Here is a 224,831-nt window from a genome sequence, read left to right on the forward strand (position 1 = left end):
GCGGATCATGATCAATGTGAGCATCCCCATCATTGAGTGGTCGGATAGTTGGCCCTGATCTCGAAACACCGGCCTCTCCGTAAGCCGGCCTTTCTGCCACAACCCACGTCATGAGGCGCGATTGCAGCGGTGAGGTAACGGTCTTGACCACTACAAAGCCACTGAGCTGAAGTGCGGCTTGCACTTCGGCAACAGTCCGGAATCGGTAGATCGACGCCGGAAAGGAAGCGACGGCATTCGAATCCTCATGCGGCCGAAAGCCGAGGACAAAGCGTCCGGTAGGGCGAAGCAGGCGCAGCACTTCCCTTAAAGGCTGCTCCAAGCTCGACCAGAAATAGATCGTATGGACGCTATAGACCTTGTCGAAGGTCTCATCGCCAAACGGCAGACACGCGATGTCCGCAAGTCTGAGATCCATACGACCTTCCTCGATGGATCGGTGATTGCGATCTCTTGCGATCTTGACCATCCCCTCCGAGAAATCGGCGCCCGCTAGATGCCCGTTGCGAGCCATTTGAGCCGCTCGGTAGAGGGTGACGCCGTGGCCGAAGCCGATCTCGAAGACATCGTCGTCGGCGCGCAACTCAAGCAGCTCGAGCGCCCGATCGTTTTCCACCCTCGTCTCCATCGCCATGATGCGCGCCACGATGTGGCCGAGCAGGCCACTGGGACGTCTTCCCTGGCGGGCGATAAAGTCAGGCTTCATAGTGCAGCTCCCATCAACTGAGCAGATTGATCCTCAGTGCGGGAGCATAAGTGGGCGCGTGTCGGGCGGTGTCTCGCCGAACTCTTACAAAATAGCGCCGATTCCGGAATCGGCGCGGTTTTCCAACTCTACCGCTGAGGCGTCGCTTCGCTATTCTGGGTCAGAAGAAAAGACGCCCGATACTCGGAGGGCGTTTTGCCGGTCGCGTCCTTGAAGGCTCGATTGAAAGGGCCAATCGAGCCGTAGCCAAGGTCCATGGCAATCGTGAGGATCGGAAGGCGGCCAGCTCCACTGGCTGCCAACAGTTCACTGGCCTCGCGTATCCGGTAGCTGTTCAGGAACGCGTTGAAATTTCGAAATCCCAGCTCGCCGTTGATCATGCGTCGCAGGCCCTGCTCTTTTGCCTGCAGGTGGTCGGCAAGCCCGCCGATGGTGAGCCCGGTTTGCCTGAAACCTCCTGCGCTCATAAACGCCTCCAGGGATTTCAGGAGATTCTGATCCACTGGCGCGCGGACCTCCGAGGGCGGCTTGCGTCCTGGTGCTGCAATGGCAAACACCCTGTCCGAGAACCGCAGCATCCAAAACGATGCGACCAGCACGAACGCGACGATAACAGCCACATTGATAAGCGCGAGTCCCTCGGTAGCCATGCGGCCATTGAGCTGTATCTCAGAGGCAACGACGACGAGCATGTAGCTTCCGCAACTCGCGACGAATATTTCGCGAAAGCGTCGACGCGGTTCAACCAGGTCGATCCTGCGCCCCCGGTAGGCTGCGACCAGTGACCAGACGATGATGCCGAGTGCGGCGAATTGCTGGGCAATCAGGGACGCGGCTGTCGTGTCGAAGCCCCAATTCCAAGGTCCGTAGATCAGCTCCGCCAAGCGCCAGAATCCGAGCATCTCTACCAAAGCGAGCAACGCGCCGTGCGCTGGTCTCAGGCGGAACCGGTCATCGAAGATCGACTGCGACAGGAGCAGGAAGAAGACCGGATTCCCGAAACAGCCGAAATAGATCAGAACGTCCAGAAGCCCGAGATCGCCGTGGACTGCAATGACTGGGCAGATCAAATACGTGGCGACCCCAAAACAGAACACTGCAACGAGGTAGCCGACAAGGCTGAGGCGCAGGTCACGAACGGCCAGGCAAGCGATGATGGCCAGTTGCGCTACGCCAATGAACCGAAGGATGAGTGTGAGCGGTTCCATGAGAGCCATTGGATATCAGGTCGACCCACCCATCGACTATCTGCCGGAAACGGAAGGTGGGCGCGGACCTGGTGCAGCCTCCTGCATTACGATGGCGACAATCGCGCCAGAGACAAACGTCAATGCGGCAATTGAGGTGATCGCCCATGAGAGGCCAAAGCGATCGGCGATGAGACCTGCGGAGAGCGCGCCGATCGCATAGCCGAGATCGCGCCAGAACCGGTAGACGCTGAGCGAGCGGGCGCGCCAGCTGGGGTGCGAAGCGTCGGAAACGGCGGCGATCAGACTTGGATAGACCATTGCTGTTCCAAGGCCGAGAAGAAGACTGCCGACGAGCCACCATTCGAACCGGCTCGTGGCCGCGGTGAGGAACAAGCCACCGGCCTGGATCCACATTCCGGCGACGATCAAACCCTTGCGACCCCACCGATCGCTCAAGGGGCCGGTGACGATCTGCAGGATCCCCCAGGTCGCCGGATAGATCGCCTTCAGGATGCCGATGCGCTCGACGCCGAGGCCGAAGGACGCGAAGAACAGTGGGAAAATACCCCAGCTCATGCCGTCGTTGAGGTTGTTGACGAGGCCGGCTTGCGATGCCGCGAACAGATTGCGATCCCGGAACGAGGTCAGCGCAAAAACTTCCCGGAAGCTGATCGGCGCGGATTGCTGTGCGTGAGCGGATGTTTCCAACCGGAGGTGGCCGCGCGTGTCGCGGATGAGCAGCACCGACAACACAGTGCCGGCGACGGCATAGCCGATCCCGAGATAGATGGGCACCGGTCGCAGACCGTATCGCGAAGCAAGATAGCCGGTGAGGAACGCCGTCACGCCGACGGCGAGATAGCCGGCAAATTCATTGAGTCCGACGGCGAGGCCGCGTGACTTCGGGCCAACGAGGTCCACCTTCATGACCACCGTCATTGACCAGGCGAGTCCCTGGTTGACGCCGAGCAGTGCATTGGCCGCAATCACCCATCCCCAGCTTGGGGCCCAGATGATCATGAACGGAACCGGCAAGCCGACAAGCCAGCCGAGGACGAGAACGCGCTTGCGCCCCCAGGTATCGGCGAGCTGGCCCGAGACGAGATTGGCAAGCGCCTTGACCACGCCGAAGCTGACGATGAAAGAGACGACGAGTGTCGTTGACTTGATGCCGAACTCTTCCGACCCGATGAGCGGCACCACCGTTCGCTCGATCCCAACCATGCCGCCGACAAAGGCATTCACCAGCATCAGAAGAGCAAACTGCCGCCAGTTTTCCTTGAGCCCAAGCCTGACGGCCGAGCCTGCTGACTGCGAAACCGATGCGTCGCTCATCGGTCAGGCCGCAGCGGCGGCCAAGCCGGCATTGGCGGCGCGGTTGCGCGCCGCATCCGGCGGCTGAGGCGGTATGTCTGCGATCATCATTGCGACGAAGGCCTCCTCGTCGTCGATGCGGAACGCCTTGTTAAAGCGCTTCTCGAAGCCAATCGTCGATGTCGGCTTGCCGCTGAGCGAGCGCCCGCAGACGGAGCCGGAATAAGCGCCTGGCAGCACCTCGACATGATCAGGCAGTTGCTTGAGACGGCGCACGCTGGAAAACAGCGTTCGCGCGCCTGCTTCGGCGCTGGTTGCAAGTTCGGTTCGTCCGAGATCGCCGACCATCAGCGTGTGGCCGGTCAGCACGAACCATGGTTCGGCCGCGCGTGTGCGGTCGGTCACCAGCAATGCAATGTGCTCGGGCGTGTGGCCAGGCGTATGCATGATCTGCGCGGTCACATTGCCAAGTTCGAGGACCTCACCGTCCGTGACCCGTCGGAATTCGAAATCGGCAACCGCACTCTCATGCAGCACGTATTCCGCGACGGCTGCCCGGGCGAGAGCGCGGCCGGACGAGACATGATCTGCATGAATATGCGTGTCGATGACGTAGAGGATGCGCATGCCGGTGGCTTTGGCCGCATCAAGATAGGGTTGAACATCACCAACGGGATCAACGACCGCAGCTGATGCCTTGCCGCCGCAGCCAAAGAAGTAGGATACGGCGACGGGGTCGGAATGAAGAAACTGGCGCAGGATCATGGGGATGTGTCCTTCATGGGCCGCCATCAACGGTCAAGCGAAATGCGCCGAACCTTGACAGGTCGGTAGATGCGTGTCATTCAAAAGTTATATTGAATGATCTAACGTCGACTTCAAGCTGATGTCAATCCGCAAACCGAAACAGGCACTCTATGAGCAATTCGCGATTATCGCGAAGGCTCTCGGAAACCCTCAGCGGCTAGAGCTGATCGAACATCTGGCGCAAGGCGCACGCAGCGTCGACCTGCTGGCTACCAAGGTCGGGCTTCCAATCGCCAACGTCTCTCAACACCTGCAGACCCTGCGGCGAGCTGGGCTGGTCCAGGCCGAACGCGAGGGGAAATTCGTGAACTACCGGCTCACAGACGACACCGTGCTGTCGCTGTTTGCGTCCGTCCGCTCCGTCGCGGAGCGCCACCTCGCCGAGGTCGACCGTATCGTGCAGGGGTATTTCGAAACGCGCGACAGCATGGAGCCTGTAACCCGAGAGACTTTGGCAGCTCGGATGCGCGACGGGCAAGTTACCGTGATCGACGTCCGCCCACCGGACGAGTTCATGCTCGGTCACGTGCCGGGAGCGATCAATGTGCCGCTCGCCGATCTTCAAGCGCGTCTCGCGGAAATCGACCCGGATCGCGAAATCGTTGCTTACTGCCGCGGACCTTGGTGCGTGATGTCGTTCGAAGCTGTTGCGGCGCTTCGCAAACATGGGTTCCAGGCCCGTCGCTTGGAAGACGGACTGCCGGAATGGAAAGCAGCGGGACTGCCTGTTGAGGTGACGATGTAGCCACCGCCCTGGGGGGCTGAAAATGACAGTTGATGAAATGCTCAGTGAAGCTCGCGCGATGCTGACACCGCGTCTCTCGCCGGCCGCGGCCTATGGGGAGATGCAGCAAGGCGCACTGCTTGTCGACATCCGCTACCTCGAGCAACGAGCCCGCGACGGCGAGATTCCCAACGCGGCGATTATCAGCCGCAACGAATTTGAGTGGCGCTGCGATCCGAGCGCTCCGTGGCGCCACGAAATGATCAACAAAGACGACTATAAGCAGCGCATTCTAGTGCTCTGCAACCAAGGCTATCAGTCGAGTTTTGCTGCTGCGAATCTGGTGCGCCTTGGTCTAGGCAATGTTACTGACATCGAGGGTGGCATGCAGGGTTGGCTTTCAGACGGCCTCCCGGTAGTGCCCTTCGAGACCTCCAGGATACGTGCACTCTTGGTGGCATCGGGCACTTAGTCCTGCAGTGTCGTTGCAAGGAGGCTGTTGCAACAGCAGGCAAATTGTCTCATCCCGAAGGCGTCGCTTGAAGCCCCAGAAACGTCAAGCACGAGCCTCTAACATCCATGACTAAGAGCTTGATGGCATCAGCCAGCCGATCGGTCATATTGACGGCGAAGCCCACCGTTCGCGGTCCCTACCAGAAGCGGGCCAAACTGGCCGCAATCAGCTGTTGGAGTTGGTCCCGGTTATCTTGCGTCTCGAGCAGCTCACCAACTGGAATCCCGCCCCTCAAGATCATCGTCCGGGACGACCTGCGGCTGGCGACGGAGACTGGTGTAGGGGTCCACGTAGGCCATGCTCAGTGCATCGCACACCAAACTGGAAATGGCGGCAAGCGATGCGCCTATTTCGAGCCTCGGAAAGCTTAGCCGTGCCGGGTTGAGGTGGCGGATGGTGGTCGGGTCGGTGGTGGAGATGTCGGTCATGGTGTCCTCCTGTGACGGTGAGAGTGACACCGGTTGCCGTTCAGGTCCTGGGCCCGGACCTGAAGAGTCCTGAACAGCCCTGAGTTCGCCTTCAGGATCGTCTTGGGTTATCCTAGCCCGCGAGGGAACGGTTCTTGGCAAATGGACTTGGAGTTTGGGAAATATCGCCTGAAACGCGCTGAACGGCAGCTGCTTGGCGCCAAGGGGCCGATAGTGCTTTCGGCGCGATCCTTCGACATCCTCGCCATGTTGCTGGAGCGGCCGGACGAGGTGATCGGCAAGACCGAACTCTTCGACGCGGTTTGGCCCGGCCTGGTGGTGGAGGAGAACACGCTGCAGGTCCACGTCTCGGCGCTGCGCAAGGCGCTCGATGCCGGTATGATCATGACGGTGCACGGTCGCGGCTACAAATATGCGGGACCGAGGCCAGTCGCGGCGTCATCGTCCGCCCGTGTTGCAGGTGAGGGTTCGCCGCCGACCAAACCGTCCATCGCCGTCCTTCCGTTCGCCAATTTGAGCGCCGATGCGGCGCAGGATATTTTCTGCGAAGGATTGGCGCTCAACATCGTCGCCAGTCTCGGGCGCTTTCACGAGTTGTTCGTCATCGACAGGTTTTCGACCCTGGCCTACCGGAACCGGCCGGTGACATCGGCTGAGGCCGCGCGTGAGCTTTCGGTTCGCTACATACTGGAGGGAAGTATTCAGAAAGCTGGGGATCGAATCCGCGTCTCGGTCCAACTTGTCGACGGAGCCGAGAGCCGGCAGCTTTGGACCGAGACCTATGATCGGCAACTGACGGATATCTTCTCGGTCCAGGACGAAATCACCGGGACTATCATCGGCACGCTTGCGTCTGGCTATGGCGGCAGGCTCGGCAAGGCCTGGCGTGGCCGAAGAAAGTCCGCTGGACTCGAGAGTTTCGTCGCCCTGGACCATCTACAGCGCGCCATTGATGCCTGTCGTTTCACCAAGGAAGGAGAGAGCCTTGCCAGGGAACATCTGACCAGGGCAATCGAATGTGATCCGAGATTCGCCAAGGCCTATAGCAAAATGGCAATGAGTCACACGGTCGACGCCTGTTGCGGCTGGGCCGACGACTATGATGTTTCGATGGAACTGGCCCGCCAATGGGCAGTGGAGGCGATTGCCTGCGACGACGGCGATTCCTGGTCCTATTGGGCTTTCGCCAACTATCATTTGTATACATTGAATCATGGCGTGGCACTTGAGGCCTTCCGGAAGGCCCTCGAATGCAATCCCAACGACGCCGACGTGACGACCGACTACGCTCTTTGCCTGAGCTATGCGGGCAGGGCGGAAGAGGGCATCGAGCACGCACGAAAGGCCATGCGCCTCAATCCGTTTCACTATGAATGGTATACTTCCCAACTGGGCCAGATCTATTTCGATGCTCGCCAATATGACAAGGCCATCGCCACCTTCAGCAGCCTGCGCGCGCTGGATAGCGCCATCATGCGCATCTATCAGGCCGCCAGCTTCGCTGCCGCCGGGAACCAGCAGCAGGCCCAGAAATCGGTGAAACGCGCTCTCGAACTCGATGTCGGCGCCACGCTGGAAAAATGGACCGATCCGAAGCTCGCACCCTATGGTGATGCCGCTTACCTTGAGCACTTCTGCAAGAATCTCCGCAATGCCGGCCTGCCGGAGCGAGCCGCGCCGCAGTCGCTTTCGGAGCGAAGCGCATAGACGAGACGATGTTCGTGGCACCCTCTCATGTCTTCGGATACTCGCTTAAGTGCCGGATCTTAAGCTCGCGCGGAGTTTCCGAACCGCGCTGGATCAGAAGACCCACCTCGTCCCCGAGCGAGTGCTTGCGGATCGCAACCTGAACGTCCCAGAAGCCGCGCACCTTTTGGCCATCAACCGCGAGGACTAGTTCTCCCCCTAGCACTCCGGCCCGCGCCAGCTGGCTATCCGGCTTGGGGGTTTGGAGGACGAAAGCGGGCGGCTCCGACTCGGTCGGGACTTCAGAAGGCCAGGGAAGACCAGGCCGAGATGCAGCCGCATCGCGCCAGGCGGTGGTCAGTGTTTGGGTGCCATAGTCCACGCAGCCGCAGGCACCGAGACCGCACATGGGGCAGAGACATGCGCAGTGAAGCCCGTCCTGGGCGAGCTGCCGGGCCACAACCCCTGGCAACAGCTGCGCCGTGGATAGTGCAGCGTCGGCATGCGCCTTCAGATGCTTCGGCGCGATTTCTCTGAGACGCGGCTCATAGAGCCGAAGCGCCACCTCGAACAGCATCTCGTAGCCGAGTGCGCAATTGTGGAACGCTAGGGATAGGTCCCGCAGTGCCTCGGCGAGTGCGTTGGACTGCCGCAATACGGACAGAGGGCTCGTTATCTCGCCACTCGGCTCGGCCGGACCGGACTCCTTGAGGTAGGCAGCGAGCTCATCGCAGTGCAGCTGCACCATCGGTCGGAGGCGCTCAATGACGGCAAGGATATCGGGGTGCCCGGCGGACAACTGCTCCGCTCGCTCAAGCCTTCCTGCCACTTCACCCTCATTCGCGACGAGTTCCGTCACGGTTCGGCGGATTAACTGGAACCTCAGATCGGCTGTCATTCCCTGATCCTCCCTGTGCGTCTCGGAGTAGTGGGCAGTCCATAAGCGACAGCTTTGCCTCCCGGATGGAACTTGTTTAATGCGCTACGAACTCAACGATCACGAATGGGCCGCCATCAAGCCGATGCTGCCGCACAAGCCGCGCGGCGTTCCAAGGTGAATGACCGCCGCGTCCTCAACGGCATCTTTTTGGTCCCACCTAGGCGTCGCCCAAAGCCCCAGAAACGTGAAGGACGAGCCTCTAGCATCCAGGACACTTGATGACGTTAGCGTTCGCAGTTCCGGCGAAAGCGGACCTAACTGGCGACAATCAGGTTTTGGAGTTGCTCCCGGTCAGCCTGCGACCACTGTTTCGGGTCTTCGCCGTGGGCGACTTCAGCGTGAAGTTCGACGTGCTTCATTACCTCTGACGCGCTCTCTGCCGTGAAGCTCGCCGGGCACGCTTCCATCCCCGGATAATCCCTGCACCGATACGTATATGGCATCGCCGCCTCCGTATATTAGCGATCCCTTTAGGAGAGCGAGCGAACGCGAGTTTTGTCAATCATGTCTTTTGAAACCGCAGCAATTTTGCCTTACAGTGCGCCGGCTGTCGCAGCGTCCAGTGATCACGGGCTTGGGACTTGCAAATGCCGGGATTTGCCGTCAGCCTAGTGGAGTGATGGCAAGGCTTTCGCCAAAACATCTTCTCGTTATGCTGTTCGCGGTTTTCCTGACCGCGGGGTTCAGCCTGTCCGCCGCTCAGGCTAGCGTCATGACGGCAAAGATGACAATGGCCGCCGATGAGGGCATGGCGATGCCCTCAAGCATGGGCAAGGTGGCCGACGCCACCATGAACGGCAATTGCAAGTCTTGCGCCGAGCATACTGGCGGCAGCGACAATCCGATGCATTGTCAGCCGACCTGTATTGCGCCTGTGCTCGCGGTGCTGCCGCAAGACTTTGCCGTGACGGTAGTTCCCGCGCTACAGCAGCCGCAGGTGCTGCCTGACCCGTTGCTAAGCGGGCGAAGTTCCCTGCCTGACCCATACCCTCCCAGACCAACAATCTGAGTTGACGCCCAAGTCCCGGCCGCAAGGAAGGGGCTTTCGCGTCCGATTGTCTTTGCGAGTCTCCGCGTGCCGAGACCAATTCGCAGATCGCAGTGACGAGAACCGATGCCGATCTGCTCCATCGGTCTCGCGGTCCAAAGGGGTTAAAAGTGAACACCGATTTCAGTTTTTCTGTTTCGCGCCGCGGATTTCTCGTCGCGGCGGCGGGTGCTACTCTGTTCGCTTCGCCGCGTCCCGCCGGCGCCTCCGCGGTGGACGAACGCCAGATCAAGGTCGCGCCGGGTGAGGCGCGATTCAGCGGCGCGGACGGGCCGTCCGCCGCTGTCTGGACCTATGACGGCACCATCCCCGGCCCGATGCTGCGCCTGCGGCAAGGCGAGCCGGTCCGCATCGCCGTCGAGAATGGGCTGGAGGAAGACACGACCGTCCACTGGCACGGCATCCGCCTGCCGAACGCCATGGACGGCGCGCCAGGCCTGACCCAGCCACCCATCAAGCCGGGCGAGACTTTCGTCTACGAATTCACGCCACCGGATGCGGGGACCTTCTGGTATCACCCGCACGCTGACAGCTTGGTGCAGCTCGGCCGTGGGCTCGCCGGCGCGCTCATTGTCGAGGAACGCGAGCCCGTCGCCGTCGACCGCGAGCTTATCTGGCTGCTGCAGGACTGGCGGCTCACGTCCGGCGGCCAGATCGCCGCCGGCTTCGGCAGCGCGATGGATGCGTCGATGTCCGGCCGGGTCGGCAATGTCGTCACCATCAACGGCAGGGCGCCAGCCGACCTCAGCGTCAAGGCGGGCGAGCGTGTCAGGTTGCGGCTCGCCAATGCCTCGCTTGCCCGCATGATGGCGCTGCGCCTCGAAGGCCACCGCCCGGTCGTCGTCGCCATCGACGGCCAGCCTTGCGATCCGCATGAACCGGAGGGTGGCCGCCTGGTGCTGGCGCCAGCCATGCGCCTCGACATTGTGCTCGACATGCAAGGCGACCCCGGCAGCCGGCATGCCGTGATCGACGACTTCTATGACGGCCTAGCCTATACACTGACCACCCTTGCCTATGAGAAGGCGTCACCGCTGCGGCCCCATCCGCTCGACGCGCCTCTGGCCCTGCCGCGCAATCCACTGCCGGCGCCGGACCTCGCAAATGCCATACGCCAGGATATCGTGCTGCAGGGCGGCATGATGGGCGGCGGCAAGCTCGCCGGCGTCGGCGGCATGATGGGCATGGGGATGCCCGGCATGAATGGCGGTGCTGCGTGGGCGATCAACGGCATGTCGATGACTGGCGACGGCCATGCCGGCATGGCACCGCAGTTCACACTTGATCGCGGCGCAACCTGCCACCTCACAATGCGCAACGAAACCGCATGGTGGCATCCCATGCATGTCCACGGCTTCAGCATGCTGGTGCTTTCGCGCAACCGCTCGCCGGTGCCGCACAAGCTGTGGCAGGATACGGTGCTGCTCGCCCCGAAAGACACGATCGAATGCGCCTTCGTCGCCGACAATCCAGGCGACTGGATGCTGCACTGCCATGTCGCCGACCACCAGATGGCCGGCCTGATGACCGTGTTTCGCGTGAATTGAACCTTTCACTCAACCAAGGAGACTGCAATGAAACTGACCTACCGCCTCGCCGCCCTTGCCGCGCTGATCGCAACGCCGCTGCCTGCATTTGCGGCGACGATCAACGCGGTGATGTATAAAAACCCGCAATGCAGCTGCTGCGAGTCCTACGCCAATTATCTGGAGCACAACGGCTTCAAGGTCGAGATCAAGCCGGTCAACAACCTCTCACAGATCAGCAGCGATGCCGGCGTGCCGGCCGACCTTGAAGGCTGCCACACACTGATGGTCGACGGCTATATCGTTGACGGCCTGGTCCCAGTCGACATCGTCAAGAAGCTGTTGACTGAGCGGCCCGCCATCACCGGCATCACGCTGGCCGGCATGCCCACGGGAGCGCCTGGCATGGGCGGCCAGAAGAGCGAGACCTGGACGATCTACGCCTTCACCAAGGACGGCAAGGCACCGACCGTTTATGCGACGGAGTGAGGCGCCGTGATCAAGTGGGTCGTCATACTGCTCGGCTTGCTGCTGGCGGTTCCGCTACCCGCTATTGCAGCGGAAGCGCCGCAGAATTTCGCCGTTCTCGACACGCCAGCCGCCGTGCCGCAGATCAGCTTCACGGATGCCGCCGGCCAATCAAGAACGTTCGCCGATTATTCCGACAAAGTGGTGCTGCTCAACGTCTGGGCGACCTGGTGCGCGCCCTGCCGCAAGGAAATGCCGACGCTCGACCGGCTGCAGGCCAGGCTCGGTGGGCCGGACTTCGAGGTCGTCGCGCTGTCGATGGACCGGAAGGGCCTCGACGCTGTGAAGAAATTCTACGCCGAGATCAGCGTTACCCACCTTGCGCTCAACATCGACATTTCGGCCAAAGCCATGTTCGCGCTCGGCGCGGTGGGCCTCCCGATGACGTTGCTGATTGGCCGCGACGGCAAGGAGATCGGTCGGCTAATCGGCCCGGCCGAATGGGATGCGCCCGACATGGTCGACTTCATCCGCGGACGCATCGCCGCCAAATGAGAAGGAAATGACATGACGACGACAGAACTGACCCGGGCCTGGCAGGCTTCGCCAAGCCGCTTCCGTTCCACTCTCGATGGGAGGCGCGGCCGCACCGGATGAACTACGATCTGGAGCTGAAGCTGATCGGGACGAGCAGAAGGCTTACGATTACGCGATGGCCAATTCGGAGGAGAAAGGCCTTGGTCGCCCTCGTGCGCTCGCGATCGCGGCGCTCGTCAAATATCTGCAACGCTGACCGATTGATGCGCCGACAAAGGGACCTTCCCGTTGAGAAGCTCACCGCCCGCCGATTTTCGCCGTATTCTGCCGCCCAGTCTACTGACGTCGGCGCGGCATACCTGGCTGCAGCAGGGAGCCTACCTCTTCCATCAGCGTGATCCGGTTCGCGCGGTTTATTTCGTCGAGTCCGGACAGGTCGCGTTGCGGCGCCCTCTTCCAGACGGAAACTTCGTCGTTACGCAGGTGGCAGGACCTGGCGACAGTCTTGCAGAAGCGGCGCTGTTTGCTGAAAATCACCACTGCGATGCCATTGGCATGATGCAAAGCCAGGTGCTCGGTGTGCCAAAGCAGTCGATGCTCGACCTGTTTGACCGGGACCATAGCGTCGCGCTGGCGTGGACGCGCCATCTCTCGTGGCAACTGCAGGAGCTTCGCCAGCGGATTGAAATCCGCGACATCCGGCCGGCACGCAACCGCGTCCTCGCCTGGCTGGCCTTGCACGACAGATTGGAAATCGTCCTCGATCGGCCGCTCAAGGATCTGGCGCCGGAACTCGGTCTGACCCATGAAGTATTCTACAGGACGTTGGCTGCCCTGGAACGCGACGGATCAATCCAGCGGCGCAAGGGAGTGATCGTGCGGATGCGCTCGCAGATATGATCGCGGTCATATGCTCATAGGCACCTATCGGCGCATGGTGGTGAAAAAGGAGATCACCATGTCGAGCCATCGAACCATTGGAATTGTCTTCGCCAGCACATCCATTGCGGCCATCGCCGCCGTCATGGTTACGCCGGCCGTGGGGCAGCAGGCCGTTGCCAGTCCGTCACACCAGGCCGAGGTAGAGCGGAAGGGTGTGACGGTCATGCCATTCGATCAGCAGCGAGCGATGCACATGTTCCAGCAGATGCCCACCGGAGGCGTGCAAACGGTCCTTTCCCGGGATGGCGACTCCGCGCAGATCATGGCGATCAGGTTGCATCTGCGCCATGAAGCCGACAAGTTTGCGCGCGGCGACTATTCCGATCCGGCCACCATCCATGGCCAACAAATGCCTGGACTCTCAGTCCTGAAGACGGCCGGCCAGAACCTTCGCGTCGCTTATCAGGAGTTGCCCTTGGGAGCCGAGATGACATTCACGACACACGATCCAGCCACGGTGAAGGCTCTTCATGACTGGTTCGCCGCGCAAGTAAGCGACCACGGTTCGCATGCCATGATGATGAAATAGCTGCGTCTCTTTCGGTTGGCCTTCCGGAAATATCAGACCTGCCGGAGGCGTCGGCCGCCGAGCCGTGCGAGCCGAACTCGTCGAAGCGCGGATCGGCCGAAGCGACATGCCCGCCGAATTCCCCGTCCAGTTCGTTGCCGGTGCATTTCTTGCCGTTCTCGCCTGGTGGGTCGCCACCGACATGAACCTCTCACCGACGCAAGCGGACGGCCTCTTCCAGGCCACGGCGGCAAATTGTGTCGGCGCGTGGCATATGTCAGGCTTCGTAAAACGGTGACTGGCTTTGGTGCAGCAGACGTAGCGCTGATAGCGGCCGCCAGCCGCAACCTCGCCGACCTTGCACGGGGGAAGTTGGGGCAAGGCCTTCGTTTGCGGATTCTCTGCAGCCTATTTGCGGCTGTGCTAATATATATTCTGTTCACGCACTTTCGTGCGCGATCAACATATTGGGAGGATGCGATGAAAACCATGAATCGCCGGTCTGCAATTGCTCTCGGTGTGACGGCCGCCGCGGTATCACCTTTGTTCAGCCTGGCGGCAGCTGCAAAGACCAAGAAATACGGCCCGAAAGAGGGCAAGGAGATTGCGCCCGGCGTCAGGGTGGTTGAGGTAGGCACCGGCAATTCCGACATTCCCGCCTACAAGAGCATCTCGATTGTCGACGTGGTCTTTCAGCCCGGAGCACACGCGCCTCAAACCATGATGGACAACGACATGGTGTGCACCATTACTTCCGGCGCATTCACCGTCAAAAAGGCGGACAAGGAATTCAAGCTCAAGACGGGTGACATGTATACCTGCTCCAAGGGCAAGACTGACGAGGCGACGAACACAAGTAAGGAGGTCGGCGTGCATCGCATCGCCGTCCTGATACCTGCTTAGAACGACCCGGCCGGACGATCGATTGATACGCAGATTTTCGAGCTCCACCGCTCCGAACGTTTGGCATACCATCGGGAACATCGGCTGAGGCTATAGCCGCCAACCGCCGCCACCGTCAGTGGGGGTGGCCGCGATGGTCGCCATGATCGTGATGATGATCATGCGACGAGAACCGGACATTGGCCGCCGCCAGCGCCGGCATATGCTTGAAGAGCTCGTCCTCGAGCGCCGCCGCAATCTTGTTCGCCTCGATTAGCGGCAGAGTTTCGTCGGCGGCAATGGCGATGTCTGCATGCAGTCTGTGACCAATCCAGCGGGCCTTGGCATCGACAATCCGCGCACCGGGCACGTGTTCCGCCGCGTGGCGGATTTCGGCCATCACGCCGGGCTCGATGCCGTCTAGCATGCGGGTCAGCACCGCTCGCGCCGACTGCCAGACGATGCCGAAAATGGCGATGGTGATGAGCAGTCCTATGATTGGGTCGGTGAGCGAGAAGCCAAGCCAGACACCGATGGCGCCGATAACCACGGCAAGGCTGGTGAGGCCGTCGGTGCGGGCATGATAGCCGTCGGCGATCAACGCCGTGCTATTGATCTCGCGACCGACGTGGATGCGAAACACGGCGACGGCCTCATTGCCGAGGAAGCCGATCAGGCCGGCGGCCGCGAGCCAGCCGAGATACGTCACCGCCTGCGGATGGATCAGGCGCTCGATGGCCTGATAGCCGGCGACAATGGCGCTGAACAGGATGATCAGCACGATGAGGATGCCGGCCAGGTCCTCGACGCGGCCAAGCCCGTAGGTGAAGGTTGCCGACGGCTTGCGCCGGGCCAGCATGAAGGCGATCCACAACGGGATAGCGGTGGTGGCGTCGCCGATATTGTGGATGGTGTCGGCCAGCAGCGCCACGCTGCCCGACAGGACCACCACGACCATCTGCAGCGCCGCCGTGACAGCCAGGATGATGAAAGACCATTTGATCGCCCAGATGCCGCGGTCGGTGGTAGCGATTGTCGCATCGATGACGCCGTGGGTGTGGCCATGCGGGCCGTGGTCGCGCTGATCATGGCCATGGGCTGCATGATCATGCGAGCCGAAGCCGAACCAGTCGAGAATGCGCGCGCCCGGACCGCTCATAGATACTTCGCCAGTTGCTTGAGTTCGGCTAGAGTGTCATGCGAGCCACCCTCCGCGGTATCGCTCAGGCAGTGCTCGATGTGATCGTGTATCAGCTCGCGCTTGGCGCTGCTGATGGCGCTTTCGACGGCGTGGAGCTGCTGCGCTAGGTCGACGCAGGAACGATGCGCGTCGAACATCGTCAGCACCGCCGTGAGATGGCCTTGCGCACGTTTCAGGCGTTTCACGATAGCAGGATGAGAAGAGTGGGTAGTTTCCGTCATGAGCGGTTACTATCCTCCCGGGGGGGATAGCGTCAAGCTTGTCCCAAATGGTGATCGTGCCCGCATGTAGGCCGGTGCCTCAACGCGAAGAGCTAAAGATGCCCCTTTGAAATTGCGGCTACAACCATCCGGAGAATTGTCGAGATTGCCCGGTGCCGTCCATCTTGCGCGGTGCAGGTGCGCCATCGCTCGGGAGCCTGCAGCGACTTGGCGCGGCCGGCATTCCGAAGCGCGCAGCTGGAGGTCACGCGTCATCGCGACAAAACGAGCGAAATTCGTCCATCCGAATGGAGGAGAATGTGGCGCACATTAGGTGACAAGTTTTGATAAGACGAAAAACTAAAAATGACGCTAAGTAGGAAACAAAAAAGTAGACAATGATGCGCTCCAGGCCTATAGGGGCAGCGTCGCCATGAGCGACTCACTCGGGTCGATCAGGAGGTTCCGATGGCCAAGCAGACGTTGAATGTGACGGTGACCTATCCGGCGGCGGGCAAGCCGTTCCAAGACAAGCATGCGGCGCCTGCCGAGACCTTGGCCTCGCTGAAGGCACGGGTGCTCGCGTATTTCGGGCTCAAGGAGGGCGAGGAGAGTGGCAACCAGGTCACCTATGTCTTGTTCAAGGGCAAGGTGCGCGAGGAGGACCTGTCGGTAACGCTGCAGGTCCTGGCTGGCGAGGCTAACGCGCTGTCGCTGAAGCTCAGCCAGCAGATCGTCCAGGGCGTATGAGCCAGCTGTCTAAGCTCAACCTGGACGACGATTTCAAGGAAGCCGTTGCGGCGGAGGATGCGGGATGCTGGCTTCTTGAACGCAAGGGAGATCTGGAAGTCTGGGTCACCCTGTCGCCTGAAGGGTATGAGCAAGAATCCTTCACCGCGCGCCTCGTCTGGGCCGTCTATCCTGGCGATTGGCCGCCGAGCGTTCGCTTCGTGGATCCGGCGATCGGCAGAGACGACATGCCAACCGCTTGGCCAGCCGGCGCTGGGTTTCGGCCACCCAACGACATCTGCGCCACATGGACCCTTGAGGGCTATGCGACGCATCCGGAATGGAGAACCGATTCCAGCAAACGGCTCGTAATCCGCGGGAACGCGTTGCTACTCATCCTCCGGACCCTTCAGCACGAACTGGACTGTAACTACACAGCGAGACATCGCCCATGATCGCGTTCAAGACCCCACTCCTCTGGCGGCTGCCGGCGGCTGCGCTGCAGGCGTCTATTGCCGAGATGGCGCCGGACGGCGCGCACGGTTGCGAAGGTGTCGCGCTGTGGCTCGGCCGGCGCAATGCTGGAGTGGTGACTGTTACGCATGTGATCGGTCTTCGCGGCCCCGGCGTGATCAAGCGTCCGGACCACCTCTTTATCTCGGCAGAACTGCTTGGTGACGTCACCGACACGGCGATCGAGCACGGCGTATATTTGGTGGGCCAAATCCATTCGCACCCGGGCTCCTGGGTTGACCTGTCCGAGGCCGACATGCGCTCTGGTATCCAGGCGCCGGGTTACCTTTCGGTGGTAGCGCCACACTTTGCGCGCGACCCAGCTACCACGCCGGGCCAGTGCGGGTTCCATGTTTTTGACCGTGGTCGCTGGCGGCGCCTCCCTCGTTGGGAGCGCCCGTGGCGCGTGGCCGTCGTCGGCGGCACCGCGCGGCTGATGACAGTTGGGGAGCCCGGTCGATGATCGAGGACCTTCGGTTCAGTCGCCTGCGCGCCAGCGCGGTGAAATTGGCGGACGCATCTTTCGAGCCGCAGAGGTTCCTCAAGCTGCCGGTGCTGCTGACAGGCACGGCCGACGTTCTCAAGACAGAGAACGGCGGTGAGATGGCCCGTTGCGCGCTCTTGCTGCTGATGCGCACCACGAAATCGCTCACAGTGGCGCTGCCCGAGGGCCAAGAGGCGCTTGAGCGCGAGCTTCATGACTGGGCGCAGCGGCACGCGTGGGATGAGGTCCCGCAGTTCGTGTCTCTTCCGATCGACCCAGCGCATTATGCGGCAATCCTCTCGATTGGCGGCGCCCCGCGGCCCGACCTGCCGTGGACGGTCATCACCTCGAATGGCTGGACGCTGCGGGTCACGTCGATGGCAGCGCCGGTCAGCCAGACGTGTGGCGTCTCGAACCCGGTCGGCGCCTTGGCGGCGGCCTCACTCGGGGTCGGCGAAGTATTTAAGCGGCTGCTGGAATTACGCGATGACAGGGGCCAACTCCTCAATGGTTGCGTCTTCTCGCTGTGGTCCTATGCGGAAGAAGATGCGCCTGGCCCAGCCCTGCCGGAGGTGCTCGATGTCGACCTCTTGGTGGCGGGGGCAGGCGCGATCGGCAATGGCGTGGCTCACCTGTTGTCGCGGCTTCCGCTGCGGGGTCTTTGCCGCATCCTGGATCGCCAGACCTACGGGGAGGAGAATTGGGGAACCTGCCTGCGGCTGACGAGGGCCGCCGCCAACGAACCGAAGGCTGTTTTCCTTAAAGGGCTGTTCACAGGCGATCTCGTGGCCGAACCTGTGCAGTGCAAGGCTGAAGAGCTTGAACAGGATCCGGCTTGGCGCACGCCGCCCGTCGTCCTCAGCGGCTTTGACAATGTGGAGGCGCGCCACGCGGTGCAGGACCTCTGGCCAGATCTGATAATAGACGGTGCGATTGGACAACTGCTCGAATGCCAGGTGAGTGCCCATCCCTGGTCCTCGCACGCAGCATGCATGCGATGCGTCTTCAAGACGCCGGTTGGTGAGCAGGCCGAAGTCGCGCAGCAACAAATGACAGGCCTGGCGCCCGCCACCTTGGCCGACCTAACGCGTCCTTTGTCTGAAGCGGATGTAGCAGCGGCCGCGCCGGAACGGCGCGAGTGGCTCGCCACGCTGATGGGCAAGCCGATCTGCTCCGTGCTTGAGGTGGCCGGCTCACTCTCGAGCGCCGAGATGGAATCGGGGTTCCGTCCCTCTGTGCCATTTGTGGCTACATTCAGCTCCTGCATGATGGCGACCGAGTTGGTCCGATACTTGACAACTGGCGTTGTCGGGGTCGAACCACGCTTCTTCTTCAGCGTTCTCTGGGGACCGCAATTCGGGGACTACTACCCTGAGGACCGGAACCCGAACTGTGTGTGTGTGACGCGAGCCGCCAACATCGACCGGGTCCGCGCGGCCCAATCTCGCACTCACCGAGACGCCATCGGGGTTGCCACAGAGGTCGAATAAGTGTTTCCTGACGCGTAACGATTCGGCGCGGTGGGCAGTGCACGGTGGAGATCAGCTTCTGCGACGCCCGGGTCTGTGCGATATTCAATAGCTATCGTCTGCTCTGCGACAGCTACGGCCCGGACGTTGCGCGCTCGATCGCCGTCCGCATGGGCGTGCTGTTGGCCGCGCCATCCCTGGTCGCGGTGCCGCGCAAGCCACCGATCAGCCTGAAGGCCGAAAAGGGGACCTACACCGTGAGTCTCGCCCAATCTTATAAACTCCGATTCCAGCCCTCGCGGAAGGGTGCCCGGACGTCGGCCGAACTCGAGAAAGTTAGTGCGATCGAGATACTTGGAGTGGAACGGTTGAGACGCGCTCGAGCACAGGGCGGACGCGATGTCTGAGCGCCACCAATATCGGCCCGACTACGTGGCGCCGCCAGGCGCGCTGATCCAGGACCAACTGGATACGCTCGACATTTCTGGTCGTGAACTGGCGCGTCGCTGCGGTAGGTCGCCCAAGCTGATCGCCGAGATAATCTCGGGCAAGGCGCCGATAGAACCGGAAACGGCGCTGCAGCTTGAGCGGGTTCTCGAAACTTCCGCGACCATCTGGCTGGGAATGGAGGCGAACTACCGCCTTCATCTAGCGCGTTCGAGGGAGCAGCAGACCTTAGCCGAGCACATCGGTTGGGCGAGGACCTTTCCCCTCAAGGAACTCTGCAAGCGCGGCCTCCTCAACCTTAAGGCTGACGCGGCCAGCCAGGTGCGGGAAGTGCTCAAGTTCTTCGGCTGCGGCAGCGTCGAGGCGTGCCAGGGGCGGTTCGAGGAGCTTGCGGCCGTGGCCTTCCGCCACTCACCGTCTTTCGAGAGCGACCAGGCGGCGCTGCTTGCCTGGCTCCGGATCGGCGACCTTCGCGCCGAAGAGATTCGGACGAAGGAATTTGATCGCGCTAGTTTCCTAGTAGCACTCAGGGAGATACGCGGCCTTACGTTGCACCCAATAGACGTCTTCCTCCCCGATATCCAGAAGCGCTGCGCCGACGCAGGCGTGGTGTTCGTCCTAGAGCGGGCTCTGCCCAAGGTTGCACTAAGCGGAGTCTCTAGATGGCTCTCGCCTCGGCGGGCTCTAATCCAGCAGACAGCGCGCCACCTTTCGAACGACCATTTTTGGTTCACCTTCTTCCACGAGTGTGCGCACGTGCTACTGCACAGCCGCAAGGTGATCTTCTTGGACGGCAACGGCATGTCGAACGTAGACGCTGAACTCGAGGCCGAGGCCGACGGTTGGGCATCTAACTTCATCATTCCTTCTGAGGCGCTTACCCGCTTCATTACGCGCTTCACCTACGCGGAGAGTGAAGTGCTGGAATTTGCCACCAAGCAGGGGATCGCACCCGGTATCGTCGTGGGTCAACTACAGCACAGGAAGGTGCTGCACTACGCTCAAATGAACCACCTCAAGCAACGCTATACCTGGGACGATTAGCAGGCGGTCGCGGCAAGCCTTGATCGACGCGTCCAGTGAACCCAGGTTTATGACGTTCCCTGCTGGACGGTCTCGGCCGAGAGCGAGCCTGCCGGCAGAGCGCCCCAAGCATCTTCGTCTCGGGTTTCCTGAGGTGAATCCACGCAGCCCACTCCGCCGGCTGGAGCACAACGACTCGCCGGTTGTGATAAGGCACATCCGGCCCTGGCTCAGTGGTCAGCATGGTGAACGTGGGCGGCTTGTTGCCGTCACCTTCCTTCCACAAGCCGGTGATGGCAATAAAGGAGGAGCCATTCAGCGAGAATCGATGCTTCGCCTTGGGACACTTTGTTCGCGTGAACGCCGACGCGGCCGCGAGACTGCTATAATGTGATCCCTCGAATATTCGTGGAAGAAATATTCACGTATCTCTGCGATTTCGCTAGGTCCCTCCTTCCGTTGCGAGTATAATATTGTGATCCGACCCGCTTGTCGTGACCATAGTTGCCAACATAATGATCTCGAAACACAAACCAAAGCTTGTTTGCGGATGGAGTTTCGACCAGGCATCACCAATTTGACCTCTAAGCAGGCGCTGAGCTAATTGCCTCAACCTGCTACAAGACCCGGAATTGAAGGCAAGTTCCCTCTTGTGCGTCTGCCCTTGGCAGATAACCCTTAAAACGTAGTGGCGAAGGCCGCTGGATTCGGACGATGATGATATGGCTAGGACGTGGCCGTGTCGCCCTTGAGCAAGGCAGTCGTCTTCACCAACTGTAGACTGATAGCAGGCAAATCTCCCCCGGTTGGACCAGACAGACATCTCCCGTCTTTCTCTCGAATGATTCATACAGCGCTCGTGAGCGCTTATCCTTCGTTAAGGTCCAACCGGGGGGGATAGTCCTATTCCTGATGTGCCATGGTTTCAGGTGTAAAGGACACAATTGTAACAAGAGGCACGCGCGAGACGGGCAGAGGCATAGATGACGTTCGAAGCGAGGATGGGAACGGATCCAGGTGGGGCGTGACCCTTGAGGTCTTACCCTCGGTCGGGCATCTCGTGCGGATGAACGCCTCCGAGGAGCGCTTCCGTGTCATTGAGGTCCAGCACCATATCAAACTCGACAATCATTTTGTTTTCATCCTGGTCGAACCAGCCGGCTGGTGGTCCGGCGACTGGGACGAGGCCCATAACCACTTGGCATGAAATTAAAGGGGGGCGAACGAGTCCATGGTAGGAAATAATTCCTACTTTTCTTGTCAAAGCTGGTGGAGTTCTGCTATACTGTAATCAGTGAGGACTGGTCCTCTTCACTGATCTACGACAAGCGTCAAACCGTCAGGGTTCTGCTCTGGCGGTTTTTCTTCGTCGATAAGTCATCGCTTACTTATTGGTTTTTTGACCTGCCGCGCAGGGAATCCTACGTGAGGCCCGGCTCACCTATACCTCGCCGAGATCGAACCTTGCCCCTTAAGCGGCCAGCGCGAGTCTTACCAGATGGTCGAGGCGCTCATGGCCACTCGGATTTGGCCGGCGATCGTGCGGCCGACCGAAGATTGTCAGGAGATTGTTGGTATCTTTGTCGGCGCCATTGACAAAGCGCTATAGGGTAGAGGCTGACGCCTATGTCAGCCAGCAGACCAAGGAGACCCAGGCCAGCATGACCGTCCCACAACTTGACGACGCCATCCAAGAACTCGTGTTCGAAGCTCTCGACGCTATCGCAGTCCCCGACACCGAGCCGGCCACGCTTCCGGTTGTCGTCCAACCCGCGCTTGAAGGTGAGGTGATCGTGCCGGCGACCGCTGCCGAACTCGCCGAAGCTGCCGACCGTATCCACAAACTAGTTGCCGGTATCGGTGGCAGCATGTTTGAGATCGGCGAGGAACTGGTCGCGATCAAGGCTAAGCTCGATCATGGCGAGTTTGGCAAATGGGTTAAAGTCTCTCTCAACATCGACGAGAGGACGGCGCAACGCTACATGAGCGTTGTCGAGAAGTTCGACGGTGGCAAATACGACACAGTGTCGGTTTTGCCGATAACCGTCATCCAGAAGCTCGCAGCCCCGACCGTGTCGGACGTGCTTCGCGACCAGGTGCTCGCTGAGATAAATGCAGGCAACACGCCGGCACCAAAAGATATCTTGTCCCGGATCGCCGACGCCAAGGACAAGCAGGACAAAAAAAGGGCCGAGGCGCACGAGGTCGCGCGGAAAACCGAAGGCAAGACGCCAGAGCAAACGGCTAAGATCAAGGCGAAGCTAAGCGTTGATAGGGCAGCCCAGGCCGCGTTCGTTGCGGCTGGCAGGGCAAAGCTCGAACAAGAACGGAGAGACTGTGAGCAGGCCGCAGTCGACGCTGTTGCGCTCTTGCAGCAGCGCCTGGGAGCCGATTTTGCTAAGTTCCGTAAACTTCTCGGCACTGCCGGCTACGAGTTCAACCATGCTATGAACAAAGCGGCGAGCGTAAAGGCCGAGAATGTCGCCCTTGTGAGTGAGGCGGCGTGATCCATATCTTTGAGCTCGAAAACCGCCTATGGGCGTGTCAAGGCTTCCTGGCAACAAGTCGGGCGCATGATCGTCGTGCGCTACGTCGAGCGCGAAAAGAGGACCCAGGCAAGTGAGGCGGATGCGGCAAACGCGTTTGCCGCCCGAAACATTGCGCAAGGCTGGATCGCAGCCGACATGCGGGAAGCCGAGTAGCCCGCCGACTGTCGATGACAAGCGAAAGGCGCGGATCACAGCGCGTCTTTTTCGTCCGTCGCGCTGCTTTTCGCTTCATCAAGCCTAGCGACTAGCTCCCTAAGCATGTCAATCAGCAGGGTAATCGCGCGTCGAGTTGATAATCGGTCCTCAGCGCTGAGGCTCTTCGTTGCAAGATCAAGCCAATGAAGTCGGATCGATTCATTAAGTGTTTCAATCTGATCCTTTAGGCGGGTGATGTTTTGCATGTCATGCCTTTCTCTGCCCTGCGGCGATCTGTTTGGCTTTCACGGCTGCCAGCTTGGCAGGACGAACGAACAGCCGGTCCAGGAGATCGGCAGTAAGGTCCTCTAGAGCTTCGGCCTCGGCGGCGGTGTATGGGTCAACCTCATGCGCCGCGTCATTGCCGTCCAAGGCTGCCACATCGGCGAGCTCGACAATTTCCTCGTCAAGTATCTTGAGGTCACCAAGCGCCCTAAGGCGGCTTCTAAGAGCATCTGCAGGGTTACGGCCGGCGAGCCGTGCGTCCGTCGCATACAAGTGTTTGCTTGCGACATCGATCGTCTTGCGGAAGATCGCGCCGGCTGCCTCGTATCGACGGGCTCGCCGGCTTATTGCAGCTTCGCGAAATAACTGGGCTACACGGTCGGGAACATCGGTCGACAGCGGCGGAGGCGCGAATTCAGTCACGAGAGGATTGCGATCATAGTGTCTGCTGGCGTCTAGAGCCCCCGCCTGCTCAGCCGGATTGTTTTGGGGCTGCCCTTGATAGATGCTCCCCCGTTTGCACGATTGGCAGGCAACAAAAACGTCAGCATTGAGGCTGTCATACTGCATGTAGCCGCGAGCTATCATTTGAACGCTCTTTACGCCGCAGCGAACACAATCACGAATCAAGAAACCCACTGTCCCCCCACATTCCCAAAAAGCCAAGCGGCTCGCCGGCCGAAATGCCCCGTGTCAGTCGTCGTTCTTTGCGCAGTAGCCGCAATCCATGGCGCTTTCCTCAACAACCATCTTGATCGCTGCCATGAACTCCTTGTGATCAGAGTTGATCTTGCCATCACGAACTTTTGCCGCCCCTATCCGATAGGCGTCCTCCAACGAAGCGCTATCCATTTGGTCGATGAAGACATCATCGTGGATCGGGCACGTTGACAGCGCCCCCGCTGTGACCGCAACGCGGCGAGCCTGTGCATAAACACCTTCCATCCTCAGCATATCGTCTTTTGCGCCACCCACGGTGAGTCCTCCTAAATTGTGACCGAACCGGTCTATATACAATGTGATCGTCTAAAATCGAAATCCGACATCGCTTTGGTTGTCGCTGCACAGCCAAGGGCCGCAGCCTGGAGCGCCACGCGACCTTTTCGACTAAGGTATCCGCGAATCACTCGTGTTGGGCGCCTGAAATGAGCGACACTCCCGAAACATCGGAACCTCCGGCGGGCATGGATTGGGAGACATACTATGCTCACCGGAATCGATTAGACGAAATCCGTGTTCAGCAATCATCAGCGTTTGACAAGTCAATATTGACTCTGTCGTCTGGTGGTTTGGCATTTTCTCTTGTCGTGTTGCAGAGCATACATGATCCGAAAAACATTGTTGCTAATCAATTTCTGGTCTGGTCATGGATACTGTTTGTTGCTGCAATTCTCATGAATGTTCTATCTTACTATGTTAGTTCGAAGGCTGCTGAAGTGGCAATAGCGCATATGGACAGGCGTATGAAGGAGCAAGACTGGGAGGGGACGGATTCTAATTTTCGCGACAAATTGACGAGGATATTGAATTCTGCATCTGGTATTTTGTTCGCCACGGGAGCAGTTTGTCTTCTGGTGTTCGCTTATCAAAATGGAATAGGGCCTTGAGATGTCCAAGCCGACAGTGAATCCTTTCGCGACAGCCACTATCTCTAATTCAGAAATATCGACACACGGCGCACTCATGCCCAGTCAACCCGTATCGCGACCATCAGCGCCGGTCGCAGGAAGCCCGGCCGCTGCGAGCCCAGCGGTTGCAAGCCCGGCGCCCGCTGCGCCGGTTTCCTCTCCCGTTACGGCAACGCCGACTACGACAGGGAAATAAGATATGAGCTTGCCACCACGTCCCGCTTCTCCGCCACCCAGGCCCACGCCAGCGCCTTCGCCAAGGCCGGGGACAGGAACGCCAATAGGGCCGCCGCCGCAGCCTCGACCGACAAAACGGTGAAGTGCCATAAGACGAAGGATCGTTCCGATGAAGAAAATGTTCATGGTAGACCCGAAAGCCGGCATCGTGGTAGATCCGAAAGCAGGCAACCTCGTCGAGGCCACGCCACCACCCCCCAGCAACCATCAGCAAATTGGCACAGTCATGTCGACGCCGCCTGTTCGAAAACCGACGATAATGCCGTCGACAAAGAATGGCCGTAACCCGATTTAGGCACCGATCACAGGCCACCTAAAAAGGTGACCTAGAATGCGCTACACCAAGAAATTGAATTCGCCATAAATAATTGATTTTGTTCATAAAATTTGTAATGGCTGGGGCGCCAGGATTCGAACCTGGGAATGTCGGTACCAAAAACCGATGCCTTACCACTTGGCGACGCCCCAGCAGGCGGGCTTTGCCCCCTGCGCGCGGCCTTATAGGACGAGCGGCACGAAAGCTCAATGCCGAGTTCGCCCTGTGCAAAACTGATCCACCGCCTGGCACGGGCGCTCGCTATTCGCCCCAGACCGCCAACTCATTGCCGGCCGGATCGGTGAAATGGAACCGCCTGCCTCCCGGAAACGAGAAGATCGGCTTGACGACCGTGCCGCCGGCATTTTCGACAGCGTCGAGGGCTGCTTCCAGATCCTGCGAATAAAGCACCGGCAGCGGTTTGGCCGGCGCCTCCGCGCCATCGGCCTGAAAGCCGCCGTCGAGCCCTTCCCCAAAGGCCGAATAGGTCGGCCCGTAATCGGTGAACGACCACGAGAAGGCCGCACTGTAGAACGCCTTGACGCTGTCCAGCGTTCCGCCGGTCGCAGGCAATTCCAGATAGTCGAGTTTTCCGTTGAGTTTCATCACGCTACTCCCAACTTGTTCATGATATGTTCTATATCGCAGGCGGCTGGTCGGCAAGTCTTTTTGACGCAGCTTTTGCTTAATCGATTGTAGTGGCCGGGCTTGGCTGACCACGCCTTGCCTTTCGCACTGCAGCATAATAACGCTCGGGTCGGAATGCGGGGGGAACCGGGGCGTGGCCCCGGTGTTGTCTATCTTCCACGGACTTGGAGGGCGAGCATGACCAAATGGGTCTACACGTTCGGCGACGGCGCCGCGGAGGGACGTGCGGGTGACCGCAATCTTCTCGGCGGCAAGGGCGCCAATCTGGCCGAGATGTGCAGCCTTGGCCTGCCGGTACCGCCGGGCTTCACCCTCACCACCGAAGTCTGCAACGCCTATTACGCCAATGGCAACAGCTATCCGGCCGCGTTGAAGGCCGATGTCGTCAAAGCGCTGGACCATATCGGTACGCTGACCGGGCGCCGTTTCGGCGATCCGTCGAAATTGCTGCTGGTCTCGGTCCGCTCCGGCGCTCGCGCCTCGATGCCAGGCATGATGGATACCGTGCTCAATCTCGGCCTCAACGACGAGACGGTCGAGGCACTTGCCACCGATTCCGGCGATGCCCGCTTTGCCTATGACAGCTATCGCCGCTTCATCCAGATGTATTCCGACGTCGTCATGGGTCTCGACCACGAAGTGTTCGAGGAAATCCTCGAGGACCAGAAGGCGAGCCTTGGCCACGAACTCGACACCGAACTGACCGCAGAGGAATGGCAGGGCGTCATTGCGCTCTACAAGGCCAAGGTCGAGGAGGAACTCGACAAGCCGTTTCCGCAGAACCCGCACGAGCAGCTTTGGGGCGCCATCGGCGCGGTGTTTTCAAGCTGGATGAACAACCGCGCCATCACCTACCGGCGCCTGCATGATATTCCCGAAAGCTGGGGCACGGCGGTCAACGTCCAGGCCATGGTGTTCGGCAATATGGGCGACACCTCGGCCACCGGCGTCGCCTTCACCCGCAATCCCTCGACCGGCGAAAAGATGCTCTATGGCGAGTTCCTGGTGAACGCGCAGGGCGAGGATGTCGTGGCCGGCATCCGCACGCCGCAGAACATCACCGAGGCGGCGCGCATCGCCGCCGGCTCCGACAAGCCGTCGCTGCAGAAGCTGATGCCGGACGCGTTCCGCTCCTTCGTCGACATCTCCGACCGGCTGGAACAGCACTACCGCGACATGCAGGATCTCGAATTCACCATCGAGCGCGGCAAATTGTGGATGCTGCAGACGCGTTCTGGCAAACGCACCGCCAAGGCGGCGCTCAAGATTGCCGTCGAAATGGCGCGCGATAAGCTGATCACCACCGAAGAGGCGGTCGCTCGCATCGATCCGGCCTCGCTCGACCAGCTGTTGCATCCGACCATCGATCCGAAGGCGCCGCGCGATGTCATCGGCGTCGGCCTGCCGGCTTCTCCGGGCGCGGCGACCGGCGAGATCGTTTTCTCGTCCGCCGATGCAGAAGAACTGAACACGCAAGGGCGCAAGGCGATCCTGGTGCGCATCGAGACCAGCCCCGAAGACATTCACGGCATGCATGCTTCGGAAGGCATCCTGACCACGCGCGGCGGCATGACCAGCCACGCCGCCGTGGTGGCGCGCGGCATGGGCAAGCCTTGCGTGTCGGGTGCCGGCTCGCTGCGCGTCGACTACAAGGCCGGCACGCTGATGTCGATGGGCCAGACCTTCCGCAAGGGCGATATCATCACCATCGACGGCAGCAACGGCCAGGTGCTGAAGGGCGCCGTGTCGATGCTGCAGCCCGAACTCTCCGGCGATTTCGCCGCCATCATGGAATGGGCCGATGCGGTGCGCCGCATGAAGGTGCGCACCAACGCCGAGACGCCGCTCGATGCGCGCATGGCGCGCTCCTTCGGCGCCGAAGGCATTGGTCTGTGCCGCACCGAGCACATGTTCTTCGACGGCGAGCGTATCGTCGCCATGCGCGAGATGATCCTGGCCGATACCGAGAAGGACCGCCGCACCGCCTTGGCCAAGCTTTTGCCGATGCAGCGCTCGGATTTCCTCGAACTGTTCGAGATCATGGCCGGCCTGCCGGTGACAATCCGATTGCTCGATCCGCCGCTGCATGAATTCCTGCCAAAGACTGAAGCCGAAGTGGCCGAAGTCGCTGCTGCCATGAATGTCCCGCCGGACAAGCTCAGGCAGCGCACCGAGGCCTTGCACGAGTTCAACCCGATGCTCGGCCATCGCGGCTGCCGTCTTGCCGTCTCCTATCCCGAGATCGCCGAGATGCAGGCGCGCGCCATTTTCGAGGCCGCCGTCGAGGCCGGCAAGAAAGCCGGCGCGCTGGTCGTTCCCGAGATCATGGTGCCGCTGGTCGGCCTGGTGAAGGAGCTCGACTACGTCAAGGCGCGCATCGACGCTGTCGCCAAAAGCGTGATGGAAGAGACCGGCGTCAAGATCGACTATCTGACCGGCACGATGATCGAGCTTCCGCGCGCGGCGATCCGCGCCCATGTGATTGCCGAGTCGGCCGAGTTCTTCTCCTTCGGCACCAACGATCTCACCCAGACCACCTTCGGCATCTCGCGCGACGATGCGGCCTCCTTCCTCGAGACCTACCGCCAGAAAGGCATCATCGAGCAGGATCCATTCGTCTCGCTCGACATTGAGGGCGTCGGCGAACTGGTGCGCATGGCGGCCGAAAAGGGCAGGGCGACGCGGCCCGAAATCAAGCTCGGCATTTGCGGCGAACATGGCGGCGATCCGGCCTCGATCCGCTTCTGCGAAGAGGTTGGCCTCGACTATGTCTCGTGCTCGCCCTACCGCGTGCCGATCGCAAGGTTGGCTGCCGCGCAGGCCGCGGTGCAGATTGCCAAGATGGTCGCGCCGCGCCTCAAAAAGAGCGCCGCGGCATCCTGATTTCGACATAGTTCTTTCCGCGTCGCGCAAATGGCCACCCCAGGGGTGGCCATTTGGCGCTAAGCTTACGATTTTGTAAGCAAATTCACGCTGATGTGCGCGGCTCGGCACCCAATCCCGACATCGTTTCTGCCCAATTTCACGGTCCCCCAACCCGCCCGGTGCCGAGAAACAGATGTTGCAGATTTCGCCCAAACCCTTCCGCTCGATCCTGATCCTCCAGACCAAGTTCATCGGCGATATTGTTCTCTCCTCCACGCTCGCCAGGAACCTGCAGCTCGAATATCCCGGCGTCAGGATCGTTTTTCTCTGCGAGGCCCGCCTCGCCAGTTTCGTGACCGCGCACGGCATCGCCTCGGAGGTCGTGACCTTCGGCCGCGCTGCCATGCGCGGCACCCCGCTGGAGCGTGGGCGCGAACTCTATTCGATGATCAGCAAGCTGCGCCAGTTTCGCTTCGACCTGACCATCGATCTCACCGATTCAAAGACCTCGCGCATCATCGTCAGGTTTCTCAATGCCAGGACCCGCATCGGCTACAATCCCTCGGAAAGGCCGCTGCGTTGGCATGAGCGTCAGCCCGCCAATCTGTTTGCCAGGCCGTTCGGCTTTGGCGAGCAGCACTATCTCTACCGCTATCTTTCGCCGCTCGAGCCGCTTGGCGTCCCTCTGCGCGTGCGCGCGCCGTCGATCCGGCCCTTGCCGCTGGAGACGGCGAGAGCCCAGGCATTGCTGGACAGACATCGTTTGCGCCCGAACGGTTTCATCGCCGTGCATGCCGGCGCGAGTTTTCACGGCCGGCGCTGGCAGCCGGAACGCTTTGTCGCCGTGATCGACACGATTGCGCGCGAGACCGGACTGGACTTTGTGCTGGTCGGCGGACCGGACGAGCGCAAGCCCGCCGAGCAGATCCTCGCTCACGCCGCGTCGCCGATCGTCAACCTCGTCGGCTCGCTGTCGCTGGAAACGCTGCTGGCGGTGTTGCAACAGGCGCGACTGTTTGTCGGCAATGAGAGCGGCCCCATGCACATGGCAGCAGCCGCCGGAACGCCGGTTGTCGGCCTGTATGGCCTGACCAGCCCGGCCGTTTGGGGGCCGGTCGGCGTGCCCAGCCTCGCTTTGCAGCCGTCCATGCCGTGCAATTGCGTCGCGGGCAGCCTGTGCAATCCGCTCGATCCCAGCAAGGCCTGCTGCGTCTGGCGCCTTGAGGTCGAACTGGTCGTCGCCGCGGTGCGCGAAGTCCTGTCGCGGACGCAAATGGAGCTGGAACACGCCGTCTGATGGTGCGCGGCGGTCACATTGTCGGGATATCAGCTTTCTGCATGGCCGATATCCCGATTTCCGCCTTGTTGCGGGTCTTGGGATGCGGTTATGACAGCGCCGATCCGGAAACAGAACAGGCATCCCTTGCAAAAACTGCTTTGGGCCATCGCTCTATCGGTCTGGGCCGCGTCTGCGGCCCATGCGGCGCCGCTTGTCGAGCCGACGCTGCGCCTCAAGGCGGATGCGGACAGCAATGTAGGCCACGTCGCGCTCACGCTCGACGCCTGCGGCGGGCAGACCGATACGAGGATACTCTCGGCCTTGGTGGAGAACCGGATTCCGGCGACGATCTTCGTCACTGGCATCTGGCTGAAGCGCAATGCCGCCGCTGTCGAGATCATGCGCGCGCATCCCGATCTGTTCGAACTGGAAAACCATGGCGGCCGTCACGTCCCGGCCGTCGACACGCCGCAAAAAATCTACGGCATCCGCAGCGCCGGCAGTCCTGAAGCGGTGCAGGCCGAAGTCGAGTCGGGGGCGGCGGCTCTCGCCCGGACCGGCGAGCCGGCGCCAAAATGGTTCCGCGGCGCGACCGCCGAATACAGCCCGTCGGCCATCGCCATGATCCGCAAGCTCGGCTTCAAGATCGCCGGCTTTTCGATAAACGGCGATGGCGGCTCGTTGCTCGGCGCAAAAGAAACCGCCCGCCGTATCGCCGCCGCCAAGGACGGCGATGTCATCATCGCCCACATCAACCAGCCGACCCACGCGGCCGGCGAGGGCGTGGTGCAAGGTCTGCTGGCGTTGAAGGCGAAGGGCCTCACCTTTGTCAGGCTTGATGATGCCGATGGCGTCGGCAATGACGGGACGACGGACTAGGTTGCGGTGCTGGCTGTGTTCATCGCAGTCCAAGCGCTCTCCGACATTCGAGATTAGCCGAGACCGCGCAACTTCGTCCTCCTAGGGCGAAGCTCCGTCGCGAAGACCCTAGGATTCATTCCGTGACCGCAATCGAAGCGCGCGGCGGGGCAGAATTCTGCACCGTTTCAACGCCTTAACGTCACGGCATGGATCCTATGGTCTGCGCCGCGTCGCTTCGCTCCTTGCTTCGCCATAGGATGACGACGCGACGGGCGTTTCGGCTAACCTTCAGCGATGCGGCTGGTCAACAGAGTTCAGTTCCGCCCATGCCGGGCCGCGTCCGGCCCTCAACCGGGCGTGGCTTCGATCGTAACCCTGTTGGGGTAGAACGCGCCGTGATCGCGAATCTCGGCCATTTCGTCGAAGGGCTGCTCATAGGCCCACATCGCGTCTTTGCCGGTTTCGCCGGCCGGCCGCACGCTCCAGTAGCTGGCGTCACCCTTGTAGGGGCAGTGCGTCGACAGAGCGGTTTTGCCAAGCTGGGTGAAATCGATGTCTTCGAAGGGGATATAGAAATGCTGGGGGTAGGGCGGTTCGGACAGAAGCTTCGCCCGCGTCGATGAGGCGATAACCGTATTGCCGGCACGCACGACCACGGTGCCGCGATAGGGTTCGACAGTGATGACCTTGCCGGGATTGCTCTGGAAGCCGGGGGCGGGGTTGGCGATCTGGTCCATGCGGGGGTTCTCCTTGTCCGATTGGGAGCACGGGGATTGCTTCCCACGTTCTTAAGTGTGTCCGGAGAACCAGTTGCGCAAGGCCATCGTGACTGGCCAGGCGTGCCTGGTCGGTCGTTGAACGATCACGTATGCGAGAACGTCAGGCCGCGGTCTTGAACACGTCCATGAGGCCGGCATAGGCAGCGGCAATGCCGGCCACCGGATTGGTACTTCTAGACGTGGTCTCGACCTTCAGCGCGCCGCCGCCGGTCGGCAAAGTGAGCAGCAGGAACTGGCGATTGCCGCCATCGCCGATCGATGCGGCAGCGACATGCTGGCCTTCGCCTTCGTTCTGGACGCACATTTTGAACAGCAACGTGCCGCCGACCGCCTCGAGGGCGCCACCGACCACCTCGACAAATTCGTCTTCGGAAACCTTTTTGGCCTCCGGCACCAGATCGGCCAGACTTGCGGCCAGCGTATCTTCAAGCTCTTTGTCGTCGAGCTGAATGTCATCCAACTGCACGTCGTCCAACTGCACGTCTTCGGCCTGGCTGTCGTCCAACGGCCTGTCGTCGAGCTGCGCGTCCATGCGAACCTCTTTCAGTCGCCTATCGCACCCCTTGCCCCGTTAACGAACGTTAACACCGACGATGGCCGGATTGTGGCGGTTTTCCCAGGGATTCGATCACTGCTTGCTTCAGCCGTTAACGGTTGGAGACTTGATGACTGGACAATCTGTCCGTTCGTCTCACAATGGAACAAAAAAGCGGGAGAACGAGGAACCAATGGGAGGAACCAGATGCTCGGACTGATGCAGGAATGGCCGCTGCTCTGCCACAAGCTGATCGACAATGCCGAGCGGCAACACGGGACGCGAGAGATCGTGTCGCGCTCGATCGAAGGTCCGATCGTTCGCACCACCTATGCCGAGATCCATCGCCGCGCTCTGAAGGTTGCCCAAAGGCTCGAACGCGACGGTTTTGTGCTCGGCGACCGCATCGCGACCCTGGCCTGGAACACGGCGCGCCACATCGAGGCCTGGTACGGCATCATGGGCATCGGCGCCATCTACCACACGCTGAACCCGCGTTTGTTTCCCGAGCAGATCGTCTGGATCATGAACAATGCCGAGGACAGAGCGATCTTCGTCGACCTGACCTTCGTGCCGCTGCTGGAAAAGATCGCCGGCGCGGTCAAATCGCTGAAAAAGGTGATCGTGCTGACCGACCGGGCGCATATGCCTGAGACGACGCTGCCGAATGTGGTCGCCTATGAGGACTGGCTGAACGAGGCCGATGACGACTTCGCCTGGAAGGTTTTCGGTGAGAACACCGCCGCCGGCATGTGCTACACCTCGGGCACGACAGGCGACCCCAAGGGCGTGCTCTACAGCCACCGTTCGAACGTGCTGCACGCCATGATCGCCGCCATGCCCGACGCCATGGGCATCTCCGCGCGGGACACGATTCTCCCCGTCGTGCCGATGTTCCATGCCAATGCCTGGGGCCTCGGCCAGAGCGCGCCGATGATCGGCGCCAAGCTGGTCATGCCCGGCTGCAAGATGGACGGCGCCTCGATCTGCGAACTGCTCGACACCGAGAAAGTGACCTTCAGCGCCGCCGTGCCGACCGTCTGGATGATGCTGCTGCAGCATCTGGAAGAGACCGGCAAGAAACTTCCCCATCTCAAGAAGGTCGTCATCGGCGGCTCGTCCTGCCCGCGCGCCATCACCAGGAAATTCCAGGACAATTACGGCGTCGAGGTGATCCATGCCTGGGGCATGACCGAGATGTCGCCGCTCGGCACGCTGTGCACCATGAAGCCGCAATATCAGGAGCTCGAGGGCGAAGCGCGGCTCGACGTCCAGGGCAAGCAAGGCTATCCGCCCTTCGGTGTCGAGATGAAGGTGACGGATGACGACGACAAGGAACTGCCCTGGGACGGCAAGACCTTCGGCCGGCTGAAGGTGCGCGGTCCGGCCATCGCCCGCGCCTATTATGGCGGCGTCGGCTCCGAGCAGTTCGACAAGGACGGCTGGTTCGACACCGGCGACGTCGCCCATATCGATCCGGGCGGTTATATGCAGATCACCGATCGCGCCAAGGATGTCATCAAGTCGGGCGGCGAGTGGATCTCGACCATCGACCTGGAAAACCTCGCTGTCGGCCATCCCGATGTCGCCGAGGCCGCGGCAATCGGTGTCCATCATTCGAAATGGGGCGAGCGGCCCTTGCTGGTCGTGGTCGCCAAGCCAGGCAAGGAGCCGAGCAAGGCCGACATACTGGCTTTCATGGACGGCAAGGTGGCGAAGTGGTGGATGCCCGATGACGTCGCCTTCATCAGTGAAATCCCGCACACCGCCACCGGCAAGATCCAGAAGATCACCTTGCGCAAGCAGTTCAGCGACTATCGCCTGCCGACGGATTGATTGAGGTCGTACGTTTTTTGGGCCGCATACCGTTGTCGAAAACGTTGGAGCATGTCGCCCAAAAGTGCGAAGCGGTTTTTGGACAACGACATGCGTGAAAACAACGAGCAAGGGATGTTCAATTTGAGCATGCTTTGCTCTAGAGCAATTCCAGGAAAAGTGCGCAGCGGTTTTCCGTCCGGAATTGCGCGCAAAAGCAGAGCTGGAACGGTTCGACGGTTCCATCAACCGTTGAACCGTTCTAAGCCTCTGTGCGGGTTGGGGCGGTGCTGAAGACAATGGAAATTGACGAGCGGCAAACATCGAAGGCGGCCGGCTGGTCGCGGCGCACGGGCGCTTTTGCCCTGGTGTTGCTGCTGACCGTGCTGGCCGGCCATCATTTCGAACTGGTCGAAACGCCGGCCTTCCTGTGGGTGCTGGCGATTGTCGCCCTGCTTGCCGCGTTCGCTTTGCTGTTTGCCGGCCTTGCTCTATCGCGGCTGTGGCATTTCGGCGACCGTGGCGGGCGCGACCTCTCGGTCGGCGCCTTGCTGGCGCTGCTGGTGCTGACGCCCTACGGCATCGCCGCCTATTGGGCGGCGACCACGCCGCCGCTCAGGGACATCTCGACGGACCTCGACAATCCGCCGGTGCTCGATACGAGCGACCGCACCAAGGATATGAACGTGCTCGCGCTGCCAACCCCGGGCGAAGCGCGCCTGCAGACCGACGCCTATCCGCTGGTCACCGGGCGCAGCTACGATCTGCCATTCGAAACCGTCGTCGACGCCGTCGAAACCGTGCTCGACCGCCGCGACTGGCAGCTTACCGCACCTTATCCGGTGACAGACGGTCAGGACGAGGTGACGATATCGGCCGTGGCCCGGAGCTTCGTCGTCGGCCTGCCCGCCGACGTCGCGATCCGGGTCAGCAATGATGGCGACACGGTCGTCGTCGACATGCGCTCGGCCTCCCGCTACGGCCGCTACGACCTCGGCGACAACGCCGCCCGCATTGTCGGGTTCCTCGCCGAACTCGACCAGGAGGTGGCGGGCCAGGTGGGTGCTGCGCCGGCTGAGTGAGGGTTGGCGCCAAGCCACTGCTAGGGGTGGGCGCGGGCGCCGCTTGCGCTAGCGGCGCCCGGTGATCTCGGCATCCAACGCGCGCGTCAATGCCGCCTCGGCCGGCGCGTAACGCGCCGTGACCAGACTGACGAACTACCAGCTGGGGCGTTTGGATGATGCACGCCAACCGTCAACGATAGGCCCTTATCCCATGGCATCGATAAAACTTTAGGCTGTTCATAAATAATCCGTCGATTCAGATTCAACAATAGGGACAGGGTCACCCGATGCGGTTCAGTATCACGTATTATGAATAAAGAGAAAGGTCGTATGAATGAGAAAGAAAGGAATATTAGCGATAGCTATCGGATCTCCAATGCTGATTGTGGCTATTGGTATAGCATCTTGGTATTCGGGTGAGATAAATGGTTACTGTAGAAAAACCAAAGTTCTTGCCTCTGACGCAGAGCTGGTTGAAAGTGCGCTGGTTCTTGAGGCTCGACAGCCAGAGTTTCCCTATGCAATTTCAAGCCCAGCAGTTGCAAGCGAGTACCTAAAAAATAATCCCGACTGCTGCAAGGTAGAGCGATGGGATCATCCGCTGATGACGAATCCATTTTTAGCAGCGCTGAGTGGGCAACGTGGGTTTGCTGTCAGTTTGGTTTATCCAAGAAAACATCCTGATTTGGATGGGGCGCATCAAGAGACTATAAATATATTAAATGGCTGCGGTGCGTCAATCGACAGATACTCAATGTCTAAGAGATGATAGTAAAAGTGCGTAATATAGCCTACAATACAAAACTTGGAGCTTTTCCGGGTTGGTGTCGTTGTGGTTTTACGAGCTATCATCGTTGGGTTCCTCGCCGAATTGGACCAGGAGGTCGCGGGGCAGGTGGGCGCCGCGCCGGCGGAGTGACATCCAGAGCACCGGACGGCCAATCGGAATCGCTTGGCGCCGCAACAATGCGGCTCGAGTCTGCGCACAGGCTATTCGCCGGGGTCGAATTCACCCTTTAACAAGAAGGTCTCCACCGGCCCGGCCGGATTGATGATCCGGCGCTCCAGAACCTCGATAAGTTTGCGTCCGACACCGGCCATGTCTACAAAATGAACCTCAATCTTCGCCGGCAGGAAGCGTGCAAGCCGCGTGCTGTCACGAGTGACGATGTGGACGTCACGGCCAGGCTCAAGACCCCGCTTGCCGAGAGCGTGTAACGCTCCCAGAAGGCCCAGTTCGTTGGCACATGCCAGGCCCGTCGGCGGATCTGACGATGCCAGCAGGCGATCGAACCAGGCCGCACTCGATTCCATGGTGAACATGCCGTGACCGATCAGCGATTGGTCGATTGCAATACCGGCCTCGGCCATTGCCCTTCCGTATCCGGAAAGACGCATGGCGCTCGCCTGGTCCTTCGGAACGAGAAGTTGCAGCGCAATGCGTCGACAGCCCTTGTCCATGAGCCGTCGGGTCGCCTCGTAGGCAATCTGTTCATTGTCGATATCGACATAAGGATAGGCGGTATCCAGGTCGGTTCTTCCAAACGCGACGAACGGCATGCGTTCATGCAGTAGCAGCTTGACGCGCGGATCAGCCGACACCATTCGGGTGATGATCAGTCCGTCTGAGCTGCGCGCCTGAAGCTGTCGCTGCACACTCTCGACGGGATCGTCGTCGGGCGTGGTCGAATAGATGGACAGACTATAACCCGCTTGCCGCGCCGCCAGCGTCATGCCTTCGATTAGAGGAAGCTTCAACAGATCGGAAAGGTAGTCGCGCGTCTCCATCGGCAGCACTGCCGTCAACGTCTGGGTTCGTCCGGTTTTCAGCGCGCGACCATGATGGTTTGGGACATAGCCGAGCCGCTTCGCCGCCTCCTTGACCCGGGCTATGGTCGAAGGCAGCACTTCCGGCCCATCTTTCAGAGCGCGGGACACCGTGGTCACCGAGAGGGAAAGTTCCGCCGCGATCTGTTTTAGATTGGCCATATCGCCCGACTTCATTTGCGAGAGCGCCGGCTGATCTTGCTGGGCATCGCAACGTTACCGGATTCGAACCGAGGGTCAAATCCAGGCGCGGCGAACCAAGCGAACCTGCCTGGCGCCAGCTTGACTCGCGGATTGTTTTCGGCAATCGTAACGTTACGATTAACAAAAAAGCCGGTCTTATCGGCATTTTTCTGAATCCGGAGGAGCAGAAACCATGTCCCGTTTACTACGCATTTCCCTGGCAGCGATCGCGGTCTCGGTTGCCTTGCCCGCCTATGCCCAGACAGTCACCATCACCACCGCGGGCGGCGACTATGGCAACGCCATAAAGGAGGCCATGTGGGCCCCCGCTGCAAAAGAGCTAGGCTATGATGTCCGTGAGGAGACGCAAAGCGACGGCCTGGCCGCGCTGAAGATGCAGGTGACTTCGGGTGCGGTTACCACCGACATCATCCATCTCGGCTCGCCGGAAGGCGCGCAGGCGGCCGCACAGTCGCTGCTGGAGCCGCTCGACTACAAGATCATCGATCCCAACTCCGTGCCGGCCGGCGCAAAGTCCGACTACTGCTATCCGTTCGACTCCTATGGCACCGTCATGTCGTGGAACACCAAGACCTATGGCGAGAATTCGCCGAAGACCTGGGCCGAGTTCTGGGATGTTGCCAAATTTCCGGGCCGTCGCGCCCTGCGCGCCAATGCGCAGGACCTGATTGAAATCGCGCTGCTCTCCGATGGCGTGGCGCCGGCGGACGTCTATCCCGTGCTCAGCACGCCGGACGGCCTGGAGCGCGCTATCAAGCGGCTCGAAGCGATCAAGCCGAATGTCTCGGTGTGGTGGACCTCGGGAGCTCAGTCGGCGCAGTTGCTGAAAGACGGCGAGTCGGATTTGCTCGTTACCTGGAATGGACGAGCCCAGACCGTGAAGGCGGATGGCGGCGCGGCCGACTACACGTTCAAGGGTTCCGTCATCGGCACGGACTGCCTTGGCGTGCCGAAGGGAGCGCCTAACAAGGAAGCGGCCATGAAGCTCATCGCGGCGATGACACAGCCCGCACACGTGGCGAAGCTGACCGACTTCATTGCATACGGCCCGGTCAACCCTGCCGCATATGAGGGCGGCCTTATCCCGAAAGACCGCCTGAAGACTCTGGCGACCGCGCCTGAAAACGCTGGCACCTCCGTGTACTCGAATGCCGACTGGTGGCTCAAGAACGGCGAGGCCGCTCAAAAGGCCTTCGATGAGATGATGGCCCGCTGAGTCTCAGCCAGAAGGCTGGAGCACATGATGAAGTCGCTCCCGATCACCATCGACAGCGTGCGCAAGACCTACGGATCTTACGTCGCGCTGGATGATGTCTCGCTCGACATTCAGGCTGGCGAATTCCTCACGCTGCTGGGGCCGTCCGGGTCGGGCAAGACCACGCTGCTTATGGCTCTGGCCGGTTTTGTCCGGCCCGATTCCGGTAAACTCCTGTTGGGTGATCGCGACATTACTCACCTGGCCCCCAACAAGCGGGACATCGGCATAGTGTTCCAGAACTACGCCCTGTTTCCCCACATGAACGTTCTGGCAAATGTCGAGTATCCGTTGGTGCTGCGCAAGACGCCGAAAGCGGAGGCCCGTCAGCGGGCGCTTGATACCTTGGCCCGCGTGAAGCTGGAGGGTCTGGCGGAGCGCAACACCGCAGCATTGTCCGGCGGCCAGCGCCAGCGGGTGGCGTTGGCGCGGGCGATCGTCTTCGAGCCACGCGTGATGCTGATGGACGAGCCGTTGTCGGCGCTCGACAAGAACCTGCGCGAGACCATGCAGTACGAGATCCGGCGTCTGCACGATGATCTGGGGATCACCACGATTTATGTGACGCATGACCAGCGCGAAGCACTGATCATGTCAGACCGGGTCGCGGTGATGAATTCCGGCCGCATTCAGCAGATCGATACGCCACAGCGGATCTATGATCGTCCATCCACCCGCTTCGTCGCGGAGTTCATGGGTGAGGCCAACATTGTGGCCCCGGGCGCGGTGCGCAGAATAGACGGCGCCGATCCGTCAAGCGAAGCTCTGATGATCCGCGCGGAAAGCTTCCATCTTGATGCGAAGCTCGTCGGGCGAGACGGGGTGGCGCTCGAGGGAACGCTGCGCGCCAAGGCGTTTCGCGGCGAGAACTGGCTTTTGACGCTGGCGCTTGACGGCGGGCAAGAGATTCTTGTCTGCATTCCGGCGGCGCTGGCCAGTGGCTGCGCAGAGCTTCACACCGGTCAGCGGGTGACCGCATACGCGCCGGCAGCGAAAGTTCACGCGATACCGGGAGCAGGAGTGTGACCGTCATCGCCGATCCTGCGCTGGCGGCAGACGCACGACGCGAGCGGCGATTCTTCCTCTCGCTTTCACTGCCCGCGCTTTTCATCGTCGGACTGGCGGCGATCCTGCCCATCGTCTGGATCATCCGGCAATCCTTCCTGACCACCGGGGGCGCATACACCCTCGGCAATTACGAGAAGGTGCTATCGAGCGGACTGACATGGTCGGCGCTCATCACAACGCTTGAACTGTCCCTGGGCACGCTGGCGATCTGCATTCTTCTCGGCACCCCCCTGGCGCTCGCGCTGGCCAGCGCCAGACCGAGGGTGGCCAATTTGCTGATGGCCTTCGTCATGCTGCCGTTGTGGACTTCCATTCTGGTGCGCACCTATGGCTGGCTCGTGCTCTTGCGGCGCGATGGCCTGATCAACGCGGCTTTGACGGGTTCAGGCCTGACAGCCGAGCCATTGCCGCTGGTCTACAACTTCACGGGAACGCTCATCGGCATGGTTCACTACATGCTGCCGCTCTTTCTGCTGCCCGTCTATGCCGCGATGCGCGATATCGACGCAAACATCATTCGCGCGTCGGCGAGCATGGGCGCCACGCTCGGGAAAACGATCCGCACAGTCATTCTGCCGCTTTCGGCCGGCGGCATCTTCTCGGGTTCGATCATCGTCTTCATCTACACCATAGGGTTCTTCATCACGCCGGCGGTGCTTGGCGGCGGCAAGGTAAATCCTCTCTCCATCCGGATAGAGCGCACGCTGTCGACCTTTCAGGATTGGGGGTCGGCAAGTGTCCTGGGTATTCTGCTCCTCGTTCTCATGGCGTTGGTGGGTGTGATGTTCCTGGCTGCACGACGGCTGATTGCCGGGCGCAAAGTCGGTGCAGCCCATGCTTGAAGCCTATCCAGACAACAGGCTGGCCCGCATCCTCCTGTGGAGCTTCTGCGCGCTCGTAATGGCGTTCCTGATACTGCCGACGCTCGTCGTCGTCCCGCTCTCCTTTTCAGCGTCCAATCTTCTCGAGTTCCCGCCGCGCGCATACTCGTTGCGCTGGTACGAGGCTTTCTTCAGTTCGGCGACATGGATGGCCGCACTCAGGACGAGCCTGATCCTTGGCACATTGACGGCGATGATCGCAGTGCCCCTGGGGCTGCTGGCCTGCATCTCGATGAACAGGCTCGGCGGAAAGGCCGCCGTAGCCATTCAGGGCGTTCTGCTCACCCCGTCCATCGTGCCGGGCATCCTGCTGGCGATCGGTCTGTTCTTTGTTCTGGCGGCGCAACGTCTGGTCGGAACGCTGTTCGGTGTCCTGGTCGGACATGCGGTGCTGGCCATTCCGGTCACGTGCATTGTGCTGTTGCCCGCTCTGGCCCGCTTTGACTGGAACCAGGTTCAGGCGGCGCGTAGCCTCGGCGCAAACTGGGCGAGAGCCATTGGCGGAATAATTGTCCCACAGCTTCGGATCAGCCTGTTGTCGGCCACGCTGATGGCCTTCCTGACTTCGCTCGACGAGTCCGTCATTTCGATCTTCGTAGCCAGCGGTCAAAACAGCACGTTGCCGAAGCTTATGTTCCTGTCGCTGCGCGATCAGATCGATCCGACCATTGCGGCGATCTCGACATTATGGACCGTCATCGTCGTGGCCGTAGTCCTGATCGTGACCCTTCGCCAAAAATCCTGACCGAGACTGGAAACATGCCCACAGATCATCACGCAGCCGGTGTTTCGGCGGATCAATCAACGGACATACCTCAGGTAGGGTTGGCCATCATCACCGGCTCGGCAAACTGGGGGCTTGCCTTCCCGGAAGATGTCGAATTCGAGGGCGTGCGCACCTTGCGGCGGGACATGAGTTTCGAAACGCCTTTCGGTCGCACCGACAACTGGAAGCTGCTCGAGTTCGATGCGTCGATTACCGCTGAAGGCAAAGCGAAACGTGCCTTGTGCATGTATTCGCACGGCAATCCCCGCGACCATATCGACCATTCCTACCATCGCCGCGCGTTCTGGGTATTGATGAACGCGGGTGTACGGCAAGTGCTGTCCTGCTCGACCATCGGCGCCGTCAACAAGGCGATCAAGCCCGGCGACATGGTGGTGAATGCCGATATCATCGAACTGACGCAGACCCCGTTTTCACTGCTTCCCGGCCGCCAGAGCTTCGATTGCTCGGGCAAGCAGATCGTTTGCCCAAGATGTGCGGCAGTTCTGGTCGAAACCGCCCGCCGTCATTGGCCGGCCGAATGCCGCGTTCATGGCATCGAACAACAGCTGGTCGCTGCCCACTGTTACGGGCCGCGGCTGACCACGCCGGCCGAAGCCCTGGCGTTTCGAAACATGGGGGCGGATGTGCTCAACCATTCGATCGCCCCAGAGGCGACCTTGTCGCGCGAGATCGGTGCATGCTTCGTGCCCTTGGCATTCGTAACCGCCGGATTCAACGACTATATGGACCGCAATCGCCAGAAATTGCTGCAGGATGACGTGTTGCCGAGCCTCTCCATGATAGCCTCGCGGGTCGCGCTGGAGACCGCGGCACGACTTCCGGTCAATCCGGAATGCTCTTGCCACGGTTTGAAATCGCCTCAACCGGAAGAACGTTCCAGCCGTTTCTAGCCAACCGGCACAAAAACGCCGTCGATGGCCGGATCACCCTGGGTAGCGACCAGGCCGCGCGCCACCAGATCCTCGAGATGGGCGAGCACCGACAGGCCGGCGGCACCATGCAGGCGCGGGTCGGTGTCCCTGTAGATCGCCTTGACCATGTCTGGAATCGTCCGGTCGCCGCCGCGGATCCGCTCCAGGATCGCCCGTTCGCGCATCTTGCGGTGGGTTTTGAGCCCGCGCATGAAGCTGCGCGGCGCGGTCACCGGGCCGCCATGGCCGGGCAGCAGCAGGCGGTCGCCGCGCGCCATCAATCTGTCGAGCGAGGCCATGTAGTCGGCCATCGCCCCATCCGGCGGCGCCACGATGGAGGTCGCCCACGCCATCACATGGTCGGCTGAAAACAGGATGCCTGTGCCTTCCAGCGCAAACGCCGCGTGATTGGCGGTATGGCCCGGCGTCAGCACGGTCCGGATCGCCCAGCCGTCGCCCTCGATCAGCGCATCGTCGGGCAGCGCGATGTCCGGGACGAAAGCGGTGTCGGCGCTGGCGTCGAGCGGATTGGTCTCGCCGATCCGCAACGGCCGTGCCGGGCGATGCGGGCCTTCGGCCAGCACCGGAGCATCAGTGTGCGCTTTCAGCCGCGCGGCCAGTGGAGAATGGTCGCGATGCGTGTGGCTGACGAAAATGTGGCTGACCGGCCGGTTTGCGATCACCTCGAGCAGCGTCTGGAAATGCGCATCGTCGTCGGGGCCAGGGTCGATCACCGCCAGCGTGTCGCGGCCGATGACGTAGCTGTTGGTGCCGTGAAAGGTGAAGGGACTGGGGTTTTTGGCCGTGACGCGCAAAACTTCCGGCGCAACGGTGACGCCCTGGCCGTAGGCCGGATCGAAGCTGGTGTCGAATATGAGCGCCATGGCGGTGTCGTTGAGCTCGGGTCAAGGGGGGACGGCGAAAGCGATTGCCGCATAGCACGGAAGCCAATATAGGAAAAAGCGAGGCCGCCATCTGCGGCAATCCGGATTGGGGAAGACCATGGCACTTGCAACGACGATGCGCCCGCTTGTTTCTCTCGCTTTGCCTCAGGAGGGGGCGCTGCGCCTTGCAACCCAGCTTTTGCTGGCGATCGCCGGAACGCTGCTTTTGACCCTGTCGGCCAAGACGAAAGTCGTGCTCGGGCCGGTCGATATCTCGATGCAGACGCTGGCGGTCCTGCTGATCGCCACCGCATTTGGCCTGCGGCTTGGCGTCGCTACCTTGCTTCTCTACATGGCCGAAGGCGCCATGGGCCTCCCGGTCTTCCAGAGCACGCCTGAAAAGGGCATCGGCATCGCCTATATGCTCGGCGGCACCGGTGGTTATCTCGCCGGCTTCGTCGTCATGGCCGCCATTGTCGGCTGGGCCGCCGATCGCGGGTGGGATCGTCACCCGATCAAGCTGTTCAACGCCATGCTGGTCGCCGAAATAGTCATGATGGCCATGGGCTTTGCTTGGCTGGCCACCCTCATCGGCGTGGAAAAGTCGTGGCAGTTCGGCGTCCTGCCGTTTATCGTCGGCGACCTGATCAAGGTTGCGCTCGCCGCCAGCCTGGTGCCGGCGGTATGGTCGCTGCTGCCCAAGCAACCCTGAAATCGCTTGAACGCAAATGAGCCGGCGGGTGCGAGCCCGCCGGCTTTTTGTTGTCATGCGTCCACCAGCCGGTGCCGGAAATAGGCGACGGTTTCCTTCAACCCGTCTTCGAGGCCGACTTTCGGCTCCCAGCCCAGCGATTTTCTTGCCAGCGAAATGTCCGGGCATCGCTGCCTGGGGTCATCCTGCGGCAACGGCCTGAAATCCAGCCTGGAGCGGCCGCCGACGATGCCGAGCACGAGTTCGGCAAGTTCCAGCATCGTCGATTCGATGGGATTGCCGACATTGACCGGACCGGTGAACTCTGCCGGCGTTCCCATCAACAGCACCATGGCTTCGGTGAGGTCGTCGACATAGCAGAAGCTGCGTGTCTGGCTGCCCGTGCCGTAGATCGTCAGCGGCTCGCCCCTTATGGCCTGGACGATGAAATTGCTGACCACGCGCCCGTCATCGGGGTGCATGCGCGGACCGTAGGTGTTGAAGATGCGCATCACCTTGATCTCGAGCTGGACCTGGCGCCAATAATCGAAGAACAGCGTCTCGGCGCAGCGCTTGCCTTCGTCGTAACAGCTGCGGATGCCGACCGGGTTCACCCGCCCCCAATAATCTTCCGGCTGCGGATGGGTGTCGGGGTCGCCATAAACTTCCGAAGTCGACGCCTGCAGGATTCTCGCTCCGCGGCGGGTGGCGAGATCGAGCATGTTGATCGCGCCAATCACGCTGGTCCTTGTCGTCTGGATCGGGTCGCGCTGGTAATGAATGGGCGCTGCCGGGCAAGCGAGATTGTAGATGCCGTCGACGTCGGCATCGAACGGCAGCGTGACGTCGTGACGCGTCAGTTCAAACAACGGATTTTGCGAGAGGTGGCGGACATTATCCAGTGATCCGGTCAGGAAATTGTCGGTGGCGACGACATGGTGCCCGAGGCCGACAAGTCGGTCGCACAAATGCGATCCGAGAAAGCCGGCGCCACCGGTCACGAGCAATTTGGCCATGGAGGTTCCTGCTGCTTGATCGCTATGGGGATGTTGTTTGCGAACTGCCGCTGTTTAGCACCGCAAGCCCATTTGCCAAATCGCCACGTCCTGTTGCATCGCCAGGTTGTGGCCGCTCGCCGTCAAATCGCCGCGAGGCGGCAGCTGCAACTCTAATCCGGCGCTGATCCAGGGCCGAGATTGAATTGACAAGCCATTGCGCGAAACCTAAGCACGGTCAACTTGATTTCGGGCGGGGGCCTGGCAATTCAAGGAGAGCTTGTTGAAAGGTATCATCCTTGCAGGAGGCAGCGGGACGCGTCTTTATCCCTTAACATTAGCGATCTCTAAGCAAATCCTGCCGATATACGACAAGCCGATGATTTTTTACCCGCTGAGCGTCTTGATGCTCGCGGGGATCCAACAGATTCTGATCATTTCGACACCACGCGACTTGCCGATTTTTCGGGAGTTGCTGGGGGACGGTTCGGAATTCGGGCTCGAATTGTCCTATGCCGAACAGCCGCAGCCCAACGGGCTTGCCGAAGCCTTCATCATCGGCCGCGACTTCATCGGCAAGGACAATGTGTCGATGATCCTCGGCGACAACATCTATTTCGGTGAGGGTCTGTCGCAGCTCTGCCGCGCTGCCGCGCAGCGGGAAAGCGGCGCGTCGGTGTTCGCCTACCATGTCGAGGATCCGCAGCGCTATGGCGTGGTGTCGTTCGACAAGCTCACCGGCACCGCTTTGACGATCGAGGAAAAGCCGGAGAAGCCGAAGTCCAACTGGGCGGTCACCGGCCTCTATTTCTACGACAACGAGGTCGTCGACATCGCTTCGACGATCAAGCCCTCGGCGCGCGGCGAGCTCGAGATCACGGCGGTCAACAACGTCTATCTCGAGCGCGGGCAGCTGCATGTGCATCAGCTCGGCCGCGGCTATGCCTGGCTCGACACCGGCACGCATGACAGCCTGCATGAAGCCTCTTCCTTCGTGCGCACCATAGAGCACCGCCAGGGCATCAAGGTTGCCTGTCCCGAAGAAATCGCTTTCGAGCAGGGCTGGCTGACCGCCGACAAGGTTCTGCAGCGCGCGGCGCGGCTGGGGAAGAACGAATATGCCGCCTATCTGCGCAGGCGCGTCACCGAGTTGACGGAGAACTAGGGTGCTGGAGATCAGGCCACTCGGCCTCGACGGAGTGCTGGAGATCGTCCCCAAGCGACATGGCGATGCGCGCGGCTTCTTCATAGAAACCTGGAATGCCGAGCGCTTTGCAGAAGTCGGCATCGACTTGCGTTTCGTGCAGGACAATCACTCCTATTCCGCTGCCGCGGGTGTTTTGAGAGGGCTGCACTACCAGCTTGCGCCACGCGCCCAGGACAAGCTGCTGCGTGTTGTCAGAGGCGGCATCCTCGACGTCGCGGTCGATATTCGCCGCAGTTCGAAAACCTTCGGCAAATGGGTCGCGCTCGAAATATCGGCCGAGAAAGGCAACCAGATCCTGGTGCCGAAGGGTTTCGCGCACGGCTTCGTCACGCTCGTGCCGGACACCGAGGTTCTGTATAAGGTCACCGACACCTATTCGCCGGCGCACGACCGATCGATCCGTTTCGACGATCCCGACATCGGCATCGATTGGCCATCGCCCGCCGGCGGCTTCGAGCTCTCGGCCAAGGACCTTAAGGCGCCGACGCTTGCAACGGCCGAGGTGTTCGCATGACGCGCGACGATGTGAGGAGAGCGCCATGAATTTTCTGGTGACAGGCGGTGCCGGCTTCATCGGCTCGGCGGTGTGCCGGCATTTGTGCGCCAATCCGGCCTACCATGTGACCAATCTCGACAAGCTTACCTATGCCGGCAATCTCGCTTCGCTGCGCACGATCGAGAATGCGCACAACTACAAATTTGCGCAGGCCGACATCTGTGACGAGCGGGCGGTCCTCGACATCCTCCACCGCGACGAAATCGACATAGTCATGAATCTCGCCGCCGAAAGCCATGTCGACCGCTCGATCGACGGACCCGGCGCCTTTATCGAGACCAACATCGTCGGCACCTACCGGGTGCTGAATTCGGCGCTCGAATATTGGCGCGGCCTTGGCGAGGACAGGAAAGCCCGCTTCCGCTTCCACCATGTCTCGACCGACGAGGTGTTCGGCGATCTGCCCTTCGACGGCGGCATGTTCGTCGAGGAAACGCCTTACGCGCCGTCCTCGCCCTATTCCGCCTCAAAGGCGGCGTCCGATCATCTGGTGCGGGCCTGGCACGAGACGTATGGCCTCCCGGTCGTGCTCTCCAACTGCTCGAACAATTACGGGCCATATCACTTTCCCGAAAAGCTGATCCCGCTGGTGATCCTCAACGCGCTCGACGAAAAGCCGCTGCCGGTCTACGGCGCCGGCGCCAATGTGCGCGACTGGCTGTTCGTCGAGGATCATGCACGTGCCTTGGAACTGGTCGCCACCAAGGGGCAGCCGGGCGAGAGCTACAATGTCGGCGGCAATTCCGAGCGGACCAACTTGAGCGTCGTCGAGACGATCTGCGATCTGCTCGACGCCAGAAGGCCACGCGCCGGCGGCAAACGCTATCGCGACCTGATCAGCTTCGTCACCGATCGCCCGGGTCACGACCGCCGCTACGCCATCGACGCCTCCAAGATCGGCAGGGAACTCGGCTGGGCGCCGTCGGAGAGTTTCGACAGCGGCCTGGCAAGGACGGTCGACTGGTTCCTCGACAACAAATGGTGGTGGGGGCCGATCCGCGAGCAGCGCTATGCCGGCGAGCGGCTGGGCCAAGTCCAGTCCCGGGGCCAGATTGAAGGCAGGAAGGGCGCGGCGTGAGGCTGGTTGTCACCGGACGCGACGGTCAGGTCGCCACCAGCCTGCTGGAGGCCGGGCAGGGGCGCGATGGCGTTGAGGTCGTCGCGGTCGGCCGGCCGACGCTCGATCTGGCGCAGCCCGACACGGTGTTCGATGCTCTCGCAGCAGTGCGGCCGGACATCGTGGTGTCGGCTGCCGCCTACACCGCGGTCGACCAGGCCGAGGACGAGCCCGACCTTGCCTTTGCGGTGAACGCCGTCGGCGCCGGCAAGGTCGCCGAAGCGGCGACACGGCTCGGCGTGCCCGTCATCCATCTGTCGACCGACTACGTCTTCGATGGCACCAAGGACGGCGCCTATATCGAGACCGACGCCACCGCGCCGCTCGGCGTCTACGGCGCCTCCAAGCTCGCCGGCGAACAGGCTGTTGCAGCAGCCAATCCGCGCCACCTGATCTTGCGCACCGCCTGGGTCTACAGCCCGTTCGGCAGGAATTTCGTCAAGACCATGCTGAGGCTGGCTGCCGACCGTGACGAGATCGCTGTCGTCGCCGACCAATGGGGAAATCCGACCTCCGCATTTGATATTGCCGATGCGATCCTGCATGCGGCGGGGATGTTGCGCCACGACGAGGCGTTTGACGGTTACGGCATCTATCATCTGGCCGGCACCGGCGAGACCAGCTGGAGCGGCTTTGCCCGCCACATACTCGACACAAGCGCGCGCTACGGCGGGCCCACAGCGCGGGTGCGCGACATCGCCACCAGCGACTATCCGACCAAGGCAAAGCGGCCCGCCAATTCACGGCTGTCGAGCGCGAAATTCGCCACTGCATTTGGATGGGGCGCCCGGGATTGGCGGCAATCGGCGCAGGCGGTGGTGCACCGGCTACTGACCGGCGAGACGAGACAGGCACTGAGCGCATGAACAAACACCCGTCACCGAAGAACAGGCGCGATGCGATGCCTGAAGTGACGCCGAAAGCGCGGGGCAAGGCGAAAGCTGGACGGCCTGGACAACGCGACGTTTCACTTCGTGATCTGTACGACGCGCATCGCGGCAAAGTGTCGGATAAATGGTCGATCTATCTAGACACATATGACCAAATTTTTTCAGAATATCGAAACAAGCCGGTTCGGATTCTGGAAATTGGAGTTCAGAACGGCGGTTCCCTAGAGATATGGCAAAAATATTTTCCGAATGTTGAGATAATCGTCGGCTGCGATATTGATTTGGCCTGCGGAAACCTTGTTTTCGACGGTCAGAATGTCTCTATAGCCATAGGCGATGCCAATATAGATGAAGTAGAGAGTAAAATTGTTGCGATATCGGAAAAGTTCGATATTATAATCGATGACGGGTCGCACCTTTCGTCGGATATAATACGTTCGTTCGCACGATATTTCCCTCATCTCTCTGAGGGAGGAATGTACATAGCCGAAGATCTGCATTGCAGTTACTGGCAGGAGTTCGAGGGCGGTCTCTACCATCCCCTTTCCTCGATGGCGTTTTTCAAGCGTCTGCTCGATGTGGTCAATCATGAGCATTGGGGAATGGATCGTCGTCGTGTCGATGCGTTGGCCACATTCGCGGACAGGCACAAAGTCGCATTCGATGAAACTTCTCTCGCGTCGATTCATTCCGTCGAGTTCTTGAACTCGCTTTGTGTTGTAACGAAGCGGCCAATTCCGGAAAATGTCCTGGGCGCGCGCAGCGTGCACGGTCGGGTTGCGCTCGCCGACGGGAGGATGGTTCCTTTCGACGATACGAAGAGCGAGGCGGCTGATCAAACCGGAAATCCTTGGTCGTTGAAGACGACCACTATGGAAGAGGAAATTGAAACCAACAGAAATTTGGTTGTGAGGCAGGAAGAGGAGATCGCAGCGCTGACGGTCGAGCGCGAGCAACTCCGCGTGGTCACGCAAGAGCTGGAGGTCGCCAGCACGAATCTCGTCGCGAGGGGCCAGGATATCGTGGCGCTCCAGCGTGAGATGCAGGAGCGCGATCAGCAGACGGCCGCGTTGAGACACGAAATCGAATTGATTCATAGCAGCCGGACCTGGCGTTATGGATCGTTCCTGCGAAGACTTGCATCAATTCCGACTACGGGAGCTTTTTATGCCGGACGGACCGTCGCGTTGCGCGCGCTCCATCATTTGGAAGGCGCGCCATTGGGCAAGCGGGCCACGGAGTGGACTGTAACCGGCGATGATCCGCAGTTCGAGCTCCTTTGGCCGGGCTTCGGCCCCTTGGTTCCCGGGCACTACCAGATCAGCGCGCGTGTACCAGCCGAATCGGATGCGTTGAGTGACGGGCGCCTCTATGTCGACAGTGGCAGAGGGTACAACGAAATCGAACGGATTGATCTGCGTTTTCGGTCGAATGGCAAAGACCGGACCTTGGCCGTATTTTCGCTTCATGCAGGCGCAGAAAAACTGCGTTTCGATCCGAGTGACGGTTCCGTCAAGATCGCTATCGGCCGCGTGCGGCTACGCAAGCTCGACCGGATTGAATATTACGCTCGTCTCATCGGGAGAATCGCCGCCCGCCACGTGAAAAGCCCCGGTTCCCTTGTACGGTCTGCCGCGCGTGGCGTAAAACTGTTGAGGCAAAGCGGCCTCCGGGGATTTGCGGCCACCCTCCGATCGGCGGAGGCACGGGGCGCTCTGGGCAGCGTTACTTATGAAGGATGGATTGCGCTCAATGACACGCCGACGGAACACGACGTTGCGGACTTAGGCCGGCGGTTGGCCGAATTGGAGAAGAAGCCGCTCATTTCGATACTCATGCCAGTCTACAATACGCCAGAGAGGCTCCTGCGGGAAGCGATCGAGAGCGTCCGCGCACAGATCTACGAGAACTGGGAGTTATGTATAGCGGACGATTGTTCGACGAAGCCGCACGTGCGGAGCGTTCTGGACGAATATGCGAAACGCGATCCACGCATCAAAGTCGTCTTTCGCAGCAAGAACGGTCATATTTCGCTGGCATCCAATTCTGCCCTGGAGCTTGTCGCTGGCGAATGGGTTGCGTTGCTCGACCACGACGATATTCTGCGCCCGCACGCACTGGCTGAGATCGCGCTGGAAGTCGATCGTCATCCTGACGCCGAACTGATCTATAGCGACGAGGATAAGATCGATTCGGAAGGCAGGCGCTATGACCCCTGCTTCAAGCCGGATTTCTCGCGGGAGCTTTTCCGGTCACAGAACTATCTGAACCATCTCACCGTACATCGGGCGCAAAATATTCGCGCCGTCGGCGGCTGGCGCCCCGGCTTCGAAGGCAGCCAGGACTATGACCTCAATCTGCGCATCTTCGAGCGCATCGCCCCTGATAGAATTCGGCACATCCCGAAGGTGCTCTACCATTGGCGCGCGGTGGAAGGCTCGACGGCGCTTGACGGGTCGCAAAAGGGCTACGCCTATATGGCTGGGTTGCGTGCCCTTGGAGAGCATGTCGAACGCATGGCTATTCCGGCGAAAGCTGAGGAAGCTCCCGGTACGCCCTGCTACCGTCTCCGCTTTCTAGTCCCCGAACCGCAGCCGCTTGTGAGCCTCATCATTCCAACGCGCGACAAGGTCGATCTCCTCCGTGGCTGTGTGACGTCCATCCGTGAAAAGACCACCTACGGGAACTACGAGATCCTGGTGGTCGACAACGGCTCGGTGGAAGAGGAAACGCTTGCCTATTTCAGTGAGCTGAAGAAAGCGAAGAATGTTCGTGTGCTCCGCTACGACAAGCCGTTCAATTATTCTGCGATCAACAATTTCGCTGTAGGGAAAGCGAAGGGCTCGATCATCGGCCTCGTCAACAACGATATCGAAGTGATATCGCCGGACTGGTTGACGGAAATGGTCTCCTGGGCCGTTCAGCCGGATGTGGGCTGCGTCGGCGCGAAGCTCTATTATGCCAATGACACGATTCAGCATGGCGGCGTGATTGTTGGATTGGGCGGTGTCGCATGTCATTCGCACAAGGACTTCCCGCGCCATCATCCAGGGTATTTTTACAGGCTGCAGGTCCTGCAGAATCTCTCCGCTGTTACGGCAGCTTGTCTCCTGATCCGCAAGAACCTGTTTGAAGAAGTCGGCGGTCTCAATGAGGTCGACCTGACGGTCGCCTTCAACGACGTTGACCTTTGTCTGAAGGTACAGGAAGCCGGCTACTCAAACGTTTGGACGCCTTATGCCGAACTCTACCACCTTGAAAGCGTCTCTCGCGGCGTTGAGGATGCGCCGGAAAAAATGGCGCGTTTCAACAGTGAAATTGCGTATATGCAAAGACGATGGAAAAAGATCATCGAGCGTGATCCTTTCTATTCACCGAATCTGACAAGAGGGCGTGAAGACTTCTCGCTGAGTTGATATCGGAAAAAATAGCAATGGCTGAATTCCATTTCGTCGAAGACTACGAAAAGCACGTCGCGACGCTCATGCGCAATCATCCGATTGACGAAGCAATGTCGCTCGCCGTCGGCGGCGCCTATGACATTGTCGGCCGTATTGAAGCCGAAATCCTCATAAGGAACGGTCTGCGCGACGGGATGCGTCTAGCCGATATCGGTTGCGGTTCCGGGCGTGGGGCGGTTGCACTCGCAAGACGCTTGCGCATCGACTATGACGGCTATGATATCATTCAGGCCTTGCTCGAGTATGCCAGGAGCAAGACGCCCGACAACTACAAATTCCACATGAACAGGGGGGTGAAAATCCCGGCGCCGGACGCGACGTTCGATTACATTTGCGCTTTCAGCCTGTTTACCCACCTTCTGCATGAAGAGACGTTCATCTATATGCGCGACTGCCACCGTGTGCTGAAGAAGGGCGGCAAGCTGCTTTTTTCATTCCTGGAGTTTCGCATGGCCGCCCTCTGGCCAATTTTTGAGGCAACTGTGAAGCAATACGAGGCCAGTACTCGCCCGCATCTCAACATGTTCCTGGAGCGTGAAGTCATTGAGGTTTTCGCCGCCAGGATAGGCTTCAAGGTGGAGAAATTTATCGACGCCGACGCCCCCGTTCTCGATGAACACAAACTCGGCCAGTCGATGTGCGTGATGGTGAAATAGGGTCAGATGCGACTATTCCAGAACTCTCCCCCTGCGCTAGGACGACGGACGAGGAAGATCACTTCGGCGTTGAATCTTGCCGGAAAGGGCATCGAATACGGTCCCTTGCACGCAGCACTCTTACGGAAGCCGCATTACGATGTTTCCTACGTGGACCATGCCGATCGCGCTTCCTTGGCACAACATTATGCCAACGATCCCAACGTCGATGTCAGCCTGATCCCCGAGATCGACATCGTCACCGGCGGCAAGCTGATTTCTGAATTTCTCCCAAAGGAGTCGATCGACTACATCGTGGCGTCGCATGTCATGGAGCATGTGCCCGATTTGCTGGGTTGGCTCGAGGCGAATCTGCAGGTGCTCAAGCCCGGCGGCCGGATCGCCGTCGCGTTTCCGGATAAACGTTACTGCTTGGACCTGAAACGAAAAAGCAGCATGGTTTCTGATCTCGTTGCCGCCTATCTTGAGAAGCGGACCATGCCAAGTTTCCAGCAGGTTTGCGACCACTTCTGGAATGTCAGCAAAGCTAATGCGGTAGATTGTTGGAGCAAAACTATTACTTCTGAAAATGCGGAATATATAATTGATAGAAACGATATATTAGACATACTCCGAGATATGAAAATTACGGGGGGCTACATCGATTCTCATTGCTGGGTGTTTGCTGATTTTGAGTTTCTTGATTGCATTAATTTCATACGAAATATAATAAAAGGTTCTTTTGAGGTTGTGTCATTCTCTCAAACGCAGCCAAACGAGCTGGAATTCTATGTGACACTCAGGCGGCTTTAATATCTTAGCCATTCTCATTAAATCACGAAGAGTAAGTGTGAAGAAGACAAAGTTTCACGCTTTGTGCGCCACCAGAGCCAATGCCGGGCCGTTCGGATGCCCGGGGTGATCGAATTCGATTGCTTCCACACTGAAGCCGAAATCAGCGATCGCGCGCATCAGGGAATCGCGAGTAAGCCAAAACGCCCATGGCTTTGCACCGCCGCAGAAGCCGGCCCATTTGAGCGCCTCCTGATAGTTGCGCCTGGATACCGTATATGACGTACCGCTGACCTCGATCTCGTACGGCTTCTCAAACTGCTTGGCCAGATTTCCTCGAGTACGCAACGAGTCGTCGTAGTAGTGCGTCCAGAGGAAGAGCGTATCGGACACACGCGCAATGTTGCGGAGAAGTTCGATAGGGTGGGTCATATGATATAGTATGCCTGACGCTAGGCATACATCGAAGCGTTCGCCGGTTTCCGACAAATACGTCATCGCGTCGCCGTAGAGAAACCGTGCACGATTGAGGTCGAAGATTTCCTTCACACAGAGACATTTCAGATAGGATCGCGAATTGGATTCGACGGCGAGTATCGATTCCGCTCCTGCTTGATGCATCATATAAGTGTGTCCCGCCTCCAGCGGTCCAAGCTCCAGGATGCGCTTACCAGAAAATCCCCCAATGATTTTCGAAAGCCATTCGATGCGCGCATCCTCAAATAGGGCGGCGCTTCCAGGAGTCGTTGTTGCGCCGGCAGACGCCGGAAATTTGGACGACCATTCGTCTTTGAAAATATCAACTGCATTTTGGGCGCTTGGCGCAGTCGCGACGTATGCGTCTAGAATGTCCATCATGTCCTCTAACATCCTATGCTGGAAGGACCCTAGCAGCCTGCGAGGCCCCGGTCACGCCGGCTCTCTCGCTCGCACAGGGTTTGCTCGGATTTTCAAAATCTCAACTCACGCCGCGGCACATTCGTCGGCCTGAATCACCTTCAATCGCCCCAGCCCCAACTCCCTGTTCGTGGCCTGGAAGTTCTGCCATTCACCATGATTAGGAGAATGACTGAGGCTGCAAAGCCGGCCATGCAAAATTCCAGCGTTTTCTGCAAGTGATTGCTATCGTAATAGAAGCGAATCTTGCTTTGTCCGCTCACCTCAACGGCGGGAAAGAAATCTAGAAACTTTTTTAGTTCTACGGGCTTTCCATCTAGCGTGGCTCGCCAATACTTATTGGTGCGAATGGGGAACACAACCCAACCATGGGTTGCGCCAAAATATTCCACCGTCACGTCGTCCGGTTGATACGTCGCAAGGCGAACAGGCCCAAAATCCGCTTCCGGTTGCCCGTTCAACGCAGTCACATAATAGCCGGAACCTGAAACTGCACGATTTTCGATAACGTCAATGCCCAGTTCTACCGGCGTGATCGTAAAATTCGGGGGAAGGCGAGTTTTCTCAATAAGCCGCATTTTTGGAATGCCCGGAAATACACTCGAACCAATTTGATAGGTTGCCCCTCCTGCGGTTTCGAAGGCCCATGCACTGAGCATCTTCTCGCTATCGGGTTTGGTCATTGAAATGACGTACCGATAGGTTCCGGCCACAAGAGGAACGTCTCGATTGAAACCAAAGGTGGCGAATTGGTTGTTTCGTATCGCCTCCGGCTGTAATTCAGCGTGAGCCACGAGGAGTTCACCTTGGTAAAGGTCAAATATCAATGCCGACGGGGCGAAGTCCTGATCATAGGTTCCGAATAACACCTGCACTTTCGCAACCATGATGGGCTTATCGATTAACAAGTTTCCTTTGAGGGCGCCTTTATTAAGGGGAACAGTCGGTCGATGGCCAATGCCGGCGGTCTCATGAGCTAAATCAGTGCAACCTTCTTTGACGAGAAAGAAACGGACAGCGGCGTAGATAATCCCCCGGCTGGAGAAATTAATGTCGGAGCATTGAATGATGGAAGCCGTATATGTTGTCTGATAGGAAGCTACGATGTCTGCGGCTATCTGTTTCTGAGCATCGGTACGAAACCCGTGAGCAAACAATTCTGGCAATCGATAGTTTGACAAAACCCCTGAGACAACGAAGCTGCCGTCTGCAATAACGCTTTGACCTGGGATGATCTTAGATAAGACATAAGTTAGCGACGGTGTTTCTGGGAAAAAAGTTTCGATGTCGGGTCGAGAATTAAATTGCTTGAAGGAGTAACCAAGATTAATTGCTTGAAATAGGCATATAAATAGTACGACATGTATTCGATATGACCATACGTCCTTTGACGAGGGAGAAAGTATTGAGCTGATCGAATACGAAGATAATATAGATACTGACAATCCAAATAATATAGAGGCTCTACTCCACGTGTTGACGTCAAAGCTAGGAATTAGTTTCACGAGTTTGGCGGGTGCTACGCCAAATGCAGTCGCCAACGTGAAAATTGCCACCAGAAACCCAAAGACTGCAAATCGATTAGGTGACTTGAAAATAAAATATAGCGCAAAGATAGCAAGGATAGCAGCGAGTAGTCCCGCTGAGAAGGTACGCTCGACGCCTAGATGATTCACAAAGTCAGAACCAAACATGTAGATTATGTCGTAGGGTGTGAAGATCGTTCCGCCTGATCGAATCGACAAATCAGTTGAATCGAGAATGTCTTTAACTTGCAAAAGGCCGGGGAGGGCGAGGAATGCACCTGCAATGCCTGCGCATCCTAGCCCAATAATTCGCCTGACTGGAATCTGTTTGATGCCGGCGATCCAGAACTCGGCAACAAGGACTACGGCTCCTAGCATCAGGGACGAGATGACTCCAAGGACGGCCACAAACGGAAAGCCGCCCAAGCCTATCAAGGCTACACTGAGAGTGAACCCCAAGGCCCAACTCAGGCGGCCTGTCTGCCAATATCGAAGCTGAGTGGCGAGAACCCAGGGGATAAGTGCGCTCGTTGTCAGGTGCGGCCAATGTGCCCAGGCGATGTTGAAACCGCAAAATGCGAATACCATGGCGCCGAAAACTGCCGCCCAGCGATTGCCGAACATGAAAGACAGCAGAAAATAAGCGCCGAAGGCAGCCAGCAGATAATTCGCCAGAATTGCGAACGTGTAACCCATAGCCTCGTTCGGCGTGAGGGCATAAATTAGAAAGGGTATCGAAAGGCCTTCATAAATAGGCGATTGGATACCCGCTGCACCCAGTTGATGGAGGGGATTCCATAGAGGGATATGCCCTTCCCATAGCTCTCGCCTAAACTCCCGCCAATTTGGAAGGCGGTGATCCAATGCGTCAGAACGCTCCGGATTGACAAGTGGGGTATCGATCCCGGCGTTATCCCATCCTGGATAGGCTAACAGCAGATCCATTGGTGCCAGCGTTTGCCGAAAAGGATTCACGCCCACGATACTCAGCACGAAAACGAGAAGAAGCACCATCGAAGTGACGTGTCGCAAAAATGGGGCCTGTTCCAGCAAATGGCTGCCTTGCACGGGTGTCCCCCTCATTTGCGTATTCATACACTCTTCCCCTTTTGCAATATCAACTCTGCCAGGGCGACCAGGCAGTCTCCAAGAACGGTGACAAGCCGGTTGCCGAGCGCAACCGCCGTAGCCGCTGGAGGCGGCAGACCCGCAGCAGTAAGGCCCGTAATGAGAGCGGCCTCGCGCACGCCAAGCCCTCCCGGCGCTCCCGGAACGATAAAGCCAATGAGCCAGGCGGCCGCTCCTATGCCGATCAACTCAGCCATGTGGCCCGCATCGTTTAGAGTCCTGGACAGCGCAACGATCAGCAACCCATTGCCAATGAAAAACAGGGCATAGAGAAAAAAAGCTTCGGCAGATGCGAGAAGTGCTCTGCCGCCGCGCTCCGCCATCCTGATGCGGAAAGAAAATACCATCCCGATCGCAAGCGCCAAAAGACCGGCGACGATCAATCCCACAATCAATGTAGGGTTATCGGGGCCATACCGCGCATATGCGTCTTGGAAAACCGGCCACGCCAGCAATGCGCCCAGCGCCCCGGCGGCAAGAACTATGACGGACAATTCTCCTATCTGTGCAAAGGCAAGCGCCTTGCTCGATGCCCCGGCATTGCGGGTAAGGGTAAAGCGACCAACCATATGCATCACGTTGCTCGGCAGGTATTTGTAGATCTGCGTCCTTCCAAAAATGGCAAGCGCGCGACCCAATCCAAGCGATGGTCCGTCGACGACAACCAGGAACCGATACCAAGCGATACCGACCAGTTGCAGAATAACGGCATAAGCGATTGCACAACCTAATATGGCGATCAAAAAAAGTGGCGAGATGAGCTGTCGTTGCAGATCACCGAAGGAGCGGTGGATCGCCAGCCCCACGAAGACAAGCGCTGCAAGGCTGACGGCCAGCCCCCCAAAGCGAACTATGGACTTTAACTTGCTGCCTTTGGCCGGCGGTGCCGTCTGCATTATCCTAGTCACAACGACAGAGGACCATGGTCCAGGGGAGCGGCTTGCGCGCCTCCACGATCTTCAGCGATTTGCTTAGCAGCTTGATGAAGGACGCAGATGACCAGTGCTGGATATGCCCCGGCGTATTTCCAAAGCTCGTGATGTATTTACCTCTGGCGACATTAAGTGCCCGCCAGATGGGCTCCCGTGGCACGCTGACGAGAAGGTACGGTTTGGCAAGAGATTTGAGCACTGAAAGTGCCTGTTCAGTATCGGGGATATGCTCGAGAACTTCGCAACATATCACCAATTCGGCCGAAGCGACTTCCGGTGTCAGGTCGAAAAGCGAGCGGGTTTCGAATATTGGCTCCAGTCCGCGCTGGGTGCATTGCTCGTTGGCCTCCGAAACACTGACAGCTTCCAGGTCGCTACCGCGGACATTCCAGCCTTGATCATGAAGGCGAATGGATAGATTTCCCTCGCCACAGCCGACCTCGTACGCGTTGCGAACGCCTGTCTTTGCTGTCAGCGTGTCGAAACTGCTCAGAAAGCCATCCATGAGATATCGTGCGATCGGATTCCGGGTATTGTACTTGTCATAATAATTGCCCGGAACGTTGTCGTATGCTGTCGGCGCTTCGCTCATTATAGTATTCCGCTTATTTTCCCTGCGTCTCGGATTTACGGGCTTCACGATTTACTGAAGATGATCGGGCCAATGCAGCGCCTCGATGCTCTTGCTGCAATTGCCTGATCCTGATTTCTTCGAGAATCTGTCGATTAACCGCGATTAGTTCGGCAAGGATCCCACTCATGACAAGGATGCCAGCAAGGGCAAGCAAGGCGCTGGAAAGGACGAGTGACTGGATGTTGCCACTGCCTTCGCCCCTCAAGTAATTGAAAAGGAACCGGACGATCATGATTAAGCCCGGTGTGGCAACTATAGCCGCACACACCGTGAAGAAGCGCAGCGGGCTATAGACGACAAAGATCCTCACAACCGTTATCAGGGAACGCCGCACATAGCTTGGTATGCTCTTGACCAGCCGCGAGGGCCGAAGATCGCCGTTCACGCGGATCGGCACGGAGGTAATCGGAATGTTCCTGCGTCCTGCCTGGATGATCGTTTCCAGCGTATACGTGTAGCGGTTGAAGACGTTGAGCTGTATCGCCGCGTCGCGGTGAATGGCACGGAAACCGCTCGGTGCATCGGGGATCGTCGTGCCGCTGGCAAGCGTGACGACTAGGCTTCCCAGCTTCTGCAGGAATTTCTTGATGGGAGAAAAATGCTCTATCTCACTGATCGGCCTTGCGCCAACGACGATCTGAGCCTTTTTTTCTAGTATAGGCCGGAGGAGATCGGGAATGCAGGAGGCATCGTACTGGTTGTCTGCATCGGTGTTGACGATAACATCAGCGCCGAGTTTCAACGCTGTTTCAATACCGGCCATGAAGGCTTTGGCAAGTCCCTGATTGTGGTGCAATGAGACCACGTGTTCCACGCCGTTTTCCCGGGCAACCTCCACTGTGCGGTCAGTGGAGCCATCGTCTATTACGAGCCACTCCACCGTGTCGAAACCCGCGACCTGACGTGGAAGATCAGCAAGCGTAATGGCGAGTGTTCCCTCCTCATTCAAGCATGGGATCTGAATAATAAGCTTTGACAATCCACTCTTCTCTTCTTCTCTCGACACCCGTCGGCTACCGTTCTCAGTATGGGCGTAAAGAACTTTGCCCCCGCGCGCTACCCGCTTTCTGCAGCCGTTAAGGACGGCGCCAGGATTTCGCGCCTCTACGGAACTTCTCACCGAGTGGAGCGCGGTATCGGGGCGCTTGATTTGGCCTGCACACGATCGACGGCAATGTGCCGTTCATTTGCGTCCAGCCCAGCGCAATCGTCGAACGGCTGGATCTGCTTGGCAGAGCTCGGAGTTGATCGCAATGGTGCTTGGTGTGGCAGCTAGCCCAGCGCAGCAGTTTTGATGAAGCCTGTCGTCAAGAATTATCTTGGTCGCGACAAAGCAGTTTTTCCAACTTGTGAGGTTTTGACCGGCTTCGTCGTAAGCGATTCCACCCGGCCACTTTTGAGCGTCAGCTTTTTTGTGCATACGCTTTCGATCAGGCTCTCATTATGGCTTGCCAGAACGATGATGCCTGCCTTTTCCGCGAGTTCGTCCATACGCCTTTTGGCCTTGTCCTGAAAAGAGGCGTCGCCCGCTCCGATCCATTCATCCATCAGCAGGATCTCCGGATCGAGCGACGTTGCCATTGAAAACGCAAGCCGCGCGGCCATGCCTTGACTGTACGCCTTGAACGGCAGGTCAATGAAGTCGCCGAGCTCGCTGAAGGCAATGATGTCCTCCATTTTTTCCTCGATCTCGGCTTCCGTCCATCCGTTGATCAACCCACGCAGGACGATGTTCCGGCGCCCGGTGGCTTCGCGGCGAAAGCCTATGTTGATGTTGAACAGGGCGTCGACCTTGCCTTCAATGGCTATGCTTCCTCCGGATGGCTCGTAGATGCCATATAGCACCTTGAGAAGTGTTGTCTTGCCGGCTCCGTTCGGGCCGACTAGGCCCAGTCGGTCGCCAGCCTTGAGCTCGAAACTGATGCCGTCGAGAGCTTGCACAAACTGCTTTCTGCCTGAGCCTTCAATTCTGCCGCCTGGCCCGCCCACACGCCGATCGGGCGCGGAAAGCGTCAGCTTCTCATGCAGTTTGTAGACCAAGCTAATATTGTGCAGTTTTATGGAAACCATCGAAAACTCAGATGATGAAGACGACTTGCTTGCGATACCGGCCAAGCAGCAGCAATGCAATCGCCCATACAGTCAGAGAGATGATGCCGGTTACAGCGAAAGCGTGCATTGGCAATTCGTCACTGATGATCGGAACTCGAACAATCTCCAGAAAATAGGTGAACGGGTTCCAGTGATAGGCATATTTTTGAATGCCCTCTTGCCCATCATACACCCAAAAAACGGGCGTAAAAAACATGCCAACCCGCATCATGTTGCCGACGATGAACTCGCTGTCCGGGAAGAAAGCGCCAAGGAAGGCGAAGACGGTGATAACGGCTGGGGTGGCAATCAGGATCATGAGCAGTCCCACGAACGACCACAGCCAACCAGCACTGAGCCCGGACCCGCTCAGGAACAGAATGACAACGCAACCCACGATCGCATAGCCCGCGCGTATAATTGATTGCAGCGCCAAGCGCATCACATACACAAACAACGGCAGCGTGGTACCTTCTATGAAGCTCTCTTCGCGTTTGAAGAGCGACACGCTCAAGCTGATGACCTCCATCAGGTAGAACCACACCAGAAGGCCGATGGCGACATAGGCAGCATAGCCCGCAGCATCGTTGCCGGCGGGCTGGAACACGAAAACGAAGGTGCCCACGAACGCGACGTAGTTGACCAGCAGCCAAAGCGGGCCGAGCGTCGTGCGTCTGTGCTGGTCGCCGATATCTTCGTGAGCAAGCGCAATCCAGACCCGGTGCAGCTTCATGGCCTTGCTGATATCGTCGACAGCGCCGTTTAGTGCCGCAATCATCGTTCCTAGTGTCGCATTCTTTTGTTGTTGTGCATCATTTCCCATGGCCGTCAGACCAGCCAAAGGCGCCCTTCATAGTCATTGCGGCGCGCATTTGGCAACGCATTGCGTCGCAATGAAGTCACGATGGACCACGAATCGCTTGCGACAGGTCGACGCCCCGTCCCTCGATATCGCAATCGGCGCGCTGTGCGAATCGTAAATTCTTGCCTCTGACTATGAGCAGAGGCGCATCCTGGCACTTGGCCACAATTGCTTTCCAGTCAATGCCGCGCCCGTCTGAGGGCGCGCCGTCTGCCCCAGCGGCTCGATATTTTGCGAAACTTGGTGCAAACCTCGTTCGTTCAATTATTTTCAATCCCTTAACCAAAGGGTCCGCCAAAAAAATATGTGGCGATAACTACAACTCCACGCTATGCGATACAAAGCGGCGGGGCTGGGGATTGGCACTCCAAACAGGTGATCGGTGACGGGTTTCCGTCGCTCTCGCACTACGCTAGTGTCCAAGTCCTTGCGCCTGGAGTTCAGTACTACCCAATGACATCCTATGTAGAAGTCGTTTCCGGACTTCGGCCGAAGATGCGGCGCGCCATTATAATGATCCAGGACCTGGTCATGGTCTTGGTCGCGGTGGCGCTGAGTCTCGGGCTTTCGCAGTCGAGACTTTCATTCGATGCGCTCTCCTGGCCGGGCCTGGCGTGCTGGGTGAGCATTGTTCTGCTCAGCCATCTCTTGTTTCGCTATTGCGGTCTCTACAACACCGTGTGGCGCTTCGCCTCCACGCCCGACTTCTTCAACATCCTGAAGAGCTGCGCGATCCTGACCGTCACGCTCTATGTCGTCTCGCTGGCGGTCCGATGGTTTCAGCCGGTGACCGGCCTCAACGAGCGCCAGTTCATCGTCTTTTTCCTCGTCTCGTTCACCATCATTTCGGCGCCGCGGCTTTACTACCGGTTTCTGCGCGACGGTGCGAGCTGGCGAATCCTGAGCCGCAACGCGAGCAATGTTGCGATCAAGCAGGCGCTGTTCGTCGGCAGGCTCGGCGAAGCCGACGTCATCATCAGGTTCACGCGCACGGCAGCGCCGGCCGAGTATTCCATCGCCGGCATCATGGCCATCGAGAACGGCGCGCCGTTGGGCACGCAGATCCAGGGCGTCCCGGTGGTGGCCGTGCGGCCCCACCTGGTCGAGGTGCTGGAAGAATATGCAAGAGGCACCAGAAGCCTCGACATGCTGATTTTCGGCAATGGCACCGAGCGCGAGATCGAGGAGTATTCGGAGCTGGTCCGTGTCGCCCGCCACAGCGGCATCGCCGTCGTCCAGTTCTCCGGCGTCTCGGAACTCGGGCAGGGCGGAAAGCTGGTCCTCGACGCTGTCGAGATGGAAACGATCCTGCGCCGCTCCACGGTTCCGTCGGACGTTGAGCGCATTGGCGGCTTCGTCAGCGGCAAGCGCGTCCTGGTGACCGGCGGCGCCGGCTCAATCGGTCGCATCCTGGTCAAGCGGTCGCTGGAACTCGGTGCCGAGGCGGTTCTGGTTGCCGACATCTCGGAGTTCGGGATTTTCCAGCTCGACCAGCAGGTCGACGAGAAGGATCATGCCCGGCTCAAGAGCCGTATCGTCGATGTCACCGACCGGCGCCAGATCACCCGCGTCGTCAGCGACTTCAAGCCCGACATCATCTTCCACGCCGCCGCGCTCAAACATGTGCCGCTGCTCGAGGAGAACTGGGAATCGGCGATCCAGACCAACATTTTGGGCACCCTCGTCTGCGCCGAAGTTGCCGCCAAATGCGGGGTGCCGCAGTTTCTGCTGATTTCCAGCGACAAGGCGGTCGATCCGACCTCGGTGCTCGGCATGACAAAGCGCGCCGCCGAGCAGATCGTCTCTTCGCTGCACGAAACGCACGCCACCGAACCCAATGGCCGTCGCTCCGGCACCAAGTTCATCGCCGTGCGGTTCGGCAATGTCTTCGGCTCCAACGGTTCGGTCGCCACCATCTTCCAGGCGCAGATCGAGGCCGGCGGGCCGGTCACCATCACCGATCGCCGCATGACCCGCTACTTCATGACGGTGGCCGAAGCCGTCGACCTCGTCATCATGTCGGCCGCCGATGCCGAGCGGCGCCAGGGAAAGGACGATTACGCCATCTACATGCTCGACATGGGCAAGCCGGTGCCGATCCTCGAAGTCGCCGAAACCATGATCCGCATGGCCGGCAAAAGCCCCTACACCGACATTCCGATCCGTTTCACCGGGATCAGGCCGGGCGAGAAGCTTCACGAGGTGCTGCATGACGGCAATGAGGAGATTGTCGCGCTCGATATCCCCAAGATCTTCGGCCTGCGAACCGATGTCGTGGGGTGGTCCAGGGTCCAGGCAGCGCTGACGTCGCTGCAGGCGGCCATGCGCGATCAGGACAAGGCCGCTGCGCTCGACGTCATGGCGGGGCTCCATCAGGCGGAAGAGCCTCAAGCCGACGCGCGCCGCGAAACCGTTCCGAAAACAGTCGGGCAAGCGGGCTAGAGCAATTCCAGGAAAAGTGTGAAGCGGTTTTCCCTGGAAAAGCGTGTAGCGCTTTCCCTGAGGAATTGCGTACAAACAAACATGCTGTCCTGATCGACCGGGATTGGCTATTGAAACCAATCCGATGGCCGTTCCCAGGCGCTTGCAGATGATTCTGAACCAGTGAGCAGACAAGATCAGCGCGTGGCCGTGCTGCTGGGCACAAAAGATGGCGCGGCTTTCCTTGACGAGCAGCTCGCATCGCTGCTTGCGCAGTCGCATCCTCTTGTCGACCTCTGGGTCTCCGACGACGGGTCGACGGATGGCACTTCTGCCATCATCGGCGCCTGGCAGAGCCGCTGGTCCAAAGGTCGGCTGACCCTGTCGAACGGTCCTCGCCACGGCTTTGCCGCCAACTTCCGCTCGATGATCATCGATGCGCGCATCGATGCCGACTACTACGCCTTCTGCGACCAGGACGACATCTGGGAGCCGGACAGACTGGAGAGCGCTATTGCCTGGATGCAAGGGCACGATGCCGAAACACCGCTGCTGTTTTGCTCGAGGACCGCGACCATGTCCGAAACCGGAGCAGCGCAAGGCTATTCGCCGCTGTTCCTAAAGCCGCCGTCCTTTCGCAATGCGCTCGTGCAGAGCATTGCCGGCGGCAACACCATGATGATCAACCGCGCGGCGCGAAAGTTGCTGGCAACGGCATCGGCAAGAACCGAGTTCGTCAGCCATGACTGGTGGACCTATCTGATCGTCACCGCTGCCGGCGGCATTGTCCGCTATGACCCGCGGCCGCTGGTGCGCTACCGCCAGCATGAGGCAAACCTGGTCGGCGCCAACGTGTCGTGGAAGGCGCGGCTGTCACGGCTGGGGCGCCTGTTCAAGGGCGAGTTCGCCGTCTGGACCGATCACAATCTGAACGGCCTGGCGGTCAATCGCGACATCCTCAGCAGGGATGCCGCCGCTTGCCTCGGCCTGTTCATCAGGGCGCGCAAGGGCGGTGTCTTGCGACGCCTGCGTCTTCTCAGGAAAAGCGGCGTCTACCGGCAGACGGTGGCTGGCACGCTTGGGCTCTATCTGGCCTTCATCTGGCGGCGGATCTAGCGAATGGTCTCTCAGAGATGGCCATGAGGGGACCCAAGCGAGCTTTCGACCTCGTCGTGGCGGCGGTTCTCTTGCCGCCGACCTCGCCCGTCATCCTGCTTGCCATGCTGGCAATCAGGCTGTCGTCGCCTGGACCCGCATTGTTTTCTCAAACCCGGGTCGGACAGAATGGCGCGCTGTTTCGTTGCCACAAGCTGCGGACGATGGTTGTGGGAACGCCGTCTCTGCCCTCGCATCAGGCGCCGGCAAACTCCGTCACTGCTGTTGGCGCGGTGCTGCGAAAATTCAAGATCGACGAGCTGCCACAGCTGTGGAATGTGCTGAAGGGCGAGATGAGCCTGGTCGGGCCGCGTCCGTGCCTGCCCACGCAAACCGAGCTGATCGAACGCCGTAGGCAATTGGGTGTGCTTGCGGCGCTTCCGGGCATTACCGGGCTGGCGCAGATGAAAGGCATCGACATGTCGGACCCGAAACTTTGCGCCGAGACCGATGCCGAATATCTCACGATGGCCTCGATCGGTCTCGATATCCGCATTCTTGTAGGCACGATCTTCTATCGCTGAGCAGCACCCGATTTGTAGCGGCGCGCGAGTTCGGTCAATTGTTCGACCGTATCGGTCCGCGGCGCCCAGCCTTCGGAAACCAGCAGGGATGGATCGCAAATCTGTGTCGCTGTGATCGCGTCCCATGCTTTGCGCTTGCCCAGTAAGGTCAACACTGCCCGCATCAGGCCGGCAGGCACTCTAGACAGCCGCAATGAGTAGCCAAAACCGTTCCGGAACGCCCCGATGATTGCCGAGACCGGGAGAGGAGGGAGATCGCAGGTGACATAGATGGGGCGAAGCGGCTGCTGACGGCTCAACAGATACACCGCAGTCCGAGCTGCCGCCTCGCATGACATCAGCGATCGTACGCCGCTGAAGGCCGCCGCCGGCAGCGACAAGGCCATAGGCATGCCGCCCAGGCGCATCAGCGTCGCCAGGTTTCCCTTCATGCCTTCGCCATAGATCGACGGCAGGCGCAGCGCCGTGGCATCGGTAGGTCTGGACGCATAGGCTTCCAGCATCCTGATCTCGCCTTCGCGTTTCGAGCGCCCATAGGCGCATTGCGGGGCTGGCGGCGTCGCCTCGCTGATCGTCCCGCTGAAAACGGGACCGACCACTGCCCGGATCGATGACAAATAGATGAAGCGCCCGCTGGCCTGCGCGGCGGCCGTGCGCGCCAGCTGTTCGGTCAGTGTCGCATTGGCGGCCAGGAAGTCGGCCTCGCTCGCCTTGCGGTCATTGTTGAGAGCCGCACAGTGGACGACATGGGTGATATCTCGCATCAGCGCCTGGAATGCCTGGGCCGGCGCGTCGAAGTCCGGCAGCAGCACGGCATCCCTCGCGGGATCGAGCCGTTCCGGGTAACGCGATGCCATGCGCACCTCGAACCCGGCTTGGCCGAGCTGGTTGACGACCTGCCTGCCGATGAAACCCGTCGCACCTGTGACCAGCACTTTCACGGCTGGCTTGCCTGCGGCGTCGAGGCCGGTTCGGGCAACGCCTGTTGGCGGCCGGAAGCAAGATAGGTCCCGGATACCAGGAACACCATCAGTGTCGAATCGAGGATGTCGTGGCCGACCAGGATGCCGGTCAGGCCGCCGATGAGATAGGTGATCACGGTAACGACAATCATCGTGGCGCCGAACCGCTCGATCGTATCGGTGCTGGCGCGCAGCACGACGGCCGCATTTCTTGCGGCAACGACGAAAATAGCCGCCAAGGTTATGGCGCCAAGCAGCCCCGCCTGCACCAATGCGGTGAGGAAGCCGTTGTGGAAATGGCTGAAACCCACGGACGGCATGTTGAACTGATTGTGGAATCCATCCTCTATCAGCTCACGGCTTGCAGCAATGCCGTGACCGAAAATCGGCATGTCGCGGAAGGCGCTGAGGCCGATCTGCCAAAGCGCGGCGCGGAAGCCGAGTGCCGTGGTGTGGTCACCTTTCGTGGCCAGTGCATTCCAGTCGCTGAAAAGGAAGGCTGCGCGCTCGGAAATGATGGGGAATCCGACGGCGGCGATAACCACGCCGATCGCGCCCGCAATCAGCAGCAGACGAATGGTATTTCGGCTGGTGAGCCTGCGACGGTTGATAAGCGGGACGGCAACGCCGGCCACCAGCATCGCCAGCCAGATGATCCGCGACTCCGAATAGAGGATGGCGACCGTCCCGGCCAGCGCCGCGCAGGCCAGCAAGGCTTTGTTCTTTTCGATGCCAGACAAGGCGCCCGCCAGGCACATCATCACACTGAGGCAGGTGACCGTTGCAAACACGATCGCATTGCCGGCGCCGCCTTCGGCCCGCATGCCCAGCCAGTAATATTGGACGATCGCCAGCAGCAGGGCGCCAAAACAGGCGGCAGTACTCGCCAGCACGACGATGCGCGCCAGCGTGGTTTTCTCGGTAATGCTCCAGGTCGCGTATGACACGGGGAAAAACAGGAAGGTGATCAGCCCCGCCAGATGCGGCACATCCCTGGCGATCGAATTGTTGACGATGGAGGCGAGCACGCAGGCTGCGCAATAGGCATAAATGGCGACCGTCATGGCGGTCATCGGCTGGTCGATGTTGAAGCGCCGTCTTTTCAGCGCAAGCAGAAACACCGACCACAGGCCGCCGCCATTGAACACAAAGCTGACCGCCGACCCCAACACAGGCGGGCAAAAAAAGCAGAGGATGGAGAAGGTGATGTTGATCCGTGACGGCGAGAGGTGCTGCTTGATGGTGGAAATCGGGGTCAATGCTCTGGTTCACAATGCGCTGGGGTCGCTTGGCGACGGACGGTGTTTGGTGGCGACTTTTTTGCAGCATCCCGCCCGGCGCGGGTTCAGGAGCCGGTATAGCGGCTGGGTCCGGTTTTCGATAGTGCGGCGAGGATCTTGCGGCCATCGAAATCGGTGGCGTGGCCGCATCGCATAACGGAAGCATCCATCGGCCCGACCGTTTTCCCGAGGGTTCCGCCAAGATTTTTCACGGCCTTTGAGGGCCATCAATCTGTCGGGCAGAAATTTCCGGATTCCGGGCTTTTCGTGGAAAATTCGTTCCTTATCGGCTTGGCCGCCGGCCTTTCCAGCGTTGTTATATCAGGTGGCGATCTGCTAGAACGCCGGCACGAACCGATAGTGTCCAGCGGTGAAGCTTGAACCGGGCGGCTGAAAAAGACGCCCGATCCATCTGATGCAAGGTCTGGATGGCACGAGAGAACGCTCACAGTCCATGAACATTGCGCTTACGCATTTGCAGCGGCTCGAGGCCGAATCCATCCACATCTTCCGTGAGGTTGCTGCCTCCTTCTCCAAGCCGGTGATGCTCTATTCCGTCGGCAAGGATTCCTCCGTGCTAATGCATCTGGCGATGAAGGCCTTCTATCCGGCCAAGCCGCCTTTCCCCTTCCTGCATGTCGACACCACCTGGAAGTTCCGCGAGATGATCGCCTTTCGCGATCAGATGGCGCAGAGGCTCGGCTTCGACCTGCTCGTCCACGTCAATGAAGACGGTGTGCGCGACGGCATCAACCCCTTCGACCACGGCTCGAACACCCACACCCATGTGATGAAGACCGTGGCGCTGCGCCAGGCGCTCGACAAATACGGTTTCGACGCCGCGTTCGGCGGAGCGCGGCGCGACGAGGAGAAGTCGCGCGCCAAGGAGCGCATCTTTTCCTTCCGCAACGCCCAGCATGTCTGGGACCCGAAGAACCAGCGGCCGGAAATGTGGAAGATCTTCAACACCCGCATTGCGCCGGGCGAATCGATCCGCGTCTTTCCGCTGTCGAACTGGACCGAACTCGACATCTGGCAGTACATTCTGCAGGAGAACATACCGATCGTGCCGCTCTATTTCGCCAAGGAGCGGCCGGTGGTCGAACGCGACGGCATGCTGATCCTCAAGGACGATGACCGCATGGCGCTGCGACCCGGCGAGACGGTCGAGAACCGGCTTGTGCGCTTCCGCACGCTCGGCTGCTATCCGCTGACCGGCGCTATCGAATCCGACGCCGACACGCTGGAAGCCATTGTCGGCGAGATGCTGACGGCACGCACCTCCGAGCGCCAGGGCCGCCTCATCGATCGCGATGAAGCCGGCTCGATGGAAAAGAAGAAGCGCGAGGGGTATTTCTGAGTATGCGCCACATCCTGGCCAAGAGCCTCGCCCCCACCGATGGCATCCGCGAATACATGGCGGCACAGGAGAAGAAGTCGCTGCTGCGCTTCCTCACCTGCGGCTCGGTCGACGACGGCAAGTCGACGCTGATCGGCCGCCTTCTGTCCGACACCAAGCAGATCTTCGAGGATCAGCTCGCCGCGCTCGAACGCGATTCGCGCAAGCACGGCACCACCGGCGACGACATCGACTTCGCGCTTCTGGTCGACGGCCTCGAGGCCGAGCGCGAGCAAGGCATCACCATCGACGTCGCCTACCGCTTCTTCGCCACGCCCAAGCGCAAGTTCATCGTCGCCGACACGCCCGGCCACGAACAATACACCCGCAACATGGCGACCGGCGCCTCGACCGCCGATCTCGCCATCGTGCTCATCGATGCGCGCCAGGGTGTGCTGCGCCAGACCCGGCGCCACTCGATCATCGCCTCGCTGCTCGGCATCCGCCACATCGTGCTGGCCGTCAACAAGATCGATCTCGTCGATTTCGACCAGGCGGTGTTCGATCGCATCGTCGAGGACTACCGCCAGTTCTCGCATGAGCTCGGCTTCCAGACGATCGTGCCGATCCCGATGTCGGCCCGCTATGGCGACAACGTCACCAGCCGCTCCGACAAGACGGCGTGGTATTCCGGCCCGTCGCTGATCGAGCATCTCGAAACCGTGTCGGTCGACGAGGCCGCCGTCGAATTGCCGTTCCGGTTTCCGGTGCAGTATGTCAACCGACCCAATCTCGACTTCCGCGGCTTTGCCGGCACCATCGCGTCCGGTCAGGTTGCGCAGGGCGACGAGGTGGTCGTCGCAAAATCCGGCAAGGCCTCGCGGGTCAAGCGCATCGTCGCGCACGGCGGCGATCTCGCCCAGGCCGTCGCCGGCCAGGCCATCACCCTTGTGCTCGACGACGAGGTCGAGGTCTCCAGAGGCAACTTGCTGGTGTCGCCCGCGGCACGGCCGCAGGTCGCCGATCAATTCGCCGCCAACATCGTCTGGTTCGACGAGGCAGCGCTGCTGCCGGGCCGCTCCTACATCCTGCGCACCGAGACCGACCAGACCAGCGCCACCGTCACCGACCTAAAATACCGCGTCAACGTCAACGACTTTGCCCGCGAGGCGGCAAAGTCGCTCGACATGAACGAAGTCGGCATCTGCAACATCTCGACCCGCGCGCCGATCGCCTTCGACACCTTCGCCGACAACCGCACCACCGGCGCTTTCATCCTGATCGACCGTATCACCAACGCCACCGTCGGCGCCGGCATGATCCTGCATACGTTGCGCCGCGCCGAAAACATCCACTGGCAGTCGCTCGATGTCGGCAAGCGCGGCCGCTCCGACCTGAAAGGCCAGCGCCCTGCCGTGTTCTGGTTCACCGGGCTTTCCGGCTCGGGCAAGTCGACCATCGCCAATTTGCTCGAGAAGAAGCTGTTCGCCTCGGGACGCCACACCTACATTCTCGACGGCGACAATGTCCGCCACGGCCTCAACCGCGATCTCGGCTTCACCGATGCCGACCGCGTCGAAAACATCCGCCGCGTCGCCGAAGTGGCCAAGCTGATGGCCGATGCCGGGCTGATCGTCATCGTCTCCTTCATTTCGCCGTTCAGCGCCGAGCGCCGCATGGCGCGCGAACTGATGGCCGATGGCGAATTCGTCGAGGTGTTCGTCGACACGCCGTTCGAGGAATGCGCCAGGCGCGACCCGAAGGGCCTTTACGCGCGGGCGCTGAATGGCGAGATCAAGAACTTCACCGGCGTCGATTCACCGTATGAAGCCCCGGAAAAACCGGAAATCCATCTTAAGACACTCGGCAAGACGGCCGAGGAGATGGTAGAGGCTCTGGAACACTGGCTGAACGAGCGCGACATTGCTGAAGACCAATACGAAGCCGGCGGCGGCATCTGACGACGAGGTGATGCTGGCCGTATTCGAGCGCCTGGCGCTCGAAGCAGGACGCGAGGTGATGCGGGTCTTCAAGGCCGGTTGCGCGGTCGACAGCAAGTCCGATGCCTCGCCGGTGACGGAAGCTGACCGCGAGAGCGAGACGATCATCCTTGCCGGCCTGCGTGCGGCTTATCCCGACATTCCCTGCGTGGCCGAGGAAGAGGTCGCCGCCGGCATTGTGCCGCCTGATCTCGATGGCGCCTTCTTCCTGATCGATCCGCTCGACGGCACCAAGGAATTCGTCAACCGCAGGACCGATTTCACCGTCAACATCGCGCTCATCCGCGACGGGGTGCCGGAAGTCGGCGTCGTCTTCGCGCCGTGCAGCGGCCGCTTCTTTTCGGGACGGCCGGGCAGGGCGGAAGCAATCGAAGTCGACGACGATTACCGGATCGTCGGCCGGCGGCGTATTTCGGTCAGGACGGCGGTGACGCCGCTCGCCGTCGTGGCCAGCCGCTCGCACAACACGCGGGAGACCGAAGCCTTCATCAGGGACCTCGGCGCCGCCGAGATCGTCTCGGTCGGCTCATCGCTGAAATTCTGCCTGCTCGCCGCCGCCGAAGCCGACATCTATCCGCGCTTCGGCCGCACCATGGAATGGGACACCGCGGCCGGCGACGCCGTGCTGCGCGCCGCCGGCGGCATGACGCGCACGCTGGACGGCGACCCGCTCACCTATGGCAAGCGCGAGCAGAGCGACGACGAGGATTTTGCCAACCCGCATTTTATCGCGAGCGGGAAGGCAGCGGATGCAAACGCGTAATCTCCCCCCTTGAGCGGGAGATGGCCGGCAGGCCAGAGGGGGTCGCCGCGCGTGAAGCGCCAACCTCTTTCTGTAGTAAGGAGGCCGAGCCCGGTCGAACCGACCCCCTCTGTCGCCTTCGGCGACATCTCCCCCCTCGAGGGGGGAGATCATCTAGTCCTACGCCGCCGCTACATGCGCCGAGTTCGAGCCGATATAATTGCGGATCGTCTCGATGATGCGGTCCTGGTCGGCTTCGCCGAGATAGGGGTGCATCGGCAGGCACAGGATACGCTTCGGCAGGTCCTCCGACACGGCAAGGCCGGTCGGCGTGCGCGGATAGTCGCGGTAGGCGACCTGCTCGTGCAGCGGCTTCACATAATAGATCACTGACGGGATGCCCTTTTCGCCCAGATGCGCCCTCAAGCCGTCGCGCTTCGGCGTTTGGATGGCGTATTGCGCCCAGGCCGAGCGGCCGCCACCCAGATTGCGTGACGCCTTGACGATGTCGCCGAGACCTTCGGCATAGCGCTTGGCCACCGCCTGGCGGGCGACCATCTCGTCTTCGAGGATGGCAAGCTTTTCGATCAGGATCGCCGCTTGGATCGTGTCGAGGCGTGAATTGATGCCGACGCGAACATTGTCGTACTGCGTTTCGCCCTTGCCGTGGAAGGCAAACGATCTGAGCTGGTCGGCCAGCGCATCGTCATTGGTGAACATCGCGCCGCCATCGCCGTAGCAGCCGAGCGGCTTTGCCGGATAGAAGCTGGTCGAGCCGACATGGCCAAAGGCGCCGCACATTGTGCCGTCGGCTGAGCCGCCGATCGACTGCGCCGCATCCTCGATCACCAGCAGCCCTTCGCGCTTGGCGATCGCCATGATCGCATCGTAGTCGGCGGCAAGTCCGAACAAATCGACAGGAATGATCGCCTTCGGCTTCAGCCGGCCTTCCTTCTTGATCATCGCGATCGCCGCCTCGAGACTGGCGATGTCGATGTTGTAGGTCTCGGCGTCGACATCGACGAACACCGGCTCGGCCTTGGCCAGCGCCACCACTTCCGCCGTCGCGGCGAAGGTGAAGCTCGGCACGAACACCGCGTCGCCCGGGCCGATGCCGGCGGCAAACAGCGGCAGCAGCAGCGCGTCGGTGCCGTTGGCGCAGGCCACGACATGCTTGGTGCCGACATAGGCGGCGAGCTTGTTTTCGAATTCGGTTACCTGCGGCCCGAGGATGTAGCGGCCTTCCTCGACGACATTGTCGATCGCGGCCTTCAGCCGGTCGCGGATACGTTCGCGCTGCGCGCCAAGATCGATGAACTGCATGTCGGCCTCAAAACGGTAATGCGCTCGGCCCAGGGGACCACGATACGCGCAGAAACAACAACTTAACCGGCCCGCTGGTACCAGAGTTGGGCCGGTCGAGAAAGCCGGACCGGCCAGGCGGCCGGCAGCCGAGGTGTCGCAGCCTGTTACCTCAGGTTTTTGCCGCGCTGCAGCAACATGCCGGAAATCCGGGCTTTCCAGGACGTGACGTGGCCAATTTATCGCGTCTTTCCGGCTCGCGGAAACATAAAGTGATCGGCTCTCAGGGCGGCTAGCGGCCGGATAAAACGTGGATCAGGCGATTTCATGCCGCCAGGGCGGATTGGCGCCGGCTCGTGACACCGTCACCGCCGCCGCCTTGGAACCGAGCGCCAGCGCCTGGCGGATGGCGTCCTCGGAAAGGCCGCCCATCTCAGCCTTGGTGAGCAGGCCTTGCTCGTGCAACGAGGCCAGAATGCCGGCATTGAAAGTGTCGCCGGCGCCGACCGTGTCAACCACCTCCACCTTTTGCGGCATTACGGTGACCTTGTGCTCGCGGCTGTAGCCGACAGCACCCTCGCTGCCATGGGTGACGACGATCAGCTTCGGCCCGCGGTCCAGCCAGTTGCGGATGACATCCTCATGCGATCCGGCCTCGCCGAACCAGTGCAGATCCTCATCCGACAATTTCACGATGTCGGCCATCGCCATCATCGAGCGGATGCGACGCAGATGCCTGGCCTTGTCGGGGATGAAGTTCGGCCGGATGTTGGGATCGAGCATCATGACGCGGCGCTGGTGCTCGCGCTTCATGAATTCCTCGTAGGCAGCACCCGCCGGGTCCGAGATCAGGCTGATGGCGCCAAACAGCATGGCTTCGATCTCGGCGCCGAGTTCCGGTAGGTCTTCGATGGTCAGCATCCGCCCGGCGGTGTTCTCGTCGTAGAAAGTGTAGGTCGCCTGACCGTTGGTGAGCCGCACGAAGGCCAGCGTGGTGGGGCGAGGGGAGGTGTGCGCATAGGTGGAGCTGACCTTGCTTGCCCCCAGCGCCTCGCGGAACTGGCCGCCGAACAGATCCGACGACAGGCCGGAAAAGAAGCCGGCGGGCGCGCCGAGGCGGCCAAGCGCGATCGCCGTGTTGAACACCGCGCCGCCGACATAGGGCGCAAAGGCCGGCTCGCCCAGCGTCGTGGTGCGCGGCAGCATATCGATCAGGGCTTCGCCGCAGCAGAGGATCATGCCTTAGGACTTTCCGGCGGATAGATCACGCCTTTGCGGATGATGATGTTGGCGTAGAGCCTAGGTTCACCGGTCGCGACGATCGCATACGCCGACCGGACGCGTGCATAGAAGTCGGCGCCGGCCAGCGCAACCACCTTGCGGCCCGGAGCACGCTTGGTGCAGATCGCCTCGATCTCGCGGTGGACCGGATCGGCAACCGAGGGATCGCCTTTGACCGAGGCACGAAACAGCGCTTCCGGCACGAAGTCGTCCACCGGCAGCACGCTCAAAATGGCGTCGAGCACTGGTATCAGGTGATGACCGTCAGCTCGAACCAGCCGGTTTGCCTGTTCCTCCGCCGGGTAATTGCCGTCGACGAGCGCGATTTCGTCGCCATGGCCCATGGCGCGCAAGGTCGCCAGAAGCTCCGGACCGAGCAGCGACGGAATACCGATCAGCATTCAGGTGCTCCTGGAAATCGTGGTCGAACCGATGAGGAAGCGTTCGGACAGCGGCAGGCTGGCGCCACCCAGCGCGCGGGCATGGATGCCGACGGTGCCTTCGCGCACGTCCGGCAGCTTCAGGCCTTCACCGTCGATCGTGCCGATCGTCTGCCTGACGGCATCGACGAGGCGACGCCGTACCGCGAGCGGCATCCAGCCGTCGATCACCGCGGCCTCGAAATCGATCACCGAGGACGCTGCGACAATGGCGTACGCAAGCGCCCGCGAGGCGCTGGCGATCCAGTCGTCCAAATCGGCGCCGATGTCGCCCCATTCCTGCGGTGACGTCCAGAGATAGGAGCCGTCGATGCCGCGCGCGCTGAGCGCCTTTTCCAGCATGGCGATCGAGGCGACGTCGATGAGCTGCGTCGGCTTGCCGTCCGGTCCCGGCACCGGCATCGAGCCCAGCGCCCCGGCATTGCCGGTTGGCCCGCCGAACAGCCGGCCGTTGAGCACGATGCCGCCGCCGGCAAAGGCGCCGATGTAGAAATAGACGAAGTCGCGCACGCCGCCGGTTTGGCCGAACACCAGTTCGGCGCCACAGGCTGACGTCGCGTCGTTCTGCAGATAGACCGGGAATTCGCATTGCGACTGGATGTCGGCGCGGATGTCGCGATGGCGCCATTCGTCCATGATGTCGCGCGGTGCACCCGCCGTATCGGCCCAGTTCCACAGTTCGAACGGCATGGCGATGCCGAGCCCGGCAATGCGCTTGTCCTGCGCCGGTGTCAGCTCGGCGCGCATCGTCTTCATGCCCGATGTAACGAACTCCACCGTCTCGCGTGGCGCCGGATAGCGGTAGGAGTGCTGCAGCATCGAGCGCACATGCCCAAGGAAATCGATCAGCACCAGTTCGGCGCTGCGGCGGCCGATTTTGAGGCCGATGAAGAAGGCGCCTTCGGGGTTCAGCGCCATCGGGATGGAGGGCTGGCCGATCTTGCCGCGCAACGGCGCCTGGCGCACCAGCAGGCTGTCTTCTTCCAGCTCGCGCATGATGACCGACACGGTCTGCGCCGACAGGCCGGTCATGCGCGCAATGTCTGATTTGGCCAGGCTGCCATGCTGGCGCACCAACGACAGCACCAGCCGCTCATTGTGGTCGCGCATGCCGCTCTGGTTGGTGCCACGGTGGAGACGGCTGGCGGCCGCCTCGGGCGAACCGTGCCTCGCAATGCCGGTCTCCACCCTTGTTCCTTCCCTCGGTTTATTCTCACTGCTTTTGCGGCAGAATGAGTGAACCATGCAATGCTGTCAATAATAAATAAGAGTGATTTAATTATTGACAGCCCCGGCCGACTGGTGTCTTTTGAGGGCGCGTCCACACTGGGAGAACTTCAGTGGATGCGCTCGAGATGCCGGTTGGCGGCATCCGCATGGTTCCATGGGAGGAAGATCGTGACCAAAGCATTATTGAAGTCCACCGTGTTCGCCGCGGCTGGCCTCGGCCTGATGGCGTTTGCCTCTACGGCATCTGCCGCCGGCGTCGGCGCCTGCCTGATCACCAAGACCGACACCAACCCCTTCTTCGTCAAGATGAAGGAGGGCGCGACCGCCAAGGCCAAGGAACTTGGCGTCGACCTCAAGACCTATGCCGGCAAGATCGACGGCGACAGCGAAAGCCAGGTGGCGGCGATCGAAAGCTGCATCGCCGACGGCGCCAAGGGCATCCTGATCACCGCGTCCGACACCCAGGGCATTGTACCGACGGTGAAGAAGGCGCGTGACGCCGGCCTGCTGGTGATCGCGCTCGACACCCCGCTTGACCCGATCGATGCCGCCGATGCGACCTTCGCCACGGACAATCTGGAAGCCGGCAAGCTGATCGGCGCCTGGGCTGCCGCCACCCTCGGCGACAAGGCCAAGGACGCCAAGATCGGCTTCCTCGACCTGACGCCCTCGCAGCCGACCGTGGACGTGTTGCGCGACCAGGGCTTCATGATGGGCTTCGGCATCGATGTGAAGGATCCCAACAAGATCGGCGACGAGGACGATGCACGCATCGTCGGCCATGACGTGACGAACGGCAACGAAGAGGGTGGCCGCAAGGCGATGGAGAACCTTCTGCAGAAGGACAACACCATCAACGTCATCCACACCATCAACGAGCCCGCCGCGGTCGGCGCCTACCAGGCGCTCAAGGCTGTCGGTCTCGAAAGTCAGGTGCTGATCGTCTCGGTCGACGGCGGCTGCCCCGGCGTGAAGTCGGTGACCGAAGGCGTCATCGGCGCCACCTCGCAGCAATATCCGCTGCAGATGGCGGCACTCGGCATCGAGGCGATCGCGGCTTTCGCCAAGGACGGCACCAAGCCGAAGCCGACCGAAGGCAAGAACTTCTTCGATACCGGCGTCAACCTCGTTACCGACAAGCCGGCCAATGGCGTCAAGTCGATCGACACCAAGGAAGGCCTCGCCAAGTGCTGGGGCTGAAGGCTGCCTAACAGCCCGCAAGAACCTGACGGCCGGGGGGCTTGATCCCCGGCCGCTTCGGGTGGACGATGCGTCACTGTAAACGCGAACAATCCCGGCAGCAGACCGGACAGGCGCGAGCGGGTGTCGGCATGGAGCCGAAGCCCAGGGGAGAGGAAACATGGCTCAGGCTCAGGAATTCGAAAAAGTTCTCTCGAGCAGCGACACAAGCGTTGCCGCCTTTGACGAGCACAAATCGGCCGTCAAGCGCATCCAGCATTTCCTGCACTCCACGCCGGCGGCGGTGCCGCTGATTGTGCTGGTCCTGTCGATCATCATTTTCGGCATCGCCATCGGCGGACGTTTCTTTTCATCCTACACGCTGACGTTGATCCTGCAGCAGATCGCCATCGTCGGCATCCTCGGTGCCGCGCAGACATTGGTCATCCTGACCGCTGGCATCGACCTGTCGATCGGCGTGATCATGGTGATCTCGGCCGTGATTATGGGCAATTGCGCGGTCAGCTACGGCATGCCGGCCGTGCTCGCGGTGCCCATCGGGCTTGCCGCCGGCGCGGCCTGCGGCCTGCTCAACGGCCTGCTGGTCGCCTACATGAAGCTGCCGCCGTTCATCGTCACGCTCGGCACCTGGAATATTGTCATGGCGACGAACTTCATCTATTCGGCCAACGAGACGATCCGTGACACCGACGTCGACACCCAGGCGCCGCTGCTGCATCTCTTTGCCCTGAGCTTCAAGATCGGGACGGCGGTGCTGACACTCGGCGTCATCGCCACGGTCGTGCTTGTTTTGGTCCTTTGGTACGTGCTCAACCACACCGCATGGGGCCGCCATGTCTACGCCGTTGGCGATGATCAGGAGGCAGCGAAGCTCTCTGGCATCCAGACCAAGAAGGTGTTGGTGACGGTCTACACCCTTGCGGGGTTGATCGCCGCTTTTGCGGCCTGGGTCTCCATCGGCCGCAATGGCTCGATCTCGCCGTCAGCCGCCGTCACCGACTACAATCTGCAGGCGATCACCGCGACGGTGATCGGCGGTATTTCACTCTTCGGCGGACGCGGCTCAATCCTCGGCACGCTTTTCGGCGCGATGATCGTCGGTGTCGTCTCGATGGGCCTCAACATGCTGGGCGCCGATCCGCAGTGGAAGGTGCTGCTGACCGGTGTGCTGATCATCGGCGCCGTGGCCATCGACCAATGGATCAGAAAGGTTTCGGCATAATCATGACCCAGGAACCCATCCTCACCGCGCGCGGCCTGATCAAGCGCTACGGCCGCGTCACCGCCCTCGATAGTGCCGACTTCGATCTCTACCCGGGCGAAATCCTGGCCGTCATCGGTGACAATGGCGCCGGCAAGTCATCGCTGATCAAGGCGATTTCCGGTGCCGCCGTACCTGACGAAGGCGAGATCCGGCTTGAAGGCAAGGCCGTTTCCTTCAAATCGCCGATGGAGGCGCGCGAAGCCGGCATCGAGACGGTCTACCAGAACCTGGCTTTGTCGCCGGCGCTGTCCATCGCCGACAACATGTTCCTCGGCCGCGAGATCCGCAAACCCGGCTTCCTCGGCAACTGGCTGCGCATGCTCGACCGGCCGGCGATGGAAAAGCGCGCCCGCGACAAGCTCACCGAACTTGGCCTGATGACCATCCAGAACATCAGCCAGGCGGTGGAAACGCTGTCAGGCGGCCAGCGTCAGGGTGTGGCGGTGGCGCGCGCCGCCGCTTTCGGCAGCCGCGTGGTGATCATGGACGAGCCAACTGCAGCACTTGGCGTCAAGGAGAGCCGCCGCGTGCTCGAACTGATCCTCGACGTCAAGAAACGCGGCCTGCCGATCGTGCTGATTTCGCACAACATGCCGCATGTCTTCGAGGTCGCCGACCGTATCCATATCCATCGGCTCGGACGTCGCCTCTGCGTCATCGATCCCAAGCAATATACGATGTCGGATGCCGTGGCTTTCATGACCGGAGCCAAGGTTCCGCCGGAAGCGGCGCTCGCGGCCTGATCCGCTCTGCGGATAAATTGCCGCAGGGGCAACCGGCGGCATACCGATCTAAATCGATTGAATGTATGTTGCGATGCACTAGGATGGGCTGGGACTGACAGCGAAAGCCGGTATGATCGCAGCACGATCACGAGAGGCAGTATGACGCGAACAATGACAGCCAAAGCTCCTGTTCTCGAAATCCCCGATCCCAAGACGCTCGCCGACGAAGTGCTGTCGGCCCTTAAATACCGGGTCGGCAAGGGCACCTCCGTCGCCACCCAATATGATTGGCTGACAGCCTCGATCAAGGTCGTACGCGACCGCATCGTCGATCACTGGATGCAGGCGACGCAGGAGGCCTACGCCCAGCAGGAAAAGCGCGTCTATTATCTGTCGCTCGAATTCCTCATCGGCCGGCTGATGCGCGATGCCTTCTCCAATCTCGGCCTTATGGACAATATGCGCGAAGCGCTGAAGTCGCTGGGCGTCGATCTCGACCTCATCGCCGGGCTCGAACCGGACGCCGCGCTCGGCAATGGCGGCCTCGGTCGGCTCGCCGCCTGCTTCATGGAAAGCATGGCCACCGTCGACATTCCCGCGCATGGCTACGGCATACGCTACGCCAACGGCATGTTCCGCCAGGAAATCCATGACGGCTGGCAGGTCGAACTGCCCGAGACCTGGCTCGACCACGGCAACCCCTGGGAGTTCGAGCGCCGCGAGCGCGCCTTCGAGGTCGGCTTCGGCGGTTCGGTGGAATCGATCACCTCCAAGGACGGAAGGCTCGAACGCCACGTCTGGAAGCCGACCGAGCATGTCCAGGCCGTCGCCTACGACACGCCGGTGGTCGGCTGGCGGGCCAACCGTGTCAACACGCTGCGGCTGTGGTCCGGGATGCCGATCGATCCGATCCTGCTCGACAAGTTCAACGCCGGCGACCACATCGGCGCGCTTGCCGAAAGCAACAAGGCCGATGCCTTGTCGCGCGTGCTCTATCCCGCCGATTCCCACAAGGCCGGCCAGGAACTCAGGCTCCGCCAGGAGTATTTCTTCTCCACCGCCTCGCTGCAGGACATCGTCCAGCGCCATCTCAGCCAGTATGGTGATCTTGTCTCGCTGCCCGACAAGGCGGCGATCCATCTCAACGACACCCATCCGGCGATTGCCGTGGCGGAGCTGATGCGCCTGCTGATGGACGTCCACGGCATGGATTTCGACCAGGCCTGGGACATCACCAAGCGCACCTTCGGCTACACCAACCACACGCTGCTGCCCGAGGCGCTGGAAAGCTGGCCGGTGCCGCTGTTCGAGCGGCTTTTGCCGCGCCACATGCAGATCGTCTACGCCATCAATGCACAGGTGCTGCTCGAAGCCCGCGCCACCAACCAGTTCTCGGGCGAGCAGATCAGCCGCATCTCGCTGATCCAGGAGGCCGGTGACCGCCGCGTGCGCATGGGCAACCTCGCCTTTGTCGGCTCGCACTCGATTAACGGCGTGTCGGCGCTGCACACCGAACTGATGAAGGAGACGGTGTTTGCCGATCTCCACAAGCTCTATCCCGACCGCATCAACAACAAGACCAACGGTATCACGCCGCGGCGCTGGCTGATCCAGTGCAATCCAGGCCTCACCGCGCTTACCCGTGAGGCGATCGGCGACCGCTTCCTCGACAATATCGACGCCATCAAGGGGCTCGATGCCTTTGCCGACGACGCGGCTTTCCGCGACAAGTTCGCCGCCGTCAAGCGCTCCAACAAGGTCAAGCTCGCCAATCTCGTCGCCGACCGGCTCGGCATCAAGCTCGATCCGTCGGCGCTGTTCGACATCCAGGTCAAGCGCATCCACGAATACAAGCGCCAGTTGCTCAACATCCTGGAGGCGATCGCGCTCTACGACCAGATCCGCTCGCATCCCGAACGGGACTGGATGCCGCGCGTGAAATTCTTCGGCGGCAAGGCGGCGCCGAGCTACCACAACGCCAAGCTGATCATCAAACTGGCCAATGACGTCGCCAAGGTCATCAACAGCGACCCGTCGGTACGCGGCCTGCTGAAAGTGGTGTTCGTGCCGAACTACAATGTCAGCCTGGCCGAAGTGCTGATGCCGGCCGCCGACCTGTCCGAACAGATCTCGACCGCCGGCATGGAAGCGTCGGGCACCGGCAACATGAAGTTCGCGCTGAACGGCGCCTTGACCATCGGCACGCTCGACGGCGCCAATGTCGAGATCAAGGAGTGCGTCGGCGACGACAACATCTTCATCTTCGGCCTGACCACGGCCGAAGTCGCCGAGCGGCGCAACAATGGCTACAACCCGCGCGCCGTGATCGAAGGATCGCCGGAACTGGCGCAGGCTGTCGCCGCCGTCTCGTCGGGCGTGTTCTCGCCCGACCAGCCGGACCGCTACCGCGAGCTGATCGACGGTCTCTACAACACCGACTGGTTCATGGTTGCGGCCGATTTCGACGCCTATGCCGCTACCCAGCGCGATGTCGACGCCGTCTGGCGCAACAGTCCCGACTGGTATGCACGCGCAATCCGCAACGTTGCCCGCGTCGGCTGGTTCTCTTCCGATCGCACGATCCGCCAATATGCGAAAGAAATCTGGAACGTACCCGCCTGATATGATTGCATGAGACCACGAACAATGGGTCTTGTGCACAAGAACAAGAACTGGCTCCCCGGGAGGGAAATCGGCTGATGAGGAAACCGCGCGTGACCGCTGCGACAAGCGGGCCGGACGGGCTGGCACCAGCCGGCGATGTCGCGGCGATTGTTGCCGGCACGCATGGCGATCCTTTTGCAATCCTGGGCGTGCATGAAGCCGGCAAGGCTTTCGTCGCCCGCTGCTTCGTGCCCAATGCCGAGTTCGTCACCGCCTATACGTTGACCGGCAAGGAGGTTGGCGAACTCTCACGCCGCGACGATGCCGGTTTCTTCGAGGGCAAGGTTTCGATCCGCAAACGCCAGCCGCTGCGCTATCACGCCAAAAATGCCGGCGGCGACTGGTGGCTGACCGATCCCTATTCCTTCGGCCCGGTGCTCGGCCCGATGGATGACTATTATATCGCCCAAGGATCTCATCTCAGGCTGTTCGACAAGCTCGGCGCCCATCTCATCGACCATGAAGGCGCGTCGGGCGTGCATTTCGCCGTCTGGGCGCCCAATGCGCGGCGTGTATCGGTCGTAGGCGATTTCAACGAATGGGACGGCCGCCGGCACACGATGCGCGACCGCCGCGACACCGGCATCTGGGAATTGTTCATTCCCGACATCGGCGCCGGACGGCCCTACAAATACGAGATCATCGCTCCCGATGGCGTACGCCTGCCGCTCAAAGCCGATCCGTTCGCCTTCAAATCCGAACTGCGCCCGGCCACCGCTTCGGTGACGGCGGTGCCGCCGGCGCATGAATGGGGCGACGATGCGCACCGCAGCTACTGGCGCAAGGCCGATCCCCGGCGCGAAGCCATATCGATCTATGAGGTCCATGCCGGTTCGTGGCAGCAGCACGACGACGGCAGCTTCCTGTCATGGGACGAACTCGCCGACCAGCTGATCCCCTATGCCGTCGAAACCGGCTTCACCCACATCGAATTCCTGCCGATCTCCGAACATCCCTATGACCCGTCCTGGGGTTATCAGACAACCGGACTTTATGCCCCATCGGCGCGCTTTGGCGACCCGGACGGCTTCGCCCGTTTCGTCGACGGTGCGCACCGCGCCGGCGTCGGTGTCATCCTCGACTGGGTGCCGGCACATTTCCCGGTCGACGCGCATGGCCTGGCCAATTTCGACGGCACCGCGCTCTACGAGCATGCCGATCCGCGCAAGGGTTTCCATCCCGACTGGAACACCGCGATCTACAATTTCGGCCGCCGCGAGGTGGTGTCGTTCCTCGTCAACAACGCGCTGTTCTGGGCCGAGAAATACCATGTCGACGGTTTGCGCGTCGATGCGGTCGCCTCGATGCTGTACCTCGATTACTCGCGCAAGGCCGGCGAGTGGATCCCCAACGAGAAGGGCGGCCGCGAGAACCTCGAAGCGGTCTCCTTCCTGCAGAAGATGAACAAGGAGCTCTACGGTCACCATCCCGGCGTGATGACCATCGCCGAGGAATCGACCTCATGGCCGAAGGTCTCGGCGCCGGTGCATGAGGGCGGGCTGGGCTTCGGCTTCAAGTGGAACATGGGCTTCATGCACGATACGCTGGAGTATTTCGCCAAGGAGCCGATCTTTCGCAAGCACCATCACAACGACCTGACCTTCGGCCTGACCTACGCCTTTTCAGAGAATTTCGTGCTGCCGCTCTCTCACGACGAAGTCGTGCACGGCAAAGGCACGCTGCTTGGCAAGATGGCCGGTGACGACTGGCAGAAATTCGCGACTTTGCGCGCTTTCTACGCCTTCATGTGGGGCTATCCCGGCAAGAAGCTGTTGTTCATGGGCCAGGAATTCGCCCAGCGCCGCGAATGGAGCGAGGCGCGCGCGCTCGACTGGAACCTGCTCGACTTCCGCCCGCATCGCGGCGTCTGGCAGACGGTGCGCGACCTCAACTATCTCTACCGCTCGCGCCCGGCGCTGCATGCGCGCGACTGCGAGCCGGACGGCTTTTCCTGGCTGATCGTCGACGACAAGGAAAACTCGGTCTTCGCCTGGCTGCGCAGTGCGCCGGATGGCAATCCCATCGCCGTTATTTCCAACTTCACGCCGGTACCACGCGACAATTATCGCGTGCCGTTGCCCAATGTCGGCAAATGGCGCGAAATCATCAACACCGACGCTTCGGACTATGGTGGTTCGGGCAAGGGCAATGGCGGCGTGGTCGAAGCCAGGGCGGAGGGAGGAGGCATATCGGCAACGATGCTTTTGCCGCCGCTGTCGACGATCATGCTTGAACTCGTTGCGGACTAAATCCGTCAACTCGTTGCGGAGTGAGCCGTGCTCCAGACCGGTAATTTGGGAGGGTAAAAAATGGCAGACTTGAAGAGAACCCAGCCGCTGGCGCGCGATGCCATGGCCTATGTGCTGGCCGGCGGCCGCGGCAGCCGGCTCAAGGAATTGACCGACCGACGCGCCAAGCCCGCTGTCTATTTCGGCGGCAAGACGCGCATCATCGATTTCGCGCTTTCCAATGCGCTGAATTCCGGCATTCGCCGCCTCGGCGTCGCCACCCAATACAAGGCGCATTCGCTGATCCGCCATCTGCAGCGCGGCTGGAACTTCCTGCGGCCGGAGCGAAACGAAAGCTTCGACATCCTGCCGGCCAGCCAGCGTGTCTCGGAAACCCAGTGGTATGAAGGCACCGCCGACGCCGTCTACCAGAACATCGACATCATCGAGGCCTATGGCCCCGAATACATGGTCATCCTCGCCGGCGACCACATCTACAAGATGGACTACGAGCTGATGCTGCGCCAGCACGTCGACGCCAACGCCGACGTCACCGTCGGCTGCCTCGAAGTGCCGCGCATGGAGGCGACCGGCTTCGGCGTCATGCATGTCGACGGCAAGGACAACATCATCGCCTTCGTCGAAAAGCCCGCCGATCCGCCCGGCATTCCCGACAAACCGGAATTCGCCCTGGCCTCGATGGGTATCTATGTTTTCAAGACCAAGTTCCTGATGGAACAGCTGCGCCGCGATGCGGCCGAGCCGGGCTCCAGCCGCGACTTCGGCAAGGACATCATCCCCTACATCGTCCAGCACGGTAAGGCGATCGCGCATCGCTTCGCCAAATCCTGCGTGCGCTCGACCGCCGAGAACGAGGCCTACTGGCGCGATGTCGGCACCGTCGACGCCTATTGGGAAGCCAATATCGACCTGACCGACGTGACGCCGGAACTTGACCTCTACGACCGCGACTGGCCGATCTGGACCTATGCCGAATTGAAGCCGCCGGCAAAGTTCGTTCATGATGAGGAAGGCCGCCGCGGTTCGGCTGTCTCCTCGCTGGTGTCGGGCGACTGCATTGTCTCAGGCGCTTCGCTGAAGAAGAGCCTGATCTTCACCGGCGCACGCATCAACTCCTATTCGACGCTGGAAGAAGTTGTCATGCTGCCCGACGTTCATGTCGGCCGGAACGCAAAGTTGAAGCGTGTCGTCATCGACCACGGTGTAAGGATACCGGAAGGGTTGGTGGTTGGCGAAGACCCCGCCCTCGACGCCAAGCGCTTCCGCGTTTCCGAAAAGGGCATCTGCCTGGTCACGCAGGATATGATCGACAAGCTGAAGCTATGAAGCAATTCCAGGAAAAGTGTGAAACGGTTTTCCGTCCGGAATTGCGCAAAACAAAGAGTTAGACAGGATCAGAAACGCATGCAGGTTCTGTCGGTCACGCCCGAAATCTTCCCGCTGATCAAGACCGGCGGACTTGCCGACGTGACCGGCGCACTGCCGATCGCCCTTGCCGCCAAGGGCATGACGATGCGCACGCTCATTCCCGGCTTTCCGCAGGTGATGGACGCCTTCAAGAAAAAGAAGGCCGTCTACCAGTACCCGCTGCTGCAGGGCGGCAAGGCTTCGGTCCATGCCGTGCAGATTGCCGGGCTCGACCTGTTCGTGCTCGACGCGCCACATCTCTACGATCGTCCCGGTGGCCCCTACGGCAACGCCGCCGGCGCCGACTGGCCCGACAACTGGCGGCGCTTCGCGGCGTTGAGCCAGGTAGGAGGCGACATCGCCGGTGGCGCCATCTCCGGCTACCAGCCCGATCTCGTCCACGCCCATGACTGGCAGTCGGCGATGACGCTGGCCTATATGCGATACGGCAAGGCGGTGGGGGTGCCGTCGCTGATCACCGTGCACAACCTTGCCTTCCAGGGCCAGTTCGGTGCCGGCATCTTCGGCGAGCTCGGCCTGCCGGCAGTGGCGATGGCGCTCGACGGCGTCGAATATTACGGCGGCGTCGGCTTCCTCAAGGCCGGCCTGCAGGCCGCCTGGGCGATCACCACGGTCAGCCCGACCTACGCGCAGGAGATCCGCTCGCCCGAATTCGGCATGGGCCTCGACGGCCTGATCAACATGCGATCCTCGGACCTCTACGGCATCGTCAACGGCATCGACACCGACATCTGGAACCCCCAGACCGACAAGCATCTGGTGTCGGCCTATTCCGCGCAGACGCTCAAGGCTCGCCTTCCCAATCGGGCGGTTGTCGAGGACCGTTTCAATCTGGAGCACGACGACAGCCCGATTGTCTGCGTGATCAGCCGGCTGACCTGGCAAAAGGGCATGGACATATTGGCTGCGGTGGTCGACGGGGTCGCCGCCACTGGCGCGCGGCTGGCGATCCTCGGCTCCGGCGACGCCGGGTTGGAAGGCGCACTGCTCGCCGCCGCCGCCCGCCATCGCGGCCGCGTCGGCGTTGTCGTCGGTTACGACGAGGGCTTGTCCCACATCATGCAGGGCGGCTGCGACGCCATCGTCATCCCGTCGCGCTTCGAGCCCTGCGGGCTGACCCAGCTCTACGGTCTGCGCTATGGCTGCGTGCCGGTCGTCGCCCGCACTGGCGGCCTTGCCGACACCATCATCGACGCCAACGAAGCCGCGATCTCGGCAGGTGTAGCCACCGGTTTCCAGTTCGCGCCCAACAATGGCGGCGCCATGCTGCACGCCATCCGCCGACTGGTCGACGCGCATGCGAGCCCAGCGGTCTGGGAACAGATCCAGCGCCAGGGCATGAAGGCCGATGTCTCCTGGGACAAGAGCGCCGACAAATACGTTGAACTCTACCGCCTGTTGCTTTCGAAAAGGGTTGCCTGAAGCATGATCCGAACCGTTCCAACCAAACCCTATCTTGACCAGAAACCCGGCACGTCCGGCCTGCGCAAGAAGGTCCCTGTCTTCCAGCAGGAGCACTATGCCGAGAACTTCATCCAGTCGATCTTCGACGCGCTCGATGGCTTCAAGGGCAAGACGCTGGTGATCGGCGGCGACGGCCGCTTCTACAACCCCGAGGTCATCCAGAAGGCGATCGCCATGGCCGCCGCCAACGGCTTCGGCAAGGTGATGGTCGGGCAGGGTGGCATATTGTCGACGCCGGCCGCCTCGCATGTCATCCGCAAATACAAGACCTTCGGCGGCATCATTCTGTCGGCCAGCCACAATCCGGGCGGCCCGCATGAGGATTTCGGCATCAAGTACAATGCCGGCAATGGCGGCCCGGCGCCGGAAAAGCTCACCGACGCGATCTTCGAAAAGACCAAGACGATTTCGAGCTTCAAGACCGCCGACATCGACCAGATCGACATCGACAAGATCGGCACCGTCGAGGCCGGCGGCATGACGGTGGAGGTGATCGATCCGGTCACCGACTATGCCGAGCTGATGGAAAGCCTGTTCGACTTTGACGCCATACGAGCCAATTTCAAATACGGCTTTCGCATGCGCTTCGATGCCATGCATGCGGTCACCGGTCCCTATGCCAAGGAGATCCTCGAGCGCCGGCTTGGCGCGGAGAACGGCACCTGCCGCAACTACAAGCCGCTGCCGGATTTCGGTGGGCATCACCCCGACCCCAATCTGGTCCATGCCAAGCATCTCTATGACGAGATGATGGGACCGGACGCGCCGGATTTCGGGGCCGCCTCCGATGGTGACGGCGACCGCAATTTGATCATTGGCAAGGGCATCTTCGTCACCCCCTCGGATTCGGTGGCGATGCTTGCCGCCAATGCGCAACTGGCGCCGGGCTACAAGGACGGCCTCAAGGGCATCGCCCGTTCGATGCCGACCAGCGGCGCTGCCGACCGCGTCGCCGAAAAGCTCGGAATCGGCATCTACGAGACGCCCACCGGCTGGAAGTTCTTCGGCAATCTGCTCGATGCCGGCAGGGCAACGATCTGCGGCGAGGAGAGTGCCGGCACCGGCTCCAACCATGTGCGTGAAAAGGACGGGCTGTGGGCGGTGCTGTTGTGGCTCAACATCCTGGCGGTGCGCGGCGAAAGCGCCAAGCAGGTGGTCACCGAGCACTGGGCGACCTATGGCCGCAACTATTATTCGCGCCATGACTATGAAGAGGTAGAGACAGAGCGCGCCAATGCCCTGGTCGACGAGTTGCGCGCCAAGCTGACCTCGCTGCCTGGCACCAGCGTGCGCGGCCTGAAGATCGCCAACGCCGACGACTTCGCCTATCACGATCCTGTCGACGGTTCGGTGAGCAAGAACCAGGGCATCCGCATCCTGTTCGAAGGCGGCTCGCGCGTCGTCTTCCGCCTCTCCGGCACCGGCACTTCGGGCGCTACACTGCGCGTCTACATCGAGCGCTATGAGCCGGACAGGACAAGGCACGATCTCGACACGCAAGAGGCGCTTGCCGACCTGATTGCCGCGGCGGATGACATTGCCGGCATCAAGAGCCACACCGGCCGCAACAAGCCGAGCGTGATTACTTGAGAGTGGTGCTTGCCTTACCCTCCCCCTTGTGGGGAGGGTCGATCCGCGCAGCGGATCGGGGTGGGGGTGCTCGTAGAGTGTTTTCCCTGCGCCGACCCCCACCCCGCTCACTTCGTTCGCGACCCTCCCCACATGGGGGAGGGTGGAGGACGCGCCCATGACCACACTCGGCGCAGCCATCACCCGCGATGGCATCCGCTTCGCCGCTTGGTCGTCGTCGGCACGACGTCTTTGGGTGTCGATCTTCGACGACACCGGCACCCGCGAGATCGACCGGCTTGAGCTCCAACCCGAAGGCGAGGGCGTTTTTGCCTTGTCAGTCGCCGGCCTTGCCGGCGGCACCCGCTACGGCTTTCGCGCCGATGGCGACTACGCGCCGGAACGCGGCCTGTGGTTCGATCCGGAAAAACTGCTGACCGATCCCTACGCGGTCGAAATCGACAGGCCCTATCAGCATCACTGGCGGCTCGCCGCCCGGCGCAACGAAGGCGCCGATACCGCGTCGCTGATGCCCAAGACCGTCGCTCGCGCGCTGCCAAAGCCCCAGCCGGCCAAGCCGCCGCTGTTCCAACCCGGCGGCCTGATCTACGAGCTCAATGTCCGTTCCTTCACCAGGCTGCACCCGGACGTGGCGGAAGCCCAGCGCGGCACCATTGCGGCGCTTGCCCACCCGGCCATCATCGAACACCTCAAAAAGATCGGCGTCTCCGCCGTCGAGCTGATGCCCATCACCGCCTCGATCGACGAACGCCATCTGCCGCCGCTCGGCTTGAGCAATGCCTGGGGCTACAACCCCGTCACCTTCATGGCCCTTGATCCGCGCCTGGCGCCGGGCGGGTTGGCCGAATTGCGCGACACGGTAGCGGCCCTGCGCAAGGCCGGGATCGGCACCATCCTCGATCTCGTCTTCAACCACACCGGCGAGAGCGACCGGCTCGGGCCGACGCTTTCGCTGCGTGGCCTCGACGCGCAGGCCTATTACCGGCACGAACCGGATGGCAGGCTGGTCAACGACACCGGCACCGGAAACACCGTCGCCTGCGACCATCCGGTCGTTCGCGACATGGTGCTCGATACGCTCCGTCATTTCGTCCGCTACGCCGGCGTCGACGGTTTCCGCTTCGATTTGGCGCCGGTCCTCGGCCGCGTCGATGGCGTTTTCGATCCGGAAGCGCCCTTGCTTCAAGCCATTGCTGGCGACCCGATCCTTACCGATAGGGTGCTGATGGCCGAGCCCTGGGATATTGGCCCGAACGGCTATCAGCTGGGCAATTTCCGCCCGCCATATCTGGAATGGAACGACCGCTACCGCGACGACATCAGGCGCTTCTGGCGCGGCGATGCCGGCGCCGTCGGTGCGCTGGCAACAAGGCTCGCCGGCTCGTCCGATGTCTTCGCCAAAGAAGGGCTCAGCACCAGCCGCACGGTCAATTTCATCGCCGCGCATGACGGCATGGCTTTGGCCGACATCGTCGCCTATGAGGCCAAGCACAACCAGGCCAATGGCGAGAAGAACCGCGACGGCCACAATGAGAACCTGTCCTGGAACAATGGCGTCGAGGGCGAGACCTCCGACAAGGCGATTGCCGAGGCCCGTTCCGGTGACCGTCGCGCGCTGCTTGCCACCCTGTTTGCCTCGCGCGGCACCATCATGCTGACGGCGGGCGACGAATTCGGCCGCACGCAAAAGGGCAACAACAACGCCTACGCACAGGACAACGCCATCACCTGGCTCGACTGGGCCGGGCGCGACCTCGCGCTGGAAGCCCATGTGTCGGCGCTCGCCGCACTGCGCCGCGCGGTTTCAGCGCTTGCCGCCCCGCGCTTCCTGACCGGGGAGCCGCCGACTGGTTCTGATGTGCCCGATGTCGCCTGGCTGACCGAGACCGGCGCACCGCTTGGCGAGGCCGACTGGAACGATGCCGCGCGCCACCGTCTCGTCATGCTGTTTGGCAATACGGGGGAAGGCCGCCTGGCCGTCATCGTCAATGGCGACCGCCGCCAATGCGTCTTCACGCTGCCCGTGCGGGAAGGATTCCAATGGCAGCCGGCTGTTGAAACGCAGGCGATCGACCTTGCGCGCCCGCTGCCCGGCCGCAGCGTGAATTTCATGATAGAGCGCCGGACCGCAAAGACGCGCGCCAGGAAGGGTTCGTGATGGCCGATGGCAATACAGAGCAGGGGGCCGACTGGTGGCGCGGCTGCGTCATCTACCAGATCTACCCGCGCTCGTTCCAGGATACGACGGGCGACGGTAGCGGCGACCTCTCAGGCGTCACATCGCGGCTGGCGCACGTCGCCTCGCTCGGCGTTGACGCCGTCTGGCTGTCGCCCTTCTTCAAGTCGCCAATGGCCGACATGGGCTACGACGTATCGGACTATCAGGCGGTCGATCCGATGTTCGGCTCCCTGGAGGATTTCGACGCGTTGGTGGCCGAGGCGCACCGGCTCGGCCTGAAGGTGATCATCGACCAGGTGCTGTCGCATTCCTCCGACAAGCACGAGTGGTTCGTCGAAAGCCGTACCAGCCGCGACAACCCCAAGGCCGATTGGTACGTCTGGGCCGACACCAGACCCGACGGCAACGCGCCCAACAACTGGTTGTCGGTTTTCGGTGGCCCGGCCTGGGAATGGGACGCGACCCGCCGGCAATACTACATGCACAATTTCCTGGCCTCGCAGCCGGACCTCAATTTCCACAATCCAGAGGTTCAGGACGCATTGCTGGAGACGGTGCGGTTTTGGCTCGACCGCGGCGTCGACGGCTTCCGCCTGGACACGGTAAACTACTATGTCCATGACCGCTGGCTGCGCAGCAATCCGCCTTTGGCGTCGAGCGTCGCCGGCACCAATGGCGAAACCAACACCTATCTCTTCCAGGAACATCTGTTCGACAAGTCGCAGCCGGAGAACCTCGGTTTCCTCCGGCGCTTTCGCTCTCTGCTCGACGAGTATGACGGCCGCGCTAGTGTCGGCGAGGTCGGTGACGAAGGCCGCTCACTGCAGACGCTGGCCGCCTACACATCCGGCGGCGACAAGCTCAACATGTGCTACACATTCGACCTGCTCGGCGCGCAATTCTCGTCTGCCCATGTGCGCGGCTGCGTCGAGGCGTTTGAAACAGCGGTTGCTGATGGCTGGGTCTGCTGGGCGTTTTCCAACCACGATGTCGTGCGCCATGTCAGCCGCTGGACGCGGCCGGGCGGCGATCCGGATGCGGTGGCGAAATTCTCGATCGCTCTGCTCGCCTGCCTGCGCGGATCGATCTGCCTCTATCAAGGCGAGGAGCTTGGGCTGCAGGAGGCGGAACTGACCTTCGAGGATTTGCGTGATCCCTTTGGCATCCGCTTCTGGCCGACGGTCAAGGGCAGGGACGGCTGCCGCACGCCGATGGTCTGGGAGGCGGGCGCCGACAATGCCGGTTTTTCGTCGGCCAAGCCCTGGCTGCCGGTGCCGGCAAGCCAGCGCGCCCGGGCGGTCGACGTCCAGAATGGCGACGAAAATTCGGTGCTCGCCGGCTACCGGACGATGCTGGCCTTGCGCAAGGCGCATCCGGCTCTGGTCAAGGGTTCGATCCGTTTTCTCGATACCGAGGGCGATGTCCTTGCCTTCATCAGGCAGGGCGAGGCCGAGACATTGCTCTGCGTCTTCAATTTCGCCGACGAACCGGCCGACTGGCCACTGCCGCCGGATTTCGGGCCCGTCGTGGCGATAGCTCCGGGTGGCGGTGCGGTCCTACAGGAGGAGGGGCTGTCGCTGCCGGCGCTGGGCTGGTTTGTCGGACGAACCAGTTAGAGCGCTTCACCGTTTCACGGAAACGGCGAACCGCTCTATCTCTTTGTTTTCACGCAATTCCCAAGGGAAAGCGCTACGCGCTTTTCCCGGGAAAACCGCTCACACTTTTCCTGGAATTGCTCTAACCGATAGATCGGGCCTATTGCACCAGAACGGAGCGGCCGCAGGTCGCGCCGGTGACCCGGACATCGGCCTGGCCGACGCTCACCCCGAGCGCTGCGAGCACATTGTAGACCAGCGTGTCGACAGGCGCCGTCACGCTGTTCAGCAGCGCCACCACCGGCGGCTTCACGGTTCCCAGCAGAGTGCTGAGGTTGATCGGCAGGCCCAGCGGATTGGCCGTCAATGTCAGATCGCTGACCAACGACGTTGTCAGCGACTGCGTCAGGTTCTGCGTCGAGGCAGTCTTGATCGTCTTGGCGGTGATATTGGCATAGTCGAAGACAAGGTTGGTCGGATTGATGTTTTTCATCGCAAATGCCGCCGAGCCCTTCACCGACACGGGCGGGACGAGCAAAAGCTTCACTGCCGCGATTTCGGTAATGGAGAAAAGCTCATCTTTGGTGAAGTCGGCGAAGGCTCCGGGATTGCCGTCGGCGCTGCTGGCGGCAAGATGCGCCTCTACGACACCCGGAGTTGTGGCTACCGTGACCTTGATGCTCTCGGGACGGCCCGTCGGACAGCTTATGTCCGTCAGCTTGGCCTCCGCATAGGCGATTTCGATATGCAGCGGCAGGGTGACGGAGAGCAGGCTGGTGCCGCCGCCTATATTGCTGTTGCCGACAGTGACCGACGCCAGAAGCTTGATGCGTGTCTGCGCGGTGCGCACCACGGTACCGGCCTCGCCGACAGCCAGCCATGGCGAGGATTGCATCGGCTCGCCAATGGCGACGTTGAGCGTCGTAGCGGTGAGGCCAGGCACGGTGACGCCAAGGTCGAGCTGGGCCTGGTTGGTGCCGTTGGCAAGGGAGGCTGCGGCCGTCAGCATCCCCATGGCGCTGGTATCGACACCCAGGCCCGAGGGCTTTTGCCCGATACCCAGGCGGCCGATCGAGCCGAGGTCGACAAGGTGGCTGAGCGGAATCTGGACCGTGCTGGTGGCCTTCGAGGCTACCGACTGCAAGGCCAGCTTGGCCGTGTTGCCAAGCCCCGGGACATTGGCCATGGCGGTTGCGATCTGGCCGATGCTGGCCTTTGAAGCCAGCACATCCGAATAGGTTACACCGGTCATGTTCAACTGAACCGCGAGCGCGTCGACAAAGGAAAGCACGTTGATGTCGGCCGCGATCAGGGAATTATAGTCCATCACGCTGAGCGAGATGTTGCCGCCCACCAGTCCCTTGAGGAGCGCGTTGAGCAGGCCGTCATTGACGCTGAGCAGCCTCGAGCCGACCGAAAATGTCGCCTGCGCCTGGGCGTTTGCGGTGGCCGTCGTGCCGATGACCGGTGGGGCCATGAACGAGGCGCCGAAATAGAGCGTGCCCTGCTTCTTCAGGAACACGCGCACGGCATTGTAGGGCAGCTTGCCCGCTTCGAACCGGCTGCCGGCGGCGATCGAACTCAAGCCGGTGTAGCGTCCCGGCACAATCTGGACCACCGCCTTGGTGGCTGTTGGCGCGACGGTTGTCCCGTCTTTCTGCACGGCAACCGAGCTGATGCCATTGTCCTTCAGCGTCGTCAGCACCGCCGTTTCGACGTGGGCGAGGTTGGCCGCAGCAGTGATCGCCGCCAGGTCGACGATCGACTGCGCTGCGCGGCGCTCGTTGAATAGCGCACCCTGGTCGACGGCGAACGCCGTCAGGGCCAGCGCGACAGGCGCGCAGAGCGCCGTCATGACAGCGAAATTGGCCCGCGTCTCGCGCAGCAGCCGCCGGCATATCTGCCACATTCCGGCAACGGCACTACGCATCAGATGCCCCCGACCCGGATCGTCGATTGACGTTGAATGGTCATGCCCGGCATCGCCAGATTGGGGAACAGATTCCAGATCGGCAAATTCCGTGCGTCGTAGCTGACCGAGACCACGAACTGACTGCCATCGGCGACGCTGTCCTTGGCGTCGACCGTCAGTTTCGTGGCATCGACGAAGGGATAACCATTGACATCGTTGTTGATAAAGTTGGTCACCAGCGTCTTGCGTTCAGTGGCGTTCAGCCCCGCAATCGCCGTTCGCGCCGCATCCGCCGCGATTTGCTGGACCGAATGGCTGGCGCCGAAATAGATGCCATATGCAACCATTCCGAGTAGGAGCAGGATGAACAACGGCGCCAGCATGGCAAATTCGATCGCCGAGGTCCCCGAGGCGTTCGCCCGGAAACGACACCACAAGGCAGGGAGTTTTGGGTTCTGCAGCATACTGCCAAGCATGCCAAACTTCGCTTGCAAAAACAGAAAACCGATAAGGCAACCGCAAGGTGCAGCCAGTTGAAAGGCATCTGAATTTTAGCTGGTACTATTTTAGCGCTGGACTACTCACTCTACGTCAAGCAGCGGGCGGTTGAAATAATATTTCCGTCTGTCTAGTGTCCTGCCACCAGCTGCCGGAAAGGGAACCGGCGGCGCGCTCAAAGGGGCCAGAAATCGGTTCCGGGGCGTTAACACTCGAAAGGCGCGAGCCGTTGGGCCGCGCCAAAGGGAGAGACTTCATGCTGAAAAATATGCTGAAGGCGACGCTGGTCGCCACAACCATGACCTTTGCTGCAGGCACGTTCCTGACGCCGGCCCTTGCCGAGACCGTCTATAACAGAGGCAGCGCCGCCGAAGTCGAAACGGTCGATCCGCACAAGACCTCGACCACCTACGAAGCCGATGTCATACGCGACCTGTTCCAGGGTCTGGTCATGCACGATCAGAAGACGAACCTTATTCCGGGCGCCGCCGAAAGCTGGACCGTGTCCGATGACGGCACCGTCTACACCTTCAAGCTGCGCAAGGACGGCTTGTGGTCGGATGGCAGCCCGGTGACGGCGGACGACTTCGTCTACTCCTTCCGTCGGCTGGAGGATCCGGCGACCGCCGCCGAATACGCTTCCATGCTCTATCCCGTGAAGAACGCCGAGGAAGTCAACACCAAGAAAGGCAAGCCTGAGGATATGGGCGTCAAGGCGATCGACGCCAACACCCTGGAAGTGACGTTGAAGGCGCCGACGCCATACTTCCTCGAGATGCTGACCCACCAGGCCACCTATCCGGTCAACAAGGCCTCAATCGACAAGCTCGGCGCCGACTGGATCAAGGCGGGCAATCTCGTTTCGAACGGCGCCTATACACTGGCCGAGTGGATTCCCAACGACCACATGAAGCTGGTCAAGAATCCGAAGTTCTGGGACGCCGCGACCGTCAAGATGGACGTGGTCAACTACATCCCGACCGAAGACCGCTCGTCGGCGATGAAGCGCTTCGAGGCCGGCGAACTCGACAGCTACGGCGACCTGCCGACCGAACAGCTTGCTGACCTCAAGACCAAATTCGGCGATCAGGTCCGTGTCGGACCGTATCTCGGCACCTACTACTATGCGATCAAGACCGACAAGGCGCCGTGGGACAATGTCGAGCTGCGCAACGCCATCTCGATGGCGATCGACCGCGACTTCCTCGCGGAGAAAGTCTGGCAGAACTCGATGCTGCCGGGCTATTCGATGGTGCCTCCAGGCATCGCGGGCTACACCCCGGCACTGGCCAAATACGCCGACATGTCGCAGATCGACCGCGAGGACGCCGCCAAGAAAATCCTCGAGAAACTCGGCTATACGCCTGAGCATCCGCTGAAGATGGAGATCCGCTACAACACCTCGGAAAACCACAAGAACACCGCGGTTGCCATCCAGGAACAGTTGAAGCCGCTTGGCGTCGAGATCACGCTGCTCAACACCGATACCAAGACCCACTATTCCTTCCTCGAGCAGAAGGGTAACTACGACGTGGCGCGCGCCGCCTGGATCGCCGACTACAAGGATCCGGAAACCTTCCTCGGCATCACACGCAAGGCCAGCGGCAACAACTATTCGAACTACAACAGCCCGGCATACGAGGCGGCCATGGACAAGGCCGCCGCCGCTGGCGGCAAGCCGGAAGAGCGCATGAAGGACCTCACTGACGCCGAGCGCATCCTTGTCGATGACGTCGGTAACATTCCGCTTCTCTACTACAGCTTCCACGACATCGTTTCCTCGAAGCTGCATGGCTTCGATGACAATGTGATGGACGTCCATCCGTCCCGCTTCGTCTCCAAGGACTGAATCATCCTTGACTGGACCGCCGCGCCTCATCCGGGCGCGGCGGCTGGTCGGTCATCGCATCGGTCCGAAAGTCGTGGTCGATTTTCGGCAAGCCCGGTGCGAAGATTTGGAGCGCCGGAGCGTGGCAATGCGTCCGCATGGACGTGTGTCGCTCTGGCCGAAGCGGGGCGCCGATGCTGCGATATATTCTCCGGCGGCTTCTGACCGCCATACCGACGCTATTCGTCATCGTGACCATGGCGTTCTTCCTGATACGCGTCGCACCAGGCGGTCCGTTCAATCAGGAGCGGGGCTTGAGCCCCGAGATCAGGGCCAATCTGGAAGCTCAGTTCGGCCTCGACGATCCGCTCTGGCTGCAATATGCCCACTATCTTGGCAATCTTTTGCGCGGCAATTTCGGGCCGAGCTACAATTTGCCTGACTTCACCGTCACCGAACTCTTCGCCAAGGGCTTGCCGATTTCAGTCCAGCTCGGCACCTCCGCGCTGATCCTGGCGCTTCTGCTCGGCTCGGTGCTCGGCACCACTGCCGCGCTCAACCAGAACAAGCTTGGTGACTATACGGTGATCGCGCTGGCGACCGCCGGCAGCACCATCCCAACCTTCGTCATCGCCCCTGTGATTCAGCTGGTGTTCGGATTGACCTGGAAGCTGTTGCCGATCGGCGGCTGGGGTGATGGCGCACTGATCAACAAGGTCGGCCCGGTGCTGACGCTCGCTTTGCCGCAGATCGCCATCGTTGCCCGCCTGATGCGCGGTTCGATGATTGAGAGCTTGCGCTCGCATCATATCCGAACGGCGCGTGCGCTCGGCCTCTCCGACTGGTCGGTGGTGGTCAAGCACGCGCTGCGTGGCGCCATCCTGCCGATCGTGTCCTTCACCGGGCCGGCGGCCGCGGCGCTGCTTACCGGTTCGGTTATCGTCGAGACGATCTTCTCCATTCCCGGCGTCGGCCGCTATTTCGTCGATGCCGCGCTCAACCGCGACTACACGCTGGTGATGGGAACCGTGGTGGTGATCGCGCTCTTCACCATCGTCTTCAACCTGATCGTCGACGTCATGTACGCCGTCGTCGACCCGAGGGTGCGCTATGACTGATATCGCAGCCACCGCCGCCCCGCCGGCCGTCGTCGGCCGCTCGCTCTGGGGCGACGCATGGGCGCGCCTGAAGGCCAACCGCGCCGCCATGTTCAGCCTCTATTACCTTGCCTTCATTGGCGTCATCAGCGTGTTCGGCCCCTGGTTCGTGCCGCACCAATACACCACCATCTATGCCGACTATGTGCGCACGCCGCCAAGCTTCTCAGCCTATCCGAAGCCCGACATGATCGAGACGGCGCTTGACGATGCGATCAAGCGCATGCGCGTCAACATCAAGGAGTGGAAACTGGACGGCAGTCGCGTCACCGTCACCGTCACCTCGACCAAGCCGATCGACGAGCGCAATATCCGCTACCTCGACCGCTCCGATGCCTTCGACGATACCAAGATCGAGAGCAAATCGGCCGACGGGCTCGAATTGACGATGACTGCGTCGGTCAAACAGCAATATTTCCTGTTCGGCACCGACAACACCGGCCGCGATCTGCTGTCCCGCACGCTGATGGCAGGGCGCATTTCGCTGGCCATCGGCCTGCTTGCCGGCGTTGTCGCCGTGGTCATCGGCGTCCTCTATGGCGCAGCGGCCGGCTTTTCCGGCGGCAAGATCGACGAGGTGATGATGCGCATCGTCGACGTGCTCTATTCGCTGCCGTTCATCTTCTTCGTCATCATGCTGGTGGTGTTCTTCGGCCGCAACTTCGTGCTGATGTTCCTAGCGGTGGGTGCGGTGCTGTGGCTCGACATGGCGCGCATCGTGCGCGGCCAAGCGTTGTCGATCCGCCGCCAGGAATATGTCCAGGCCGCCGAGGCCATGGGCGTCGGCCAGCGCGGCATCCTGCTCCGCCATGTCATCCCCAACCTGCTGGGACCCGTGGTGATCTACATGACTCTCTTGGTGCCGCAGGTCATCATCCTGGAAAGCTTCCTGTCCTTCCTCGGCCTTGGCGTGCAGGAGCCGATGACCAGCTGGGGCGTGCTGATCTCGGTCGGCGCCAAGAACATCGGCACCGCCAACTGGCTGCTGCTGTTTCCTGCCTTCTTCCTCGTCTCGACGCTGTTTGCACTGAATTTCGTCGGCGACGGCCTGCGCGACGCGCTCGACCCGAGAGATCGATAAAGATGGGAACCGTTGATATGGCAACTCCCGAAACGATCCTCAGCGTCAAGGACCTGCGCGTCCGCTTCCGCACGCTCGACGGCGCCGTCGAAGCGGTCAAGGGCATCAACATTCACGTCAATGCGGGCGAAACCGTTGCCGTGGTCGGCGAATCCGGCTCCGGCAAGAGCCAGACGATGATGGCGGCGATGAGCCTGCTGGCCTCCAACGGCGAGGCGACGGGCCATGTCGACTACCGCGGCCGCAACCTGTTGACGCTGAGCAAGTCCGACCTCAACAAGGTGCGCGGCGCCAAGATCAGCATGATCTTCCAGGAGCCGATGACCTCGCTCGATCCGCTCTATTCGATCGGCAACCAGCTGATGGAGCCGATCCGCAAGCATCGCGGGCTGAACGCGGCCGAGGCGCGTGAAGAGGCGCTCAAGCTGCTCAGGCTGGTGCATATTCCCGACCCCGAGCGGCGGATGAAATCCTATCCGCACGAAATGTCGGGCGGCCAGCGCCAGCGCGTCATGATCGCCATGGCGCTGGCCAACGACCCCGACATCCTGATCGCCGACGAGCCGACGACCGCGCTCGACGTCACCATCCAGGCGCAGATCCTGGTGTTGCTCGCCGAACTGCAGCGCAAGCTCGGCATGGCCATCGTCTTCATCACCCACGACCTCGGCATTGTCCGGCGCTTTGCCGACCGCGTCTATGTCATGCGCTATGGCGAGGTGGTCGAAGAGGGCGAGGCAGAAGCACTGTTCGCCAACCCGCAGCATGCCTATACGAAAATGCTTCTGGCCGCCGAACCGACCGGAACCAAGGCGCCGCCGCCGGCCAACGCGCCGGTGTTGCTCGAGGGCAGGAATGTCGAGGTGACCTTCAAGATCGGCGGCGGCTTCCTCGCCGGCGAGCCGCTGTTGCTACGCGCGGTCGACCACATTTCGATCCGGCTGAAGCGCAACCAGACCATCGGCATCGTCGGCGAATCCGGTTCCGGAAAATCGACGCTCGGCCGCGCCCTGCTCAGGCTGCTGCCGAGCGATGGCGTCATCCGCTTCGGCGACCGGGATATTTCCACCGCCGACCGCCAGGCGATGCGGCCGCTGCGACGTGAGATGCAGCTGGTCTTCCAGGATCCGTTCGGCTCGCTGTCGCCGCGCATGACCGTCGGCCAGGTCATCACCGAAGGGCTTCTGGTGCATGAGCCGAACCTGTCAGGCAAGCAGCGCGACCAACGCGCCGTCGAGGCCTTGCTCGAGGTCGGCCTCGATCCCAACGCGCGCAACCGCTACCCGCACGAATTCTCCGGCGGCCAGCGCCAGCGCATCGCGATTGCGCGGGCCATGATCCTGAAACCCAAACTGGTGGTGCTGGACGAGCCGACCTCGGCGCTCGACCGCTCGGTGCAGAAACAGATCGTCGAATTGCTGCGCAAGCTGCAGGCCGACCACGAACTGTCCTATCTCTTCATCAGCCACGACCTCGCCGTGGTGCGCGCCATGGCCGACTACATCATCGTCATGAAACAGGGCAAGATCGTCGAGGAAGGCCCGACCGAAGAGATATTCAGCAACCCGCAGGCAGCCTACACACAGACGCTGATGAACGCGGCGATCGATGTGACGCGGTTCCGGTTGAGTGCTTGAGGCGTGAGGTGAAGCAGATCGTCAGGGCAGGGCCAGTGCGCTTAGCCCGTTGACTTGGGGCATCTGCTGGCTCTTGTCGTGACAATCACGTCTTCCCGCTGCTTCAGCTTTTCGATCCTGGCCGTCTCACGGTTGGCGACAGCGGTCTTGACGCGTGCGCCGCCGAGCAGCCAGTTCGGCACGCTGGTGTTGGCGACCTTGCCGCGGGTGATGGCGGTTTGCGAGATTTCACGCGCGATATCGCCCACGGCGTTATTGAGCTCGGCGCATGTCATGCTGTCGTATTTCGCCGGGTTGACCGTACCGCCCAGCGATGAGCAGCCTGTCGCCAGCGACAGAGCAAGCAGCGCTGACAGCCGGCTTGCGATCGAAATCAATAACTTCATCTTCCGCACACCTCGTTTCGGGCCGCTGTTTCGGCGGTTGCCCCATTATCGAGGTAGCGCGGGTGGTTGTCTCGTCAAAACACCAGCCCACGCCAGACGCCGATGCGGCCGGTTTGCCTTTAAGTGGATGGGCGCAACGTCTGGTCCCGGCTCCGTCGTCAGCATTGTGAATGTGGGTGGCTTATTGCCTTCGCCGTCGCGCCACTATTTGTGACAAGGGTGCCGTCGAGACTAAACCTCTGAGTGACATGCGATTGTTCGGGTGATGAGGTGCACGTTGGGCTTAAGCGAGTATCCGCTTTGCGCCTCATTTCGGCCTAACAGGCAAAGTTCGTCGTTGCCCTAAAGCGGACACCATCTAGCTGAGGGTCGTGATTGCGACTCCCCGATCCGGGAAACATTCCTTTATCCAACCCCGTGGAAGGCACGAGACGCGACCATGAGTGGGAACGGCTCAACCCATACCAAGACGCGACAATTTAGGTTACCTTTCTGGGACTGAGCTGTCGCGACCTATGGTCGGGTCGCATCACGTGGGAGACCTTCCTCCAATCTCAAAGCCGCATGCATGCGTCGATCGCTATTTCAGAAGTATTTCTTAGTCTTGTTCGCGGCGGCCATTTTTCCGATGGCCGCCGGTGGCATCAGCAACACTTGGTTCAGCTATGTCGACCAGCATGCGATCCTTAGCGCCCTGCTGCAGTCCGAGGCAACATCGGCGGCCGACAAAACTGAGAGCTTTCTTGACAGCATCCAGCTTGCGCTCGGCTCGACGATCCCCCCGGAAGGGTCGAATATGGCCAGCGTGAAACAGCTCCGGCTTCTTGCCGTACGAGCGATGCACCAGGCCCCGGCAATCCTCACCATCAGTATTGTCGACGGTACTGGCGCGGAGCGGCTGCACATCTCTCGCACTGGCAAAAACAGGACAGAAAGCGGGGCGGATCGCTCAGGCGATCCCGCTGTCGTGGGCGTCAGGACGGCGAAGGTCTGGTACGGCCCAGTCATTTATCGCCCGGGTTCCGAACCCTCCATAACCATGGCCATGGCCAGTTACGACAATTTGGTCGTCGCCAACTCGGTCATCGCCGAAATCAGTCTGAAGCCCATCTGGCTCATCGTTTCCGAAATCCACGTGGGCCGCAGCGGCCAGGGATTTGTCATCGACCAGGCCGGCCGCCTGATCGCTCACCCCGCGATCAGCAAAGTGATGCAGGGCGCGGACGAGAAAGCAGCGTTGGCCCTGCGCAAATTGCAGGATGCGATCGCTGCCGCAGGCGGCACTGCGATTGCAAGCTTCAACGCCGAGAATGAACGCTTTGTGACTGCTGGCGCGCCGGTTGCCGCGGCCGGCTGGACGGTAGTTGTCGAGCAGTCGCAGGCTGAGGCTTTTGCACCTCTATACGCTTCATTGTGGCGGACCGGCGGGTTGTTGTTCCTCGCCACAGTCCTTGCGGCGGTGCTCGCATATTGGCTTGCCAGACGAATGAGCGGGCCTATCCTCCAGTTGGAGGATGGCGCTCTCAAGATCGGTGCTGGACAGTTCGATCACCGGATCAACATCTCCACTGGAGACGAACTTGAGCGGTTGGCTGCTCGATTCAACCAAATGGCGCAAGAACTTGCCACATCGCGGGACCGCGCGGAGCGACTGACGCGGTTGAAGCGCTTCCTTGCACCACAGGTTGCGGAACTCGTAGAGAAGGCCGGTGACGAGCGAATGCTCGCTGGACAGCGCGCAGAAATAGTCGCTGTCTTTAGCGACTTGCGTGGCTTTACTGCATTTTCAGCGCACGCTGAACCTGAGAACCTCATGCAGGTCCTGCGTGAGTACTATGAGGCGCTCGGCGCGATCATCACCAAGTATGAAGCAACGTTGACCAGTTTTTCGGCGGATGGATTGATGATTCTCGTCAACGCCCCGGTTCCACGTGAAGGGCCGGCGCTTCATGCCGTAAAAATGGCTGTCGACATGCAGGATTCCACACAAGAGCTAATATCTGGGTGGCGGCAACGTGGTTATGAGATTGGCTTCGGCATGGGGCTAGCTATGGGGTGGGCAACGGTGGGTCGAATTGGCTATGAGGCCCGCGCTGACTACACCGCAATTGGCAATGTCGTGAACTTGGCATCGAGGCTGTGTTCGTCCGCTGAAGATGGACAAATCCTTGTAGATTATTCCGTGGCACGCCATTTGCCTGGCAACACGCCGATCGTTGACCTCGGTACTCGCCAGTTCAAAGGCCTCGAAGGGCACGTTCGCGTCTACAATGTTGAGACGCAAAGGATTGAGCGGCCGAATTTAGGTTCTGCTGAGAATGACGCAGGGGAAAAGGGCTAGGCTAATCGACGTCCGCAATCGTTCTTCCCTGCACCACAAGCGGACCTACTGCTTCCGGCCCAATTGCAGTCATCCGACGACTGCCGGCAACTGACCGCTGCTTAGGAGAGCTATACACCCTGCCAGCCGCGAAGAGCTGCCAACTACTTTTCCATTTCTGTGGGGTGTCGGGAGAAACGGACACCTAAGTGTCTGTTTTTTCTGGTCGGAGTGGCAGGATTTGAACCTGCGACCCCCTCGTCCCGAACGAGGTGCGCTACCAGGCTGCGCTACACTCCGTGACCAGACCGCGGGCTTATAGCCGCCGTACTTCGTTCCTGCAAGCGGCAATGGCAGCGCTTCTGTCGCATTTCGTTCGCTTTCGTCGTGCATTGCCGCAAAGCGTGGATTTCCCGCCCGGGATAAACCCCGCTTAAAGCCTTGCGTGCTAAGCCGCAGCCCTCGACAAATCGTAATCGCCATCTGGAGCTCTGCTGTCTTGCCCCTGAAAATCGTAGGCGACGCCCGGCCTAACAGCTTCGAATTCGAAACCGAAGCGCTGATCAAGGCGTCGGGATTTCGCGAGTACGATGCGCGCTGGTGGTTCGGTCACCCCGGCTCCGCGCAGCCGCCGGAGCTCAACCTGATCGGCGTCCAGGCGCTCGGCATGGGGCTGGGCACGTTGATTCGGCGTCTTGGCGCCGGGCCAGACATCGTCACCGGCCACGATTTCCGCGCCTATTCGCTCGCCATCAAGCTGGCCCTGGTCTCCGGCTTGATGGCGGCGGGCGCGAGGGTAAAGGACATCGGCCTGGCGCTGTCGCCGATGGCCTATTTCGCCCAGTTCGCCCTCGATACACCGTCCGTCGCCATGGTCACGGCCTCGCACAATGAAAACGGCTGGACCGGGGTCAAGATGGGCGCGGCGCGGCCGCTGACCTTCGGACCGGAGGAAATGAGCGCGCTGAAACAGATCGTGCTGGCCGGCGATTTCGATCTTGTCGGTGGCGGTTCCTACGATTTCGTCTCCGGGTTCCGCGAGACCTATCTCTACGATCTGGTTGGCGACAAGCGCATCGCGCGCAAGCTCAAGGTTGTGGCCGCCTGCGGCAATGGCACTGCCGGTGCCTTCGCGCCGCAGGCGCTGGAGCGCATCGGCTGTGAGGTGATCCCGCTCGACGTCGAGCTCGACCATACTTTCCCGCGCTACAACCCGAACCCGGAGGACATGCAGATGCTGCATGCCATCCGGGACAAGGTGCTGGAGACCGGCGCCGATGTCGGGCTTGGCTTCGACGGTGACGGCGACCGTTGCGGCGTGGTCGACAATGAAGGCAACGAGATCTTCGCCGACAAGGTCGGCGTCATGCTGGCGCGGGATATTTCGAGCCAATATCCAAATTCGACCTTCGTCGTCGACGTCAAGTCGACGGGCCTCTTCAACACTGACAGCGTGCTGCGCGCCAATGGCGCGGTCACCGATTACTGGAAGACCGGCCATTCCTACATCAAGCGCCGCGTTGCCGAACTCGGTGCTGTCGCCGGCTTCGAAAAGTCGGGCCATTTCTTCTTCAACCCGCCGATCGGTCGCGGCTACGATGATGGTCTCGTCACGGCAATAGCCATTTGCCAGATGCTCGACCGCAATCCAAGGAGTTCGATGGCCGATCTCTACCGCGCACTGCCGCTGACCTTCGGAACGCCGACCATGTCGCCGCATTGCGCCGACGATGTGAAATACGGCGTGGTCGAACGCGTGGTGACGGACTTCCAGGCGATGAGGCGCGAAGGTGCAGCCTTCGCTGGCCAGCAGATCGCCGACCTCGTCACCGTCAACGGCGTGCGCGTCGTGGCCGAGGATGGCACCTGGGGCCTTGTGCGGGCGTCGTCGAACAAGCCGGAGCTTGTCGTGGTTGTCGAAAGCCCGGTATCGTCCGACCGCCGCCGGCAGATGTTCGAGGCCGTCGACGCCGTGCTGCGCCGCAGCCCGGACGTCGGCGCCTACAACCAGACCTTTTGATTTGGACATTTCATGACCGAGCGCATTGTCAGTTTTGTCATGAGCGGTGGCGTCGGCTCGCGGCTCTGGCCGCTGTCGCGCGAGGACAATCCGAAGCAGTTCCACGATCTTTCCGGCGATGGCTCGATGCTGGCCAAGACACTGCGGCGGCTGACGGCGCGGCCGGAAGGCGAAACGCCGATCTTCCTGATTGCCGCCGAGCGCCATGCCGAGCGTGTCCATGCCGACCTTGCCGGCCTCGACCTCTCAGGCGGCGGTCCGCTGTTCGAGCCGACCGGCCGTAACACCGCTGCTGCCGTGGCGCTGGCTGCGCTGCGCACGTTGTCCGAATTCGGCGACAGCCTGGTGTTGGTGGTGCCGTCGGACCACGAAATCGCGACGCCGAAGCAGTTCTGGCAGAGCGTCGAGGCCGGCTGTCAGGCGGCGCTTGCCGGCCGTCTCGTAGTGTTCGGCATCAAGCCGACGCAGCCCGAGACCGGCTACGGCTATATCGAGGTTGCAGACGAGAAGAGCGGCGTCTTCGACGTCTCGCGCTTCGTCGAAAAGCCTGACCTTGCCACCGCGCAGAGCTATCTCAGGGCTGGCACCTTCTACTGGAACACCGGCATCTTTCTGTTTCGCGCCGGCGCCATGCGCGACGCGTTCGCGGCGTTCCAGCTTGATATCTGGCTGGCCACGGAAGCGGCCTACAAGGCGGCAACATCGGATCTGTCCGGCCTCTATATGCCGCTGGAGCTCTACGCCGCCATCCCATCGAATTCGATCGACTACGCCATCATGGAACGGGCCAAGGACATCGCCATGGTGCCGGCCGGCTTCCGCTGGAACGACCTCGGCTCCTGGCAGTCGCTGCTCGATGTCGGCCCTGCCGATGCCAAGGGCAATGTCGTGGTCGGCGATGTCGTCGCCATCGATTGCGAGAATTCCTACATCAGAAGCGACGGCCGGCTCCTGTCGGCGATCGGCATGAAGGATGTCGCTATCGTCTCGACCGCCGACGCCACTTTCGTCGCGCCGGTCAGCCACAGCCAGCACGTGAAGAAGATCGTCGAGCAGCTGGAGAAATCGGGCCGGCTGGAAACCAGGTTCACGCCAGCGCATGACCGCGTCATCGAGAGCGGCGCCTGGCGGCGGCGCGTGCATCACTGGCTGTTCGAGGAGACCTTGCCGCTGTGGTCGACGGCAGGCGTCGACGAGCGCCATGGCGGTTTTCACGAGGCGCTCGGCTTCGATGCCAACCCTCTATTGAAGCCCAAGCGCATGCGCACAACGGCGAGGCAAGTCTATGCCTTCGCCGTCGCCAAGGCGCGCGGCTGGGACGGGCCGGCGGACCGCCTGATTGCCCACGGCATCGCCTTCATGTCTGGCAAGGGCCGCACCGGCAGAGGCGGCTGGGCGCGCACACTCAATGTCGACGGCTCCGTCGCCGATGCGACCGAGGACGCCTACGACCATTCCTGCGTGCTGCTGGCGCTGGCGCACGCGCATATGTGCGGCAACCCGGATGCGCTGCGGCTGGGCGAAGAAACCTTCTCCTTCCTCGACGCACATCTCGAGGACAGCCGCATGACCGGCTTTCTCGAGACATCGGACGGCGAGGGCGAACGGCGCTCCAACCCGCATATGCATCTGCTCGAAGCCTTCCTCGCCTGGTACGAGGCGACAGGCGACCGCACCTATCTGCGCCGCGCCGCCCGTATCATCGATCTCTTCCGCAGCCATTTCTTCGACGCCGAGAGCTGGACGCTGGGCGAATATTTCGACGCTGGCTGGAAACCGGCTGCCGGCGAGAAGGGCACATGGACCGAGCCCGGCCACCATTTCGAATGGGCCTCGCTGCTCACCGATTTCGCCGCCCGCAGCGGCCAGAGCGAGTTGAGCAATTTTGCCCGCAAGCTCTATGCCTCGGCCATCGCCAACGGCCTCAACCGCGCCACCGGCCTTGCTTACGGCGCTGTCTCAAGACAGGGCCTGCCGCTCGACCTTGTGTCGCGCAGCTGGCCGCAGGCCGAAGCGATCAAGGCGGCGATCGCACTGGATGGCCCGGGCGGTCCCGACCTGAAACCCGAGATCGAGGCGCGTGTCGGCCGCCTGTTCCGCTGGCACATCGACCCGGCCCCGCTCGGCCTGTGGATCGACCGCATCGACGAACGCGGCCGCTCGCTGGCGAGCGACGTGCCGGCCAGTATTTTCTATCATCTGGTCTGCGCGCTGACGCAGTATCTTGATGGAACGGCGCAGAAGGGGTGAGGCGCTGCGGTCCTAATACGGGCTCGCCACATCCCCGGTCTCGACATACACCGCCTTCAGCTGCGAATAGAGCGCCAGCGCGGCCAGCGAATTCTCGCGCCCGATGCCGGACTGCTTCACCCCGCCGAACGGAATCTCCACCGGCGTCAGATTGTAGGCGTTGATCCAGCATGTGCCGGCCTGCAACTCGGCGATCACCCGATGCGCACGCTGCAAGTCGCGGGTGAAGACACCGGCGGCGAGACCGAATTCGGTGTCGTTGGCGCGGTCGATCACCTCGTCCTCGCCATCAAATTTCAGCACGCTCATCACCGGCCCGAAAATCTCCTCACGCGCAATGCGCATGTTGTCGGTGACGCCGGTGAACACTGTCGGCTCGACGAAGAAGCCGCCATCAAAACCCTGTAGTGACGGTACACTGCCGCCGCAGGCGAGCGTCGCGCCATCCTGCTGGCCGGCCTTGATGTAGGAGACGACCTTCTCCTGCTGCGCCTTGTTGACCAGCGGTCCCATCTGCGTCTCCGGATCGAGCGGGTCGCCGATGCGGATCTTTTTCGTCCGCTCGACCAGCCGGTCGACGAAACGGTCGTGGATTCCGCTCTGCACGAACACGCGCGTGCCGTTGGAACAGATCTGGCCCGTGGAATAGAAATTGCCGAGCATGGCGCCGCCAATAGCGTTTTCGAGATCGGCATCATCGAAGACGATCAGCGGTGACTTGCCGCCGAGCTCCATCGTCGCGTGCTTCATCTTCGAACCGGCAAGCGACAGCACCTTGCGGCCGGTCGGCACCGAGCCGGTCACCGAAACCTTGGCAACGACATCGTGGCCGACAAGGCCGGCGCCGACATCGCCATAGCCCTGCACAACGTTGAACAGCCCGTCGGGCAGGCCAGCCTCTGAGTAGATTTCGGCCAGCGCCAGCGCCGACAGCGGCGTGTTTTCCGACGGCTTGAACACCATGGCGTTGCCCATGGCGAGCGCCGGTGCCGACTTCCAGCCGGCGATCTGGATCGGATAGTTCCAGGCGCCGATGCCGACGCACACGCCAAGCGCCTCGCGGCGCGTATAGGCAAAGGGTCCGCCGAGATCGATGGCCTCGCCGTTGAAGGCGGCAACCGCGCCGCCGAAATATTCGAGGCAGTCGGCCGCCGACGGCGCATCCGCCACCAGCGTCTCCTGGATCGCCTTGCCGGTATCGAGCGTCTCGATGCGGGCGAGATCGGCGTTGCGGGCGCGCAAAATGTCGGCGGCGCGGCGCAGGACGCGGCCGCGCTCCACCGGCTTCATCCGCGCCCAGGCCGGTTGTGCCGCGCGTGCGGCTTCGATCGCCAGCTCCAGCACATTCGGCGTCGCCGAATACAAGGTGGCGATGATCTCGCCCGTCGCCGGATAGATCACCGGCAGCGGCGCACCACCCTCATCCTCGATGTAGCGGCCGTTGACATAGTGCGATGCCGTTGGCTGGGCGCGCATATGAAGTCTCCAATGATCTTCGCTGGACAATGCCCTATCGATCCGCGACCTGCCAGCGCGGATTGATCCAGGGTTCCTGGTTGGACGGCGCCAGCGGCGTGCGGCCGAGAATGTGGTCGGATGCCTTCTCGCCGGTCATGATCGACGGCGCGTTGAGATTGCCGTTGGTGACGCGCGGGAAGATCGAGGAGTCCGCGACGCGCAGTCCTTCGACGCCGATGACACGGCATTCCGGATCGACCACGCTCATGATGTCGTCGGTGCGGCCCATCTTGCAGGTGCCGCACGGGTGGTAGGCGCTCTCGGCATGATCCCGGATGAAGGCATCGAGATCCTCGTCCGACTGGACGTGCGAGCCCGGCGAGATTTCCTTGCCTCGAAAACTGTCGAAAGCCTTCTGGCCGAAGATCTCGCGGGTCAGCCTGATGCAGTGGCGGAACTCCGTCCAGTCGTCTGGATGCGACATGTAGTTGAAGCGGATGACCGGCGTTGCCTTGGGGTCGGGCGAGCGCAGCGTCACCGAGCCGCGCGACTTCGAGCGCATCGGTCCGACATGCGCCTGGAAGCCATGCGCCTTCGCCGCCGCCTTGCCGTCATAGCGGACCGCCGCCGGGATGAAATGGTACTGGATGTCGGGGTAGTCGACGCCGGCAGCAGAGCGCACGAAGGCGGCCGCCTCGAAATGGTTGGTGGCGCCGAGGCCGGTCTTGAAGAACAGCCACTGCGCCCCGATCAGCGCCTTGGAGAACGGGTTGAGCACCGAGTTCAGCGTGATCGGCAGTAATGATTCCTGCTGGATGTAGAGCTCCATATGATCCTGCAGATTGCGGCCGACGCCGGGCCGGTCGGCCACCACCTGGATGCCGTTTTCGGCGAGATGCGCGGCCGGTCCGATGCCGGACAGCATCAGGATCTTGGGCGAATTGATCGACGACGCCGCGACGATCACCTCACGTCGCGCCTTAACGACTTGAATCTGTTTGTGAGCTTCGATCTCGACGCCGACGGCGCGTTGATTCTCGATGATCACGCGGCGGGCGAAACCTTTGACCACGCTGACGTTTTGCCGTTTGAGAGCCGGCTTCAGATAGGCTGATGCCGCCGACCAGCGGCGGCCGCCGCGGATGGTCTGCTCCATCGGCCCGAAGCCTTCCTGCTTCGAACCGTTGTAGTCGTCTGTCAGCTCGAAGCCGGCCTGGCGGCCGGCCTCGACGAAAGCGCCGTAGAGCGGATTTTTGCGCGGGCCGCGCTGCACATGCAGCGGCCCGCCTTTGCCCCGCCAGCCATCCTCACCGCCGTCATTGTCTTCCATCCGCTTGAAGTAGGGCAGCACGTCGGCAAAACCCCATCCGGTCGCGCCCTCTTCGGCCCAATGGTCGAAGTCGCGGGCGTGGCCCCTGACATAGACCATGCCGTTGATCGAGGACGAGCCTCCGATCACCTTGCCGCGCGGCGTCGCCAGCACGCGGCCGCCGAGATGCGGTTCCGGCTCGCTGGCAAAGCCCCAGTCGTAAAGGCTCATATTGAGGGGAATGGAGAGGGCCGAGGGCATCTGGATCAGCGGCCCGATATCGGTGCCGCCGAACTCGATGACGATGACCGAATTCTTGCCGTCTTCCGACAACCGGTAGGCCATGGCCGAGCCGGCCGAGCCGGAGCCGATAATGACGAAATCTGCTTCAAGCATGGTTCATATGCGCCATGAAATCGGCGAGCGAGACATTGCCGCCGGTAGCCACAACCAGGACGGTTTTGTCCGCCACATTCACCTTGCCGCCGAGCAGTGCGGCCAGCGACGCCGCGCCCGAAGGTTCGAGCACCAGCTTCATCCGCTCGAAGGCGATCTTCATCGCCCGCCGCACAGACGCGTCGTCGACGGTGATGCCGCGTACGCCGGCGGTCTTGACCGCCGCGAACGGCGCATCGCCCGGCCGCCGCGACATCAGCCCGTCGCAGATCGATTTCGGCGCGATCGGCATGGTCTCGATGGCGCCGTGATCCAATGACGCTCCCATGCCGTTGAACCCTTCCGGCTCGACGCCGATGATCTCGGTCGCCGGCGACAAATAGTGGAAGGCGAGCGACACACCGCCGATCAGTCCGCCACCACCGACCGAGCAGAACAAGAGGTCGGCACTGGCGTCCTTTGCCTCGAGTTGTTCAAGCGCTTCGAGCCCGGCGCCGGCCTGGCCAGCAACGATCTCCGGATCGTCGAAGGGATGCAGCAAGGCCAGCCCCTCGGTCTCGGCAATCTCCCGCGCCTTGGCGGCAGCAACTTCCTCACGGGCGCGCTCGCCATGATCGGTCAGCACGACGCGCGCGCCATAGCCAGCGGTGGCGTCGCGCTTGGCGGCCGGCGCATCGATCGGCATGACGATGGTGACGGGAATGCCGAGCGCCTGGCCGGCAGCCGCCAGCCCTTGCGCGAAATTGCCGGAGGAGTAGGCGACGACGCCTTTCCTGGCTTCTTCAGGCGACAGCCGCTTCAGCCGCCAATAGGCGCCGCGCACCTTGAACGAGCCCGCCCATTGCAGCGATTCCGGCTTGATGAATACGCGCGCAGCACCGGTCTCCTTGGCGAGCGCCGCGGATTCCAGCAACGGCGTGATCTGCGTCGCCCTGGAGGTGACGGCGTAGGCCTGCTTGAGATGATCGAGGGAGGGAACGAACGTTGTTGTCATCATTCGCCTCGCGGATACCTTTTGCTTTCTTCGAGATTGTCGAGATTCATGTGGTTGCGCATGTAGCGCTCCGATGCTTTTTGCAGCGGCTGGAAATCCCATGGGTAATAGGCGCCGTTGCGCAACGCCGGGTAGACGACCCAGCGGCGCGCCTGGCTCTCGCGCACCGCGGCATCGAAGGCCACCATGTCCCAGCGCGCCCGGACTGCTCTGGTGAAAGCTGCCACGAGGGCGGCGTGCGTCGGATCGTCGGCAAGGTTGTCGCGCTCGAGCGGGTCGGCTTCCAGATCGAACAGTTGCGGCGGGTCGAGCTCGCAATGGACGAATTTGTATTTGCCGTCGCGGATCGCCACCAGCGGCGCGTAGGAGCCTTCGGCTGCGTATTCGATCAACACGGGCGTGGTGCGCTGTCCGCCCTTGGCAAGCGGCAGCAGCGACTGGCCGTCGGTCCATGGCGCGATCGCCCCTATGTCGATGCCGGCGAGGTCGCAGAGCGTCGGCGTCACGTCGAGATTGGAAACCGGCGCCTCGATCAGCCCGGATGGCACGCCATTGCCGGCGATCATCAGCGGCACCCGCACCGAGCCCTCGAAGAAGCTCATTTTGAACCACAGGCCGCGCTCGCCCAGCATATCGCCATGGTCCGAGCAGAACAGGATGGTGGTGTCGTCGAGCATGCGCGTGCGCTTGAGAACGTCCAGAAGCTCGCCAAGCTTGTCGTCGACATAGGAAATGTTGGCGAAATAGCCGCGCCGCGAACGACGCACCTGCTCACGGGTAATGTCGAAGGAGGGGTAGTCGGAGGCATGATAGAGACGCTGCGAATGCGCGTCCTGATCGTCACGCGCGATGAAGCCCGTTTCCGGGTCCAGCGCTTGGCTGTGTTCGTAGAGATCCCAGTACTGCTTGCGCGCGACGTAGGGATCGTGCGGGTGCGACAGCGAAACGGTAAGGCACCAGGGCCGGTGCTCCGCATCGTCCTGCTCACGCGAAAGCTGATAGAGCTTCTGCGTGGCGAGGAACACGACCTCGTCGTCATACTCCATCTGGTTGGTGGTCTCGGCGACACCGGCGCCGGTCACCGAGCCGAGATTGTGGTACCACCATTCGATGCGCTCGCCGGGCTTGCGGTAATCCGGCGTCCAGCCGAAATCGGCCGGATAGATGTCGGTGGTCAGTCGCTCCTCGAAACCGTGCAACTGGTCGGGCCCGACGAAATGCATCTTGCCCGACAGGCAGGTGTAGTAGCCGGCGGCGCGCAGATGATGGGCGAAGGTCGGGATCGAGGAGACGAACTCCGCCGCATTGTCGTAGACTCCGGTACGCGACGGCAATTGCCCGCTCATGAACGAGGCGCGGCCGGGCGCACAGAGCGGCGAGGCCGTGTAATTGTTGGCAAAGCGAGCCGAGCGGGCGGCCAGCGCCTTCAGATGCGGCACATGCAGGAAGTCGGCCGGCCCGTCGGGGAACAGCGTGCCGTTGAGCTGATCGACCATGACGATCAGGAAATTGGGTCGCCTTGATGTCACTGAGGCTGTCACTGTGTCTGTCGCCCGCCGAGTTTGATTTCCAGATAGTCTTCGACCAGCGCGATCGCGGTCGCCGCGTCCGGCACGCCGTCCTTCAGCGCGCGCCTGATATAGAGGCCGTCGATCAGCGCTGCGGTTGCTTCCGCCGCACGGTCGGCTTCATGCCTGGCCAGGATGCCGGTCAGGCCGCTCATCAGGTTCGAATGCAGCCGCCGCGCATAGACCCTGAGCAGTCGGCGCAAAGCCGATGATTTCTGCGCCTCGACATAGAAGGCGAGCCAGGCGGCGATGGTTTCCGGCTGGAACTGGATGTCGGAGAAGTTGACGGCTACCACGGCCGAGACGCGTTCGCGTGGCGTGGCGGCGGATTGAAGAGCACGCCGCATGTCGATGGTCAGTTCTGCCAATATGTGCCGCATCGTCGCCAGCAGCAGTTCATCCTTGGCGCCGAAATAGTGGTGGGCGAGCGCGGAGGACACGCCGGCCCGGCCGGCAATCTCCGACATGGTCACGTCAAGCGAGCCGCGCTCGCCGATCGCCGAGATCGTCGCGTCGATGAGCGCCTTGCGGCGCAACGGTTCCATTCCGACTTTCGGCATTGTTGTTTCCGGCTTTTGTCCCGCATGATTATTTTTTATTGATCCGTCAATCAACAAAAAATCGATCCGATTGCAGCCTGCACCAAGCGATTATCGGCTTGCGGCCCTTTTCGACGCACGAGGGATTGTTTATATTTGAACAATAAAGGCGAACTGCGCTACACCAGGCCTCATGCTAGGCTGGCGCCAAGGATGGAGACCGCCATGACCGCATGCATCGTTGGCTGGGCGCATTCGCGCTTCGGCAAGCTCGAAGGCGAGACGCTGGAAGGCCTGATCACCAAGGTCGCGGTCGACGCGCTCGACCATGCCGGAATCGGCCCGGGCGAGGTCGACGAGATCGTGCTTGGCCACTTCAATGCCGGCTTTTCCCCGCAGGATTTCACCGCAAGCCTGGTGCTGCAGGCCGACGACCGGCTGCGCTTCAAGCCGGCGACCCGGGTCGAGAACGCTTGCGCCACCGGCTCGGCCGCGGTCCGGCAAGGCATCCGCGCCATCGACGCCAATGCCGCCCGCGTCGTGCTGGTGGTCGGCGCCGAGCAGATGACCACGACACCCGGTCCCGAGATCGGCAAGAACCTGCTCAAGGCGTCCTATCTGCCCGAGGATGGCGACACGCCCGCCGGTTTTGCCGGCGTCTTTGGCAAGATCGCGCAGGCCTATTTCCAGCGCTATGGCGACCAGTCGGACGCGCTCGCCATGATCGCCGCGAAGAACCACAAGAACGGCGTCGACAATCCCTATGCCCAGATGCGCAAGGATTTCGGCTACGAATTCTGCCGCCAGGAAAGCGAAAAGAACCCCTTCGTTGCCGGTCCGCTGAAGCGCACCGACTGTTCGCTGGTTTCCGACGGCGCGGCAGCCCTTGTGCTGACCGACACGTCGACGGCGCTGAAGATGCGCCGCGCCGTCGCCTTCCGCGCCAACGAGCATGTCCAGGATTTCCTGCCGATGTCGAAGCGCGACATCCTGTCGTTCGAAGGCTGCGAACAGGCCTGGAACCAGGCGCTTAAGAAGGCCGGCGTGACGCTGGACGACCTCTCCTTCGTCGAGACGCATGACTGCTTCACCATCGCCGAACTGATCGAATATGAGGCGATGGGCCTGGCCAAGCCCGGCGAGGGCGCCAAGCTGGCGCTCGACGGCACGACGGCAAAGGACGGCCGGCTGCCGGTCAACCCTTCGGGCGGCTTGAAAGCCAAGGGCCATCCGATCGGTGCCACCGGCGTATCGATGCATGTGCTGACCGCCATGCAGTTGACCGGCGAGGCCGGCGGCATCCAGGTACCCGGCGCAAAGCTCGGCGGCATCTTCAACATGGGTGGCGCGGCGGTCGCCAACTACGTTTCCATTCTCGACCGGATCAGATAAACCGCCCTGCATTTCTGGGAGGTGACATGACAAATCCGGTTCTGGTCGAGGTCTTGCGCGGCGCGATCGTCGAGAGCGCCCATCGCGGCGCTGTCGCGGTCTTCGACGGTGACGGCAAGCCTGTCTGGGAAATCGGCGATACGGCGCGGCCCGTGTTTCCGCGCTCCGCGGTCAAGGCAATCCAGGCATTGCCGCTGGTCGAAACGGGTACCGCTGACGCCTACGGCTTCGGCGACCGCGAACTGGCGCTGGCCTGCGCCTCGCATTCGGGCGAGCCGGCGCATGTCGAACTGGCTCAGGCGATGCTGGCCAAAGCCGGTCTCGACAAATCGGCGCTGGAGTGCGGCGCGCATTGGCCTTCCAGCCATGGTGCGGAGATTGCACTGGCCCGCGCAGGCGGCTCGCCAAATGCGCTGCACAACAATTGTTCCGGCAAGCATTCCGGCTTTCTCTGCACTTGTGTGCACTCGGGGATTGCCCATCAGGGCTACGTCAAGGCCGGCCACCCCTTTCAGGAGATGGTACGAGACGCCATGCAGGCGGTGACCGGCGCCGCCCACGATGCCAGTGACCGGGCCATCGATGGTTGCTCGATCCCGACCTACGCCGTACCTCTGAAAAGCTTTGCGTTGGGCTTTGCCCGTATGGCGACAGGCAGGGGCTTTGGCCCTGAGCGCGCCAAGGCCGCCAAACGTCTGCTCGCGGCCTGCATGGCCGAGCCCTTCCTGGTTGCCGGCACCGGCAAGGCCGATGTTGCGCTGATGCAGGCCGCGCCCGGCCGCATCTTCGTCAAGACCGGAGCCGAAGGCGTCTATTGCGCCGCAATTCCCGAGCTCGGCCTCGGCATCGCGCTGAAATGCGACGACGGCGCCGGCCGCGCGGCCGAAGTGATGATTGCGGCAGTGCTGGCAAAACTTCTCAAGGCCGACGAGGCGCTGGCAACAAACCTTCTGGAACAGTCCAACCCGCCGATCGAAAGCCGCATCGGCGCCAAGGTCGGCTCGCTGCGCCCGACAGCGGCGCTCAACTGACCCTATTTCGCTCAACCGTCAGATGCGCATAGCCACTATCGCTTGATTTGGCGAGGTCGCCGGTCGCCGGTTCGGCCCAGCGCTGGCCGATGATGGCGCCGTTCTTGGTCCCGTCGATGACATTGTCGGAAATGATGGCGTTTCCGGCGCCCTCGACGACCGTCACGGCAATGCCGGTCCCAGCCTTGCGGATGATGTTTCCCGTCGCAACCACATTGCGCATATAGGCGCCCCAGCCGATCTGCATGCCGTAGAGCGGTGCGTTCTCGACGACGTTGCCGGACACTGTGGTGTCGGCCTCGACGCTGATGCCGACGCCGAAGCCCGGCGCGTCAGCGGGGTAGGGGCCTGTGGTCGACAAATTGCGCACGATGTTGTTCGAGCACACCCCCATGCGGCCGCCTTCATTAAAATTGACGATCGAGATGCCGTTGGTGGCACCATCGACGATGTTGTTGGCGATAACAGCGCCCTCAAAGGAAAACTCCGAGTAGAGCGCCGTTTCGCCCGAGCGCGAGCAAGTATTGCCGGTAATCTGCAGATTGCTGGAACTGTTGGCGCGGATCGCCGAGAAGGCGCAGTCCGAGACGATGTTGCCGGTGACGGAGACATTGCCGGCGCGGAAGGCGTTGATGCCATTGCCGTTCTGGCCGGTGCCGCCGCTGCGCGCGCCAATCCGCTGGACGCGGTTACCGCTGACGATGGTGCCGTCCTCGGCCTGCTGCCATCGATGCACGAGGATGCCGCCGTTGCCGCAGTCGGACACGGTATTGCCCGATATCTGCAGACCGGCCGCCTCGACGGAATAGATGCCGGCGTCGGCCGCTCCCGAAATCTCCGTGCGCTCGACGCGGCCCGATGCGTGCTCCAACGCCAGCCCATGCTTGCCGCTGCCGGTGATCATGCAATTGTCGATGACGAGATGGCCCACGCGGCGCAGGTCGAGCAGGCCTTGCGCATCGTCGGCCAAAGAGCCGTTGGCGCCATCGAAGACCAGCCCGGTGAGCTCGATATGCTCGGCCTGTTCGGCCGTCAGCAGACGGCCACCACCGCCATAGAGAACGCGTGAGGCGCCGGGCACGCCGGAAAGCCTGACACGGGCGGGCAACGTCAGATTGGAGACGACGTAGTTCCCCGGCGGCAGGAACACCGGCGCGTTGCGCTCGCTCGCCTCGGCAAGCATCCTGGCGAAGGCTTTGCTCTGGTCGTCCGCTGCGTCCGGCTGCACGCCAAGCTCGGCGGCGTTGATCGAGCCGCGCGCTGCCGTCTTAGCCAAGGCGTTGCCCGACGAAAGACCGAGCACGGCAAAGCCGGCCGTCCCCTTTAGCAGCACTCGTCTGTTCAACATCGGCACATCCCTTGCGATCCCCCGGCTAACCGCAGGAATCATGCCAGCCGCAGCGGTCTTCGCCCGGTCATAGTCCGGGCAATGACCGGGTCCGGCAAGTGGCTTGTGCAGTCGCCGAAGCGAGCCTAAGTTCATCCGATGAGCAGAGCCTTCACCCGCGAGGAAGACAGCGAAAACGCCATTGCCGGCATTGGCGAGCGGCCGATCAGCCCGCACCGCAATCTGGTGACGGAGCGCGGGCTGGCGCAGATCGAGGACAATCTGACGGATCTGCGCGACATATTGGCGAAAGCCGAGAGAAAAGCAGACCGCGAGCGCATCGCCGTGGTGTCGCGCGACCTGCGCTACTGGACAGCGCGCCGCGAAAGCGCCGAACTCTCCGTGCCGGAGCCGGGCAGCGACCAGGTGCGTTTCGGCATGGGCGTCACGCTGGAAGGCGACGACGGCAAGAAGGTGCACTGGAAGATCGTCGGTGAGGACGAGGCCGATCCTTCAAAGGGCAGCATTTCCCACGTCTCGCCGATGGCGGTGGCGCTGTTCGGCAAGAAGGTCGGCGACGTCGCAAGCGTCAACGGCAAGGAATGGGAAATCATTAAGCTGTCGGAGAGCTAACTGCGTCTACTTTGCCAGTCTTTGCAACGCGGCCTCATACTTGTCCATGACATCGCGCGCGGCACACATTTGCCTTTCGAGATCGTCACACGGAATCGGCCTTAGGATGATGCCGTCATCGGTTTCGATGATCTGGAGTTCATCGCCCACTTGCAGCCCCAAGCTGTCGAGAATTTCCCGCGGCAAGATTACAACGCCCGATCCGTCCTCAAGTCCGTGAATGATGGTGTTCATGGCTATACCGTAGGTTGCGCCAGGCGCTATGACGCAACTCTGATAGGCATTGCAACTGTTTCGCTCAGCCCGCCAGCAGCCGATCCAGCAGCCGATCCGCCGCCTCCGGGATAACCGTGCCCGGTGGGAAGATTTCCGCAGCACCAGCCGCAAGCACCGCATCATAATCCTGTGGTGGGATCACGCCGCCGGCGACGATCAATATGTCGGCGCGGCCGAGTTTCTTCAGCGCATCGCGCAGTTCGGGGATCAGCGTCAGATGTCCCGCCGCCAGTGACGAGGCGCCGACGATATGGACGTCCTGCGCCACCGCCAGCTTGGCGATCTCATCCGGTGTCTGGAACATCGCACCGACGGTGACGTCGAAGCCGAGATCGGCAAAGGCCGTAGCGATAACCTTCTGGCCGCGGTCATGGCCGTCCTGGCCCATCTTGGCCACCAGGATGCGTGGCTTGCCGCCGGACTTCTTCTCGAAAGCCTCAAGCTTCTCCAGCAGCCGGTCAACCGCCAGATTGTCGCCAAGCGCATTGCGATAAACGCCGGAGATCGTCTGCACCGAGGCGACGTGACGGCCAAAGACCTTTTCCAGCGCCAGCGAAATCTCGCCGACCGTGGCGTTGGCGCGCGCGGCGCGGATGGCGAATTCCAGCAGGTTTTCGTCACCCTGCGCAGCGCGGGTCAGCGCATCGAGCGCGCTCTCGACGTCGCCGACATTGCGCGTGCCTTTGAGGTTCTGCAGCTTCGACAATTGCCGTGCCCGAACCTCGGCATTGTCGATCTTCAAGACGTCGACCTCGATGTCGTTCTCCGGGCGATGCGCGTTGACGCCGACCAGCATCTGTTCGCCGGAATCGATGCGCGCCTGCGTGCGCGCCGCCGCCTCCTCGATGCGCAGTTTTGGGATGCCCTGTTCGATCGCGGCGGCCATGCCGCCAAGGCTCTCGACCTCCTCGATATGTGCAAGTGCGCGCGCTGCAAGATCATGTGTCAGCCGCTCCAGATAGGCCGAGCCACCCCACGGGTCGACAATGCGCGTGGTGCCGGATTCCTTTTGCAGGATCAGCTGCGTGTTGCGAGCGATACGGGCCGAATGGTCGGTCGGCAGCGCCATCGCCTCGTCGAAGGAATTGGTGTGCAGCGACTGCGTATGGCCCTGGGTGGCCGCCATCGCCTCGATCATGGTGCGGGTGATGTTGTTGTAGGGGTCCTGCGCCGTCAGCGACCAGCCCGACGTCTGGCAATGGGTGCGCAACGACAGCGAACGCTCGTCCTTCGGCGCAAAATTCTTCTGCATCAGGCTCGCCCACAACAGGCGCGCTGCTCTGAGCTTGGCGACCTCCATGAAGAAGTTCATGCCGATCGCCCAGAAGAAGGAAAGCCGTGGCGCGAAACGGTCGATATCGAGACCGGCGGCGACGCCCGCACGTGCATATTCGATGCCGTCGGCGATGGTGTAGGCGAGCTCCAGGTCCGCCGTCGCGCCGGCCTCCTGCATGTGATAGCCGGAGATCGAGATCGAATTGAACTTCGGCATGTGCTTGGAGGTATAGGAGAAGATGTCCGACACGATCCGCATCGAAGGCTTCGGCGGATAGATGTAGGTGTTGCGGACCATGAACTCCTTCAGGATGTCGTTCTGGATGGTGCCGGCGAGATCCTTCGGCGCAACGCCCTGTTCTTCCGCCGCCACGATGTAGAGCGCCATGATCGGCAGCACGGCGCCGTTCATGGTCATCGACACCGTCATTTCGTCGAGCGGGATGCCGTCGAATAACTGCCGCATGTCGAGGATGGAATCGATGGCCACGCCCGCCATGCCGACATCGCCGGCAACGCGCGGATGATCGCTGTCATAGCCGCGATGAGTGGGGAGATCGAAGGCGACCGACAGGCCTTTCTGGCCGGCAGCGAGATTGCGCCGGTAGAAGGCATTGGATTCCTCGGCCGTCGAGAAGCCGGCATATTGCCGGATCGTCCAGGGCTGCTGGACATACATGGTCGGGTAGGGGCCGCGCACGAAAGGCGGCATGCCCGGATAGGTGTCGAGATGGGTGAGGCCCTTGAGGTCGTCCTGACTGTAGAGATGCTTGACGGCAATGCCTTCCGGCGTCAGTCGCTGGCCCTTGACCTCGACGGGCGCGCGCCGCGGCGCCGACCAGCCGATCTCTGAGAAATCTGGGATCAAGGCGCGGCTCCGATCGACTGGTCGATGCGCACCGGAAACAGGGCCTCGCACACCGCCACGCCCTCGGTGAAAGGAGGCCGCCGCTCGGCCGCCAGCGTCTCGACCGGGGTCTCGCTTTTTAGCGGGTAAAGCGTGGTGCCGATGATTGCCCGTTCACCCGACCGGTAGGCCTCGGCGCGGCGCTCGGATGCTGCCTTGACGCGCGCCTGGATGTGGCCTTGCTGCAGGCTTGCCAGAACGCCGCCTTCCGCTTCGATCCTCTGGAATTCTACCCACGCCGCTTCGCACAGGCCCAGGGTCAGCGCCTCGACCGCGCCCGAGCCATAGGTGGGGTCGGCGACATGGTCGATATGGCTCTCATTGGCCATGATCAGCTGCGCATTGCGGGCAACACGGCGGGCAAAAGGTGCCGGCAGGCCATGAGCGATCGTGTGCGGCAGGATGGAGATCGAATCGGCGCCCCCGGCGGCTGCGGCAAAACCGGCGATCGCAGTGCGTAGAATATTGGTCTCGGGGTCTGCCGCCGTCATCATGCGGAACGACGTCTCGGCATGGATATTGGCGGTCGAGGCCGGGATCGAGCACGTCTCCTGGATTCGCGCCCACAGCCTGCGCAGCGCCCGAACCTTGGCCATCGACAGGAATTGGTCCTGGTCGACGCTCAGGGCAAAGCCGATATGCGGCGCGGCATAGACAAGCGGCTGGCGTGCGTCCTCGAACATCCTGAGATAGGAGACCGCGGAAGCGAGCATGGTGCCGAGCTCCTGCGCCTCGGTGGCGCCGGCATTGTGGAACACCCGCCCGTCAGCCTCGAGCAGCACGCCTGGCACGCCAAGCGAAAAGAAATGCGCCAGCGATTGCGGCATCGATGCCTGCAAGGCCTCGATCGACATCCGCAGCCGTCCGGTTCCGGCAAAGATCGCCGCCGGGTCGATGCCGAAGGAGAGGTTGAGCTTCGCCGGATCGGAGCGGCGCTTGCCCAGAAACGCCACCAGCCAGTCGGCGACGGCGCGGCTCCAGGGATGGGCGTCGATGCGGATCTGCACGCGGTTGAGCGGCACGCCGTCCAGCACCGTCTCCAGCGCCTGCGCCGTCCTCGGCAGGCCATAGCCGAACGCATTCGGGGCGCCTTCGAAGACCAGCGACAATCCCGTCGCGCCTTGCGCCACGTCGTCCAGGGCCTGCGCCTTGGCGCGGCCGATATCGGGATCGTCGATGCGCTGGCTGACGATCCAGGGCAGTTTGGGGTTGGCGCGCACAAGCGGTTCGGCGCCAGCAGCGCGATCGTAGAGCGGCTCGATGCGGATGGCGTCGTCGGTGTGCGAGACCAGACTGTCCTCGAAGGATGCGCCGGCCAACGCTTTTTCGGCCAAGGCCAGCCATCGCTGGCGCTCGACGTTTGTGGGTTCGATTTCCTTGGTCAAGGCTCCGGCGCCCATCAATTTTCCTCGTTCTTATGCGGCCGCACCAGCCTGGAGCGGTTCAGTCTACGGTCCCCTGTCCGATATCGCAATGCAATGCGCCCTTCAGGGTCCGAACTCGATCTCTCTGATATAGGTCAGCCTGCGTGGACGAACCATGAACGATTGCCAAACACCGGCAAAATCCGCAAGCTCCAAAAAGCCGATTTGGAGCATTGGTCAGCTTAGACAATTGGCCCATCTGAGGATTTGGATTGTCGCTGTGCAACGGCCTCACTATACGTGCGGCAAGGCCATTGGCTTTAACACCAGTTTGCGGAGACATGGACATATGGCTGACGAGACCAGCATTTTCCTCGGCGCCAGCCGCAAGCCCGACGACAGCTACCAGCGCGCCGAGCAGCTTTTGCTGCAATATGGCAATCGTCATGGCCTGATCACCGGCGCCACTGGCACCGGCAAGACGGTCAGCCTGCAGATTCTGGCAGAAGGGTTCTCCAATGCCGGCGTGCCGGTGTTCTGCGCCGATATCAAGGGCGACCTGTCCGGCATCGCCATGATGGGCAAAGCGCAGGATTTCCTGGTCAAGCGGGCCGATCAGATCAAGCTCGATCCCTACGATTTCCAGGAATTCCCGGTCATCTTCTGGGACCTGTTCGGTGAGCAGGGCCATCCGATCCGCGCCACCGTCTCGGAAATGGGGCCGCTGCTTTTGTCGCGGCTGATGAACCTCTCCGAAGCGCAGGAGGGCATCATGAACATCGCCTTCCGCATCGCCGACGAGGACGGTCTGCTGCTGCTCGACATGAAGGATCTGCAGGCGCTGCTGGCCAACATCGCCGAGCGCGCCGACGAGATCAGCTCGCGCTACGGCAATGTCACCAAGCCGTCGGTCGGCGCCATCCAGCGCACGCTGCTGGTGCTGGAACAGCAGGGGGCGGCGAATTTCTTCGGCGAGCCGGCTTTGCGCATCGCCGACATCATGCGCACCACCCGGGACGGCCGCGGCGCCATCAGCGTGCTCGCAGCCGACAGATTGATGATGAACCCCAGGCTCTACGCCACCTTCCTGCTTTGGCTGATGTCGGAGCTTTTCGAGGAATTGCCCGAGGTCGGCGACCCCGACAAGCCGAAGCTGGTGTTCTTCTTCGACGAGGCGCACCTCCTGTTCGACGAAGCGCCGAAGGTGCTGATCGATCGCGTCGAGCAGGTCGTCCGCCTGATCCGCTCGAAAGGCGTCGGCGTCTATTTCGTCACCCAGAACCCTTTGGATATCCCTGAAAAAGTTCTGGCCCAGCTCGGCAACCGCGTGCAGCACGCGCTGCGTGCCTACACGCCGCGTGAACAGCAGGCGGTGAAGACCGCCGCCGACACCTTCCGCCCCAATCCCGATTTCGACTGCGCTACGGCGATCACCCAGCTAGGTACTGGTGAAGCGCTGGTGTCGACGCTGGAAGCCAAGGGCGTGCCCTCCATGGTGCAGCGGACGCTGATCCGGCCGCCGTCGTCGAGGCTTGGCCCGATCACGCTGGACGAGCGCCGCAAGCTGATCGACCAGAGCCCGGTCGCCGGCCAGTACGACCAGACCATCGACCGCGAATCGGCTTTCGAGATGCTGCAGAAGAAGGCCAAGGGCGCGCAGGAGGCGGAAGCGCAGGCGCAGCAGGCCGACAGCGGCCGTTCGCGCTGGACCATTCCGGGCTTTGGCAATGACGATCGGCCACCGCCGCAATCAACCGGCCGCCGCGCCCCGGCGCCGAGACCCTCCAACCGCCAGACCGTCGCCGAAGCCGCGATCAAAGCTGTCGTGCGCTCGGTCGGCTCGTCGGTCGGACGGGCGATCGTGCGCGGGATTCTGGGCAGCCTTTCCAGGGGGCGGTAGGAAGTGTCAGCCGGCCTGCTTCGGACATGATCAGCGGCCATAACATTGCCATCGACGGCGGCTGGTAAAGGGATGGCCGGCCTGCTGGAGATGCGCGACAGCCGCGCCCGTCTCGTCCTGGCACCACAGCAGGGTGCGGCGATCGCGCGCTTCGACGCACTGCTCGGCGATGTAGCGGTGCCGCTCCTGCGGCCGGGCGACGGTACCGGCGCCTCCGGCTGCCAGGTTCTGGTTCCCTGGTCGAACCGCATTTCAGGCGGCGGCTTCGAGTTCGACGGCCGTTTGCACACCGTCGAGCCGAATGTGGCGGGAGAGGCCCTTCCGATCCATGGCGACGGCTTTCAGAGGGAATGGCGGATTGCCGGCCACAGCGCCACCGAGGCGGAACTGGTCCTCGACGCCGGCCGGATCGGCCCCTACCGATACACGGCGCGGGTTGTCTATACGCTGCATGACGGGGCCCTGGATGCTACGCTCACCGTGGAGAACCGTGCCGGCATTCGCCTGCCTTACGGCCTCGGCTTTCATCCGTGGTTCCCGCGCAGCGCCGCAACGACGCTCGAGGCTAAGGCGGCGCGGGTCTGGTTGGAGGACAAGCGTCATTTGCCGACCGGCGTGGCGCCCGTGGCCGATTACCCCGCGTGGAATTTCTCGCGCGCCTCCCTGCTGCCGCGAAGCTGGGTGAACAATGCTTTCGACGGCTGGGACCGCCTCGCCAGGATCACCCGGCCCGAGGACAGGATCGCCATCTCGCTCACGGCCTCATCGGCGCTCGACGTCTTCATCCTCTATTCGCCGTCGCAGGACGCCGATTTCTTCTGCTTCGAGCCGGTGTCGCATTCCGTCGATGCGCATCACGGCGAAGGGCTGACCCCGCTTGAGCACGGCGCCACATTGAGTGCAAACATGCGCCTTGATTGGAGTTCCACTAGTTCGCGTTGATGCGAAACAGCGCCCAACCGAATGCCGACAGCGGGCTGGTGCTTGGGCAGCTGGGTTTCACCGTCCGCGCGAAGCAACGACCGGTGGGGTGAAGGGCTCCTGAGCCACAGCAGGGCCTCATGTACACACCCATTCGCGGATCTTGCATTTCTGCCCACTCCGTTCGCAGGCCTGCAGTGTCAGGTCTTCGGCCTGCCGGCGTGTTTGCGCCGTCTCCGCGCCCCAGCTGGTGGATTGCCCGCTCGTCTTCTCGCCCACCGCGAGCGCGCCGCAATGATTGTATGGAAAGCCGGTGTTGTCGTCGTCGTCCCAGTGACGATGATTGCGAAACACGCTCACCACGGCGCAGCTGTCGCCGCCGGCGGTCTGGCAATGCTTGAGGGCGATGTCCATCGCCTCCTGACGCTTGTCGGCACCCCAGAAGAAGCCGTGCTTCCCGTCAGGGTTCGAATAAGCGATCGCCGCCCAGATGCCTTTCTCTTCCTGGGCCGGCGGCTCGGGCACGTCCGCCGCGGGGGCGAGGTCCGCCGCAGCGAGCCGCCCGGCGCAGGCCAACAGCATGCCGATTGCCGCAATGGCGGAATTCACCCTCATTGTACGCCTCCTTGTTTTCCTGCTGCCGAGGCCACGGAGATGACGACGCAGCTGTTGCCTGTCGGCAGCAGCATCGCGTTGCCCCCTCCATTGGCCAGTTCATAGACGCTGATTTGTCCAAGATTGTTGGCTAGCTTGCTGCCCTTCGGAAGCAGGGCCGGAACGTCGGCGCAACTGGCCGCGAACGGCGCAACCCTGACCATCGTGCCTTCGCAGACAGATGCGGTGGGTGCTGCGAACACCAGGCCCGCGGCCGGGCCGCTGTAGCCCTGCGTGGCGTAGTTCATGCCGACCAGGGCTTCCACGACGTGTTTGTCGGGGGCCTCGTTGTTCCAGATCGACTGAACGCTGTAGGTCGTGCCGGTCGTCAGCATCTGCCCAAGGGCTGGAAAAATGTTGGAACAAGACTGCAAGCCCGCCTGTTTGGCGTGTTGCAGAAATGGCGTGTCCGCCAGAGCCGGATCGGGCTGGTTGGTCTCCGCGACCGCCGGCTGCGGCAATAAATTGCGGACCAGGCCGTAGCGCATGGCTGCGAAGCCGGCCGCGGCGACGACGGCAATCGCGAGCAACGAGAAGACAGTGGTCTTCGCCAGGTTTCGTTTCGGTCTGCTCCGGTCATCGATGCCGGCCTGAACAGCACCCTTTCCCTGGTTGCGGGACATTATCCGGTCATGGATCGATTGCTGGTTCATCGCAATGCCTTCGTCAATTGATCGCCGCGACGGCCGCGGCCAAGCCCTTGAGGGTTGCGGTCACGTTGATCGTCCTGCCATCCGTCGTCGGAAAGGAGATGACGGATGCCGCGGCCTTCGAAATTTGTTCGCGCATGATCGGGCCAACCGGCAGCATGCCGACGCAGACTGCTTGATTGCATCCGTCGAGTTGAATTTTTATCGGTTCCTTGCGCCCCTCGAATGTCAGCGAGACAGGACTGTCGCTCTTGGCGATCGGCGGGGTGCGCAAGATCATGTAGGGGTTGCCTTCCTTGGTGGCGGCCAGCGACCAGCTGAACGCAACCTGTCCTGCCTGGTCCTCGATGATCTGGGTGACATTGCAGACCTTTTGGCGGGCCTGCAGGTTCTCGTCGCAGATCAGCGTCCAGTTCTCGAACGGACGGGTGGTCCGTTGATATTCGCCAAGCTTCGCATCCGCGGGCACCGCGACGTCGGAAGGCCTTATTCTGTAGCCGGAAGCCACCGCCTCCTGTCCGACCGCGTACGAGCCGGACAGGAGCATTGACGTCATGGATATCGCGACAGCAAAGACTGCCTGCCTGATCATAGCCGGGCTCTAGTTCAGCGTAAGGCTGACGCCCGCGCCGACACCCCAGTTCCCGCCTGCTGTCGTGCCGGACAGGTTCGCTCGAACACGTCCCTCCTCGCTGGTGTAGCCGGCGCCGAAGGCCAGCGCCCCTTCGCCGCGCCAATAGCCTCCGCCAGCGGCCACGCTCAGCTTGCCGGGACGGTCGTCGTAGCGCAGCGAGGCGGCCGCCAGGCCGATCGCGGCAGCCTGGCGCGCCTCGCCCTTGACCTCGCCCATGTCCATGTTGAGCTGGCTGAGTTTGGAGTCCGCATATGCATTGGCTTGCTGAAGCGTGGTGGCCGCCACCTGGTTGGTGTAGGTCTTCGAATCCGCCAGGTTGAGCGACAGCCCGGTGTTGAGCTGCTGCACGTTGACTGCATCAGTGTTGGCAACGCCCGCCCCGACATTGTGGATGACGACCGGCGTGTTGGGGTCGCCGCCGGCAAGCGTTATCGAGTTGGATTTGCTGCCGTCCCCGTTCTTGTCGTACTGGACCGCGAACTCATTGAGATCGCCGACGCTCCCCTGCATGGCTTCGACGGCCTGGTTGGTGGCGTAGAGCTGACTGCCGTTGATGGCGTCGGTGGAGGTACCGCTGATCCTGCCCGCAGCGACATTGGTGACGGTGCGCTCGTTGCCGACGGTGCCGACGCTCACCGTGCTCGTCGGGGCTGTCCCGGCAAACGTGTAGTTCACGCCGTTGATCGTGGTGCCGGTGGTGGCGACCGCCGCCGCCGTCGTCGAGCCAGCGCCTAGCGCGACGCTGCCCGGCTCGTTGGCCGTGGCACCGGCGCCGAGCGCCACTGCCTGGGCTCCGTTGGTCGTCGAGTTGGTGCCGAGCGCGATGCTGTCGGCCTGGTTGACGGTCGAGTTCTGGCCGATCGCGATGCCCCCCGGCGCCGTCTGCTGCACGATGGCGCCGTTGCCGATGCCGATGCCGTTGTCGCCATTGACGGTGGTGCGCGGACCGACCGCAACCGAATCGACGCCGACCGCAAGCGAATCCGCGGATGTCGAGTTGGCGTGGAAGTACAGGCTTCCGGTCACCGCGAAGGAGCTCAGCGCGCCCTTCAGCTGGCGAAGCGTGACCGCGTCCTGGTCCGCGGTACCGTCGGCGACGTTGATGATCTGGCGGTAGGAGGTGGAGGTGCCGACCGAGACGGCGCCGAGCAAGGTCGCGTCGGTGGTGTTGTAGGGAACGAGGCCGGTGCCGGCGAGTATCGATCCCGATGCCGGCGCCACCGCACGGTCCGAAACCGAGCCGGAGCCCAGCGCTACTCCGTCGGCGACAGTGACCTGGGTGCCGCGGCCGAGCGCAAGCGAATTGGCGGCGGACGCGGTCGCCTGGTAGCCGACCGCGGACGAACCGACACCTTGCGCGAAGGCGTCGGTGATAGGCAGCGTCGTGTCGTTGGTGCGCACATAGCGGATGCCGTCGCCATTGGCGTCGGTGTAGGCCGTCGAGGTGTCGCCGGCGATGTTGCTGATGGCATTGCCGAGATTGGTGATGTCGGTGGTGTTGGCCGCGATGTCGGCGGTGTTGGCGGCGATATCGGTGGTGTTCTGCGTCACCTGCTGGTTGGTCGCAAACAGCTGCGAGCCGTTGACCGCATCGGTCGAGGAGCCGCTCAGTTGCCCGGCCGCGACGTTCTGGATCTGGCGCTCGGCGCCCACCGAGCCGACCGAGAAAGCGCCGGCCGGCGTCGCGCCCGCAAAGGTGTAGCTCACGCCGCCGATCGTCGTGCCGCCAACCGCGGTCGTGGTGCCGGAAACCGAATTCAGGCCGATCGCGACGTCCCCGGCATTGTTGGCCACGGCATTCGGGCCGACCGCGACGGAATCCGTGCCCAGCGCTTGGGAATCGGCCAGCGTCGAATTGGCATGGAAATACTTGATGCCGCCGCCGGTGCTGATGCTGTTGATCGTGTTGCCGAGATTGGTGATATCAGCGGTGTTGGCGGCGATATCGGTGGTGTTTTGCGTCACCTGCTGGTTGGTCGCGAACAGCTGCGAGCCGTTGATGGCGTCGGTCGATGAGTTGCTCAGCCGGCCCGCCGCGACATTGGTGATGGTCCGCTCCGCGCCGAGCGCGCCGACGCTGACGGTGCTCGTCGGCGTTGTGCCGGCGAAGCTGTAGGCCGTGCCGCCGATCGTCGCGCCGCTGGTGCCGACCGCCGTCGCGGTGACCGAGCCCGAGCCGAGCGCCACGTCGCCGGAGCTTGCCGCCGCCGTCGCGCCATTGCCGAGCGCGACATTGCCCGCAAGGCCGGCGGCGCCTGCGGTGGAGCCGTTGCCCAGCGCGACGGAGCCTTGCCCGATCGCCTTGTTGTTGTTGCCGATGGCGACGGCGCCTGCGGCTTGGTTTGCGGCGGTGGCGGTTGCCGTGCCGTCGCTGTTGGCGATGTTATTGGCGCCGCCGGTGAAGGCGCCGGTGCCACTGGCATAGCTGGGATCGCCGATGGCGACCGCGCCGTCGCCGTAAGCGGTGTTGCCGTAACCGATGGCGACAGCCTTGCCGCCATCGGCGATCGCCCCCGTGCCGATGGCGACGGAGTCGGCGGAGATCGCGCCGGCAGCGGTGCCGATGGCGATGGCATTCACGTCGAGTGTCACCGCGCCCGCTCCGATTGCTGTCGAGCTCGCCGCTGTCGCGATGGATGTCGTGCCGATAGCGATGGAATCGTCGCCTTGGGCAGTGGTGGAACGGCCACCCGCGAACGCACGGGCGCCGGTCGCTTTGGAGGTGGAACCAAGTGAAGTGGCGTATGTTCCGCTAGCCGTGGCGCCCAATCCCAGTGCGCTGGCATTTGCCGCTGTTGCTGCGGCGTTGTTACCGAGCGCAGTGGTGGAGACGTCCGTGGCCTGGGCTCCAGATCCCGCCGCGACCGACCCTACTCCGCTCGATACAGCCGAGTTGCCCAGAGCCAGTGCAAAATTGCCCGAAGCCGTGGCGACGTTGCCGAACGCTGCCGAGTTTTGCGCCGTTGCATTTGCCTGGGGACCAATGGCGATGGTATTGGTCGCCGTGGCCTTGCTCAGCACACCGAGCGCCGTGCTGGTGACGCCGGTCGCCTGGCTTTGGCGCCCCATCGCCATGGCGTCGACCTGAGACGCCGTCACATCGGTGCCGATGCCGATGGCGCCCTGGGCCAGCGCTCCCGATCCGGCGACAGTGCGCGAGCCGAGATAAACGGAGTTTATGGCACTAGCGGTCGCCTGGAAGCCGACGGCAACGGCATTTTGGTTGCCGGCAGTGGCGTTGGTACCTTGGGCAACGGTATCCACTCCCGACGCGGTCGTGCCATACCCGAGCGCGGTGGCGCGCAGCCCGGTCGCTCGGGAAACATAGCCGATCGCCGTCGAGTTCGTTCCGTCGGCACGCGCGTTCAGGCCAAAGGCGGCCGCACCTGCGGCTGCAACCGAGTTGACGCCAATGGAGCTTGCTCCGTCCGCAGTGGCCTGGGCATTCCCGCCCAACGCGAGGGCGTTGACGCCGGTCGCCTTCGCGAAGACACCTATGCCGATGGAGTTGAGGCCATTGACACTCATCGAATAGCCTATGGCGATCGAAGCATCGCCCGTTGCGCTGTTAGAGGTACCCAACGCCACGCTGTTCGCGCCATTCGCTTGCGTAGCGTTACCGATGGCGATGGCGTTGCCGCCGGTCGCCGAACCGCCGCCAGCCTGGTACTGTGCATGGGCCGGTGTGGCGAGGCCGAGCGCGGCGATTGCCCCCAGGCCTCCGATTATGCTGGCCGGGCTGATGCCGCAGGCCAGGGCCGAACGCACGCTGCTGCCGCTGCCGAGCGCGCCAAGCCCCAGGCGCTTGCGCCCCATGCCGAGCACGCGATAGGCCATGCGCAGCACCGCCATCAGGCGGCGGCGGACCGAGCGGCTGTCGGCCGCACCCGAGAGCCAGTTTCCGACAAATCCGGGAAGAAATTCGATCCTTCTCCGCTCCTCGACGTATCCGGTCATGCTACTTTTCCCTCGCAATTGCCGACGCGCCTTGATGTGCCGCATCATTCGCCTCGACGGCCAAAAAATCCTTGAAATTACCCGTCGTCTCTCGCAGCGAGAGACCTATCTTCGCACCTTGTTTTTCAATCAGCTGGCAGGCGCTCGCGACCCATGGCTGCGTCGGCTCGGGAACCGTGTGCAATGCGGCTTCGGTCCGCTCCGGCGACAGGTTTATCGCCACCACCGCGCGGCAAAGATCGAAATGAAATCCTGGATCGCCTTCGCAACAAGCCGGAGAGGTCAGTCCAAGCACGAAACACGCCAGAAGATGGTCGAGTTCCGCACCGCTGATCCGGCTGGCATATTGGCGTTGCAACGCGGCCCAGGCCGCTTCGGCCTTGGGTGCGAAGACTTCGATTTCCGCGAATTGAATGTCCATGGGACAATCCGACATGCCGCATCATCTGGTTGCCCCCGCCCCAAATGACTTTCCATCGCGACCATGAGCACGTTCGCGGCGTATGTATTTTGGAAAAGTCCGGAATCTTTGTAGGAAAATTCGGTCTTTGAGCGCTGAGTGGCAGGTGTGGCCGCTCTGCCACGCAACTTTCGGCTGCGGAGACGCGCCCGCAGCAAATATCACCGCTGCAGCTTCACCTGCTTAGGGGTTCTGCCGCGGTATTTCGACATGGTGACGGTCAGGTGGCTCTGATCTGAAAAGCCGCTCAGATGCGCGACTTCGGCTATCGACAGATCGCTCTTAACGAGAAGTCTCTCGGCGAAATCGAGACGCAGCCGCAGCAGATATTTGTGCGGCGGCTCGCCAAAGGTCTTGGTGAAAGCCTGGATGAAATGGCTCGGCGAAAGGCCGGAGAGTGCGGCTAGCTCGGCCACCGCGATCTTGCTGGAAAAGTTCACGTCCAGGAATTCCCGCACCCTCCGGGCACTGCGGTTCGACAGACCGCCCTTTGGACCTTGTGGCAACTTTCCCGCTCCTGCGTAGTTCCGAAGCATATGGACGCCGAACATGGTGACCAGCGAATCGACATAGAATTCGTTTGGAGTTTCCCGCTCCGTCAATTCCACCTTCAGCAGTTGCGCCAGCTGCAGAGCCTGAAGGTCGACGGTCCCGAGAGGCGGCGGCTGGAGCTCGGCTCGGCCAGTGCCGAATTCGCGCGCCGCCAGGTCAAGGAGGCTATCGGCGGTGAGCGCCACGATCATGCTCTCCATGGCGGATGACCACGTCACGCTGGCTTCGATGTTCGCCGGGATGACCACGATCATGCCGGTGTCGCCGTCATAATCGTGGACTTCGTCGTTGCCGAGCGAGACCCTTATCCCGGGCGAGGGCGCCAGCATGACCGCACCGAAATGCTCCACCGCCTTGAATGTGTGCGATCCCGGCGCGCGAACGGCATGAGCCGCGCCGCCCCGAAAGGTGACCATGCGCGCGCCCGCGTCTTCCTGAATTCCATCGAAGATGCTCTGGTCCGCGCGCCGCCGGCCTGTCCAGGTGCGCTCCAGAACGTCGCCTCTGTGTTGCATTTCCGTCGTGCCTCAGCCCTGTGCCGATCGATTGAACCTGTGCTGCATCGAGGCGCCCAGAATTCACGTGGATTCCAGAACGTTCCTTCGAACCTTAGAGGCGTTGCTTTATATTTAAAAGAAGGTTTTCAGCTGGAATAAAAATTTTGGCAGGACTTGGTCTATAAATCTACAGATTTTGCTTGTTTAGCGCGAACTAATCTGACGATTTGCCGATCTTATCTTACCATTTTGTGCCTAGTTGTTGTGCATCGCGCGCCGTTTCACAATCCAGCGTTGCATGCAGATAAATCGCGCGGCTACTGCCGAACCTGCTCGGCCTATGCCGCCATTGCGACGGACGCGCTCCCCGCATGGTGGCCCATCTCCGACCAGCGCTTTCGAGGATTATGTCCAGGACGCGCGGAGCTACCTGATCAGTGACCGTGCAGCGGCCCCGATACAGAACTATCCGGCTCGCGCAGGGCTGTTAAAGATCGCCTCGACGTTTCTCATACAGATCCCAGGACAGCTCAACCATGGCGAGAAGAACATCCTCCCGGTTCCACCCGGCGGCAACCGCCGCGTCGACAATTCCGCGGACGAGCGGCAGCAATTGGCGCTCGCATTCGGCCGACAGGTTGACCTCGGCGCTGTCAGCCGGCGGACTATCGAAGGCAAATCCCACCATTGGCGTTCCCCCGCCATCAATGATCTAATTAAACGTACATATCTGCAATTCTATTCCCGCCTAATATACATGCATCGGGGACGAAATACAGGAGAGCCGGAATTGACGGTGCGTGGGGCGCGTCGATTGCGCCGGCTCGATAGCTTGTCTGGAAGTCTTCCTTAGCCTCCTGCTGCCGGCATTGCATGTCTTGGATGTGGATCCCAGGCATCCGCGTAAAGCTATCGGAATCCTGGCAAAGTTTGCTGCATGGAGCGGCGAACCTGCCGCTTCACCAGCATCGACGAACGTCGATCAGTTCACCGGGCCGAGCAGGACCGAACCGTCCGGCACGCCGCCGTCGATCGGAATGGCTGTGCGGTTTGCGCTCGCTACCGTCGGCTGGCCGATATCGGACGTCACGATGACCGGGCTTTTCGACGGCACGCGGTCATAAAGGTCGATAATGTCCTGGTTGATCAGCCGAACGCAGCCCGACGAGACGGATTTGCCGATCGAGTTCCATTCCGGCGAGCCGTGCAGGCGATAGAGCGTGTCGACATTGTCATGGAAAAGGTAGAGCGCGCGGGCGCCGAGCGGGTTCTTGAGGCCGCCGGGCATGCCGCCATTCTTGGCGCTGTATTGCTCCAGCTCAGGCTGCCGGGCGACCATCTCATCTGGCGGCGTCCATTTCGGCCATTTCTGCTTCCACTGGACGACGGCGTCTCCCGACCATTCGAAGCCGGCGCGGCCGAGGCCGACGCCGTAACGGATCGCCTGGCCGCCCTCGCGCACCAGATAGAGGAAATGGTTGGTCGTATCGACGATGATGGTGCCGGGCCTCTGGCCGGTCGGATCGGGAACGATCTGGCGCAGGAACTGCGGGTCCATCTTCTTGATCGGAATGGCTGGGAGCTCGAAGCCGCTGTCCGAAATCGGGCCGTACATCGTCGCGTAGTCGCCGAGCGGCGGCTCTTCATAGGTCGGCGGCGGCTCGACCGGCGCTGGTTCCGGTCCGGTGGTGGTGCAGGCGGAGACCGCAATCGAGGCGGCGCCAAGGGCTGCGGCATTCAGAAAGCCGCGACGGCTCAGGCGATAGGGGTCGATTTCGGTCTTCAACATGGTTGCCTTTTTTTTGTCTCAAGTCGCAAGAAAGCGTGAATGCTTCCAGGCGGCGCAGTGTTGGTCTCCCCCAATGCCTGGCGCGATAGGCGGTTCCGATTCTGGCCTGAGGGTGGACAAACAAAGGCGAAGCTGTGACCGTCCTGCCACTGTTGCTCCAGGGCAACAGAGCCCTTAGAGCAGTTCATCGTTTCACAGAAACGCCGCCTGCTCTGCGTCTTTCCTTCTGCGCAATTTCCGGACGGAAAACCGTTTCACACTTTTCCTGGAATTGCTCTAGCCGCCTGTCAACAATCCTTCCAGCGACGGCAGGATCAGCGCCGGCGGGAAGTCCCTGTATTCCTCGGGCTGGTTGGCGCGGTTGATCCACACGGTGCGAAAACCGAATTTGGTCGCGCCGGCAATATCCCAGCGATTGGAGGACTGGAACGAGACCGCGCCTGGATAGAGGCGCCAGCCCGTCGCCACCATGTCGTAGGTCGACGGGTCGGTCTTGAAGCGCTTGACAGCATCGACCGAAAAGATGTTGTCCAGCACCTGGTCGAGGGCCGCCGATTTGACCGCCGCTTCCAGCATCTCGGGCGAGCCGTTGGAGAGGATTGCCAGCTTCGCGCCGGACGCTTTGAGCGCCTTGAGCACGGCCGGCACTTCCGGATAGCAGTCGAGCCGCCAATAAGCTTCGAGCAGCTTGGCCTTCAGTCCCTTGTCTGCCGATGGGACCTTGCGCAAGGCAAAGTCGAGCGCCTGTTCGGTGAGCTGCCAGAAATCGGCATAGCCGCCCATCAGCGTGCGCACCCAGGAATATTCCAGCTGCTTGGCGCGCCAGATTTCCGACAGAAGCTGGCCGTCCGGCCCGATCTCGCCGTCGTGACGGCGCACGGCGGCGTGCACGTCGAACAACGTGCCATAGGCGTCGAAAACGTAAGCCGCGTAATGCATGGCGACAGTTTTGAGGGCAGGCGGGCCAAGGTGCAAGCATCGATTGCAGACTTGATTGCTTTCTGGGCTCGCTGGCCTCAACAAAATCCGCCTGATGCCGGTTGACGGCGCCCGCCAAAGCATCTTCCAATGATACCAGACAGGCAGCATCGAAGCGGAACCGAGCAATGACACTGGCGACTGCGGCGCAATCGGCGACATGGACCTTCGTCGACGGCGACTGGTACGAAGGCAACGTCGCCATTCTTGGGCCGCGCAGCCATGCCATGTGGCTTGCCACCAGCGTCTTCGATGGCGCTCGCTGGTTCGAAGGCGTCGCCCCCGACCTCGAACTGCATGCCGCCAGGGTGAACGCCTCGGCGATCGCGCTCGGCCTGAAACCGTCGATGAGCGTCGACAAGATCGTCGGCCTGACCTGGGACGGACTGAAGAAGTTCGACGGCAAGACGGCGGTCTATATCAGGCCGATGTACTGGGCCGAGCATGGCGGCTATATGGGCGTGCCGGCCGATCCGGCATCGACCCGCTTCTGCCTTTGCCTCTACGAATCGCCGATGATCTCGCCGGCCGGCTTTTCGATCACCGTGTCGCCGTTCCGGCGGCCGACGATCGAGACCATGCCGACCAACGCCAAGGCAGGCTGCCTCTACCCCAACAATGGCCGCGCCATTCTCGAAGCCAAGATGCGCGGCTTCGACAATGCACTTGTGCTCGACATGCTGGGCAATGTCGCCGAGACCGGAACCTCCAACATCTTCCTGGTCAAGGACAGCCATGTGCTGACGCCGGCGCCGAACGGCACTTTCCTGTCCGGCATCACCCGCTCGCGCACCATGACGCTGCTTGGCGACTATGGCTTCAAGACCACCGAAAAGATGCTGTCGGTGCGCGACTTTCTCGAGGCCGACGAGATCTTTTCGACCGGAAACCATTCCAAGGTCGTGCCGATCACCCGCATCGAGGACCGCAATCTCCAGCCCGGGCCGGTGGCCAAGAAGGCGCGCGAGCTCTATTGGGAATGGGCGCATTCGACGCCTGCTGGCTGAGCCGCCGCGTCGTTTGCTGGGCGTTCTTTTTTGACGCAGCATCCTGTCCGCAAAACCGTGTGACACTTTTCCGGAACCCGCTTAGAAAGGAAGCGGCGCTTCATTCCGGAGTTGTTCCAGAACAATCCAGCCCTATCTTAATCCGGTATCCGCACCGGATTTTTCCATGAGGAGTATGACCGATGGCTTTTGAATTGCCCGCCTTGCCCTATGACTACGAGGCCCTGCAGCCCTACATGTCGAAAGAGACGCTGGAGTATCACCACGACAAGCACCACAAGGCCTATGTCGACAACGGCAACAAGCTGGCCGCTGAAGCCGGTCTTGGCGATCTGTCGGTCGAAGAGGTGGTCAAGCAGTCGTTCGGCAAGAATGCCGGCCTCTTCAACAACGCCGCCCAGCACTACAACCACATTCATTTCTGGAAGTGGATGAAGAAGGGCGGCGGCGGCAACAAGCTTCCCGGCGCCCTGCAGAAGGCGGTCGACGCCGACCTTGGCGGCTACGACAAGTTCAAGGCCGACTTCATCGCCGCCGGCACCACGCAGTTCGGTTCGGGCTGGGCCTGGGTCTCGGTCAAGGACGGCAAGCTGGCGATCTCCAAGACGCCAAACGGCGAGAACCCTCTGGTCCATGGCGCTTCGCCGATCCTCGGCGTCGATGTCTGGGAGCACTCCTATTACATCGACTACCGCAACGCGCGGCCGAAATATCTCGAGGCCTTCGTCGACAGCCTGATCAACTGGGACCATGTCCTCGAAATGTACGAAAAGGCGAAAGCCTGATCGATCCAGAAAGCCCCGGCATCCCCGGGGCTTTTCCTTTTTCAGATCGAAACGGAGGCACACTGTAAAGCGGCAGTTTCCGTGCGGCGAGCACGGAATAATCTCAGCCCGCCATCCGTTAACGTTAGGTCGCGACCCCTCATCATCCCGGAGCCAATTGAATGAGAAAGCTTGTTATCGCCATCTCTATGCTCAGCCTCGCCGCCTCGGCCGCTTTTGCCGATCCGATCCTCGACCGACAGGGACTGATGAAGGAGCGCGGAAAACTCGTCGGCGGCCTGTCGAAAATCGCCAAGGGGGAAGCAGACTTCGATGCCGCCGCCGTGTTGACGGCGCTACAGGCGCTGCAGGTCAATGCCGAGAAGGTCGATGTCGATGCGCTGTTCCCGGCCGGCAGCGACAGCGGTGACACCACCGCTTCGCCGAAAATCTGGGAAGACATGGCGGGCTTCAAGACCACGAACGAGAAATATGTCGCCGACGTCAAGGCCGCTGTCGCCGCCGCACCTGCCGATGTCGATGCGCTCAAGGCGCAGATCGGCACCCTCGGCAGCGATTGCGGCACCTGCCACCAGACCTATCGGGTGAAGAAGGGCTGATCCCGGGCAATGGCCCTGTTGAAAAAACTCGTCGGCGCCGCCCTTGTCCTGGGCGTCGCCGGCGCCGGGGCCGGCTCGTTGTTGTCGGCGCCAGTGAAACTCGACGCTGGAACCCTGGCGCAACTTGCCCCCGGCGACGCCGCCAGGGGCAAACGCATTTTCTATGCTGGCGGCTGCACCTCCTGTCACGCCAAGCCTGGGTCTGAGGGCGAAGCCCGCCTGCAGCTGGTCGGTGGCCTTCAGCTCAAGACGCCGTTCGGCACCTTCGTCCCACCTAACATCTCGCAGGATCCCAAGGACGGCATCGGCGCCTGGACGGTCGAGGACCTCGCCAACGCTATGCTGAAAGGCGTGTCGCCTTCCGGCGAGCATTTCTATCCGGCCTTTCCCTACGCGTCCTACGCCCGCATGAAGCCCGCTGACATTGCCGATCTCTATGCGTTCCTGAAGACGCTGCCGGCGGTCGCCGGCAAGGCGCCGGACAATTCCTTGAGCTTCCCCTTCAACATCCGCCGCGGTCTCGGCTTGTGGAAGCGGCTTTATCTCAGCAACCAGCCGGTGATCGCCTTGGCCGACGGCACGCCGGACCCAGTGCTGGCTGGCCGCTATCTCGTCGAGGGACCCGGCCATTGCGGTGAATGCCACACGCCGCGCGATTTCACCGGCGGCACCAAGAAAAGCCAGTGGCTGGCGGGTGCCACCGCCGCCGAAGGCAGCGGCATCGTGCCGAACATCACATCGGGCGAGGGTGGCATCGGCGATTGGTCGGAAGCCGACATCGCCAACTACCTCGAAACCGGTTTCACGCCCGAATTCGATTCCGTCGGCGGTGCCATGGTCGACGTGCAGCACAACATGGCCAAACTGCCGCCGGAAGATCGCGCGGCCATCGCCGCCTATCTCAAGGCAGTGCCGCCGCATCCCAATGGCTATCCGGCGCGAAGCAAGCCGGCTAAGTGATCCCGACTACAGGTGGCGATCGCCGAGGAAGTCGAAGCCCGTTTCGAAGAAGTGACTGTAATTGCAGGTCAGTTCCTCGCCGGGCGCGATGTCGCGCAAGGCATAGGTCTCTTCAGGGGAGGAGACATCGCAATTCGGTTCATCGTCATGGTTCATGTAGCGGGCATCGTCGGCTTCGAAGACGATGTAGTTCGGATCGCGGCGGTCGGGATAGGAATAGCGGTCGAGGTAGCTCTTCACCGGCCCGCTCTCGCCCTCATAGGTTTCGACGTCGATCAGCCGGTCGAAGCGCGGATCGAGCTTCCAGACCAACGTGCCCTTGGCGATGTGGGTCTTGGCGAAAACACCGATGCCCTGGATCGGCGATTTCTCGAGATAGGTGTCGACGAGTAGCATAGTGGACCCTTTGCGTATGTCGTGTCTGGAAGGCGCCGCGCATTGGGTAACGCGCAGCCATTGCAATTGCGAGTGAAAATGAGCGGCGCGGAATTCAAAAAGTGATGATCGGCACGCCGCGAAGGGGCGCGCCTTTCGCTCCGACATCAGCGCTGCTGCAAGGCCAGACGAACGCCCAACGCGCAGTAGATACCGCCGACCACCTTGCCTTGCCATTTCACCACCGATGGATTGCGGCGCAGGAAATTGCCGAGCCGGCCCGCACTTACGGCAAAGACGACTGTGCTGAAGAGGCCGAGCAGAACAAAGATTATGCCCAACGTCATCAGCTGGAGCATTACCGATCCGTTTTCAGGCCGCACGAACTGGGGCAGGAAGGCGAGGAAGAAAAGCGCGGTCTTTGGATTGAGCACCTCGGTCAGGACAGCCTGTCGAAACGCCTTGCCGGCGGAGATCGCAAGCGCTCCGGCAGTAGGGTTGGCCGGTGTTCTGTCGATGATCGCGCGAATGCCGAGGTAAACCAGATACGCCGCGCCAATGTATTTAACGATGCTGAACAGCGTTGCCGACGTGGCGATGATCGCCGAAATGCCGACCATCGCCATGACGGTATGGAACACATCGCCAGCCGCCACGCCGGCGCCCGTCGCGATGCCAACCCGGGTTCCCGAACTCGTCGCTCGCGCCACCGTCAAAAGTGTGGCTGGGCCTGGAATAAACACAAAGCCAAGCACAACACCCACGTAAGCCATCAAGGTGGATAGATCGATCATGACGCCTCCTTTGCAATCTCGGCCTTGCCCATCACCTTCAGCGCAAAGGAATAGGTATAAGCGATCTCCTCCAGTCTGGAAAACCGGCCCGACGCGCCGGCATGGCCGGAATCCATGTTGATCTTGAACAGCACCGGATTGTCACCGCACTTGCGCTCGCGCAGCCGCGCCACCCACTTGGCCGGTTCCCAATAGGTGACGCGCGGATCGGTGAGGCCGGCCAGCGCCAGGATCGGCGGGTAGTCGTGATCCGCGACATTGTCATAGGGCGAGTAGGCGGCGATGATCCGATAGTCCTCCGCTGATGCGATCGGATTGCCCCATTCCGGCCATTCCGGCGGCGTCAGCGGCAAGCTTGCGTCGAGCATGGTGGTCATCACGTCGACAAAGGGGACCTCGGCAACGATGGCGCCGAAACTGTGCGGCGCCATGTTGGCGATCGCGCCCATCAGCATGCCGCCGGCCGAGCCGCCTTGCGCTACGATGCGATCATGTTGTGTGTAACGCTCGGCGACGAGGTGCTGCGCGACGGCGATGAAATCGGTGAACGTGTTCATCTTGTGCGCCCGCTTGCCGTCGTCGTACCAGCCATAGCCCTTGTCCTTGCCGCCGCGGACATGGGCGATGGCAAAGACAAAGCCGCGGTCGACCAGCGAGAACCAGTTGGTATTGAAGGCGGCCGGAATGGCGATGCCGTAGGAGCCGTAGCCGTAAAGCAGGCAAGGTGCCGAGCCATCGAGCGGCGTGTCGCGGTGATGCAGAAGCGAGACCGGCACCAGCTCGCCATCGGCGGCGGGCGCCATCAGCCGGCGCGTGACATAGTGCTCCGGATCATGGCCGGAGGGCACTTCCTGGGTCTTCAGGAGCACGCGCTCGCGGCTGCGCATATTGTAGTCGAAGACCTGCGCCGGGGTCGTCATCGACGAATAGGTGAAGCGCATGATCTCGGTGTCGTATTCATAGGATCCCGAAAGGCCGAGCGAGAAGGCCTCTTCGTCGAACGAGATCAGATGCTCCTCGCCGCTGCGGCGGTCGCGCACGACGATGCGCGGCAGGCCTTCCTTGCGTTCGAGCCTGACCATATGGTCCTTGAAGCCGACCACCGACAGGATCAGCCGGCCCGGTTCGTGCGCCACCAGCTCTTCCCAGTTGGCGCGCACCGGGTCATCAGCCGGCGCCGTCATGATCTTGAAGTCCTTGGCGCCGTCGGCATTGGTGAGGATGAAGAAGATGTCGCCGCCCTCTTCCAGATCATATTGCAGGCCGATCTCGCGCATCGCCACCAGCTTGGGTTCGGCGAACGGCTCATCGGCGCGCATCAGGCGATATTCCGAGGTTTCGTGATCGTTGATGCCGATCATGATCCATTTATTGGAGCGCGTGCCGCCGACATCCATGAAGAAGCCGGGGTCGGTTTCCTCATAGATCAGCCGGTCATTTTGAGGGCTGTCGCCGAGCGCATGAAACAGCACCTTGGACGGGCGATGATTGTCGTCGAGCCTGGTGTAGAAGAAACCGTCATCGGCGGCATTCCAGGTACCGCCACCACTGGTGGCGTCTATCTGGTCAGGCAATTCCTTGCCGCTTGTGAGGTCGCGCACGCGCAGAGTGAAGAATTCGGAGCCCTTGTCGTCGAACGCCCACAAGAGCTTGCGGTGATCGGCCGAATGGTCGACGCCGCCGAGGCGGAAATACGGCTTGCCCTCGGCTTCCGCGTCGCCGTCGAGGAGGATCTGCTCATCGCCGCCATCACGCGGCATGCGGAAATAGCGTGGTTGTTCGCCGCCAAGCTTGAAGGATGAGCCATAGGCATAGGGCCCATCCTTCATCGGCACCGTCGAATCGTCTTCCTTGATGCGGCCTTTCATCTCGCCGAACAGCTGCTTCTGAAGCTCCAGCGTGTCGGCCATCAGCACTGTCTGATAGGCGTTCTCGGCTTCGAGATGGGCGCGAATGCGGCCGTCGAGCAGGGAAGGATCCCTGAACATCGCCTGCCAGTTATCCGCCCTAAGCCAGGCATAATCGTCGGTGCGGGTGAAGCCGTGATGCGTGTCGAAGACTGGGTGTTTCTCAGGGCTCGGCTGGCTGGCGGTCGGGAAGGCTGGGGTCTTGGTCATCGCGTCTCACTGAAGAAAGTTACTTGAATGGCAAATGAACACGCCGATCAGCGCGGGTTCAAGGGTAGGCAGGCATTGGTGGCGGCGGGCTCGGGAAGATGAGCCCGGAAGATGTCAGGAGGAGAGGATGATGAATTTCTATGTCAGCACCGCTGCGGCTCTCGCCGTCGCTTCGACCGTTCTGGCTTTCACCGGCCAGTCTCATGCAACCGCGTTCGCCGCTTGGCAAGTGGCTGGCGTGCCGTTCGGCGATACGCTCAACGTTCGCAAATATCCGTCCAACGCATCCCAGAAGCAGGCGGCCTATCCCAACGGGACCATCATGCAGATGACCGGCAAGTGCACCGGGGAGCTGAACCTTCTGGAGATCGCCGGCAAGCCGGACTGGAAACAGAAACAGGCAATTCGCTACCAATGGTGTCAAGTTTGGCACGATCCGGTGCAAAATGGTGGCTTCGTTGCTGGCTGGGTCTACGGAAAATACCTCGTTCCCTATTGAAGCCGGTCTGAAGCAGGTCTTCGTTCGGCGGGTTTCGTAAACACCTTGCAACTTCTGATTTTGTACGAATCCAGCAATTCAGCTATTCGAGCCTACAAAGCATAGGCTAAGCATCGCAATCCACTTTATGAGTCCTTGCTGATTTAGTGATGCATGACCTTACGTCATGCCAGTCCTGGTCCGACCAGAAAATATCGCGAAGTTACAGAGTGCACGAAAGATTGAAGCTGAAGAGCGACTATTCGATGAATATCGTTGAATATAGCGCAAGATGCGAATTGACTTACTTGGTTTACAGGCTCATTAAGATGCCCGGACGCGAATCCATGAAGCTCTTCCCGCGTGAAATTCGCGCCATGCCCGATCTCTCAAAAAGGGCGCAAACAGAAACATCTTTCGTTGGGGCCTGAAGACCATGGATATCGTCGAAACACCTTCCAAGAATAGCGATGCGCTGATCGAGCTGACCGCCGATGTGGTGGCCGCCTACGTCAGCAACAATCCCGTGCCAGTCGGCGAACTGCCGAATCTTATCGCCGACGTCCATGCTGCTCTCGGGCGCGTGGGCGGAGCAAGCGAACAGCCTCCGGCCGACAAACAGAAGCCAGCGGTAAACCCGAAGCGCTCTGTCCATGACGACTACATCGTCTGTCTCGAAGACGGCAAGAAATTCAAGTCACTGAAGCGTCATTTGATGACTCACTACGGTCTGACGCCCGATGAATACCGCGAGAAGTGGAACCTGGACGCCAGCTACCCGATGGTTGCCCCCAATTATGCCGCTGCCCGTTCGCAGCTGGCCAAGAAGATGGGCCTCGGTCGCAAGCGCAAGGGTCGGTAGCACCGGCTCCAGTTCGACAAGATCAACGGCGCCTTCGAGGCGCCGTTTTTGTTTCCGGAATTATGCGGTCTGCTTGAGCGCCATTTCGGCATCGCGCTTGATGCGCTTGACCATCGAGCGCAGACCGTTGGCGCGCTGCGGCGACAGATGTTCGTCGAGGCCGAGCGACTTCAGCGTCGCCTCGGCGTCGGTTTCCAGGATCTGGCTGGCGGACCGTCCCGAAAACAACGCCAGCATGATGGCGACCAGGCCGCGCACGATATGGGCGTCCGAATCGCCAGTGAAGGTGATGACGGGATCGGCGCCCGGGGCTTGTTCAGTGGTCAGCCAGACCTGGCTGACGCAGCCGGGCACCTTGTTCACGGCATTGCGTTCGGCGTCGGGAAATGGCGGCAGCGCTTCGCCGAGCTCGATCACATAGCGATAGCGGTCTTCCCACTCGTCGAGCAGGGAAAAGTCGTCGCGGATCGTCTGGATCGTCGTGGCCATTGCTTGGGATATAGTCATCCGCGGCCGCGGCGTCACGGAAAAAGAAGAAAAGCACCGCAGGCGCCGAGAGGTCCGACCGGCCTGCGGTGTCGCTGTAGAGACAGCGGAAACGATGTTAGTTCTTCGCCACCAGCTTGGCAGGGATGTTGACGGTCGCCGGCAGCACAATGTCCTCGGCGACGCTGCCGGTGGCCAGTGAGGTATCGGGCGACGTCTCGGGCTCGGTGCCCTGGTCGTCCAGCATGGCGGCGGCGATCTTGGCGGTTTCCTTGGCCCGGGCGGTGATCGTATGCATCGCCGACTTGCCGGTCTCGCAGACATCGGGCTTGCGCTCGCAAATACCGGCGATGTCGCCGACCGCCTCGCGCGCCGCAAACAGTGCCTGGATCGGCCCGACGCTCTCGTGGCCCTCTTCGTCGGAGCCGGCGCTCAGTGGCAGCGCCAGCACCAGCGAAAACCAGAACGCCATTCTTATCAGAAAGCCCATCGAATTGCCCTCTCGTCCATGACGGATCATGCGTCCATGCGCCATGACCTCTTTTATCACAGCGACAATGACGCATGAGGCGCAAAGGACGGCTTGCTTGCTCAGCGAAAATTTTCCTCAAATTTTAAGCAAATTCGAAACGAAGCACTTTGCAATGCATTGGCTTCAAATGCCGGCGGTTCTCTTCACCTTGCACTAACCATCTAAGCGATTGTTATGAATGGATATATCCAGAGGTGCTGGCATGCCGGCTCAGGATTTTGCCGCCGCAGGCACGCCTTTTGCACATAACGCTCCGTTTACTATGGCCGCAAATGACGGTGCATTCTGGCGCCTGCGCCGCGATTTTTGCCGCAGGGAGGTCGTTGTTCCGGTCAGCCTTATTCATTCCTTAAACGCTCGATGCGAGTTTCAAACAAACAAAAACGACCTGCAAAGCAGGGGCAGTCACGACCGGGTGCGAGTGCGTTGAGTTGAGTTTGATAAAGGCCAGATATCTTGAACTGCCTGGCGCGCTGGCGGCCGGTTGCGAACGCATGGTCCATCCGGCCATCGTTGGCCGGGACCACCGCCTGCGCCAGCGCCGGTTCATCGGCATCATGCTTGCCGCTCCGTTCTTTGCCGCGGGTGCCGCGGTGACACTGGTCACCTCGGGCATGGGCGCCGCCGTCACCGTCGCAACTATCTTTGCTGCCTTCGGTCTTTGCTGGTTCGCCGCCTTGCTGGTGGCGGCGTCGGGCAAGATGGCGCTGGTCGCCCAGGTCGCGCTTGCCGCCGGCGGTCTTGCCCTTGCCGGCGCCATCGCGGCAGCAGGCGGCCTGGCGTCGCCGGTAGCGCTGCTGGCTCTGGCGCTGCCATTCGAAGCCTGGTGGATCGCTGGTTCAAAGCGCGCGGCACTTTGGGGCGGCATTTCCGCCCTTGCCGCAGTGCTGCTGCAGCCCTTTGTCGGCACTGTCGTCCCGCTCGGCGCGGTGCAAGTCGCGGTGTGGCACTGGCTTCTGCCGTTGGCCTGGGGGCTGACGCTGGTTCCCAGGCTTGCAGCCCTTGGCGATGCCGCACGCGCGCAGCCCGCGCTGCTTCCAAGCGACCGCCTCGAGGACATGATCGACGCCGTTGTCCTGCATGTCGCCCGGCATGGCGAGGTCCTGGATGCCTCGGCCAAGGCGCGCACCATCCTGAAGCTGCCGCCGGAACTGCTTTTCGGCGCCGGCCTCTTTGACCGCATCCATCTGTCCGATCGCGTTGCTTATCTGAGCGCGCTTGCCGACCTGCGCGATGGCGCCCTGGCGCGGCGGCTCGATCTTCGGGTACGGCTGCCCCAGGACGGCAATGCTCCGATGGCCGACAATTACCGGCCATTCCAGCTCGAACTGGTTCGGGCCGAAGAGCAGCAGGAGACCTTCACCCTGCTGCTGCGCGAGAACGACGAGATCGCCGAACTGCGCGACGAGCTTGCCGCCGCCAATGAGGCGGCAGCGTCGGCCGAGGTGGCGAAAGGCCGCTTCCTGGCCGTGGTCAGCCACGAGCTTCGCACGCCGCTCAACGCCATCATCGGTTTTTCCGACATGCTGCTGCACGAGATGTTCGGCGGCTTCAAGGACCCCCGCCAGAAGGAATATGTCGGCCTGGTCCGGGATTCGGGCCAGCATCTGCTTGCCGTCGTTACCTCGATCCTGGACGTGTCGAGGATCGAGGCCGGCGCCTATGCGACCGAACCCGAACCGTTCCGCTTCATTGAGGCGGTCGAGATGTGCCAGTCGATGATGCAGCTGCAGGCCAACGCCAAGAACATCGACCTCCAGGCGCAGATTGCGCCCGATGCCGGTGAGATCAATGCCGACCGTCGCGCCGTGCAGCAGATCCTGATCAACCTCGTCTCCAATGCGATCAAGTTTACGCCCGACGGCGGTGATGTCGTCGTTGGCGCCAAGCGGATCGGCTCGCGGCTGCATTTCTGGGTCAGGGACACCGGCATCGGTATCGCCGAAGAGGATTTCGCCAATCTCGGCAAGCCGTTCATGCAGATCCAGAATGACTATACGCGCCGCTTCGAGGGCACTGGGCTCGGCCTGTCCCTGGTCAAGGGCCTCGTGGCCTTGCACGACGGCACGATGTCGATCGAGAGCATGCCGGGCGAGGGGACCACGGTCACGATCAGCCTGCCGGTGAACGGGCCGAAGAAACGCACGACCGACAGGAACGGCGTGCTGCCGATGCCCGCGACCAGGACGAAGGGCGACGCGAAAGGGGACAGGAATGGCTCGCTCCGCAAAACAGCCTAAGGCGGTCAAGCGCCGCAGCGGCGCTTTCGAGGCCGGCGCGATTGCGCTCGGCGGCGCGATCTCGCGCAATCCGGTCCTGGTCGGCGGCTCGACAGCCTTTCTGGTAACGCTGTTCTACGTTTCCGCCAACGCGCTGTGGTACCAGCCGTTTCCGCATGCCGGCGCCTTCTTCGCCACCCGCAGCATCGAGGGTTTTCCGCACCCCGGCGCGGACGAACCCGAAACCACCATCAACATACTGCGGCCTGGCCCGGCGCCGGCCAAGAGCGACCCGACCGTCGAGCAGGTGCAAGGCATCCTCAAGGACCTCGATTTCTACACCGGCACCGTCGACGGCATTTCCGGGCCGAATACCCATAAGGCCATCCAGGCCTACCAGCAGAAGGTCGGTCTGCCGGCATCCGGCGAGATCGACGCCGTCCTGCTCGACCAGCTCGGCGCCAAGCAGACGACGGCCGGTATTCCCCATCCGGCGCCACGGCCCGTGGATATGGCCGCTGCTCCCGCTGCCGCGCCCGAGGCTGCCCCCGCGCCAATTCCGGTCTCAGCACCGGCATCCGCCCAGGCGTCCGATCCTCGCATCGTCAAGATCCAGGCCGGGTTGAAGGCATTCGGCAATGACGACATGCAGCTCGACGGCGTCGTCGGCGCCCGCACCAAGGCCGCGATCAAGGAATTCCAGTCACTGTTCGGCCTGCCGCAGACCGGCGAGCCGGACGAGGTCGTCTACGTCAAGATGCGCGAGATCGGCCTGACCAACTGAGCGGTGGTGGCTAGCTGAGCCATCGCTCCGGGTCACGCATCCCATGAACAATTGCGACAGCTAACACGCCATAGGCGGTCGGCTCGTAGATGACGATATAGCGGCCCTCCACCAGAATTCGCGCCGTGCCGCTTAGCTCTGGGCGCGCCGCGCCCATGTTCGGCTGTTCGCAGGCTAACTCCAGCCTATCGAAAATGCGCGTGATCAGCTTGTCGGCTGCAGGCTCGTTGTCAGCAGCGATATGATGCCAGATGTCCTGCAAATCCTGTACGGCTCGAGGGGTGAGCCGGTATTTAGCCACGTGCGGCGCGTTCTGCTTTCAAGGCGCGTAGGAAGGCAGCACGATCCACATCCTGGCCATCGCCGCTGGCCATGCCCTCATCGTAAGCACGTTTGAGACGTTCCAATTCAAGCGTACGCAATTCCTCACGCTGCTCCCACAGGCGAAGCGCCTCCCTCACGATCTCGCTGTTCGAGGCATAGCCGCCACCATCGACGGCGTCTTGCAGGCGGGCTGCCTGCTTAGGCGTGAGCGATACCGTAAGCGTGCGCATGGGTTGAGCTTTCATGCCTTGCAATATAGCATTTCCAGCAAATCCTAACAAGCTTTGTTAGGATTTGCTACTTCGAACGCTGGCAAGTACCTTTGCTCGCGCGGCGGAAATTCAGATAAGAAAGCCAAGATGCCGTCCCGAATTCTCTCATGCGCGTAACCACCGATCTATGGGTGTCGGCCCTGTTGCGCCGTGTGTTCGGCGCCGGCGGCTTTGCGGCCGTCGTCAAGCGCGGCGCGACCGAGGCCGGCGCTGTCTTCGTGCTGTCGCGCGGCCGGCTGGGCGAAGTCTCCCTGTTCGGCCCGGCGCCGCAGACGAGCTACGATTCGGCCAAACCGGATGACCGGTTTTTCACGCTGCTCGGCGCCGGCGACGATGCCGCTATGCTCGACGCCCGGCTGGAGCGGGAGAAAAAATTCGATCCCGATATCTGGGTGGTCGAGATCGAGGCCGGTTCGGTTCCCGTCGAGGAGCTTCTCTCCGTCAAGACGCCTTGAGGCTGGCCCCTAAACTGGCCTTGTCGTCGTCCGGCGTCTGGTCGGCGTTTGCGGCTACTGGTGCGTTGCCGCGCACCGCTCGCGACACTGTTTCGGCCTTCCAGCCGCGGAGTTTTTCGAGAGCCGCCTCGTGGTGCAGCAGGCGGTAGCGGTCAAGGAAGATGCGGATCGCCTGCGGGTGCGGGAATTCCCGGGGGTAGACCGCGACCGTGATCAGGAACGCCCTGTCCTCGCTGAGGTCCAGCGCCCGCAAGGCGGCAAGCAGCGAGAGGTAGCTCGACTGCTCGGTCAGAGCGCGCGCCGTCGAAAAGTCGATGTCGAGCGCGTCGGCGAGCGCGGTCTGGAAGAAAGCGGCGTTGCCGGTCAGCGCCGTCTCCCGCAGCTTGCCGTAGGTTGCTGAGCCGACGAAGGGATTGACCGATGTCGCCTCGCCCTCGGCGAGCATCATCCAGCGTAGCCGGCGCCTGGCGTTTTCGGCAGCGCTGCCGGGCAGTTTTGGTGGGCTGGGAGCGGCGGGAGCGGATTCGGCGCTGTCGCCCGCCACTTCGGCGATAGGCTCGGGCTGCCGCACCCGCACCAGGGTTGGTTTCTCCAGCGCCTTGATCAGCTGCGCGATGGTCGGGTTCAAATCCTTGCGGCGGGCAATGGCGCGCGCGTGCGGCAGGCCGTGACGGCCGATCAGCGCAATCAGGTCGATATCGCTCAGGGCGCGGGAACGGACCAGCAAGGGCGCGCAGACATCGACCGGCTCCTCGCAAAGCCGCCGCACCAGGGCAGCCGGCGCATATTCGCATTCGGAGAGGGCAGCGGCGACATAGCGGCGCGATTCGACCGACACGCTGTCGAACAGCGGCAGCGTCAGATCCTCGAGCTGGGCGATCTCGCGGCGCGACGGGCGGGTCAGCGAGCAGAACGCCGACACCGCGGCACGAAACAGCCTTTCGGCTTTTCCCGATTCCGTCCGTATAGCGATTTGCCTGAAATCCGAAACTGACACGGAAGATACGCCCGATACTCGACACGACCCGGACCATGCTCAACCGCAACTGTGTCGGTTTCGCGTGAGGTCTGGAACAAACATCAAATTAGCGGCGATCCGTTAGCGCTCCGTTAACCCTCTGCCTGCCTTAATCACATTTGGAGGCGTTGCGTTGTGCTCCGGGGCAACCGAGAGGAATACGCGAACCATGGGCATGGTACTGTCTTTCGTGCCGCGACCGGCACCAGTCAATCGAGCAGTTCAGGACACCGGCACGCCGGCGGCGGTGATCATTTTCCCAGGCGTCCGCTACGAGCATCCGCCCTTGGCGGGCGAGGCGCGGCCGGCCGGTTCGGACAAGCCAGGCACACCAAGCACGCCTGTTCCGCACCACTGAGCAGGCTCTCTTCGGGGCTAAAATCAGTAGTCCTGTAGTTCGCAGGAGCTCTGGTCCAGGAACTGCGACACAACCGGCTTCCAGCTATCGTCAGGCACGAAGGCACGGATGACGAAGATGCCTTCCTCGATCGGCGCTTCGACGAAGATCGCCCCTTGCAGGTCTTCCGGAAGCTCCCGGCGCACGTCGATCATCTGCGCCGGCGTCAGCACCACGGTGTCGAGCTTGTTGTCGGTCGCGGTGTGGTCGTTGAAGGAATAGAAATTGTGGCCGTTGCGGTCATAGACCGAAACCGACCAGAATGGCACGCTGCCCGGCGCCTTGATCCGCACTATGCCTTCGGCAAGGTCGAAGCGGCAGGCGGCGGCGTAAAACAACGGATCGACCGACTTCACCACGGGCGCGCCGCCGGCCTCGGCGTCGAGCCTGGTCATCTTGTAGAGGTCTGAAGCCATCGCCAGCCGCGACCAGGCGTCGCGCTCGGTAAACTCCGGCACCAGCAAAAGCACCACGATGTGGACGATGCCGGCACCGAGCAGGCCGAGCAGGATGGCGTGCAGCAGCCTACGCATTGCAGCCCGCCTTGACGATACGGGGCAGCGTCACGTCGGAAAGGCCGGTGCTTGAGGCGATCGGCGTGTCGTAGAAGGTGAGCACGAAATACATCCGGCCAAAGCCTTCGGTCAGAAGCCAGTTGCCGGGCGCCGGGCGATTGCCGACGGCAATGATCACCGAATTGTCGGGCTGGCGCAGCACCTGGTAGGATTGCAGCGCCGCCAGGCGCGGCTTGCCGGTGTCGACCACGCCGAGCGACTGGTCGGCGGCATAAAGCGTCCAGAACCGGGCGGTCGGGAAACTGCCTTCGATCCTGTAGTCGCATTGCCGCTGAAGCTCATCGCCGGCCGCATCGCGTTCGGCGATGAAGGACAAGCCTTCCGCCTTGCCGAGCGCCAGTACGCCCTCGCGCGCCACGCGCGCCTTCGAATAGGGGTCGGCATCTTGCGTGCCGATCTCGGGGAAGGCGGTCCATTGGCCGATGCTGATCGCGCCGACACCGCTCTGCGCCTGCAGCGCATACCAGACACTGCCGCCGCCGCCGCCGATGGCAATGGCAAGCGAAAGCAGCGTGAAAAAGGCGGTCTTGAGCATGAAGAACCGGGAAGAGAGAATTGTCGTTCGGGGATATAGCGGGGCAGGCCGCAGGGCAAGCGGCCCTGTGGAATGACGGATCAGAGCGCCGACAAGGTCTCCGGCGCCGATGGTGCGACCAGCACGGGCGCGGCCTGGAACACCTTGGTCATTTCGCGCAGTGTCTGCGTCGTGCGGCTGGACAGCACGGGCGGGCGCTCGGCGGCGGCATCCGCTGCCGTCTGATCGGCATTTTTCTTCTCCGCCTCCTCGGCCTTGGCGGCGATTTCTTCGTCGACAAAAGGCTTGTCGAGGCCGGGGATGGGCTTCAAGTCGATGTTCTGGTGCGCGTAGACCATCAGTCGCTGCCACACCATCGCCGGCAACGTACCGCCCGTCATGTTGCGGGTCGGGGTGAAGTCGTCATTGCCGAGCCAGACAGCGGCCGTGTAGTTGCCGGTGAAGCCGACGAACCAGGCGTCGCGGTAGGATTGCGTCGTTCCGGTCTTGCCGGCAACGACGATGTTGGGCAGCTGCGCGCGCCGCGCCGTACCGATCGCCGGTACCGCAGCCAGCATGGTGTTCATGTATTTCAACGCCTGTTCCGACAGCACCCGATGCGGCGCAGGCGCATCCTTGGCCCAGTCGTAGACGACATCGCCGGTGCGGGTGACGAGCTGGGTAATGCCGTGGCGGGAGCCGGCGAAGCCGTCCTGCGCGAACACGCTGTAGCCCGTCGCCTGGTCCATCACCGTCATGCCCGATGTGCCGAGCACCATGGTCTTGTGCGATTCCAGCGGCGATTCCACGCCGAATGATTCCGCCATCGCCTTGATCGGACCGATGCCGAGATAGTCCTTGGCCAGCCGCACCGGCACGGTGTTGATCGACTTGGCGATCGCCGTGATCAGCGTCACATTGCCGGCCGAGCCGCCATTGTAATTGTGCGGCGACCAGCCGCCCCAGCTGATCGGCCCGCCTGAGACGACGGAGTCCGGGGTGAAGCCATGCTCCATCGCGGTGGCGTAGACGTAAGGTTTGAAGGACGAACCGGTCTGGCGCAGCGCCTTGGTGGCGCGGTTGAACTGGCTGGCGCCATAGTCGCGGCCGCCGACAATGGCGCGCACCGCGCCATTGGTCTCGATCACTACAACGGCGCCTTCGGTGACGTTGTATTCCTTGCCGAACTGGCGGAGGTGGAATTCGACGGATTCTTCCGCCGCCTTCTGGATGTTGGCGTCGAAGGTGGTGTGCGCGACCAGCGAATGCTGGCCGGGCTTGGCGATCTTCTTGACCTCGTCGAAGGCCCAGTCGAGGAAATAATCCGGGCTCTTCTGCTCGCCGCGGTCGACGATCTCGGCTGGATGCAGCCTTGCCTGCAGCACCTGGCCTTCGGTCATGAAGCCGGAATCGACGAGGTTGGACAGCACCACATTGGCGCGGGCACGGGCAGCCGGCAGGTTGATGTGTGGCGCGTATTTGGTCGGAGCCTTGAACAGGCCGGCCAGCATCGCCGCCTCGGCGAGGTTCAGATCCTTGACGCTCTTGCCGAAATAGAAATCCGCCGCCGCCTCGATGCCGAACGTGCCGCCGCCCATATAGGCGCGGTCGAGATAGAGTTGCAGGATCTCCTTCTTCGACAGATTGGCCTCCAGCCACAGCGACAGGAAGGCTTCCTTGATCTTGCGCTGCAAGGTCCGCTCATTCGACAGGAACAGGTTCTTGGCCAGCTGCTGGGTGATGCTGGAGCCGCCCTGGACCACGGAATTGGCCCGCACATTCTCGAAGATGGCGCGCGACAGGCCGAGCACGTCGATGCCGTAGTGCTCGAAGAAACGCCGGTCCTCGGTCGCCAGCACTGCCTTGATGACATGGTCCGGCATCTCGTCGACCGGCACGGAATCGCGTTGGATGATGCCGCGCTGGCCGATCTCGTTGCCGTAGCGGTCGAGGAAGGTGACGGCGAAATCGCCCTGGCTGCGCCAGTCGCCTGTGGTGATCTGGAAGGCCGGCATGGCCAGCGCCAGGAGCACGACGAAGCCGCCGGCGCCCATGGTGAAACTTTCGCTCAGCACCTCGATGATGCCGCGCCGCCAACCGGTGACGCGGAAGTGCCGCGAAAAAATGGTCGCCGATTCCCAGAACTGGCCGGCCTTGAAGCGGATTTCGTAGAGTGAGGAATCGATCCACGCATCCACCGCCAGCAGCGCTGCGGCGATCGGGCCTCTTCTCCTTGGACGTCGTTCTAAAGGACTGGCCATTCCCGAAAACTCACCCCACCCAAGACCTGAGAACCGCAAGCGGGCAATTTCAGGGCGGGCACACCCGGCGAAGACTATTCATCCATTTCAGCCCGGCTCACAAGGGCAGCCAGGCCACACCGCACGGATTGTTGGCCGCCAACCGCTATTCGATCAGCGCGCGGCGATGAAGTGCATGAAATGCGCTACATCCGCATCGCTCGGCTCCTGGCCGGTGAAGGCGCGCAGATAGGCGGCGAGATGGCTGACCCGCGCCTCGACCGGCTCCTTGAGGTCGAGCACGTAATAGCCGATCTGCATGTAGTAGAGGACGCGTGCCCGGATGAAAGCGTCTTCCTCGTCATAGCCGTGGCGACGATACATCTCGCGGATGGCGCCAAGACGGTCGTTGTCGGCCTGGTCGATGGCGCGGCGCACATCGTGCGAGCGCCGTGCCCATTCGCGGATGGCGAAATCGAGCCTTGGATCGAACAGGCGCTCGTCGGCCCAGCATTCGAAGACATTCATGACGGCCATGATGATCGTATCGGCCGCCCGCTTTGCGCGCTCGACGATCGCCTTGGTGTTGGTGTCATGCCAATGGGCGAGCAACTGGTCGAGCAGGTCCTGGCGGCTCTGGAAATACCAGTAGAAGCTCGAGCGCGAGACGCCGAGTTTCTGGCCGAGCGTCAGCACCCGCACGCTCTCTATGCCGTCCGAGATCAGCGTCTGCAGCGCCAGATCGATCCAGTCCTGGCGGGTCACCTTGATGTTGCCGGGCGCCGGTTCGTCCTGCGGTGCGATCATGATCATGGACACACAAGTGGCATGGCGCGCAGCATCGCGCAAGCTCTGGACATAAGTGCCTAGACACATGTGTCCAGTATATGTATCGTGTGGGCATTCAACGGGAGGGAGAGGCCCGTGAAGTCGCATTATTGGGCGGTCGTCATCGGCGGAGGCGTGGTCGGCGCCTCGGTGCTCTACCATCTGGCGCGCTTCGGCTGGAGCGAGGTGGCGCTGATCGAGCGTGCTGAGCTGACCGCTGGTTCGACCTGGCATGCGGCGGCCGGCTTCCACGCCCTCAACGCCGATCCCAATGTCGCGGCCCTGCAGGACTATACGATCAAGCTCTATCGCGAGATCGAGGCCGAGTCCGGCCGGAACGCCGGCCTGGGTAAGGCAATGCGGCAATGAGGAGTTTTGGCCATGGTCGATGATGTCATAAGGGAGACCAGGCGTGAGCGCCGGCGCGGACACACCGGTGAGGCCGGCAGCGGGTCGAGCCGCCACCCGAATTATCGTTCGCTCAAAAACCCGTTCCTGCCGCAGCCGGTGTTTTCGGACGATCAGGTCGCTGCCATCCACGACACGGCGCTGCGGGTGCTGGAAGAGCTCGGCATCAAGGTGCTGCTGCCCGAGGCGCGCGCGATTTACGCGAAAGCCGGTGCGCTGGTCGATGAGGACAGCCAGATGGTGCGCGTCGGCCGCGATATCGTAACGGCCGCGCTGGCCTCGGCGCCCAAATCCATCCGGGCGCTGGCCGGCGATCGCAGCCGCGACCTCACGCTCGAACTCGGCTCGATGACGTTTCTGGCCGGCGCCGGCGCGCCTAACGTCACCGATCTCGAACGCGGCCGCCGGCCAGGCACGCTCGCCGCCTTCGAGGAATTGACCAAGCTCATCCAGCATTTCGACGTGCTGCACATGCTGTGCCCCTGCATCGAACCTCAGGACATCGACAACCGGTTGCGCCACTATGCCGCCAACCGGGCGCAGCTGACGCTGTCGGACAAGTTTCCCTTCGTCTTCGCGCGCGGCACGCCGCAGGTCGAGGATGGGTTTGAGATGATCCGGCTGGCGCGTGGCCTGTCGCAGGACGAGTTCCTTGCCGGCGTCCATTGCTACACCGTCATCAACACCAACTCGCCGCGCCAGCTCGACATCCCGATGGCGCAAGGCATCATCGACTTTGCCAGGGCGGGCCAGGTCTCTGTCATCACACCCTTCTGCCTGGCCGGCGCCATGGCGCCGATCACCGTGGCGGGCGCATTGACGCTGCAGCATGCTGAGGCTTTGGCCGGATTGACGCTGGCGCAGATGGTGCGGCCGGGCGCGCCGGTGGTGTACGGCTCTTTCTCCTCCAATGTCGACATGAAGTCGGGCGCGCCGGCCTTCGGCACGCCGGAGCATGTCAAGGCGACGCTGGGCGCCGGCCAGCTGGCGCGCTTCACCGGTCTGCCCTGGCGCTCGGGTGGCGGCAGTGCCGCCAACATCTCCGACGTTCAGGCAGCGCATGAGACGCAGTTCGCGCTGTGGGGCTCGGTGCTTGCCGGCGCCACCGTCTGCATCCATGCCGCGGGCTGGCTGGAGGGCGGTTTGAGCGTCTCCTACGAGAAGCTGATCACCGATATCGAGGCGTTGCAAACGGTCGCCGAACTCTGTGCGGCGACACCCGGCGACGAGGATGCGATCGGCTTCGAGGCCATCGCCGAAGTCCAGCCGGGCGGACATTTCTTCTCCGCCGGCCACACCATGGCGCGCTACCGCACCGCCTTCTACGAGCCACTGGTTGCCGACTGGTCGAATTTCGGCAACTGGACGCAGTCCGGCTCGAAGTCGGCCACCGAGCGCGCCACCGGCATCTGGAAGCGCACGCTGGCCGACTTCCAGCCGCCGGCTTCGGCGGCTGCTACATCAGGTATTCTCGATGAATTCATAGCGCGGCGCACCGAACAGGGTGGGGCAGCACCGGTCTCGTGAAGGGAACGCAACTGGCAATGATGGTCTGCTGAGCCGCCGGGATATTGACCGGGCGGTCCTGTTTTTCACGCTATACGCGGCCCGGCTCACGGGCCGGCGTATCGCTCTCAGCGATCAGCGGAGCCCGCCGCTCACGCGCCGGGCTCCTCCCTTTTGTCGTCACCGGTCACGCATGCGCGTGCGGGTGACGGAAGTCCCAGACTGCCCAGGCCGATGCGAGAACCACCAGCACGCCGAGAACCACATGGGTCCCCATTGCGTTTGCGTTCGCCATAAAACCAAGCAGCCAGGGCGAGACGATCAGCCAGAGTCCGAGAACCATGTTCACCCACTCTTCCCACTCGGCGAATACGGAAAGCGTCGCGACAGCCAAGGCCCCGATCACAACGCCGACAATCCAGGCGTTATATGCGGGAGTCATTTCAGCAGCGAAGCCGACTACCCAGGGTGAGACGAACAGGCAAACGGCAAGGATCAGATTAATCAGATCCTGGGCCCGTTTTCCTTCCATGAGTTTATTGGCCATGACAACCTCCATAGAGAAGCTTGACCAAAGCACTACGTTTCGCGTGCACCGCACGCTTAGTTGTTGATATAATTACGCTTCAAATGACCTTCAAGGACCTGCCCCAAGGCGGTCGATGGCTGCGAATTCATAGCGCAGTACACCGAAACAGGGTCGAGGCAGCCCCGGCCTCTTGAGGGAATGCGGCGCGCGCCTCACATGGGCCGCTTGTCGCCGGTCTTCGGTGGTTCGCGGCGTATCGTGCCGGCATCGGTCTGCCTGTGCTTGTCGGCGGCAAGCCGGCGAATGCGATCGAAGCGGCTTTCCTCGGCCGGCTTGGTCGCGGGCACAGCATTTGGCTTCGGGGCGAAATTGATCATCTGTCGATCTCCCTGTCGTTGCTGACTACTGACTGACGGAAATCCTTGGGCGCGCCGGGGAAATGCCCCCGGCGGCCGCTGTTCTGTTTACGCCCGTCCGGCTTTCCCGGGCAGGCCTTTCAGGCGGGTGGTCAGTAGCCGCCCATGCCGCCGCCAGCGCCTGCAGGTGCTGCATCCTTGGCCGGGACGTCGGTGATCATGGCTTCGGCGGTGATCAGAAGCGCTGCGATCGAACCGGCATCCTGCAGTGCGGTGCGCACCACTTTCGCCGGGTCGACGATGCCGGCCTTGATCATGTCGACATAGACCTCGTTCTGGGCATCAAAGCCCTGATTGTGATCCTTGCTGTCGGACAGCTTGCCGACGACGATCGAGCCTTCGACGCCGGAATTCTCGGCGATCTGGCGGATCGGCGCCTCAAGTGCCCTGAGCACGATCGAAATGCCTGCGGTCACATCTTCATTGGCGCCGGTCAGTCCGGCCAGCGCCGACCTGGCACGCAGCAGAGCCACGCCGCCGCCGGGGACGATGCCTTCCTCGACCGCCGCGCGCGTCGCATTCAGCGCGTCGTCGATGCGGTCCTTCTTTTCCTTCACTTCCGACTCGGTGACGCCGCCGACGCGGATGACGGCAACGCCGCCGGCAAGCTTGGCCAGCCGCTCCTGCAGCTTCTCCTTGTCATAGTCGGACGTCGTCTCTTCGATCTGCCCCTTGATCTGGGCGATGCGCGCCTGGATGGTCGCCTTGGTGCCGGCGCCGTCGATGATCGTGGTGGTGTCCTTCTCGATCAGCACCCGCTTGGCGCGGCCGAGCATCTCGATGGTGACGTTTTCGAGCTTGATGCCGAGATCCTCGGAAATCATCTGGCCCGATGTCAGCACCGCGATGTCTTCCAGCATCGCCTTGCGGCGGTCGCCGAAGCCTGGCGCCTTGACGGCCGCGACCTTGAGGCCGCCGCGCAGTTTGTTGACGACCAGCGTCGCCAGCGCTTCGCCCTCCACGTCTTCCGAAATGATCAGCAGCGGCCGGCCGCTCTGCACCACCGCCTCGAGGATCGGCAGCATCGCCTGCAGATTGCCGAGCTTCTTCTCATGGATGAGGACGTAGGGCTCTTCCAGCTCGACGCGCATCTTGTCGGCATTGGTGACGAAATAGGGCGAGAGATAGCCGCGGTCGAACTGCATGCCTTCGACGACGTCGAGTTCGGTGTCCGCGGTCTTGGCCTCCTCGACGGTGATGACGCCGTCATTGCCGACCTTGTCCATCGCCTTGGCAATCATGGCGCCGACGGTGACGTCGCCATTGGCGGCGATGGTGCCGACCTGCGCGATCTCGGCCGACGACTTGACCTTCTTGGCCTTCGCCTTGATGTCCTTGACCACGGCGGCGACAGCTTGGTCGATGCCACGCTTGAGATCCATCGGGTTCATGCCGGCGGCGACGAGCTTGGCGCCTTCGCGCAGGATCGAGGCGGCCAGCACCGTGGCGGTGGTGGTGCCGTCACCGGCGAGATCGTTGGTCTTCGAAGCCACTTCGCGCACCATCTGCGCACCCATGTTCTCGAACTTGTCGGCAAGCTCGATTTCCTTGGCCACCGTCACGCCGTCCTTGGTGATGCGCGGCGCGCCATAGGCCTTGTCGATGATGACGTTGCGGCCCTTGGGGCCGAGCGTCACCTTGACGGCGTTGTTGAGGAGCTCGACGCCGCGCAGCATGCGGTCGCGCGCATCGGTGGAGAATTTGATTTCCTTGGCAGACATGATTGTTCATCCCGTTCGAAAATTGGAGTGGGCAGTTTGCCGCGAAGCCAGCCCGATCAGGCGGCCTTCTTGGCGGCCACGCTCTTGTCGATGACGCCCATTATATCGGCTTCCTTCATGATCAGAAGGTCCTCGCCGTCGATCTTGACCTCGGTGCCCGACCATTTGCCGAACAGGATCAAGTCGCCTGCCTTGACATCGAGCGGAACAAGCGCGCCGTTTTCGTCGCGCGCGCCGGGGCCGACGGCGATGACTTCGCCTTCCTGCGGCTTTTCCTTGGCATTGTCGGGAATGATGATGCCGCCCTTCGATTTGGTATCGCCTTCAGCGCGACGAATGACGACGCGGTCGTGGAGTGGCCGAAATTTCATGAGAACTTCTTTCTGGGGCCGGCACAGGCGGCCACGCCGCTCTTATAGGCGCGTTGGCACTCGATAGATAGGAGTGCCAAAAATTATTCGCGGGCAACTCAAAATATTAAAAAGTATTATGCGGCCTGCGAATTTCGAGATTTCGCGCAGCGTCTAAATAATTCAAAAAATTGAATTTCTGCGCCAAAGCGACTATTTATATGGAGAGTTTCATTTCAACGGTTTCAGGCACAAGGGAGATTTAAGCGATGGCCGACGGCAATCAGAGTATCATGGAAAAAGCTGAGGCCCGCTTCATGGACAAGCAGAAGAAGACGGCCGAGCGCAACAAGGCAACCTCCGACTACATGTCCGAGGCGAGGGCCAGGGAGATCAAGACCGCGAGGCTCAGGGGATTGCGCCTGGCCAAGGAAGAGGCCGACCGCGTTGAGGAAGCCCTGAACCCGACACCGAAGAAGAAGCGGGCGGCAGTCAAGAAAGCCGCCGCCGCACCCAAGGAAGCCAAGTCATGAGCCTGACATTCCCCAATCCAAGCCGCAGTTATGACGAGGCCGGCAAGCGTATCCGCTTTGTCGGCCATGACGGCATGTTCCAGATTTCCTTCTCTGTCGCTGCCGATGCAATCTCGAAGGCGCCATCTGGGACGGCGACCTCGGAAGCCACCTATCTGGCGGCCTTCGATACGGCGTCCAACTCCATCCATGACATTGCCAGCAAGGCTTATGCCCGCACCCGCAAGAGCATCTATGTGCTCACCGCCGCGGATTTCAGCTAACGCTCGGCCGTGATCGACCTGGATCAGGATTTGCGGTCGGCTTTTGCCCGCCGCTTGACGTCCCGGCTGTTCAGGCGGTCGGCCATCGCTTCGGCATCGCGCACATTCATGCCGACCATGACCTGATGCTTGAGCTCGACAGGCTGGCCGGTGAAGATATCGAAGATAGTCCAGCTCTCCGGCTGGTCCATGCGCAAGGCGTAGCGGTTTGCCATCGCGGCGTCAGGCCCGTGACATGAAAAATGCCGCTGCCAGGATCAGGATCGTCCACACCAGCACCGACAGCTTCAAGATCAGGCCGCCATGCGCGGAAAGAACCTTCCGCATGCGCAAAGCTGCGCTCTTCATGCTCTTGGACAGTGTGGGTGCTGCCGCAATCACGACCGGCGGCTTGACGCCGAGCTTTCCAAAAGCCGGCAGCAGCGATGGCGTTCGCATGAAATGACCTCGAATTGTCGGAGAAAACAGGCCTCCTCATAACACCCTTCTTGAAACTCTCTGCATGCCAAATAGAAACCGGTCCGTGAAACGCCCATGCCACCCGATTCGCAACGTGCGTCGGGGCGGTCGTCATCTGGCGAAACCGGTGCAACGCAGTTAGGTTGCGCGCGAAACTGCCGGCGAGCATGAGGTTTGTTCCAGAGCATGATGCCGAAAAGTGTGACGCGATTTTCGGATGACATCATGCTCTTAGGCGTGACAGGCGAACGGAGACGAGGATGACGGCGCCCGGCGATTTGCTGCAAGCCTTGTTCATGAGATTGAAGAGCGACGCCTCCCTGACGGCGCTGCTCGGCGGCGCCGGGTTGCGCGAGCAGGCGGCCGACAGTGCCGCTTTCCCCTATGTCACCTATGGCCGGACCAGCGCTTTCGATCTCGACACCGGTGCCGACAATGATGACGACCAGCTGATCACGCTGCATGTCTGGTCGAAGGCGCAAGGCGAGGCCGAGACGCGTCTGATCATGGACAGCATCCGGGCGCGCCTCGACGGCGCTGCATTCGCCACCGGCTCGCGCGACCAGACCCGACTGTCCCTAGAGTTCGCCGAGGCGCGCTACGACGAGGACCTCGCGCTCCATCACGGGCTGCTGCGAATTCGCGCCATCACGCAGAGCGCTACCTAGAGCCTTTTCACCGTTTCACGGAAACGGCGAACCGCTCTATCTCTTTGTTTGACGCAATTCCCAAGGGAAAGCGCTTCACACTTTTCCTAGAATTGCTCTAAATCTGCGCCTGGATCTCGGCCTTGTCGATGACCGACCACACCTCGCGAATGCGACCGTCTCCGAATTCGTAGAAAACATTCTCGGCGAACGACACGCGCTTGCCATTCACCGGCAGGCCGAACAGCATTCCCTTGGGATGACAGTCGAAATGCAGGCGCGCCGCCACGCGCGGTGGCTGGCAGACCAGCAGTTCGATGTTGAAACCGAGATCGGGAATGGCCTCGAAATCGCCTTCGAGCATGCGGCGATAACCTGAAAGGCCGAGCATTTCGCCATTGTGCTGAACTTCATTGCCGACGAACTTTCCGAGATTGGCCCAGTCCTGGTCATTCAGGCAGGCGATGTAGCCCCGGTAGAGGTCGGCAAGCTCATTTTCCGTCATGGCCCACTCCGATGGTTTGGCGTTTCCTACGCTAATTAGGGCGCCCCTTCGGAATGGTCGCGCCTTGACCTGTTCCCAATCTACCTCCGACCTGAGAACCTCCTCGCAAAAACCATAGCCGCGCAGCAGGTTTTCCGGCTATGAATCCCACGCCCGGTCTGGGGGGACTGGGCGGCAAGATCGCATTCATTCGTTTCGCGCGCAGGGGATATTGCGGGGATGGATTTTCAACCATTCACCGTTCATTTCACGTTCAGCACAGTTGCGTTACAACGCCGACCATGAAAACGCTTCGCTCTCATTTCAGAACCGCGACACTGGCGCTTGGCATCGCCGGCGTGTTGGCGTCGCAGGCGACGCCGGCGGCGGCGGCCGACTGCTACGCGATCGGCCAGCAGGTTGCCGAGCAGAATGGCGGCACACTGGCCAAGGCCTCGCAGTCGACGCGTGGCGGCCAGGAGGTCTGCATCATCGTCGTGCTCGTTCCTGGCAAGAACGGTCAGCGCCCGCGCCGTTCCGAGATCGTCGTCCCGGCGAACTGACCCCATTGTTTCCCAGGCCGCCGGAATCGGCCTATATCTGAGACATCAACAGGCCAGACCAATCATGCGCGTACTCGTTGTCGAAGATGACAAGGATCTGAACCGGCAGCTGGCCGACGCGCTGGTCGATGCCGGCTATGTCGTCGACCGCGCCTATGACGGCGAGGAGGGCCATTTCCTCGGCGACACCGAGCCTTACGACGCCGTCGTGCTCGACATCGGCTTGCCGCAGATGGACGGCATCAGCGTCGTCGAGCGCTGGCGTCGCAACGGCCGCAAGATGCCTGTGCTGATCCTTACCGCGCGCGACCGCTGGAGCGACAAGGTATCGGGCATCGACGCCGGCGCCGACGACTATGTCACCAAGCCGTTCCACATCGAGGAGGTGCTGGCGCGGGTGAGGGCGCTGATCCGGCGCGCCGCCGGCCATGCTTCATCCGAACTCACTTGCGGGCCGCTGCGCCTCGACACCAAGGCCTCCAAGGCCGATGTCGACGGTCAGCCGCTGAAGCTGACCTCGCACGAGTTTCGACTGCTGGCCTATCTTATGCACCATATGGGCGAGGTGGTGTCGCGCACCGAACTGGTCGAGCATCTTTACGACCAGGATTTCGACCGCGATTCCAACACCATCGAGGTCTTCGTAGGCCGGCTGCGCAAGAAGATGGGCATCGACATGATCGAAACCGTGCGCGGCATGGGCTATCGCATGCGTGAGCCGGAGGCGTAAGGCGGAACCGCTCCCCATACCAGCAAGGAAGCCTTTTTCGGCACGGCTCTGGCCGCGCTCGCTGGCCTTCCGCGTCATCGGCTTTTCCACCATCTGGGCGATCCTCACCCTGATCGTCATCTTCACCCTGATCACTACGCTCTACCGCCAGGCCAGCGAGCGCGGCTTCGACAGCCTCTTGTCGGCGCACCTGTTCAACCTGATCGGCTCCGTCGGCGTTTCCGAATCCGGCCAGCTCACCGGTGCTCCCGACCTCGGCGACCTGCGCTTCTCGGAGCCGAATTCAGGCTGGTACTGGTCGGTGGAGCCGGCTTCCGAAGGGGTGCATGGCAACCTGCATTCGTCCTCTATGACCACGACGATCCCGTCGCCAACCGTAGCCGAGGTGCCTTTCAATTCCAGTTTCCAGCGCAGCTATTCCACCGACGGCATCCGCGACGAGGAACTGCAAGTGTTCGAAAGCGAATTCGTCCTCGATGCCAAGAACCGCGCCGCGCGCTTCCGCGTCATGGGCAACAAGACCGAGCTCGAGCAGGAGATCGCCACCTTCCAGGGTCGCCTCTTAACCTATCTCAGCCTGTTCGGCGTCGGCATGATCGCCATCAACGCGATCGCCATCCTGCTTGGCCTGCAGCCCCTACGCCGGGTCCGCAACGCGCTTGCAATGGTCCGCGAGGGCACGGCGCAGCGGCTCGACGGCCAGTTCCCCGCCGAGATCGAGCCGCTCGCCAACGAGACCAATGCGCTGATCGAAAACAACAAGCGCATCGTCGAGCGCTCACGCACGCAGGTCGGCAATCTCGCCCATTCGCTGAAGACGCCGCTCGCCGTGCTGATCAATGAGGGGCGGGCGCTCGGCGGCGCCAAGGGCCAGCTCATTGCCGACCAGGCCGCCTCGATGCAGAAGCAGGTCGATCACTATCTGCAGCGGGCCCGTGTCGCCGCGCAGCGCGACAGCGTCGTCTACCGCACGCCGGTGTCGCCGCTGGTGCAGCGCATGGTGCGTGTGCTGCAAAAGCTGAAGCCTGATGTCAGTCTGTCGCTTGTCTTGCCGGCCGCCGATATCGTCTTTGCCGGCGAGCGCGAGGATCTTGAGGAACTGCTCGGAAATTTGCTCGACAATGCCATGAAATGGGCAAAGAGCACTGTCGCCGTGTCCGTCTCGCCGGCCGGCGCCGCCGGCCTGTTCGAGATATCAATTGAGGATGACGGCCCTGGCATTCCCGAGGACAAGGCGCGCGATGCGCTGAAACGCGGCCGGCGGCTCGACGAGACCAAGCCGGGCACCGGGCTCGGACTTGCCATTGTCGCCGACCTCGTCAACGAGTATGGCGGGGCGCTGGCGCTGGACCGCTCCGCCATGGGCGGGCTGAAGGCGGTGGTGCGCTTGCGGAGCCTGCAATGATCATTTCCAGGGCCAATCGACATGGCTGGGCGCCTATGTTAAGGCAACCTGTCGATTGCTCCTCGGATGGTCGGCAAACGGCCAAATTTCCGACAAATATCAATACTATGGCCAGCAGACATCCCCGATGACGCGGCCCCAAGCGCATCCCGTTCAAGAAAACCGGTTGTTGGCATGAAGATTCGCGTTGCGCTCGTTTCCGCACTGCTCGCTCTCTCCGGCTGCGGAACCCTGAGCAAGGGCGGCGGCCCGGATATCTCCATCACCAACCCGCCCGCGACGCCTCCTTCAGGCGCCAAAGTCGCGACGACGATCATTTCGGCCATGGCCGGCGGGCTCGTCGGCGGATCGATCGGCAGTGGCCTGAACGAGACCGAGAAGCGCAAGGCGCTCGAGGCGGAATACAAGGCGCTCGAATATACGGCGAGCGGCCAGAAGGTGACGTGGAAGAGCGACAGTTCGGCCCGTTCCGGCGAAGTCGTCGCCGCCCAGCCGTATCGCGTCGGCTCGCAGGATTGCCGCCAATACACCCATACGGTGTTCACCGGCACGGCCGGCCAGACTGCGCGTGGCACCGCCTGCCGCAACGCTGACGGCAGCTGGACGCCGCTGACCTGAGTATCCGGTCCGGCTGATTGGGACCGGGCTTGCTTGCTCGCTGCCGTCAAAGCGTCGCAGCGTGTCCGTGTTGGCAGAGCAGGGCTCTCGCTCTATTGGAAGAACCATGCTGTTCTGGGTCATAGCCGCAATCCTCACGCTGGGCGCAAGCCTGGCGGTGCTGTTGCCGCTGACCGGCGGCGGCAAGGGCGCTTCGTCCAGCAATGACCATGACCTCGAAGTCTATCGTGACCAACTGGCCGAGCTTGATCGTGACGCCTCGCGCGGCCTGATCCAGCCGGCGGAAGCCGAGGAGGCGCGCGCCGAAATCGCCCGCCGCATCCTGCGCCTGGGCAATACCAGTCAAGCCGATGCGCCTGGCACGCGGCAGCCGTCGAGAGCGGCCAGGCTGGTGGCGACATCAGCGGTGCTGGTGGTCCCGCTGCTCAGCTGGGGCCTATACAGTCAGCTTGGCTCGCCCGATTTGCCGTCGCAACCGCTTGCCGAACGGCTGGCCAAGAACCCGGCCGATAGTTCGGTCGATGAGTTGGTGGCGCGCGCCGAGGCCCACCTCGCCGCCAATCCGTCCGATGGCAGGGGATGGGACTTGCTCGCCCCGATCTATCTGCGCCTGCAGCGCTTTTCCGATGCCGTGACCGCCTATCGCAACGCCATCCGCCTCGATGGCGACACCGCTGCCCGCGAGGCTGGTCTCGGCGAGGCGATCGCCAATGCTGCAGGCGGCATTGTCTCGGCCGATGCGCAATCGGCTTTCGAACAGGCGTTGAGGCTCGACCCGGCAGACCCGAAAGCCTCTTTCTACCTGGCCATGGCGCTGGCGCAGGAAGGCCGTCTGGCGGAGGCGACCGCTGCCTGGCAGAAGATGCTCGGCCTCCTGCCGCAGGATTCGCCATGGCGCGGTGCCGTCCAACAGGCGCTGGCCGATGCCGCCAACCGCAGCATCGCGTCAGGAGAGCCCGCGAAAGGCCCCGATGCCGCAGCCGTCGATGCTGCCTCGTCGATGGCGCCGCAGGACAGGCAGGCCATGATCGACACCATGGTCGCCGGTCTCGATGAAAAACTGCGGCAAAATCCGCGCGACACGGAAGGATGGATGCGGCTCATTCGTTCCTATGTGGTGCTGGGCAAGGCCGACCAGGCGCGCGACGCGCTGCATCGCGGTATTGCCGTTTTCGGCGCCGATAGTGAGGAAGCGAAGAAATTCACCGCCTTTGCCGCCTCGCTCGGCCTGACGGCGACGGAGTAGGGCATGACGCGCAAGCAGAAGCGATTGTCGGTGATTGTCGGAGGGCTGGCCTTCCTCGGCGCTGCCACCGGCCTGACCTTCTATTCGCTCGGCCAAAAAGCTTCGTATTTCTACATGCCTGCCGACCTGACCACCGCCCGCGTCCAGCCGGGACAGCGCATCAGGCTCGGCGGCCTGGTTGAAAAGGGCACGGTCGTGCGCGGGCAGGGCGCGACGGTTGCGTTCTCGGTGACCGACACCCACAAATCGGTCAAGGTCTCCTATACCGGCATCCTGCCCGATCTGTTCCGCGAGGAGCAGGGCGTCATCACCGAAGGCGCTTTCGGAACGGATGGCGTCTTCGTCGCCGACAGCGTGCTGGCCAAGCATGACGAGCGTTATATGCCCAAGGAACTGGCCGATGGGCTGAAGGCCAAGGGCGTCTGGCAGGAAAGCACGAACTGACAATGGTTGAGACCGGACATTTCGCGCTCGTCCTCGCCTTCGCCCTGTCGCTGGTGCAGACGCTGGTGCCGCTCATCGGCGCCCGTACCGGCAATCAGAGGCTGATGGCTGTCGGCGGCCCGGTCACCGTCACCGGCTTTGCGCTCACAGCGCTTTCCTTCGCAGCACTTGCCGGCGCCTATGCCGCCTCCGATTTCTCGGTGGCCAGCGTTTGGGAAAACTCGCATTCGCTGCAGCCGCTGATCTACAAGATCACCGGAACCTGGGGCAATCACGAAGGCTCGATGCTGCTCTGGGTGCTGATCCTGACCTTCTTCGGCGCGCTGGTCGCCGTCTTCGGCTCCAATTTGCCGGCAACGCTGCGCGCCAATGTGCTGGCCGTGCAAGGGGCGATCGGCGCCACCTTCTTCCTGTTCATCCTGGCGACGTCCAATCCGTTCATCCGGCTCAATCCGGCGCCGATCGAAGGCCGCGATCTCAACCCGGTCCTGCAGGATCTCGGCCTCGCCATCCATCCGCCGCTGCTCTATCTCGGCTATGTCGGCTTCTCCATATGCTTTTCCTTCTCGGTCGCGGCCCTCATTGAAGGCCGCATCGATGCCTCTTGGGCGCGCTGGGTGCGGCCATGGACGCTTGTCGCCTGGATGTTTTTGACCGGCGGCATCGCCATGGGCTCCTACTGGGCCTATTACGAACTCGGCTGGGGCGGCTTCTGGTTCTGGGACCCGGTCGAAAACGCCTCCTTCATGCCGTGGCTGGCAGGCACCGCGCTCTTGCATTCGGCGATCGTCATGGAGAAGCGCTCGGCGCTCAAGATCTGGACGCTGCTGCTCGCCATCCTCACCTTCTCGCTGTCGCTGCTCGGCACCTTCCTGGTGCGCTCCGGCGTGCTCACCTCGGTGCATGCCTTTGCCACCGACCCGACGCGTGGCATCTTCATCCTGTGCATCTTGACGTTGTTCATCGGCGGCTCGCTGGCGTTGTTTGCGCTGCGCGCCTCCAGGCTTACGGCCGGCGGCCTGTTCCACCCGATCTCGCGCGAAGGCGCGCTGGTGCTCAACAATCTGTTCCTGACAACGGCCACCGCCACCGTGCTCGTCGGCACGCTCTATCCGCTGGTGGTCGAGGCGCTTTCGGCCGGCAAGATCTCGGTCGGCGCGCCGTTCTTCAACCTGACATTCGGCCCACTGATGGTGCCGCTGCTGGTCCTGGTCCCCTTTGGGCCGCTACTCGCCTGGAAGCGCGGTGACCTCTATGCCGTCGCCCAGCGTCTGATGGCGGCCTTCTCCGCCGCCTTGCTGGCGATGCTGGTCACCGGTCTGTTCATCGACGGCGCGTCGGTGTTCGCCGCCCTCGGCGTCGGCCTCGCCTGCTGGCTGGTCTGCGGCGCGCTTACCGACCTTGCCGTCAAATCCGGCTTCGGCAATGTGTCGCCGGCCATCATGCTGCGGCGTTTCGCCGGCCTGCCGCGCTCGGTGTTCGGCACCGCACTGGCCCATCTCGGCCTTGGGCTGACTACGCTCGGCATTGTCGGCACGCTATGCTTCGGCACCGAAAAAATCCTGTCGATGCATGCCGGCGAGAGCGTTGAACTCTCCGGCCACACGCTGCGCTTCGAGGGGCTCTACCCCGCGCAGGGCCCGAACTACAGCGAGGACCGCGGCCGCTTTTCGCTGATCGGTGCCGATGGCGGCATTGCGGCTGAAATCACCTCGGCCAAGCGCTTCTTTCCGGTGCGGCAGACGACGACGACCGAATCCGGCATCGAGACGATCGGCTTCAGCCAGCTCTATCTGTCGCTCGGCGACGAGGGCACCGACGGTTCGGTCGTCGTGCGCCTGTGGTGGAAGCCGCTGGTGACACTGATCTGGGGCGGTGCTCTCGTGATGATGGCGGGCGCGGCAATGTCGCTGTTCGACCGCCGCCTGCGTGTCGGCGCGCCCTCGCGCCGCCGCAAGCCGGCAACCGCCATGCCGTCGGCAGGCGTGCCGTGAGCACCAGGTTCTCGCTAGCCTCGCTCGTCCTGCTGCTGGTGCTGCTGTTCGCCGGCGCGGCGCAAGCGGTGAAACCGGACGAGGTTCTCGCCGACCCGGCGCTCGAAGCGCGGGCGCGTGTCTTGTCGGAAGGCCTGCGCTGCATGGTCTGCCAGAACCAGTCGATCGACGAATCGGATGCAGACCTTGCCCGTGACCTGCGCATCCTGGTGCGCCAGCGCCTCGTTGCCGGCGATACCGATCAGCAGGTGATGGACTATATCGTGTCGCGCTACGGCGAGTTCGTGCTGTTGAAGCCGCGCTTCAGCCCGCGCAACGCCTTGCTCTGGGGCACGCCGGTGCTTTTGCTTCTGATCGGCGGCATTTTCATAGTGGTCACCACCCGCTCCCGCCGCTCGCTGGCAACCAAGGCGCTGAGCGCCGAGGAACAGGCGGCGCTGGACAAGATGCTGAGCGATTAGCTCGGCCATTCCTTCGGGCGCTTGGCTTCCGCCGCTTCGATGACGGCGTCAATTTCCGCCATGGCATCGTCATGGGAGACGACACGGCCAGCCGACGCGTCGGCCAAACTGCGTTTGATGCCTTCGATGGTATCGGCCAGATCGGCCGAAACCGCCAAGGATTTGCTGCGTCGATTCGTGCGTTCCCTCATGCCGCCAACATTACAAAACTTTCATGCTTCGGAAATGGCGCCGTAATGTGCGCCTCGCTATTCCTCTTGTCCGAGGATGCTCTGCCTGAGCCGCATCCAGTGAAAAGAGGATACAAATCCATGTCTATTGCCCCCAATTCATATTCCCGCACCCGCAAGCGCCTGTTGGCCGCCGCCGCTTCGCTCGCCATTGCCGGCGCCATCGGCTTCGGTGCCGTTGCCACCGGCACGGCCCCTGTTCTGGCTGACGCCGTCCGGGTCGAAGCGCCGCAGGTGCCGGGCTTTGCCGATGTCGTCGAGCGCGTTTCGCCGGCCGTGGTCAGCGTCAAGGTCAAGGCCAAGATCGAACCTGCCGCCGATGACGGTTCCGAACAGTCCGATGATCCGGACGGCATGAACAACCTGCCCGACAATCCGCAGCTGCGCCAGTTCTTCAAGCAATTCCGCGGCTTTGGCGATCAGAACGGCCAAGGCGGCGGCAACCGTCGCTTCAGCCATCGCGACCACAACAACGACCAGCCCCGCCCGGTGGCGCAGGGTTCGGGCTTCTTCATCTCCGATGACGGCTATCTCGTCACCAACAACCATGTCGTCGAGGAAGGCTCTGCCTTCACCGTGGTGATGAATGACGGCAAGGAACTCGACGCCAAGCTGATCGGCACCGATCCGCGCACCGATCTGGCCGTGCTCAAGGTCGACGGCGTCGGCAAGTTCACCTATGTCGATTTCGCCGACGATTCCAAGGTTCGCGTCGGCGACTGGGTGGTGGCCGTCGGCAATCCGTTCGGCCTCGGCGGCACTGTCACCGCCGGCATCGTCTCGGCCCGTGGCCGCGACATCGGCGCCGGCCCTTATGACGACTTCATCCAGATCGACGCCTCGGTCAACCGCGGCAATTCTGGCGGACCGACCTTCAACCTCAACGGCCAGGTCGTCGGCATCAACACCGCGATCTTCTCGCCCTCGGGCGGCAGCGTCGGCATCGCCTTCGACATTCCGGCCTCGACCGCCAAGCAGGTTGTGCAGGATCTGATGAAGAGCGGCTCGGTGCAGCGTGGTTGGCTCGGCGTCGAAATCCAGCCGGTCACGTCGGATATCGCCGAATCGCTGGGCTTGAAGTCGCAGAACGGGGCACTGGTCTCCAGCGCCCAGGACGGCGGTCCCGGCAAGAAGGCCGGCATCACCGCCGGTGACGTGATCACCCAGGTCGAAGGCAAGGACGTTGCATCGCCGAAGGAACTGGCCCGTCTGATCGGCGCCTACTCGCCCGGCAAGTCGGTCGACGTCACGGTGTGGCGCGACGGCAAGAGCGAGACGATCAAGGTCGATCTCGGCACGTTGCCCTCGAGCGACAAGCAGGCCTCGGCCGACCCGCAGCAGCCCGCAGCACCGGCAAAGCCGGCCGCGCTGTCCGATCTCGGCCTCACCGTCACCAAGTCGGAGAACGGCAAGGGTCTGGTGGTGACCGATGTCGACCCCGACAGCGATGCCGCCGATCGCGGCATCCAGCCCGGCGATGTCATCACCTCGGTCAATTCGACGGAGGTGAACGGCACCGAGGACGTCGCCAAGGCGATGGCCGATGCGGTCAAGTCAGGCCGCAAGGCGGTGCTGATGCAGATCACCCGCGATGACTCGAACCGCTTCGTCGCGCTTCCGGTCGCCAAGGGCTGACATCGAACACTTTTCCAGTGCGGCGATTTCAACACCCCCGAGCCGCCGCACGGGAAAGCAAGGGGCCGAACGCGTTAGTCAGTCATCGTGTTCTGCCCCCGGCGGCAGCGGGCCCCCATCGCCCGCTGCCGCTCTAACAGCAAAGTTTCACGCTCATGGCGGCCCCTCAATCTTCCAGCGAAATCGCGTATAACGGCTCTATGAAGATTCTCGTCATAGAGGACGATCGCGAGGCGGCCGACTACATGCAGAAGGCCTTTACCGAGGCCGGACACACCGCCCATGTCGCCGGCGACGGCGAAACCGGCTTCGCGCTTGCCGATGCCGGCGACTATGACGTGATGGTGGTCGACCGTATGATGCCGCGCCGCGACGGGCTCTCCGTCATTGCCGGCCTGCGCTCGCGCGGCAACACCACGCCGGTGCTGATCCTGTCGGCGCTGGGCGAGGTCGATGACCGCGTCACGGGCTTACGCGCCGGCGGTGACGACTATCTGACCAAACCTTACGCCTTTTCCGAGTTGCTCGCCCGCGTCGAGGTGCTGAACCGCCGCGCCAGCGCCAGGGAAGCCGAAACCGTCTACCGGGTCGGCGACCTCGAACTCGACCGTCTCTCCCATTCCGTGAAGCGCGCGGCGCGCGAGATCACGCTGCAGCCGCGCGAATTCCGCCTGCTCGAATATCTGATGCGCCATGCCGGCCAGGTGGTGACACGCACCATGCTGCTCGAAAATGTCTGGGACTATCATTTCGATCCGCAGACCAACGTCATCGACGTGCATGTCTCGCGGCTGCGCGGCAAGATCGAGAAGGGTTTCGACAAGCCGATCCTGCACACCGTCCGCGGCGCCGGTTATATGCTGAAGAGCTAGAGCATGATCCCAAAAAGTGGGTACCGGTTTTTGGAAAAGATCATGCTCCAACAAAGGGGTAGATCATGATGAGATTTCAACCAAATCTCATCATGATCTAGACATCCATGGCCCTTTCCTTGCCGGCCATCATGAGAACGACGGCGGCGCGGCTTTCGGCGCTTTATTTCCTGCTTTTTGCGCTCTGCGCCGTGCTGCTCGTCTTCTACATGACGTCGCTGTCGGCGCGCATGCTGACCGGCCAGACCCAGCAGACGATCAATGACGAGGTGCTGGGCCTGGCGCGAGCCTATCAGCGCGGCGGCCTGCCGGTGCTGGTGCGCGTCGTCGAGCAGCGCTCGCGCCAGCCCGGCGCCAACCTCTATCTGATCGCCGATGCCAACGGCCAGATCCTGACCGGCAACGTGCAAAGCCTGGAGCCGGGCGTGCTCGAGACCGACGGCTGGACGACCGAGCCATTCTCCTACCGGCGCTTCGGCGAGGGCGAGCTCGAGCGGCAGCGCAATCAGGCTGCCGACCCCAACGGGGCGCAGCCCGGCGAGCCCGAAATTCAGGTGGAAGGCGAGAAGGGCCACAACGCCATCGCCCTGGTGCTCAGGCTACCCAACCAGATGATAATGCTTGTCGGCCGCGATCTCGGCGAGCCCGAGCGCTTCCGTGCCGTCATCCGCCGCGCCCTGATGCTGGCGCTCGGCATGATGGGACTGGGCGGGCTGCTGATCTGGTTCTTTGTCGGCCGCGCGGCGCTGAAGCGCATCGACAGCGTCTCGGAGGCGAGCCGCCGCATCATGGGCGGCGACCTCACCGGCAGGCTGCCGGTGACCGGTGCCGGCGACGAGTTCGACCGCCTGTCGGAGAACCTCAACACCATGCTGGCCAGGATCGCGACGCTCAACGAAGGCCTTAAGCAGGTCTCCGACAACATCGCCCATGATTTGAAGACGCCGCTGACCAGGCTGCGCAACCGCGCCGAGGCTACGCTTTCGGGCAAGCCCAAGACCACCGACTACCGGCAGGCGCTGGAAGGCACGATTGCCGAGTCCGACCAGCTGATAAAGACCTTCAACGCCATCCTGATGATCTCCAGGCTAGAGGCGGGCTATTCCTCGGAAAGCACCAGCAAGGTCGATCTCGCCGCCGCAGTGCGCGATGTGGTCGAACTCTACGAGCCGGTGGCGGAGGAGGCGGGTGTCGCACTTGAGACGAATATCCAGGGGGATTTCGCCGTCAACGGCAATCGCGAGCTGATCGGCCAGGCGCTGTCCAACATTGTCGACAATGCGATCAAATACTCCACCGATTCGACCGAAAAGCCGGCAGTGCATGTGACGCTCCAACGCCTCGGTCACGACATACGGCTTTCCGTCGCCGACAATGGCCAGGGCATCCCCGACGATGCCGACCGCGCCAGGGTGACCGAGCGATTCGTGCGGCTGGAAAAGAGCCGCTCGCAGCCGGGGTCCGGCCTCGGCCTCAGCCTCGCCAAGGCGATCATGACGTTCCACAATGGCAAGCTCGAACTTCTGCCCGCCAATCCCGGATTGTCCGTTATCATGAGTTTCCCCGCGCGGGAGGACCATTGATGGCGGTGAGAATGGCTGCGAAACCGATCGAGACCGAATGGCAGCTTCAACTGGCGGCAAAGCTCGCGCCGCTGGACAGGAGCCGCGCCCGGCGCGAACTGTCGGTGCTCGCAGCCGACGCCGAGGACGAGAACCTGCCGCGGCTGGCGAAATTTTTGGGCGGCAAGGGTGCGGCACAGGAGTTCCTCGCTGCCGTCTTCGACCTCTCACCCTTCCTGCGCGATGTCGCGCGCCGCCGTCCGCAAATCCTCGACGCGCTGTTTGATGATGGTGTCGAGGCCAGGCTGGCCAGCATTAGCGACGCCATCGGTACTGCGGCCTTTACGGATGCCGTTTCCGAATCCAGCCTGATGATGGAGCTCAGGCAGTGGAAGGGGGAAGCTCACTTCCTGATCGCGCTCGCAGACCTTTCCGGCGAGGCCGAAACCGCGCTGACGGTCAGGCGTCTCAGCAACCTCGCCGACACCTGCACCCGCGCGGCGGTCGACTTCCTGCTGCGCGAGGCGCACAGCCAGGGCAAGCTCAAATTGCCGGACCCCAACAATCCGGCGCAGCAGTCCGGCTGGATTCTGCTCGGCATGGGCAAACTCGGCGCCCATGAACTGAATTTTTCCTCCGACATCGACCTTGTCGTCTTCTTCGATCCGGAAGCGCCGGCGATCGTCGATCCGCTCGATGCCACCGAGCTGTTTGCGCGTCTGACCCGCAGGCTGGTGCGCATCCTCCAGGACCGCACCGAACACGGTTATGTCTTCCGCACCGATTTGAGACTCCGTCCCGATCCCGGTTCGACGCCGCTGGCGATCCCGGTCGAGGCAGCGCTCCGCTACTACGAGGCGCGCGGGCAGAACTGGGAGCGTGCCGCCATGATCAAGGCGCGCCCGGTGGCCGGCGATCTCGCCGCCGGCGACGCGTTCCTGCGGGAGCTACAGCCCTATGTCTGGCGGAAATACATGGACTATGCCGCGATCGCCGACGTCCATTCGATCAAGCGCCAGATCCATGCCCACAAGGGCCATGGCGAGATCGCGGTGAAGGGCCACAACGTCAAGCTCGGCCGTGGCGGCATTCGCGAGATAGAGTTCTTCGTCCAGACCCAGCAGCTGATCGCCGGCGGCCGTTTTCCCGAACTGCGCGGACGCGAGACCGTGCCGATGCTGGGTGCGCTGGCGGCGCGCGGCTGGATCACCGCCGATGCCCGCGACACGCTCACCCGCCAATACTGGTTCCTGCGCCGCGTCGAACATGCCATCCAGATGGTCGCCGACGAGCAGACGCACATCCTGCCGGACGATGATGAAGGGCTGGAACGCATCGCTCATATGCTGGGCTTTGCCGACGCCGCCAAATTTTCCGAAACTTTTCGCGCGGCTTTGCATGAGGTCGAGCGCCATTACGCTGCGCTGTTCGAAACAGCTCCGGAACTGTCGGCAGGCGTCGGCAATCTGGTCTTTACCGGCGATGTCGACGATCCTGACACGCTGCGGACCTTGCACGGGCTCGGCTTCAAGCGGCCGAGCGACATCTGCCGCGTCATTCGCGGCTGGCATTTCGGCCGCTACCGCGTCACCCAGTCGGCTGAAGCGCGTGAGCGGCTGACCGAACTGACACCGGCGCTGCTCAAAGCCTTCGGCCAGACGCGCCGGGCCGACAAGGCTTTGGTGCGCTTCGACGAATTCCTCGCCGGTCTGCCCGCCGGCATCCAGCTGTTTTCGCTGCTGCAGTCCAATCCCGCTTTGCTGAAGCTGATGGCGACCATCATGGGTGCCGCGCCCCGGCTGGCTGCAATCATCACCAAGCACCCGCATGTCTTCGACGGTCTGCTCGACCCGGCGCTGCTGAACGAACTGCCCAACCGCGCCTATCTGTCGGCGCGGCTTGCGGCTTTCATCGAAGGCGACAGGGCCTATGAGGACGTGCTCGACCGTCTGCGCATCTTTGCCTCCGAGCAGAAGTTCCTGATCGGTGTACGCCTGCTCGCCGGCTCGATCACCCCGAGCCGTGCTGGCCGTGCCTTTTCCGACCTCGCCGACCTGACCATCGACGCCGCACTGCAGGCAGTGACGGCCGAATTCGCACTCCGCCATGGCCGTATCGCCGGCGGCACGGTGTCGCTGCTCGGCATGGGCAAGCTCGGCAGCCGCGAATTGACGGCCGGCTCAGACGTCGACCTCATCCTGCTCTACGACCACGACGCCGATGCCGAAGAATCCGACGGCGACAAGCCGCTGGCGCCGTCGCATTACTACACCAGGATGACGCAGCGGTTGATCGCAGCCGTCTCTGCGCCGACCGCCGAGGGCGTGCTCTACGAACTCGACCTGCGCTTGCGGCCATCCGGCAACAAAGGGCCGGTGGCGACCCATGTCGACGCCTTCAAGAAATACCAGCGCCAGGAAGCCTGGACCTGGGAGCACATGGCGCTGGCCCGGGCCCGCGCCATTGGCGGCGACGCGGCACTGTGCGCCGAGGTCGAAACCGAGGTGGCGGCACTTCTGGCCTTGCCGCGCGATGTCGACAAGGTGAAGGCCGAGGCATCCGAGATGCGCGCGCTGATCGAGAAGGAAAAATCGCCGCGCGATCTCTGGGACATCAAGCTGATCCCGGGCGGCCTGATAGACCTCGAATTCATCGCGCAGGTGGCCGTCATCACCGGTCAGGTCGAAGCCGGCGGAAGGCTGACCGCTACCGGCGAAATCCTGTCGCATCTGGTGCCGGATTTCGTTGACGCCGATGTCAGGCAAGAGCTTTGCGAAGCCTACCAACTTTATCTGGCGCTGACCCAGATGACGCGGCTTTGCCTCACCGGTGCCTTCGAACGTGACGACGTTCCGCCGGGATTGTCGGATCTGCTTCTGGCGGTGACTGACCTGCCGGATTTCGGTGTGCTGGAAGCACATCTCAAGGAAACGTCGCAAAAGGTCAGAAAGGACTTCGACCTTTTGCTTCGTACGAAAGGGTCGTGAGGGCGTGAAGCGCTGACGGCTGTTTCGGATCGCATCGGGGGTGACGATGCAACAGGAGATATCAATGAGAAAGACAACCGGACTTGCCCTTGCCTTCGTCGCCTTGGCCGGCGCCGTTGGCACCACCGCCTATGCCGAGAACAATGCCAGCGCCAGAATGCGCGAGGGCACGATGATGCGCCTCGACAAGGCGATGAAGGATTCCAACGGCACCATCAACTTCGACCAGTTTTCCGACGCCATGAACGCACGGCTGAAGAAGCTGGTCGCCGACAATGGCGGCAAGCTCACCGTCGCCCAGCTCGCCGACGCGCTGGAGAAGGCGCGTTTCGAGGAAATGGCCAAGCGCATCGTCGCCCGCTACGACACCAAAGGGGACGGCACGCTGACCACGGAAGACATCACCGGGCGCGAGAAGAAGGTGTTTGCCATGCTCGACCGCAACAATGACGGCAAGATCGAGCGCAACGAGCTGCCGAAGAACGGCCGCATGGGCCGCCACCGCCAATGGGACGGCGGCGACGACAGCATGCAGTGAATGGCGACAGGTCTCCGGCGGCGAAAGCCGCCGGGGACCTTACACGACCGCTCGGCTACTCGCTTCTTTGAACACGGCGCAGAGCGCGGCTCGCATGAGCCTGCAAAATCCGCTCGCGCAGATACGCGTAGAAGCGAGGCGGCAGCATCCCATAGTGAAAGCGGGTGGGCCTGCTTCCCGCAATGGACCTGAGATCAGGCCCGGGCCAAAGGAAATCGTTGGTTTCGCTGATAAGCACCCATGACGGCATATCGTCGAGTCCGAGATGGGCCTTGAGTGGCGCAGGTATTTCTATCGCATCGGCGGGATCACCCGGAGCCGAGTGAGTAATCGGAACCACTGTGACGACCTCGCGGCCCTCCACGATCCGACGCGCGGCAACGATTGCGCAGGGCCGATTCTTGCGACCTTCTTCCGCACCTTTGCTGTGCTCGTCCGCCCATAGATAGGAGTAGGAAATCACCAGACCGGGGACAGGCTTGGGCAGGCTCACGGCGTCCAATCTTTGAGCATCGCATCCAGCTCGTCATATTCTGATGGGACGGCGCTTTTGGCGATCGCGTCCAAGGTCTCGTCGTCCAGGTCCTCAACGGCACGGGCGACCCGTCCCTTGACCAGCACTTCAAACATTGCCGCCGAGAGAAGCACCGTATGGGTGCGGCCATTTTTCGTAATCGCAACCGGCGCCCGCTGTGCGGCGTCCTGGAAGCGTCCGACGTTCTGCTGGAATTCGGTCGATGTCACGCGCATGAAAAGCTACCTCTTTGTCTATAATAGATAGAATAGATAACCTTTTCAAGGATGGCTGTTTCAGCACACGGGGATAGGGTGGCCTACCTCAGGCCGCTGCCTTCACCGACGGCGCGGCCTTCTTCACCGGGATGCGCACCGACACGATTGTGCCGACGCCTTCGGTCGAGCGGATTTTCAGCGCGCCGCCCTGCAACTCGGCCAGTGAGCGTGAGATGGCGAGCCCAAGGCCGGAGCCAGCGTGGTTCTTGGAGAACTGGTTCTGCACCTGTTCGAATGGCCGCCCAAGCTTGCTCAGCGCCTCCTTCGGAATGCCGCAGCCATTGTCTTCGATGGTCAGCACCAGCGCGCCCGAAGTGTTGCGGGCGCGCACCGAGATATGGCCGCCCTGGCCGGTGAACTTCACCGCATTCGACAGAAGGTTGATGGCGATCTGCTTGATGGCCCGGCGGTCGGCGAACAGCGTCATGGTATCGGCGATGCGGGTTTCGACCGTGATCGATTTCTCCGCCGCCTGCAGCGAGATCACCCGCACCGTCTCGCGGATCAGCGGACAGAGATCGATTTCCTCGCGGTCCATCGAGAATTGGCCGGCCTCGATCTTCGACATGTCGAGTATGTCGTTGATGACGCCGAGCAGATATTTGCCGCTGCCGTTGATGTCGTTGGCATATTCCTCGTAGCGCGGCGAACCGAGCGGCCCGAACAGGCCCTGTTCCATCAGTTCGGAGAAGCCGATGATAGCGTTGAGCGGCGTGCGCAGTTCGTGCGACATGTTGGCCAAGAATTCGGACTTGGCCCGGTTGGCGGCTTCGGCGCGCTCGGTTTCCTTCATGTATTTGCGGTTGAGCTCGACCAGTTCCCTGGCGCGTTCCTCCTCGGCCCGACGGGCGAGGCTGAGGTCGTGGATGGTCGCCATCAGCCGACGCTCGCTGTCGACCAGCTTTTCCTGGTGCAGTTTGATCTGGGTGATGTCGGAGCCGACCGAGACGGTGCCGCCATCCCTGGTCCTCAATTCGTTGACCTGAAGCCAGCGCCCGTCGGAGAGCTGCCGCTCGAAGGTCGCGCCGCCTTGCGGTCCATTGGTGTTGGCCAGCCGACGTTCCGAGGCGAAGGCCAGCATGCGCTCCTCCAGCACGGCACGCGAAGCGCCGGGCATGACGTCGCGGTCAGACAGTCCGTTGTCCTTCTGGTATTTGGAATTGCACATGATCAGCCGCTGGGCGGCATCCCACAGCACGAAGGATTCGTTGATGTTCTCAATTGCGGTCCTGAGCCGCAGGTCGGCCGCCTCCGAGCGCAACGCCAGATGCCGCTGTTCGGTGACGTCGACGGCAATGCCGATCAGCTGGATCTCAGGCGCTTCCGGGTCGATCACCTGGGCCCTGGCGCGCATCCACACCCACTGGCCGTCGGCGTGGCGCATGCGGAACACCTGGTCGATATGGTCGATCTCGCGCTCGACGATTTTGTTGGCCAGCTCGAACAGGTCGCCGTCTTCGGGGTGGATGATGTCGTCGACCTCGCCGAACGACAGCATCGAGTTGCAGGGCTCGTAGCCCAGCATGTCGTACATCGAGCGCGACCAGTACATCTTGCCGCGCACCATGTCCCAGTCCCACAGGCCGCAGCGGCCGCGCACCAAGGCCATGTCGATGCGCTGGTGGGCTTCGAGGTAGATGCGGTCGGCCGTCTGCGCGCGCGATGCCTGGCCGAAATAGGCGTAGAGGATGATGATCAGCACACCTGCCGTCAGCACGAACAGCGTGACGTTGAGCGACACGGTTTTGCGCCAGCTGTCGAACACCGCTTCCTGCGGTACCAGCACGGCGGCGGCGTTCTTCCTGTCGCGGGTCAGGCTCACCGCCGCGTACCAGTCCTGTCCGCCGATGCTGACATCCATGACGCCAGCGCGGTCGCCGAACATGAACAGGGGCTGGCCGTCCAGCACCAGGCTGTCGAGCGATCGCCCTTGCCAGCCGGTCGAAAGCGGCGACACGGCGATGATCTTGAAGGCGCTGTCAGTGATGACGAGCACGTGGCTTCTGCCCATGGCGCCTTGGCGGCTCGTGCTTTCCAGCAGATCGATGGCGCCGCTGGCGGCCGCGTTCGGATCGGCCGAGATTGCGTTCGCCATCTGGCCGGCAGCCAGCCCCAGCACTGCCTTGACGTCGCGCTCGGTCTCGTCGCGCTCGTTCATCAGCGAGAGGACGCGCAGTGCGGCGATGACGATCAGGAAGATGATGATGAGCGCCGGTATCGAGCGACGCAGAAGGGGTTCGGCAGCCAGGAGCCGCCGGTAGGCTGGTTCAGCAATGAGCCGCGTATTGCCGGCAAGGCCGTCGCCTCGCGCCTTGCGCCGCTCAAAAGCTGTCCCTTCGGGCGCGCCCCACGCGTCCGCCTTGGCCATAAATGGCACTCCCCGAATTTCCGTACGCTTGACGATCCGGCAACACCGCACGTCCGAATCGTCTGTAAAGAATCAAAGGTGATTCGCCTTGTCCAGTGGCGCGGGCAAAAAACATTAAAAATTGATTGAAATAACGCAGCGCCGGCTCTCCCTCCCCCTTGAGGGGAGGGTGGCCCGAAGGGCCGGGTGGGGTCGTCGGCGAAGTGCTCGACTTGTTCAATCACGGTCGAAGTTGGTTGAAGTCGCGCACTGCCGCAACGACCCCACCCGTCCATCCGCCTTCGGCGGCTGTCCACCCTCCCCTCAAGGGGGAGGGGTAATCACGCCAGGGTCCGCTCCACAATATCGCGCAAATCCGCCGAGAGGTTCTCGGCACCGGCGATCGCCAGCAGCGCTTCCCGTGCCTTGCCCTGTCTGCCCGGTTCCAACGAACGCCAGGAGCGCAGCGCCGTCGCCAATCTTGCCGCGACTTGCGGGTTGCGCTTTTCGACCTCGAGTACGGTCTGCGCAAAAAACCGGTAGCCTTCGCCGTCGGCGCGGTGGAAGCCGGTCTGGTTGGCGCTGGAAAATGTGCCGACCAGCGAGCGCACCCGGTTCGGATTGGCCATCGAGAAGGAAGCGTGGCCGATGAGCTTGCGCACCGTGTCCACGGTCCGTGGTCCCGGCACGCTGGCCTGGATCTGGAACCATTTGTCCATGACCAGCGGATCGGCCCCATAGCGCGCCTCGAAGCTGGCCAGCGCCTTGGCCGCCTCGGGCGACCCGTCATGGCGATGCGCAAGCACGGTGAGCGCCGCGGCGCGGTCGGTCATGTTGGTCGCGGTCTCGAAATGCCGGGCGGCGAGCGGGGCGCCTCCCGGCAACAGCGAGAGGTAGTCGAGCAGGATGTTGCGCAGCGCCCGTCGTCCCGCATTTGCCGCATCGGGGCTGAACCGACCATCGTCGGCAAGGCGACCGTAAAGATTGGCGAAGGCGTCCTGGTTGGCGCGGGCGATTGCCAGCGCCAGCGCCTCGCGGGCGGCAAAGATGGCGTCGGGATCGATGGTCCTCCCGATGTCGCGGGCAATGTCGGCCTCGCCGGGAAGCGAAAGCGCCAGCGCGCGGTAGGCGGGCTCAAGCGTCTCATCGCCGGCGATCTTGCCGGCAAGCCCGGTCAGCCTGGCGCTGAAGGCCGGTTTCGCGCCGCCGAGGATCTGGCGGAAGGCCGCTATCAGTGCATCGGTGAGCAGTGTGTTGAACGCCTGCCAGCGCGCGAACGCGTCGCTGTCGTGGCCGGCGAGGAAGAACTGGTCGTCGGCCTTCTGCTCGACAGAAAGCGTGATCGGTGCCGAAAAGCCGCGGTTGAGCGACACCGCCGGCCGCTCGTCAACGCCGGAGAAGCGCACCATATGCCGGCGCTTGCGGATATGGATGACGCCATCCTCGACGGCGGCGCCCTCGACGCCGCCATAAGCGACCGGCTCGCCGCCGGGGCCGACCAGGCCGAAGGCGAGCGGAATGTGCATCAGCCGCTTGCGGCTTTCCGACGGTGTCGGCGGCACCGACTGCTCGATCTCGAGCGTGAACTCGCGCGTTGCCGGATTGTGCGTCGAACTGACGGTCAGGTTCGGCGTGCCCGCCTGATGATACCACAGCGCGAACTGCGACAGGTCGCGCCCTGAGGCGTCCTCGAACACCTTCAGGAAATCTTCGATCGTCGCGGCCTCGCCGTCATGGCGCTCGAAATAGAGGTCCATGCCGGCGCGGAAGGCTTCCGGCCCGAGAATGGTGCGGATCATGCGCACGACTTCCGAGCCCTTTTCGTAGACCGTCGCCGTGTAGAAATTGTTGATCTCGCGGTAGCGGCGCGGCCGCACCGGATGCGCCAGCGGCCCCTGATCCTCGGGGAATTGATGCGCCCTCAGCGTGCGCACCTCGGCAATGCGCTTGACCGCGCGCGAGCGCTGGTCGGCGGAGAATTCGTGGTCGCGAAAGACCGTCAGCCCTTCCTTCAGGCAGAGCTGGAACCAGTCGCGGCAGGTGATCCGGTTGCCTGTCCAGTTGTGGAAATATTCATGCGCGATGATCGCCTCGATATTGGCGAAATCGGCGTCGGTCGCGGTCTCCCGGTCGGCAAGCACATATTTGTCGTTGAAGATGTTGAGGCCCTTATTCTCCATCGCGCCCATGTTGAAGTCGGAGACGGCGACGATGTTGAAGACGTCGAGATCGTATTCGCGGCCGAACGCCTGCTCGTCCCATTGCATCGAGCGCTTGAGCGCATCCATGGCGTAGCCGGCAAGCCCCTCCTTGCCCGGCTCGACATAGATGCCGAGCTCGACCTTGCGGCCGGACATCGTGACGAAACTGTCGGCGACCTGGCCGAGATTGCCAGCCACCAGCGCGAACAGATAGGACGGCTTGGGGAAAGGGTCGTGCCATCTGGCATAGTGCCAGCCATCGGCCAGCGCGCCGCTTTCCACCGGGTTGCCGTTGGAGAGGAGCAACGGCGCCTCGTCCAGCCTTGCCTCGATGCGCACGGTGTAGACCGACAGGATGTCGGGGCGGTCGAGGAAATAGGTGATGCGGCGAAAGCCCTCGGCCTCGCATTGCGTGCAATAGACATTGCTGGAGCGGTAGAGGCCCATCAGAGCCTCATTGCTGGCCGGTGCGATCTCGGTCTCGAGCAGCAGCTCGAAGCGGGCCGGCGGCCTCAAAATGGTCAGCTGGTCCGGCGTGGCGAGATAATCCACCGGCGCGAGCTCGCGGCCGTCGATGGCGATGCGTTTCAGCATCAGCCCGTCGCCGTCGAGCACCAGCGGCGCCGAGGCGGCGGCGCCATCGCGGCGTTCGATCGTAAGCACGGCGGTGACGCGCGTTGCGTCTGGCGAAAGGCGAAAGGTCAGGCCGGTTTGCGGAATGGAAAAGTCGCTGGGGCGATAGTCTTCGAGCCTGAAGACCTGGCCGGTATCGGTTCGCATTCCCTGGGGTTTCCCTGTCGCTATCGGAGGCCGCTGACGTGTCCGCTGGCCCATAAAATCTGAAGTTGGGCGCTCTTTACACGAAACGGTCCCTCGACAAAACTGCGCCAATGCCTATTTCACGGCGTTCTCCTTCCATTGCGAGGCCTTGATGACCATCGTCACACCGAAGTTCGGCATGCGCGCCTCTGTGCTGCGTCGTGTGACGTGCATCTCAGCGGCGCTCCGGGAAGCGGCGGGAGCGTGACTTCGGGGCGGAGAGGCGAGGCGGCGGGGAAACTGTCCGATCACCCCGGTCGTGTCCTGACCGGGATCATGCTCAAGATCATGTCGGTGGCGGTCTTTGTCGGCATGCAAACCTGCATCAAGGCAGCCGGCACCTTGCCTGCCGGCCAGATTGTCTTTTTCCGCTCCTTCTTCGCCATATTCCCGATCATCGTCTTCCTGGCCTTGAAGGGGAAACTGGGTACCGCGTTTGCGACCAAGCGTCCGTTGAACCATGTCGCGCGTGGTGTCGTCGGCGTTAGCGCCATGGGGCTCGGCTTCTTCGCGCTGACGCGGCTGCCGCTGCCGGAAGCGATCACGCTGAACTATGCCCAGCCGCTGCTGGTGGTGGTGTTTTCCTCACTTTTCCTCGGCGAGGCCATTCGCGTCTATCGCTGGAGCGCGGTCGCCGTCGGCCTGGTCGGCGTGCTGATCATCTCATGGCCGGAACTGACGCTTCTCACGTCGGGCGCCGCGCTCGGCGACCAGGAGGTGCTGGGCGTGGTTGCGGCGCTGGTTTCCGCGGCGATCTCCGCCAACGCCATCCTGCTCGTGCGCAATCTTGTTCAGACCGAACGGACTGCGACCATCGTGTTGTGGTTTTCGGCAACGGCGAGCGTCATGGCGCTGTTTACACTGCCCTTCGGCTGGCAGGCGCTGACGCCGCTGCAGGCCGGCCTGCTGGTTGCCGCTGGTTTTTGCGGCGGGCTGGCGCAGATCCTGATGACGGCCGCCTACCGTCATGCCGAGGCCTCGGTGGTGGCGCCGTTCGAATACACCTCGATGATCCTTGGTGTCGTCGTCGGTTATTTCGCCTTCGGCGATGTCGCCACCATCAACACGCTGGTCGGCGGCGTGATCGTCGTCGCCGCCGGCATCTTCATCATCTGGCGCGAGCGCCAGCTCGGCCTGGAACGCACCCGCACCCGAAAAGCGGCGCCGCCACAAGGATGATGAGAGGCCCGCGCAGGGCAGGGCTGGCTCAGTTCGCTTCCGCCCGCTCCTTCGCCAGCCGCACCAACACCGCCCTCGTCTCCTCGTCGGCCGGGAAGAAAGACTCGATCGCCAGTTCCGACAGCGTCACGTCGAGCGGGGTGCCGAAGACGGTGATGGTGCTGATGAAGGACAGAACCTGATCACCATGCGCCAGCCGCAGCGGATGGACGATGCCGCTAGGCTCGACCGGCACAGGCCGCGCGCCCTTGAGGCCGGACGGATAGGTTCGCAATTCACGCTCCAGCTCGACCAGCACGGGATCGCCAGCGGCATCGTTCTGGCGTTTCAGCCGCTCCAGCAGATGCGCCCGCCACTCGGCGAGATTGACGATGCGCGGCGCGATGCCGTTCGGGTGCAGGCTGAGACGCAGGACGTTGACCGGCGGCTGAAGCAGCGACGGCTCGGCCACATCGGTCAGAAACGGGCCGATGGCGGCATTGGCCGAAATCAGGTTCCAGTGCCGGTCGACGGCGAGCGCTGGAAACGGTTCATGGCCCTTGAGAACGGTCTCGACTGCCGCCATTGCCGGCGCCAGCGTCGTGTCGGTGAGCGGCCGTTCGCTGAAGCTCGGCGCGAAACCGGCGGCAAGTAGCAGCTGGTTGCGCTGCCTGAGCGGGATCTCAAGCTGCTCCGCGAGATGCAGCACCATGTCGCGCGAGGGGGCCGCGCGGCCGCTTTCGACGAAGGAGAGATGCCGCTGCGAAATCTCGGCCTCCATGGCGAGATCGAGCTGGCTCATGCGCCGGCGTGTGCGCCATTCGCGGATCAGGCTGCCGGCGGAGGTCTGGGCTGTTGTCATGGGTGCAGGACTAGGCCGGGGAGCGGCGTATTTCAATTACTTCCGAGGTCATGGTGAGGCCGAGGCGACAGTTGATCTCCCCCCTTGTGGGGGAGATGCCCGGCAGGACAGCAGGGGGCGCTGTCCCGCCGACCTGTCCGCTATTTTTTGGGCTGCTTCTGCTGGCCGAAAATAAGGGAGATTGTGAGGCTAGCGATCCTTCGCGCCCCCCTCTGTCCTGCCGGACATCTCCCCCACGAGGGGGGAGATTGCTAGTCACCCCAACCCCTTCAGCTTCGCCTTAACCTCAAGGAAATCCCGCCAAGCCAGCTTCTTGTGCGCCGGGGTCCTGAGCAGGTAGGCCGGATGCAGTGTCGGCATCGCCGGAATGGCAATGCCGGACGCCGTCGTGTGAACCCGCCAGTTGCCGCGCAGCCGCAAAATGCCTTCGCTCGTGTTGAGCAAGGTCTTGGCCGATGGGCCGCCGAGATTGACCAGCACCTTCGGATTGACCAGCTCGATCTGCCGCTCGATGAAGGGGCGGCAAATTTCGGTCTCGTGCGGCGTCGGCGTGCGGTTGCCGGGCGGCCGCCAGGGGATGACGTTGGCGATATAGGCGGAAGTGCGGTCAAGCCCGATCGCCGCCAGCATGCGGTCGAGCAGCCTGCCGGAGCGGCCGACGAAGGGCAGGCCCTCAATGTCCTCGTCGCGGCCGGGCGCCTCGCCGACCAGCATCAGCGATGCCTGCGGATTGCCGTCGGCGAAGACCAGGTTCTTGGCGGTGAATTTGAGGTTGCAGCCGTCGAAGGACGCCATGTACTGGCGCAACGCGTCGAGCGTCGAGGCGCTTGCCGCCATTTGCCGGGCAAGTGCTGCCTGTGCCTCATCGGGCACGGTCGCGGTGGCCGGCACGGAGCGCGCCGGCGCGTCCGGCACCTGGCTCGCATCCAGCCTGGGGCTGGCTGTGGGTTGTTCCGGTGCCTTGTTTTCGCGTGGAGGCGCGGCCGGCGGCGCTGCGCGCTCGGCAGGCCTTGTTGCGGCCTCGGCAAACCGGTTCACCGGCGTGTCTTCCAACGCCTCGTCGACGCCTGCGCTGGCGTAGAATGCCAGAAGGTCGGCAAGGTCGGATCGGTTGTTGGGGGAGGCGGCAGTCATGCCGGGCACATTCGTCCGCCCCACCACGATTTGCAAGTTTGATGATTGGCGAAACCGGTAGTGGAAGCTGATCTCCCCACGAGGGGGAGATCGCTACCCCGTCGGTATCCGCGGATCCTGCACCAGATAGAACGTCCAGCGCGGTGTATAGTCGGTGATCAGAAATTCGAAGCTTCCCGTCTTCAGCGGGTCGATCTTGCCGTTTTTGAACAGCAGCCGGTCATAGGGTTCGAAATCGCGGTCGAAATCGGCATAGGTGCTCGACAAGATATTATCGGGCGTCTTGTTGCGCTGGTCGAACGACAGGCCGTCGCCGAACACGCTCGGCTGGTTGAGGATCTCCTGCAGCTCGAACTGGAATTCGACCCAGGCCTGGCCGCTGTTGTTGAGCACCTCGATGCGCATGTACAGCACGCCGTTGGCGAATTCACCATTGGTGCTGAACGGCTGGATCGGTTTGGTGGTGCGGATCGTGAGCGTCACCGGGGTCGACGAATTCAGCTCCTCGGAGATGACCAGCGGGTCTTCCTTGGTGCCGAGGCCCGAGGCGCCGGTGATGTGGAAGCCGCCAAGCTCGTCGGAAAAGGAGTAGGCCCCGGTCGCCCACACCTTCACCGGATCGGCATGAGCCTCAACCGGCGCCAGCAGCGAAAGGGCAAGAAGAAGCGCTCGGCAGGTCCGGCCGGGCGGAAGGGGAAAGCGCGTCAATGAAGAGCCGGACGGCGTGCGCATAGGCCGAAGTATGGCCGATAAGCGAGCCGTCGAACAATTAAAATATGGGAAGCACGGTCCGGCTAAGCGCAAAAGGCGTGCAGCATCACCATTATCCGCGACTTTTTGGCGAAAACGGCATTGTCACGTCAGCGCCGGTTTCCTGTCGCGGATTGATGCGCTATGCAGCGCAAGAGCCAGCAAGATGCCCGGAAACGGTTAGCCAGTGCGGAGGGGTTGATGAGCGAGATCGAACGCGAGAGCATGGAATTCGACGTGGTCATCGTCGGGGCCGGCCCAGCGGGCCTTGCCGCGGCGATCCGGCTCAAGCAGGTCAATCCCGAGCTTTCCGTCGTCGTGCTGGAAAAGGGCGGCGAGGTCGGCGCCCACATATTGTCCGGCGCCGTCGTCGATCCCATCGGCATCGACCGCCTGCTGCCAGGTTGGCGCGAGGAGGATGGCCATCCCTTCAAGACGCCGGTCACCGAAGACCATTTCCTGGTGCTCGGCCCTGCCGGCTCGTTCCGCCTGCCCAACATCATGATGCCGCCGCTGATGAACAATCACGGCAACTACATCGTCTCGCTCGGTAATGTCTGCCGCTGGCTGGCTGGCAAGGCCGAAGCGCTGGGCGTCGAAATCTATCCGGGCTTTGCCGCCGCCAGCCTTGTCTACAACGATGCCGGCGCCGTCACCGGCGTCATCACCGGCGACATGGGCGTCGAAAAGGACGGCACGCACGGCCCGGGCTTTGCGCCCGGCATGGCGCTGATGGGCAAATATGTGCTGATCGGCGAAGGCGCGCGCGGCTCTCTCGCCAAGCAGCTGATCGCCAAATACAAGCTGTCCGACGGTCGCGAGCCCGGCAAATACGGCATCGGCCTCAAGGAACTGTGGCAGGTCAAGCCGGAGAACCACCGGCCGGGCCTGGTGCAGCATTCCTTCGGCTGGCCGCTCGATCTGAAGACCGGCGGCGGCTCGTTCCTGTACCATCTGGAGGACAACCAGGTTGCGGTCGGCTTCGTCCTGCATCTCAACTACAAGAATCCCTGGCTTTCGCCGTTCGAGGAATTCCAGCGCTTCAAGACCCATCCGGCGATATCGGGCACCTTCGCGGGCGCAAAGCGCATCGGCTATGGCGCGCGCGCCATCACCGAAGGCGGCTGGCAGTCGGTGCCGAAACTGTCCTTCCCCGGCGGCGTGCTGATGGGTTGTGCTGCCGGCTTCGTCAACGTTCCGCGCATCAAGGGCTCGCACAATGCGGTGCTGTCCGGCATGCTGGCGGCCGACCATGTCGCGCAAGCCATCAGCGCCGGCCGCGCCAATGACGAATTGGCCTCCTACGAGGCGGCCTGGCGAGCGACCGACATTGGCAAGGACCTGAAGAAGGTGCGCAACGTCAAGCCGCTATGGTCGCGCTTCGGCACCATTATCGGCGTCGGCCTCGGCGGGCTCGACATGTGGCTGAACACGCTGTTCGGCTTCTCGCCCTTCGGCACGCTGAAGCACGGCAAGGCCGATTATGCCACGCTCGAGCCAGCCGCCAAGCACACGAAGATAGCCTATCCCAAGCCGGATGGCGTGCTGACCTTCGACCGGCTGTCCTCGGTGTTCCTGTCCAATACTAATCACGAGGAAAACGAGCCCGTGCATTTGATCGTCGGCGACATGGCGCTGCAGCAGCGTTCCGAGCACGACGTCTTTGCCGGGCCGTCGACCCGCTATTGCCCGGCCGGCGTCTACGAATGGGTCGACAAGGACGGCAACGCCGCGGCCGATCCGGCCGCCAAGGATGTGCGCTTCGTCATCAACGCGCAGAACTGCGTGCACTGCAAAACCTGCGACATCAAGGATCCCAACCAGAACATCAACTGGGTGCCGCCACAAGGCGGCGAAGGCCCGGTCTACCAGGGCATGTAAGCCGCTGGCCGGGCCGTCTCGACCGCCGCCAACAAAGAATACCGGCGAAGGCCCGGTCTACCAGGGCATGTAAGGCGCCCGGCGCCATTGATTGTTGAAACCGTCATCTGCTTGTGGTCTCATTGCCGTGTCCATGTGGGAGAATGGCATGCGGGTGTTGGTCTTGTTTTGCGTCGCCGTCATAGGCGCGGCCTGCGGCATCGTCGGGACGGCGTCTGCCGGCGTGAAAACCGTGGTCAAGACGCGAACCTACGACATTACCGGCGCCACGGGTGCCGGTCTGGTCGTAGCCATGAACCGCAGGGGGCCTAAGCACGGTTTCATGACCCACGCCATCGCGCAGACGAGCTACACTGCGGACTGGAGCCTGGACCTCGGCCAGGTCAACGGCGTCTGCCGCCTGCGCCAGGCCAATGGAACGCTCAACATCACCTACACCTATCCGCGCGTGGCCTCGGCCGTCACGCCGGCGCTGCGCAAACGCTGGAACCGGTTCTTCACCGGCGTTCTCGCTCATGAAGGAACCCATGGCCGTATCGCCGGGCAGATGATGCAGGCCGCAGAGCGGTCGGTTCGCGGCATGAAATTTGCCAACGATCCGCAATGCAATAAGACGCGCGCCGAAGCCCGGCGGCGCCTGGAAGCCACCGCCAAGGTCTATGAAGCGAAACAGATCGCCTTCGACACGCGCGAGCACAGTGAAGGCGGCCATGTCGAGCGCATCATCGAGGCCCTGGTGGGCTTGTGAAACCCCAAGCCCGTAACGTGTCGATCTAGCCGCGCGTGCCGGGCTGGATCAGCGACACGGTCGCGGTGGCGTCCTCGTCGACCGGCTTGTTCTCGTCGCGCTTCAGCGAAAATTCCACCATCACCGGCAGATGGTCAGAGCCGGTGTCTTCCAGCCGGGTTGACGACAGGATTGTCACCCCGCCCTTCGAGAATACCTGGTCGATCGGCAGGCCCGCGTAGCGGCGCAGGAAGTCGGGCAGCGTCCGGTGAATCCAGCTCGGCCCGGCCGATGGCATCACGGTCAGTCCGCCGAGCGAGGCGACGCGCCGCACCGCAGCGCTCCATGGCACGGCGTTGCAGTCGCCGGCCATGATCGCCGTCTCGCCCAGCGAAGTGAGGGTCTTGGTCAACTCGCCAATCTGCCAGTATTGCTCCTTCGGCCACGGCCAGCTCAGATGGATCGCCGCGACATCGACGCCGATACCGCCGAAGTCGACCGTGGCGGTGGCCATCGCGCCGCGCGGTTCGCAGTATGGTTCGGTACCGACGGCAAACGGCCGCCTGGACAACAGCGCCACCCCGAACACGCCGTTGGGATAGGCGCACAGGATGCGATAGGGATAGGCGCTGCTGATATAGCCGAGCTCGGTTGCCCACATCGCCGATACTTCGTCGAGCGTGATTACGTCGGGGTTGGTCCGGCCGATCAGCGAAAGAACCTTCTTGGGCGTCGGATTGTTGAAGCGCAGGTTCATCTGCAGCAGCCGATAGACCGTCTCATTACCGGGCTCGGCGTCACCGGCGGCCTGCACCGGCCACAGCCGCGGCAAGGTGCTCAACGTGCTGGCGAAGGCGGCCACGGCCAAGAGCAGACCTACACCCGCCTGCAGGCGAAACGAGGTGGCAAGCAGCGGCAGCGCAATCAGCGCCATCAGCACGGCAAAATGGATGCGGAAATGGGAAAAGGAATCGAAGGCCGGATGTAGTGTGCCAAAGAACCCGGCCACAAGCGCGGCCGAGAGGCCGAGCATTGCCAGGAACGCCATCGAAGCCATCATGTTTCGCACGCGTGCCATAAGACCGGGTTTTGATTGCCGAGGTGTCAGGCCTGTTATCGGCGCAAATGCGGCCCAATCAAGATGACGAAACGCCTCGCGGCCAACATTTACGGGAAGCCAGTCTACTGGAAGGCCGTCTCCGAAAAACTTCTAAGCTTGCGCGAATGCAGCCGTTCCATCGGCATTTCCGCCAGCTTCTCCATCGCCTTGATGCCGATGGTCAGATGCTGCGCCACTTGCCGCTTGTAGAATTCGGTCGCCATGCCGGGCAGCTTCAACTCGCCGTGCAGCGGCTTGTCCGAGACACACAGCAGCGTGCCGTAGGGCACACGGAAGCGGAAGCCATTTGCGGCGATGGTGGCCGATTCCATGTCGAGCGCGATGGCGCGTGACTGCGACAGCCGTTGCACCGGTCCGCGCTGGTCGCGCAGCTCCCAGTTGCGGTTGTCGATAGTGGCGACGGTGCCGGTGCGCATGATGCGCTTGAGATCGTAGCCGGAAAGCCCGGTGACTTCGGCGACCGCCTCCTGCAGTGCCACCTGGATCTCGGCCAGCGGCGGGATCGGCACCCACACCGGCAGGTCGTCGTCCAGCACATGGTCCTCCCTGACATAGGCATGCGCCAGCACATAGTCGCCCAGCGCCTGCGTGTTGCGCAGGCCGGCGCAATGGCCGAGCATCAGCCAGGCATGTGGCCTGAGCACCGCGATATGGTCGGTGATCGTCTTGGCGTTGGATGGGCCGACGCCGATGTTGACCATGGTGATGCCGCCATGGTTCGGCTTCTTCAGATGGTAGGCCGGCATCTGCGGCAGGCGCGGCGTCGCCACGCCTTCGCTGGGCGCGCTCTGCCCGGCCTTGGTGACGACATTGCCTGGCTCGACGAATTCGGTATAGCCGTGGCCGCCTTCCGCCATCTGGGTCCGGGCACGGGCGACGAACTCATCGATGTAGAACTGGTAGTTGGTGAACAGCACGAAGTTCTGGAAATGCTGCGGGCTGGTCGCCGTGTAATGCGTCATGCGGTGCAGCGAATAGTCGATGCGCTGCGCCGTGAATGGCGCCAGCGGCCTCGGTTCGCCGAACGCCACTTCGAATGTGCCATTGGCGATCTGGTCGTCGGTGCCGTCGAGATCCGGCACGTCGAACAGGTCGCGGATCGGCCGCTTGATGCGCTCGGCGGCGGCGCCGTCGACATGCGTGCCTTCTAGGAAGGCGAAATGCAGCGGGATCGGCGTGGTCGATTCCGAAACCGTCACCGGCACGCCATGATTGCGCATGATCAGCCGAAGCTGCTCGACGAGATAGGTTTCGAACAGCGCCGGCTGAGTGATGGTGGTCGAGAAATGCCCCGGCGTCGGCATGTGGCCATACGCCTGGCGCGAGTCGATCTGGGTGAATGAATTGGTGGTGACGCCGATCTCCGGGTAGAAGGCGCGGTAGCGCTTGCTCTCGTCGCCGCCGGCGGCAAGTGCCGCAAAGGAATCACGCAGGAATTTGGTGTTGCGGTCGTAGAGCCCCTGCAACGCGGCCACGGCCTTTTTGGCGTCGTCGAAGCTCTTCTTGCCGAAAGGCTCCGGCATGACGACCGATTCGATAGCTTGTGGGTAGATTCGCTTTTCCATGTCTCAATATAGAGACTCAGAAGAGCACTTGGGAGGGGGAGGGTGGCCACCAAGACGGCCAAGGCGAAGATTTATTCCACCACGTTTCAAGGTGTGTGGAGACTCAGGTCAGGCCGAGTCGAAAATGGGGGATTCCGAGAACCGGCGGAGCGTAATTAGCGTACGCGAGCACTGGAAGCGCAGGAGGCCGCCTTCCGCAGGGCGGTCTGACCTGAATATCAGCGCACCTTACCCGCGCTGCAGGCTGACCAGCAGGACAAAGCCAACGCCATGCTTCTTCGTCGCCGGCGCGTCGATCGTCGTGTCGGCGTCGGCCCGCATCATCGGCATGGCCAGAACCGGCGCCGACAACACGATCAGGACGAGCACCGCCCGCGGCAGAAGCCGGAGGGTCTTGAGGGCGTTGATGGCTGTGCGGTTCATGGCATTGGCTTTTCTGTTTGGATCTACGTCTTTGTCGTCTCAGGGGCGAAAATGGTTCATGCAATCGAACTGGCAGCTGCTGGAACTGGCTGCATCCCAGGAGCGGGCCGGACGGCCGGCTTCGGCCACGAGAATGGCGAAGAACATGCCGAACAGGCTCATCAACAGGCAGACGATGGTGAAGCGGCGAGCGAGCATTTGCGTGGTGTCTCCTTGAACACGCCTTCAAAATGCCCTGATCCGACTGAACCGGCTCTGATGCCGGCGTTCATCTGCGGTTCAAAGTGATTGATGATGTTTTAGGGAGCGTGTCGGCTCGGCTACGAGGCCGCGAGGTGCCGATGCGGGTATGTCGTGGACCGTCCTGGAAAAGAAAACGGGGCCTGCGAGGGCCCCGTTGTGGTCACGTTAGAACAGCGAGCTCAGAGCTTGTGCCAGGTCTGGCTCTTGCAGATCAGCCCGCCGAGCACGCAGCCGCTCATCTTCAGCGATGTGCCCGACAGTGTCGCCTTGCCGGAATAGGTCTTGTCATTTGCCGGATCTGTGATGTTGCCGGCATATTTGTTGTCGCCGGCCGGCTTGAGCGAGCCGATGGTCTTGCCTGCATATTTGCCGGTCTTCAGTGTGATGGAGAATGAGCCGCTGCCGCCGATGAGTGCGGTGTCGCCGGCTTGCGTCTTCCAATTGCCTTCGATCGGATCGGCCCAGGCCGCGCCCGCCATCATCACTGTAGCCGCCAGGGCCAAGCTCACTTTCCGAAACATATCTGTCCTCCCTGTGGTTTTGGGTGGGGCGCCCGCCTCTCTGCCCCTTACGCAAACGTAAGCTAATCCAGCTCCCGGCAAAACAAAAGCGGGTGCCGCGAGGGAAGGGTTTGCAATTTTCATGAGGGTCGAGAAAGCGCTCAGCGACCATGAAATGAAACGATCGAGGCGTTGGCTTTGGTTCCCGTGGTTAGCAGAGTGTTGATCGGAGCCCCACAAATTTTCGTCAAATCCGGCGCGAAACGGCGCGGTTGCTGACTTTGTATCCTTAACGAATTTCCGCGTTTACCTCTTGTTTTAGCTTTGTTTTCTCCAAATTAAGCACGCCATTTAACGACGAATTCAAGGCTCGGCTTCATTCTCGAAAGCATCGAAAGAGCGGCTCCCCAGGGGACACCGGGGGAAAGAAAAGGCCCGCTCTCGGGAGCCAGACAGGGGACTAAAATGGCACGTTTTGAAATGCTTGAAGCCGGCTTCGGCGCCATGGGGGCAACTGCCCAGGCCGACATTCTTTTCGAACTGGGCATGATGTATGCGACCGGCCGCGATTGCGAGACCGATGTCGTTGCCGCCCACAAATGGTTCAACATCGCCGCCATCAAGGGCTCGATCCGCGCCGCCGAACTGCGCTCGGAACTGTCGGCCGCAATGTCCAAGGTCGAGATCGCCAGGGCGCTGCGCGAAGCCCGTGAATGGATGACCATGCACTGAGATCGCCGATCTCGAGCAGATGTACGAAAGACCGGGAAGCCCCGGGATCAAGACCGCATAGACGGCCGGAACCGGTAGACAACAAGACCGCGACAAGACGGTCGGCGACGAAGAGCAAGAATGCGGCAGGCCGATTTGGCCCAGTCGTGCACGGCAATGGGGACGGCGAGCGGATTTTCGTGGCGCGGGGGCGCATGGGGATCGCTTGACGAGCAAAAGCCACGACCGGCCGGGAACAGGCTGGCGTGGCTTTTTGCGTTGATGAGGCCCAATCGAGTGACGCCGATGCGCCTAGACAGGTCCAATGAAGGATGAAATTGTCCCGCCTTCTGAAAGAAGCGCGGCCGGAATGGCTGCGCCAGTGTGGGAGGAGTTCTATCACCATGAAAAAAATGGGTATTTTGAGCGCGGCCGTATTTGGCCTGATGATGAGCGCGCCGGTTGCTTTTGCCGACGACATCACCATTTCGGTGGTCGGCCCGATGACCGGACAACTCGCCACGATCGGCGATCAGTTCAAGCAGGGCGCAACGGCAGCCGCCGACGCGATCAACGCCGCCGGTGGTGTCAACGGCTCGATGATCAAGCTCGACATCGAGGACGACCAGTGCGATCCCAAGCAGGCGGTTTCGGTGGCCAACCGGATCGTTGCCAACGGCGTCAAGTTTATTGACGGCCATGCCTGCTCGGGCTCCGCCATCCCGGCCTCCGCCGTCTATGCCGAAGCCGGCGCGCTGATGATGAGCCCGTCCGCCTCCAATCCCGAGCTGACCGACGCCGCCGCCAAGGCCGGCTGGCCGACGATCATGCGCCTCTACACGCGCGACGATGCGCAGGGCGCCTTCATGGGCCCATGGATCGCCAAGAAGTATGCCGGCAAGAATGTCGTCATCCTGCATGACAAGAGCGCCTACGGCCAGGGCGTTGCCGATGCCGTCAAGGCGACGATGAATGCCGGCGGCCTCAAGGAAGTCGACTATGAAGGCATCAATGCCGGCGAGAAGGACTATTCGGCGCTCGTCACCAAGCTGAAGGACCTCAAGGCCGACGTCGTCTATTTCGGTGGCTATCACCCCGAAGCCGGGCTGATCCTGCGTCAGTCGGCCGAGCAGAGCGTCAAGTTCCAGCTGATCATGCCGGACTCGATCGCCACGCCGGAATTCTGGCAGGTTGCTGGCCCAGCCGGCGAGGGCACCATGTTCGTCTTCCCGTCCGACCCGCAGGCCAAGCCGGAAGCCAAGGACGCCATCGCCAAGATCAAGGCGGGCGGCTTCGTGCCGGAAGGCTTCACGCTGTTCTCCTACGCCGTCGTTCAGGCGTTTGCAGAGGGCGTCAAGCGCGCCGGAACTGACGATCCGGTCAAGGTCGCCGAAGCACTGAAGAACGGTACGCCGTTCAGTACCGTGGTCGGCGAGGTCACCTTCGACGAGAAGGGCGATCTGAAGAACGCCAGCTACGACATCAACCAGTGGCATGACGGCAAATACGCGCCGATCGCGCAGTAATCGTCCGCATACTCGTGAAATGGCCGGGCTTGCCCGGCCATTTTTGTTCGAGCCTCCAGCCGGCTATGCAGCCTCTTCAACGAAACGCACCAGCACGGTTCCGTCGGTGACCTGCGCGCCTTCTGCTGCAATCTCGGCGATGACGCCGTCATGGCTGGCCGAGATCGTGTGTTCCATCTTCATCGCTTCCAGGATCAGCAGAGGCTGGCCCTTGGTCACGGCTTCGCCCTTGGCCGCGCGCACCAGCTTGACCAGGCCGGGCATCGGCGCGCGCAGGCTGCTGGACGCAGCGGCGGCCTCGTCGGTTCGCGCCAGCGGATCCGGGACGAGGAAACTGTAGCCGACCGCGCCTTCGAACACGGTGACGTGGCCTGGCCAGCGCGCAAGGCGAGGGGCGGCGCGAAGATCGTGCGAATTGACGCTGTCATAGGGCGCATCCAGCGCCACCTCGAAGCGCCCGTCCGGCCGCGCCGAAACACGTGCCAGAATATCGTCGTCGCCATGGCGCAGCCGCGTGCGCCGCGCAACAGTGTGGAAATGTGCATAGCCGGCAAGCACCGACCACGGATCGTCCGATGGCGGCAACGTACCGGCGCCGGCCGCGGCAAGGGCTGCCGCGGCAACGATCTCGTCGCTCGGTGGGGCGACCGTGGTCAGCGCTTCCTGATGCCTGCCGATCAGGCCGGTATCGACGTCGCCGGCGGAAAAGTCGGTGTCGGCGGCAACTGCCGCGAGAAAGGCTGTGTTGACGGTCGAGCCGGCGATTTCGGTCTGCGACAACGCTGTGCCGAGCGCGTCGAGCGCCGCCTGCCTGTCCTTGGCGTGGACCACCAGCTTGGCGATCATCGGATCGTAGAAGGGCGAGATCGCATCGCCGGCCCGCACGCCGGTCTCGATGCGCATCGTGGCGCCTTCGGGAGCGCTGTCGGGAAACGCCAGATGATGCAGCGTGCCGGTCGCCGGCAGAAACCCTTTCGCCGCGTCCTCGGCATAGATGCGCGCCTCGAAGGCGTGGCCGGATAGCGTTATCTCGCTCTGCGTCTTCGGCAGCTTTTCGCCGCTGGCCACCCGCAGTTGCCACTCGACCAGGTCGGTGCCTGTGATCATTTCAGTGACGGGATGTTCGACCTGCAGGCGAGTGTTCATCTCCATGAACCAGAAGCGGTCGGCCTCCAGCTCTTGCGAGGCGTCGACGATGAATTCGATCGTGCCAGCGCCCGAATAGCTGATCGCCTTGGCAGCTTTCACCGCCGCTTCCGTCATCGCCTTGCGCAACGCCGGTGTCATGCCGGGCGCCGGCGCTTCCTCGATCACCTTCTGGTGGCGGCGCTGTGCCGAGCAGTCGCGCTCGTAGAGATGCACGGCGTTGCCAAAATTGTCGCCGAACACCTGGACCTCGATGTGGCGCGGCTTGTCGACATATTTTTCCACCAGCACGCGGTCGTCGCCAAACGCAGCCTTGGCCTCGCGCCGCGCGCCCGACAATGCCTCGGAGAAATCGTCGGGATGCTCGACGCGGCGCATGCCCTTGCCACCGCCGCCGGCGCGCGCCTTGATCAGCACGGGATAGCCGATCTCGCGCGCCTTGGACGCCAGCAGCACGATCTCCTGCGCCTCGCCATGATAGCCCGGCACGACCGGCACGCCGGCCTTTTCCATCAGCCGTTTGGCTGCGTCCTTCAGACCCATGGCGCGGATCGAGGCGGCCGAGGGGCCGATGAAGTTGAGCCCTGCCGCCACCACCTGGTCGACGAAGTCGGGGTTTTCCGAGAGAAAGCCGTAGCCGGGGTGGATTGCCTCGGCGCCTGTCGCCAGCGCGGCCGCGACAATCTTGTCGCCGCGCAGATAGCTTTCGCCGACGGGAGAAGCGCCGATATGCACCGCCTCGTCGGCCATTTCGACATGCATGGCCTTGGCATCGGCGTCGGAATAGACGGCGACGGTGCGCACACCGAGCCTGCGCGCGGTGCGGATCACACGGCAGGCGATCTCGCCGCGATTGGCGATCAGGATCTTGGCGAACATGGAGCCTCCAGCGTTTGCCTTAGGCGCCGCCAGTCTGGCGACCGCCGGCTTACTTCGACATCGCGATCGCGCAACCGCCGCTCGCGGTCTTGACCTTCCACCTGGTGAAGGCGCTCTGACAGGCACGCAATGCAATATCCTCCGCGGCCCTCTGCGAAGGCGCGTTCAGCTTCGCGCTGCAGAAAATGTGAAGATCGACTACGCGCGAATAGAACGTCGTGGCGTAGGCCGAATGGCCGCCTGCTGCGATATAGGCGAGATAGGCTTTGTAGCAGGCCTCCTTCGGATCGAGCGACAAGGTCGGAGAAAACCGCTTGTCGCCGATCTTTCCCGCCAGCGATCCCGCGACGCCGCTGCTGGGCGCTGAGAATATTAGCAATCCTGAAAGTATCGAGACGGCCGCTTTGCGGCAATATTGCAGATCCATTTCCAACCACCCCCAATTGCCCAATGCAGGACGAGCAGTAGCGAATATTTTGTCCCCCCGCCAGTTCGGCGGTGGATATTGGCAGTTGCCGGTTGCTAGGATCCTTCGGCCCCATGAAGTTCAGCGTCCCTCAAGGTCAGCAACGGCCCGTTGGTATAGTTCCGCCGTCTGGTCGTCGAAGCAGCAGAAAACAACTGTCTCGGGCAGGGCGTTCTGTTGCAGGAAGTCGCTCGCGGTGCCGACGGCAATGTCTGCCGCCTCATTCTTCGGATAACGGTAGATACCGGTCGAGATCGCCGGAAAGGCTACCGTCCGGCAGTCATGGGCGCGTGCGATTTCGAGCGACCGGCGATAGCAGGAAGCGAGCAGTCCGGCTTCGCCCTTGCTGCCACCTTGCCAGACAGGTCCGACCGTGTGGATGATGTAGCGCGCCGGCAGCCTGTAGCCCTTTGTGAGCTTTGCATCACCGACCTTGCAGCCATTCAGCATCCGGCATTCGAATTCGAGCTCCGGGCCGGCCGCACGGTGAATGGCGCCGTCGACACCGCCGCCGCCAAGCAGCGAGGAGTTGGCGGCATTGACGACGGCATCGACCGCAAGCCTGGTGATGTCGCCGGTGTGAATTCTGATCCGTTCGCTGAGCATGCTCATCTCACATCCTGAACACGCCGAACTTCGTTTCTTCGATGTCGGCGTTGAGCGCGGCCGACAGGCTGAGCGCCAGCACCTCGCGTGTTTTCGCCGGATCGATGATACCGTCGTCCCACAGCCGTGCCGAGGAATAGAGCGGATGGCCCTCATGCTCGTATTTCATCAGGATCGGCTTTTTGAATTTTGCTTCCTCGTCCGCGCTCCACTCGCCGCCCTTGCGCTCGATGCCCTCGCGCTTGACCACCGCTAGCACGGTTGCTGCCTGTTCGCCGCCCATCACCGAAATGCGGGCGTTCGGCCACATCCACAGGAAGCGTGGCGAATAGGCGCGCCCGCACATGCCGTAATTGCCGGCGCCGAACGAACCGCCGATGATCATCGTCACCTTCGGCACGCGCGCGGTAGCGACCGCCATCACCAGCTTGGCGCCGTCCTTGGCGATGCCGCCGGCCTCGTATTTTCGCCCGACCATGAAGCCGGTGATGTTTTGCAGGAAGATCAGCGGAATCTTGCGCTGGCAGCACAGCTCGATGAAATGCGCGCCCTTCAGCGCGCTTTCCGAAAACAGCACGCCATTATTGGCGATGATGCCGACGGGCATGCCCTGGAGATGGGCAAAGCCGGTGACCAGCGTGGTGCCGTAATTCTGCTTGAACTCGTCGAACTCGGAGCCGTCGACGACGCGCGCAATCACCTCGCGCACATCATAGGGCTGGCGCAGATCGGTCGGCACGATGCCGTAGAGTTCCCGCGCGTCGTGAAGTGGCGGCGTGGGCTTCTGTAAGGCCAGGCTTGCACTCTTGCGCCGGTTGAGGTTTTTCACAATGCGCCGGCAGATGGCCAGCGCATGTTCGTCGTCCAGCGCGTAGTGGTCGGCGACACCGGACAACCTGGTGTGCACATCGGCGCCGCCCAGATCCTCGGCGCTGACGTCTTCGCCGGTGGCAGCTTTCACCAGCGGCGGGCCGCCAAGAAAAATGGTCGCCTGGTTGCGCACCATGATCGTCTCGTCAGACATTGCCGGTACATAGGCGCCGCCTGCTGTGCACGAGCCCATGACGCAGGCGATCTGCGGGATGCCGGCCGCCGACATGTTGGCCTGATTGTAGAAGATGCGGCCGAAATGCTCGCGGTCGGGAAACACCTCGTCCTGGTTGGGCAGATTGGCGCCGCCGCTGTCGACCAGATAGATGCAAGGCAGATTGTTCTGCAGCGCGATCTCCTGCGCCCGCAAATGCTTCTTCACCGTCAGCGGGTAATAAGTTCCGCCCTTCACCGTGGCGTCGTTGACGATGACCATCACCTCGGTACCCTCGACACGGCCGACGCCGGCAATCATGCCGGCCGAGGAAATCTCCTCACCATACATCGACCATGCCGCAAACTGGCCGATCTCGAGGAAAGGCGAGCCGGTGTCGAGCAATTGCGCCAGCCGCTCGCGTGGCAACAGTTTCCCGCGCGAAACATGGCGCTCGCGCGCCTCGTCCGAACCGCCGCGCTCGACGCTCGCCGCCTTGTCAGCGATGTCGGCGACCAGCGCGCGCATGCGTTCGGCATTGGCGCGGAACGTTTCGGAGGAGGAGGAGATTTGAGAGGTTAGAGTGGCCATTGATAAATCCGGAATGACATCACATTCTGCTATCAAACTTCATCGCGTGTGACGGAATGGGGCTATGAAGCTTTACAAGAGGTACGCAGGCTCGATCGAGTTCGACGACGAGGATATGGTGTTCCATGGTCGCGTCCGCGGCATTCGCGACATCGTTACGTTCGAGGCCGACACCGTCGAGGAACTGGTGAAGCCGTTTCACAGCAGCGTCGATGACTATCTCGCCTTTTGCAAGGAGCGTGGCACTAAACCCCCTCCGCCATGATCTCGCGTCCGATCAGCCAGCGGCGGATTTCGCTGGTGCCGGCGCCGATCTCGTAGAGCTTGGCGTCGCGCAACAGCCGGCCGGTCGGATAGTCATTGATATAGCCGTTGCCGCCAAGCAGCTGGATGGCGTCGAGCGCCATCTGCGTCGCCTTTTCCGCCGCAAACAGCACGCAGCCGGCGGCGTCCTTGCGCGTCGTCTGACCGCGATCGCAGGCAGCCGCCACCGCATAGACATAGGCACGCGCGGCGTTCATCGTCGAATACATGTCGGCCAGCTTGCCTTGCACCAGCTGGAACTCGCCGATCGGCTGGCCGAACTGCTTGCGCTCATGCACATAGGGGATCGCGACATCCAGGCACGCCGCCATCAGCCCGATCGGTCCGCCGGCAAGCACGGTACGCTCATAGTCGAGGCCGGACATCAGCACCTCGACGCCACGGCCTTCCTCATGCAGCACATTGTCGTAGGGAACCTCGACATTGTCGAACACCAGTTCGCCGGTGTTGGAGCCGCGCATGCCGAGCTTGTCCAGCTTTTGCGCCACGGAAAAGCCGGCCATCGCCTTCTCGACGATGAAGGCGGTGATGCCGCGCGATTTCCCCTCCGGATCGGTCTTGGCATAGACCACAAGCGTTTCGGCGTCGGGGCCGTTGGTGATCCACATCTTGGTGCCGTTGAGCACATAGCGGTCGTTGCGCTTTTCGGCGCGCAGCTTGAGCGAGACGACGTCGGAGCCGGCGCCGGATTCCGACATTGCCAGCGCACCGACCTTTTCACCCGAGCACAACGCTGGCAGATATTTCTCCTTCTGCGCCGGTGTCGCCCAGCGGTTGATCTGGTTGACGCAGAGGTTCGAATGGGCGCCGTAGGAGAGGCCGACCGAGGCCGAGGCGCGGGAAATCTCTTCCACCGCGATCACGTGGGCGAGGTAGCCCATGCCGCTGCCGCCGAAATCGGGATCGGCGGTGATGCCGAGCAGGCCGAGCGCGCCGAGTTCTTTCCACAAATGCATGGGGAATTGATTGCTGCGGTCGATCTCGGCGGCGATCGGCGCTATTTTCTCCTGGGCAAAGCGGCGCACCAGATCGCGCAGCGCCTCGATGTCTTCGTCATGCCCGAAGCTGAGCGTGTTCGTGTACATGCCGTTCCTCCGCGAAATCGATCTTCGCGCCAACCAGGCGCATTGTCATTGAAAGATATGTCGCCGTGACTTCAGCCATGGACAGCCGCTCGCCCGGCCGGAACCAGACGATGACGCCGGTCATCATCTGGATCAGCGCCATGGCGGTGAGCCCGGTGTCGTCGATGCTGAAGGTGCCGGCCTCCGCGCCGTCGCGCAGGATGGCGCGCAACTCCTTCTCATAGGCGGTGCGCATGCGCAGGATCTGCGTCAGCCGGTCATGCGACAGGCTGCGCAATTCCATGTTCGAGACATGGGTGGAATGGCGGCGCTCGATGTGGAAGGCGATGTGGTTTTCGACATAGGCGGCCAGCCGCGTCGTCGGATCGGCGGCATCGGGACGTGCGGCGTCCCAAGCTTTGATCAGCCCTTCCATATGCTCGCGCATCAGCGTGAACAGAAGGTCTTCCTTGGTAGGGAAATAGCGGTAGAGCGCGGCCGCCTGGACGCCGACTTCGGCGGCGAGTTGGCGCATCGACATCGCTTCATAGCCGAAGCGTGCGATCAGGCTGACCGCCGCCTCGCGGACGGCGGCTTCCGTCTTTTCACCATCGGATCCGGTCGTGCGCGCCATGAATGCCTCCCGATAAGTCCTAATAATAAAACGAACGTTCAATTAATTCAAGAGAGCAATCAGGATCGTACCTTTAGACGATGATCCGAAAGTCGATGGGGGCGTCGCGGAGTTCGAATTCCTCGGTCTCGACCTTTGAAACCGAAGCTCCGCTTGGTCCTTGCCGTAGCCGTTCGATCATTGTCGAAACCGCGGCATCGCCACCGGCAATCCAGGCCGTCACGGTGCCGTCCCGTTCATTGCGAACCCAACCTACGAGGCCAAGCTCTATCGCTTCGCGTCGCGCCCACACCCGGTAGCCGACGCCTTGCACCTTGCCGTGGACGCGCGCCTGTACCGCCTTTTGCTGGTCATCCATCGTTATCTCCCATGCACAGAGTCTGGCGCAGGATCGAACGAAAGCAACAGGCCTGAACGGCTGGATTGTTGCTGGATCGACGGGAACCCGGCTCACACCTCGAGATGAATGGCATCGTCCAGCAAATAGTTGACGAAATCAACTAAGTCGATGAAGATCGGGCACTGCGGAGTCTTCCGGGAGAGGTGGCCGACATGCCAGCCGATCGAGATGCGTTGGTCGCCGAGATGCGCGGCTTCAACAGGTTCTACACCTGCCGGGTCGGGCTGCTCGATGAGACGCTGATGCAGAGCGCCTACACTTTGGTCGAAGCCAGGGTGCTGTTCGAACTCGGCCACCGGCCAGCTGACGTTTATGCTGGCCCCGGCGGCGAATCGGGATTTTTGGCGAGGGCGTTCCATCTCGATCTTGCGCCGGCTGCATCGGCCCTTGCCGGCGAACTCAAACTCCCGCCGGCCCACCTCATGCGGATCCTGCGAAAATTCACGGCCGCCGGCCTGATCGAACTGCGTGCCAACCCGGACGATCGGCGCCGGCGGATCCTGTCGCCGACGGCCCGGGGCAGTGCCGCGCTAGCCACACTCCAGGCGGCGGCGAATCGTGAGCTCGCCCGTCTGATCGCCGGCCTTGCCGATGATGAAGCCGCCGAGCTTTCAGATGCGCTGAAGCGGGTCACGCGGCTGCTCGGTGGTGGCGGCAAGGAATCGCGGGCTCTGCCGGCTGCAAGGTGATGCCGGTCTGCCGGCTGGTTCGCCCGCAGCATCGTGCCCGTCGCAACATGGCGATGGCAGCGGCCAGTCTAGAGCAATTCCAGGAAAGTGTAAGCGGTTTTCCGTCCGGAATTGCGTCAAAACAACGAGATAGAGCGGTTCGCCGTTTCCGTGAAACGGTGAAACGCTCTAGTTCCCGCGCGCTGCCGCCAGCGCGCCGGGCAGTTCCTCGGCAAAGATGTCGAGCTCATGATCAAGGCCGACGCTGACCCGGATGCAGCGGTCGAGCCCTGGCGCCATAGGCTTGCGGATGAAGACGTCGCGCGACAACAGGTTTTGCAGCACCTTCAGCGCGAAGGCGCCGTCCTGGCCACAGTCTATGGTGACGAAATTGGTCGCTGACGGCAGCGGCTTCAGTCCGTTTGTCTCGGCAATCCCGGCGATGCGTGTGCGGCCGGCGTCGACCCGCGCCACCACGCTGCGCAGCCAGTCTTGGTCGGCAAGCGCTTCGACGCCGGCGACCTGCGCCATGCGGCTGACGCCGTAATGGTTGCGGATCTTCTCAAAATCGCGGATCACCTCAGCCTCCGCCACCGCGTAACCGCAGCGAATGCCGGCCAGCCCGTAGGCCTTGGAGAAGGTGCGCATACGGATGACATTGGGCCGCGCGACATCGATCGGCGGCAGTGCCGAGGCCGGCCCCAACTCGCCATAGGCCTCGTCGAGCACCAGCATGGTGGTTTCCGGCAAGGCTTCGATGAAGCGGGTAATCTCGCTTGCTTTCCACCAGCTGCCCATCGGATTGTCGGGATTGGAGAGATAGACCAGCGGCGCTTTTTCCCTGACGACCGCAGCCAGCAGGCCGTCCAGACTTTCCTTGTCGGTCTCGTAAGGCACCGTGACCAGCCGGCCGCCGACGCCGGCGATGTGGAAGTTGAAGGTCGGATAGGCGCCGAGCGAGGTGACCACCGCGTCGCCGGGCGCCGCATACATGCGCGCCACCAGGCTGAGCAGCCCGTCTATGCCTTCGCCGACCACGACGTTCTCAGTGCCGACGCCGAGATGGCGGGCCGCGGCCACCTTCAGATCGTAATTGTCGGGGTCGCAATACATCCATTGGTCACGCGCGGCGCTTTCCATGCGGGCAATAACGCGCGGCGAAGGCCCGAAACTGCTCTCATTGGCGCCGATGCGGGCGCGAAACGGGCGGCCGCGCTCACGCTCCTGCGCTTCAGGGCCGACAAACGGCACCGTAGAGGGAAGCGCGCCGACAAGCGGCGTGAGGGCAGGGCGCTGGCGCATGGTAAGGCTCACTCGAAAAGGGCCTTCTTGCTAGCGTGCTGGGTCAGTTGGTGCAAGTTCTGACGCACCTGGAAATAGTGGCCAGGACACCTAAGACGAAATCGGCACAGGGCGGCCACGGCTCTATGATCCAGCCGCCGGTTGAGCTTCCAACTTCTGAAGGTCCGCACCGCAGCCCAATCACTACGGCGAAGGATGTTTCAAAAGAAAAACCCGGCGGTTGCCCGCCGGGTTCGATTTTGAGTCAGGCTCTGCCTGTTAGAACGAGCGCTGGAAGCGGAGGAGACCGCCGACGCTGCTCTTCTTGTCGGCGTTGGTGAAGTTGGAGAAGTCGGCATCGTCGAACTTGCCTGCATTGAGGTAGTCGACTTCGGCCGTGACCGTGAAGCCGGGAACCACATCGTAGGCGATGTTCGCGGCGACGCCGAGGTTCTTCCAGTCGTCATATGACACCTGGAGGTTGAACGAGGTTTTCTCGTTGATGGTGTAAGTGCCACCACCCCAGAATGCCCAGTTGCCGCCCCACTGCTTGTAGAAGCCGCGGCCACCGGCGTCGATCGCGTAGTTCGGATCCGTCAGGTTGTCGTCGGTGCCGTAGCCGCCCATGATGAAGAGCGACAGGTTCTGCATCGGGGTGATGTCCAAACGAACCTTGCCGGCGACTTCCTCGTAGTTGCTGTCATAAGCGACGACGCCAGTGATGGCGCCCCAGCCCTGCGTGTACTTCACGCCGCCGACGACATGCGGAACATAGCTGTCGATCGTGCCGACGGTGCCCGAGCCTTCTTCGAGCGAGACCACGGCCGAGAAACCGTTGCCGGCATCGAAGTAGTACTGGACGACGTTGGTGTCGAAATCGCCGTAGGGAACCAGCGTATCCTGGATGACGTTGCCGGCGTAGCCGATGAACGTATCGAAGGCCGATTCGTCCTTACCGACGCGCAGGCCACCGAGCTGGATCCAGGCGAAGTTCAGAGAAACGTTCTTGTTGCCGGCAGGGTTGGAGTTGAATTCATCTGCTTCCGTTGCCGGATCGTCTGCCGACGGGTAGCCGTTGCGGTTGCCGAAGTTGAAGCGGGTCTCGGTGTAGGTCTTCAAGGTGCCGAGCTCGGTTTCCTGGCCGGTCCAGGTCTTCAGCGTGAAGCGGGCGTTCTTGTAGAAGGTATCCTGCTCGTCGCCGTCCTTATGGTCGAAGGACCTGGCACCATCGAACGAGCCGACGTCGCCGACGCCGATGTCGTAACGGACATAGCCGCCGATGCGCAGGCAGGTTTCGGTGCCGGGGATGTAGAAGTAGCCCGAGCCGTAAACGTCGCAAATCTTGACGTATTCAGCCGGTTCCGGCTCGGCGACGACGACGGCGTCGGCGGCGCGCGCACCGGAAACTGCGATCAGGGCCGCAGCGGAGCCGAGAAGAAGGCTCTTGATGTTCATTTTCTGACCTCCAGTCAGAATCGAGAGTGGAGGTCGGTGAAAAGCAGACCGCTGTCCTGCTTTTCTATTTTATTTCAAATAGATGAGCCTCTTTGACGGTCAGTTGGAGCTGTTCGCAAAAAACCGCTTGCTTGCGAAGGCCTTGCCCGACCCGGTTTTGAAATATCGCTCGAGCTGCCGTGCGTTGGCCTCGGTTTCAACTCCGATATAGGCCTTCAAGACCACAGGCAGGTGAGCCTTTGTCGACGTCACATGGCCTGATCGGTGAGATTCGAATCGGCGTCGAAGGTCATTTGTCGATCCAACATAGACATCGCCGTTATGGAGCCGCAGGAAGTAGACGTACCACATGGTCCCCCTACGCTACTCCGTAGCTTCGGGCGACACTCCTACGCCCAAAATGCGGTTCCGGGTGGCCTGCCACCCGAAGCCCGCAGGGCGTAGGGTGGCGGAGAGGATGGGATTCGAACCCACGAGAAGCTTTTGACCTCTACTCCCTTAGCAGGGGAGCGCCTTCGACCACTCGGCCACCTCTCCGTTGCGCCGGTGGATAAAGAAAAGCGCCGGCACAATCAACAAGCCGGCGCCATTATCCGTGAAAAATCCGGATTCGGCCGCAGCAGCCCCTTCGCATGCGGCGATTCTGCGGCAGCTCCTTGGCCAGCGAGTCGGCAACGGAGCCGCAATTTCGGCCGGCCATCGCCGGATTCGGCCGTATTGCGAGGCCCAGGCCAAGGCTTCCAGGCCCTTCGATGGTTAACGAGAGCTTTCTGACTGAGGCCAAATCGTGTCATTTGTGCAACAACGCCGGGGGATAGCGTCCGGTCAGCCCTTTCGCCGGTACGATCGTGGTTGAACGCCGCCGCCTCATGGGTAATGTCGAATTCGAAGGAGCGGCGCGGTGCGCATCTTTTTCGGTAGTGGGGATGGGGCAGGGAACGCTGTCCTTCAGCAAAGAATACCCAGACCCGTTTTTTAACTTTTGACTGGAGGTCAGAAAATGAACATCAAGAGCCTTCTTCTCGGCTCCGCTGCGGCCCTGATCGCAGTTTCCGGTGCGCGCGCCGCCGACGCCGTCGTCGTCGCCGAGCCGGAACCGGCTGAATACGTCAAGATTTGCGACGTTTACGGCTCGGGCTACTTCTACATCCCCGGCACCGAAACCTGCCTGCGCATCGGCGGCTATGTCCGTTACGACATCGGCGGCGGCGACGTCGGTTCGTTCGACGGTGCGACGTCCGCCGACACTGAGGACGGCGGCAGCAACGACACCTGGTTCAAGCATGCCCGTTTCTCGCTTAAGACCTGGACCGGCCAGGAAACCGAGCTCGGCACCTTGAAGACCTACACCGAGACCCGCTTCAACTTCCAGAACAACAACCGTGATTCGGGTGCGGATCCGGATGGACCCGGCCCCCTGTTTGGCTCGCCCAACGCTGCCGGCAACGGCGACACCGTCTCGCTGAACTTCGCCTGGATCCAGCTCGGTGGCCTGCGCGTCGGTAAGGACGAATCGGCCTTCAATACGTTCATCGGCTACGCCGGCAACGTCATCCAGGATACGCTCGTTCCTTACGGCGATTTCGACACCAACGTCATCCAGTACTACTTCGACGCGGGCAACGGCTTCTCGGCCGTGATCTCTCTCGAAGAAGGCGCGGGCGGCGGCACTGCTGGTTCCTACGGCGTGGGCACGATCGACAGCTATGTTCCGCATGTCGTCGGCGGCGTGAAGTACACGCAGGGCTGGGGCGCCATCACTGGCGTCATCGCTTACGACAGCAACTACGAGGAAGTCGCCGGCAAGGTTCGTTTGGACATCACCCCGATGCAGAACCTGTCGCTCTTCATCATGGGCGGCTACGGCACCGACGACAACCTGACGGACCCGACCTACGCGTTCCCGGCCGGCGGTCGCGGCTTCTACAAGCAGTGGGATGGCAACTGGGCAGTCTGGGGTGGTGGCACCTACACCATCAACGAGAAGACCTCGTTCAATGCTCAGGTCTCTTATGACGAAGGCGAAAATCTCGGCATCGCAGCCAACATCGCCTACGACATCGTCCCCGGCCTGACGATCACGGCCGAAGTCGACTACGTCAATGCAGGCAAAATTGATGATGTCGATACCCTTGGCTCGAACCACAACTGGACCGGTATTACTGATGGCGACGACGCCATCGGCGGCATGCTCCGCTTCCAGCGCTCGTTCTAAGGGCTGGCTTTATACAGGTGAATACCAGCCCGGGCGCTTCAACGCCCGGGCTGTTTTGTTTCGTGACTGGGTCAAGACAAGCAGAAGGAACAGGGGGAATCGGCAGCTGAACAGTCCGTAAGAGTGAGTTCGTGGGATCCGCTGATGGGCGGATGAATTCACAACTGCGTGATTAAATCTCTTGAAAGGACGCTTCCAAGCGGGTAGGTCTGACTCTATCCACTCGGGGGTGTGGCATTTGATGACCATCGAAGCGATACAAGAGGGTGATCCCTCCGAACATTTCTCAATGTTCTCTTCTCAAACCTCGAAGATAAAATACAGCTACAACAAGATCAGAGAAGTAAAGTCGCACAGGGTCGGAGAGCTTTTTTCAGCATACCGAGACATACTCTGGGATGATGGGCGGCATAAGTACAATGTCAGCTCCTTCATCGGCGAAATAGACGAGATTCTCCTCGGAGAACGGTTCAGCGCCTTCGACCAGAGCACCCTCGACAACCTTATCGGCACCTTGCGCCAGCGCGGCAACAGCAACGCAACCATCAATCGAAAGATGGCTGCCCTCAGCAAACTGCTGCGCAAGGCTTACAAGATGGGGGATATCCACAGCCTGCCCGAGTTCCGCCGCCAGAAAGAGCGGGCGGGACGGATTCGTTTCCTCGAAAGGGACGAAGAGGCAAGGTTGTTCGCTGCCATCAAGAGCCGCAGCGAGGATGCCTATCGTCTCTCCGTCTTCCTCGTCGACACCGGCTGCCGCCTTGGCGAAGCCCTCGGACTGATCTGGAACGACATCCAGGAACATCGCGTCTCGTTCTGGATTACCAAATCCGGCCGCAGCCGCACCATTCCGATGACCGAACGGGTCAAAGAGGTGATCAAGCTGCCACCTTCAGAGGGTCGCAGGCCCAAGGGTCCGTTCACCAAACTCAGCCAGGCACAATTTCGCGCCATCTGGAACGATGCCAAGGCCGAAGTCGGTCTCGGCGCCGACGACCAGGTGGTGCCGCATATATTGCGCCACACCTGCGCCTCGCGTCTGGTCCAGGGTGGCATCGACATCCGCCGCGTGCAAATGTGGCTCGGCCACCAGACGCTTTCGATGACAATGCGTTATGCGCACCTGGCCACCAACGATCTCGACGGCTGCGTCGTCGTGCTGGAGACGCCGCGCGGCGAGGGTATGTCAGGCGAAAGCTCGGCCTTCGCATCTCCGCTGACCACTGTTTCAGCGGCAGCGCCGAAGCAAAAGGGCGAAGCGACCGCGGCGAAACCGGCCAAGGCGCCCAGGAAAAGCTCGAAAGCCAAATAGTTTCATCGAGTCACTCATATACTGAAAAGATGACCCCAGGATCATATTTGATCTTGGGGTTTACTTTGTTCGAGCCGTGTTTTCCGCCTTGTCCAGGAAAGCTGCGATGGCGCCGGGCAGATCGCCTGTCTCCAGGAAGGGCGCGTGGCCCTGGCCGTCGACCGTGATCGCTTCCAGGCCGGGATGACGCTTGCCCATCTCTTCGAACGTCTCCACCGACAAAAGTTTCGAGTTGGCCCCGCGTATGGCAAGCTGCGGTATGGCTGCCAGCGCCTCGAACTGCGGCCACAGATCCGGCAACGGCTTGCTGAAGTCGACACCCGCCAGCGTCTCGACCAGCCTTGGGTCGAAATCCGGCATCAGCCCCTGATCCGTCTCGCGATAGAGAGCCGACACCATCCGCTCCCAATCCGCCGCGGTCAGCGCAGGAAAATCCGCGCCATGAGCACTGCGTTGGGCATCGATTGCGTCGGCGCGGCTCTTCGGCTTTGGTGCCGGATCGAGATAGGTGCGGATATGAGCGAGCCCGTTCGCTTCGATCACCGGGCCAATGTCGTTGAGCACAATGGCTTTCAGCACGGCTGGCCGCAGCGCGCCGAGCACATGGATGATCAGCCCGCCGCGCGACGTGCCGATGAAGGCCGCTTCCGCGGTGTCGAGCGCCGTGAGCCCGGCGAGAATGTCGCCGGCCTCGATGCCGACATTGTAGTGGCCGATTTCAGGGTCATAGGCCGATTGGCCACGGCCGCGATAGTCGAAGGCGATGACCTTGCGCGGATGGTTGGCTCGCCGCGACAGATAGAGCGCAAGCTCATGAAAGTCGCGCGCGTTGCGGGTCAGCCCAGGCAGGCAGACGACCGGCCATGTTCCCGAGTTTGTCTCGCCATAGACGCGGGCGTGAAGCTTGAGCCCGTCCGGCGCGGTGTAGAAAAAGTCGGAAAAGCCGTCGCTGCTCGACATCTGAAGGGGCTCCCTGGTCGGATCGTCTCCGACTGCTACAGGCGAGGGCGGGAGTGGTCAAATAGGGGGTTGTCGGCAAGCTGACAGTCTTGGAAATATCGGAGGGACAGAGGGGGGCGCGAAGGATCGCAAATGTCTGTCTGCGACGCTCTGTCGCCTCAGCTCCGCCCGTTCACCAGGTCGCCGACAATGTCGTACTTCCCGGAAATGCGCATCTTGTAGACTTCGTAATTCTCCATCACGCGCTGAACGTAGCTTCTTGTTTCCGTGTAGGGAATCCGTTCGATCCAGTCGACGACGGCGTCGATGCCCTTGCCGCGCGGGTCGCCATATTTGGCCACCCATTGGCTGGCGCGGTTGGGGCCGGCATTGTAGCCGGCGAAGGTCAGCACATAGGAGCCGCCGAAGCGGTCGAGCTGCTCGCCGAGGAAGGCCGCGCCCAGCGTCGCATTGTAGCCGGCATCGCTGGTCAGCCGATCCTGCGAAAACGTTAGCCCGGCCTTCTTGGCCAATTGTTTTGCGGTGCCCGGCATCAGCTGCAGCAGGCCGCGCGCGCCGGCGCTGGAGACGGCGCCGACATTGAACTCGCTCTCCTGGCGGGCGATGGCATAGGCCAGCGCCTTGCCCGAGCCGGAAATGTCGGCGGTGTCGGGAATGACGCCCAGCGGATGCGACAGCGCGCCGACATCGATGCCGCGCGCGCCGGCGATCTTGCCGACCTTCAGCGCCATGAAATGGTTGCCCTGCTTTTCCGCCAGCACGGCCAGCAGCGCCAGTTCGCCGGGGCTGGTCAACTGTCCGGCGAGGTCGCGGTAGAGCGTCTCGGCATAGCGGTCATAGCCCGCCTCCTGCAGCCGCTTGATGGCGCTGACCGCTTCGCGTCCGTCAAAGCTTTGGCGGTCTGCGGTGCTTGGCTCGGGATAGACGATGTTCAGCGTGCGCAGACCAACCCGTTCCGCCGCCAACTGTCCGTAGAAAGTGGTGCCATAGGCGGCCGCCTTGGTGAAATAGGTTTTCGCCTCGCCGGGGCCGCCGACTTCCGCTGCGCGGCCAAGCCAGTAATAGGCGCGCGACAGAGACATCGGCCCCTGCGCGAGGTCGGCGATGCGGGCAAAATGGGTCGAGGCCGTCGCGGGATCGTTGAGGCCGCGCAGCGCATACCAGCCGGCGTGGAATTCAGCCTCGGCGGCGCTGACGGGGCTTTCGGCGGCATGCGCGGCAACGATCTTGTAGGCAGTCTTCCAGTCGCCCTGGTCGACCAGCGCGCGCGACAACACGCGGCGCTCGACCCACCAGGCATCGGGATCGACCAGCGTGTCGCGATCGGTTGGCGCTTTCATCACCACCGCGGCGGCATCCGCAAACTTCCGCTGCTTGCGCAGATATTCAGCTTGCGCAAAGAAATAGCCGGCCGATTGCTGCGCCGCAGGCACTGCTTTCAACAGCTTGGCCGCGTTCTTGTCACCACGCGAGGCGGCGGCCCAGGCATCGGCCAGCGGTTGCGCGCCGGCAAGTGCTGCGACCCGCAGCGCCGAATTCTCCCGGTCTGCATAAAACATCCGTTCCATGCGGAAACGATGGTCGGCAGCCGGGATGATGGCGCCAAACTCCTTGATGACGGACGCCTCATCCTTCGCTTCCAGTTTTTCGGTGCGCCAGAACGGTGACAAAACTGAAAGGGCGGCCTTGGCGTTGCCCAGCGCCACATAGGATCGGGCCAGGATCACGACGCCTTCGAAGGTCAGCGGCTGGCTGCCATCGAAGGCCTTCACCACGGTCTGCGGCGACGGGCTTTCACGGTAGAGCGCGCGTTCGCTGTTCTTGCGCAGGGCGATGGTGCCCGGCCAGGTCGGCAACATCTTTGCGGTATCGGCAATCTCGCTGCTCGGCACACGGTCGCCGCCATAGAGCGCGATCGCCCAGGCAAGGATGTGGCGGTCCAGCGAATTGGCCGGCAATGTCTCGCGTACGGTGCGCGCAGCGGCAATATCGCCGGTCGCCAAGGCGTCGAGACCGCTTTTCAACACAACGAGACTGGCGGAGGGCGCATCAATCTGCGCGTCGTCCTGCAGGCCAGGCATCGGGATCGACGAGGTTGTCTGCTCATCGACGCTCTCATTTGCCGCCGTCCCCACTATCAGCAGGGCAACGGCGCCAAGCAATACGAAGCGGAGGGGCCGACTGGCCGGCATGATCCTGATCCCTGTTGCGGCACTTTAAATGGCAAGCCCAGGTGCCTCAAAGCCTAGACTTAGGTCGTGAAGAGCCCGTAAACAAAGGGTTATCGAGGCCGTTCGAATTACGCTTGCTGGCACCATCGGCATGCTTGCCGCTGAACAGTGTCGAGACTATGGTGCGCGGCTTCGCTTTCGGCTAGAAGGCGCCGACGCTAAAACACACCAAGAAACCGAAAAGTCCCAAGGAGTTGGACGACATGCTGAGAGGCTCGCTTACTGCGCTCGTGACACCGTTCGAAAAGAGCGGGCGTTTCGACGAGAAAGCCTTTCGCGCTTTCGTCGAATGGCAGATCGCCGAGGGCACCACGGGCCTCGTCCCGGTGGGAACCACAGGCGAGTCGCCGACGCTGTCGCATGACGAGCATCGCCATGTCGTCAAGGTCTGCATCGAGGTCGCCAAGGGCAGGGTGCCTGTCGTCGCCGGTGCCGGCTCCAACAACACCGCGGAAGCGGTCGGTCTGGTGCAATATGCCGAAAAGGCGGGCGCCGATGCAGCCCTGGTCGTCACGCCCTATTACAACAGGCCGACGCAGCGCGGCCTCTACGAGCATTTCGCCGCCGTCGCCAGGGCGACCAGCCTGCCGATCATTATCTACAACATTCCGCCGCGCTCGGTGATCGACATGATGCCCGAAACGATGGGTCGGCTGGCGCACGACTTCAAGAACATCGTTGGCGTCAAGGATGCCACCGGCAAGGTCGAGCGCGTGTCCGAACAGCGCGCCACCTGCGGCAAGGAGTTCATTCAGCTTTCGGGCGAGGATGCCTCGGCACTTGGTTTCAACGCGCATGGCGGCGTCGGCTGCATCTCGGTGACGTCGAATGTCGCGCCCAGGCTGTGCGCCGAATTCCAGGAAGCGACGCTGTCCGGCGACAGCGCCAAGGCGCTGGAGTTGCAGGACCGTCTGTTGCCGCTGCACAAGGCCATCTTCCTCGAGCCCGGCCTGTGCGGCGTCAAATACGCGCTGTCGAAGATTGGCAAGGTCGAGAACGTTGTGCGCTCGCCACTGGTGACGATCGAGGCATCGACCGCCGAGAAGATCGATGCGGCGATGAAGCACACCGGCTTGATAAATTGAGGATGAGGCGCCACCTCTCCGCATCATGAATCAAGTCAGAAAAGCCGATCCCAACAACAAGACCGTTGCGGAAAACCGCAAGGCGCGGTTTTCCTATGAGGTCCTCGACACGGTCGAGGCCGGCCTGGTGCTGACCGGCACCGAGGTCAAGTCTTTGCGCCAGGGCCAGGCCAACATCCAGGACAGTTACGCCTCGGTCGAAGGCGGTGAGATCTGGCTGATCAATTCCTATCTGCCGGAATATCTGCAAGCCAACCGCTTCAACCATGAGCCGCGCCGGCGCCGCAAGCTGCTGCTCAACAAGCGCGAGATGGCAAAACTGTCGCAAAGCATTGAGCGCGAAGGCATGACGCTGGTGCCGCTGAAGATTTATTTCAACGATCAGGGCCGCGCCAAGCTGCTCCTCGCCGTCGGCCGCGGCAAGAAACTGCACGACAAGCGCGAAACCGAAAAACAGCGCGACTGGTCGCGCGAGAAGGGCCGGCTTCTCAAAGAGCGTGGGTGAGGGGCCTCGGAGAATAGCCTTAGAAAAGCCAACGGTTTGGCTTTCAAGGGTTTCGACCAATCAGCCACGACGATGAACAGGGGATGGTCTTGAGAAACCGGATCATCCTTTGGGGCGCGGCCAGCTTGGTCTTTGCCGGCCTCGTCGCGGCAGGCGGCTTCTTCTATTTCCAAACCTTCTCGCCGGATCGCGATGCCTATCCGGTCAGGGGCATCGACGTTTCCCATCATCAGCGCGAGATCGACTGGCGGCGCGTTGCGGCCGATGACGTCGCTTTCGCCATCATCAAGGCGACTGAGGGTGGCGACCATGTCGACGATGCCTTCGCCAAAAATCTGCGCGAGGCCCGTGCGGCCGGCCTTGCCGTCGGCGCCTACCACTTTTTCACCTTCTGCCGGCCGGGCGCCGACCAGGCGAAGAATTTCATCGCGGTCGTGCCGCACGATCAGCCGCTACTGCCGCCGGTCGTCGACATCGAATTCGGCGGCAATTGCCCGCAGCGCCCGTCGCCGCAACAGCTGGGCGCGGAACTCCAGGCCTTCCTCGGGCCGGTTGAAGCCGCGTTCGGCAAGCCGGCGATCATCTACCTGACCGACGAGGCTGAGGACGCCTATGCCGAACAGATAGCTGTGCGGCCGCGCTGGCTGCGCTCGCTGGCGATCAAACCGAGCGAGGACGGCTGGATCTACTGGCAGTACCACAATATGGGCCGCGTCGACGGCATCGAGGGCGATGTCGACCTCAATGTGCTGCAGGGCGGGCAGCAAACGCTGGCTGAGTTGTTTGCACCATCTGCACAACCATCGCCATCGCCCTGAATCAGGCAGTCTTGGCCGCAGGTCTGGTGATGGCCGAAAAGGCCATTCCCGCAGCCATGATCACGATGGCGGCGAACTGGGTGCCGGTCGGCGTTTCGCCGAGTACCGTCATGGCGATCACGACCGTTGCGATCGGCACGCATGGCATGAACAGTGATGCCGTTTGCGACCCCAGCTGTCGGACGACATAGGTGTAGAGGAACATGGCGGCCGCACCTGCCAAAAACCCTTGAATGACGATCTGGCTGGCGATCTCGGCCACTGATGCGGCGCGCAGCCCGCTCGGGGCAAAGAAATAGAGCAATGGCAGCGGCACGCATGACAGGAGCACGACCGTTGCGGTCGCCGTGACCGGATCGACGCGCCAGCGCCGCACGAGAACGGCATAGGCGGCAAACATTGCGCCCGACGCGATGAACAAAAGATCACCGAACGGGACATCCTTCACGCCGCTGCCGGGGCGCACCGGCGTGATGAAAAGGATCAGCCCGGCGATGATGGCGGCGACGCCGATGGTTCGCTGGCGCGAGGCTTTATCAGTTGTAGCCATGTGCGACAGCACGAACGAGAAGAACACGATCGAGGCAGGGCAAAGTGCAGCGCCATGCGCGGCGGGCGCATAGGTCAGGCCCCAATTAATGATGATCGGGTAGGGCAGTCCGGCCAGCGCCGCCAGCGTCAAGGCACGTCTCCGGCCCAATGCGTTGATAGTCGCCAGGCCGCTTCTCCAGACGACCGGGAGCATGACCATGCCGGCGCCGATAAAGCGCAAGGTCGCGAGATCGGTCGCCGTCAGATGCTCCCGCAGGCTGAACCGGGCGGCGACGAACTGCAAGGCGTAAATGCCGATCATTGCCAGGCCGGCAAGAATTGCCGGCTTCGTGTTTCGGTCCTCTGCCGCGCGCATTCTCATCCCGTTGGATCCTGCCGGCGGAGGTTTCTTCCTCTAGCGGCTCTCGTTTAAAGCGCAGCCTATTGTTGAAAATGGTGCGACAAAATATGCTGTTTTCGCAATTGGGAAGTGAAAATCACACCACAGGGGCACCACGAACGTGAATCATGAATCCGATCAGCTTGATGCCATCGACCGCAGCCTGCTGCGGTTGCTGCAGGAGGACGGTCGCCGGACCACGCTCGATCTCGCCGCCCGAGTCGGCCTGTCGCCGACCGGCGCCAGCCAGCGGGTGAAGCGCCTGTTTCGTGACGGGTTCATCACTGCCGTACGGGCCGTGCTCAATCCGCAAAAGATCGGCCGGGGCACGCTCGTCTTCATCGAAGTCAGGCTCGACCAGGCGGCGCCGCATGTGTTCGACCGTTTCGCCGACGCAGTGGCGAAAGCCCCCGAAGTGCTGGAATGCCACATGGTCGTCGGCGGCTTCGATTATCTGGTGAAGGCGCGAATTTCCGAGATGGCCGCCTATCAGGATTTTTTGAAGCGCGTGATCCTGCCGCTGCCGGGTGTGCGGGAAACCCACACCTATGCTTCGATATCGGATGTGAAGCCGGACGCGCTGCTGCCGGTGTGAGACGGACTGCCTGAAGTCAGGCGGCTCGAGAGACCTCAGGCGCCAGCGTCACATTCGCATCGCCCCAGACTTTCAGGGCGGTGATCACTGGCTCCAGGCTTCTGCCGCGCGGTGTCAGGCTGTATTCCACCTTCGGCGGCACCTGCGCATAGACCTTGCGAGCGATCAGCCCATCCATTTCCAATTCGCGAAGCTGGTTGGTCAGCATGCGCTGGGTGCAGTTCGGAATGCGCCGGCGTATCTCGTTGAAGCGCGCTCACTGTATGAAACGCCTGATATTGCCGCGCAGGGCGCACATCTCAACGAACTGGCACGGCTTGTCGACGCCGGCACCATCCGCACCACTTTGGGCGAAACGTTCGGTCCCATCAATGCCGCCAATCTGAAGCGCGCCCATGCGCTGATCGAGACCGGCAAGGCCAAGGGCAAGATCGTGCTGGAGGGGTTCTGAGAGGAGGCGTTAGGTCCGCAGGAGTTCCGCGATGTCGCTGAATACCCTGACGAACATGGCTTCCGTCAAAACACCGGTGTTGGTGTTGTAGCGCGAGCAGTGATAGCTGGAAAACAGTGTAACAGCGCCGGCCTCGAGCCGGCCGCCATGTTTGAATGGATAGGCGGCGACGCGCTGGCCCAGCGCCCTGACCGTCGACTGGTGAGCGATCGAACCCAGCGCCAGCACCGCACGCAGCCTGGGGAAGCGCGCAATCGTCGGCACCAAAAAACTGCGGCAGGTGGCGATCTCGGCGCCGACCGGCTTGTTCTCTGGCGGCACGCAGCGCACCGCATTGGTGATCGCGGTGCCGACCAGCAGCAAGCCGTCATCGGGCCGCGCCTTGAATTCGCCGCGCGCAAAGCCGTGCGCGATCAGCGTCGAATAGAGCAGGTCGCCGGCATAGTCGCCGGTGAAAGGCCGCCCCGTCCGGTTGGCGCCGCGCAGGCCGGGCGCCAGTCCGACGATCAGCAGCTCGACGGCGCCGTCGCCCTCAGGCGGCAGGAAGGTCGGCACCGGCGCATTGAACCATGACGGCTCGCGCTGCCGCCAGTCTGCGATGAAATCATGCAGGCGCGGGCAGAGTGGGCAGTCGCGGTTCGGCTCGGAAGCGGCGTTCAAGGCGGCCGCTTCTCAATAGTCTTCCTCGTCGACCTCGGCCGGCTCGGGCCGGCGCACCGGCCGCTCGGATGGATCGCGGCCAACCTCGTTCTTCAGCGATGTCAGGTCGATGAAGTGGTCGGCCTGGCGGCGCAGATCGTCTGAGATCATCGGCGGCTGCGAGGCCATGGTGGAGACGATCGAGACCTTGCGGCCGCGCCGTTGCAGCGCTTCGACCAGCGTGCGGAAATCGCCATCGCCGGAGAAGATGACATAGTGGTCGACGACATCGGCAAGTTCGAGCGCATCGACGGTCAACTCGATGTCCATATTGCCCTTGATCTTGCGGCGGCCGGTCGAGTCGGTGAATTCCTTGGCCGGCTTGGTCACCACCTTGAAGCCATTATAGTCGAGCCAGTCGATCAGCGGCCGTATCGAAGAGTATTCCTGGTCCTCGACCAATGCAGTGTAGTAGTAAGCGCGCAGCAGATAGCCGCGCTTTTGAAAGCTCGACAGCAGTTTGCGGTAGTCTATGTCGAAGCCGAGTGCCCGCGAGGTGGCGTAAAGATTGGCGCCGTCGATGAAAAGAGCGATTTTTTCACGGGGGTCGAACATGGCAATATTCCTTTTTCGAAATAGGTGGCGGACTAATCGAAATGGGTCTGATATATCGGTCGGCTCGTAAATAAACCGGCTGACCTTTCGTCAACCGAGATAGCGCCAGTTTTACGGCAATCCAAGGGTGCCTGGGCCGACTGCAAGCAATTGTGATCGGTGCCGTATCGTCGCCGGTGGGCAGGCTTCGCCGGCAAGGCATTCATCGGCGCCCGAAACCGGTATTGGTCGGCCCACGAGGTCACAGTGCCATAATGCTTGTATTTTGGCGGCGTTCGGGTTATGGACCGCGCCTGTTTTCCATCAAATCCAGGCATGAAAGGGGCAATCAATGGCCCGCGTAACCGTTGAAGACTGCATCGACAAGGTCGACAACCGCTTCGAGCTCGTGCTGCTCGCCGGCCATCGCGCCCGCCAGATCAGCCAGGGCGCGCCGATCACCGTGCCGCGCGACAACGACAAGAATCCGGTCGTAGCGCTGCGCGAGATCGCCGATGAGACGCTGTCGCCCGACGACCTCAAGGAAGATCTGATCCACTCGCTGCAGAAGCATGTCGAGGTCGACGAGCCCGAAGCCGACGGCGAGGCGATCGCCGACCAGACCGGTGGCGCAGTCGCGGCAACCGATGCCGACGACGCCGAAGAAAACGTCACCTTCGATCGCATGACCGAGGAAGACTTGCTGGCCGGCATCGAAGGCCTGGTACCGCCAGAAAAGAGCGACGACTACTAAGCGGCGCTCTGGACCTGCCGGGAATATGGTTCCGTCACTTCCGTCCCGTCAGTTTCGTGGCTATCTATGAGATGCGCCGTACGCTAGTGCGGCGCATCAATCATTTCAGCACCGCGAGAACCCGCCCATGATGCGTCAGTATGAGCTTGTCGAGCGCGTCGCGCGCTACAAGCCTGACGTCAACGAGGCGTTGCTCAACAAGGCCTATGTCTACGCCATGCAGAAGCATGGCCACCAGAAGCGCGCGTCCGGCGATCCCTATTTCTCCCATCCGCTCGAAGTCGCCGCCATCCTCACCGAAATGCACATGGACGAGGCGACGATCGCCGTCGCTCTGCTGCACGACACGATCGAGGACACGACCGCGACGCGGGCCGAGATTGACGATCTGTTCGGCCCCGAAATGGGCAAACTGGTCGAGGGCCTGACAAAGCTGAAGAAGCTCGATCTCGTCTCCAAGAAGGCCGAGCAGGCGGAGAACCTGCGCAAGCTGTTGCTAGCCATCTCGGAGGATGTGCGCGTCCTTCTGGTCAAGCTCGCCGACCGCCTGCACAATATGCGCACCCTCGACCATATGCCCGAGGCCAAGCGCCTGCGCATCGCCGAGGAGACGATGGATATCTATGCGCCGCTCGCCGGGCGCATGGGCATGCAAGGCATGCGCGAGGAGCTGGAGGAGATCGCCTTCCGCTTCATCAATCCGGAAGCCTACCGCGCCGTCACCGCGCGGCTTGCCGAGATCTTCGAGCGCAACAAAGGGGTGCTGACCGACATTGAGAAGGCGCTGTCGGCGCTGTTCGAGAAGCACGCGATCAACGCCGGCGTGAAGAGCCGGCAGAAGAAGCCGTGGTCGGTGTTCCGCAAGATGGAGGCCAAGGCGCTGTCCTTCGAGCAGCTCTCCGACATTTTCGGCTTCCGCGTCGTCGTCGACAGCGTCGAAGACTGTTATCGCGCGCTCGGCGCCATCCACACGACATGGTCGATGGTGCCCGGCCGCTTCAAGGATTACATCTCGACGCCCAAGCAGAACGACTACCGCTCGATCCACACCACCATCGTCGGTCCGTCGCGCCAGCGCGTCGAACTGCAGATCCGCACCCGCGAGATGAACAAGATCGCCGAATATGGCGTCGCCGCCCATTCGATCTACAAGGACACCGGCGGCAAGACCAACGGTGCCGCGCATACGATCTCAAAAGAGACCAACGCTTACGCCTGGTTGCGGCGCACCATCGAGCAGTTGGCCGAAGGCGACAATCCGGAAGATTTCCTCGAAAACACTAAGCTCGAGCTGTTCCAGGACCAGGTCTTCTGCTTCACGCCGAAAGGCATGCTGATCGCGCTGCCGCGCGGCGCTACCCCCATCGATTTTGCCTATGCCGTGCACACCGATGTCGGCGACACCTGCGTCGGCGCCAAGGTCAATGGCCGCATCATGCCGCTGATGACCGAGCTCAAGAACGGCGACGAGGTCGAGATCATCCGCTCCAAGGCGCAGGTGCCGCCCGCTGCCTGGGAATCGGTTGTTGTCACCGGCAAGGCGCGCTCGGCCATCCGCCGCGCCACCAAGAACGCCATCCGCAAGCAGTATTCGGGTCTCGGCGCCCGTATCCTCGAGCGCGCTTTCGAACGCGCCGGCAAGACCTTCACCAAGGAAAACCTGAAGCCGGTGCTGCACCGGCTGGCGCGCAAGGACATCGAGGATGTGCTGGCCTCCGTCGGGCGTGGCGAGCTTGCCTCCACCGACGTCATGAAGGCGGTCTTTCCCGACTACAAGGATGAGCGCGTCACCGTGAGTGCCCCCAAGCAGCGCGAGGAAGGCTGGTCGAAGATCCGCAACGCTGCCGGCATGCTGTTCCAGATGCCCGGTACGCGAGCCGCGCGCAAGGACAAGGGCCAGCCGCGCGATGGCGCTGTGCCGATCCGCGGCGTGCGAGGCGACCTGCCGGTGCGCTTCGCGCCGGAAGGAGCCGTGCCCGGCGACCGCATCGTCGGCATCGTCCAGCCCGGCACTGGCATCACCATCTATCCCATCCAGTCGCCGGCGCTGCAGGCCTTCGATGACCAGCCGGAGCGCTGGATCGACGTGCGCTGGGACATTGACGAGCAGACCAAGGAACGCTTTCCGGCGCGCGTCTCGGTCACCGCCATCAACGCACCGGGGTCGTTGGCCGACATCGCCCAGGTGGTTGCCTCGAACGACGCCAACATCCATACGCTGTCGATGGTGCGCACCGCGCCCGACTTCACCGAAATGCTGATCGATCTCGAAGTCTGGGATCTGAAGCATCTCAACCGGCTGCTGTCGCAGCTCAAGGACAATTCGAGCGTCAGCGATGCGCGGCGCGTCAACGGCTAACCACTGATTTCGGGGCAGGGCAGGATGAATACGGACGAAGTGCTGGGCATATTCCGCGAGGCGGGCGCTGTTCTGGAGGGACATTTCATCCTGACGTCCGGCCTGCGCAGTCCGATCTTCCTGCAGAAGGCGCGGGTCTTCATGCATGCCGACAAGACCGAGCGCCTGTGCAAGGCGCTGGCTGAAAAGATCCGCAAGGCGGTGCCGGGCAAGATCGACTATATCGTCGGCCCGGCGATCGGCGGGCTGATCCCGGCCTACGAGACCTCGCGCCATCTCGGCGTCCCGGCGATCTGGGTCGAGCGCGAAGGCGGCGAGTTCCGGCTGCGCCGCTTCGAGATTGCGCCGGGATCGCGCGTCGTCATCGTCGAGGACATCGTCACCACCGGCCTGTCGATCCGCGAGACCATCGACTGTCTGCGTGAACTCGGCGCCGAAGTGGTGGCCGCCGCCTGCATCATCGATCGCTCGGCCGGCAAGACCAATGTCGGCGTGCCGCTGATCGCGCTTGCCGAATATGAAGTGCCGGCCTATCCCGCCGACCGCCTGCCGCCGGAACTGGCCGCCATACCGGCGATCAAGCCCGGCAGCCGCAACATCTGAGGGAATGCATCTCGCCCGACAGTGCGCTGGACCTTCCACAATGAAAGTCAGGCAGCCTCTTGCTGCATTGCCTTCTCCGCCGCCTTGGCGAGAAAACCAGATCGCGTATAGCCGTGAGCCTCAGCAAACGCGTCGATCCGTTGAAGAACATCAGCCGGTAGGGTGACGTTTACTCGCACCACCTTTTTAGCATCGGTTTTCACCCCAAACAGGATAGCTACGCCATCGCGATTGATCGCTGATGCCATAATCTCAGACAGAGACGAGGGCTCCGGAATAGCCTCTCCGTCCTCAACGAGTCCTTCGATGTGGAAGGCAAGGGCTTCTTCGGCCATGCCTCGGGCGTCGTCCAAGTTTTCACCCGCCGTAACCAGGCCGGGAAAATCAGGAAAAGAGACGCCAAAGTCGCTTTCAGCATCCTTATGGATAAGTCCGATATACTGCTGCACGGGTCTCACCTCAGTTTCAGTCCGGATTGTTTTTCGATGCTGCGCAGGGTGCCGATGGGTATGTCTCGTTTGGGGTGTGGTACGGTGACCCGTCCCGGTTTGTCGTGCTTGAATTGAGCATGACTGCCTTTTCGAGCAACTTCAAACCAACCATCGGCAACCAACTTTACAATCACGTCGGCACTCTTCATGTGTGTATAAATACACACCAATGCCGTACGATGTCAATGAAAACCGGTCTGGTAGAAGATGAAGGTCGTTCGAAAGTGTGCGGCGGTTTTGGAGCAACGACATGCATAAGGGAAAAACACTATGATCGCCGGTATCGATCATTTCGTGCTGACGGTCCGCTCTGTGGAGGCCACCTGCGCGTTCTATCAGCGCGTGCTTGGCCTGAAACGTCTCGACGAGCCGAACCGGCCGACGGCGCTGCTGTTCGGGTCGCAGAAGATCAACCTGCATGAAGTCGGTCGCACTTTTGAGCCGAAAGCCAAGACGCCGACTGCCGGGTCCGGCGATTTCTGTCTGGTCGCCGCCAGGCCGCTTGCCGAGATCTGTGGCAGCCTGGAGGCCAATGGCGTGGCAGTAGAAGTCGGTCCGGTCGAACGTACCGGTGCTCGCGGCCCAATGATGTCGGTCTATTTTCGCGATCCGGACGGCAATCTGGTCGAAGTCAGCGAATATCGGGAATAGTCTATCCGCCTCGGCGTCGTCTTCGCGGGCGGGCCTTATCGTCGTTATCTAACCTCTCACCTGAGGTCGTCCTCAGTTTCGCCCCAATAGCGCTCTTTTACAGGACTGCGGCAGACCAGCGCGGCGGCGTTTCGTTGTTCCGGGGCAAGGCAGTCGCTATATTAAAGTCGTTGTTGCCTTTCTGCGCCCTCGAAGCGCAAGATAGACCTATCGCGCCTGGCCTGTGATGGTTGGGGCGTTGCTGAACGGGAATTGAAACAGAGTGCTTTTTCGACGCCGCAAGCCTGATGGCCTGTTGGAGCGGGTGCGTACCTATCTGTGGCCGCGCCGCTCGTTTTCCCGCTCGTTGCAGTATTTCTCCAAGCGCATCCTCAGGCTGAAGGCCACGCCACACGCAGTCGCGGCCGGCGTCGCGGCCGGCGTGTTCGCCTCTTTCTTCCCGCTCGGCTTCCATTTCGCCGTCGCCGCCGTGCTCTGCTGGGTAATCGCCGGCAATCTGGTGGCCGCCGCCCTCGGCGCGGTATTCTTCGGCAATCCGCTGACTTTCCCGCTGCTGTGGGGGGCGTCCTGGGAAGTCGGCAAGCTGATCCTGCATGAGCGCCTGCCCAAGAACGGACCACCCGCGCATCTCGGCGAAATGATGCACACGCTGTCGTTTGCCAAACTGTGGCACCCGATCCTGGAGCCGATGCTGATCGGCGCTGTGCCGCTCGGGCTGGTCTTCGGTCTCATCTTCTACGGCATCACCCGCTGGGGCATGACCGCCTTTCGCGAGCAGCGCCGGAAGCGCATGGCCGAACGGGCGCACAAAGCCGGCCACGGCGGACGGGAAGTTCCGGCCGAATGATCATCGGCATCGGCAGCGACCTGATCGACATCAGACGCATTGAAAAGTCGCTGGAACGGCATGGCCAGCGTTTCATCCAGCGCATCTACACCGAGGTCGAGCAGGCCCGCTCCGAGGGCCGTGGCGGGCGTGCCGCCTCCTATGCCAAGCGCTTCGCCGCCAAGGAAGCCTGCGCCAAGGCGCTCGGCACCGGCCTGGCGGAAGGTGTGTTCTGGCGCGATATGGGGGTTGTCAACCTGCCCAGCGGCAAGCCGACCATGGCGCTGACCGGCGGGGCGGCCGCGCGGCTGGCCAAAATCCTGCCGCAGGGACACAAAGCGGCGATCCACCTCACAATCACCGATGATTTCCCGCTTGCTCAAGCCTTTGTGATCATCGAGGCGCTGCCCGCCGAACAAGCGCCACATTGATTGCATCTGACGACCAGCGATTATATCTAGCGCTGGCATGACGTTGCCCAGCGCGCGCCGAGACTCTATACCATCCAAGCACAATCGAGGACGACATGAGCGTGGCTGAAAAATCCGAGAAGAAATCCGGCGGGCTTGGCGAAATCGTCAGCGTCATCATCCAGGCTTTGCTGCTGGCCATGGTCATCCGCACGCTGCTGTTCCAGCCCTTCTCGATCCCGTCGGGATCGATGCGGCCGACCTTGCTCGAAGGCGACTATCTCTTCGTCACCAAATGGTCCTATGGCTTCTCGCGCTATTCGCTGCCGTTCGGGCCCGACATCTTTTCGGGCCGCATCTGGGGTTCCGACCCGAAGCGTGGCGACGTGGTGGTGTTCAAGTTCCCGCCGGATCCGTCGCTCGATTACATCAAGCGCGTCGTCGGCCTACCCGGCGACCGGATCCAGATGAAGGACGGCCAGCTGTTCATCAACGGCCAGGGCGTTCCGCGTGTGAAGACCGGCCAGATCCAAAATCCCGATATCACGGAAGTGCCTGAGCCGGTCGACGTCTATCGCGAGACTCTGCCCAATGGCGTCAGCTACGACACGCTCGACCTGACACCGAATTCGATCACCGACAACACCCGCGAGTTCGTCGTGCCGCCCGGCAACTATTTCATGATGGGCGATAACCGCGACAATTCCTCCGACAGCCGCCTGAGCGTCGGCTACGTACCGGCTGAAAACCTGGTCGGCCGCGCCAACATCGTTTTCTTCTCG

218 protein-coding genes, 3 tRNA genes and 5 pseudogenes (3 of these 226 cut by a window edge) are annotated in these 224,831 nt (G+C 62.0%); 119 read left to right on the forward strand and 107 right to left on the reverse strand.

Going from position 1 to position 224,831, the window contains the following annotated elements; translation table 11 throughout:
- A protein-coding gene (locus tag AC1DXM_RS15585; RefSeq protein ID WP_477233931.1) for a MerR family transcriptional regulator crosses the window boundary here: on the forward strand, nt 1–36 show its final stretch. It extends 381 nt beyond the left edge of the window; only the last 36 of its 417 coding nucleotides appear in the window; its start codon lies beyond the left edge, outside the window; its stop codon occupies nt 34–36.
- Here AC1DXM_RS15585 and AC1DXM_RS15590 read toward each other — a convergent pair.
- The 4 genes from AC1DXM_RS15590 to AC1DXM_RS15605 all read right to left on the reverse strand — a co-directional run.
- Nucleotides 1–706, reverse strand: the 5' portion of a protein-coding gene (locus AC1DXM_RS15590) for a class I SAM-dependent methyltransferase (protein ID WP_477233933.1). It extends 14 nt beyond the left edge of the window; 706 of the gene's 720 nt are visible here — the first part of the coding sequence; it begins with the start codon at nt 704–706; its stop codon lies off the left edge, out of view. The genes AC1DXM_RS15585 and AC1DXM_RS15590 overlap by 50 nt on opposite strands.
- A gap of 128 nt (nt 707–834) precedes the next feature.
- A complete protein-coding gene (locus AC1DXM_RS15595) occupies nt 835–1,923 on the reverse strand; it encodes an AraC family transcriptional regulator (protein ID WP_477233935.1) in 1,089 nt (362 codons plus the stop codon).
- 27 nt (nt 1,924–1,950) lie between these two features.
- A complete protein-coding gene (locus AC1DXM_RS15600; RefSeq protein WP_477233937.1) occupies nt 1,951–3,231 on the reverse strand; it encodes an MFS transporter in 1,281 nt (426 codons plus the stop codon).
- Nucleotides 3,232–3,234: 3 nt separating this feature from the next.
- A complete protein-coding gene (locus AC1DXM_RS15605; RefSeq protein ID WP_477233939.1) occupies nt 3,235–3,975 on the reverse strand; it encodes an MBL fold metallo-hydrolase in 741 nt (246 codons plus the stop codon).
- A gap of 121 nt (nt 3,976–4,096) precedes the next feature.
- On the opposite strand from AC1DXM_RS15605, the gene AC1DXM_RS15610 reads away from it, so the two are divergent.
- Nucleotides 4,097–4,762 (forward strand): ArsR/SmtB family transcription factor, encoded by a 666-nt coding sequence (locus AC1DXM_RS15610; RefSeq protein WP_477233941.1) that lies wholly within the window; start codon nt 4,097–4,099, stop codon nt 4,760–4,762.
- 22 nt (nt 4,763–4,784) lie between these two features.
- Nucleotides 4,785–5,213, forward strand: a complete 429-nt coding sequence (locus tag AC1DXM_RS15615) for a rhodanese-like domain-containing protein (RefSeq protein WP_477233943.1) — start codon at nt 4,785–4,787, stop codon at nt 5,211–5,213.
- Nucleotides 5,214–5,464: 251 nt separating this feature from the next.
- Here the strand turns inward: AC1DXM_RS15615 and AC1DXM_RS15620 are convergent, their stop codons facing one another.
- The gene (locus tag AC1DXM_RS15620) at nt 5,465–5,683 is read right to left on the reverse strand and encodes a hypothetical protein (protein ID WP_477233945.1); all 219 of its coding nucleotides are present in this window, start codon (nt 5,681–5,683) and stop codon (nt 5,465–5,467) included.
- A 141-nt stretch (nt 5,684–5,824) separates the two neighbouring features.
- Here AC1DXM_RS15620 and AC1DXM_RS15625 point away from each other — a divergent pair, with 141 nt between their 5' ends.
- A complete protein-coding gene (locus AC1DXM_RS15625) occupies nt 5,825–7,390 on the forward strand; it encodes a winged helix-turn-helix domain-containing tetratricopeptide repeat protein (protein ID WP_477233947.1) in 1,566 nt (521 codons plus the stop codon).
- A gap of 25 nt (nt 7,391–7,415) precedes the next feature.
- Here the strand turns inward: AC1DXM_RS15625 and AC1DXM_RS15630 are convergent, their stop codons facing one another.
- On the reverse strand, nt 7,416–8,267 hold the full coding sequence (locus tag AC1DXM_RS15630; protein WP_477233949.1) for a hypothetical protein: 852 nt from the start codon (nt 8,265–8,267) through the stop codon (nt 7,416–7,418).
- Nucleotides 8,268–8,346: 79 nt separating this feature from the next.
- Between AC1DXM_RS15630 and AC1DXM_RS15635 the strand changes: the two are divergent.
- Nucleotides 8,347–8,453: pseudogene (locus AC1DXM_RS15635) on the forward strand (IS5/IS1182 family transposase); the annotation flags it as partial.
- 110 nt (nt 8,454–8,563) lie between these two features.
- On the opposite strand, the gene AC1DXM_RS15640 reads toward AC1DXM_RS15635, so the two are convergent.
- Nucleotides 8,564–8,752 carry a DUF1059 domain-containing protein gene (locus tag AC1DXM_RS15640; RefSeq protein ID WP_436248594.1) on the reverse strand — a complete coding sequence of 63 codons (189 nt, stop codon included), beginning with the start codon at nt 8,750–8,752 and terminating at the stop codon, nt 8,564–8,566.
- A gap of 176 nt (nt 8,753–8,928) precedes the next feature.
- Between AC1DXM_RS15640 and AC1DXM_RS15645 the strand changes: the two genes are divergently transcribed.
- From AC1DXM_RS15645 to AC1DXM_RS15680, 8 genes are all read left to right on the forward strand, one after another.
- Nucleotides 8,929–9,318 (forward strand): hypothetical protein, encoded by a 390-nt coding sequence (locus tag AC1DXM_RS15645; protein ID WP_477233951.1) that lies wholly within the window; start codon nt 8,929–8,931, stop codon nt 9,316–9,318.
- A 149-nt stretch (nt 9,319–9,467) separates the two neighbouring features.
- The gene (locus AC1DXM_RS15650; RefSeq protein WP_477233953.1) at nt 9,468–10,904 is read left to right on the forward strand and encodes a multicopper oxidase family protein; all 1,437 of its coding nucleotides are present in this window, start codon (nt 9,468–9,470) and stop codon (nt 10,902–10,904) included.
- Between the two features lie 27 nt (nt 10,905–10,931).
- Nucleotides 10,932–11,372 carry a DUF411 domain-containing protein gene (locus tag AC1DXM_RS15655; RefSeq protein ID WP_477233955.1) on the forward strand — a complete coding sequence of 147 codons (441 nt, stop codon included), beginning with the start codon at nt 10,932–10,934 and terminating at the stop codon, nt 11,370–11,372.
- A gap of 6 nt (nt 11,373–11,378) precedes the next feature.
- Nucleotides 11,379–11,906, forward strand: coding sequence for a TlpA family protein disulfide reductase (locus AC1DXM_RS15660; protein ID WP_477233957.1), 528 nt, complete (start codon nt 11,379–11,381; stop codon nt 11,904–11,906).
- 270 nt (nt 11,907–12,176) lie between these two features.
- Entirely contained in the window at nt 12,177–12,788 is a 612-nt protein-coding gene (locus AC1DXM_RS15665; protein ID WP_477233959.1) for a Crp/Fnr family transcriptional regulator, read from the forward strand.
- Nucleotides 12,789–12,798: 10 nt separating this feature from the next.
- On the forward strand, nt 12,799–13,359 hold the full coding sequence (locus AC1DXM_RS15670) for a hypothetical protein (protein WP_477233961.1): 561 nt from the start codon (nt 12,799–12,801) through the stop codon (nt 13,357–13,359).
- A 106-nt stretch (nt 13,360–13,465) separates the two neighbouring features.
- Nucleotides 13,466–13,636 carry a TetR-like C-terminal domain-containing protein gene (locus AC1DXM_RS15675; RefSeq protein ID WP_477233963.1) on the forward strand — a complete coding sequence of 57 codons (171 nt, stop codon included), beginning with the start codon at nt 13,466–13,468 and terminating at the stop codon, nt 13,634–13,636.
- A gap of 182 nt (nt 13,637–13,818) precedes the next feature.
- Nucleotides 13,819–14,241, forward strand: a complete 423-nt coding sequence (locus tag AC1DXM_RS15680; protein ID WP_477233965.1) for a hypothetical protein — start codon at nt 13,819–13,821, stop codon at nt 14,239–14,241.
- 115 nt (nt 14,242–14,356) lie between these two features.
- Here the strand turns inward: AC1DXM_RS15680 and AC1DXM_RS15685 are convergent, their stop codons facing one another.
- Both AC1DXM_RS15685 and AC1DXM_RS15690 read right to left on the reverse strand, forming a co-directional pair.
- A complete protein-coding gene (locus tag AC1DXM_RS15685) occupies nt 14,357–15,379 on the reverse strand; it encodes a cation diffusion facilitator family transporter (RefSeq protein WP_477233967.1) in 1,023 nt (340 codons plus the stop codon).
- A complete protein-coding gene (locus AC1DXM_RS15690; protein WP_477233969.1) occupies nt 15,376–15,642 on the reverse strand; it encodes a metal-sensing transcriptional repressor in 267 nt (88 codons plus the stop codon). The genes AC1DXM_RS15685 and AC1DXM_RS15690 overlap by 4 nt, the downstream gene beginning before the upstream one ends.
- Before the next feature lie 447 nt (nt 15,643–16,089).
- On the opposite strand from AC1DXM_RS15690, the gene AC1DXM_RS15695 reads away from it, so the two are divergent.
- From AC1DXM_RS15695 to AC1DXM_RS15720, 6 genes are read left to right on the forward strand one after another with little or no spacing between them, the layout of a single operon-like run.
- Nucleotides 16,090–16,371 (forward strand): hypothetical protein, encoded by a 282-nt coding sequence (locus AC1DXM_RS15695; RefSeq protein WP_477233971.1) that lies wholly within the window; start codon nt 16,090–16,092, stop codon nt 16,369–16,371.
- Nucleotides 16,368–16,805 carry a hypothetical protein gene (locus AC1DXM_RS15700; RefSeq protein ID WP_477233973.1) on the forward strand — a complete coding sequence of 146 codons (438 nt, stop codon included), beginning with the start codon at nt 16,368–16,370 and terminating at the stop codon, nt 16,803–16,805. The genes AC1DXM_RS15695 and AC1DXM_RS15700 overlap by 4 nt, the downstream gene beginning before the upstream one ends.
- Nucleotides 16,802–17,326, forward strand: a complete 525-nt coding sequence (locus AC1DXM_RS15705) for an MPN domain-containing protein (protein ID WP_477233975.1) — start codon at nt 16,802–16,804, stop codon at nt 17,324–17,326. The genes AC1DXM_RS15700 and AC1DXM_RS15705 overlap by 4 nt, the downstream gene beginning before the upstream one ends.
- Nucleotides 17,323–18,837 carry a ThiF family adenylyltransferase gene (locus AC1DXM_RS15710; RefSeq protein ID WP_477233977.1) on the forward strand — a complete coding sequence of 505 codons (1,515 nt, stop codon included), beginning with the start codon at nt 17,323–17,325 and terminating at the stop codon, nt 18,835–18,837. Before AC1DXM_RS15705 ends, AC1DXM_RS15710 begins: the two co-directional genes overlap by 4 nt.
- Nucleotides 18,838–18,881: 44 nt before the next feature.
- Nucleotides 18,882–19,223: a hypothetical protein gene (locus AC1DXM_RS15715; protein WP_477233979.1), complete on the forward strand. Its 342-nt coding sequence runs from the start codon at nt 18,882–18,884 to the stop codon at nt 19,221–19,223.
- Nucleotides 19,216–20,307, forward strand: coding sequence for a HigA family addiction module antitoxin (locus AC1DXM_RS15720; RefSeq protein WP_477233981.1), 1,092 nt, complete (start codon nt 19,216–19,218; stop codon nt 20,305–20,307). The genes AC1DXM_RS15715 and AC1DXM_RS15720 overlap by 8 nt, the downstream gene beginning before the upstream one ends.
- On the opposite strand, the gene AC1DXM_RS15725 is transcribed toward AC1DXM_RS15720, so the two are convergent.
- Entirely contained in the window at nt 20,279–20,572 is a 294-nt protein-coding gene (locus AC1DXM_RS15725) for a hypothetical protein (RefSeq protein WP_477233983.1), read from the reverse strand. The two genes, AC1DXM_RS15720 and AC1DXM_RS15725, sit on opposite strands and share 29 nt — an antisense overlap.
- Nucleotides 20,573–21,310: 738 nt before the next feature.
- On the opposite strand from AC1DXM_RS15725, the gene AC1DXM_RS15730 reads away from it, so the two are divergent.
- From AC1DXM_RS15730 to AC1DXM_RS15740, 3 genes are all read left to right on the forward strand, one after another.
- Nucleotides 21,311–21,493, forward strand: a complete 183-nt coding sequence (locus tag AC1DXM_RS15730; protein ID WP_477233985.1) for a hypothetical protein — start codon at nt 21,311–21,313, stop codon at nt 21,491–21,493.
- 454 nt (nt 21,494–21,947) lie between these two features.
- Nucleotides 21,948–22,793 carry a DUF3102 domain-containing protein gene (locus tag AC1DXM_RS15735; RefSeq protein ID WP_477233987.1) on the forward strand — a complete coding sequence of 282 codons (846 nt, stop codon included), beginning with the start codon at nt 21,948–21,950 and terminating at the stop codon, nt 22,791–22,793.
- Between the two features lie 9 nt (nt 22,794–22,802).
- Entirely contained in the window at nt 22,803–22,988 is a 186-nt protein-coding gene (locus tag AC1DXM_RS15740; protein WP_477233989.1) for a hypothetical protein, read from the forward strand.
- Nucleotides 22,989–23,023: 35 nt separating this feature from the next.
- Here the strand turns inward: AC1DXM_RS15740 and AC1DXM_RS15745 are convergent, their stop codons facing one another.
- The 3 genes from AC1DXM_RS15745 to AC1DXM_RS15755 all read right to left on the reverse strand — a co-directional run bounded on the left by AC1DXM_RS15745 (nt 23,024) and on the right by AC1DXM_RS15755 (nt 24,230).
- Nucleotides 23,024–23,236, reverse strand: a complete 213-nt coding sequence (locus AC1DXM_RS15745; protein WP_477233991.1) for a hypothetical protein — start codon at nt 23,234–23,236, stop codon at nt 23,024–23,026.
- 1 nt (nt 23,237) lies between these two features.
- The gene (locus AC1DXM_RS15750; protein WP_477233993.1) at nt 23,238–23,843 is read right to left on the reverse strand and encodes a DUF4145 domain-containing protein; all 606 of its coding nucleotides are present in this window, start codon (nt 23,841–23,843) and stop codon (nt 23,238–23,240) included.
- Nucleotides 23,844–23,948: 105 nt separating this feature from the next.
- Entirely contained in the window at nt 23,949–24,230 is a 282-nt protein-coding gene (locus AC1DXM_RS15755; protein WP_477233995.1) for a hypothetical protein, read from the reverse strand.
- 170 nt (nt 24,231–24,400) lie between these two features.
- Between AC1DXM_RS15755 and AC1DXM_RS15760 the strand changes: the two genes are divergently transcribed.
- On the forward strand, nt 24,401–24,862 hold the full coding sequence (locus AC1DXM_RS15760) for a hypothetical protein (RefSeq protein ID WP_477233996.1): 462 nt from the start codon (nt 24,401–24,403) through the stop codon (nt 24,860–24,862).
- Nucleotides 24,863–25,229: 367 nt separating this feature from the next.
- Complete coding sequence (locus tag AC1DXM_RS15765; protein WP_477233998.1) at nt 25,230–25,415, forward strand: hypothetical protein; 186 nt, start codon at nt 25,230–25,232, stop codon at nt 25,413–25,415.
- A 98-nt stretch (nt 25,416–25,513) separates the two neighbouring features.
- Here AC1DXM_RS15765 and AC1DXM_RS15770 read toward each other — a convergent pair.
- Together AC1DXM_RS15770 and AC1DXM_RS15775 are read right to left on the reverse strand one after the other, a co-directional pair.
- Nucleotides 25,514–25,588 (reverse strand) — tRNA-Gln (locus AC1DXM_RS15770).
- A 109-nt stretch (nt 25,589–25,697) separates the two neighbouring features.
- Nucleotides 25,698–26,042, reverse strand: coding sequence for a VOC family protein (locus tag AC1DXM_RS15775; protein WP_477234000.1), 345 nt, complete (start codon nt 26,040–26,042; stop codon nt 25,698–25,700).
- 219 nt (nt 26,043–26,261) lie between these two features.
- On the opposite strand from AC1DXM_RS15775, the gene ppdK reads away from it, so the two are divergent.
- The 3 genes from ppdK to AC1DXM_RS15790 all read left to right on the forward strand — a co-directional run bounded on the left by ppdK (nt 26,262) and on the right by AC1DXM_RS15790 (nt 31,107).
- Nucleotides 26,262–28,967: a pyruvate, phosphate dikinase gene (gene ppdK / locus AC1DXM_RS15780; protein ID WP_477234002.1), complete on the forward strand. Its 2,706-nt coding sequence runs from the start codon at nt 26,262–26,264 to the stop codon at nt 28,965–28,967.
- A 175-nt stretch (nt 28,968–29,142) separates the two neighbouring features.
- Complete coding sequence (locus AC1DXM_RS15785; protein WP_477234004.1) at nt 29,143–30,246, forward strand: glycosyltransferase family 9 protein; 1,104 nt, start codon at nt 29,143–29,145, stop codon at nt 30,244–30,246.
- Nucleotides 30,247–30,336: 90 nt separating this feature from the next.
- A complete protein-coding gene (locus tag AC1DXM_RS15790; RefSeq protein ID WP_477234005.1) occupies nt 30,337–31,107 on the forward strand; it encodes a polysaccharide deacetylase family protein in 771 nt (256 codons plus the stop codon).
- A gap of 329 nt (nt 31,108–31,436) precedes the next feature.
- Here AC1DXM_RS15790 and AC1DXM_RS15795 read toward each other — a convergent pair whose 3' ends face one another.
- Together AC1DXM_RS15795 and AC1DXM_RS15800 are read right to left on the reverse strand one after the other, a co-directional pair.
- Nucleotides 31,437–31,826 carry a DUF427 domain-containing protein gene (locus AC1DXM_RS15795; RefSeq protein ID WP_477234007.1) on the reverse strand — a complete coding sequence of 130 codons (390 nt, stop codon included), beginning with the start codon at nt 31,824–31,826 and terminating at the stop codon, nt 31,437–31,439.
- 142 nt (nt 31,827–31,968) lie between these two features.
- Nucleotides 31,969–32,400: a hypothetical protein gene (locus AC1DXM_RS15800; RefSeq protein WP_246691212.1), complete on the reverse strand. Its 432-nt coding sequence runs from the start codon at nt 32,398–32,400 to the stop codon at nt 31,969–31,971.
- Between the two features lie 210 nt (nt 32,401–32,610).
- Between AC1DXM_RS15800 and AC1DXM_RS15805 the strand changes: the two genes are divergently transcribed.
- The 3 genes from AC1DXM_RS15805 (at nt 32,611) to AC1DXM_RS15815 (ending at nt 36,051) form a co-directional block, all read left to right on the forward strand.
- On the forward strand, nt 32,611–34,239 hold the full coding sequence (locus tag AC1DXM_RS15805) for a fatty-acid--CoA ligase (protein ID WP_477234009.1): 1,629 nt from the start codon (nt 32,611–32,613) through the stop codon (nt 34,237–34,239).
- Between the two features lie 278 nt (nt 34,240–34,517).
- Nucleotides 34,518–35,300, forward strand: coding sequence for a DUF1499 domain-containing protein (locus AC1DXM_RS15810; RefSeq protein ID WP_477234011.1), 783 nt, complete (start codon nt 34,518–34,520; stop codon nt 35,298–35,300).
- Nucleotides 35,301–35,616: 316 nt separating this feature from the next.
- Nucleotides 35,617–36,051: a hypothetical protein gene (locus AC1DXM_RS15815; RefSeq protein ID WP_477234013.1), complete on the forward strand. Its 435-nt coding sequence runs from the start codon at nt 35,617–35,619 to the stop codon at nt 36,049–36,051.
- 221 nt (nt 36,052–36,272) lie between these two features.
- On the opposite strand, the gene AC1DXM_RS15820 is transcribed toward AC1DXM_RS15815, so the two are convergent.
- Complete coding sequence (locus AC1DXM_RS15820) at nt 36,273–37,286, reverse strand: LacI family DNA-binding transcriptional regulator (RefSeq protein ID WP_477234015.1); 1,014 nt, start codon at nt 37,284–37,286, stop codon at nt 36,273–36,275.
- 199 nt (nt 37,287–37,485) lie between these two features.
- Here AC1DXM_RS15820 and AC1DXM_RS15825 point away from each other — a divergent pair, with 199 nt between their 5' ends.
- From AC1DXM_RS15825 to AC1DXM_RS15845, 5 genes are read left to right on the forward strand one after another with little or no spacing between them, the layout of a single operon-like run.
- Entirely contained in the window at nt 37,486–38,529 is a 1,044-nt protein-coding gene (locus tag AC1DXM_RS15825) for an ABC transporter substrate-binding protein (protein ID WP_477234017.1), read from the forward strand.
- Between the two features lie 27 nt (nt 38,530–38,556).
- Nucleotides 38,557–39,594, forward strand: a complete 1,038-nt coding sequence (locus AC1DXM_RS15830) for an ABC transporter ATP-binding protein (protein WP_477234367.1) — start codon at nt 38,557–38,559, stop codon at nt 39,592–39,594.
- Entirely contained in the window at nt 39,591–40,478 is an 888-nt protein-coding gene (locus AC1DXM_RS15835; RefSeq protein WP_477234019.1) for an ABC transporter permease, read from the forward strand. The genes AC1DXM_RS15830 and AC1DXM_RS15835 overlap by 4 nt, the downstream gene beginning before the upstream one ends.
- A complete protein-coding gene (locus AC1DXM_RS15840) occupies nt 40,471–41,262 on the forward strand; it encodes an ABC transporter permease (RefSeq protein WP_477234021.1) in 792 nt (263 codons plus the stop codon). The genes AC1DXM_RS15835 and AC1DXM_RS15840 overlap by 8 nt, the downstream gene beginning before the upstream one ends.
- A 14-nt stretch (nt 41,263–41,276) precedes the next feature.
- Nucleotides 41,277–42,197 carry a phosphorylase family protein gene (locus AC1DXM_RS15845; RefSeq protein ID WP_477234023.1) on the forward strand — a complete coding sequence of 307 codons (921 nt, stop codon included), beginning with the start codon at nt 41,277–41,279 and terminating at the stop codon, nt 42,195–42,197.
- Here AC1DXM_RS15845 and AC1DXM_RS15850 read toward each other — a convergent pair.
- A complete protein-coding gene (locus AC1DXM_RS15850) occupies nt 42,194–43,102 on the reverse strand; it encodes an MBL fold metallo-hydrolase (RefSeq protein ID WP_477234025.1) in 909 nt (302 codons plus the stop codon). The genes AC1DXM_RS15845 and AC1DXM_RS15850 overlap by 4 nt on opposite strands.
- Before the next feature lie 118 nt (nt 43,103–43,220).
- Between AC1DXM_RS15850 and AC1DXM_RS15855 the strand changes: the two genes are divergently transcribed.
- Nucleotides 43,221–43,814 carry a biotin transporter BioY gene (locus AC1DXM_RS15855; protein WP_477234027.1) on the forward strand — a complete coding sequence of 198 codons (594 nt, stop codon included), beginning with the start codon at nt 43,221–43,223 and terminating at the stop codon, nt 43,812–43,814.
- Between the two features lie 53 nt (nt 43,815–43,867).
- Here the strand turns inward: AC1DXM_RS15855 and AC1DXM_RS15860 are convergent, their stop codons facing one another.
- Entirely contained in the window at nt 43,868–44,809 is a 942-nt protein-coding gene (locus AC1DXM_RS15860) for a UDP-glucuronic acid decarboxylase family protein (protein WP_477234029.1), read from the reverse strand.
- A gap of 262 nt (nt 44,810–45,071) precedes the next feature.
- Between AC1DXM_RS15860 and rfbA the strand changes: the two genes are divergently transcribed.
- Genes rfbA through AC1DXM_RS15895 form a run of 7 tightly spaced genes read left to right on the forward strand, consistent with a single transcriptional unit; the run spans nt 45,072 to nt 53,467 of the window.
- The gene (gene rfbA, locus AC1DXM_RS15865; protein ID WP_477234031.1) at nt 45,072–45,953 is read left to right on the forward strand and encodes a glucose-1-phosphate thymidylyltransferase RfbA; all 882 of its coding nucleotides are present in this window, start codon (nt 45,072–45,074) and stop codon (nt 45,951–45,953) included.
- Nucleotide 45,954: 1 nt separating this feature from the next.
- The gene (gene rfbC / locus AC1DXM_RS15870; protein ID WP_477234033.1) at nt 45,955–46,509 is read left to right on the forward strand and encodes a dTDP-4-dehydrorhamnose 3,5-epimerase; all 555 of its coding nucleotides are present in this window, start codon (nt 45,955–45,957) and stop codon (nt 46,507–46,509) included.
- Nucleotides 46,510–46,534: 25 nt separating this feature from the next.
- Nucleotides 46,535–47,629: a dTDP-glucose 4,6-dehydratase gene (gene rfbB / locus AC1DXM_RS15875; protein WP_477234035.1), complete on the forward strand. Its 1,095-nt coding sequence runs from the start codon at nt 46,535–46,537 to the stop codon at nt 47,627–47,629.
- On the forward strand, nt 47,626–48,534 hold the full coding sequence (gene rfbD / locus AC1DXM_RS15880; protein ID WP_477234037.1) for a dTDP-4-dehydrorhamnose reductase: 909 nt from the start codon (nt 47,626–47,628) through the stop codon (nt 48,532–48,534). Before rfbB ends, rfbD begins: the two co-directional genes overlap by 4 nt.
- Nucleotides 48,531–51,974, forward strand: a complete 3,444-nt coding sequence (locus AC1DXM_RS15885; RefSeq protein WP_477234039.1) for a glycosyltransferase family 2 protein — start codon at nt 48,531–48,533, stop codon at nt 51,972–51,974. The genes rfbD and AC1DXM_RS15885 overlap by 4 nt, the downstream gene beginning before the upstream one ends.
- 17 nt (nt 51,975–51,991) lie before the next feature.
- On the forward strand, nt 51,992–52,675 hold the full coding sequence (locus AC1DXM_RS15890) for a class I SAM-dependent methyltransferase (protein ID WP_477234041.1): 684 nt from the start codon (nt 51,992–51,994) through the stop codon (nt 52,673–52,675).
- Between the two features lie 6 nt (nt 52,676–52,681).
- A complete protein-coding gene (locus AC1DXM_RS15895; RefSeq protein ID WP_477234043.1) occupies nt 52,682–53,467 on the forward strand; it encodes a methyltransferase domain-containing protein in 786 nt (261 codons plus the stop codon).
- A 54-nt stretch (nt 53,468–53,521) separates the two neighbouring features.
- Here AC1DXM_RS15895 and AC1DXM_RS15900 read toward each other — a convergent pair whose 3' ends face one another.
- The 7 genes from AC1DXM_RS15900 to AC1DXM_RS15930 form a co-directional block, all read right to left on the reverse strand.
- Nucleotides 53,522–54,304: a class I SAM-dependent methyltransferase gene (locus AC1DXM_RS15900; RefSeq protein ID WP_477234045.1), complete on the reverse strand. Its 783-nt coding sequence runs from the start codon at nt 54,302–54,304 to the stop codon at nt 53,522–53,524.
- 140 nt (nt 54,305–54,444) lie between these two features.
- Nucleotides 54,445–56,964, reverse strand: a complete 2,520-nt coding sequence (locus AC1DXM_RS15905; RefSeq protein ID WP_477234047.1) for a hypothetical protein — start codon at nt 56,962–56,964, stop codon at nt 54,445–54,447.
- On the reverse strand, nt 56,961–57,893 hold the full coding sequence (locus tag AC1DXM_RS15910) for a lysylphosphatidylglycerol synthase domain-containing protein (RefSeq protein ID WP_477234048.1): 933 nt from the start codon (nt 57,891–57,893) through the stop codon (nt 56,961–56,963). The genes AC1DXM_RS15905 and AC1DXM_RS15910 overlap by 4 nt, the downstream gene beginning before the upstream one ends.
- A 4-nt stretch (nt 57,894–57,897) precedes the next feature.
- Nucleotides 57,898–58,521, reverse strand: a complete 624-nt coding sequence (locus AC1DXM_RS15915) for a class I SAM-dependent methyltransferase (protein ID WP_477234050.1) — start codon at nt 58,519–58,521, stop codon at nt 57,898–57,900.
- A gap of 13 nt (nt 58,522–58,534) precedes the next feature.
- Nucleotides 58,535–59,542 (reverse strand): glycosyltransferase family 2 protein, encoded by a 1,008-nt coding sequence (locus AC1DXM_RS15920; protein WP_477234052.1) that lies wholly within the window; start codon nt 59,540–59,542, stop codon nt 58,535–58,537.
- A 335-nt stretch (nt 59,543–59,877) separates the two neighbouring features.
- Nucleotides 59,878–60,633: an ABC transporter ATP-binding protein gene (locus AC1DXM_RS15925; protein ID WP_477234054.1), complete on the reverse strand. Its 756-nt coding sequence runs from the start codon at nt 60,631–60,633 to the stop codon at nt 59,878–59,880.
- 7 nt (nt 60,634–60,640) lie between these two features.
- Nucleotides 60,641–61,495 (reverse strand): ABC transporter permease, encoded by an 855-nt coding sequence (locus AC1DXM_RS15930; RefSeq protein WP_477234056.1) that lies wholly within the window; start codon nt 61,493–61,495, stop codon nt 60,641–60,643.
- Nucleotides 61,496–61,969: 474 nt separating this feature from the next.
- Between AC1DXM_RS15930 and AC1DXM_RS15935 the strand changes: the two genes are divergently transcribed.
- From AC1DXM_RS15935 to AC1DXM_RS15945, 3 genes are all read left to right on the forward strand, one after another.
- Nucleotides 61,970–63,958: an SDR family NAD(P)-dependent oxidoreductase gene (locus tag AC1DXM_RS15935; RefSeq protein ID WP_477234058.1), complete on the forward strand. Its 1,989-nt coding sequence runs from the start codon at nt 61,970–61,972 to the stop codon at nt 63,956–63,958.
- 162 nt (nt 63,959–64,120) lie between these two features.
- Nucleotides 64,121–65,053 (forward strand): glycosyltransferase family 2 protein, encoded by a 933-nt coding sequence (locus AC1DXM_RS15940; RefSeq protein ID WP_477234060.1) that lies wholly within the window; start codon nt 64,121–64,123, stop codon nt 65,051–65,053.
- Nucleotides 65,054–65,076: 23 nt separating this feature from the next.
- On the forward strand, nt 65,077–65,616 hold the full coding sequence (locus tag AC1DXM_RS15945) for a sugar transferase (protein ID WP_477234062.1): 540 nt from the start codon (nt 65,077–65,079) through the stop codon (nt 65,614–65,616).
- On the opposite strand, the gene AC1DXM_RS15950 is transcribed toward AC1DXM_RS15945, so the two are convergent.
- Together AC1DXM_RS15950 and AC1DXM_RS15955 are read right to left on the reverse strand one after the other, a co-directional pair.
- The gene (locus AC1DXM_RS15950) at nt 65,607–66,557 is read right to left on the reverse strand and encodes an NAD-dependent epimerase/dehydratase family protein (RefSeq protein ID WP_477234064.1); all 951 of its coding nucleotides are present in this window, start codon (nt 66,555–66,557) and stop codon (nt 65,607–65,609) included. The genes AC1DXM_RS15945 and AC1DXM_RS15950 overlap by 10 nt on opposite strands.
- The gene (locus AC1DXM_RS15955) at nt 66,554–67,837 is read right to left on the reverse strand and encodes an O-antigen ligase family protein (RefSeq protein ID WP_477234066.1); all 1,284 of its coding nucleotides are present in this window, start codon (nt 67,835–67,837) and stop codon (nt 66,554–66,556) included. Before AC1DXM_RS15955 ends, AC1DXM_RS15950 begins: the two co-directional genes overlap by 4 nt.
- 475 nt (nt 67,838–68,312) lie before the next feature.
- Here AC1DXM_RS15955 and cysD point away from each other — a divergent pair, with 475 nt between their 5' ends.
- The 3 genes from cysD to cysQ are packed head-to-tail and all read left to right on the forward strand — an operon-like array spanning nt 68,313 to nt 71,960.
- Entirely contained in the window at nt 68,313–69,218 is a 906-nt protein-coding gene (cysD, locus tag AC1DXM_RS15960) for a sulfate adenylyltransferase subunit CysD (protein ID WP_192256445.1), read from the forward strand.
- 2 nt (nt 69,219–69,220) lie between these two features.
- Nucleotides 69,221–71,158: a sulfate adenylyltransferase subunit CysN gene (cysN, locus tag AC1DXM_RS15965; protein ID WP_477234068.1), complete on the forward strand. Its 1,938-nt coding sequence runs from the start codon at nt 69,221–69,223 to the stop codon at nt 71,156–71,158.
- Between the two features lie 10 nt (nt 71,159–71,168).
- Nucleotides 71,169–71,960 carry a 3'(2'),5'-bisphosphate nucleotidase CysQ gene (cysQ, locus tag AC1DXM_RS15970; RefSeq protein WP_477234369.1) on the forward strand — a complete coding sequence of 264 codons (792 nt, stop codon included), beginning with the start codon at nt 71,169–71,171 and terminating at the stop codon, nt 71,958–71,960.
- A gap of 159 nt (nt 71,961–72,119) precedes the next feature.
- On the opposite strand, the gene AC1DXM_RS15975 is transcribed toward cysQ, so the two are convergent.
- The 4 genes from AC1DXM_RS15975 to AC1DXM_RS15990 all read right to left on the reverse strand — a co-directional run bounded on the left by AC1DXM_RS15975 (nt 72,120) and on the right by AC1DXM_RS15990 (nt 76,150).
- Nucleotides 72,120–73,262: a DegT/DnrJ/EryC1/StrS family aminotransferase gene (locus tag AC1DXM_RS15975; RefSeq protein ID WP_477234070.1), complete on the reverse strand. Its 1,143-nt coding sequence runs from the start codon at nt 73,260–73,262 to the stop codon at nt 72,120–72,122.
- Nucleotides 73,263–73,556: 294 nt separating this feature from the next.
- Entirely contained in the window at nt 73,557–74,480 is a 924-nt protein-coding gene (locus AC1DXM_RS15980) for a carbohydrate kinase family protein (RefSeq protein ID WP_477234072.1), read from the reverse strand.
- Complete coding sequence (locus tag AC1DXM_RS15985) at nt 74,477–74,923, reverse strand: RbsD/FucU family protein (RefSeq protein ID WP_477234074.1); 447 nt, start codon at nt 74,921–74,923, stop codon at nt 74,477–74,479. The genes AC1DXM_RS15980 and AC1DXM_RS15985 overlap by 4 nt, the downstream gene beginning before the upstream one ends.
- A complete protein-coding gene (locus AC1DXM_RS15990) occupies nt 74,924–76,150 on the reverse strand; it encodes an ROK family transcriptional regulator (RefSeq protein WP_203278002.1) in 1,227 nt (408 codons plus the stop codon).
- A 264-nt stretch (nt 76,151–76,414) separates the two neighbouring features.
- Between AC1DXM_RS15990 and AC1DXM_RS15995 the strand changes: the two genes are divergently transcribed.
- From AC1DXM_RS15995 to bglA, 10 genes are all read left to right on the forward strand, one after another.
- Nucleotides 76,415–77,392, forward strand: a complete 978-nt coding sequence (locus AC1DXM_RS15995) for a substrate-binding domain-containing protein (RefSeq protein ID WP_477234371.1) — start codon at nt 76,415–76,417, stop codon at nt 77,390–77,392.
- Between the two features lie 160 nt (nt 77,393–77,552).
- The gene (locus AC1DXM_RS16000) at nt 77,553–78,614 is read left to right on the forward strand and encodes an ABC transporter permease (RefSeq protein ID WP_477234076.1); all 1,062 of its coding nucleotides are present in this window, start codon (nt 77,553–77,555) and stop codon (nt 78,612–78,614) included.
- 2 nt (nt 78,615–78,616) lie between these two features.
- Nucleotides 78,617–79,399: an ATP-binding cassette domain-containing protein gene (locus tag AC1DXM_RS16005; RefSeq protein WP_477234078.1), complete on the forward strand. Its 783-nt coding sequence runs from the start codon at nt 78,617–78,619 to the stop codon at nt 79,397–79,399.
- A gap of 141 nt (nt 79,400–79,540) precedes the next feature.
- The gene (locus tag AC1DXM_RS16010) at nt 79,541–82,003 is read left to right on the forward strand and encodes a glycogen/starch/alpha-glucan phosphorylase (protein ID WP_477234079.1); all 2,463 of its coding nucleotides are present in this window, start codon (nt 79,541–79,543) and stop codon (nt 82,001–82,003) included.
- Between the two features lie 77 nt (nt 82,004–82,080).
- Complete coding sequence (gene glgB, locus AC1DXM_RS16015; RefSeq protein WP_477234081.1) at nt 82,081–84,294, forward strand: 1,4-alpha-glucan branching protein GlgB; 2,214 nt, start codon at nt 82,081–82,083, stop codon at nt 84,292–84,294.
- Between the two features lie 60 nt (nt 84,295–84,354).
- Complete coding sequence (glgC, locus tag AC1DXM_RS16020; protein WP_192256465.1) at nt 84,355–85,620, forward strand: glucose-1-phosphate adenylyltransferase; 1,266 nt, start codon at nt 84,355–84,357, stop codon at nt 85,618–85,620.
- 78 nt (nt 85,621–85,698) lie between these two features.
- The gene (glgA, locus tag AC1DXM_RS16025) at nt 85,699–87,144 is read left to right on the forward strand and encodes a glycogen synthase GlgA (RefSeq protein ID WP_477234083.1); all 1,446 of its coding nucleotides are present in this window, start codon (nt 85,699–85,701) and stop codon (nt 87,142–87,144) included.
- 3 nt (nt 87,145–87,147) lie between these two features.
- On the forward strand, nt 87,148–88,776 hold the full coding sequence (locus AC1DXM_RS16030) for an alpha-D-glucose phosphate-specific phosphoglucomutase (protein WP_477234085.1): 1,629 nt from the start codon (nt 87,148–87,150) through the stop codon (nt 88,774–88,776).
- Between the two features lie 157 nt (nt 88,777–88,933).
- Complete coding sequence (glgX, locus tag AC1DXM_RS16035; protein ID WP_477234087.1) at nt 88,934–90,934, forward strand: glycogen debranching protein GlgX; 2,001 nt, start codon at nt 88,934–88,936, stop codon at nt 90,932–90,934.
- On the forward strand, nt 90,934–92,571 hold the full coding sequence (gene bglA / locus AC1DXM_RS16040; RefSeq protein ID WP_477234089.1) for a beta-galactosidase BglA: 1,638 nt from the start codon (nt 90,934–90,936) through the stop codon (nt 92,569–92,571). Before glgX ends, bglA begins: the two co-directional genes overlap by 1 nt.
- 139 nt (nt 92,572–92,710) lie before the next feature.
- Here the strand turns inward: bglA and AC1DXM_RS16045 are convergent, their stop codons facing one another.
- Both AC1DXM_RS16045 and AC1DXM_RS16050 read right to left on the reverse strand, forming a co-directional pair.
- Complete coding sequence (locus AC1DXM_RS16045) at nt 92,711–94,480, reverse strand: pilus assembly protein TadG-related protein (RefSeq protein ID WP_477234091.1); 1,770 nt, start codon at nt 94,478–94,480, stop codon at nt 92,711–92,713.
- A complete protein-coding gene (locus tag AC1DXM_RS16050) occupies nt 94,480–94,926 on the reverse strand; it encodes a TadE/TadG family type IV pilus assembly protein (protein WP_192256477.1) in 447 nt (148 codons plus the stop codon). Before AC1DXM_RS16050 ends, AC1DXM_RS16045 begins: the two co-directional genes overlap by 1 nt.
- 290 nt (nt 94,927–95,216) lie before the next feature.
- On the opposite strand from AC1DXM_RS16050, the gene AC1DXM_RS16055 reads away from it, so the two are divergent.
- The 4 genes from AC1DXM_RS16055 (at nt 95,217) to AC1DXM_RS16070 (ending at nt 100,663) form a co-directional block, all read left to right on the forward strand.
- Nucleotides 95,217–96,809, forward strand: coding sequence for a peptide ABC transporter substrate-binding protein (locus tag AC1DXM_RS16055; RefSeq protein ID WP_477234093.1), 1,593 nt, complete (start codon nt 95,217–95,219; stop codon nt 96,807–96,809).
- A gap of 173 nt (nt 96,810–96,982) precedes the next feature.
- Nucleotides 96,983–97,906 (forward strand): ABC transporter permease subunit, encoded by a 924-nt coding sequence (locus AC1DXM_RS16060; protein ID WP_477234095.1) that lies wholly within the window; start codon nt 96,983–96,985, stop codon nt 97,904–97,906.
- Complete coding sequence (locus AC1DXM_RS16065; protein ID WP_477234097.1) at nt 97,899–99,026, forward strand: ABC transporter permease; 1,128 nt, start codon at nt 97,899–97,901, stop codon at nt 99,024–99,026. Before AC1DXM_RS16060 ends, AC1DXM_RS16065 begins: the two co-directional genes overlap by 8 nt.
- A 17-nt stretch (nt 99,027–99,043) precedes the next feature.
- Entirely contained in the window at nt 99,044–100,663 is a 1,620-nt protein-coding gene (locus tag AC1DXM_RS16070) for an ABC transporter ATP-binding protein (protein ID WP_477234099.1), read from the forward strand.
- A gap of 41 nt (nt 100,664–100,704) precedes the next feature.
- Here AC1DXM_RS16070 and AC1DXM_RS16075 read toward each other — a convergent pair whose 3' ends face one another.
- Nucleotides 100,705–101,049, reverse strand: a complete 345-nt coding sequence (locus AC1DXM_RS16075) for a hypothetical protein (RefSeq protein ID WP_477234101.1) — start codon at nt 101,047–101,049, stop codon at nt 100,705–100,707.
- Between the two features lie 45 nt (nt 101,050–101,094).
- A pseudogene (locus AC1DXM_RS16080) lies at nt 101,095–101,253 on the reverse strand (SOS response-associated peptidase); the annotation flags it as partial.
- 364 nt (nt 101,254–101,617) lie between these two features.
- On the opposite strand from AC1DXM_RS16080, the gene AC1DXM_RS16085 reads away from it, so the two are divergent.
- On the forward strand, nt 101,618–103,390 hold the full coding sequence (locus AC1DXM_RS16085; RefSeq protein WP_477234103.1) for an adenylate/guanylate cyclase domain-containing protein: 1,773 nt from the start codon (nt 101,618–101,620) through the stop codon (nt 103,388–103,390).
- A 202-nt stretch (nt 103,391–103,592) separates the two neighbouring features.
- Here AC1DXM_RS16085 and AC1DXM_RS16090 read toward each other — a convergent pair.
- Nucleotides 103,593–103,669, reverse strand: a tRNA-Pro gene (locus tag AC1DXM_RS16090).
- Between the two features lie 199 nt (nt 103,670–103,868).
- On the opposite strand from AC1DXM_RS16090, the gene AC1DXM_RS16095 reads away from it, so the two are divergent.
- Nucleotides 103,869–105,389 carry a phosphomannomutase/phosphoglucomutase gene (locus tag AC1DXM_RS16095; RefSeq protein ID WP_477234105.1) on the forward strand — a complete coding sequence of 507 codons (1,521 nt, stop codon included), beginning with the start codon at nt 103,869–103,871 and terminating at the stop codon, nt 105,387–105,389.
- Between the two features lie 12 nt (nt 105,390–105,401).
- The gene (locus AC1DXM_RS16100) at nt 105,402–107,639 is read left to right on the forward strand and encodes a mannose-1-phosphate guanylyltransferase/mannose-6-phosphate isomerase (protein WP_477234107.1); all 2,238 of its coding nucleotides are present in this window, start codon (nt 105,402–105,404) and stop codon (nt 107,637–107,639) included.
- A gap of 12 nt (nt 107,640–107,651) precedes the next feature.
- On the opposite strand, the gene betB is transcribed toward AC1DXM_RS16100, so the two are convergent.
- The 5 genes from betB to betI are packed head-to-tail and all read right to left on the reverse strand — an operon-like array spanning nt 107,652 to nt 113,924.
- Nucleotides 107,652–109,115: a betaine-aldehyde dehydrogenase gene (gene betB, locus AC1DXM_RS16105; RefSeq protein WP_477234109.1), complete on the reverse strand. Its 1,464-nt coding sequence runs from the start codon at nt 109,113–109,115 to the stop codon at nt 107,652–107,654.
- 34 nt (nt 109,116–109,149) lie between these two features.
- Nucleotides 109,150–110,802, reverse strand: a complete 1,653-nt coding sequence (gene betA / locus AC1DXM_RS16110) for a choline dehydrogenase (protein ID WP_477234111.1) — start codon at nt 110,800–110,802, stop codon at nt 109,150–109,152.
- Nucleotides 110,795–111,796, reverse strand: coding sequence for a threonine/serine dehydratase (locus tag AC1DXM_RS16115; RefSeq protein WP_477234113.1), 1,002 nt, complete (start codon nt 111,794–111,796; stop codon nt 110,795–110,797). Before AC1DXM_RS16115 ends, betA begins: the two co-directional genes overlap by 8 nt.
- The gene (gene betC / locus AC1DXM_RS16120) at nt 111,796–113,325 is read right to left on the reverse strand and encodes a choline-sulfatase (protein ID WP_477234115.1); all 1,530 of its coding nucleotides are present in this window, start codon (nt 113,323–113,325) and stop codon (nt 111,796–111,798) included. The genes AC1DXM_RS16115 and betC overlap by 1 nt, the downstream gene beginning before the upstream one ends.
- An 8-nt stretch (nt 113,326–113,333) precedes the next feature.
- Nucleotides 113,334–113,924, reverse strand: a complete 591-nt coding sequence (betI, locus tag AC1DXM_RS16125) for a choline-binding transcriptional repressor BetI (RefSeq protein WP_477234117.1) — start codon at nt 113,922–113,924, stop codon at nt 113,334–113,336.
- A 204-nt stretch (nt 113,925–114,128) separates the two neighbouring features.
- On the opposite strand from betI, the gene AC1DXM_RS16130 reads away from it, so the two are divergent.
- A complete protein-coding gene (locus AC1DXM_RS16130; protein WP_477234119.1) occupies nt 114,129–115,295 on the forward strand; it encodes an acetyl-CoA acetyltransferase in 1,167 nt (388 codons plus the stop codon).
- Between the two features lie 26 nt (nt 115,296–115,321).
- Nucleotides 115,322–116,326, forward strand: a complete 1,005-nt coding sequence (locus AC1DXM_RS16135) for an asparaginase (protein WP_477234121.1) — start codon at nt 115,322–115,324, stop codon at nt 116,324–116,326.
- On the opposite strand, the gene AC1DXM_RS16140 is transcribed toward AC1DXM_RS16135, so the two are convergent.
- Complete coding sequence (locus AC1DXM_RS16140) at nt 116,319–117,674, reverse strand: TIGR03808 family TAT-translocated repetitive protein (RefSeq protein WP_477234123.1); 1,356 nt, start codon at nt 117,672–117,674, stop codon at nt 116,319–116,321. The two genes, AC1DXM_RS16135 and AC1DXM_RS16140, sit on opposite strands and share 8 nt — an antisense overlap.
- Before the next feature lie 138 nt (nt 117,675–117,812).
- On the opposite strand from AC1DXM_RS16140, the gene greA reads away from it, so the two are divergent.
- The gene (greA, locus tag AC1DXM_RS16145) at nt 117,813–118,286 is read left to right on the forward strand and encodes a transcription elongation factor GreA (RefSeq protein ID WP_477234125.1); all 474 of its coding nucleotides are present in this window, start codon (nt 117,813–117,815) and stop codon (nt 118,284–118,286) included.
- Between the two features lie 6 nt (nt 118,287–118,292).
- Here greA and AC1DXM_RS16150 read toward each other — a convergent pair whose 3' ends face one another.
- From AC1DXM_RS16150 to AC1DXM_RS16160, 3 genes are all read right to left on the reverse strand, one after another.
- Nucleotides 118,293–118,520 carry an AbrB/MazE/SpoVT family DNA-binding domain-containing protein gene (locus tag AC1DXM_RS16150; protein ID WP_477234127.1) on the reverse strand — a complete coding sequence of 76 codons (228 nt, stop codon included), beginning with the start codon at nt 118,518–118,520 and terminating at the stop codon, nt 118,293–118,295.
- A 64-nt stretch (nt 118,521–118,584) separates the two neighbouring features.
- Nucleotides 118,585–120,705: a methylmalonyl-CoA mutase gene (gene scpA / locus AC1DXM_RS16155; RefSeq protein ID WP_477234129.1), complete on the reverse strand. Its 2,121-nt coding sequence runs from the start codon at nt 120,703–120,705 to the stop codon at nt 118,585–118,587.
- Nucleotides 120,702–122,144, reverse strand: a complete 1,443-nt coding sequence (locus AC1DXM_RS16160) for a methylmalonyl-CoA mutase subunit beta (RefSeq protein WP_477234131.1) — start codon at nt 122,142–122,144, stop codon at nt 120,702–120,704. The genes scpA and AC1DXM_RS16160 overlap by 4 nt, the downstream gene beginning before the upstream one ends.
- A 313-nt stretch (nt 122,145–122,457) precedes the next feature.
- Here AC1DXM_RS16160 and AC1DXM_RS16165 point away from each other — a divergent pair, with 313 nt between their 5' ends.
- Nucleotides 122,458–124,008 carry a helicase HerA-like C-terminal domain-containing protein gene (locus tag AC1DXM_RS16165; RefSeq protein ID WP_477234133.1) on the forward strand — a complete coding sequence of 517 codons (1,551 nt, stop codon included), beginning with the start codon at nt 122,458–122,460 and terminating at the stop codon, nt 124,006–124,008.
- 72 nt (nt 124,009–124,080) lie between these two features.
- Nucleotides 124,081–124,950 (forward strand): aldose 1-epimerase, encoded by an 870-nt coding sequence (locus AC1DXM_RS16170; protein ID WP_477234135.1) that lies wholly within the window; start codon nt 124,081–124,083, stop codon nt 124,948–124,950.
- Between the two features lie 117 nt (nt 124,951–125,067).
- Here AC1DXM_RS16170 and AC1DXM_RS16175 read toward each other — a convergent pair whose 3' ends face one another.
- The 9 genes from AC1DXM_RS16175 to AC1DXM_RS16215 form a co-directional block, all read right to left on the reverse strand.
- Nucleotides 125,068–125,544 carry a DUF4189 domain-containing protein gene (locus AC1DXM_RS16175; protein WP_477234137.1) on the reverse strand — a complete coding sequence of 159 codons (477 nt, stop codon included), beginning with the start codon at nt 125,542–125,544 and terminating at the stop codon, nt 125,068–125,070.
- Nucleotides 125,541–126,236, reverse strand: a complete 696-nt coding sequence (locus AC1DXM_RS16180) for a hypothetical protein (protein ID WP_477234139.1) — start codon at nt 126,234–126,236, stop codon at nt 125,541–125,543. The genes AC1DXM_RS16175 and AC1DXM_RS16180 overlap by 4 nt, the downstream gene beginning before the upstream one ends.
- A gap of 13 nt (nt 126,237–126,249) precedes the next feature.
- Nucleotides 126,250–126,825, reverse strand: coding sequence for an invasion associated locus B family protein (locus tag AC1DXM_RS16185; RefSeq protein ID WP_477234141.1), 576 nt, complete (start codon nt 126,823–126,825; stop codon nt 126,250–126,252).
- Between the two features lie 9 nt (nt 126,826–126,834).
- Nucleotides 126,835–130,824, reverse strand: a complete 3,990-nt coding sequence (locus AC1DXM_RS16190; protein ID WP_477234143.1) for a YadA-like family protein — start codon at nt 130,822–130,824, stop codon at nt 126,835–126,837.
- 1 nt (nt 130,825) lies between these two features.
- A complete protein-coding gene (locus AC1DXM_RS16195; RefSeq protein ID WP_477234145.1) occupies nt 130,826–131,245 on the reverse strand; it encodes a hypothetical protein in 420 nt (139 codons plus the stop codon).
- A 200-nt stretch (nt 131,246–131,445) separates the two neighbouring features.
- Nucleotides 131,446–132,351 (reverse strand): helix-turn-helix transcriptional regulator, encoded by a 906-nt coding sequence (locus AC1DXM_RS16200; protein ID WP_477234147.1) that lies wholly within the window; start codon nt 132,349–132,351, stop codon nt 131,446–131,448.
- Nucleotides 132,352–132,820: 469 nt separating this feature from the next.
- Nucleotides 132,821–133,021 (reverse strand): hypothetical protein, encoded by a 201-nt coding sequence (locus tag AC1DXM_RS16205; protein WP_477234149.1) that lies wholly within the window; start codon nt 133,019–133,021, stop codon nt 132,821–132,823.
- 294 nt (nt 133,022–133,315) lie between these two features.
- The gene (locus AC1DXM_RS16210) at nt 133,316–134,122 is read right to left on the reverse strand and encodes a L,D-transpeptidase (protein WP_477234151.1); all 807 of its coding nucleotides are present in this window, start codon (nt 134,120–134,122) and stop codon (nt 133,316–133,318) included.
- Between the two features lie 276 nt (nt 134,123–134,398).
- Nucleotides 134,399–135,061, reverse strand: coding sequence for a haloacid dehalogenase type II (locus AC1DXM_RS16215; protein WP_477234153.1), 663 nt, complete (start codon nt 135,059–135,061; stop codon nt 134,399–134,401).
- 167 nt (nt 135,062–135,228) lie between these two features.
- Here AC1DXM_RS16215 and AC1DXM_RS16220 point away from each other — a divergent pair, with 167 nt between their 5' ends.
- The 4 genes from AC1DXM_RS16220 (at nt 135,229) to AC1DXM_RS16235 (ending at nt 138,451) form a co-directional block, all read left to right on the forward strand.
- Nucleotides 135,229–136,107 carry a branched-chain amino acid aminotransferase gene (locus tag AC1DXM_RS16220; protein ID WP_112564120.1) on the forward strand — a complete coding sequence of 293 codons (879 nt, stop codon included), beginning with the start codon at nt 135,229–135,231 and terminating at the stop codon, nt 136,105–136,107.
- A 182-nt stretch (nt 136,108–136,289) separates the two neighbouring features.
- Nucleotides 136,290–136,892, forward strand: a complete 603-nt coding sequence (locus AC1DXM_RS16225) for a superoxide dismutase (protein WP_142866647.1) — start codon at nt 136,290–136,292, stop codon at nt 136,890–136,892.
- Between the two features lie 161 nt (nt 136,893–137,053).
- Nucleotides 137,054–137,491, forward strand: a complete 438-nt coding sequence (locus AC1DXM_RS16230) for a c-type cytochrome (protein WP_477234156.1) — start codon at nt 137,054–137,056, stop codon at nt 137,489–137,491.
- Nucleotides 137,492–137,500: 9 nt separating this feature from the next.
- Complete coding sequence (locus tag AC1DXM_RS16235; RefSeq protein ID WP_477234158.1) at nt 137,501–138,451, forward strand: cytochrome c; 951 nt, start codon at nt 137,501–137,503, stop codon at nt 138,449–138,451.
- Nucleotides 138,452–138,457: 6 nt separating this feature from the next.
- Here the strand turns inward: AC1DXM_RS16235 and AC1DXM_RS16240 are convergent, their stop codons facing one another.
- From AC1DXM_RS16240 to AC1DXM_RS16250, 3 genes are all read right to left on the reverse strand, one after another.
- On the reverse strand, nt 138,458–138,847 hold the full coding sequence (locus AC1DXM_RS16240; RefSeq protein ID WP_112564128.1) for an SET domain-containing protein: 390 nt from the start codon (nt 138,845–138,847) through the stop codon (nt 138,458–138,460).
- A gap of 146 nt (nt 138,848–138,993) precedes the next feature.
- Nucleotides 138,994–139,620 carry a LysE family translocator gene (locus tag AC1DXM_RS16245; protein ID WP_477234160.1) on the reverse strand — a complete coding sequence of 209 codons (627 nt, stop codon included), beginning with the start codon at nt 139,618–139,620 and terminating at the stop codon, nt 138,994–138,996.
- Nucleotides 139,617–141,737 (reverse strand): S9 family peptidase, encoded by a 2,121-nt coding sequence (locus AC1DXM_RS16250; protein ID WP_477234162.1) that lies wholly within the window; start codon nt 141,735–141,737, stop codon nt 139,617–139,619. Before AC1DXM_RS16250 ends, AC1DXM_RS16245 begins: the two co-directional genes overlap by 4 nt.
- 127 nt (nt 141,738–141,864) lie before the next feature.
- On the opposite strand from AC1DXM_RS16250, the gene AC1DXM_RS16255 reads away from it, so the two are divergent.
- Both AC1DXM_RS16255 and AC1DXM_RS16260 read left to right on the forward strand, forming a co-directional pair.
- Entirely contained in the window at nt 141,865–142,236 is a 372-nt protein-coding gene (locus AC1DXM_RS16255; RefSeq protein ID WP_477234164.1) for an SH3 domain-containing protein, read from the forward strand.
- Nucleotides 142,237–142,651: 415 nt separating this feature from the next.
- Nucleotides 142,652–143,077 carry a Ros/MucR family transcriptional regulator gene (locus AC1DXM_RS16260; protein ID WP_477234166.1) on the forward strand — a complete coding sequence of 142 codons (426 nt, stop codon included), beginning with the start codon at nt 142,652–142,654 and terminating at the stop codon, nt 143,075–143,077.
- Between the two features lie 60 nt (nt 143,078–143,137).
- Here AC1DXM_RS16260 and AC1DXM_RS16265 read toward each other — a convergent pair whose 3' ends face one another.
- Together AC1DXM_RS16265 and AC1DXM_RS16270 are read right to left on the reverse strand one after the other, a co-directional pair.
- Nucleotides 143,138–143,566 (reverse strand): SufE family protein, encoded by a 429-nt coding sequence (locus tag AC1DXM_RS16265; RefSeq protein WP_352585234.1) that lies wholly within the window; start codon nt 143,564–143,566, stop codon nt 143,138–143,140.
- A 115-nt stretch (nt 143,567–143,681) separates the two neighbouring features.
- Entirely contained in the window at nt 143,682–144,053 is a 372-nt protein-coding gene (locus tag AC1DXM_RS16270; protein ID WP_477234168.1) for a DUF5330 domain-containing protein, read from the reverse strand.
- 536 nt (nt 144,054–144,589) lie between these two features.
- Here AC1DXM_RS16270 and AC1DXM_RS16275 point away from each other — a divergent pair.
- On the forward strand, nt 144,590–146,335 hold the full coding sequence (locus AC1DXM_RS16275; protein ID WP_477234373.1) for a PAS domain-containing sensor histidine kinase: 1,746 nt from the start codon (nt 144,590–144,592) through the stop codon (nt 146,333–146,335).
- Entirely contained in the window at nt 146,310–147,098 is a 789-nt protein-coding gene (locus AC1DXM_RS16280; protein ID WP_477234170.1) for a peptidoglycan-binding domain-containing protein, read from the forward strand. The genes AC1DXM_RS16275 and AC1DXM_RS16280 overlap by 26 nt, the downstream gene beginning before the upstream one ends.
- Nucleotides 147,099–147,108: 10 nt before the next feature.
- On the opposite strand, the gene AC1DXM_RS16285 is transcribed toward AC1DXM_RS16280, so the two are convergent.
- Together AC1DXM_RS16285 and AC1DXM_RS16290 are read right to left on the reverse strand one after the other, a co-directional pair.
- The gene (locus tag AC1DXM_RS16285; RefSeq protein WP_436258997.1) at nt 147,109–147,399 is read right to left on the reverse strand and encodes a type II toxin-antitoxin system RelE/ParE family toxin; all 291 of its coding nucleotides are present in this window, start codon (nt 147,397–147,399) and stop codon (nt 147,109–147,111) included.
- On the reverse strand, nt 147,392–147,652 hold the full coding sequence (locus AC1DXM_RS16290; RefSeq protein WP_436258998.1) for a ribbon-helix-helix domain-containing protein: 261 nt from the start codon (nt 147,650–147,652) through the stop codon (nt 147,392–147,394). Before AC1DXM_RS16290 ends, AC1DXM_RS16285 begins: the two co-directional genes overlap by 8 nt.
- Before the next feature lie 149 nt (nt 147,653–147,801).
- On the opposite strand from AC1DXM_RS16290, the gene AC1DXM_RS16295 reads away from it, so the two are divergent.
- A complete protein-coding gene (locus AC1DXM_RS16295) occupies nt 147,802–148,149 on the forward strand; it encodes a DUF1491 family protein (RefSeq protein WP_477234173.1) in 348 nt (115 codons plus the stop codon).
- On the opposite strand, the gene AC1DXM_RS16300 is transcribed toward AC1DXM_RS16295, so the two are convergent.
- The 5 genes from AC1DXM_RS16300 to AC1DXM_RS16320 all read right to left on the reverse strand — a co-directional run bounded on the left by AC1DXM_RS16300 (nt 148,136) and on the right by AC1DXM_RS16320 (nt 153,706).
- The gene (locus tag AC1DXM_RS16300; RefSeq protein WP_477234175.1) at nt 148,136–149,146 is read right to left on the reverse strand and encodes a hypothetical protein; all 1,011 of its coding nucleotides are present in this window, start codon (nt 149,144–149,146) and stop codon (nt 148,136–148,138) included. The two genes, AC1DXM_RS16295 and AC1DXM_RS16300, sit on opposite strands and share 14 nt — an antisense overlap.
- Nucleotides 149,147–149,548: 402 nt before the next feature.
- Nucleotides 149,549–150,097, reverse strand: a complete 549-nt coding sequence (locus tag AC1DXM_RS16305) for a DUF1254 domain-containing protein (RefSeq protein ID WP_477234177.1) — start codon at nt 150,095–150,097, stop codon at nt 149,549–149,551.
- Nucleotides 150,090–150,674, reverse strand: a complete 585-nt coding sequence (locus AC1DXM_RS16310; protein ID WP_112564152.1) for a DUF1214 domain-containing protein — start codon at nt 150,672–150,674, stop codon at nt 150,090–150,092. Before AC1DXM_RS16310 ends, AC1DXM_RS16305 begins: the two co-directional genes overlap by 8 nt.
- A gap of 80 nt (nt 150,675–150,754) precedes the next feature.
- Nucleotides 150,755–152,914 (reverse strand): transglycosylase domain-containing protein, encoded by a 2,160-nt coding sequence (locus AC1DXM_RS16315; protein ID WP_477234179.1) that lies wholly within the window; start codon nt 152,912–152,914, stop codon nt 150,755–150,757.
- 153 nt (nt 152,915–153,067) lie between these two features.
- Nucleotides 153,068–153,706: a TetR/AcrR family transcriptional regulator gene (locus tag AC1DXM_RS16320; RefSeq protein ID WP_477234181.1), complete on the reverse strand. Its 639-nt coding sequence runs from the start codon at nt 153,704–153,706 to the stop codon at nt 153,068–153,070.
- A 111-nt stretch (nt 153,707–153,817) separates the two neighbouring features.
- On the opposite strand from AC1DXM_RS16320, the pseudogene AC1DXM_RS16325 reads away from it, so the two are divergent.
- Together AC1DXM_RS16325 and AC1DXM_RS16330 are read left to right on the forward strand one after the other, a co-directional pair.
- Nucleotides 153,818–154,069, forward strand: a pseudogene (locus tag AC1DXM_RS16325) (FAD-dependent oxidoreductase); the annotation flags it as partial.
- A gap of 33 nt (nt 154,070–154,102) precedes the next feature.
- The gene (locus tag AC1DXM_RS16330) at nt 154,103–155,656 is read left to right on the forward strand and encodes a trimethylamine methyltransferase family protein (RefSeq protein WP_477234183.1); all 1,554 of its coding nucleotides are present in this window, start codon (nt 154,103–154,105) and stop codon (nt 155,654–155,656) included.
- Between the two features lie 166 nt (nt 155,657–155,822).
- On the opposite strand, the gene AC1DXM_RS16335 is transcribed toward AC1DXM_RS16330, so the two are convergent.
- The 4 genes from AC1DXM_RS16335 to AC1DXM_RS16350 form a co-directional block, all read right to left on the reverse strand.
- On the reverse strand, nt 155,823–156,182 hold the full coding sequence (locus tag AC1DXM_RS16335) for an SPW repeat protein (RefSeq protein ID WP_477234185.1): 360 nt from the start codon (nt 156,180–156,182) through the stop codon (nt 155,823–155,825).
- A 194-nt stretch (nt 156,183–156,376) separates the two neighbouring features.
- Complete coding sequence (locus tag AC1DXM_RS16340; protein WP_477234187.1) at nt 156,377–156,541, reverse strand: hypothetical protein; 165 nt, start codon at nt 156,539–156,541, stop codon at nt 156,377–156,379.
- Nucleotides 156,542–156,672: 131 nt separating this feature from the next.
- A complete protein-coding gene (gene groL, locus AC1DXM_RS16345; protein ID WP_477234189.1) occupies nt 156,673–158,301 on the reverse strand; it encodes a chaperonin GroEL in 1,629 nt (542 codons plus the stop codon).
- A 56-nt stretch (nt 158,302–158,357) separates the two neighbouring features.
- Nucleotides 158,358–158,672, reverse strand: coding sequence for a co-chaperone GroES (locus AC1DXM_RS16350; RefSeq protein ID WP_477234191.1), 315 nt, complete (start codon nt 158,670–158,672; stop codon nt 158,358–158,360).
- Nucleotides 158,673–158,920: 248 nt separating this feature from the next.
- On the opposite strand from AC1DXM_RS16350, the gene AC1DXM_RS16355 reads away from it, so the two are divergent.
- Together AC1DXM_RS16355 and AC1DXM_RS16360 are read left to right on the forward strand one after the other, a co-directional pair.
- The gene (locus tag AC1DXM_RS16355) at nt 158,921–159,184 is read left to right on the forward strand and encodes a hypothetical protein (RefSeq protein WP_477234193.1); all 264 of its coding nucleotides are present in this window, start codon (nt 158,921–158,923) and stop codon (nt 159,182–159,184) included.
- A complete protein-coding gene (locus AC1DXM_RS16360; RefSeq protein WP_142866625.1) occupies nt 159,181–159,447 on the forward strand; it encodes a DUF1488 family protein in 267 nt (88 codons plus the stop codon). Before AC1DXM_RS16355 ends, AC1DXM_RS16360 begins: the two co-directional genes overlap by 4 nt.
- A gap of 23 nt (nt 159,448–159,470) precedes the next feature.
- On the opposite strand, the gene AC1DXM_RS16365 is transcribed toward AC1DXM_RS16360, so the two are convergent.
- Entirely contained in the window at nt 159,471–159,662 is a 192-nt protein-coding gene (locus tag AC1DXM_RS16365) for a hypothetical protein (RefSeq protein ID WP_477234196.1), read from the reverse strand.
- 7 nt (nt 159,663–159,669) lie between these two features.
- A complete protein-coding gene (locus AC1DXM_RS16370) occupies nt 159,670–159,885 on the reverse strand; it encodes a hypothetical protein (protein ID WP_477234198.1) in 216 nt (71 codons plus the stop codon).
- A 281-nt stretch (nt 159,886–160,166) separates the two neighbouring features.
- On the opposite strand from AC1DXM_RS16370, the gene AC1DXM_RS16375 reads away from it, so the two are divergent.
- Nucleotides 160,167–160,574 carry a DUF3168 domain-containing protein gene (locus tag AC1DXM_RS16375; protein WP_477234200.1) on the forward strand — a complete coding sequence of 136 codons (408 nt, stop codon included), beginning with the start codon at nt 160,167–160,169 and terminating at the stop codon, nt 160,572–160,574.
- Nucleotides 160,575–160,671: 97 nt separating this feature from the next.
- Here the strand turns inward: AC1DXM_RS16375 and AC1DXM_RS16380 are convergent, their stop codons facing one another.
- Nucleotides 160,672–161,058, reverse strand: a complete 387-nt coding sequence (locus AC1DXM_RS16380; protein WP_477234202.1) for an ester cyclase — start codon at nt 161,056–161,058, stop codon at nt 160,672–160,674.
- Nucleotides 161,059–161,339: 281 nt separating this feature from the next.
- On the opposite strand from AC1DXM_RS16380, the gene AC1DXM_RS16385 reads away from it, so the two are divergent.
- From AC1DXM_RS16385 to AC1DXM_RS16420, 8 genes are all read left to right on the forward strand, one after another.
- Complete coding sequence (locus AC1DXM_RS16385; protein ID WP_477234204.1) at nt 161,340–161,600, forward strand: hypothetical protein; 261 nt, start codon at nt 161,340–161,342, stop codon at nt 161,598–161,600.
- A 64-nt stretch (nt 161,601–161,664) separates the two neighbouring features.
- Nucleotides 161,665–162,330, forward strand: coding sequence for a response regulator transcription factor (locus AC1DXM_RS16390; protein ID WP_112564177.1), 666 nt, complete (start codon nt 161,665–161,667; stop codon nt 162,328–162,330).
- Nucleotides 162,314–163,735, forward strand: coding sequence for an ATP-binding protein (locus AC1DXM_RS16395; protein ID WP_477234206.1), 1,422 nt, complete (start codon nt 162,314–162,316; stop codon nt 163,733–163,735). Before AC1DXM_RS16390 ends, AC1DXM_RS16395 begins: the two co-directional genes overlap by 17 nt.
- Before the next feature lie 174 nt (nt 163,736–163,909).
- Entirely contained in the window at nt 163,910–164,353 is a 444-nt protein-coding gene (locus AC1DXM_RS16400) for a hypothetical protein (RefSeq protein ID WP_477234208.1), read from the forward strand.
- 106 nt (nt 164,354–164,459) lie between these two features.
- Entirely contained in the window at nt 164,460–165,599 is a 1,140-nt protein-coding gene (gene ccmI / locus AC1DXM_RS16405; protein ID WP_477234210.1) for a c-type cytochrome biogenesis protein CcmI, read from the forward strand.
- 3 nt (nt 165,600–165,602) lie between these two features.
- Nucleotides 165,603–166,043: a cytochrome c maturation protein CcmE gene (gene ccmE / locus AC1DXM_RS16410; RefSeq protein ID WP_477234212.1), complete on the forward strand. Its 441-nt coding sequence runs from the start codon at nt 165,603–165,605 to the stop codon at nt 166,041–166,043.
- 2 nt (nt 166,044–166,045) lie between these two features.
- Complete coding sequence (locus AC1DXM_RS16415) at nt 166,046–168,037, forward strand: heme lyase CcmF/NrfE family subunit (protein WP_477234214.1); 1,992 nt, start codon at nt 166,046–166,048, stop codon at nt 168,035–168,037.
- Entirely contained in the window at nt 168,034–168,498 is a 465-nt protein-coding gene (locus AC1DXM_RS16420) for a cytochrome c-type biogenesis protein (protein WP_477234216.1), read from the forward strand. Before AC1DXM_RS16415 ends, AC1DXM_RS16420 begins: the two co-directional genes overlap by 4 nt.
- Here the strand turns inward: AC1DXM_RS16420 and AC1DXM_RS16425 are convergent.
- Nucleotides 168,495–168,689: a hypothetical protein gene (locus AC1DXM_RS16425; RefSeq protein ID WP_477234218.1), complete on the reverse strand. Its 195-nt coding sequence runs from the start codon at nt 168,687–168,689 to the stop codon at nt 168,495–168,497. The two genes, AC1DXM_RS16420 and AC1DXM_RS16425, sit on opposite strands and share 4 nt — an antisense overlap.
- Before the next feature lie 120 nt (nt 168,690–168,809).
- Here AC1DXM_RS16425 and AC1DXM_RS16430 point away from each other — a divergent pair, with 120 nt between their 5' ends.
- The 5 genes from AC1DXM_RS16430 to AC1DXM_RS16450 all read left to right on the forward strand — a co-directional run bounded on the left by AC1DXM_RS16430 (nt 168,810) and on the right by AC1DXM_RS16450 (nt 176,322).
- Complete coding sequence (locus AC1DXM_RS16430) at nt 168,810–170,363, forward strand: Do family serine endopeptidase (protein WP_477234220.1); 1,554 nt, start codon at nt 168,810–168,812, stop codon at nt 170,361–170,363.
- A 200-nt stretch (nt 170,364–170,563) separates the two neighbouring features.
- Nucleotides 170,564–171,235: a response regulator transcription factor gene (locus tag AC1DXM_RS16435; RefSeq protein ID WP_112564197.1), complete on the forward strand. Its 672-nt coding sequence runs from the start codon at nt 170,564–170,566 to the stop codon at nt 171,233–171,235.
- Nucleotides 171,236–171,342: 107 nt separating this feature from the next.
- A complete protein-coding gene (locus tag AC1DXM_RS16440) occupies nt 171,343–172,818 on the forward strand; it encodes a sensor histidine kinase (RefSeq protein WP_477234222.1) in 1,476 nt (491 codons plus the stop codon).
- A gap of 11 nt (nt 172,819–172,829) precedes the next feature.
- Nucleotides 172,830–175,784 carry a bifunctional [glutamine synthetase] adenylyltransferase/[glutamine synthetase]-adenylyl-L-tyrosine phosphorylase gene (locus tag AC1DXM_RS16445; protein WP_477234224.1) on the forward strand — a complete coding sequence of 985 codons (2,955 nt, stop codon included), beginning with the start codon at nt 172,830–172,832 and terminating at the stop codon, nt 175,782–175,784.
- 64 nt (nt 175,785–175,848) lie between these two features.
- Nucleotides 175,849–176,322, forward strand: coding sequence for an EF-hand domain-containing protein (locus AC1DXM_RS16450; protein ID WP_477234226.1), 474 nt, complete (start codon nt 175,849–175,851; stop codon nt 176,320–176,322).
- A gap of 55 nt (nt 176,323–176,377) precedes the next feature.
- On the opposite strand, the gene AC1DXM_RS16455 is transcribed toward AC1DXM_RS16450, so the two are convergent.
- The 4 genes from AC1DXM_RS16455 to pepN form a co-directional block, all read right to left on the reverse strand.
- Nucleotides 176,378–176,815, reverse strand: coding sequence for a type II toxin-antitoxin system PemK/MazF family toxin (locus AC1DXM_RS16455; protein WP_477234228.1), 438 nt, complete (start codon nt 176,813–176,815; stop codon nt 176,378–176,380).
- Nucleotides 176,812–177,072: a type II toxin-antitoxin system prevent-host-death family antitoxin gene (locus tag AC1DXM_RS16460; RefSeq protein WP_477234230.1), complete on the reverse strand. Its 261-nt coding sequence runs from the start codon at nt 177,070–177,072 to the stop codon at nt 176,812–176,814. Before AC1DXM_RS16460 ends, AC1DXM_RS16455 begins: the two co-directional genes overlap by 4 nt.
- Before the next feature lie 88 nt (nt 177,073–177,160).
- Nucleotides 177,161–179,482, reverse strand: coding sequence for a PAS domain-containing sensor histidine kinase (locus AC1DXM_RS16465; RefSeq protein WP_477234232.1), 2,322 nt, complete (start codon nt 179,480–179,482; stop codon nt 177,161–177,163).
- Nucleotides 179,483–179,802: 320 nt separating this feature from the next.
- On the reverse strand, nt 179,803–182,442 hold the full coding sequence (pepN, locus tag AC1DXM_RS16470) for an aminopeptidase N (protein ID WP_477234234.1): 2,640 nt from the start codon (nt 182,440–182,442) through the stop codon (nt 179,803–179,805).
- 315 nt (nt 182,443–182,757) lie between these two features.
- Between pepN and AC1DXM_RS16475 the strand changes: the two genes are divergently transcribed.
- Nucleotides 182,758–183,660, forward strand: a complete 903-nt coding sequence (locus AC1DXM_RS16475; RefSeq protein WP_477234236.1) for a DMT family transporter — start codon at nt 182,758–182,760, stop codon at nt 183,658–183,660.
- A 28-nt stretch (nt 183,661–183,688) separates the two neighbouring features.
- Here AC1DXM_RS16475 and AC1DXM_RS16480 read toward each other — a convergent pair whose 3' ends face one another.
- The 3 genes from AC1DXM_RS16480 to AC1DXM_RS16490 form a co-directional block, all read right to left on the reverse strand.
- Nucleotides 183,689–184,501 (reverse strand): helix-turn-helix domain-containing protein, encoded by an 813-nt coding sequence (locus tag AC1DXM_RS16480; RefSeq protein ID WP_477234238.1) that lies wholly within the window; start codon nt 184,499–184,501, stop codon nt 183,689–183,691.
- Nucleotides 184,502–184,756: 255 nt separating this feature from the next.
- Entirely contained in the window at nt 184,757–185,635 is an 879-nt protein-coding gene (locus AC1DXM_RS16485; RefSeq protein ID WP_477234240.1) for a uracil-DNA glycosylase, read from the reverse strand.
- A 93-nt stretch (nt 185,636–185,728) separates the two neighbouring features.
- Nucleotides 185,729–186,367 carry a hypothetical protein gene (locus AC1DXM_RS16490; RefSeq protein ID WP_477234242.1) on the reverse strand — a complete coding sequence of 213 codons (639 nt, stop codon included), beginning with the start codon at nt 186,365–186,367 and terminating at the stop codon, nt 185,729–185,731.
- Nucleotides 186,368–186,586: 219 nt separating this feature from the next.
- Between AC1DXM_RS16490 and AC1DXM_RS16495 the strand changes: the two genes are divergently transcribed.
- Together AC1DXM_RS16495 and AC1DXM_RS16500 are read left to right on the forward strand one after the other, a co-directional pair.
- Nucleotides 186,587–188,266, forward strand: coding sequence for an electron transfer flavoprotein-ubiquinone oxidoreductase (locus tag AC1DXM_RS16495; protein ID WP_477234244.1), 1,680 nt, complete (start codon nt 186,587–186,589; stop codon nt 188,264–188,266).
- A 148-nt stretch (nt 188,267–188,414) separates the two neighbouring features.
- Entirely contained in the window at nt 188,415–189,014 is a 600-nt protein-coding gene (locus tag AC1DXM_RS16500) for a DUF922 domain-containing protein (protein ID WP_477234246.1), read from the forward strand.
- 25 nt (nt 189,015–189,039) lie between these two features.
- Here AC1DXM_RS16500 and AC1DXM_RS16505 read toward each other — a convergent pair whose 3' ends face one another.
- The 5 genes from AC1DXM_RS16505 to AC1DXM_RS16525 all read right to left on the reverse strand — a co-directional run bounded on the left by AC1DXM_RS16505 (nt 189,040) and on the right by AC1DXM_RS16525 (nt 192,865).
- Nucleotides 189,040–190,053, reverse strand: a complete 1,014-nt coding sequence (locus AC1DXM_RS16505) for an endonuclease/exonuclease/phosphatase family protein (protein WP_477234375.1) — start codon at nt 190,051–190,053, stop codon at nt 189,040–189,042.
- 122 nt (nt 190,054–190,175) lie between these two features.
- Nucleotides 190,176–191,636: an AMP nucleosidase gene (locus AC1DXM_RS16510; protein ID WP_477234377.1), complete on the reverse strand. Its 1,461-nt coding sequence runs from the start codon at nt 191,634–191,636 to the stop codon at nt 190,176–190,178.
- A 270-nt stretch (nt 191,637–191,906) separates the two neighbouring features.
- Complete coding sequence (locus AC1DXM_RS16515; RefSeq protein ID WP_477234248.1) at nt 191,907–192,101, reverse strand: hypothetical protein; 195 nt, start codon at nt 192,099–192,101, stop codon at nt 191,907–191,909.
- A gap of 39 nt (nt 192,102–192,140) precedes the next feature.
- A complete protein-coding gene (locus AC1DXM_RS16520) occupies nt 192,141–192,299 on the reverse strand; it encodes a hypothetical protein (protein WP_185970258.1) in 159 nt (52 codons plus the stop codon).
- A 224-nt stretch (nt 192,300–192,523) separates the two neighbouring features.
- Nucleotides 192,524–192,865: a DUF2147 domain-containing protein gene (locus AC1DXM_RS16525; RefSeq protein WP_203278043.1), complete on the reverse strand. Its 342-nt coding sequence runs from the start codon at nt 192,863–192,865 to the stop codon at nt 192,524–192,526.
- 444 nt (nt 192,866–193,309) lie between these two features.
- On the opposite strand from AC1DXM_RS16525, the gene AC1DXM_RS16530 reads away from it, so the two are divergent.
- Both AC1DXM_RS16530 and AC1DXM_RS16535 read left to right on the forward strand, forming a co-directional pair.
- Entirely contained in the window at nt 193,310–193,576 is a 267-nt protein-coding gene (locus AC1DXM_RS16530) for an SEL1-like repeat protein (RefSeq protein WP_025583692.1), read from the forward strand.
- Nucleotides 193,577–193,959: 383 nt separating this feature from the next.
- Nucleotides 193,960–195,081: a branched-chain amino acid ABC transporter substrate-binding protein gene (locus tag AC1DXM_RS16535; protein WP_112564223.1), complete on the forward strand. Its 1,122-nt coding sequence runs from the start codon at nt 193,960–193,962 to the stop codon at nt 195,079–195,081.
- Nucleotides 195,082–195,144: 63 nt separating this feature from the next.
- Here AC1DXM_RS16535 and AC1DXM_RS16540 read toward each other — a convergent pair whose 3' ends face one another.
- From AC1DXM_RS16540 to AC1DXM_RS16555, 4 genes are all read right to left on the reverse strand, one after another.
- On the reverse strand, nt 195,145–197,106 hold the full coding sequence (locus AC1DXM_RS16540) for an acetyl/propionyl/methylcrotonyl-CoA carboxylase subunit alpha (RefSeq protein WP_477234251.1): 1,962 nt from the start codon (nt 197,104–197,106) through the stop codon (nt 195,145–195,147).
- A 49-nt stretch (nt 197,107–197,155) separates the two neighbouring features.
- Nucleotides 197,156–197,533 carry a hypothetical protein gene (locus tag AC1DXM_RS16545; protein ID WP_477234253.1) on the reverse strand — a complete coding sequence of 126 codons (378 nt, stop codon included), beginning with the start codon at nt 197,531–197,533 and terminating at the stop codon, nt 197,156–197,158.
- A 120-nt stretch (nt 197,534–197,653) separates the two neighbouring features.
- Nucleotides 197,654–198,184, reverse strand: a complete 531-nt coding sequence (locus AC1DXM_RS16550) for an O-acetyl-ADP-ribose deacetylase (protein ID WP_477234255.1) — start codon at nt 198,182–198,184, stop codon at nt 197,654–197,656.
- 1 nt (nt 198,185) lies between these two features.
- Complete coding sequence (locus tag AC1DXM_RS16555) at nt 198,186–199,793, reverse strand: carboxyl transferase domain-containing protein (protein ID WP_477234257.1); 1,608 nt, start codon at nt 199,791–199,793, stop codon at nt 198,186–198,188.
- A 64-nt stretch (nt 199,794–199,857) separates the two neighbouring features.
- On the opposite strand from AC1DXM_RS16555, the gene AC1DXM_RS16560 reads away from it, so the two are divergent.
- Nucleotides 199,858–200,058, forward strand: coding sequence for a type II toxin-antitoxin system HicB family antitoxin (locus AC1DXM_RS16560; protein WP_477234259.1), 201 nt, complete (start codon nt 199,858–199,860; stop codon nt 200,056–200,058).
- Here the strand turns inward: AC1DXM_RS16560 and AC1DXM_RS16565 are convergent.
- The 3 genes from AC1DXM_RS16565 to AC1DXM_RS16575 form a co-directional block, all read right to left on the reverse strand.
- Nucleotides 200,039–201,202, reverse strand: a complete 1,164-nt coding sequence (locus tag AC1DXM_RS16565; RefSeq protein WP_477234261.1) for an isovaleryl-CoA dehydrogenase — start codon at nt 201,200–201,202, stop codon at nt 200,039–200,041. The genes AC1DXM_RS16560 and AC1DXM_RS16565 overlap by 20 nt on opposite strands.
- A complete protein-coding gene (locus tag AC1DXM_RS16570) occupies nt 201,171–201,815 on the reverse strand; it encodes a TetR/AcrR family transcriptional regulator (protein ID WP_477234263.1) in 645 nt (214 codons plus the stop codon). Before AC1DXM_RS16570 ends, AC1DXM_RS16565 begins: the two co-directional genes overlap by 32 nt.
- Before the next feature lie 73 nt (nt 201,816–201,888).
- On the reverse strand, nt 201,889–202,173 hold the full coding sequence (locus AC1DXM_RS16575) for an acylphosphatase (RefSeq protein WP_192256866.1): 285 nt from the start codon (nt 202,171–202,173) through the stop codon (nt 201,889–201,891).
- Nucleotides 202,174–202,367: 194 nt separating this feature from the next.
- On the opposite strand from AC1DXM_RS16575, the gene AC1DXM_RS16580 reads away from it, so the two are divergent.
- A complete protein-coding gene (locus AC1DXM_RS16580; protein WP_477234266.1) occupies nt 202,368–202,904 on the forward strand; it encodes a MarR family winged helix-turn-helix transcriptional regulator in 537 nt (178 codons plus the stop codon).
- A gap of 168 nt (nt 202,905–203,072) precedes the next feature.
- Here the strand turns inward: AC1DXM_RS16580 and AC1DXM_RS16585 are convergent, their stop codons facing one another.
- The 4 genes from AC1DXM_RS16585 to AC1DXM_RS16600 form a co-directional block, all read right to left on the reverse strand.
- Nucleotides 203,073–204,185 (reverse strand): pyridoxal phosphate-dependent aminotransferase, encoded by a 1,113-nt coding sequence (locus tag AC1DXM_RS16585; protein ID WP_477234268.1) that lies wholly within the window; start codon nt 204,183–204,185, stop codon nt 203,073–203,075.
- Between the two features lie 258 nt (nt 204,186–204,443).
- A complete protein-coding gene (locus AC1DXM_RS16590; protein WP_203278052.1) occupies nt 204,444–205,619 on the reverse strand; it encodes a porin in 1,176 nt (391 codons plus the stop codon).
- 99 nt (nt 205,620–205,718) lie between these two features.
- On the reverse strand, nt 205,719–205,970 hold the full coding sequence (locus AC1DXM_RS16595; protein ID WP_477234271.1) for a GIY-YIG nuclease family protein: 252 nt from the start codon (nt 205,968–205,970) through the stop codon (nt 205,719–205,721).
- A gap of 95 nt (nt 205,971–206,065) precedes the next feature.
- A tRNA-Ser gene (locus tag AC1DXM_RS16600) sits at nt 206,066–206,156 on the reverse strand.
- Nucleotides 206,157–206,619: 463 nt separating this feature from the next.
- Between AC1DXM_RS16600 and AC1DXM_RS16605 the strand changes: the two genes are divergently transcribed.
- Both AC1DXM_RS16605 and AC1DXM_RS16610 read left to right on the forward strand, forming a co-directional pair.
- Nucleotides 206,620–207,834, forward strand: coding sequence for a porin (locus AC1DXM_RS16605; protein WP_477234273.1), 1,215 nt, complete (start codon nt 206,620–206,622; stop codon nt 207,832–207,834).
- A gap of 289 nt (nt 207,835–208,123) precedes the next feature.
- Entirely contained in the window at nt 208,124–209,146 is a 1,023-nt protein-coding gene (locus tag AC1DXM_RS16610) for a tyrosine-type recombinase/integrase (RefSeq protein WP_477234379.1), read from the forward strand.
- 60 nt (nt 209,147–209,206) lie between these two features.
- On the opposite strand, the gene AC1DXM_RS16615 is transcribed toward AC1DXM_RS16610, so the two are convergent.
- A complete protein-coding gene (locus AC1DXM_RS16615) occupies nt 209,207–210,106 on the reverse strand; it encodes an alpha/beta fold hydrolase (RefSeq protein ID WP_477234275.1) in 900 nt (299 codons plus the stop codon).
- 158 nt (nt 210,107–210,264) lie between these two features.
- Nucleotides 210,265–212,298: a lytic transglycosylase domain-containing protein gene (locus AC1DXM_RS16620; protein WP_477234277.1), complete on the reverse strand. Its 2,034-nt coding sequence runs from the start codon at nt 212,296–212,298 to the stop codon at nt 210,265–210,267.
- Nucleotides 212,299–212,540: 242 nt separating this feature from the next.
- Here AC1DXM_RS16620 and dapA point away from each other — a divergent pair, with 242 nt between their 5' ends.
- The 3 genes from dapA (at nt 212,541) to AC1DXM_RS16635 (ending at nt 214,745) form a co-directional block, all read left to right on the forward strand.
- The gene (dapA, locus tag AC1DXM_RS16625; protein ID WP_477234279.1) at nt 212,541–213,422 is read left to right on the forward strand and encodes a 4-hydroxy-tetrahydrodipicolinate synthase; all 882 of its coding nucleotides are present in this window, start codon (nt 212,541–212,543) and stop codon (nt 213,420–213,422) included.
- A gap of 25 nt (nt 213,423–213,447) precedes the next feature.
- Complete coding sequence (smpB, locus tag AC1DXM_RS16630; RefSeq protein ID WP_025583626.1) at nt 213,448–213,927, forward strand: SsrA-binding protein SmpB; 480 nt, start codon at nt 213,448–213,450, stop codon at nt 213,925–213,927.
- 89 nt (nt 213,928–214,016) lie between these two features.
- Nucleotides 214,017–214,745: a glycoside hydrolase family 25 protein gene (locus AC1DXM_RS16635; RefSeq protein WP_477234281.1), complete on the forward strand. Its 729-nt coding sequence runs from the start codon at nt 214,017–214,019 to the stop codon at nt 214,743–214,745.
- Between the two features lies 1 nt (nt 214,746).
- Here AC1DXM_RS16635 and AC1DXM_RS16640 read toward each other — a convergent pair whose 3' ends face one another.
- Entirely contained in the window at nt 214,747–215,652 is a 906-nt protein-coding gene (locus AC1DXM_RS16640; protein WP_477234283.1) for a DMT family transporter, read from the reverse strand.
- Between the two features lie 145 nt (nt 215,653–215,797).
- Between AC1DXM_RS16640 and AC1DXM_RS16645 the strand changes: the two genes are divergently transcribed.
- Complete coding sequence (locus tag AC1DXM_RS16645) at nt 215,798–216,271, forward strand: Lrp/AsnC family transcriptional regulator (protein WP_477234285.1); 474 nt, start codon at nt 215,798–215,800, stop codon at nt 216,269–216,271.
- Nucleotides 216,272–216,287: 16 nt separating this feature from the next.
- Here AC1DXM_RS16645 and AC1DXM_RS16650 read toward each other — a convergent pair.
- A pseudogene (locus AC1DXM_RS16650) lies at nt 216,288–216,524 on the reverse strand (winged helix-turn-helix transcriptional regulator); the annotation flags it as partial.
- Here AC1DXM_RS16650 and AC1DXM_RS16655 point away from each other — a divergent pair.
- Nucleotides 216,525–216,722, forward strand: a pseudogene (locus AC1DXM_RS16655) (zinc-binding dehydrogenase); the annotation flags it as partial.
- A gap of 9 nt (nt 216,723–216,731) precedes the next feature.
- Here the strand turns inward: AC1DXM_RS16655 and AC1DXM_RS16660 are convergent.
- Nucleotides 216,732–217,382 (reverse strand): uracil-DNA glycosylase, encoded by a 651-nt coding sequence (locus AC1DXM_RS16660; protein ID WP_477234287.1) that lies wholly within the window; start codon nt 217,380–217,382, stop codon nt 216,732–216,734.
- 12 nt (nt 217,383–217,394) lie between these two features.
- On the reverse strand, nt 217,395–217,976 hold the full coding sequence (locus tag AC1DXM_RS16665; RefSeq protein WP_112560724.1) for a LabA-like NYN domain-containing protein: 582 nt from the start codon (nt 217,974–217,976) through the stop codon (nt 217,395–217,397).
- 331 nt (nt 217,977–218,307) lie between these two features.
- Here AC1DXM_RS16665 and rpoZ point away from each other — a divergent pair, with 331 nt between their 5' ends.
- The 3 genes from rpoZ to pyrE all read left to right on the forward strand — a co-directional run bounded on the left by rpoZ (nt 218,308) and on the right by pyrE (nt 221,671).
- Nucleotides 218,308–218,709 (forward strand): DNA-directed RNA polymerase subunit omega, encoded by a 402-nt coding sequence (gene rpoZ / locus AC1DXM_RS16670; RefSeq protein WP_027045279.1) that lies wholly within the window; start codon nt 218,308–218,310, stop codon nt 218,707–218,709.
- 127 nt (nt 218,710–218,836) lie between these two features.
- On the forward strand, nt 218,837–221,068 hold the full coding sequence (locus AC1DXM_RS16675) for a RelA/SpoT family protein (RefSeq protein ID WP_477234290.1): 2,232 nt from the start codon (nt 218,837–218,839) through the stop codon (nt 221,066–221,068).
- Nucleotides 221,069–221,092: 24 nt separating this feature from the next.
- Complete coding sequence (pyrE, locus tag AC1DXM_RS16680) at nt 221,093–221,671, forward strand: orotate phosphoribosyltransferase (protein ID WP_477234292.1); 579 nt, start codon at nt 221,093–221,095, stop codon at nt 221,669–221,671.
- Between the two features lie 47 nt (nt 221,672–221,718).
- Here pyrE and AC1DXM_RS16685 read toward each other — a convergent pair whose 3' ends face one another.
- Entirely contained in the window at nt 221,719–222,120 is a 402-nt protein-coding gene (locus tag AC1DXM_RS16685; RefSeq protein WP_477234294.1) for a type II toxin-antitoxin system HicB family antitoxin, read from the reverse strand.
- Nucleotides 222,121–222,125: 5 nt separating this feature from the next.
- Nucleotides 222,126–222,311, reverse strand: coding sequence for a type II toxin-antitoxin system HicA family toxin (locus tag AC1DXM_RS16690; protein ID WP_477234296.1), 186 nt, complete (start codon nt 222,309–222,311; stop codon nt 222,126–222,128).
- Between the two features lie 121 nt (nt 222,312–222,432).
- Between AC1DXM_RS16690 and AC1DXM_RS16695 the strand changes: the two genes are divergently transcribed.
- From AC1DXM_RS16695 to lepB, 4 genes are all read left to right on the forward strand, one after another.
- Nucleotides 222,433–222,813 (forward strand): VOC family protein, encoded by a 381-nt coding sequence (locus AC1DXM_RS16695; protein WP_477234298.1) that lies wholly within the window; start codon nt 222,433–222,435, stop codon nt 222,811–222,813.
- 262 nt (nt 222,814–223,075) lie between these two features.
- The gene (locus tag AC1DXM_RS16700) at nt 223,076–223,660 is read left to right on the forward strand and encodes a DUF2062 domain-containing protein (RefSeq protein ID WP_142867701.1); all 585 of its coding nucleotides are present in this window, start codon (nt 223,076–223,078) and stop codon (nt 223,658–223,660) included.
- Nucleotides 223,657–224,070: a holo-ACP synthase gene (gene acpS, locus AC1DXM_RS16705; protein ID WP_477234301.1), complete on the forward strand. Its 414-nt coding sequence runs from the start codon at nt 223,657–223,659 to the stop codon at nt 224,068–224,070. The genes AC1DXM_RS16700 and acpS overlap by 4 nt, the downstream gene beginning before the upstream one ends.
- A gap of 95 nt (nt 224,071–224,165) precedes the next feature.
- Nucleotides 224,166–224,831 carry the 5' portion of a signal peptidase I gene (gene lepB, locus AC1DXM_RS16710; protein ID WP_112560730.1) on the forward strand. The gene runs 84 nt beyond the window's last position, so only the first 666 of its 750 coding nucleotides appear in the window; the start codon lies at nt 224,166–224,168; its stop codon lies off the right edge, out of view.

The sequence above is a fragment of the Mesorhizobium sp. P3_A2 genome (assembly GCF_056403115.1).

Bases quoted from the DNA above. Each gene is read 5' to 3' on its own strand.
- AC1DXM_RS16140 (WP_477234123.1), bottom strand. From the start codon at position 117,674: ATGTTGAACAGACGAGTGCTGCTAAAGGGGACGGCCGGCTTTGCCGTG.
- AC1DXM_RS16370 (WP_477234198.1), bottom strand. From the start codon at position 159,885: ATGCGAACGCCATCGCTGCTGCCGGCTTTTGGAAAGCTCGGCGTCAAG.
- AC1DXM_RS16290 (WP_436258998.1), bottom strand. From the start codon at position 147,652: ATGCGCACGCTTACGGTATCGCTCACGCCTAAGCAGGCAGCCCGCCTG.
- AC1DXM_RS15600 (WP_477233937.1), bottom strand. From the start codon at position 3,231: ATGAGCGACGCATCGGTTTCGCAGTCAGCAGGCTCGGCCGTCAGGCTT.
- AC1DXM_RS16240 (WP_112564128.1), bottom strand. From the start codon at position 138,847: ATGCTACTCGTCGACACCTATCTCGAGAAATCGCCGATCCAGGGCATC.
- AC1DXM_RS15975 (WP_477234070.1), bottom strand. From the start codon at position 73,262: ATGCAGTTCATCGATCTTGGCGCGCAGCGCGAACGTATCCGCGACCGG.
- AC1DXM_RS15935 (WP_477234058.1), top strand. From the start codon at position 61,970: ATGACATCCTATGTAGAAGTCGTTTCCGGACTTCGGCCGAAGATGCGG.
- AC1DXM_RS16640 (WP_477234283.1), bottom strand. From the start codon at position 215,652: ATGCGCGCGGCAGAGGACCGAAACACGAAGCCGGCAATTCTTGCCGGC.
- AC1DXM_RS16210 (WP_477234151.1), bottom strand. From the start codon at position 134,122: ATGTTGAAGACCGAAATCGACCCCTATCGCCTGAGCCGTCGCGGCTTT.
- AC1DXM_RS15630 (WP_477233949.1), bottom strand. From the start codon at position 8,267: ATGACAGCCGATCTGAGGTTCCAGTTAATCCGCCGAACCGTGACGGAA.
- rpoZ (WP_027045279.1), top strand. From the start codon at position 218,308: ATGGCCCGCGTAACCGTTGAAGACTGCATCGACAAGGTCGACAACCGC.
- AC1DXM_RS16235 (WP_477234158.1), top strand. From the start codon at position 137,501: ATGGCCCTGTTGAAAAAACTCGTCGGCGCCGCCCTTGTCCTGGGCGTC.
- AC1DXM_RS15640 (WP_436248594.1), bottom strand. From the start codon at position 8,752: ATGCCATATACGTATCGGTGCAGGGATTATCCGGGGATGGAAGCGTGC.
- AC1DXM_RS16310 (WP_112564152.1), bottom strand. From the start codon at position 150,674: ATGCTCAAGACCGCCTTTTTCACGCTGCTTTCGCTTGCCATTGCCATC.
- AC1DXM_RS16305 (WP_477234177.1), bottom strand. From the start codon at position 150,097: ATGCGTAGGCTGCTGCACGCCATCCTGCTCGGCCTGCTCGGTGCCGGC.
- AC1DXM_RS16610 (WP_477234379.1), top strand. From the start codon at position 208,124: ATGTTCTCTTCTCAAACCTCGAAGATAAAATACAGCTACAACAAGATC.
- AC1DXM_RS15680 (WP_477233965.1), top strand. From the start codon at position 13,819: ATGAAAACCATGAATCGCCGGTCTGCAATTGCTCTCGGTGTGACGGCC.
- AC1DXM_RS16350 (WP_477234191.1), bottom strand. From the start codon at position 158,672: ATGAAATTTCGGCCACTCCACGACCGCGTCGTCATTCGTCGCGCTGAA.
- AC1DXM_RS16280 (WP_477234170.1), top strand. From the start codon at position 146,310: ATGGCTCGCTCCGCAAAACAGCCTAAGGCGGTCAAGCGCCGCAGCGGC.
- AC1DXM_RS15765 (WP_477233998.1), top strand. From the start codon at position 25,230: ATGAAGAAAATGTTCATGGTAGACCCGAAAGCCGGCATCGTGGTAGAT.
- AC1DXM_RS16135 (WP_477234121.1), top strand. From the start codon at position 115,322: ATGACAAATCCGGTTCTGGTCGAGGTCTTGCGCGGCGCGATCGTCGAG.
- AC1DXM_RS15615 (WP_477233943.1), top strand. From the start codon at position 4,785: ATGACAGTTGATGAAATGCTCAGTGAAGCTCGCGCGATGCTGACACCG.
- AC1DXM_RS15720 (WP_477233981.1), top strand. From the start codon at position 19,216: ATGTCTGAGCGCCACCAATATCGGCCCGACTACGTGGCGCCGCCAGGC.
- AC1DXM_RS16215 (WP_477234153.1), bottom strand. From the start codon at position 135,061: ATGCATTACGCGGCTTACGTTTTCGACGCCTATGGCACGTTGTTCGAC.
- AC1DXM_RS16045 (WP_477234091.1), bottom strand. From the start codon at position 94,480: ATGCGTAGTGCCGTTGCCGGAATGTGGCAGATATGCCGGCGGCTGCTG.
- pyrE (WP_477234292.1), top strand. From the start codon at position 221,093: ATGAATACGGACGAAGTGCTGGGCATATTCCGCGAGGCGGGCGCTGTT.
- AC1DXM_RS16085 (WP_477234103.1), top strand. From the start codon at position 101,618: ATGCGTCGATCGCTATTTCAGAAGTATTTCTTAGTCTTGTTCGCGGCG.
- AC1DXM_RS15620 (WP_477233945.1), bottom strand. From the start codon at position 5,683: ATGACCGACATCTCCACCACCGACCCGACCACCATCCGCCACCTCAAC.
- AC1DXM_RS16490 (WP_477234242.1), bottom strand. From the start codon at position 186,367: ATGCGCACGCCGTCCGGCTCTTCATTGACGCGCTTTCCCCTTCCGCCC.
- AC1DXM_RS16220 (WP_112564120.1), top strand. From the start codon at position 135,229: ATGACACTGGCGACTGCGGCGCAATCGGCGACATGGACCTTCGTCGAC.
- AC1DXM_RS15925 (WP_477234054.1), bottom strand. From the start codon at position 60,633: ATGGTTTCCATAAAACTGCACAATATTAGCTTGGTCTACAAACTGCAT.
- AC1DXM_RS15695 (WP_477233971.1), top strand. From the start codon at position 16,090: ATGGCCAAGCAGACGTTGAATGTGACGGTGACCTATCCGGCGGCGGGC.
- AC1DXM_RS15820 (WP_477234015.1), bottom strand. From the start codon at position 37,286: ATGAAGTCGGGCGATATGGCCAATCTAAAACAGATCGCGGCGGAACTT.
- AC1DXM_RS16260 (WP_477234166.1), top strand. From the start codon at position 142,652: ATGGATATCGTCGAAACACCTTCCAAGAATAGCGATGCGCTGATCGAG.
- AC1DXM_RS15775 (WP_477234000.1), bottom strand. From the start codon at position 26,042: ATGAAACTCAACGGAAAACTCGACTATCTGGAATTGCCTGCGACCGGC.
- smpB (WP_025583626.1), top strand. From the start codon at position 213,448: ATGAATCAAGTCAGAAAAGCCGATCCCAACAACAAGACCGTTGCGGAA.
- AC1DXM_RS16055 (WP_477234093.1), top strand. From the start codon at position 95,217: ATGCTGAAAAATATGCTGAAGGCGACGCTGGTCGCCACAACCATGACC.
- AC1DXM_RS16425 (WP_477234218.1), bottom strand. From the start codon at position 168,689: ATGAGGGAACGCACGAATCGACGCAGCAAATCCTTGGCGGTTTCGGCC.
- cysD (WP_192256445.1), top strand. From the start codon at position 68,313: ATGAACATTGCGCTTACGCATTTGCAGCGGCTCGAGGCCGAATCCATC.
- betA (WP_477234111.1), bottom strand. From the start codon at position 110,802: ATGCTTGAAGCAGATTTCGTCATTATCGGCTCCGGCTCGGCCGGCTCG.
- glgC (WP_192256465.1), top strand. From the start codon at position 84,355: ATGGCAGACTTGAAGAGAACCCAGCCGCTGGCGCGCGATGCCATGGCC.
- AC1DXM_RS16230 (WP_477234156.1), top strand. From the start codon at position 137,054: ATGAGAAAGCTTGTTATCGCCATCTCTATGCTCAGCCTCGCCGCCTCG.
- AC1DXM_RS16100 (WP_477234107.1), top strand. From the start codon at position 105,402: ATGACCGAGCGCATTGTCAGTTTTGTCATGAGCGGTGGCGTCGGCTCG.
- AC1DXM_RS16315 (WP_477234179.1), bottom strand. From the start codon at position 152,914: ATGGCCAGTCCTTTAGAACGACGTCCAAGGAGAAGAGGCCCGATCGCC.
- AC1DXM_RS16460 (WP_477234230.1), bottom strand. From the start codon at position 177,072: ATGCGCGTGACATCGACCGAATTCCAGCAGAACGTCGGACGCTTCCAG.
- greA (WP_477234125.1), top strand. From the start codon at position 117,813: ATGAGCAGAGCCTTCACCCGCGAGGAAGACAGCGAAAACGCCATTGCC.
- AC1DXM_RS16535 (WP_112564223.1), top strand. From the start codon at position 193,960: ATGAAAAAAATGGGTATTTTGAGCGCGGCCGTATTTGGCCTGATGATG.
- AC1DXM_RS16270 (WP_477234168.1), bottom strand. From the start codon at position 144,053: ATGGGCTTTCTGATAAGAATGGCGTTCTGGTTTTCGCTGGTGCTGGCG.
- AC1DXM_RS16250 (WP_477234162.1), bottom strand. From the start codon at position 141,737: ATGACCAAGACCCCAGCCTTCCCGACCGCCAGCCAGCCGAGCCCTGAG.
- AC1DXM_RS16115 (WP_477234113.1), bottom strand. From the start codon at position 111,796: ATGACAACAACGTTCGTTCCCTCCCTCGATCATCTCAAGCAGGCCTAC.
- AC1DXM_RS15675 (WP_477233963.1), top strand. From the start codon at position 13,466: ATGCCCGCCGAATTCCCCGTCCAGTTCGTTGCCGGTGCATTTCTTGCC.
- AC1DXM_RS15985 (WP_477234074.1), bottom strand. From the start codon at position 74,923: ATGCTGATCGGTATTCCGTCGCTGCTCGGTCCGGAGCTTCTGGCGACC.
- AC1DXM_RS16525 (WP_203278043.1), bottom strand. From the start codon at position 192,865: ATGTTTCGGAAAGTGAGCTTGGCCCTGGCGGCTACAGTGATGATGGCG.
- AC1DXM_RS16180 (WP_477234139.1), bottom strand. From the start codon at position 126,236: ATGAACCAGCAATCGATCCATGACCGGATAATGTCCCGCAACCAGGGA.
- AC1DXM_RS15735 (WP_477233987.1), top strand. From the start codon at position 21,948: ATGACCGTCCCACAACTTGACGACGCCATCCAAGAACTCGTGTTCGAA.
- AC1DXM_RS15670 (WP_477233961.1), top strand. From the start codon at position 12,799: ATGCTCATAGGCACCTATCGGCGCATGGTGGTGAAAAAGGAGATCACC.
- AC1DXM_RS16450 (WP_477234226.1), top strand. From the start codon at position 175,849: ATGAGAAAGACAACCGGACTTGCCCTTGCCTTCGTCGCCTTGGCCGGC.
- glgA (WP_477234083.1), top strand. From the start codon at position 85,699: ATGCAGGTTCTGTCGGTCACGCCCGAAATCTTCCCGCTGATCAAGACC.
- AC1DXM_RS15805 (WP_477234009.1), top strand. From the start codon at position 32,611: ATGCTCGGACTGATGCAGGAATGGCCGCTGCTCTGCCACAAGCTGATC.
- AC1DXM_RS16475 (WP_477234236.1), top strand. From the start codon at position 182,758: ATGCTCAAGATCATGTCGGTGGCGGTCTTTGTCGGCATGCAAACCTGC.
- AC1DXM_RS15910 (WP_477234048.1), bottom strand. From the start codon at position 57,893: ATGCAGACGGCACCGCCGGCCAAAGGCAGCAAGTTAAAGTCCATAGTT.
- bglA (WP_477234089.1), top strand. From the start codon at position 90,934: ATGGCCGATGGCAATACAGAGCAGGGGGCCGACTGGTGGCGCGGCTGC.
- AC1DXM_RS16160 (WP_477234131.1), bottom strand. From the start codon at position 122,144: ATGGGCGCCGGAGCCTTGACCAAGGAAATCGAACCCACAAACGTCGAG.
- AC1DXM_RS16665 (WP_112560724.1), bottom strand. From the start codon at position 217,976: ATGTTCGACCCCCGTGAAAAAATCGCTCTTTTCATCGACGGCGCCAAT.
- AC1DXM_RS15605 (WP_477233939.1), bottom strand. From the start codon at position 3,975: ATGATCCTGCGCCAGTTTCTTCATTCCGACCCCGTCGCCGTATCCTAC.
- cysQ (WP_477234369.1), top strand. From the start codon at position 71,169: ATGCTGGCCGTATTCGAGCGCCTGGCGCTCGAAGCAGGACGCGAGGTG.
- AC1DXM_RS16565 (WP_477234261.1), bottom strand. From the start codon at position 201,202: ATGTACACGAACACGCTCAGCTTCGGGCATGACGAAGACATCGAGGCG.
- AC1DXM_RS15760 (WP_477233996.1), top strand. From the start codon at position 24,401: ATGAGCGACACTCCCGAAACATCGGAACCTCCGGCGGGCATGGATTGG.
- AC1DXM_RS16380 (WP_477234202.1), bottom strand. From the start codon at position 161,058: ATGACGGAAAATGAGCTTGCCGACCTCTACCGGGGCTACATCGCCTGC.
- AC1DXM_RS15825 (WP_477234017.1), top strand. From the start codon at position 37,486: ATGTCCCGTTTACTACGCATTTCCCTGGCAGCGATCGCGGTCTCGGTT.
- AC1DXM_RS15745 (WP_477233991.1), bottom strand. From the start codon at position 23,236: ATGCAAAACATCACCCGCCTAAAGGATCAGATTGAAACACTTAATGAA.
- AC1DXM_RS16495 (WP_477234244.1), top strand. From the start codon at position 186,587: ATGAGCGAGATCGAACGCGAGAGCATGGAATTCGACGTGGTCATCGTC.
- AC1DXM_RS15785 (WP_477234004.1), top strand. From the start codon at position 29,143: ATGTTGCAGATTTCGCCCAAACCCTTCCGCTCGATCCTGATCCTCCAG.
- AC1DXM_RS16275 (WP_477234373.1), top strand. From the start codon at position 144,590: ATGGTCCATCCGGCCATCGTTGGCCGGGACCACCGCCTGCGCCAGCGC.
- AC1DXM_RS16440 (WP_477234222.1), top strand. From the start codon at position 171,343: ATGGCCCTTTCCTTGCCGGCCATCATGAGAACGACGGCGGCGCGGCTT.
- AC1DXM_RS15700 (WP_477233973.1), top strand. From the start codon at position 16,368: ATGAGCCAGCTGTCTAAGCTCAACCTGGACGACGATTTCAAGGAAGCC.
- AC1DXM_RS15810 (WP_477234011.1), top strand. From the start codon at position 34,518: ATGGAAATTGACGAGCGGCAAACATCGAAGGCGGCCGGCTGGTCGCGG.
- AC1DXM_RS16065 (WP_477234097.1), top strand. From the start codon at position 97,899: ATGACTGATATCGCAGCCACCGCCGCCCCGCCGGCCGTCGTCGGCCGC.
- AC1DXM_RS16335 (WP_477234185.1), bottom strand. From the start codon at position 156,182: ATGGCCAATAAACTCATGGAAGGAAAACGGGCCCAGGATCTGATTAAT.
- AC1DXM_RS16010 (WP_477234079.1), top strand. From the start codon at position 79,541: ATGACGCGAACAATGACAGCCAAAGCTCCTGTTCTCGAAATCCCCGAT.
- AC1DXM_RS16195 (WP_477234145.1), bottom strand. From the start codon at position 131,245: ATGGACATTCAATTCGCGGAAATCGAAGTCTTCGCACCCAAGGCCGAA.
- betB (WP_477234109.1), bottom strand. From the start codon at position 109,115: ATGCGCGCCCAGCCAACGGCATCGCACTATGTCAACGGCCGCTACATC.
- ppdK (WP_477234002.1), top strand. From the start codon at position 26,262: ATGACCAAATGGGTCTACACGTTCGGCGACGGCGCCGCGGAGGGACGT.
- AC1DXM_RS16530 (WP_025583692.1), top strand. From the start codon at position 193,310: ATGGCACGTTTTGAAATGCTTGAAGCCGGCTTCGGCGCCATGGGGGCA.
- AC1DXM_RS16385 (WP_477234204.1), top strand. From the start codon at position 161,340: ATGAAAACGCTTCGCTCTCATTTCAGAACCGCGACACTGGCGCTTGGC.
- AC1DXM_RS16365 (WP_477234196.1), bottom strand. From the start codon at position 159,662: ATGGCAAACCGCTACGCCTTGCGCATGGACCAGCCGGAGAGCTGGACT.
- AC1DXM_RS15685 (WP_477233967.1), bottom strand. From the start codon at position 15,379: ATGAGCGGTCCGGGCGCGCGCATTCTCGACTGGTTCGGCTTCGGCTCG.
- AC1DXM_RS15860 (WP_477234029.1), bottom strand. From the start codon at position 44,809: ATGGCCAAATTGCTCGTGACCGGTGGCGCCGGCTTTCTCGGATCGCAT.
- AC1DXM_RS16330 (WP_477234183.1), top strand. From the start codon at position 154,103: ATGGTCGATGATGTCATAAGGGAGACCAGGCGTGAGCGCCGGCGCGGA.
- AC1DXM_RS16690 (WP_477234296.1), bottom strand. From the start codon at position 222,311: ATGAAGAGTGCCGACGTGATTGTAAAGTTGGTTGCCGATGGTTGGTTT.
- AC1DXM_RS16510 (WP_477234377.1), bottom strand. From the start codon at position 191,636: ATGCCGGAGCCTTTCGGCAAGAAGAGCTTCGACGACGCCAAAAAGGCC.
- AC1DXM_RS16555 (WP_477234257.1), bottom strand. From the start codon at position 199,793: ATGGCCACTCTAACCTCTCAAATCTCCTCCTCCTCCGAAACGTTCCGC.
- AC1DXM_RS16050 (WP_192256477.1), bottom strand. From the start codon at position 94,926: ATGCTGCAGAACCCAAAACTCCCTGCCTTGTGGTGTCGTTTCCGGGCG.
- AC1DXM_RS16225 (WP_142866647.1), top strand. From the start codon at position 136,290: ATGGCTTTTGAATTGCCCGCCTTGCCCTATGACTACGAGGCCCTGCAG.
- AC1DXM_RS16545 (WP_477234253.1), bottom strand. From the start codon at position 197,533: ATGGATCTGCAATATTGCCGCAAAGCGGCCGTCTCGATACTTTCAGGA.
- AC1DXM_RS16465 (WP_477234232.1), bottom strand. From the start codon at position 179,482: ATGGCCAAGGCGGACGCGTGGGGCGCGCCCGAAGGGACAGCTTTTGAG.
- AC1DXM_RS15655 (WP_477233955.1), top strand. From the start codon at position 10,932: ATGAAACTGACCTACCGCCTCGCCGCCCTTGCCGCGCTGATCGCAACG.
- AC1DXM_RS15885 (WP_477234039.1), top strand. From the start codon at position 48,531: ATGAACAAACACCCGTCACCGAAGAACAGGCGCGATGCGATGCCTGAA.
- AC1DXM_RS16320 (WP_477234181.1), bottom strand. From the start codon at position 153,706: ATGATCATGATCGCACCGCAGGACGAACCGGCGCCCGGCAACATCAAG.
- AC1DXM_RS15830 (WP_477234367.1), top strand. From the start codon at position 38,557: ATGAAGTCGCTCCCGATCACCATCGACAGCGTGCGCAAGACCTACGGA.
- AC1DXM_RS15905 (WP_477234047.1), bottom strand. From the start codon at position 56,964: ATGAATACGCAAATGAGGGGGACACCCGTGCAAGGCAGCCATTTGCTG.
- pepN (WP_477234234.1), bottom strand. From the start codon at position 182,442: ATGCGAACCGATACCGGCCAGGTCTTCAGGCTCGAAGACTATCGCCCC.
- AC1DXM_RS16480 (WP_477234238.1), bottom strand. From the start codon at position 184,501: ATGACAACAGCCCAGACCTCCGCCGGCAGCCTGATCCGCGAATGGCGC.
- AC1DXM_RS16500 (WP_477234246.1), top strand. From the start codon at position 188,415: ATGCGGGTGTTGGTCTTGTTTTGCGTCGCCGTCATAGGCGCGGCCTGC.
- AC1DXM_RS16340 (WP_477234187.1), bottom strand. From the start codon at position 156,541: ATGATCAATTTCGCCCCGAAGCCAAATGCTGTGCCCGCGACCAAGCCG.
- AC1DXM_RS16445 (WP_477234224.1), top strand. From the start codon at position 172,830: ATGGCTGCGAAACCGATCGAGACCGAATGGCAGCTTCAACTGGCGGCA.
- AC1DXM_RS15790 (WP_477234005.1), top strand. From the start codon at position 30,337: ATGACAGCGCCGATCCGGAAACAGAACAGGCATCCCTTGCAAAAACTG.
- AC1DXM_RS16520 (WP_185970258.1), bottom strand. From the start codon at position 192,299: ATGCTCGCTCGCCGCTTCACCATCGTCTGCCTGTTGATGAGCCTGTTC.
- AC1DXM_RS16695 (WP_477234298.1), top strand. From the start codon at position 222,433: ATGATCGCCGGTATCGATCATTTCGTGCTGACGGTCCGCTCTGTGGAG.
- AC1DXM_RS16675 (WP_477234290.1), top strand. From the start codon at position 218,837: ATGATGCGTCAGTATGAGCTTGTCGAGCGCGTCGCGCGCTACAAGCCT.
- AC1DXM_RS16360 (WP_142866625.1), top strand. From the start codon at position 159,181: ATGAGCCTGACATTCCCCAATCCAAGCCGCAGTTATGACGAGGCCGGC.
- AC1DXM_RS16375 (WP_477234200.1), top strand. From the start codon at position 160,167: ATGACGGCGCCCGGCGATTTGCTGCAAGCCTTGTTCATGAGATTGAAG.
- AC1DXM_RS15645 (WP_477233951.1), top strand. From the start codon at position 8,929: ATGGCAAGGCTTTCGCCAAAACATCTTCTCGTTATGCTGTTCGCGGTT.
- AC1DXM_RS16295 (WP_477234173.1), top strand. From the start codon at position 147,802: ATGCGCGTAACCACCGATCTATGGGTGTCGGCCCTGTTGCGCCGTGTG.
- AC1DXM_RS16255 (WP_477234164.1), top strand. From the start codon at position 141,865: ATGATGAATTTCTATGTCAGCACCGCTGCGGCTCTCGCCGTCGCTTCG.
- AC1DXM_RS16430 (WP_477234220.1), top strand. From the start codon at position 168,810: ATGTCTATTGCCCCCAATTCATATTCCCGCACCCGCAAGCGCCTGTTG.
- AC1DXM_RS16435 (WP_112564197.1), top strand. From the start codon at position 170,564: ATGAAGATTCTCGTCATAGAGGACGATCGCGAGGCGGCCGACTACATG.
- AC1DXM_RS16415 (WP_477234214.1), top strand. From the start codon at position 166,046: ATGGTTGAGACCGGACATTTCGCGCTCGTCCTCGCCTTCGCCCTGTCG.
- AC1DXM_RS16175 (WP_477234137.1), bottom strand. From the start codon at position 125,544: ATGAGGGTGAATTCCGCCATTGCGGCAATCGGCATGCTGTTGGCCTGC.
- ccmI (WP_477234210.1), top strand. From the start codon at position 164,460: ATGCTGTTCTGGGTCATAGCCGCAATCCTCACGCTGGGCGCAAGCCTG.
- AC1DXM_RS16485 (WP_477234240.1), bottom strand. From the start codon at position 185,635: ATGACTGCCGCCTCCCCCAACAACCGATCCGACCTTGCCGACCTTCTG.
- AC1DXM_RS15705 (WP_477233975.1), top strand. From the start codon at position 16,802: ATGATCGCGTTCAAGACCCCACTCCTCTGGCGGCTGCCGGCGGCTGCG.
- AC1DXM_RS16570 (WP_477234263.1), bottom strand. From the start codon at position 201,815: ATGGCGCGCACGACCGGATCCGATGGTGAAAAGACGGAAGCCGCCGTC.
- AC1DXM_RS16245 (WP_477234160.1), bottom strand. From the start codon at position 139,620: ATGATCGATCTATCCACCTTGATGGCTTACGTGGGTGTTGTGCTTGGC.
- AC1DXM_RS16505 (WP_477234375.1), bottom strand. From the start codon at position 190,053: ATGATGGCTTCGATGGCGTTCCTGGCAATGCTCGGCCTCTCGGCCGCG.
- AC1DXM_RS16580 (WP_477234266.1), top strand. From the start codon at position 202,368: ATGCCAGCCGATCGAGATGCGTTGGTCGCCGAGATGCGCGGCTTCAAC.
- AC1DXM_RS16170 (WP_477234135.1), top strand. From the start codon at position 124,081: ATGGCCGGCCTGCTGGAGATGCGCGACAGCCGCGCCCGTCTCGTCCTG.
- AC1DXM_RS15995 (WP_477234371.1), top strand. From the start codon at position 76,415: ATGGCGTTTGCCTCTACGGCATCTGCCGCCGGCGTCGGCGCCTGCCTG.
- AC1DXM_RS16150 (WP_477234127.1), bottom strand. From the start codon at position 118,520: ATGAACACCATCATTCACGGACTTGAGGACGGATCGGGCGTTGTAATC.
- AC1DXM_RS15840 (WP_477234021.1), top strand. From the start codon at position 40,471: ATGCTTGAAGCCTATCCAGACAACAGGCTGGCCCGCATCCTCCTGTGG.
- AC1DXM_RS15595 (WP_477233935.1), bottom strand. From the start codon at position 1,923: ATGGCTCTCATGGAACCGCTCACACTCATCCTTCGGTTCATTGGCGTA.
- AC1DXM_RS15815 (WP_477234013.1), top strand. From the start codon at position 35,617: ATGAGAAAGAAAGGAATATTAGCGATAGCTATCGGATCTCCAATGCTG.
- AC1DXM_RS16075 (WP_477234101.1), bottom strand. From the start codon at position 101,049: ATGAAGTTATTGATTTCGATCGCAAGCCGGCTGTCAGCGCTGCTTGCT.
- AC1DXM_RS16130 (WP_477234119.1), top strand. From the start codon at position 114,129: ATGACCGCATGCATCGTTGGCTGGGCGCATTCGCGCTTCGGCAAGCTC.
- AC1DXM_RS16005 (WP_477234078.1), top strand. From the start codon at position 78,617: ATGACCCAGGAACCCATCCTCACCGCGCGCGGCCTGATCAAGCGCTAC.
- AC1DXM_RS16590 (WP_203278052.1), bottom strand. From the start codon at position 205,619: ATGAACATCAAGAGCCTTCTTCTCGGCTCCGCTGCGGCCCTGATCGCA.
- AC1DXM_RS16400 (WP_477234208.1), top strand. From the start codon at position 163,910: ATGAAGATTCGCGTTGCGCTCGTTTCCGCACTGCTCGCTCTCTCCGGC.
- glgX (WP_477234087.1), top strand. From the start codon at position 88,934: ATGACCACACTCGGCGCAGCCATCACCCGCGATGGCATCCGCTTCGCC.
- groL (WP_477234189.1), bottom strand. From the start codon at position 158,301: ATGTCTGCCAAGGAAATCAAATTCTCCACCGATGCGCGCGACCGCATG.
- AC1DXM_RS16585 (WP_477234268.1), bottom strand. From the start codon at position 204,185: ATGCGCCAGCGCCCTGCCCTCACGCCGCTTGTCGGCGCGCTTCCCTCT.
- AC1DXM_RS15750 (WP_477233993.1), bottom strand. From the start codon at position 23,843: ATGATAGCTCGCGGCTACATGCAGTATGACAGCCTCAATGCTGACGTT.
- AC1DXM_RS16060 (WP_477234095.1), top strand. From the start codon at position 96,983: ATGCTGCGATATATTCTCCGGCGGCTTCTGACCGCCATACCGACGCTA.
- acpS (WP_477234301.1), top strand. From the start codon at position 223,657: ATGATCATCGGCATCGGCAGCGACCTGATCGACATCAGACGCATTGAA.
- AC1DXM_RS15855 (WP_477234027.1), top strand. From the start codon at position 43,221: ATGGCACTTGCAACGACGATGCGCCCGCTTGTTTCTCTCGCTTTGCCT.
- AC1DXM_RS16355 (WP_477234193.1), top strand. From the start codon at position 158,921: ATGGCCGACGGCAATCAGAGTATCATGGAAAAAGCTGAGGCCCGCTTC.
- AC1DXM_RS16185 (WP_477234141.1), bottom strand. From the start codon at position 126,825: ATGATCAGGCAGGCAGTCTTTGCTGTCGCGATATCCATGACGTCAATG.
- AC1DXM_RS15690 (WP_477233969.1), bottom strand. From the start codon at position 15,642: ATGACGGAAACTACCCACTCTTCTCATCCTGCTATCGTGAAACGCCTG.
- AC1DXM_RS16540 (WP_477234251.1), bottom strand. From the start codon at position 197,106: ATGTTCGCCAAGATCCTGATCGCCAATCGCGGCGAGATCGCCTGCCGT.
- AC1DXM_RS15890 (WP_477234041.1), top strand. From the start codon at position 51,992: ATGGCTGAATTCCATTTCGTCGAAGACTACGAAAAGCACGTCGCGACG.
- AC1DXM_RS16550 (WP_477234255.1), bottom strand. From the start codon at position 198,184: ATGAGCATGCTCAGCGAACGGATCAGAATTCACACCGGCGACATCACC.
- AC1DXM_RS16205 (WP_477234149.1), bottom strand. From the start codon at position 133,021: ATGGTGGGATTTGCCTTCGATAGTCCGCCGGCTGACAGCGCCGAGGTC.
- AC1DXM_RS15795 (WP_477234007.1), bottom strand. From the start codon at position 31,826: ATGGACCAGATCGCCAACCCCGCCCCCGGCTTCCAGAGCAATCCCGGC.
- AC1DXM_RS16560 (WP_477234259.1), top strand. From the start codon at position 199,858: ATGAAGCTTTACAAGAGGTACGCAGGCTCGATCGAGTTCGACGACGAG.
- AC1DXM_RS16390 (WP_112564177.1), top strand. From the start codon at position 161,665: ATGCGCGTACTCGTTGTCGAAGATGACAAGGATCTGAACCGGCAGCTG.
- AC1DXM_RS15710 (WP_477233977.1), top strand. From the start codon at position 17,323: ATGATCGAGGACCTTCGGTTCAGTCGCCTGCGCGCCAGCGCGGTGAAA.
- AC1DXM_RS16190 (WP_477234143.1), bottom strand. From the start codon at position 130,824: ATGACCGGATACGTCGAGGAGCGGAGAAGGATCGAATTTCTTCCCGGA.
- AC1DXM_RS15895 (WP_477234043.1), top strand. From the start codon at position 52,682: ATGCGACTATTCCAGAACTCTCCCCCTGCGCTAGGACGACGGACGAGG.
- AC1DXM_RS15800 (WP_246691212.1), bottom strand. From the start codon at position 32,400: ATGGACGCGCAGCTCGACGACAGGCCGTTGGACGACAGCCAGGCCGAA.
- cysN (WP_477234068.1), top strand. From the start codon at position 69,221: ATGCGCCACATCCTGGCCAAGAGCCTCGCCCCCACCGATGGCATCCGC.
- AC1DXM_RS16620 (WP_477234277.1), bottom strand. From the start codon at position 212,298: ATGCCGGCCAGTCGGCCCCTCCGCTTCGTATTGCTTGGCGCCGTTGCC.
- AC1DXM_RS15980 (WP_477234072.1), bottom strand. From the start codon at position 74,480: ATGATCCTCTGCTGCGGCGAAGCCCTGATCGATATGCTGCCGCGCACC.
- ccmE (WP_477234212.1), top strand. From the start codon at position 165,603: ATGACGCGCAAGCAGAAGCGATTGTCGGTGATTGTCGGAGGGCTGGCC.
- AC1DXM_RS16165 (WP_477234133.1), top strand. From the start codon at position 122,458: ATGGCTGACGAGACCAGCATTTTCCTCGGCGCCAGCCGCAAGCCCGAC.
- AC1DXM_RS15945 (WP_477234062.1), top strand. From the start codon at position 65,077: ATGAGGGGACCCAAGCGAGCTTTCGACCTCGTCGTGGCGGCGGTTCTC.
- dapA (WP_477234279.1), top strand. From the start codon at position 212,541: ATGCTGAGAGGCTCGCTTACTGCGCTCGTGACACCGTTCGAAAAGAGC.
- AC1DXM_RS15610 (WP_477233941.1), top strand. From the start codon at position 4,097: ATGTCAATCCGCAAACCGAAACAGGCACTCTATGAGCAATTCGCGATT.
- AC1DXM_RS16000 (WP_477234076.1), top strand. From the start codon at position 77,553: ATGGCTCAGGCTCAGGAATTCGAAAAAGTTCTCTCGAGCAGCGACACA.
- AC1DXM_RS16265 (WP_352585234.1), bottom strand. From the start codon at position 143,566: ATGGCCACGACGATCCAGACGATCCGCGACGACTTTTCCCTGCTCGAC.
- AC1DXM_RS16515 (WP_477234248.1), bottom strand. From the start codon at position 192,101: ATGAACCGCACAGCCATCAACGCCCTCAAGACCCTCCGGCTTCTGCCG.
- AC1DXM_RS15625 (WP_477233947.1), top strand. From the start codon at position 5,825: ATGGACTTGGAGTTTGGGAAATATCGCCTGAAACGCGCTGAACGGCAG.
- AC1DXM_RS15850 (WP_477234025.1), bottom strand. From the start codon at position 43,102: ATGGCGCTCATATTCGACACCAGCTTCGATCCGGCCTACGGCCAGGGC.
- AC1DXM_RS16615 (WP_477234275.1), bottom strand. From the start codon at position 210,106: ATGTCGAGCAGCGACGGCTTTTCCGACTTTTTCTACACCGCGCCGGAC.
- AC1DXM_RS16605 (WP_477234273.1), top strand. From the start codon at position 206,620: ATGAACATCAAGAGCCTTCTTCTCGGCTCCGCTGCGGCCCTGATCGCA.
- glgB (WP_477234081.1), top strand. From the start codon at position 82,081: ATGAGGAAACCGCGCGTGACCGCTGCGACAAGCGGGCCGGACGGGCTG.
- AC1DXM_RS15900 (WP_477234045.1), bottom strand. From the start codon at position 54,304: ATGATGGACATTCTAGACGCATACGTCGCGACTGCGCCAAGCGCCCAA.
- AC1DXM_RS16030 (WP_477234085.1), top strand. From the start codon at position 87,148: ATGATCCGAACCGTTCCAACCAAACCCTATCTTGACCAGAAACCCGGC.
- AC1DXM_RS16575 (WP_192256866.1), bottom strand. From the start codon at position 202,173: ATGGATGACCAGCAAAAGGCGGTACAGGCGCGCGTCCACGGCAAGGTG.
- betI (WP_477234117.1), bottom strand. From the start codon at position 113,924: ATGCCGAAAGTCGGAATGGAACCGTTGCGCCGCAAGGCGCTCATCGAC.
- AC1DXM_RS15845 (WP_477234023.1), top strand. From the start codon at position 41,277: ATGCCCACAGATCATCACGCAGCCGGTGTTTCGGCGGATCAATCAACG.
- AC1DXM_RS16595 (WP_477234271.1), bottom strand. From the start codon at position 205,970: ATGTGGTACGTCTACTTCCTGCGGCTCCATAACGGCGATGTCTATGTT.
- AC1DXM_RS16070 (WP_477234099.1), top strand. From the start codon at position 99,044: ATGGCAACTCCCGAAACGATCCTCAGCGTCAAGGACCTGCGCGTCCGC.
- rfbB (WP_477234035.1), top strand. From the start codon at position 46,535: ATGAATTTTCTGGTGACAGGCGGTGCCGGCTTCATCGGCTCGGCGGTG.
- AC1DXM_RS15915 (WP_477234050.1), bottom strand. From the start codon at position 58,521: ATGAGCGAAGCGCCGACAGCATACGACAACGTTCCGGGCAATTATTAT.
- AC1DXM_RS16200 (WP_477234147.1), bottom strand. From the start codon at position 132,351: ATGCAACACAGAGGCGACGTTCTGGAGCGCACCTGGACAGGCCGGCGG.